The organism is Novosphingobium barchaimii LL02, from assembly GCF_001046635.1.
Lineage (GTDB): Bacteria > Pseudomonadota > Alphaproteobacteria > Sphingomonadales > Sphingomonadaceae > Novosphingobium > Novosphingobium barchaimii.
In genome coordinates, this window is sequence record NZ_KQ130455.1 from 251,103 (window position 1) to 478,690 (window position 227,588).

The 227,588-nt window shown below is 63.2% G+C and carries 216 protein-coding genes, 2 tRNA genes, 6 pseudogenes and 1 riboswitch (1 of these 225 only partly in view); of the genes and pseudogenes, 107 read left to right on the forward strand and 117 right to left on the reverse strand.

Annotation, left to right across the window (positions count from 1 at the left end):
• The 3 genes from V474_RS15605 to V474_RS15615 all read left to right on the forward strand — a co-directional run.
• Positions 1-640, forward strand: a 640-nt coding sequence (locus V474_RS15605; protein WP_407938341.1) for a Mu transposase domain-containing protein, incomplete at its 5' end; no start/stop codon positions are given.
• Positions 630-1,409 carry an IS21-like element helper ATPase IstB gene (gene istB, locus V474_RS15610; protein WP_059151300.1) on the forward strand — a complete coding sequence of 260 codons (780 nt, stop codon included), beginning with the start codon at positions 630-632 and terminating at the stop codon, positions 1,407-1,409. The genes V474_RS15605 and istB, both read left to right, overlap by 11 nt.
• Before the next feature lie 351 nt (positions 1,410-1,760).
• Positions 1,761-2,513, forward strand: coding sequence for an NYN domain-containing protein (locus tag V474_RS15615; protein ID WP_059152381.1), 753 nt, complete (start codon positions 1,761-1,763; stop codon positions 2,511-2,513).
• A 75-nt stretch (positions 2,514-2,588) separates the two neighbouring features.
• Here V474_RS15615 and V474_RS15620 read toward each other — a convergent pair whose 3' ends face one another.
• The 11 genes from V474_RS15620 to V474_RS15680 form a co-directional block, all read right to left on the reverse strand.
• Positions 2,589-3,371 (reverse strand): HNH endonuclease, encoded by a 783-nt coding sequence (locus tag V474_RS15620; protein WP_059152382.1) that lies wholly within the window; start codon positions 3,369-3,371, stop codon positions 2,589-2,591.
• A gap of 24 nt (positions 3,372-3,395) precedes the next feature.
• Positions 3,396-6,053 (reverse strand): ATP-binding domain-containing protein, encoded by a 2,658-nt coding sequence (locus V474_RS15625; protein WP_059152383.1) that lies wholly within the window; start codon positions 6,051-6,053, stop codon positions 3,396-3,398.
• Positions 6,046-6,396 (reverse strand): hypothetical protein, encoded by a 351-nt coding sequence (locus V474_RS15630; protein ID WP_059152384.1) that lies wholly within the window; start codon positions 6,394-6,396, stop codon positions 6,046-6,048. Before V474_RS15630 ends, V474_RS15625 begins: the two co-directional genes overlap by 8 nt.
• A gap of 2 nt (positions 6,397-6,398) precedes the next feature.
• Entirely contained in the window at positions 6,399-7,505 is a 1,107-nt protein-coding gene (locus tag V474_RS15635) for a hypothetical protein (protein WP_059152385.1), read from the reverse strand.
• Positions 7,506-7,588: 83 nt separating this feature from the next.
• Positions 7,589-9,190 (reverse strand): IS66 family transposase, encoded by a 1,602-nt coding sequence (tnpC, locus tag V474_RS15640; protein WP_059150137.1) that lies wholly within the window; start codon positions 9,188-9,190, stop codon positions 7,589-7,591.
• Between the two features lie 41 nt (positions 9,191-9,231).
• On the reverse strand, positions 9,232-9,585 hold the full coding sequence (gene tnpB / locus V474_RS15645; protein WP_059150138.1) for an IS66 family insertion sequence element accessory protein TnpB: 354 nt from the start codon (positions 9,583-9,585) through the stop codon (positions 9,232-9,234).
• Positions 9,569-10,021 (reverse strand): IS66-like element accessory protein TnpA, encoded by a 453-nt coding sequence (gene tnpA, locus V474_RS15650; protein WP_059150139.1) that lies wholly within the window; start codon positions 10,019-10,021, stop codon positions 9,569-9,571. Before tnpA ends, tnpB begins: the two co-directional genes overlap by 17 nt.
• Positions 10,022-10,263: 242 nt before the next feature.
• Positions 10,264-11,405, reverse strand: a protein-coding gene (locus V474_RS15660; protein WP_148649328.1) for an IS3 family transposase whose coding sequence is annotated in 2 segments (ribosomal slippage) — positions 10,264-11,165 and positions 11,165-11,405 — 1,143 coding nt in all. Because the reading frame shifts where the segments join, the coding sequence is not laid out codon by codon here.
• Positions 11,406-11,461: 56 nt separating this feature from the next.
• The gene (locus tag V474_RS15670; protein ID WP_201786045.1) at positions 11,462-12,904 is read right to left on the reverse strand and encodes a hypothetical protein; all 1,443 of its coding nucleotides are present in this window, start codon (positions 12,902-12,904) and stop codon (positions 11,462-11,464) included.
• On the reverse strand, positions 12,901-14,712 hold the full coding sequence (locus V474_RS15675; RefSeq protein WP_059152387.1) for a phospholipase D family protein: 1,812 nt from the start codon (positions 14,710-14,712) through the stop codon (positions 12,901-12,903). Before V474_RS15675 ends, V474_RS15670 begins: the two co-directional genes overlap by 4 nt.
• Complete coding sequence (locus V474_RS15680; RefSeq protein WP_059152388.1) at positions 14,709-15,866, reverse strand: DUF6361 family protein; 1,158 nt, start codon at positions 15,864-15,866, stop codon at positions 14,709-14,711. Before V474_RS15680 ends, V474_RS15675 begins: the two co-directional genes overlap by 4 nt.
• A 472-nt stretch (positions 15,867-16,338) precedes the next feature.
• Here V474_RS15680 and V474_RS15685 point away from each other — a divergent pair.
• A pseudogene (locus V474_RS15685) lies at positions 16,339-16,659 on the forward strand (DUF736 domain-containing protein).
• Positions 16,660-16,940: 281 nt separating this feature from the next.
• Here V474_RS15685 and V474_RS15690 read toward each other — a convergent pair.
• From V474_RS15690 to V474_RS15725, 8 genes are all read right to left on the reverse strand, one after another.
• Entirely contained in the window at positions 16,941-17,903 is a 963-nt protein-coding gene (locus tag V474_RS15690) for a plasmid partitioning protein RepB C-terminal domain-containing protein (protein ID WP_059152389.1), read from the reverse strand.
• Positions 17,896-18,795, reverse strand: a complete 900-nt coding sequence (locus V474_RS15695; protein ID WP_059152390.1) for a plasmid partitioning protein RepB C-terminal domain-containing protein — start codon at positions 18,793-18,795, stop codon at positions 17,896-17,898. The genes V474_RS15690 and V474_RS15695 overlap by 8 nt, the downstream gene beginning before the upstream one ends.
• A complete protein-coding gene (locus V474_RS15700; protein WP_059152391.1) occupies positions 18,795-20,369 on the reverse strand; it encodes a recombinase family protein in 1,575 nt (524 codons plus the stop codon). The genes V474_RS15695 and V474_RS15700 overlap by 1 nt, the downstream gene beginning before the upstream one ends.
• Positions 20,370-21,123: 754 nt before the next feature.
• Positions 21,124-21,612 carry a type II TA system antitoxin MqsA family protein gene (locus V474_RS15705; protein ID WP_059152392.1) on the reverse strand — a complete coding sequence of 163 codons (489 nt, stop codon included), beginning with the start codon at positions 21,610-21,612 and terminating at the stop codon, positions 21,124-21,126.
• Between the two features lie 2 nt (positions 21,613-21,614).
• Positions 21,615-21,929 carry a type II toxin-antitoxin system MqsR family toxin gene (locus V474_RS15710; protein ID WP_059152393.1) on the reverse strand — a complete coding sequence of 105 codons (315 nt, stop codon included), beginning with the start codon at positions 21,927-21,929 and terminating at the stop codon, positions 21,615-21,617.
• A gap of 86 nt (positions 21,930-22,015) precedes the next feature.
• Positions 22,016-23,284, reverse strand: coding sequence for a tyrosine-type recombinase/integrase (locus V474_RS15715; protein ID WP_059152394.1), 1,269 nt, complete (start codon positions 23,282-23,284; stop codon positions 22,016-22,018).
• Between the two features lie 576 nt (positions 23,285-23,860).
• Entirely contained in the window at positions 23,861-25,207 is a 1,347-nt protein-coding gene (locus V474_RS15720) for a TldD/PmbA family protein (RefSeq protein WP_059152395.1), read from the reverse strand.
• Between the two features lie 111 nt (positions 25,208-25,318).
• Positions 25,319-25,648, reverse strand: coding sequence for a hypothetical protein (locus tag V474_RS15725; protein ID WP_236711287.1), 330 nt, complete (start codon positions 25,646-25,648; stop codon positions 25,319-25,321).
• Between the two features lie 347 nt (positions 25,649-25,995).
• Here V474_RS15725 and lptB point away from each other — a divergent pair, with 347 nt between their 5' ends.
• The 4 genes from lptB to V474_RS15745 all read left to right on the forward strand — a co-directional run bounded on the left by lptB (position 25,996) and on the right by V474_RS15745 (position 30,748).
• On the forward strand, positions 25,996-26,793 hold the full coding sequence (lptB, locus tag V474_RS15730; RefSeq protein ID WP_059152397.1) for an LPS export ABC transporter ATP-binding protein: 798 nt from the start codon (positions 25,996-25,998) through the stop codon (positions 26,791-26,793).
• A gap of 47 nt (positions 26,794-26,840) precedes the next feature.
• On the forward strand, positions 26,841-28,355 hold the full coding sequence (rpoN, locus tag V474_RS15735) for an RNA polymerase factor sigma-54 (protein WP_059152398.1): 1,515 nt from the start codon (positions 26,841-26,843) through the stop codon (positions 28,353-28,355).
• Positions 28,356-28,541: 186 nt separating this feature from the next.
• Positions 28,542-29,240: an energy transducer TonB gene (locus tag V474_RS15740; protein WP_059152399.1), complete on the forward strand. Its 699-nt coding sequence runs from the start codon at positions 28,542-28,544 to the stop codon at positions 29,238-29,240.
• A gap of 212 nt (positions 29,241-29,452) precedes the next feature.
• On the forward strand, positions 29,453-30,748 hold the full coding sequence (locus V474_RS15745; protein ID WP_059152400.1) for a glycosyltransferase: 1,296 nt from the start codon (positions 29,453-29,455) through the stop codon (positions 30,746-30,748).
• A 4-nt stretch (positions 30,749-30,752) separates the two neighbouring features.
• On the opposite strand, the gene dinB is transcribed toward V474_RS15745, so the two are convergent.
• Positions 30,753-31,865 carry a DNA polymerase IV gene (dinB, locus tag V474_RS15750; RefSeq protein ID WP_059152401.1) on the reverse strand — a complete coding sequence of 371 codons (1,113 nt, stop codon included), beginning with the start codon at positions 31,863-31,865 and terminating at the stop codon, positions 30,753-30,755.
• 92 nt (positions 31,866-31,957) lie between these two features.
• Between dinB and V474_RS15755 the strand changes: the two genes are divergently transcribed.
• Complete coding sequence (locus V474_RS15755; protein ID WP_059152402.1) at positions 31,958-33,220, forward strand: multidrug effflux MFS transporter; 1,263 nt, start codon at positions 31,958-31,960, stop codon at positions 33,218-33,220.
• Between the two features lie 128 nt (positions 33,221-33,348).
• On the opposite strand, the gene V474_RS25650 is transcribed toward V474_RS15755, so the two are convergent.
• The 6 genes from V474_RS25650 to crtY all read right to left on the reverse strand — a co-directional run bounded on the left by V474_RS25650 (position 33,349) and on the right by crtY (position 38,324).
• Entirely contained in the window at positions 33,349-33,498 is a 150-nt protein-coding gene (locus tag V474_RS25650; protein ID WP_113941880.1) for a lmo0937 family membrane protein, read from the reverse strand.
• A 93-nt stretch (positions 33,499-33,591) separates the two neighbouring features.
• A complete protein-coding gene (locus V474_RS15760; protein WP_059152403.1) occupies positions 33,592-34,599 on the reverse strand; it encodes a phytoene/squalene synthase family protein in 1,008 nt (335 codons plus the stop codon).
• A 9-nt stretch (positions 34,600-34,608) separates the two neighbouring features.
• Complete coding sequence (locus tag V474_RS15765; protein ID WP_043972169.1) at positions 34,609-35,202, reverse strand: LOG family protein; 594 nt, start codon at positions 35,200-35,202, stop codon at positions 34,609-34,611.
• Position 35,203: 1 nt separating this feature from the next.
• Positions 35,204-35,641, reverse strand: a complete 438-nt coding sequence (locus V474_RS15770; protein WP_059152404.1) for a hypothetical protein — start codon at positions 35,639-35,641, stop codon at positions 35,204-35,206.
• The gene (locus tag V474_RS15775; protein WP_059152405.1) at positions 35,638-37,116 is read right to left on the reverse strand and encodes a phytoene desaturase; all 1,479 of its coding nucleotides are present in this window, start codon (positions 37,114-37,116) and stop codon (positions 35,638-35,640) included. The genes V474_RS15770 and V474_RS15775 overlap by 4 nt, the downstream gene beginning before the upstream one ends.
• Positions 37,113-38,324 carry a lycopene beta-cyclase CrtY gene (gene crtY, locus V474_RS15780; protein WP_201786046.1) on the reverse strand — a complete coding sequence of 404 codons (1,212 nt, stop codon included), beginning with the start codon at positions 38,322-38,324 and terminating at the stop codon, positions 37,113-37,115. Before crtY ends, V474_RS15775 begins: the two co-directional genes overlap by 4 nt.
• 74 nt (positions 38,325-38,398) lie before the next feature.
• Between crtY and V474_RS15785 the strand changes: the two genes are divergently transcribed.
• Positions 38,399-38,944, forward strand: a complete 546-nt coding sequence (locus V474_RS15785) for a GNAT family N-acetyltransferase (RefSeq protein ID WP_059152406.1) — start codon at positions 38,399-38,401, stop codon at positions 38,942-38,944.
• Between the two features lie 77 nt (positions 38,945-39,021).
• Entirely contained in the window at positions 39,022-39,867 is an 846-nt protein-coding gene (locus V474_RS15790; RefSeq protein ID WP_059152407.1) for a MipA/OmpV family protein, read from the forward strand.
• On the opposite strand, the gene V474_RS15795 is transcribed toward V474_RS15790, so the two are convergent.
• Entirely contained in the window at positions 39,855-40,448 is a 594-nt protein-coding gene (locus V474_RS15795; RefSeq protein ID WP_059152408.1) for a uracil-DNA glycosylase family protein, read from the reverse strand. The two genes, V474_RS15790 and V474_RS15795, sit on opposite strands and share 13 nt — an antisense overlap.
• A gap of 153 nt (positions 40,449-40,601) precedes the next feature.
• A complete protein-coding gene (locus tag V474_RS15800; protein ID WP_059152409.1) occupies positions 40,602-41,234 on the reverse strand; it encodes an SOS response-associated peptidase family protein in 633 nt (210 codons plus the stop codon).
• 41 nt (positions 41,235-41,275) lie between these two features.
• A riboswitch (TPP riboswitch) is annotated at positions 41,276-41,403 on the forward strand.
• 70 nt (positions 41,404-41,473) lie between these two features.
• Here V474_RS15800 and thiC point away from each other — a divergent pair.
• The 8 genes from thiC (at position 41,474) to V474_RS15840 (ending at position 47,628) form a co-directional block, all read left to right on the forward strand.
• Complete coding sequence (thiC, locus tag V474_RS15805; RefSeq protein ID WP_059152410.1) at positions 41,474-43,348, forward strand: phosphomethylpyrimidine synthase ThiC; 1,875 nt, start codon at positions 41,474-41,476, stop codon at positions 43,346-43,348.
• Positions 43,349-43,473: 125 nt separating this feature from the next.
• Entirely contained in the window at positions 43,474-43,767 is a 294-nt protein-coding gene (locus V474_RS15810; protein WP_059152411.1) for a hypothetical protein, read from the forward strand.
• A complete protein-coding gene (locus V474_RS15815; protein ID WP_059152579.1) occupies positions 43,761-44,513 on the forward strand; it encodes a DUF72 domain-containing protein in 753 nt (250 codons plus the stop codon). The genes V474_RS15810 and V474_RS15815 overlap by 7 nt, the downstream gene beginning before the upstream one ends.
• A gap of 415 nt (positions 44,514-44,928) precedes the next feature.
• Entirely contained in the window at positions 44,929-45,747 is an 819-nt protein-coding gene (locus V474_RS15820; RefSeq protein WP_236711288.1) for a calcium-binding protein, read from the forward strand.
• 68 nt (positions 45,748-45,815) lie between these two features.
• Positions 45,816-46,430, forward strand: coding sequence for a hypothetical protein (locus tag V474_RS15825; RefSeq protein ID WP_059152413.1), 615 nt, complete (start codon positions 45,816-45,818; stop codon positions 46,428-46,430).
• 44 nt (positions 46,431-46,474) lie between these two features.
• Positions 46,475-46,777 (forward strand): YciI-like protein, encoded by a 303-nt coding sequence (locus V474_RS15830; RefSeq protein ID WP_059152414.1) that lies wholly within the window; start codon positions 46,475-46,477, stop codon positions 46,775-46,777.
• On the forward strand, positions 46,774-47,160 hold the full coding sequence (locus V474_RS15835; protein ID WP_059152415.1) for a YybH family protein: 387 nt from the start codon (positions 46,774-46,776) through the stop codon (positions 47,158-47,160). The genes V474_RS15830 and V474_RS15835 overlap by 4 nt, the downstream gene beginning before the upstream one ends.
• A 171-nt stretch (positions 47,161-47,331) precedes the next feature.
• Positions 47,332-47,628 (forward strand): hypothetical protein, encoded by a 297-nt coding sequence (locus tag V474_RS15840; RefSeq protein ID WP_059152416.1) that lies wholly within the window; start codon positions 47,332-47,334, stop codon positions 47,626-47,628.
• Positions 47,629-47,645: 17 nt separating this feature from the next.
• Here the strand turns inward: V474_RS15840 and V474_RS15845 are convergent, their stop codons facing one another.
• From V474_RS15845 to V474_RS15855, 3 genes are all read right to left on the reverse strand, one after another.
• The gene (locus V474_RS15845; protein ID WP_059152417.1) at positions 47,646-48,317 is read right to left on the reverse strand and encodes a pentapeptide repeat-containing protein; all 672 of its coding nucleotides are present in this window, start codon (positions 48,315-48,317) and stop codon (positions 47,646-47,648) included.
• A 39-nt stretch (positions 48,318-48,356) separates the two neighbouring features.
• Positions 48,357-48,923 carry a hypothetical protein gene (locus V474_RS15850; protein ID WP_059152418.1) on the reverse strand — a complete coding sequence of 189 codons (567 nt, stop codon included), beginning with the start codon at positions 48,921-48,923 and terminating at the stop codon, positions 48,357-48,359.
• A gap of 181 nt (positions 48,924-49,104) precedes the next feature.
• Positions 49,105-49,377: a hypothetical protein gene (locus V474_RS15855; protein ID WP_059152419.1), complete on the reverse strand. Its 273-nt coding sequence runs from the start codon at positions 49,375-49,377 to the stop codon at positions 49,105-49,107.
• A 322-nt stretch (positions 49,378-49,699) separates the two neighbouring features.
• Between V474_RS15855 and V474_RS15860 the strand changes: the two genes are divergently transcribed.
• On the forward strand, positions 49,700-50,140 hold the full coding sequence (locus V474_RS15860; RefSeq protein ID WP_059152420.1) for a COG3650 family protein: 441 nt from the start codon (positions 49,700-49,702) through the stop codon (positions 50,138-50,140).
• 18 nt (positions 50,141-50,158) lie between these two features.
• On the opposite strand, the gene V474_RS15865 is transcribed toward V474_RS15860, so the two are convergent.
• The 6 genes from V474_RS15865 to V474_RS15890 form a co-directional block, all read right to left on the reverse strand.
• Positions 50,159-50,467 carry an alkylphosphonate utilization protein gene (locus tag V474_RS15865; RefSeq protein WP_059152421.1) on the reverse strand — a complete coding sequence of 103 codons (309 nt, stop codon included), beginning with the start codon at positions 50,465-50,467 and terminating at the stop codon, positions 50,159-50,161.
• Positions 50,468-50,541: 74 nt separating this feature from the next.
• The gene (locus tag V474_RS15870; RefSeq protein WP_059152422.1) at positions 50,542-50,970 is read right to left on the reverse strand and encodes an OsmC family protein; all 429 of its coding nucleotides are present in this window, start codon (positions 50,968-50,970) and stop codon (positions 50,542-50,544) included.
• 896 nt (positions 50,971-51,866) lie between these two features.
• Positions 51,867-52,283 carry an acyl-CoA thioesterase gene (locus tag V474_RS15875; RefSeq protein ID WP_082699817.1) on the reverse strand — a complete coding sequence of 139 codons (417 nt, stop codon included), beginning with the start codon at positions 52,281-52,283 and terminating at the stop codon, positions 51,867-51,869.
• A gap of 103 nt (positions 52,284-52,386) precedes the next feature.
• Positions 52,387-53,538, reverse strand: a complete 1,152-nt coding sequence (locus tag V474_RS15880; RefSeq protein ID WP_059152581.1) for a glycosyltransferase family 4 protein — start codon at positions 53,536-53,538, stop codon at positions 52,387-52,389.
• A 167-nt stretch (positions 53,539-53,705) separates the two neighbouring features.
• On the reverse strand, positions 53,706-54,203 hold the full coding sequence (locus V474_RS15885; protein WP_059152423.1) for a hypothetical protein: 498 nt from the start codon (positions 54,201-54,203) through the stop codon (positions 53,706-53,708).
• 300 nt (positions 54,204-54,503) lie between these two features.
• A complete protein-coding gene (locus tag V474_RS15890) occupies positions 54,504-54,899 on the reverse strand; it encodes a hypothetical protein (RefSeq protein WP_059152424.1) in 396 nt (131 codons plus the stop codon).
• Positions 54,900-55,142: 243 nt separating this feature from the next.
• On the opposite strand from V474_RS15890, the gene V474_RS15895 reads away from it, so the two are divergent.
• The 7 genes from V474_RS15895 to V474_RS15925 all read left to right on the forward strand — a co-directional run bounded on the left by V474_RS15895 (position 55,143) and on the right by V474_RS15925 (position 62,347).
• Positions 55,143-55,433, forward strand: coding sequence for a hypothetical protein (locus tag V474_RS15895; RefSeq protein WP_059152425.1), 291 nt, complete (start codon positions 55,143-55,145; stop codon positions 55,431-55,433).
• Between the two features lie 215 nt (positions 55,434-55,648).
• Complete coding sequence (locus V474_RS15900) at positions 55,649-56,377, forward strand: response regulator (protein ID WP_043972110.1); 729 nt, start codon at positions 55,649-55,651, stop codon at positions 56,375-56,377.
• Between the two features lie 19 nt (positions 56,378-56,396).
• Positions 56,397-57,722 (forward strand): ATP-binding protein, encoded by a 1,326-nt coding sequence (locus V474_RS15905; RefSeq protein ID WP_059152426.1) that lies wholly within the window; start codon positions 56,397-56,399, stop codon positions 57,720-57,722.
• A gap of 153 nt (positions 57,723-57,875) precedes the next feature.
• Positions 57,876-58,565, forward strand: coding sequence for a carbonic anhydrase (locus V474_RS15910; protein WP_059152582.1), 690 nt, complete (start codon positions 57,876-57,878; stop codon positions 58,563-58,565).
• The gene (locus V474_RS15915) at positions 58,562-60,097 is read left to right on the forward strand and encodes a SulP family inorganic anion transporter (protein ID WP_059152427.1); all 1,536 of its coding nucleotides are present in this window, start codon (positions 58,562-58,564) and stop codon (positions 60,095-60,097) included. The genes V474_RS15910 and V474_RS15915 overlap by 4 nt, the downstream gene beginning before the upstream one ends.
• 338 nt (positions 60,098-60,435) lie before the next feature.
• Positions 60,436-61,287: a TorF family putative porin gene (locus V474_RS15920; RefSeq protein WP_059152428.1), complete on the forward strand. Its 852-nt coding sequence runs from the start codon at positions 60,436-60,438 to the stop codon at positions 61,285-61,287.
• A gap of 199 nt (positions 61,288-61,486) precedes the next feature.
• Positions 61,487-62,347, forward strand: coding sequence for an outer membrane protein (locus V474_RS15925; RefSeq protein ID WP_059152429.1), 861 nt, complete (start codon positions 61,487-61,489; stop codon positions 62,345-62,347).
• Positions 62,348-62,537: 190 nt separating this feature from the next.
• On the opposite strand, the gene typA is transcribed toward V474_RS15925, so the two are convergent.
• A complete protein-coding gene (gene typA / locus V474_RS15930) occupies positions 62,538-64,367 on the reverse strand; it encodes a translational GTPase TypA (protein ID WP_059152430.1) in 1,830 nt (609 codons plus the stop codon).
• Positions 64,368-64,648: 281 nt separating this feature from the next.
• On the opposite strand from typA, the gene V474_RS15935 reads away from it, so the two are divergent.
• Together V474_RS15935 and V474_RS15940 are read left to right on the forward strand one after the other, a co-directional pair.
• Positions 64,649-67,384, forward strand: a complete 2,736-nt coding sequence (locus V474_RS15935) for a TonB-dependent receptor (RefSeq protein WP_059152431.1) — start codon at positions 64,649-64,651, stop codon at positions 67,382-67,384.
• Between the two features lie 236 nt (positions 67,385-67,620).
• Entirely contained in the window at positions 67,621-68,085 is a 465-nt protein-coding gene (locus V474_RS15940) for a DUF805 domain-containing protein (RefSeq protein ID WP_059152432.1), read from the forward strand.
• Here V474_RS15940 and V474_RS15945 read toward each other — a convergent pair.
• Complete coding sequence (locus V474_RS15945) at positions 68,082-70,586, reverse strand: ABC transporter permease (RefSeq protein ID WP_059152583.1); 2,505 nt, start codon at positions 70,584-70,586, stop codon at positions 68,082-68,084. The genes V474_RS15940 and V474_RS15945 overlap by 4 nt on opposite strands.
• Before the next feature lie 19 nt (positions 70,587-70,605).
• Positions 70,606-71,445: an ABC transporter ATP-binding protein gene (locus V474_RS15950; RefSeq protein ID WP_082699839.1), complete on the reverse strand. Its 840-nt coding sequence runs from the start codon at positions 71,443-71,445 to the stop codon at positions 70,606-70,608.
• Positions 71,446-71,496: 51 nt separating this feature from the next.
• On the opposite strand from V474_RS15950, the gene V474_RS15955 reads away from it, so the two are divergent.
• Positions 71,497-72,201 carry an arylesterase gene (locus V474_RS15955; RefSeq protein ID WP_059152433.1) on the forward strand — a complete coding sequence of 235 codons (705 nt, stop codon included), beginning with the start codon at positions 71,497-71,499 and terminating at the stop codon, positions 72,199-72,201.
• Positions 72,202-72,400: 199 nt separating this feature from the next.
• Here V474_RS15955 and recF read toward each other — a convergent pair whose 3' ends face one another.
• Together recF and V474_RS15965 are read right to left on the reverse strand one after the other, a co-directional pair.
• Complete coding sequence (gene recF / locus V474_RS15960; RefSeq protein ID WP_059152434.1) at positions 72,401-73,495, reverse strand: DNA replication/repair protein RecF; 1,095 nt, start codon at positions 73,493-73,495, stop codon at positions 72,401-72,403.
• Between the two features lie 62 nt (positions 73,496-73,557).
• Positions 73,558-74,310 (reverse strand): queuosine precursor transporter, encoded by a 753-nt coding sequence (locus V474_RS15965; RefSeq protein WP_059152584.1) that lies wholly within the window; start codon positions 74,308-74,310, stop codon positions 73,558-73,560.
• Positions 74,311-74,409: 99 nt separating this feature from the next.
• Between V474_RS15965 and V474_RS15970 the strand changes: the two genes are divergently transcribed.
• Positions 74,410-74,486 (forward strand) — tRNA-Arg (locus tag V474_RS15970).
• 249 nt (positions 74,487-74,735) lie between these two features.
• Here the strand turns inward: V474_RS15970 and V474_RS26235 are convergent.
• Positions 74,736-74,906 carry a hypothetical protein gene (locus V474_RS26235; protein ID WP_169795079.1) on the reverse strand — a complete coding sequence of 57 codons (171 nt, stop codon included), beginning with the start codon at positions 74,904-74,906 and terminating at the stop codon, positions 74,736-74,738.
• 287 nt (positions 74,907-75,193) lie between these two features.
• On the opposite strand from V474_RS26235, the gene V474_RS15975 reads away from it, so the two are divergent.
• The 3 genes from V474_RS15975 to V474_RS15985 all read left to right on the forward strand — a co-directional run bounded on the left by V474_RS15975 (position 75,194) and on the right by V474_RS15985 (position 77,676).
• Positions 75,194-76,510, forward strand: coding sequence for a sugar MFS transporter (locus V474_RS15975; RefSeq protein WP_059152435.1), 1,317 nt, complete (start codon positions 75,194-75,196; stop codon positions 76,508-76,510).
• A gap of 60 nt (positions 76,511-76,570) precedes the next feature.
• On the forward strand, positions 76,571-76,885 hold the full coding sequence (locus V474_RS15980) for a PilZ domain-containing protein (RefSeq protein ID WP_059152436.1): 315 nt from the start codon (positions 76,571-76,573) through the stop codon (positions 76,883-76,885).
• A 101-nt stretch (positions 76,886-76,986) separates the two neighbouring features.
• Entirely contained in the window at positions 76,987-77,676 is a 690-nt protein-coding gene (locus V474_RS15985) for a hypothetical protein (RefSeq protein WP_059152585.1), read from the forward strand.
• Positions 77,677-77,726: 50 nt separating this feature from the next.
• On the opposite strand, the gene V474_RS15990 is transcribed toward V474_RS15985, so the two are convergent.
• The 4 genes from V474_RS15990 to V474_RS16005 all read right to left on the reverse strand — a co-directional run bounded on the left by V474_RS15990 (position 77,727) and on the right by V474_RS16005 (position 79,831).
• Positions 77,727-78,518 (reverse strand): NUDIX domain-containing protein, encoded by a 792-nt coding sequence (locus V474_RS15990; protein ID WP_059152437.1) that lies wholly within the window; start codon positions 78,516-78,518, stop codon positions 77,727-77,729.
• A gap of 390 nt (positions 78,519-78,908) precedes the next feature.
• Positions 78,909-79,238 carry a Grx4 family monothiol glutaredoxin gene (gene grxD / locus V474_RS15995; protein ID WP_059152438.1) on the reverse strand — a complete coding sequence of 110 codons (330 nt, stop codon included), beginning with the start codon at positions 79,236-79,238 and terminating at the stop codon, positions 78,909-78,911.
• 30 nt (positions 79,239-79,268) lie between these two features.
• Positions 79,269-79,502 carry a BolA family protein gene (locus V474_RS16000; RefSeq protein WP_059152439.1) on the reverse strand — a complete coding sequence of 78 codons (234 nt, stop codon included), beginning with the start codon at positions 79,500-79,502 and terminating at the stop codon, positions 79,269-79,271.
• Positions 79,503-79,513: 11 nt separating this feature from the next.
• Positions 79,514-79,831 (reverse strand): DUF1476 domain-containing protein, encoded by a 318-nt coding sequence (locus V474_RS16005; protein ID WP_043972070.1) that lies wholly within the window; start codon positions 79,829-79,831, stop codon positions 79,514-79,516.
• A 265-nt stretch (positions 79,832-80,096) separates the two neighbouring features.
• On the opposite strand from V474_RS16005, the gene V474_RS16010 reads away from it, so the two are divergent.
• Positions 80,097-80,963 (forward strand): DUF1838 family protein, encoded by an 867-nt coding sequence (locus tag V474_RS16010; RefSeq protein WP_148649419.1) that lies wholly within the window; start codon positions 80,097-80,099, stop codon positions 80,961-80,963.
• 48 nt (positions 80,964-81,011) lie between these two features.
• Here V474_RS16010 and leuD read toward each other — a convergent pair whose 3' ends face one another.
• From leuD to V474_RS16035, 5 genes are all read right to left on the reverse strand, one after another.
• Positions 81,012-81,614 (reverse strand): 3-isopropylmalate dehydratase small subunit, encoded by a 603-nt coding sequence (gene leuD / locus V474_RS16015; RefSeq protein WP_059152440.1) that lies wholly within the window; start codon positions 81,612-81,614, stop codon positions 81,012-81,014.
• On the reverse strand, positions 81,614-81,796 hold the full coding sequence (locus tag V474_RS16020; RefSeq protein ID WP_043972065.1) for a hypothetical protein: 183 nt from the start codon (positions 81,794-81,796) through the stop codon (positions 81,614-81,616). Before V474_RS16020 ends, leuD begins: the two co-directional genes overlap by 1 nt.
• Before the next feature lie 13 nt (positions 81,797-81,809).
• Positions 81,810-83,249, reverse strand: coding sequence for a 3-isopropylmalate dehydratase large subunit (gene leuC / locus V474_RS16025; RefSeq protein WP_059152441.1), 1,440 nt, complete (start codon positions 83,247-83,249; stop codon positions 81,810-81,812).
• 223 nt (positions 83,250-83,472) lie between these two features.
• Positions 83,473-83,727, reverse strand: coding sequence for a hypothetical protein (locus V474_RS16030; protein ID WP_059152442.1), 255 nt, complete (start codon positions 83,725-83,727; stop codon positions 83,473-83,475).
• Between the two features lie 121 nt (positions 83,728-83,848).
• Positions 83,849-84,220: a hypothetical protein gene (locus V474_RS16035; RefSeq protein WP_059152443.1), complete on the reverse strand. Its 372-nt coding sequence runs from the start codon at positions 84,218-84,220 to the stop codon at positions 83,849-83,851.
• A gap of 290 nt (positions 84,221-84,510) precedes the next feature.
• Between V474_RS16035 and V474_RS16040 the strand changes: the two genes are divergently transcribed.
• On the forward strand, positions 84,511-85,032 hold the full coding sequence (locus V474_RS16040; RefSeq protein ID WP_059152444.1) for a sterol desaturase family protein: 522 nt from the start codon (positions 84,511-84,513) through the stop codon (positions 85,030-85,032).
• A gap of 24 nt (positions 85,033-85,056) precedes the next feature.
• Here the strand turns inward: V474_RS16040 and V474_RS16045 are convergent, their stop codons facing one another.
• Positions 85,057-85,416: a YbaN family protein gene (locus V474_RS16045; protein ID WP_059152445.1), complete on the reverse strand. Its 360-nt coding sequence runs from the start codon at positions 85,414-85,416 to the stop codon at positions 85,057-85,059.
• An 8-nt stretch (positions 85,417-85,424) separates the two neighbouring features.
• Positions 85,425-85,829 carry a SufE family protein gene (locus V474_RS16050; protein WP_059152587.1) on the reverse strand — a complete coding sequence of 135 codons (405 nt, stop codon included), beginning with the start codon at positions 85,827-85,829 and terminating at the stop codon, positions 85,425-85,427.
• Between the two features lie 93 nt (positions 85,830-85,922).
• On the opposite strand from V474_RS16050, the gene V474_RS16055 reads away from it, so the two are divergent.
• Positions 85,923-87,980, forward strand: a complete 2,058-nt coding sequence (locus V474_RS16055; protein WP_059152446.1) for an NAD(+) synthase — start codon at positions 85,923-85,925, stop codon at positions 87,978-87,980.
• A 402-nt stretch (positions 87,981-88,382) separates the two neighbouring features.
• Here V474_RS16055 and V474_RS16060 read toward each other — a convergent pair whose 3' ends face one another.
• Genes V474_RS16060 through V474_RS16085 form a run of 6 tightly spaced genes read right to left on the reverse strand, consistent with a single transcriptional unit; the run spans position 88,383 to position 90,720 of the window.
• The gene (locus V474_RS16060) at positions 88,383-88,631 is read right to left on the reverse strand and encodes a hypothetical protein (RefSeq protein ID WP_043972052.1); all 249 of its coding nucleotides are present in this window, start codon (positions 88,629-88,631) and stop codon (positions 88,383-88,385) included.
• A complete protein-coding gene (locus V474_RS16065) occupies positions 88,628-88,921 on the reverse strand; it encodes a hypothetical protein (RefSeq protein WP_059152447.1) in 294 nt (97 codons plus the stop codon). Before V474_RS16065 ends, V474_RS16060 begins: the two co-directional genes overlap by 4 nt.
• Complete coding sequence (locus V474_RS16070) at positions 88,918-89,199, reverse strand: hypothetical protein (RefSeq protein ID WP_043972050.1); 282 nt, start codon at positions 89,197-89,199, stop codon at positions 88,918-88,920. Before V474_RS16070 ends, V474_RS16065 begins: the two co-directional genes overlap by 4 nt.
• 36 nt (positions 89,200-89,235) lie before the next feature.
• On the reverse strand, positions 89,236-89,634 hold the full coding sequence (locus tag V474_RS16075) for a PspC domain-containing protein (protein ID WP_059152448.1): 399 nt from the start codon (positions 89,632-89,634) through the stop codon (positions 89,236-89,238).
• 28 nt (positions 89,635-89,662) lie between these two features.
• A complete protein-coding gene (gene pspA, locus V474_RS16080) occupies positions 89,663-90,514 on the reverse strand; it encodes a phage shock protein PspA (protein ID WP_059152449.1) in 852 nt (283 codons plus the stop codon).
• A complete protein-coding gene (locus V474_RS16085; protein ID WP_059152450.1) occupies positions 90,511-90,720 on the reverse strand; it encodes a hypothetical protein in 210 nt (69 codons plus the stop codon). The genes pspA and V474_RS16085 overlap by 4 nt, the downstream gene beginning before the upstream one ends.
• 183 nt (positions 90,721-90,903) lie before the next feature.
• Here V474_RS16085 and pspF point away from each other — a divergent pair, with 183 nt between their 5' ends.
• The 6 genes from pspF to V474_RS16115 all read left to right on the forward strand — a co-directional run bounded on the left by pspF (position 90,904) and on the right by V474_RS16115 (position 99,053).
• On the forward strand, positions 90,904-91,914 hold the full coding sequence (gene pspF, locus V474_RS16090) for a phage shock protein operon transcriptional activator (RefSeq protein WP_059152451.1): 1,011 nt from the start codon (positions 90,904-90,906) through the stop codon (positions 91,912-91,914).
• Positions 91,915-92,119: 205 nt separating this feature from the next.
• Positions 92,120-92,713, forward strand: coding sequence for a ribosome maturation protein RimP (rimP, locus tag V474_RS16095; protein ID WP_059152452.1), 594 nt, complete (start codon positions 92,120-92,122; stop codon positions 92,711-92,713).
• Position 92,714: 1 nt separating this feature from the next.
• Positions 92,715-94,337: a transcription termination factor NusA gene (gene nusA / locus V474_RS16100; protein ID WP_059152453.1), complete on the forward strand. Its 1,623-nt coding sequence runs from the start codon at positions 92,715-92,717 to the stop codon at positions 94,335-94,337.
• Positions 94,318-95,088, forward strand: coding sequence for a DUF448 domain-containing protein (locus tag V474_RS16105; protein ID WP_043972033.1), 771 nt, complete (start codon positions 94,318-94,320; stop codon positions 95,086-95,088). The genes nusA and V474_RS16105 overlap by 20 nt, the downstream gene beginning before the upstream one ends.
• Before the next feature lie 22 nt (positions 95,089-95,110).
• Entirely contained in the window at positions 95,111-97,957 is a 2,847-nt protein-coding gene (gene infB / locus V474_RS16110) for a translation initiation factor IF-2 (RefSeq protein ID WP_059152454.1), read from the forward strand.
• Between the two features lie 562 nt (positions 97,958-98,519).
• Positions 98,520-99,053: a DUF1697 domain-containing protein gene (locus V474_RS16115; RefSeq protein ID WP_059152455.1), complete on the forward strand. Its 534-nt coding sequence runs from the start codon at positions 98,520-98,522 to the stop codon at positions 99,051-99,053.
• Positions 99,054-99,143: 90 nt separating this feature from the next.
• Here the strand turns inward: V474_RS16115 and V474_RS16120 are convergent, their stop codons facing one another.
• Positions 99,144-99,476 (reverse strand): RcnB family protein, encoded by a 333-nt coding sequence (locus V474_RS16120; RefSeq protein ID WP_059152456.1) that lies wholly within the window; start codon positions 99,474-99,476, stop codon positions 99,144-99,146.
• A 109-nt stretch (positions 99,477-99,585) separates the two neighbouring features.
• On the opposite strand from V474_RS16120, the gene rbfA reads away from it, so the two are divergent.
• Positions 99,586-100,023: a 30S ribosome-binding factor RbfA gene (gene rbfA, locus V474_RS16125; protein WP_059152457.1), complete on the forward strand. Its 438-nt coding sequence runs from the start codon at positions 99,586-99,588 to the stop codon at positions 100,021-100,023.
• Positions 100,024-100,062: 39 nt separating this feature from the next.
• Here the strand turns inward: rbfA and V474_RS16130 are convergent, their stop codons facing one another.
• Entirely contained in the window at positions 100,063-101,751 is a 1,689-nt protein-coding gene (locus V474_RS16130) for a DUF1963 domain-containing protein (protein ID WP_059152458.1), read from the reverse strand.
• Positions 101,752-101,874: 123 nt separating this feature from the next.
• Between V474_RS16130 and V474_RS16135 the strand changes: the two genes are divergently transcribed.
• From V474_RS16135 to V474_RS16160, 6 genes are all read left to right on the forward strand, one after another.
• Complete coding sequence (locus V474_RS16135) at positions 101,875-102,465, forward strand: thymidine kinase (RefSeq protein ID WP_059152459.1); 591 nt, start codon at positions 101,875-101,877, stop codon at positions 102,463-102,465.
• A gap of 54 nt (positions 102,466-102,519) precedes the next feature.
• On the forward strand, positions 102,520-103,026 hold the full coding sequence (locus V474_RS16140; protein ID WP_059152460.1) for a DUF2239 family protein: 507 nt from the start codon (positions 102,520-102,522) through the stop codon (positions 103,024-103,026).
• A complete protein-coding gene (gene truB / locus V474_RS16145; RefSeq protein WP_059152461.1) occupies positions 103,026-103,931 on the forward strand; it encodes a tRNA pseudouridine(55) synthase TruB in 906 nt (301 codons plus the stop codon). Before V474_RS16140 ends, truB begins: the two co-directional genes overlap by 1 nt.
• 6 nt (positions 103,932-103,937) lie before the next feature.
• Positions 103,938-104,207: a 30S ribosomal protein S15 gene (rpsO, locus tag V474_RS16150; protein WP_043972013.1), complete on the forward strand. Its 270-nt coding sequence runs from the start codon at positions 103,938-103,940 to the stop codon at positions 104,205-104,207.
• Between the two features lie 202 nt (positions 104,208-104,409).
• Positions 104,410-106,737 carry a polyribonucleotide nucleotidyltransferase gene (pnp, locus tag V474_RS16155; RefSeq protein WP_059152462.1) on the forward strand — a complete coding sequence of 776 codons (2,328 nt, stop codon included), beginning with the start codon at positions 104,410-104,412 and terminating at the stop codon, positions 106,735-106,737.
• 149 nt (positions 106,738-106,886) lie between these two features.
• Positions 106,887-107,897, forward strand: a complete 1,011-nt coding sequence (locus tag V474_RS16160) for a hypothetical protein (RefSeq protein ID WP_148649420.1) — start codon at positions 106,887-106,889, stop codon at positions 107,895-107,897.
• Positions 107,898-107,970: 73 nt separating this feature from the next.
• On the opposite strand, the gene V474_RS16165 is transcribed toward V474_RS16160, so the two are convergent.
• Both V474_RS16165 and V474_RS16170 read right to left on the reverse strand, forming a co-directional pair.
• On the reverse strand, positions 107,971-108,642 hold the full coding sequence (locus V474_RS16165) for a peptidylprolyl isomerase (RefSeq protein WP_148649436.1): 672 nt from the start codon (positions 108,640-108,642) through the stop codon (positions 107,971-107,973).
• Positions 108,643-108,649: 7 nt separating this feature from the next.
• Positions 108,650-109,369 (reverse strand): GcrA family cell cycle regulator, encoded by a 720-nt coding sequence (locus V474_RS16170; protein WP_059152464.1) that lies wholly within the window; start codon positions 109,367-109,369, stop codon positions 108,650-108,652.
• A gap of 109 nt (positions 109,370-109,478) precedes the next feature.
• Here V474_RS16170 and V474_RS16175 point away from each other — a divergent pair, with 109 nt between their 5' ends.
• The gene (locus tag V474_RS16175; protein WP_059152465.1) at positions 109,479-110,384 is read left to right on the forward strand and encodes an ABC transporter permease; all 906 of its coding nucleotides are present in this window, start codon (positions 109,479-109,481) and stop codon (positions 110,382-110,384) included.
• 81 nt (positions 110,385-110,465) lie between these two features.
• The gene (locus V474_RS16180; RefSeq protein ID WP_236711290.1) at positions 110,466-112,709 is read left to right on the forward strand and encodes a putative bifunctional diguanylate cyclase/phosphodiesterase; all 2,244 of its coding nucleotides are present in this window, start codon (positions 110,466-110,468) and stop codon (positions 112,707-112,709) included.
• Between the two features lie 45 nt (positions 112,710-112,754).
• On the opposite strand, the gene hspQ is transcribed toward V474_RS16180, so the two are convergent.
• Complete coding sequence (hspQ, locus tag V474_RS16185; RefSeq protein ID WP_059152466.1) at positions 112,755-113,135, reverse strand: heat shock protein HspQ; 381 nt, start codon at positions 113,133-113,135, stop codon at positions 112,755-112,757.
• A 168-nt stretch (positions 113,136-113,303) separates the two neighbouring features.
• Between hspQ and V474_RS16190 the strand changes: the two genes are divergently transcribed.
• The 3 genes from V474_RS16190 to V474_RS25655 all read left to right on the forward strand — a co-directional run bounded on the left by V474_RS16190 (position 113,304) and on the right by V474_RS25655 (position 115,792).
• Positions 113,304-113,393 (forward strand) — tRNA-Ser (locus V474_RS16190).
• Between the two features lie 173 nt (positions 113,394-113,566).
• A complete protein-coding gene (locus V474_RS16195; protein ID WP_059152467.1) occupies positions 113,567-114,868 on the forward strand; it encodes a tyrosine-type recombinase/integrase in 1,302 nt (433 codons plus the stop codon).
• 114 nt (positions 114,869-114,982) lie between these two features.
• On the forward strand, positions 114,983-115,792 hold the full coding sequence (locus V474_RS25655) for a hypothetical protein (protein WP_148649421.1): 810 nt from the start codon (positions 114,983-114,985) through the stop codon (positions 115,790-115,792).
• A gap of 236 nt (positions 115,793-116,028) precedes the next feature.
• Here the strand turns inward: V474_RS25655 and V474_RS16200 are convergent, their stop codons facing one another.
• The 13 genes from V474_RS16200 to V474_RS16260 all read right to left on the reverse strand — a co-directional run bounded on the left by V474_RS16200 (position 116,029) and on the right by V474_RS16260 (position 129,973).
• The gene (locus V474_RS16200; RefSeq protein ID WP_201786048.1) at positions 116,029-116,958 is read right to left on the reverse strand and encodes a hypothetical protein; all 930 of its coding nucleotides are present in this window, start codon (positions 116,956-116,958) and stop codon (positions 116,029-116,031) included.
• Between the two features lie 410 nt (positions 116,959-117,368).
• Positions 117,369-119,513, reverse strand: coding sequence for a KAP family P-loop NTPase fold protein (locus V474_RS16205; RefSeq protein ID WP_059152469.1), 2,145 nt, complete (start codon positions 119,511-119,513; stop codon positions 117,369-117,371).
• 591 nt (positions 119,514-120,104) lie between these two features.
• A complete protein-coding gene (locus V474_RS16210) occupies positions 120,105-120,887 on the reverse strand; it encodes a hypothetical protein (protein WP_059152470.1) in 783 nt (260 codons plus the stop codon).
• Positions 120,884-121,555, reverse strand: a complete 672-nt coding sequence (locus tag V474_RS16215) for a hypothetical protein (protein ID WP_059152471.1) — start codon at positions 121,553-121,555, stop codon at positions 120,884-120,886. The genes V474_RS16210 and V474_RS16215 overlap by 4 nt, the downstream gene beginning before the upstream one ends.
• A gap of 18 nt (positions 121,556-121,573) precedes the next feature.
• Entirely contained in the window at positions 121,574-125,395 is a 3,822-nt protein-coding gene (locus V474_RS16220) for a phage tail length tape measure family protein (protein WP_059152472.1), read from the reverse strand.
• Positions 125,396-125,406: 11 nt separating this feature from the next.
• Positions 125,407-125,673 carry a hypothetical protein gene (locus V474_RS16225; RefSeq protein ID WP_059152473.1) on the reverse strand — a complete coding sequence of 89 codons (267 nt, stop codon included), beginning with the start codon at positions 125,671-125,673 and terminating at the stop codon, positions 125,407-125,409.
• Complete coding sequence (locus V474_RS16230; RefSeq protein WP_059152474.1) at positions 125,666-125,920, reverse strand: hypothetical protein; 255 nt, start codon at positions 125,918-125,920, stop codon at positions 125,666-125,668. The genes V474_RS16225 and V474_RS16230 overlap by 8 nt, the downstream gene beginning before the upstream one ends.
• 1 nt (position 125,921) lies before the next feature.
• Positions 125,922-126,125, reverse strand: a complete 204-nt coding sequence (locus V474_RS16235) for a helix-turn-helix domain-containing protein (protein WP_169795081.1) — start codon at positions 126,123-126,125, stop codon at positions 125,922-125,924.
• 85 nt (positions 126,126-126,210) lie between these two features.
• Positions 126,211-126,792: a hypothetical protein gene (locus V474_RS16240; protein ID WP_059152476.1), complete on the reverse strand. Its 582-nt coding sequence runs from the start codon at positions 126,790-126,792 to the stop codon at positions 126,211-126,213.
• The gene (locus V474_RS16245) at positions 126,785-127,006 is read right to left on the reverse strand and encodes a hypothetical protein (protein WP_059152477.1); all 222 of its coding nucleotides are present in this window, start codon (positions 127,004-127,006) and stop codon (positions 126,785-126,787) included. The genes V474_RS16240 and V474_RS16245 overlap by 8 nt, the downstream gene beginning before the upstream one ends.
• Complete coding sequence (locus tag V474_RS16250; RefSeq protein ID WP_059152478.1) at positions 127,003-127,422, reverse strand: hypothetical protein; 420 nt, start codon at positions 127,420-127,422, stop codon at positions 127,003-127,005. Before V474_RS16250 ends, V474_RS16245 begins: the two co-directional genes overlap by 4 nt.
• Positions 127,419-128,576 carry a DUF1376 domain-containing protein gene (locus V474_RS24995; protein WP_201786049.1) on the reverse strand — a complete coding sequence of 386 codons (1,158 nt, stop codon included), beginning with the start codon at positions 128,574-128,576 and terminating at the stop codon, positions 127,419-127,421. The genes V474_RS16250 and V474_RS24995 overlap by 4 nt, the downstream gene beginning before the upstream one ends.
• A complete protein-coding gene (locus V474_RS16260; protein WP_059152480.1) occupies positions 128,573-129,973 on the reverse strand; it encodes a replicative DNA helicase in 1,401 nt (466 codons plus the stop codon). The genes V474_RS24995 and V474_RS16260 overlap by 4 nt, the downstream gene beginning before the upstream one ends.
• Here V474_RS16260 and V474_RS26635 point away from each other — a divergent pair.
• Entirely contained in the window at positions 129,972-130,322 is a 351-nt protein-coding gene (locus tag V474_RS26635; protein WP_236711291.1) for a hypothetical protein, read from the forward strand. The two genes, V474_RS16260 and V474_RS26635, sit on opposite strands and share 2 nt — an antisense overlap.
• Before the next feature lie 5 nt (positions 130,323-130,327).
• Here the strand turns inward: V474_RS26635 and V474_RS26970 are convergent.
• A pseudogene (locus V474_RS26970) lies at positions 130,328-130,417 on the reverse strand (hypothetical protein); the annotation flags it as partial.
• A 98-nt stretch (positions 130,418-130,515) separates the two neighbouring features.
• Between V474_RS26970 and V474_RS25000 the strand changes: the two are divergent.
• The 9 genes and pseudogenes from V474_RS25000 to V474_RS16300 all read left to right on the forward strand — a co-directional run bounded on the left by V474_RS25000 (position 130,516) and on the right by V474_RS16300 (position 133,633).
• Positions 130,516-130,971 carry a helix-turn-helix domain-containing protein gene (locus V474_RS25000; protein ID WP_082699819.1) on the forward strand — a complete coding sequence of 152 codons (456 nt, stop codon included), beginning with the start codon at positions 130,516-130,518 and terminating at the stop codon, positions 130,969-130,971.
• Positions 130,972-131,211: 240 nt separating this feature from the next.
• Entirely contained in the window at positions 131,212-131,550 is a 339-nt protein-coding gene (locus V474_RS16270; RefSeq protein WP_059152482.1) for a hypothetical protein, read from the forward strand.
• A 3-nt stretch (positions 131,551-131,553) separates the two neighbouring features.
• Positions 131,554-131,793, forward strand: a complete 240-nt coding sequence (locus V474_RS16275; protein WP_059152483.1) for a hypothetical protein — start codon at positions 131,554-131,556, stop codon at positions 131,791-131,793.
• A gap of 2 nt (positions 131,794-131,795) precedes the next feature.
• Complete coding sequence (locus tag V474_RS16280) at positions 131,796-132,065, forward strand: hypothetical protein (protein WP_059152484.1); 270 nt, start codon at positions 131,796-131,798, stop codon at positions 132,063-132,065.
• Between the two features lies 1 nt (position 132,066).
• Positions 132,067-132,354, forward strand: a complete 288-nt coding sequence (locus V474_RS16285; RefSeq protein ID WP_059152485.1) for a hypothetical protein — start codon at positions 132,067-132,069, stop codon at positions 132,352-132,354.
• Positions 132,355-132,511: 157 nt separating this feature from the next.
• Positions 132,512-132,718, forward strand: a complete 207-nt coding sequence (locus V474_RS16290) for a helix-turn-helix transcriptional regulator (protein ID WP_059152486.1) — start codon at positions 132,512-132,514, stop codon at positions 132,716-132,718.
• A pseudogene (locus tag V474_RS26975) lies at positions 132,715-132,933 on the forward strand (helix-turn-helix domain-containing protein); the annotation flags it as partial. The gene V474_RS16290 and the pseudogene V474_RS26975, both read left to right, overlap by 4 nt.
• A gap of 15 nt (positions 132,934-132,948) precedes the next feature.
• Positions 132,949-133,197 carry a hypothetical protein gene (locus tag V474_RS26640; RefSeq protein ID WP_236711292.1) on the forward strand — a complete coding sequence of 83 codons (249 nt, stop codon included), beginning with the start codon at positions 132,949-132,951 and terminating at the stop codon, positions 133,195-133,197.
• A complete protein-coding gene (locus V474_RS16300; protein ID WP_082699821.1) occupies positions 133,187-133,633 on the forward strand; it encodes a zinc-finger-containing protein in 447 nt (148 codons plus the stop codon). Before V474_RS26640 ends, V474_RS16300 begins: the two co-directional genes overlap by 11 nt.
• A gap of 4 nt (positions 133,634-133,637) precedes the next feature.
• Here the strand turns inward: V474_RS16300 and V474_RS25665 are convergent, their stop codons facing one another.
• Entirely contained in the window at positions 133,638-134,393 is a 756-nt protein-coding gene (locus V474_RS25665) for a hypothetical protein (RefSeq protein WP_148649423.1), read from the reverse strand.
• A 180-nt stretch (positions 134,394-134,573) separates the two neighbouring features.
• Here V474_RS25665 and V474_RS16310 point away from each other — a divergent pair, with 180 nt between their 5' ends.
• Both V474_RS16310 and V474_RS16315 read left to right on the forward strand, forming a co-directional pair.
• A complete protein-coding gene (locus V474_RS16310) occupies positions 134,574-135,281 on the forward strand; it encodes a hypothetical protein (protein ID WP_148649424.1) in 708 nt (235 codons plus the stop codon).
• A gap of 1 nt (position 135,282) precedes the next feature.
• Positions 135,283-136,356 carry a helix-turn-helix domain-containing protein gene (locus V474_RS16315; RefSeq protein WP_059152490.1) on the forward strand — a complete coding sequence of 358 codons (1,074 nt, stop codon included), beginning with the start codon at positions 135,283-135,285 and terminating at the stop codon, positions 136,354-136,356.
• A gap of 387 nt (positions 136,357-136,743) precedes the next feature.
• On the opposite strand, the gene V474_RS16320 is transcribed toward V474_RS16315, so the two are convergent.
• Together V474_RS16320 and V474_RS16325 are read right to left on the reverse strand one after the other, a co-directional pair.
• Positions 136,744-137,058, reverse strand: coding sequence for a hypothetical protein (locus V474_RS16320; protein ID WP_059152491.1), 315 nt, complete (start codon positions 137,056-137,058; stop codon positions 136,744-136,746).
• A gap of 70 nt (positions 137,059-137,128) precedes the next feature.
• On the reverse strand, positions 137,129-138,454 hold the full coding sequence (locus V474_RS16325) for an MFS transporter (RefSeq protein ID WP_059152492.1): 1,326 nt from the start codon (positions 138,452-138,454) through the stop codon (positions 137,129-137,131).
• Between the two features lie 288 nt (positions 138,455-138,742).
• Between V474_RS16325 and V474_RS16330 the strand changes: the two genes are divergently transcribed.
• From V474_RS16330 to V474_RS16350, 5 genes are all read left to right on the forward strand, one after another.
• Positions 138,743-141,130 carry a CaiB/BaiF CoA-transferase family protein gene (locus V474_RS16330; RefSeq protein ID WP_236711293.1) on the forward strand — a complete coding sequence of 796 codons (2,388 nt, stop codon included), beginning with the start codon at positions 138,743-138,745 and terminating at the stop codon, positions 141,128-141,130.
• A gap of 263 nt (positions 141,131-141,393) precedes the next feature.
• Positions 141,394-142,917 (forward strand): acetyl-CoA acetyltransferase, encoded by a 1,524-nt coding sequence (locus V474_RS16335; protein ID WP_059152493.1) that lies wholly within the window; start codon positions 141,394-141,396, stop codon positions 142,915-142,917.
• 62 nt (positions 142,918-142,979) lie between these two features.
• A complete protein-coding gene (locus tag V474_RS16340) occupies positions 142,980-143,912 on the forward strand; it encodes a LysR family transcriptional regulator (protein ID WP_059152494.1) in 933 nt (310 codons plus the stop codon).
• 200 nt (positions 143,913-144,112) lie between these two features.
• Positions 144,113-144,901, forward strand: a complete 789-nt coding sequence (locus V474_RS16345; protein WP_059152495.1) for an enoyl-CoA hydratase-related protein — start codon at positions 144,113-144,115, stop codon at positions 144,899-144,901.
• A 147-nt stretch (positions 144,902-145,048) separates the two neighbouring features.
• Positions 145,049-147,304, forward strand: coding sequence for a TonB-dependent receptor (locus V474_RS16350; protein WP_059152496.1), 2,256 nt, complete (start codon positions 145,049-145,051; stop codon positions 147,302-147,304).
• A 357-nt stretch (positions 147,305-147,661) separates the two neighbouring features.
• Here V474_RS16350 and V474_RS26245 read toward each other — a convergent pair whose 3' ends face one another.
• On the reverse strand, positions 147,662-147,838 hold the full coding sequence (locus tag V474_RS26245) for a hypothetical protein (protein WP_169795083.1): 177 nt from the start codon (positions 147,836-147,838) through the stop codon (positions 147,662-147,664).
• 127 nt (positions 147,839-147,965) lie between these two features.
• Here V474_RS26245 and V474_RS16355 point away from each other — a divergent pair, with 127 nt between their 5' ends.
• The 7 genes from V474_RS16355 (at position 147,966) to V474_RS16385 (ending at position 157,818) form a co-directional block, all read left to right on the forward strand.
• Positions 147,966-148,460 carry a hypothetical protein gene (locus V474_RS16355; RefSeq protein WP_201786051.1) on the forward strand — a complete coding sequence of 165 codons (495 nt, stop codon included), beginning with the start codon at positions 147,966-147,968 and terminating at the stop codon, positions 148,458-148,460.
• A 16-nt stretch (positions 148,461-148,476) separates the two neighbouring features.
• Positions 148,477-150,753, forward strand: a complete 2,277-nt coding sequence (locus V474_RS16360) for a TonB-dependent receptor (RefSeq protein WP_082699824.1) — start codon at positions 148,477-148,479, stop codon at positions 150,751-150,753.
• Positions 150,753-151,310, forward strand: a complete 558-nt coding sequence (locus V474_RS16365; protein WP_082699825.1) for a hypothetical protein — start codon at positions 150,753-150,755, stop codon at positions 151,308-151,310. The genes V474_RS16360 and V474_RS16365 overlap by 1 nt, the downstream gene beginning before the upstream one ends.
• Positions 151,307-152,794: a PepSY-associated TM helix domain-containing protein gene (locus tag V474_RS16370; protein WP_059152498.1), complete on the forward strand. Its 1,488-nt coding sequence runs from the start codon at positions 151,307-151,309 to the stop codon at positions 152,792-152,794. The genes V474_RS16365 and V474_RS16370 overlap by 4 nt, the downstream gene beginning before the upstream one ends.
• Before the next feature lie 1,186 nt (positions 152,795-153,980).
• Positions 153,981-155,096, forward strand: coding sequence for a DUF1440 domain-containing protein (locus tag V474_RS16375; protein ID WP_059152499.1), 1,116 nt, complete (start codon positions 153,981-153,983; stop codon positions 155,094-155,096).
• Positions 155,093-156,889 carry a glycoside hydrolase family 15 protein gene (locus tag V474_RS16380; protein WP_059152500.1) on the forward strand — a complete coding sequence of 599 codons (1,797 nt, stop codon included), beginning with the start codon at positions 155,093-155,095 and terminating at the stop codon, positions 156,887-156,889. The genes V474_RS16375 and V474_RS16380 overlap by 4 nt, the downstream gene beginning before the upstream one ends.
• A 35-nt stretch (positions 156,890-156,924) precedes the next feature.
• Positions 156,925-157,818 (forward strand): SDR family oxidoreductase, encoded by an 894-nt coding sequence (locus V474_RS16385; RefSeq protein WP_059152501.1) that lies wholly within the window; start codon positions 156,925-156,927, stop codon positions 157,816-157,818.
• On the opposite strand, the gene V474_RS26645 is transcribed toward V474_RS16385, so the two are convergent.
• The gene (locus V474_RS26645; protein WP_236711295.1) at positions 157,774-158,010 is read right to left on the reverse strand and encodes a hypothetical protein; all 237 of its coding nucleotides are present in this window, start codon (positions 158,008-158,010) and stop codon (positions 157,774-157,776) included. The genes V474_RS16385 and V474_RS26645 overlap by 45 nt on opposite strands.
• A 398-nt stretch (positions 158,011-158,408) precedes the next feature.
• On the opposite strand from V474_RS26645, the gene V474_RS16395 reads away from it, so the two are divergent.
• The gene (locus tag V474_RS16395; RefSeq protein WP_059152503.1) at positions 158,409-159,023 is read left to right on the forward strand and encodes a hypothetical protein; all 615 of its coding nucleotides are present in this window, start codon (positions 158,409-158,411) and stop codon (positions 159,021-159,023) included.
• Positions 159,020-160,438 (forward strand): hypothetical protein, encoded by a 1,419-nt coding sequence (locus V474_RS16400; protein WP_059152504.1) that lies wholly within the window; start codon positions 159,020-159,022, stop codon positions 160,436-160,438. Before V474_RS16395 ends, V474_RS16400 begins: the two co-directional genes overlap by 4 nt.
• A gap of 39 nt (positions 160,439-160,477) precedes the next feature.
• Here the strand turns inward: V474_RS16400 and V474_RS16405 are convergent, their stop codons facing one another.
• The 3 genes and pseudogenes from V474_RS16405 to V474_RS25675 form a co-directional block, all read right to left on the reverse strand.
• Entirely contained in the window at positions 160,478-161,053 is a 576-nt protein-coding gene (locus tag V474_RS16405) for a zeta toxin family protein (protein WP_201786052.1), read from the reverse strand.
• Between the two features lie 8 nt (positions 161,054-161,061).
• Positions 161,062-161,418: a ParD-like family protein gene (locus tag V474_RS16410; protein ID WP_059152506.1), complete on the reverse strand. Its 357-nt coding sequence runs from the start codon at positions 161,416-161,418 to the stop codon at positions 161,062-161,064.
• Positions 161,419-161,825: 407 nt separating this feature from the next.
• Positions 161,826-162,583 (reverse strand): annotated as a pseudogene (locus V474_RS25675) (IS5 family transposase).
• A gap of 384 nt (positions 162,584-162,967) precedes the next feature.
• Between V474_RS25675 and V474_RS16425 the strand changes: the two are divergent.
• Entirely contained in the window at positions 162,968-165,460 is a 2,493-nt protein-coding gene (locus tag V474_RS16425) for a TonB-dependent receptor (RefSeq protein WP_059152508.1), read from the forward strand.
• Between the two features lie 320 nt (positions 165,461-165,780).
• On the opposite strand, the gene V474_RS16430 is transcribed toward V474_RS16425, so the two are convergent.
• From V474_RS16430 to V474_RS25010, 5 genes are all read right to left on the reverse strand, one after another.
• On the reverse strand, positions 165,781-166,044 hold the full coding sequence (locus tag V474_RS16430; protein WP_059152509.1) for a hypothetical protein: 264 nt from the start codon (positions 166,042-166,044) through the stop codon (positions 165,781-165,783).
• Positions 166,029-166,562, reverse strand: a complete 534-nt coding sequence (locus V474_RS16435) for an MFS transporter (RefSeq protein WP_148649426.1) — start codon at positions 166,560-166,562, stop codon at positions 166,029-166,031. The genes V474_RS16430 and V474_RS16435 overlap by 16 nt, the downstream gene beginning before the upstream one ends.
• A gap of 172 nt (positions 166,563-166,734) precedes the next feature.
• Entirely contained in the window at positions 166,735-167,859 is a 1,125-nt protein-coding gene (locus V474_RS16440) for an FAD-dependent oxidoreductase (protein WP_059152511.1), read from the reverse strand.
• A 281-nt stretch (positions 167,860-168,140) separates the two neighbouring features.
• Positions 168,141-168,497 carry a hypothetical protein gene (locus tag V474_RS16445; RefSeq protein ID WP_059152512.1) on the reverse strand — a complete coding sequence of 119 codons (357 nt, stop codon included), beginning with the start codon at positions 168,495-168,497 and terminating at the stop codon, positions 168,141-168,143.
• A 67-nt stretch (positions 168,498-168,564) separates the two neighbouring features.
• Entirely contained in the window at positions 168,565-169,089 is a 525-nt protein-coding gene (locus V474_RS25010) for a 2'-5' RNA ligase family protein (protein ID WP_082699826.1), read from the reverse strand.
• A gap of 328 nt (positions 169,090-169,417) precedes the next feature.
• Here V474_RS25010 and V474_RS16450 point away from each other — a divergent pair, with 328 nt between their 5' ends.
• Positions 169,418-169,930 carry a GNAT family N-acetyltransferase gene (locus V474_RS16450; RefSeq protein WP_059152513.1) on the forward strand — a complete coding sequence of 171 codons (513 nt, stop codon included), beginning with the start codon at positions 169,418-169,420 and terminating at the stop codon, positions 169,928-169,930.
• A 106-nt stretch (positions 169,931-170,036) separates the two neighbouring features.
• On the opposite strand, the gene V474_RS16455 is transcribed toward V474_RS16450, so the two are convergent.
• The 4 genes and pseudogenes from V474_RS16455 to V474_RS16470 all read right to left on the reverse strand — a co-directional run bounded on the left by V474_RS16455 (position 170,037) and on the right by V474_RS16470 (position 174,943).
• Entirely contained in the window at positions 170,037-171,053 is a 1,017-nt protein-coding gene (locus V474_RS16455) for a hypothetical protein (protein WP_059152514.1), read from the reverse strand.
• Between the two features lie 694 nt (positions 171,054-171,747).
• Positions 171,748-173,974: pseudogene (gene katG / locus V474_RS16460) on the reverse strand (catalase/peroxidase HPI).
• Positions 173,975-173,998: 24 nt separating this feature from the next.
• Positions 173,999-174,199, reverse strand: a complete 201-nt coding sequence (locus V474_RS16465; protein ID WP_059152515.1) for an alpha/beta hydrolase family protein — start codon at positions 174,197-174,199, stop codon at positions 173,999-174,001.
• A gap of 150 nt (positions 174,200-174,349) precedes the next feature.
• On the reverse strand, positions 174,350-174,943 hold the full coding sequence (locus tag V474_RS16470; protein WP_059152516.1) for a TetR/AcrR family transcriptional regulator: 594 nt from the start codon (positions 174,941-174,943) through the stop codon (positions 174,350-174,352).
• A gap of 254 nt (positions 174,944-175,197) precedes the next feature.
• Here V474_RS16470 and V474_RS16475 point away from each other — a divergent pair, with 254 nt between their 5' ends.
• The 18 genes and pseudogenes from V474_RS16475 to V474_RS25015 all read left to right on the forward strand — a co-directional run.
• Positions 175,198-175,902: a type 1 glutamine amidotransferase domain-containing protein gene (locus V474_RS16475; RefSeq protein ID WP_059152517.1), complete on the forward strand. Its 705-nt coding sequence runs from the start codon at positions 175,198-175,200 to the stop codon at positions 175,900-175,902.
• Positions 175,899-176,204, forward strand: a complete 306-nt coding sequence (locus tag V474_RS16480) for a DUF1330 domain-containing protein (protein WP_059152518.1) — start codon at positions 175,899-175,901, stop codon at positions 176,202-176,204. The genes V474_RS16475 and V474_RS16480 overlap by 4 nt, the downstream gene beginning before the upstream one ends.
• A 19-nt stretch (positions 176,205-176,223) precedes the next feature.
• The gene (locus tag V474_RS26840; RefSeq protein ID WP_269085147.1) at positions 176,224-176,355 is read left to right on the forward strand and encodes a hypothetical protein; all 132 of its coding nucleotides are present in this window, start codon (positions 176,224-176,226) and stop codon (positions 176,353-176,355) included.
• A 103-nt stretch (positions 176,356-176,458) separates the two neighbouring features.
• Complete coding sequence (locus tag V474_RS16485; protein WP_059152519.1) at positions 176,459-177,913, forward strand: aldehyde dehydrogenase family protein; 1,455 nt, start codon at positions 176,459-176,461, stop codon at positions 177,911-177,913.
• A gap of 88 nt (positions 177,914-178,001) precedes the next feature.
• Complete coding sequence (locus V474_RS16490) at positions 178,002-178,763, forward strand: alpha/beta fold hydrolase (protein ID WP_059152520.1); 762 nt, start codon at positions 178,002-178,004, stop codon at positions 178,761-178,763.
• A 43-nt stretch (positions 178,764-178,806) separates the two neighbouring features.
• Positions 178,807-179,547 (forward strand): SDR family oxidoreductase, encoded by a 741-nt coding sequence (locus V474_RS16495; RefSeq protein WP_059152521.1) that lies wholly within the window; start codon positions 178,807-178,809, stop codon positions 179,545-179,547.
• A gap of 24 nt (positions 179,548-179,571) precedes the next feature.
• Positions 179,572-180,990 (forward strand): NAD-dependent succinate-semialdehyde dehydrogenase, encoded by a 1,419-nt coding sequence (locus V474_RS16500; protein WP_059152522.1) that lies wholly within the window; start codon positions 179,572-179,574, stop codon positions 180,988-180,990.
• A gap of 41 nt (positions 180,991-181,031) precedes the next feature.
• The gene (locus tag V474_RS16505; protein WP_059152523.1) at positions 181,032-181,454 is read left to right on the forward strand and encodes a nuclear transport factor 2 family protein; all 423 of its coding nucleotides are present in this window, start codon (positions 181,032-181,034) and stop codon (positions 181,452-181,454) included.
• A gap of 80 nt (positions 181,455-181,534) precedes the next feature.
• Positions 181,535-182,422, forward strand: a complete 888-nt coding sequence (locus V474_RS16510; RefSeq protein WP_082699827.1) for a GntR family transcriptional regulator — start codon at positions 181,535-181,537, stop codon at positions 182,420-182,422.
• A gap of 205 nt (positions 182,423-182,627) precedes the next feature.
• Entirely contained in the window at positions 182,628-184,796 is a 2,169-nt protein-coding gene (locus V474_RS16515) for a TonB-dependent receptor (protein WP_236711296.1), read from the forward strand.
• A 77-nt stretch (positions 184,797-184,873) separates the two neighbouring features.
• Positions 184,874-186,493 carry an AMP-binding protein gene (locus V474_RS16520; RefSeq protein WP_148649427.1) on the forward strand — a complete coding sequence of 540 codons (1,620 nt, stop codon included), beginning with the start codon at positions 184,874-184,876 and terminating at the stop codon, positions 186,491-186,493.
• A 91-nt stretch (positions 186,494-186,584) separates the two neighbouring features.
• Complete coding sequence (locus V474_RS16525; protein ID WP_059152526.1) at positions 186,585-189,152, forward strand: beta-glucosidase H; 2,568 nt, start codon at positions 186,585-186,587, stop codon at positions 189,150-189,152.
• Positions 189,153-189,172: 20 nt separating this feature from the next.
• Positions 189,173-190,360: a thiolase family protein gene (locus tag V474_RS16530; protein ID WP_059152527.1), complete on the forward strand. Its 1,188-nt coding sequence runs from the start codon at positions 189,173-189,175 to the stop codon at positions 190,358-190,360.
• Between the two features lie 98 nt (positions 190,361-190,458).
• Positions 190,459-190,725 carry a hypothetical protein gene (locus tag V474_RS26250; protein WP_059152528.1) on the forward strand — a complete coding sequence of 89 codons (267 nt, stop codon included), beginning with the start codon at positions 190,459-190,461 and terminating at the stop codon, positions 190,723-190,725.
• Positions 190,715-192,034, forward strand: a complete 1,320-nt coding sequence (locus tag V474_RS16540) for an MFS transporter (protein ID WP_059152529.1) — start codon at positions 190,715-190,717, stop codon at positions 192,032-192,034. The genes V474_RS26250 and V474_RS16540 overlap by 11 nt, the downstream gene beginning before the upstream one ends.
• Before the next feature lie 87 nt (positions 192,035-192,121).
• The gene (locus V474_RS16545; protein WP_059152530.1) at positions 192,122-193,414 is read left to right on the forward strand and encodes a dicarboxylate/amino acid:cation symporter; all 1,293 of its coding nucleotides are present in this window, start codon (positions 192,122-192,124) and stop codon (positions 193,412-193,414) included.
• A gap of 38 nt (positions 193,415-193,452) precedes the next feature.
• Entirely contained in the window at positions 193,453-194,718 is a 1,266-nt protein-coding gene (locus V474_RS16550) for a M20/M25/M40 family metallo-hydrolase (protein ID WP_082699830.1), read from the forward strand.
• 98 nt (positions 194,719-194,816) lie between these two features.
• Positions 194,817-195,200: pseudogene (locus V474_RS25015) on the forward strand (transposase); the annotation flags it as partial.
• 714 nt (positions 195,201-195,914) lie between these two features.
• Here the strand turns inward: V474_RS25015 and V474_RS16555 are convergent.
• From V474_RS16555 to V474_RS16565, 3 genes are read right to left on the reverse strand one after another with little or no spacing between them, the layout of a single operon-like run.
• Complete coding sequence (locus tag V474_RS16555; protein WP_059152531.1) at positions 195,915-197,246, reverse strand: dicarboxylate/amino acid:cation symporter; 1,332 nt, start codon at positions 197,244-197,246, stop codon at positions 195,915-195,917.
• Between the two features lie 25 nt (positions 197,247-197,271).
• Complete coding sequence (gene epsC / locus V474_RS16560; protein WP_059152532.1) at positions 197,272-198,249, reverse strand: serine O-acetyltransferase EpsC; 978 nt, start codon at positions 198,247-198,249, stop codon at positions 197,272-197,274.
• Positions 198,246-198,461 (reverse strand): hypothetical protein, encoded by a 216-nt coding sequence (locus tag V474_RS16565; RefSeq protein WP_148649428.1) that lies wholly within the window; start codon positions 198,459-198,461, stop codon positions 198,246-198,248. The genes epsC and V474_RS16565 overlap by 4 nt, the downstream gene beginning before the upstream one ends.
• A gap of 192 nt (positions 198,462-198,653) precedes the next feature.
• Here V474_RS16565 and V474_RS26255 point away from each other — a divergent pair, with 192 nt between their 5' ends.
• Positions 198,654-198,800 carry a hypothetical protein gene (locus tag V474_RS26255; protein WP_169795084.1) on the forward strand — a complete coding sequence of 49 codons (147 nt, stop codon included), beginning with the start codon at positions 198,654-198,656 and terminating at the stop codon, positions 198,798-198,800.
• 12 nt (positions 198,801-198,812) lie between these two features.
• Here the strand turns inward: V474_RS26255 and V474_RS16570 are convergent, their stop codons facing one another.
• From V474_RS16570 to V474_RS16600, 7 genes are read right to left on the reverse strand one after another with little or no spacing between them, the layout of a single operon-like run.
• Positions 198,813-200,153, reverse strand: coding sequence for an NtaA/DmoA family FMN-dependent monooxygenase (locus V474_RS16570; RefSeq protein WP_059152534.1), 1,341 nt, complete (start codon positions 200,151-200,153; stop codon positions 198,813-198,815).
• A 13-nt stretch (positions 200,154-200,166) separates the two neighbouring features.
• Positions 200,167-201,843, reverse strand: coding sequence for an ATP-binding cassette domain-containing protein (locus tag V474_RS16575; protein ID WP_059152535.1), 1,677 nt, complete (start codon positions 201,841-201,843; stop codon positions 200,167-200,169).
• Entirely contained in the window at positions 201,840-202,661 is an 822-nt protein-coding gene (locus V474_RS16580) for an ABC transporter permease (RefSeq protein ID WP_059152536.1), read from the reverse strand. Before V474_RS16580 ends, V474_RS16575 begins: the two co-directional genes overlap by 4 nt.
• 4 nt (positions 202,662-202,665) lie before the next feature.
• Positions 202,666-203,670, reverse strand: a complete 1,005-nt coding sequence (locus tag V474_RS16585) for an ABC transporter permease (protein WP_059152537.1) — start codon at positions 203,668-203,670, stop codon at positions 202,666-202,668.
• Positions 203,667-205,193 (reverse strand): ABC transporter substrate-binding protein, encoded by a 1,527-nt coding sequence (locus tag V474_RS16590; RefSeq protein ID WP_059152538.1) that lies wholly within the window; start codon positions 205,191-205,193, stop codon positions 203,667-203,669. Before V474_RS16590 ends, V474_RS16585 begins: the two co-directional genes overlap by 4 nt.
• Positions 205,190-206,566 (reverse strand): LLM class flavin-dependent oxidoreductase, encoded by a 1,377-nt coding sequence (locus V474_RS16595; protein WP_059152539.1) that lies wholly within the window; start codon positions 206,564-206,566, stop codon positions 205,190-205,192. Before V474_RS16595 ends, V474_RS16590 begins: the two co-directional genes overlap by 4 nt.
• A 38-nt stretch (positions 206,567-206,604) precedes the next feature.
• Positions 206,605-208,926, reverse strand: coding sequence for a TonB-dependent receptor (locus tag V474_RS16600; protein WP_059152540.1), 2,322 nt, complete (start codon positions 208,924-208,926; stop codon positions 206,605-206,607).
• Positions 208,927-209,278: 352 nt separating this feature from the next.
• On the opposite strand from V474_RS16600, the gene V474_RS25680 reads away from it, so the two are divergent.
• Positions 209,279-209,872, forward strand: coding sequence for an ROK family protein (locus V474_RS25680; RefSeq protein WP_148649429.1), 594 nt, complete (start codon positions 209,279-209,281; stop codon positions 209,870-209,872).
• Between the two features lie 101 nt (positions 209,873-209,973).
• Here the strand turns inward: V474_RS25680 and V474_RS16615 are convergent, their stop codons facing one another.
• Positions 209,974-210,720, reverse strand: coding sequence for an SDR family NAD(P)-dependent oxidoreductase (locus tag V474_RS16615; RefSeq protein ID WP_059152595.1), 747 nt, complete (start codon positions 210,718-210,720; stop codon positions 209,974-209,976).
• A 208-nt stretch (positions 210,721-210,928) separates the two neighbouring features.
• Here V474_RS16615 and V474_RS16620 point away from each other — a divergent pair, with 208 nt between their 5' ends.
• Together V474_RS16620 and V474_RS16625 are read left to right on the forward strand one after the other, a co-directional pair.
• Entirely contained in the window at positions 210,929-211,492 is a 564-nt protein-coding gene (locus tag V474_RS16620) for a TetR/AcrR family transcriptional regulator (RefSeq protein WP_236711297.1), read from the forward strand.
• Between the two features lie 97 nt (positions 211,493-211,589).
• A complete protein-coding gene (locus V474_RS16625; RefSeq protein ID WP_059152544.1) occupies positions 211,590-212,501 on the forward strand; it encodes a histone deacetylase family protein in 912 nt (303 codons plus the stop codon).
• 8 nt (positions 212,502-212,509) lie between these two features.
• On the opposite strand, the gene V474_RS16630 is transcribed toward V474_RS16625, so the two are convergent.
• Positions 212,510-212,761 (reverse strand): hypothetical protein, encoded by a 252-nt coding sequence (locus V474_RS16630; RefSeq protein ID WP_059152545.1) that lies wholly within the window; start codon positions 212,759-212,761, stop codon positions 212,510-212,512.
• A 98-nt stretch (positions 212,762-212,859) separates the two neighbouring features.
• Complete coding sequence (locus tag V474_RS16635; protein WP_059152546.1) at positions 212,860-213,600, reverse strand: SDR family NAD(P)-dependent oxidoreductase; 741 nt, start codon at positions 213,598-213,600, stop codon at positions 212,860-212,862.
• A 158-nt stretch (positions 213,601-213,758) separates the two neighbouring features.
• Here V474_RS16635 and V474_RS16640 point away from each other — a divergent pair, with 158 nt between their 5' ends.
• Positions 213,759-214,502, forward strand: a complete 744-nt coding sequence (locus V474_RS16640) for a TetR/AcrR family transcriptional regulator (RefSeq protein WP_059152547.1) — start codon at positions 213,759-213,761, stop codon at positions 214,500-214,502.
• A gap of 1 nt (position 214,503) precedes the next feature.
• Here the strand turns inward: V474_RS16640 and V474_RS16645 are convergent, their stop codons facing one another.
• The 8 genes from V474_RS16645 to V474_RS16685 form a co-directional block, all read right to left on the reverse strand.
• Positions 214,504-215,883, reverse strand: coding sequence for an MFS transporter (locus tag V474_RS16645; RefSeq protein WP_059152548.1), 1,380 nt, complete (start codon positions 215,881-215,883; stop codon positions 214,504-214,506).
• Positions 215,880-217,568 (reverse strand): AMP-binding protein, encoded by a 1,689-nt coding sequence (locus V474_RS16650; RefSeq protein ID WP_059152549.1) that lies wholly within the window; start codon positions 217,566-217,568, stop codon positions 215,880-215,882. The genes V474_RS16645 and V474_RS16650 overlap by 4 nt, the downstream gene beginning before the upstream one ends.
• An 11-nt stretch (positions 217,569-217,579) precedes the next feature.
• Positions 217,580-220,084, reverse strand: coding sequence for a TonB-dependent receptor (locus V474_RS16655; protein ID WP_059152550.1), 2,505 nt, complete (start codon positions 220,082-220,084; stop codon positions 217,580-217,582).
• Between the two features lie 222 nt (positions 220,085-220,306).
• Positions 220,307-221,146, reverse strand: a complete 840-nt coding sequence (locus tag V474_RS16660) for a ThuA domain-containing protein (RefSeq protein ID WP_059152551.1) — start codon at positions 221,144-221,146, stop codon at positions 220,307-220,309.
• 8 nt (positions 221,147-221,154) lie between these two features.
• Positions 221,155-222,417, reverse strand: coding sequence for a cytochrome P450 (locus V474_RS16665; RefSeq protein WP_059152552.1), 1,263 nt, complete (start codon positions 222,415-222,417; stop codon positions 221,155-221,157).
• Between the two features lie 127 nt (positions 222,418-222,544).
• On the reverse strand, positions 222,545-224,677 hold the full coding sequence (locus tag V474_RS16670; RefSeq protein ID WP_059152596.1) for a PQQ-dependent dehydrogenase, methanol/ethanol family: 2,133 nt from the start codon (positions 224,675-224,677) through the stop codon (positions 222,545-222,547).
• Positions 224,678-224,679: 2 nt separating this feature from the next.
• Positions 224,680-225,723 (reverse strand): aldehyde dehydrogenase family protein, encoded by a 1,044-nt coding sequence (locus V474_RS16675; RefSeq protein WP_236711298.1) that lies wholly within the window; start codon positions 225,721-225,723, stop codon positions 224,680-224,682.
• A gap of 678 nt (positions 225,724-226,401) precedes the next feature.
• Positions 226,402-227,094 (reverse strand): hypothetical protein, encoded by a 693-nt coding sequence (locus V474_RS16685; RefSeq protein ID WP_007685994.1) that lies wholly within the window; start codon positions 227,092-227,094, stop codon positions 226,402-226,404.
• 165 nt (positions 227,095-227,259) lie between these two features.
• On the opposite strand from V474_RS16685, the gene V474_RS16690 reads away from it, so the two are divergent.
• Positions 227,260-227,588, forward strand: partial view of a recombinase family protein gene (locus V474_RS16690; protein ID WP_007685993.1) — the 5' portion only. It continues 268 nt past the right edge of the window; only the first 329 of its 597 coding nucleotides appear in the window; it begins with the start codon at positions 227,260-227,262; the stop codon falls past the right edge of the window.

Here is a 227,588-nt window from a genome sequence, read left to right on the forward strand (position 1 = left end):
GCATGCTGAGGAAGCTTCCTGCCTGATGCCGCTGGGCAGGCCCTTCGATGGTTTTGTCGAGCAGACCAAGCGCGTGTCGCCAACCTGCCTCATCGCCTTCGACCGCAACCGCTATTCCGTTCCGGCATCCTTCGCGAACCGGCCGGTCAGCCTCCGGGTCTATCCGGATCGCCTGGTCATTGCTGCCGAAGGCCAGATCGTGTGCGAACATGCCCGGCTCATCGACCGCTCCCATCACAAGCCGGGACGCACAATCTATGACTGGCGGCATTATCTGGCGGTGGTCCAACGCAAGCCCGGCGCTTTGCGTAATGGTGCCCCCTTCCTCGAGATGCCCGAAGCCTTCCGGCAATTACAGGGCCATCTCCTTAAGCGCCCAGGTGGCGACAGGGAGATGGTCGAGATCCTGTCTCTCGTTCTGCATCACGACGAGCAGGCCGTCTTGCATGCAGTCGAGTTGGCTCTGGAAGCAGGCGTCGCCACCAAGACCCACGTTCTCAACGTGCTGCATCGCCTTATTGACGGCAAGGCGCCGCCGGCAGCGCCGATTGATGCGCCTCAGGCCTTGCGCCTGACGCAGGAGCCCAGGGCCAATGTCGATCGCTACGATACACTCAGGGAGATTCGCCATGCGTCATGACCCTGCCAGCGCCGCGGTCGTTGTCATGCTGCGCGGCCTCAAGATGTTTGGCATGGCCCAGGCCGCCGGCGACCTGATCGAACAGGGCGCGCCGGCCTTCGACGCTTCCGTGCCAATGCTGTCGCAGCTGCTGAAGGCCGAGATGGCCGAGCGGGAGGTCAGGTCCATATCTTATCAGATCAAGGCGGCCCGCTTCCCAGCTTACAAAGACCTGGCAGGCTACGACTTTGCCGCCAGCGAGATCAACGAGCCACTCGTGCGCCAACTCCACCAGGGCGACTTCATGGAAAACGCCGACAACGTCGTGTTGATTGGCGGACCCGGTACCGGCAAAAGCCATATCGCCACTGCCCTGGGCGTCCAGGCCGTCGAGCATCACCGCAAGAAGGTCCGCTTCTTCTCCACGGTCGATCTGGTCAACGCGCTTGAGCAGGAGAAGACGGCGAACCGTTCCGGCCAACTGGCCGAACGTTTGCTGCGTCTCGACCTCCTCATCCTCGATGAGCTGGGCTATCTGCCCTTCAGCCCATCAGGAGGGGCCATGCTCTTCCATCTACTCAGCAAGCTGTACGAGCGCACCAGCGTCGTCATTACTACCAACCTGAGCTTCAGCGAATGGTCCGGCGTGTTCGGCGACGCCAAGATGACCACCGCGTTACTCGATCGCCTCACCCATCACTGCCACATCCTGGAAACCGGGAACGACAGCTTCCGCTTCCGCGCCAGCACCGCTGCGCCCAAGGCCAGAAAGGAGAAGCCAGCATCTTGAACCTGCCCGTCAACGGCAGCACATAACTAATACCCACCCGGGTCAATTCTCGACGGTAATCCCGGGTCACATCTCAGTGGCAATCAACACTGCGGGTATCTGCGGTCAGAATGGCGTAGCGGAGTTGCCGAACCTCGATGGTCATGCTGCTAATGCTCCCCCGTTCTCTTTCTTGCCGACATTGAGGCGCAATCAGACTGAAATCGCAATATAAATTCGCGATAATGGAACGAGGTCAGAGATCGATCCGTAAATTTACTTGTCCAGTCAGGCGGATGCCGGAATTTAACTTCAAATCTGTTTGATCTATTTTGGAGACAAATTTTAAGGGCGGCGTGGTAAGGATTCGACATGTCGAATGAACCCCGTGCTCCACGTCTTGCTGTCCTCATCGACGCTGACAATGCCTCCTCCCGTATCGCTACCCGTCTGTTCGAAGAGATCGCCAAAATCGGTGAAGCCAGTGTGCGCCGGATTTATGGCGACTTCTCCGGAACCCGCCTCAAATCCTGGGCAGAGGTGCTTTCAACCCACGCAATCCGGGCGCAGCAGAATTTCGCCTACACCACCGGCAAGAATGCGTCTGACATTGCGCTCGTGATCGACGCCATGGACCTGTTGCATACCGGGCGCTTCGACGCCTTCTGCCTGGTATCGTCTGACAGTGATTTCACCGGGCTTGCTGCCCGAATCCGCGAGCAAGGCATCGATGTATATGGCTTCGGCGAGCAGAAAACCCCCGAGAGCTTCCGCCAGGCTTGTCGACGCTTCATCTACACGGAAAATCTTCTGCCGGAGGCGCCGACCTCGGAAGAGCCCGAACGCGCCGATCTGCGTCCTGCGGCAGCCAAACAAGCCCCAAGCGGGGCCGCCCCGCTTATTCGCAAGGCCATTGCGCAGCTGGACGATGACGGTGGCTGGGTTCCCTTGGGCCGAGTGGGCCAGCGTCTCGCTGAACTCGCGTCGGATTTCGATCCGCGTACCTATGGTCAGGCCAAGCTCAGCGATCTCGTCGACAAGGCGGGTGCCTTCGAATCTCGAAGGACGGAGTCAGGGCATGTCCAAATCCGGCTGAAAACCAATGGAAAGACGATAAAAAAATGAACGTTGGTCCAGCCCAATCGAGGCGTATCAGCAGCCCCTGGGCACAGACCTTCGATACTCATCCAGCTGAATTCTTTAATCGGCCACCCATATTTCGCTGCGGTGCCAAGCCAGTCGGCTTCTTTGTTCATCTACCAACTGCAACGGCGGCGCTTTTTCCAGCGCCAGTGCAAGACGCGCTGATTTGCCAAGGCTGGGCGAGGCAATAGCATTGCCCAAGTCGTCGAAAGTCACCAGGCCGCTGTCGAATGCGGCGTCCCACAAGGACGACAGTAGCAAACCATTGTGGACATTCAGCCTTTCCTGATCGCTTTCGCAATCGGCCCAAGGGATTATATGTGAGGCGCGAAGCAGTTGCGGCTCAACTACGCCAGTGAAGGGGCAAGTTCTGTTCCAGTAATCCATGACTGCTACCCGGAATCGATCCTGACCTATCCGGACCTTCTGAGCGCGTTCGGCCTCTGTGTCGCCCAGGTGAGAGGTTTCCCGAATGAAGTCTTCAAAGGGCAAAGTCGGCAGGCTCAGCGACAGGCGGTAGACTGCACTGACGCCCGCAAAGAGGGCGTCTCTGGTCATGAAGGCAAAGGCTGCGGCGTGCCCCTTTGCACAAGGCCCGGCAGACTCCGCCTTGAGTTCCCTAGCTGCACCTGGATGAGCGACTGACAAGAAAAATGGCCCATTCAAGCCAGATGCCGTCGCAGCGACAGCAATCTCGCCCGGCGCAGACGCAGACGAATAAAACAGCCAACCAGCTGCCTGACCTTGGGCAATGCGATACCCCTGACCATTGGCGGCATCCCGGAGCTCAGATTCAAGCGCAAACGGGTAATCAAAAAGGCGCTGCCCGGTGTCGATCATGCGATAGGTTCGCTTTCAATCTGGTCACCAGTTCTCGTGAAAGAGCTGTGAAACCGGTTCCATCGATCCCGGGAGTGCGTTCCCAGAACAAGTGAGCCCCAAAAAAGTCGCAGCACGGGTAGCGCCGACGTAAATATAACGCTCGAAGAGCTCGGGTTCTTGGCGGGCAAGTTCGTCAATATCGACAAAGAAGATCGCCTCGAACTCAAGGCCCTTGATGTGCTGAACCTCAAATATTCTCACGTCATTTTCGGGACCGATAGCCTGGCCCTTTGGACATGCCACAGCACGAATGGCTTGGTCTTCCAGGGCTTCATTCAAGGCATCGGCAAGCGGTTGGAGCTGGTCTTCCCGATTCACAAGCACCGCAATTGACGGAAGAAGCTCGGAGAATCGTTCGATCTCGCGAACTCGCGCAGCCAACCATCGAGCAAGCAGCCCTATATCCGCCAGATCCATTCCAAGGACTGGCGAAACCCCTTCATTTTCCATGAATTCGGGGAGGGTGGATTGGCTTTCTGCGTCACCTGCAATGACCAACTGATTGGCGAATTCATTCAGCTTCCGACTTTGCCGGTAGACGATCGAAACTTCCCTGATGTCAATGTCAGGGAAAAGCCACTTGAGCTCATCCTTGGATCTCGTGCCCCATTTTGTGAGGCGCTGATTGAAGTCGCCGATCGCAAAGAACGAATCTGTGCGGGGGTCGACCAAGGCCGTCATGCAGGCCAATTGAACTGGCGAAAAGTCGGTGGCCTCGTCGACTAGGATCTGATTGCGCTGCAATCCAGCTACATCTTCAAGAATTGCTGGAGACCGATCACCCAGACGACGGAGCAGCTGGGCATCGCCAGAAATCTGGCGGGCTGCACGCAACATCGCCAATATCACGATATCAAGCTCAAGCGCATCGACATCTGCTGGCCCGAGTAGCGCTGAATACCAGTTACCCTCGGCCAGTGATTCACGGCGGAAACGGCGATATCTTGCCGGAATCTTTGCCACAAAATTAGTCGGCGCTTTGGAAATCTGGGTCATGGCACGCTGCATGACAATGTTCGCACCGACCTCACCAAGAGCCGGCAGCACCAGTTTCCTATCGTCCAACCAGGACAAAACCTGAGCATTCCGGCTGGTCTTGGCAGGAGCTCTCTTTGTGACTTCTGCCACAGCTTTTGCGCGCAACGCCTTATAGAAAGCAGCCTCGGCGGCCCGAAGACCCTGTTGAGGCACCGGCTCGTCGTCCTCATCGTCACCGTCGGGGTCGTCGAGCTCGTCCTCATTCTCTGGTGTCAGCGTAGCGACAAAACGCGCCAGCGCCTCAAGCAAACCCTTGTCTTTGCGGACCTCGAGGGAAAGCATCGATCTTAGGCGTTGCCGGGTTTCGTCCCGCGATGTCGCCAACAGCTTCTGCAAATCTTCGAGCAGACCTGCCAGCTCGAACAGGAGGCGCGCAGGCCTCCCCTGGCTCCGCTCGATCGCCGCGCCGATCTGGGTTCCGATTGCCGCGACCTTCGGGTCGTTAACCGCATCAAGGCGACCCGCAGCTTCCCCCAGTTCGTCAAGGAACAGCGCCTGTTGAAAGGCGGTGAATGCTTCGAACCACTCGATCTGATGAGCGGGCGTTTCAGTCTTCAGAATGCCTGGCTCGGGCTTGATCACCATGCCCTTTCGCTTGCCGGACCGGAGGATCGGCAGGCTACGCCGGGCAATTACGTGGCGATAATCTTCCCATGTCTGGATGCGCTCGTCAGTGACGGGCACATCTTCCCTGTTGAACGCCGCCTTCACATACTCCTTTAGAAGCGTGGTAGGCGTGAACATCAGCCAGCTGTGCGCATGATCCAGTCCGCTCGCTCCGGGCTCTTCAACAAGGTCCTGTTCCTCTGGATCGAGGTGAGCAAAGTCCAGTTTCTGACGCAGGCGCTTGATCAACGTGGTCGTCTTGCCTGAACCGGGAGGGCCAAGGATGGCGAGACGGCTATCCAGCGGCAGGCGGAAAATCTCGTCCTGATACTGGTCCAGCAGCGGCTGGACGCGCATCTGCATGGCGGTCAGAACCGAGCGTTGAAGACCCTTCACAATGTTGTCTGCGGCGTCTGCCTCGGCCAGCTGCCGCTCCAGCTCATCGATCTCGTCTTCAGCGAAACCGTCCGCGCGCAACAATTCGCGCAGCGATTTGATGGTCTGCGGCGGCTGCTTTTCCAGAAAATGGACCGCCGGGCGGGAATCCCAGACATCCTGATCGGTCGTCGGCTCGAACGTCAGCTTTTGCCGAACTTCAAAATAGCGCCGGCCAGCGGGCAAAGTGATATCGGTCCCTTCGCCCACAGGCAGGGAGGCAAGCCGCCCCTTGCCACGATTGTTCAGATAACTGCAGAGCTTGATGCCGGGAATGTTTAGCTCAGCGTTCGGCGTGATGTAGATCGTTTCTACGTTGTCATCTTCATCAGCCACTTCAAGCCGCGCGATCGCTGGTTTTCGGCATAGCTGACGCAGATTGCCGGTCCGCTCCAGATTGCGGTCTTGCATGCTCTTCGCAAGCGTATCCGCTGTAGCGTGATTGATGCTCGCCATCGCATCCAGGGTAAGCCCACGTTCGCCAAGGCGCTTTTGCGCGGAATCCGCAATCGCTTCGATGGTGATAAGCGCTTCATTGGCAAGGCTCTTCAGATTATCCATTTGCACCCCCGAATTCAAACGGCTCCGGCTGCTCTTGTGGAGCCGGAGCCTCTATCCCTTGATCTGTCGCTGGCGGCTTGCCCGCCCACATTGAAAAGCAGCCCATGGCTGCTGCCACTTCTTCGGTCGTGCTGGCACCGCTCACATCGATGCCGAAATCTTCCAGCGCATCGCGCGCGCCGTTGAACCAAGCCCGCAGGTAAGGGCGCAGCGCGAATAAGTCGCTGTCCAGCTCCTTCGCGATGATCCGGGAAACTTCCATGAAGTTGCGCTGACCGGCTTCAAGATGAAAACCGGCCACCTGCGCGCCACTGGAGAACATCTCGGAATCAAAATTGCTCATCGTCAGAAGTCTGTCGCAAACAGGCGTTTTTCGGCAGGTGCGCCATGCAATTCCAGACGTTGCCAAGGCTTTTTTCGATAAGTTTCAGGAGGGGCCGTCGTCGTAGTGACAATGTATTGAAACAGAGGTGACGACCCCATCGACTCCAGCTTCTCACCCAGAATAAATAGTCGATTATAAATCGAAAGGCCCAAATCGGCCTCGCGCGGGCTGTCGTGTATTAAAAACGCAGGGAGTTGGGTGCGACCCTCAATTGTCAAGAGCAACGCTGCAATGTCAAATGCAACGATTTTCAACGAATCAACAGCTGCAGTTGATCGCTCACCACCCATCTGTAAGCGTAAGTTCAGCTCATTCTGATCCAGATTGACCGCGCCACTTGCACCATCAGCGATAAGAAACCTGAGTACAGCATCAAACAGGAGCGAAAGCCGCGCCACAGTCTGAAGCGAGGCGTTGCGCTCGTCGATAGCTTTACGGGCTTCACCGGCTTGTTCAGCGATCAGCTTGTCGATGGCGACTGCGCTGGTCTGAAGCTCGCTCAGATGGGCAGCGTACCGCGTACTCATGGCGACATCGCCTTTCGCTTCTGACAAGCGCTTGGATTGCTCGATTAAGGCCTTTTCCAGCCTTATGACGGCATCTTCTAAGGGCTTCAGACCCTGCTCTGCAGAACTTCGTTCATACTTTAGGTTGTTCTTTTCCGTAGTCAGGCCGCTGATATCGTTTGCCAGCGACGTAATTTTTCCGACCACATCATCCTTCTCTTGTTGTCGTTCAGCCACGAAATCCAGAGCGGCCTGATCCATCCTGCGTCCGCATTTTTTACAAACTGGATTTTGAGCATCGTAAACATGGGTATGAGCATTGTTGGCATCGCTATCGAGCACTTTCCTCAATTCGGCCTTACCCGCCAAATCCCGGTCAATCTCGGCAAGCCGGACAGTAATTTTTTGGAGTGACTTCTCCGCATCGGCTCTTGTTGCGCGAGCCTGGACCAATTTGAACGGAAGTTCAGGGTCAACGGCCGCTTCTGTCGCTTTGGCGATTGCGGTAGCCTTGTCCTTCCAAAAATCAGGTTGTGCTTCAGTTCCACCGTAAGCGCGCATTTCGTAGCACGTTGCTTCCGGAGGCAGTGCGGCCATCATAGTTGACGCTGGACGAGCCAGGCCACCGCAACGACGTCGGCGGGTCAGGCGGGTCTTTCGAAGTTGAATGGCAGCAGGTCGTCGATATCGGCGTCGTGAGGTCGCTGGGGCAGTTCAGTGAGGACATGGCGTAGCCACGCGAGAGGCTCGACGCCGCAGGCGCGGCAAGTCAGCATCAGGCTGTAGGTGACGGCGCTCGCCCGTGCGCCGTCCACTGTGTCGCAGAAAAGCCAGGATTTTCTTCCTGTTGCAAAAACCCTGATGTCACGTTCGAGAAGATTGTTATCGATCGGCATCCTGCCGTCTTCGACGTAGCGCGTCAGGTATTCCCACTGGTTGAGGGTGTAGGATACCGCATCACCAAGCTTGGTTTCGGGCATGACCTTCGGTGCGATCGCATCGAGCCACGCCTTGAGGGCATCCAGGACCGGGACGCTATGTTTCTGGCGGAAGCGGCGCATGTAGCTGGCCTGCGCTTCCCCCTCATCGGGTATTTCGTCCCGCGCCTGCCTTTCGATCCGGTAGAGCTGGTCGAAGAACTTGAGCGCCTGTGCGGGCGGCCCGCCTTGTTTCTTCCTCGCCTTGAGGGCGTCGGCAAAGCGCCGTCTGGCGTGGGCCATGCAACCCAGATGCGTGGCGCCTTTCAATGTGCGCCATGCCGTATAGCCGTCACTCATCAGGATACCGCGATAGTCGCCGAGGAAGGCCTGCGGATGTTCCTGCCCGCGACCGGGTTGATAGTCGAACAGCACGATCGGCTGTTTGCTGTCCTCGCTGCTGCGGTAGGCCCACATATACGAGGTGCTGGTAGGGGCCTTGCCCTCTTCCTTCAGCACTTGAACCGTAGTCTCGTCGCCATGAATGACGTCCTGGGACCGGAGCCGCAGCTTCAGGGCGTCATAGATGCGATACAGATGCCTCTCGCTCGAACCAATCACCCAATGGCCCAGAGCACCGCGGCTAACGGGTACACCTGCACGCTCGAAGGTTTGCGCCAGACGATAGAGCGGCGTGCCATCCACGTATTTGTGGACAAGGGCAAAGGCCAGCGTCGAGGCCGTGGCAATGCTCCCCGGCAAAGGCTGGGCGGGCATTGGCGCAAGGACGATCGGCGTGGCGACCCCGGTGCGGTCGCAATTGCGGCACGCATATTTGGCGCGGGCATTCTGCAGGACCGTGGCCTTCACCTCGATGTGAAGCTGCTCGGTTACCACTTCCCCCATGCGATGCAGCCGTTCGCTGCAGCACGGGCAGACCTTCTGGTCGTGGGCGAGGTCATATTCGACGCGCTGGCGTGGCAGGCCCGCAGGAAGTGCCTTGCGCCCGCGCTTCTTCCCTTCTGGTTTTTTCGCCTCCGGCAATCCCGTGTCGGGAAGATCGGCAGCGCCCGGCTCGTCGATATCGTCGTGATCTTCGTCTGCATCGTCCTCAAGGGCGGCCTGCTCGGCTTCATTGAAGACGCGATCCATGTGCTTTTCGCTGCGCGGCGCAAAGCGGTGCAACCGCGCCAGCGCCAGTTCCTCCTCAAGCTTCAGTATGCGCCGGGCAAGGGCGTCCCTCTCGGCCGCCAATGCCTCGACCTCGGCGGCTTTCGTCGCCAGAAGCGCCATCAATTCCGCAATAGTGGGCACGCCGCCTCGATCCATCGCAGTCTTGAATCGAAAGCCCGTTCCCGCGTCAACAGCCTTCAGCCGACAAACTGATATTGCCGCACCGGATGAGGGACCATTGCGTCAATATCGATCCCGTCGAGCAGCCATCGCAATTGCTCGGCGGTGAGCGCCACCACCGTTTCCGCTCGTTTGGGCCATCGGAACTTGTCCTCCGTCAGCGCCTTGAGCACCAATACAAAGCCCGACCGGTCAAAAAACAGGAGCTTCATCCGGGTCCGGCGCCGGTTGCAGAAGGCGAACGCCGCGCGCTCGAACGGATTGAGGCCCATCGACTGCTCGACCAGGATCGCAAGGCTGTTGATCCCACAACGGAAATCGATCGGATCCCGGTGGAGATAGACGCGCAGATCTTCAGCGAGCCGGAACATTGCAATGCCCCAGCGCATCGATCATCACCGCCAGTAACTGCGCGTCACACCCCTCCAGCGTCAGCGATACGCCATTTGGCATCGACGCCTGCAGCCGCACTGACGGTACCAATCCCGCAGACCGGATCGCGATCCCACCAGTGTGTCGCTCCGCAGGCGCCAGAGACGTCTCCACCCGGATAAACGCCGACGGATCCGGCAACGGCCCCGTGCTCCGCTGCCCCTTCGCACTCTGCCGCTCCTGATACTTCCTGACCCATTTGCGCAGTTGGTTGGCGTTGACACCATGCTCCAGCGCAAGCCTCGCCACCGATATGCCCGGCTCGAGGCACGCCTCGACCAACCGTGACTTCCCCGCCCGACCATAATAGCGCCGGCCGTTACTCGTCACCCTTACAACCTCAAGCCCATAGGAGCCCATCGGTGCCATCTCCATGTGTCCACCTCTTCCTTGGTGGACACATCCTTCACACCGCGTCACTCAACCGAACAGGTGCGCGGAATTTCGCGCTTACGTTCCACCAAACTTCTGAGCCAAGCCGGACTGCATATCTTCGACAAGGTATTCAAGGCGCCGCCGCTGGTTGCGAGCCTGCTCAATCTTGGCGCCCAGCTCTCGTGCGGTTTTCGCTGCGGTCATTTCTGCCGCTGACAGCGCATTGAGTAGCCCCTAGTTTTCTAGACGCCTTCTGCTTTCAAAATCTGCTGCCGTTCGAACTGGGCGGGTGACAGCATCCCGTTTCTGACCTGCTTGCGCACCGGGTTGTAGAACATCTCGATGTAGTCGAACACATCCTGCCGGGCTTCCTCGCGTGTTTTGTAGGTCCGGCGCCGGATGCGCTCTCGCTTGAGCGAGGAGAAGAAGCTCTCGGCGACAGCGTTGTCATGGCAGTTGCCGCGCCGGCTCATCGAATGCTCAAGATTGTGAGCCCGGATGAAGGCAGCCCAGTCCATGCTGGTGAACTGCGAGCCCTGATCCGAATGGATCAGCACCCGCTGCTTCGGCTCGCGCCGCCATACCGCCATGTGCAGCGCTTGCAGCACCGCATCGGTGGTCTGCCTGCTCTGCATCGACCACCCCACCACGCGGCGGGAATAGAGATCAATCACAACGGCCAGATAAGCAAAGCCCTCTAGGGTGCGGATGTAGGTGATGTCGGTCACCCAGGCCCTGTCGGGGGCAGCGACGTCGAACTGCCGGTCCAGAGTATTGTCGACCGCCAGGGATGGCTTGCCGCCATAGCTCCCCGGCCGACGCTTGTAGCCGATCTGCGCCTTGATACCTGCCAGCCTGGTCAACCGGGCAACACGGTTCGGGCAGCAGGTCTCGCCCTGATCCAGCAGGTCGTCGTGCAACTTGCGGTAGCCATAGACTTTGCCGCTGTCGTTCCAGGCTTGCCGGATCAACTTCGTCTGCCGAACATCTTCCCGGGCCCGTTGGCTCAGCGGGTTCTTCTGCCAGGCATAGAAGCCGCTGGGCTGGATGCGCAGGCACCGACACATCGATCGAACCCGGAACTGGTCACGATGCTCGGCAACAAATGCGTATCTCACTTTGCATCCCTGGCGAAATACGCGGTGGCTTTTTTTAGTATATCGCGCTCCTCGGTCACCCGGGCCAGCTCGCGCTTCAACTGGCGGATCTCGGCATCCTTGCTGGCATCGCCAGACACCACCTTCGCCAATTGCCGCTTCCATGCGTACAGCGAATGCTGACTGACGCCGAGCCGTTCAGAAACCTCCGCTACCGGATACCCGCGCTCGGTGATCTGGGCCACCGCATCACGCTTGAACTCATCGCTGAAATTGGGCTTCCCCATCGTCGTCTCCTGTCCTCAAAATTAGGATAGAAGGCGTCCAGAAATCTAGGGGCTACTCACCAGGTTAGCGAGGGAAGTATCCAAGGCAAAGCAAGCGCATCGGTCGATACGATATCGCCGAGTGCCCTGAGCTTAGCGCTTCCCCAAGAATCTTTTGGCGGCTTGGACCAAGTCGTGACCCCAAGTCGGGGGACGCTGCGCGTCGCGGGGAATTCAAGACCGCGCGAAATCTGATAGCGGTCGCCTAGTGCTTGGGCGGGCAAGGGGACCGACAGCCAATACGCGATCGTTGCAGTCTTCAGGTTCTTGGGCACCGCGGCGGTAAAGTGACGAAAGACGTCTAAGTCGTGTGGTTCGATCCGCACTGGATTGGGGGGTGGTTCGCTGCCTTCTCGGGCGGCGGGCCGTTCAGTCCGAGACATGAGCGGTGTCAGAAGCGCCTCAAGCCGATGCTTGATCGTCTTAGCCTCGCTGACTGCAGTCGCGCGGCTCTCGACCGGCAGGCGACCGATCACGTGCAGCAGATCTCCAAAGCGTCGAAATTGCGCCTCAGCCTCGGAGCGCACATCGGAGCCACCAAGAAACTCGATTAGATCGAACAGCTCGACGTGCGGTGCAGCCCCGGCGCTGGTCTCCCAACGCTCTGCATAGAAGCGGTATGGCGTGGCGGAGAGCAACAGGATCGGTGGCGGCGAGGAACCGTCCTTGCCCTGGAGCAACTGGCGCGCGAGTGGATTGTCTTCGCCGGCATCGAGCAACTCGCGGTAGCATTGAAACTCATCGAGGATCACGAGATCAGGCGTAGCGGAGTCGAGCGCCGCTTGCGCCAAGGCCTTTCGCATCAGGCCGATCGTGTGGCCATCCGCGATCTTCGGATTGTTGGCCGCACGCGCGATCGTCTCGCGCGCAGGCTTGCCAAATTCTTCCCTGAGAGCCCGGCCATAGGCGGTTTTGAACGCCGCCGATGCGTGCGCGAACTTGCGCTCAGCTTCAGCAAGTGCCCAGAACCAGCCCGTCGTCGCACCGTGCTCAATGAACCCGTCTCGAAACGTGCAGGTTAGCCCAGGGTAGATCTCGTCGAGCAGTAACTTGATAAATGCACGCTCAACCGCTTTGCCGCCGTAGAGGCGTTTTGTGCTGGAAAAAGACGTATGGGGCGTGAACGCGTAGAGCCGCAGGCTGCCGGCACGCTTCTCCTCAAATGGGATGAGGCCCACGCGATCGATCTTCGACAGCGCATCGTCGGCGTCATCCTCGTCTAGAAAACGCAGCAGCTCGACTTTATTCTGGTCCGCGACCTTATGGCCGCTCGAAATGTAGTAGATCGTGAATTTGCGGGCCTTACGAGCGAGCGCCGCAAGCAAGTCGCGGGCGACAACGGTCTTGCCGAGGCCGACCTCGTCAGCAACGAGGAACCGCCGTAACGGATTTGCGCCGGTAAGCGCTTTCGTTGCCGCAGCGACCGTTGCTTGCTGGAAGGGCTTGGACCGCGCACTCATGATGATGCCAGCTGGGTGCGGGCGATCGCCCAGATCTGCGCGAGCTGGCTCAAGTCTTTCTTCTCGGCGGGCGTGAGACTGCCATCATGGGTGAGCAGCGCATCGACATATGGCGCAAAGTGCTTATCGACCCGCGCGAACGCTTTTTCGTCACGCGCCCAGGCGGTGAGAATGTCTTCGAGTGTCAGACGCGTGAACCCAAGCGACTCGCGTCCCTTGGCAGATCCTCCCATTTCTTCGTCCCAAGCGATGTCGCCGATCGGTACGGTCTCGCCACCTAGCATAGCACGCATCCAGTCGTGGAATGCGCGCAGGCCCATATGACGTGCTAGGGCAGCAAGGTCACGCTTCTCATCTAGCGGTGGGTCGACCGTCACGCGCTGCATCCACCGCACGGAGTCTTCAGTCGAGCACACGCGCACCTGGATAAACGCGGATTGGATTGATAGCGGGATGATCCCTAAATCGAGGCGGATACCGTCCTCTGGCCACGGAAGAAGATCGCCGTTGGCATGCCCCGCAAACACGCGGTGGCTCGCATGAGCGAGTTTCGGTGCCTTTCTCGCATCTAGGACGAAGCGGTCGCCGTCACGATGGAGGATCGGATCCCAAGACGCCATGAGCTCCTTGCGAGATTCCTCAAGCGCGTCGGCTTCGTCAGTGCTGGCGGGTTTGACCTGAGCAAGTTCGTCGATCGTGACCGGGGTGGCTTTGCCGATCAGAAAAGCGAGACCAGGGTTGAACGCGGCGCTCGCCTCCAATTCGATCATCACTTCGGAATTCCGGCCGGCCCAAGCACGGTCGGTGGCGTTGGCGCTGCCAATCCGGACAATCGATCTGTCACCACTATGAAAAGCGATGAGTTTAGCGTGAAGCGCAAGTGGCTGCGGCTCGGCGTCATCGTCGTCGAGCGTAACAGCCTTGGCTGTTTCTGATGCCTTCTCTTCGGTTGTCTCGTCTGGAGCCGCGTAGGCCAAGATGCGCGAAAAGGCTGCGAGCGGCTTCCCCGATCGGTTCGCCATGTCGACCAGCGCCGGCATCGAGGAGACCAAAGTTCGCGCGCCCTTTGGGCCCCAGCGCCCCGCCATGCTGAGAAAATCCGAGGACAGAAACGGACTCACAATCGTAATGCCGTCGATCGCCCCGGCAGGAGGCTCAACGGCCAAAGCAGCACCGACTTCGAGGCCGTCGAGAAGTGCGCGTAGTTTAAAACCGTCCGGCGCCTCCCACCAAATCGCCTTCAATTCCTCGCTTATGTCCAAAGCATCCGCCCGTCCGGCATCACGGGCAAGCCTGGCGCCAAGGCCACTGATACCCTCGAGGCGCATTCGCCCTTTTCCGAGCTTCGCGTGCCCATCGAGAAGAACGCCTACTTCGAGATCCTGAGAGCGAGTAAGGTTGCGGCTGCCGATCCAGAGCTTCCATCGTGTCTGTCCCTTTGGCACGTCATACGCCACAAGCGCGATCTTTGGGTGCCAGCTGCCGACACGCTCATCATGCGTCTGCTCGACCACAAACTGATCGAGAATACCCGCAACCTTCGGCAGCGCGACAGGCCGTGCGATCCTCCCGCGCTGTATCACTATGCGCACTCGGTCCCGCAACTGATCAACCGCCTCAGCGAAATCGATCGCCGCGCCGGACCCCTTCTCATTGTTGCGGCCTATCAGTGCCAGCAGCATCGCGGCGATGGCCGAAAGGTCTACCGAGTAGGTCGCGAACAGTGCTAACCGGACGGCTTCGCCGCGCTCTGGACGAAGCTCGTCAAGATATGGCTGTCCCGGCCATGCAGGAGGGCGTCCATTCATGCGACGCCCTCCAAATCGCGGAGGAGCCGTTTGATATTGCCCCAGCGATAATGAAGCGGTTCCGCGAAACCATGCTTCTCGCCCTGCCATTCCAGGCGCCGATCGACACCGAACTGGCTGTTGGCGAGGCGAGCACGGTCGCCTTTCCGGCTATACTCGGCTCGCGCATAGACATTCAGCAGAGCCGTCGGGTCCTTCTTCCTCGAGCGGACCCACGCAAGGGTCTCGCGCAACGCAGACTCAACCGGCGCTGGCAGGATGCCAACATCGTCGTGGAACTGAGCGAAATCGAGGGCAGCGGCCTGCGATCCCCAGTCTTCAACGACCTCCCCTAGATCCTTACGGTGCAGGTCGTCCTGGGGCCGCTTGTCCCGCACTTCTTTCAATGACTCGACGAGAGCCGCATAGATTGCTCGGCCGATTGCTGAGAGCGCGGCGGCCTGTCCGGCGCGCTTCAAACGGGAAGCATCCTTGCCCGCAAGTCCGAGTATCTCATCGCCCCAACAATGCACGATATCGTCCAGAGGTTGCCCTACAAGCTTGGACAGAAGCGAAGGCTCGCTCGGGTCGCTCGGTGACCGGACAGCGCGAAGCTTGCAGGCTAGGAATTCCTTTTCTTTCGCCGACATCTCGAGTGTCAGCTTGCCATCGCTGTCCCATTCTATCGGTGGGTCGATCAGACCAGTAATGGGCCATGCGGCCGTCTCGAATGGCTTTCCGTCGTCGTCGTGCATCGATCGTTTGCTACCAGCGGTGAGCAAACGTGCCATGTCCGGCCGACTCCATGGGCGACCGTCGGGGCGGGTACCGATCAGTCCCCATTTCGCAAGCGCCGTCCAATAGACATAGGCCGGAGGCTGGCTGATGGCGCGGGGATAGACTTCGCCGCCGATCACGCCGTCTGGTTCTCCTCCATCATCGCCAAACTGCAGACGGCCAGTAAGCCTATGCTCGATATCGATAAACGCCTGCGCGAAGTCTTTCGGGATGGGCCGTTTCGCCCGTAAGCTCTGATAGAGCCAAGGGATAAGAAGCGCATATCGGAGCCGGGTGTGCAGGACTGAGGTTCCCGGAAAGAGATGGTCCGAGTAACGCTGGTGGACGATCAGGAAGCCGACTTCATCACGGACCCCGGCGTTGGCACCGAACATCATTTGCTCTGCTTGTCCAAGTGCCTTTCGCGACAGGAAGGTAAATCCAAAAGACGACAAACGGCTGTACCCCCAGGAACGTGGTGAATCTGATTACTGTTCGACACCGGTAAGAATAACCGGCCCCATACTTGTAGTGTGGCCCGCGCGCTGCAGCGTGATCAACCCCCTTCATTCACTCGTTCATTTTGGTCGATGGATCTCGTTCGCTGGTAGCGCCGCCATCTTGGGCATATTCCGTAGGCATAAGGGCCGTCTTTTACGTAGCCAAAACGGAGCGCTTGCGCGATCATCCTAGCCTTCTCCGCGAGAACGAAAACCACCCCTACTTGTCGCCCGTCTACGGGTCTCGGATCGCCTTAGGCCGTCAACCCCGTTCGGGGTTCGCCCTTCGCTTGCGCTGCGGTGACGGCGGCTCCCGGCCCCTTCTTTTGGCGCCATCGGGGATGGTCCCCGACCTGCAAGGAGAAACGACATGGCTACCATCGCAAACCTCACCGTGAAGTCCGACGACAGCTTCGAAGGCAACCTCGCGACGCTTACTGTTTCTGCGCCTATCGCGATCATCCCCAACAACCGCAAAGCCAAGGACAGCGAACCAGACTACCGCATTGTCAGCCGAAAGAACGGCTTCGAACTCGGCGCAGGCTAGAAGCGCTTCTCCCAGAACACCGGCGCCGAATATGTTTCGGTCTCGCTCTCGGCTCCGGAATTCGGCACCATCTATGGCAACATCGCCAACGCGCCGGGTGATGACCCTTCGAAGAAGGTCATCATCTGGAATCCGCCAAGCTAAGGCGCCGGGAGTGGCCCCGCCTTCGGGCGGGGCCACAGCTCCTGTCAGCGCTTGAATGCTCGACAGACGGGCTAAAGTGATGGGCGTGCGTAAAATCCCGCTTTTCGACGCACGCCCGCCTGCGACATGCGCGAAAAGCACGCATGCGGTCGGACCATATGACGGCCGACCTGGTGGGCTCCTTGCGGGTTCGCCGCCATCCCCACCACCACGATTGATCCGCCCCAACGTGCGGCGTCTCCCATGGTCCCCGCGCTTAATGGGTCCGGGGCCCCATCATTTCATTCCTGCGGCGCAGGCGCAGCAACCGTTCCAATCGTCTCGATTTCCGCGATGCGCTGAAACTCGGACAGGTATTCCTGCCGATTGTTCGACAGCCAACGAACGACCCGGGCGTTGCCAAGCAGCTTCGCGACGTAGCCGCGCGCAAACGTGAGGTGGAGGTTGTCGATGCCATAGCTGTCCTCGACCGATTTCACCTGTGTCTGGAGAGTGGCAAGCTCACGCTCCATCCGGGAAATCTGCTGGCTAGTCGGACCGACCAAATCGTTCTTGCGCGCCTTTTTCGCTGGCGCTGTCAGCTGATCTTCCGGTGTGGCCGCTAAGAGTGCGCGTGCGAAGATCAGCGAATAATTGTTCTGCCCGATCATGAGGTCCGCAGCCTCGATTTGACGCATGGGCGACATGCGGCGCAGCATGTCGAACACCCTCATCGAACAATTGGTGTCCTTGAGCATATCCGCTGTCTCGTCGCAGATACCGTCGAGCAGGCGGAAACGCGCGCGAATCGATCCCACCTCCAGGCCGAGGGCGTCGGCGATCACAGCCTCGGTGACGCCGCGCTCGACAGCCCTGACGATCATGCGGTGCTCCTGCACCGGGGGCAGGCGATTGACGCGCTTGTTGTATGTGTAGGTCTCGTCATCATTGGCGACGAGGCACTCTACCGTCTCTACGCCGAGCTGCTTCAGCACCTCGATGCGCAGATGACCATCAAGAAGGAAGTACTGCTCTGCATTCTTGGGGTTTGAGACGACGGCAGGGGCTTCGACCAATCCGATCGCTTTGACCGAACTCACGATCTGGGCGTATTTGCGGCTCTCCCGCACGCCCTCCCGTAATGTTTTCAACGGCACGATCTGATCGATGCGGAGTGTCACAGACTGCCGCTCAAAACCCAGACGCACACGATTATCGGCACCGGGATCCGCCGCCGGCCGTTCTGTTTGCGGCCAATCAGTCATCGATTTCCCCTGCGATCCGCATGGCCAGCGCCCGGGGCATCGTTTCGAGCCCTTCCGCCCTCAGCAGGGTCAGAAACCCGTCGTCCGTGAGCAAATCCTTGATTGCCTCAACAATGAAGAGAAGGCGGGTCTGCGTGAAATCAGATTTCTTCACGAGCAGACGCTGCTTTTCCGCCTCGCGCTGATAGACCTGCATCAGGTCGCCGGCCGTCAGCTTCCGATTAGTGCCTTTCCTTCCAAACTTTCCTGACGTCATAGACTTGCTGCGGCCGCGCATGCGGAGATCGAGAAGTCGGCGAACCGATGCCAGCTTCTTGCCGCGCAGCTTGCCGGTCTCATAGGCATCAAGGAGTAGGTTTTGCGCCTCTTCGCTTTCTGCACGCGAGATTTCCATGGCAAGGCTGATGGGGATCAGCCCCGTCTCGACAGCCGACAGCAACCTTTCTTCGCCGCGCTCGAGCAGGGTCACGATCATGCTGACCCACGAACTGGTGATGCCGATTTTGCGGGAGATCTCGGCTTCGGTGTAACCGCGTTTCCGCAAGGCACCGATCTCGTTCATGACGTCGATCGGACGTTGCACCCGGCGTGCAATGTTCTCCACCAGGCTCATGACGAGGCATTCGCTCTCGCTGGCTTCGATCACGACCGCCGGAATCTCGATCTGGCCAAGCATCTGGAACGCCTCGAGCCGCCCTTCGCCGCAGACCAAATCGTAGCGCGTGCCGCCCGGACCATCATGCTTGCTGACCGTGATCGGACGCTTGAGGCCGATGGTCTCGATATTGTTGACGATCTCGCGGTGCTGACGCTTGTTGCGCGCCCGGGGGTTAAGCACGGTGATCCGCGAAATCGGGATCATCTCGATGGTCTGGGGACGGGTAACGGTCATCAGGCAGCCTCCGCAACTCTGACGGGTGCAGCGATCTCGTAGAAGAAATCGAGAGCGTCGAAGCGGTACGCATCGAGCAGCAGGTCATTGTCTTCGGCGAGGCGCACCCGTTCGGCGGCAACATCAAGGCTCGGGAAAAGATAGTAGTCGAACGGCTGCCGGTTGCTGGCATCCATGCGGACCACGAGGGTGATGTCAGGCATCTTGGATGTGTCGAAGCGGATCTTCCAGCGCAGCAGACCCGTCGGCGTGGGCGTGCAGCGGACGATGACGATCGACAGACTGAACTCATCGTTCACGATGACCCGGTCCGTTTCCAGATCTTGCCAGGCTTCACTGCCTTGGGCCTTCAGGCCGTCGAGGACCTGGCGAAGGATGTCCGGGTGGAGGCGACGCAGCGCACGATTGACGGCAAGGTAGCGATAGTCGCGATCCGGCGAATAGCCGACGAGACTGTAGGCCCGCAGCAAGCTGCCAAACCGCGACGAATAGGCGCTGCTGGAGGGCAGGCCCTCACATTCGTCGATGATGATCCCCGAGAGCAGGCCCTTGCTTTCATAAACCGTGCGCAGCGCATCGAGCATTTCGGTATCGGACAGCCTGAAGGACCGTGCGCCGATGAGAGCCTGTGCGGCATCGAACAGGTCGCGCTCGACGATCGCCTCGAAGGCACCAGGGCTGCGAATCCACATTTCGGGGTGGTTGCGGACCCGCTTCTTCTTCAGCTTGAACGACTGCCGGTTCCACACATTGTCGCCGACGTACTTGCCGTTGATGAGGAGCTGATGGACCGTGCCGCGCGTCCATGGTCGGCCCAAATCGGTGGCGATGCCTCGGCTGTTGAGGTCATCGGCAATCTCGCGCTCGCTAAGCCCGTCATGCACGAAGGCCTCGTAGACGCTGCGGACTACCGCGATTTCTTCATCCGGCCCTGGTGTCAAAATCACCCGGTCGGTCTGGATGCTCTTGTGCTCGCCCCGCGTGAGCACGCCCTTTGTCGAGCCCGTCTCGTCGATCAGGGTCCGGCGCAGGCCGAACCCAGCAGGCCCGCCTTGGCGGTAGCCCTTCTCGATGAGCCGTCCCTGCCCTGCGAAGACCTTGGTCGACAGCTCCCGGCTGTATTCGCCGGCCATCGCGCGCTTCACGCCCTTTACGATGGTCGAGACGGGGCTGCCGTCATTCTCGAACTGCTCCGCGCAGTACAGCACTGCGATCCCGGCGCGCTTGCAGATGTACTCGTAGTAGGCGCTTTCATCAGCGTCCTGGAAACGGCCCCAACGGCTGATGTCGTATACCAGGATCATCGTGAAGTCGGCGGCACCGGTTTGAACGTCGTCGATCAACCGCTTGAGAGCGTCGCGTCCTTCGATCTTGAGCCCGCTTTTCCCCGCGTCTGCATAGGTTCGCACGATCTCGATTCCACGAGTGGCAGCATAGTGCCGGATCGCATCTGCCTGATTCTCGGTCGAGTATTTCTGATGGTCCGTCGACATGCGGACATATTCAGCCGCGCGCACGAGCCTTGGGCCATGCTCGTTCTTGCTGTCGCTGTCGTCGTAACCCCGGTCCTGCAATTTGCGCCCTTTCGATCACCATGCTGCCGTGGCCAGGGCGACCAACCGCTGCAGCGCGAACTACGGACATCTCCGGCATTCCCGCACTTTGACCAGTATATGTGGGAAAGGAGCGGAAGATGTTGCCGAAAAGGGGCAGGAGGTTGCCGACCTGGAAGGGGGCACTGGCTGGACGCCAAGACTATGCCGAAACCATCGCGAATTTACTGAGGCGTGAACACGGAGGCAGCCATCGCGCCGTGAAACAAATCATGAGCATGACAGACGCAAGCGAGCGCACTGTTAAGCATTGGATGGCTGGACAGCATGGGCCGGATACTGTTTTCTTCCTTCGCCTATTAACAAACTCTCCGGTGATCAGGGCATTTGTCCTTGGGCTGATCGAAAGCACACAAACAGCAGAATTAGCACATCAGCTAGCTACCCAGCTTCGCACGTTTGGCGGTCCCGTCATGCCGGAACCGCAAACATCCCGGCAGGATTGGCCTGAAAATGGCCGTATAAATGACCCTGAATATGTCCCAATAAATGACCCAATGAACAGAGCGCTGAACGAGAGGCAGCGCTGGTTTCTTGCCCGAGTCGGCGCTGGCCATTTTTGCCGTGCAGACGACATTTCGGCCGACTGGAAGGTAAGCCTCAAAACTGCACGGCGTGACATTGCCGGACTTTGCTCTTCGGGCCGCATTCGGTTTGTTGGCGCGCGTCGCAACGGACGCTATCGTATCATCGCCTGGGCTGAACTAACACAGACTCAGGCTGCGACAGCGGGGCTACGAACGCCCTTCGCGGAAGGCCCTTTCTTGCCGGAAGGCGTCGAAGGTTGCCGAATGCTATCCCGCGAGGAGAGCCTGCGGAGGTGTCGGAGAGTCTCCAATTCCTCGGGGTGGCGGTCAAGGATTTCGATCAATCCGACAGCAGCCTCGCTCGGCGGTGTCGTACCGCTCTCGTACTTCTGAAAAGCGCGACGTCCGCCACCGATAATCCGGCCTGCCTCTTCCTGGGTGAGGCCAAGCTTCTTTCGCACAGCCTTGACGCGCGCGGCATAAGCCGTGCGCAGCTCGAGATAGGCCTGATCCAGAGCTTGCAGCTCGGTCCCCGAATGGATGGAATCACCATCGCCTTCAGGATACCAGCCCAGCACCTCTATCTCGCGCGACATCGACCCAACGCTGACCGTTTGCACACGGGCGTCGCGACGGAGGACCTGGCCGGTCTCGGGATGAATCCGTGTCTGCGTCACCTTCAAACCTCCTTGAACGACGTAAGCACGACATCGATCAGCGTCTCGCCGGCAAACTTCAGATAGAGATACAGACCGTCGCACGGGATCCGGTAGCTGTCGTGCCAAACCTTCGAGTTCACCGGATTGTGAGCCGTCTCCGACTTCACAAAGTCCCGAGGTTCAAGGGCCTGTACAACCGCCACCACATCTCCGAGCGAGTAGCCCAAGGCTTGAGCACTACGCGTTGCCGTCCGCGTGATCTCCAAGCTTGCCACATCACAAAACTTCGCCTGCACGGCGGAGAGATTGTGGTGCGGGACTCTCTTTCTCGCCATTCAATATACACCTTGAAGGTTAATTTTCAACAGTGGGATTTCGGACAGAATTCCGCCCGGCGCGATCCAGGCCGGTAGATCAAAGGTCACGCGGCTTGCTGCATCGTTTGCAGTCGCGCCGCTCCGACCTCCAACAACCGAGCGATCTCATCCGAAGTCCGTTGGATCGCCAGCTTCAGCGCCTCATCGATATGGATGTAATCCTGCGTCACGTTCTGGGAGGCGTGCCCGAGCATGGCGCGGATCGTGAGTTCCGAAAAACCGAGTTCGCCCGCGATGCTCCCGAACGTATGCCGCAGGGTGTGGGGTGTCACCCCCGAAATCCCCGCGAGTTTGCAAACACGATCCAGGCAGGAGCTTACAGCAGTGTATGGGCCGGCCCCAACTTCAGACGGGAAAACGTGAGGGTTGCCGACGATTTCCGCCTGACTCTGGATTACTTTGAGCGCTGCGGGCCCAATTGCACGCACCTGCGCGCCGCCCTTGGTGTCAGGGAAGCTGACAAATCCGCCCGTAGCATTGACCCAGGCCCTCTGCATGGCTTGCGCCTCTTCCCGGCGATAACCGGTCAGAAGGAGTGTTTGCAGGACGCCCAGCGCAACAGGATTCTCATGATTTTGCTCGGCATAGGCAAGCGCCTTGCCGAGCATCTCGATCTCGGCAACACTCAATCGCCGGGTTCGCTTCTTGCTGGCCAGTTTCTTGGCGCCTTGGGTGGGATGGTTGGCCAGCAATCCCTTGTGCTTGGCGTGGCCGATGATTGCCTGAATTGTGCCAAGGCACCTAGAGGCGACACCGGCTCCGCCGGTCGCCTTTCCACCACGTCCACCAGTGCGGGCTTTGGCCGTTTTCCCATTTTTCACGTCGGATTGCATCTGCTCGACATCGGCGATGCTCAACTGCGTGACCACGCGCTTGCCGAGGAGGGGGATGATATGCGTCTTGATCCGGCTTTCATCCATATCAAGCGATGACGCCTTTATCGGGCGGTTCAGCCTTCCGAGGATGTTCCCGGCACGCGCCTCGATCAGGTACCAATCGCACATCTCAGCGACCGTCATACCTTTGCGTGCCCGGCGATTCTCGTCGGCGGGATCTTCGCCTTGGATAACAGAAGCGAGGTGCAGCTTCGCCTGATCGCGAGCTTGATCAACCGTCAGTATGCCATATCGGCCAATATTGATTCGGCGCTGGATGCCCTCTGGATTCCGATATTGCAGGATAAAGGTCTTTGTACCCGAAGACAGGATGCGTGCGCCGAAGCCCCGGACTTCTGCATCCCAGAGCACGGCTTGCCCTTTGGCGGGAGGGAGCAGCCCATCAACGCTGCGTTTGGTTAGCTTGACCGTGGGCATGAATTTTCCCCGTTTGGTGACAAAATTTCTGGCCGTGCATTTTGTCACCATATTGTCACCAGGCGCAAGCCCATTTTAGGCTACGCGATCGCACTTCGGAAAAGATGGGTTACGCTATATGACTGAATTTACGTACTTAATCCAAGTCAGGCGTACTCAGGAAAAGCCAGTCGGTCTTCTTGCCAAGGTTGGGGTCGAGGGTTCGAATCCCTTCGCCCGCTCCAGTTTTTGCGGTATTCCCAGATACATCGTTGGCCAAACGCAATTCGGTATTCCTTTTTGCGTGCCTGTGGTTTGTCACGCCGCCGCATCGATCATGACCGATCCTTCGCCCGGACGCCGTAGGCGGCCGTGACTGCCGTTGCACTCGGCTGTTTAGGTCTTCGTCCTGGTCAGCCAACGCGCGTGAGCGGGGGCCTACTTCGAACGCCATCTCCAATGCGTCCTCGACGGGGGCTTCGCGCGTCGCGCCCTGTCCGAAGGGGATGGTCTGCGTGAACGGCGTCGAACCCCCTACTTGCGAGTTATTCTCAGGTAGGGGGGCGTCAATTCAAGGCAAGCGTAGCTTCCCGCGCCTCAGTCTCCAGCGATGGTCATGCCGTCCACCCGCAAGGTCGGCACGTTGATGGCACGGTGCCATTCGAGATCGCTCGCCGCGGTAATCTGCGCGAACATACGCAGCAGGTTGCCGGCGATGGTGAATTCCGAGATCGGCCCGGCGAGTTCGCCGCCAACAATGCGGAAGCCCGCTGCGCCCCGGCTGTAATCGCCGGTGACGCCGTTGACGCCCTGGCCGATCAGTTCCGTCACATACACGCCATCAGCGATGTCGGCCATCAACTCGGCTGGCGAGAGGGCGCCTGCCGCGAGGTGGATGTTGCCCGTCGTCACGCCGGGAGCGCCGCCGCCGCTACGCGCGGCATGGCCCGTGGGCACGCCGCCAAGCTGGCGGGCGGCGGCCGAATCGAGCAGCCAGCCTGTCACCCGGCCGTCCTCGACGATATTGCGCGCCCGCGTCGCCAGCCCTTCGCCGTCAAACGGGCGCGAGCGCAGGCCGCGCGGGGCATGGGGATCTTCAGCGATCAGAATGCCGGGGGCGAAGATCTGCTCGCCCAGCTTGTCGAGAAGGAAGCTGGAGCGCCGGGCGATGGCATGGCCGGTGATCGCGCCCAGCAGGTGGCCGACGAGAGTGGCGGACACGCGCGGATCGAATATGACCGGCATCGCGCCGCTTTTCATCTTGCCCGAGCCGAGCTTCGCCGCCGTGCGTTCGCCCGCGAGGCGGCCGATCTCTGCGGGGGAGGGCAGGTCGGTCCCGTGATGCGCGCTGCGCCAGGCGTTGTCGCGTTGCTTGCCCGAACCTTCGCCGCCGACCACCGAAGCGCTGATCGAGTGGTTGGTGGAGCCATAAGCCCCGGAAAAGCCGTGGCTGGTTGCGAGCGCGAACACGCCGAGACCGGCGCTGGCGGTTGCGCCATCGGAATTGGTGATGCCGGCAACCGCACGGGCGGCGTCCTCGGCTTCCTCGGCCATGGCGCGCAAAGCGGCGGGCGCGGGTTCGGCCGGGTCTATCAGGTCGAGTTCGGGCCAGGGGCCCTGGGTAAGCAGTTCTGCGGGCGCGAAGCCGGCGTAGGCGTCCTCGGGCGCGGCGCGGGCCATGTCGATGGCACGGGCGGCCAGTTCATCCAGCGCGCCGGGCGAGAGATCGGACGACCCGATGCTGGCCGATCTCGTGCCCGAGAACACGCGCAGAGCGATGTGCTCGCTTTCGGAACGCTCGACGTCCTCCAGCTTGCCCAGGCGCACCTGGATGCCTTCGGAGGAACTGGCGCCATAGACGGCGTCGGCGGCATCTGCCCCGGCGCGGCGCGCGCGGTCCACAAGATCGAGTGCGCGGTCCCTTGCCTGATCCGGGGTGAGCATGGTGGTTGTGAACTCCCGAGTGCCGATAATACGTGGCGCCCGCCCTAGTCGCCGCACGGACGAAGGGCAAACGGGAGTTGCGCGGATTGTCTGACCGTAGGGCTGCGGGATCTATCTGAAAACGAGAGCAAGGCCCTTGAACAAAGCGGTCAGCGCAAAAGGCAGCCCAATGGCAAGCGCCCACAGCGCCAGCCGGTCGCGCTTGTAGTAAGGCGCCAGAGAGGGGGCGTGGGCCTGTTCATCCGTCAGGCGGTTCCAGCGCGATTCGAAACGGCGGCAAGCCGGGATGATAGCCACCACCAGAATGACCAGCGCGAAGTATGGTAGCAGCGAACCGCCATGCGCCTTGAGCGCGCCGACCGTCACGAAAATCTGCAGGGCCGTATAGACGAGAAGAGCATAAGCGATGTGGTCGCTCATCTTGCGACGCCAGTCGATCATTCGTGCGGTATGCCCGGCTGTTCCCGAATCCCGAGAAAAAGTGCCTGCCTGGGATATGCCCGGCGTGCTCGCATTGGAACCGGGCGCCGATTGATGCGCTGCATGTTCCGATATCCTCTCCATGAGGGCGATTCTCCTCGTTGGTATGTGCGCCTCGTCGCTTTATAGAGTACATCACCTAATGTCATTCAGGTCAAATTCACTTTCATTTTTTGCAATTGCGAAGGGCGTGACGCATTGCAGCAGGGTGGGTCTGGTATGAGACATGCACGAAACCTGCCAATCGGTACGACTATGCAGAAATGCCTGCTTGCGGTGCCCCGCCTGCCTGCGTTAAGTCCCGCGCGATGACTGCCAGCACCGATCTTTCGCAGGACCACGGCGCCGACCACGGCGCTACCGATGCCGCGCTTCTTGCCCAGAATGGCGGGCTCGAGGTTATTTCGATCGCCAAAAGCTATGACAAGCGCACCGTCCTGAGCGATATCTCGCTTTCGGTGGCGAAGGGTGAGGTTCTCGGCCTGCTCGGACCCAATGGTGCGGGCAAGACCACCTGTTTCTATTCGATCATGGGGCTGGTGCGCCCTGATTCGGGCCGTATTCTGATGGACGGCGTCGACGTGACCCGCCTGCCGATGTACCGACGTGCAATCCTCGGGCTAGGCTATCTGCCGCAGGAAACCTCGATCTTCCGGGGCATGACGGTTGAGCAGAATATCAGCGCCGTGCTCGAACTCAACGAGCCCGACCGCGATGTCCGCCAAGCCGAGCTGGACCGGCTGCTCGACGAATTCGGCCTCACCCGCCTGCGCTCAAGCGCGGCGATGGCGCTTTCGGGCGGTGAACGTCGTCGGTGCGAGATAGCCCGCGCATTGGCCGCCAAGCCTTCGATCATGCTGCTGGACGAACCGTTCGCGGGCATCGATCCCCTGTCGATCTCGGACATTCGCGACCTAGTGCGCGATCTCAAGACCCGCGGTATCGGTGTGCTCATCACCGACCATAACGTGCGGGAAACGCTCGACATCGTCGACCGTGCCTGCATCATATACGGCGGCCAGGTCCTCTTTGCCGGCAGCCCCGAGGCACTGGTGGCGGACGAGAACGTGCGCAGGCTCTATCTGGGTGAAGGCTTCACGCTGTAATGGCTGGCCTGCGCGCCATGGACCCGTTCAGACAGGACGTCTGAGCCATGGCTCTGGGGCCACGCCTGGATATCAGGCAGAGCCAGTCGCTGGTGATGACGCCGCAGCTTCAGCAGGCTATCAAGCTGCTGGCGCTGTCCAATCTTGAGATCGAAACCTTCATCGGCGAGGCGCTCGACGCCAATCCATTGCTGGACGTGGGCGCGGCGGCATCCGGCGATTCGGTTGAGATGCCCGGTGAGGCACCTCTCGACGAGCGGCGCACGACGCTGGAAGGTTCTTCCGTCGACCAGTTGATCGGTGAAGGCCGCGCCGCCGATGACCGTCCGCTAGACATCGATACTGGCGCGCTCGACCGCGACCGCGACACCGGCGATGGACAGTTGCGCGCCGATAGCGCCGACTGGGGCGCCGAAGTGCGCGGTGCCGGCGGTGAAGAAGGCCCGGGCATCGATGACCGCCCTGCACTGGGCGGGACGCTGGTCGAGCATCTGGAAGCGCAGGTCGGCGCCGCCGCGCGCGATTCGCTGACCGCCGGGATAGCGCATTACATCATCGGGCAGCTTGACGAGGCGGGGTATCTTGCGGTGAGCCTGCCCGAACTGGCGGGCGATCTTGGCCTCGAACTGGCCGAGATGGAGGCTGGCCTGGCACTGGTGCAGACGCTCGATCCGACCGGCGTCGGCGCGCGCACGCTTTCCGAATGCATCGCGCTACAAGCCCGCGAGGCGGACCGCTACGACCCGCTGATGGCCCGGCTGATCGACAACCTCGATCTTCTGGCGCGCGGCGAACTGCCCCGGCTCAAGCGCCTTTGCGGCGTCGATGACGAGGACTTCGCCGACATGCTGGGCGAATTGCGTGGCTACGATCCCAAGCCCGGGCTGCGCTTTGGCGGCATGCCCAGCGGGGCGGTGACGCCCGATATTCTCGTCACGCCCCGCACCGATGGCGGCTGGGACATCGCGCTCAACCAGGCGACGCTGCCCAGGCTCATCGTCAACCGGGACTACTATGTCGAACTGAAGGGCGACTGCGCGGACAAGACTTCGCGCGCCTGGCTTTCGGACAAGCTGGCCGATGCCAATTGGCTGATAAAGGCGCTCGACCAAAGGCAGAAGACCATTCTCAAGGTCGCTGCCGAACTGGTGAAGCAGCAAGAGGGCTTCTTCCGCCACGGCGTCTCGCAGCTCAGGCCGCTGACGCTGCGCACGGTGGCTGAGGCTATCGGAATGCACGAATCGACCGTCAGCCGGGTCACATCGAACAAGTTTCTCAACTGCCCGCGCGGCACGTATGAACTGAAGTTCTTCTTCAGCTCGGGCGTTGCTTCAGCGGACGGTGAGGGCGGGGCTTCGGCAGAAGCGGTCAAGGCCGCGATCCGTCAATTGATCGATGCCGAGGATGCCAAGACGATCCTGTCCGACGACGCGCTGGTCGACCTGCTCAAGGCCAAGGGGTTTGAACTGGCGCGGCGTACCGTCGCCAAATACCGAGAGGCTATCGGGCTGGGCAGCTCGGTGCAGCGCCGCCGCCAGAAAGCCCTTGCCGCAGCACGATAACTGCCCGGCAATGCTGCACCGCAATAGGAAATAAGCATGATGATAATAACTATGTCTAATTAAACGCTTGGTATCCTTAGTAAAAAATAATTCCCAAGCGAATTAGTCGTGATATCCTCGATGCCATGAACGGTGCCGGGGCTGCGATGGGTCGCAGAACTTGGGCCGCATGAGGAGAGGATGCCCATGTCATTCAGAGAACCTTATGCTGACGGATATTCCGGTAATCGAAAAAAGGCGCTGACCGGCGGTATCGTGGCCCTGATCCAGGGTGGTCTTGCGATCGCGCTGGTGAATGGCTTTGCCGTAAACCTGTTCGCGCCCGAACCTCCCAGACATTTGCCCAGTAATCTTTACCCCACTGCCCCCGTTCCGCCCCAGGCCACGGAAACGCCCAAGGTCCTTCCTGAAGAGCGGGTGCAGATGGACACGCCTTTAAGGGCGCCTGACGCCAGGCTGCCGGTCGTCCCTGATACCACGCTGACGGTCCTGCCAATCGGCCCGGTGCAGCCGACAGGCGGGGTGATCGACAGGGGTGAAACTTTCACCGTCGCCCCTATGCCCAGCGATCCGCCTGCCCGCTTCGCATCGAAGGCCGCCAAGCCGCGCGGCAACGTGGCGGGTTGGGTGACGACGGACGATTATCCCACTACCGACATTCGCGCCGGGCACACCGGGACGGTACGTTTCCGTCTTACTATCGACCTCGCGGGCCGGGTAACCGGCTGCACCGTCACCCACTCTAGCGGTTATGCCGGGCTGGATGCCGCCACCTGTCGGAATGTAGCCAAGCGCGCCCGCTTCGACGCGGCCAGCGACGCGATGGGCGACAAGGTTGCCGGTACATACGACGGGACCATCCGCTGGGTCATCCCGCAGGACTAAGGGGCAACGAGTTCCCCGGGGCGGCACCCGGGGCGCCCAGTCGGAGCGAGGCCGTTTTTCCGCAGAAAGGCCCGCTCCGGCCGACAAGTTCTGACCTGCCTGCGCTCTTACCATTGGCCGGGAAGAACCTTCGGCATATGCGTAGAGGCGCTTTTCACGCCCTTCATCATGCCGTCCTAGCTTGCAGACCGGCGGCAGTCGGAGGCGCAGGCATGATCCCCAGAACGTTTCACTTCATCTGGGTGGGCGACGAGAGCAAGCGCCCGGACAACTGCATGGAAACATGGCGCGCCGCCCATCCCGACTGGCGTTTCCACTTATGGGGCAATGCCGAACTCGACGGCCGCGGCTGGATCAATGCGGACCACATGGCGCAAATGCGCACCCGCGAACTGAACGGCGTGGCCGACATGATGCGCTGGGAAATCCTGCTCGAACACGGCGGCGTGGTATTCGATGCCGATGCGATCTGCACCGCGCCCCTCGATGACTGGCTGCTCGACTGCGAGGCTTTCGCCTGTTGGGAAAGCGAAATCGCCCGGCCCGGACTGATCGCCGCCGGATATTTCGGCTGCCGGCCCGGTAATTCCTTCGTCCGGCAGATCGTCGAGGACATCGCCGCCTTGCCCAGCGTAACGGATGCGATGGCGTGGCAGACGGTCGGCCCGCAGCGCCTAACCGACAGCTACCGCAAGCATCGCTATACTCCGCTGCGCATCTACCCCAGTCACTACTTCATACCGCGTCACTTCACCGGGGTGAAGTATGAAGGATCGGACAAGGTCTATGCCCATCAACTTTGGGGCTCGACGCTGGGCATCTACGACGGGATATATGAGGCTGACGTTTCCGCCATAGCGGCGCCCGCCATTTCGCCCGAGTCGCAGGAACCCGCGAACTCGCCGCTGAAATCGAACCATGCGCCTTATTTCCTCCAGAGGGTGCCGGTGAGCGCGGAACTGGAGGGCCTTGGCCGACTCGACGTGCTGCGGGGCCTGTGCGCCGGGCAGCGGGTGCTCCATGTCGGCTGCGCGGACTGGCCGATCACCGATCCTGCCACTTCGCTGCATGTCGCGCTGGAACCGCATTGCACGGCACTCGACGGTCTCGATCCCCATGCCGAGGCGCTGGAGGCGCTGCGGCCGCATGTCTCGGGCGAATTGTTCACCGACTTCGCGCAAGTGACAGGCAGTTACGATGTCGTGCTGGTACCCGAGGTGATGGAGCATGTGCCCGACGTCGCCGCCTTCCTGGCGCAAGTGGAGGCGGTCGATGCGGGGCTGTTCCTGATATCGGTGCCCGATGCCTTTCAGTGTGGGCAGCGCCATTTCGACTATGTGGGCCAGACGGGCATATTTCTGGAGGCGGTCCACCCGGATCACAACCACTGGTATTCGCCCTATACCTTTGCCAATACGTTGACGAAGTACACGCGGCTGGACTTGCAGCGGCTGTGGTTCTTCAACCGGATTTCGTTGCTGGCTCTGCTTAGCAGGCGGGAGCTTTGAGGCTCTAGAGCAGCGACAACTGCCCATCCGCTGCGGGCCGAGCCTCTTCCTCCTGCTCCAGCGCCGAGAGGGTGAGGCCCATCAGCCGGATCGGCTGGGGCAGGGGCAGTTGGTCTTCCAGCAAGGCATGGCCGATGCCGGCGAACTGTGCTTTGTCCGCGACGAAATGGGTGAGCGAGCGGGCGCGGGTCAGGGTCTGGAAATCGGCGTAGCGCAGTTTCAGTGTGACTGTGCGGCCACGCGTTTCGGCCCGTTCGATGCGCTCCCATACCACGTCGATGATGTGATCCATCGTTTCCCGAAGCGCCGCCGGGTCCTCGATGTTCTCGAAGAACGTGCGTTCGGCGCCCAGCGACTTGCGCGGGCGATCGGCGCGGACCTGCCGCAGGTCCACCCCTCGGGCCGCGCGGAACAGGTACTCGGCGAAGCTGCCGAAGTTGGCGCGCAGGAAGGCGAGGTCCTTGGTGGCAAGGTCCGCGCCGGTCTCTATGCCCAGCCGCGCCATTTTCTCGGCGCCGCGCGGGCCGACGCCGTGGAAGCGGCGAACCGGCAGGCCCGCGACGAACTGCGCGCCCTGACCGGGACGGATAACGCAAAGGCCGTCGGGTTTGTTCTCATCGCTGGCGAGCTTGGCGAGGAACTTGTTGTAGGAAACCCCGGCGCTTGCGGTCAGCTGCGTGTCGGCCTTGATGCGGCGGCGAATTTCCTGTGCGATGCGGGTGGCAGACCCGATACCCTTGAGATCGGCGGTGACGTCAAGGTAGGCCTCGTCGAGGGAGAGCGGCTCGACGTGGGGGGTATAGTCCAGGAAGATCGCGCGGATCTGCTGGCTGACCTCGCGGTAGACCTCGAAGCGGGGCTTGCGGAACACCAGTTCGGGACAAAGTCGCGAGGCGCGGACCGAGGGCATCGCCGAGCGCACGCCGAAGCGGCGGGCCTCATAGCTGGCTGCGGCGACCACCCCGCGGCCCGACGAGCCGCCGACCGCCACCGGGAGTCCTCGCAGCGATGGATCGTCTCGCTGTTCGACGCTGGCGTAGAAGGCGTCCATGTCGACGTGGATGATCTTGCGCAGGCCATCTGCTTCTTCTTCGCGCTGTTCGTCCTGCGGTGACATCGGGTCTCATATAGCGCCGCCCGCCGCGAAAGCGCCATCGGCGACGTTATTATGGCTGGCTAACCAGCGGTAAGTGCGGCAATGCCCCTTCCATGCATGCCCCCGATGCCAATCCGCCTCAGTTCCCGATGAAGGAGCTGGAATTCGTGGCCATGATGGCTTCGCTTCAGGCTTTGCAGGCTTTGGCGATCGACGTCATGTTGCCTGCGCTGGGCGCGATCAGCAAGGACCTGCAGCTTGCCGACCCCAACCAGCGGCAGCTCATCATCGGCGTGTTTTTGATCTGCGCGGGGCTGGGTTCGCTGTTTCCCGGTGCGTTGGCCGACCGCTTCGGGCGGCGTCCGGTGGTGCTGGTGGCGATCGCCGCTTACATGCTGCTTTCGCTGCTTTGTGCGATTTCCGGCAGCTTCGAACTGCTGCTTGTCGCGCGCGGGGTGATGGGCGCTGTCACTTCGGCGATGATGGTCATGCCGATGACGATCCTGCGCGACCGGTTCGACGGGGACCGCATGGCGCGTACCCAGTCGCTGATCGCCATGACCTTCATGGTCGTGCCGATGATCGCGCCGATGATCGGGCAGTCGGTACTGCTGTTCGCCGGGTGGCGCTGGATTTTCGGGATCATGGGCGGCCTTGCCGGCGGCGTCTTCGCCTGGGCCTGGATGCGCCTGCCTGAAACCCTGCACCCGGAATTCCGCCAGCCGGTGGACCTCAAGGTGATCGCCGGCAACATGGGGCTGGCCCTGCGAGAGCGGGCGGCACTGGGCTATTTCCTCGGTGCGGCGCTGACGCAGGGGGCGATGTTCGGCTATCTCAACAGCGCGCAGCAGCTGGTGGGAGAGCACTTCGGCGCGGGCACCCTGTTCCCCGTGATGTTCGGCGGCATGGCGCTGGTCATGGCCTGCACCAACTTCGCCAATTCGCGCATTGTTGAGCGTTTCGGCGCGCGCCGGGTGAGCCACGCCGCGCTGCTGACCTATATCGGACTGGCTGCGGTACACCTGCTTCTGGCCTTCCGGGGCGAGGGACTGTGGACCTTCCTGATACTGATGACGCTGAGCATGTGCATGATGAGCTTCATGGGCGCCAACTTCCAGGCGATCGCTCTGCAGCCCTTCGCGCGGATCGCGGGCGCGGCGGCATCGGTGATGTCGTTCGTGCGCGTGGTGCTCGGGGCGGTTCTGGGTTCGCTGATCGGGCAGGCCTACGACGACAGCGCCCGGCCGATTCTGGCCGCCATGGTGGTTTTCGGTCTGGGTGCGCTGGTGCTGGTGCTTTATTCCGAACATGGCCGGCTGTTCCGCCGCATCAATCCGCCCGGCTACTACAAGAACCAGCCGCCAGTGGCGCACTGAACGGTCGGACGGCGCCGCGCCTCTTTGGAAATTGCGATGAAAACGAAACGACCCAGGCTAGCCTGAGCTGCCCTGGGTCGTTTCGTTGTTTGTAAGGGTATTTTGCGCTGCAGAGGTCAGCGCAAGGCCTAGACCCCGCGGCGACCGCGGAACAGCTGGACCAGACCGACGACGATCGCGATCACCAGCAGCAGGTGGATCAGCGCACCCGATACCTTGAATACGACCAGCCCCAGCAACCAGAGAACGATCAGAATGGCGGCGATGGTGAACAGCATGGGTTTCTCCTGAGAGGTTGTGTGCAGGAGTAACGCATGGAGGCCGGGCTGGCTCCCGCGATTATTTCCAGAATGTGAAAAGGCCGCGCCGTTTCAGCGCTGTGCCCGTGCCAGTGCCGACAATTCGCGCCGGGACATTGCGGGCTTGTCCGCCACGGGCGCCGGGCCGCGCGCGGCCATGAACGCACGGGCGACGAAGGCCAGCTTGCGCCCCTTGCCGATGGTCACACGGTGGTCCCAGGCATGAGCGCCCAGCCGTCGCACCTCGCGCGCGATGCCGCCGTAAATGTTCGCAGCCGAGAGCACCGCCCAGCGCTGGCGGAAGGCCAGGCGCGCCGCGCCGACCCGGGCCGAGGCCTCGTAATCCTGGGCCATCGCGCAGGCCCGCGCCACTTGAGGGACCAAGGCGCCGCGATAATGGGGCTTGGTCACTTCACCGGGCGGGATGTCGGCTTCGACCAGCCATTCGACGGGCAGGTAGCAGCGCCCGTTGGCGTCGTCCTCCCACACGTCTCGCACGATATTGCCGAGTTGGAAGGCGATGCCCAGGTCGCAGGCGCGGTCGAGGGTGTCCTCGTCCTCTGCCGGCACGCCCATCACGGCGGCCATCATCACCCCCACCGCGCCCGCCACGTGGTAGCAATAGCGCAGCATGTCGGCCTCGCTGCGCGGGCGCCAGTCGGCGGCGTCGAGCGCGAAGCCGGCCAGCACGTCCTCGACCATGGCGGGGGTCACCGGGGTTTCGCGCATCAGCTGGCCCAGCGCGTCAAAGGCGGATGAGCCGGTTTCCTCGCCCGCCATCGCGAGTTCGGTGAGGGTGCGGATCGTGGCGAGGCGCGATTCGGGGTCGAGCCGGGTGCCCAGCAGAACCGGTGCGGCGGGGTGGCCGTGGTCCTGCTCGTCAGCGATGTCATCGCAGGCGCGGCACCAGGCATAGAGCAGCCAGACCCGTTCGCGCGTGGTGCGATCGAACAGGCGGCTGGCGGCGGCGAAGCTCTTGGAACCCTTGCGGATGGAATCGTGGGCGGCGGTGACAAGGGCGGCGCGCCGGGCGCGCCCACCTTCGTGAACGACGGATTCGAGAAGGTTTTCAGTCGGCAACTGAAAATCTCACAACGTGTTCGGATCCATGTTGACGATCGGCACGATCGGTTCGTGCGCACGCATCAGGTTCAGCAGCGGGTCCAGTTCCGTGCCGGAAAGGATGATGCCCTGGTGAGCGGGGCGCACGAAGCCCACGTCGGCCATGTGCCGGTTGAAGGCCAGCAGCCCGTCGTAGAACCCGAAGGCATTGAGCACGCCGACAGGCTTGTTGTGATAGCCCAGCTGCGACCAGCTTACCGCTTCCCACAGCTCGTCCATGGTGCCGACTCCGCCGGGCAGCACTAGGAAACCGTCGGACAGGCGGGTGAAGGCAGCCTTGCGCTCATGCATGTCGGCAACGATGGTCAGTTCGCAGTCGTAGTTGGCGACTTCGCCGCCGCGTCCATTGCCGCCCACAAGGGCTTCGGGGATCACGCCCAGGCATTCGCCGCCAGCGGCCAGCGCCGCGCCGGCGACCGCGCCCATCAGGCCCAGGCGTCCGCCGCCGTAAACGACGCCAATGCCCTGCTGGGCCAGCGCGGTGCCCACATCGCGGGCAAGTTCGACGTAACGCGGATCGGCGGGGGTGGCGGAACCGCAGTAGACGGCGAGGCGCTTCATTTCAGTCTTCAACTTTCAGATTGATGTGCGCACCTTCCGGCAGATCGCGTGTCTGCCGGGCGATGTCGCCGGAAAGGTAGATCAGGTCGACAAGGTCGATCCTTATAAGGTTCTCATGGGCATAGTCCCCTGCGACGAGCGCCTGGGGTTTGAGGCTGAACACCTCGCCGATGACGGGGGCGCCGAGCCGGGCCAGGGCAGCATCGACCAGCTTGTCGGCGCGCCAGATGACCTGTGTTTCAGCCAGCGCCATGTGCGCCTGCGCCGCCGCTTCGTCGCCCAGCAACGTGACCGCGCCGAGGTCAGGGTCGAGGTAATGGAAAAGGCCGGCCGTGTCGGTAACCAGCATATGGCCCATCAGGCTGTGCGCCACCACTTCAGCGAATTCCACGCCAGTCCAGCCCCAGGCGCTGCGCAGGGCATGGAGCTGGCGGCTCATCGCAGGGCTTCCAGCATCAGCTTCGCGGTCGCCTTGGCGCTGCCCACAACGCCGGGAATGCCTGCGCCCGGATGAGTGCCCGCGCCGACAAGGTAGAGGTTCTTCAGCTTGTCGTCGCGATTGTGCCCGCGGAAGAAGGCGCTTTGCGTCAGCAGCGGTTCGAGGCTGAAGGCATTGCCCTTCCATGCGCCGAGGTCCGCCTGGAAATCCGGCGGGGTGTAATGGAAGCGGGTAACGATGCGGTCCTCGATATCGGGGATCAGGCGGCGGCCCACTTCAGCGATCACCCGCGCTTCCAGAATCGGGCCGACCTCTGCCCAGTCGATCGGCAGCTTGCCCATGTGGGGCACGGGGACGAGCGCGTAGAACGTGCTTTTCCCTGCCGGTGCCATCGACGGGTCGGTGACGGTGGGGTGATGCAGATAGATCGAGAAATCGTTCGGCAGCACGCCGTGCTCGAAGATATCGTCGAGCAGGCCCTTGTAGCGCGGGCCGAACAGGATGGTGTGGTGCGCGATGCCCGGCCATGTGCCCTCCAGCCCGAAATGGACGACGAAAAGGCTGGGCGAGAAGTTCTTCTTCGCCAGTTTTTTCGACATCTCCTTGCCGCGCACCGTATCAGCCAGAAGCGTACCGTAAGTGTGCATGAGGTCGCCATTGGAGGCCACCGCATCGAAGCGTTCGCGCCAGCCGCTTTCGCATTCCACCTCGGTCACCTGATCGCCGATGGTGTAGATCTGCCGGACCTTGTCGCCCAGCCGCAGGGTGCCGCCGATCCGCTCGAACAGGCGGGCCATGCCCTGCGCCAGCTTGTTGGTGCCGCCCTTGGTCCACCAGACGCCGCCGTCCTTTTCCAGCTTGTGGATCAGGGCGTAGATGGCGCTGGTCTTCATCGGGTTGCCGCCGACCAGCAGGGTGTGGAACGAGAGCGCCTGGCGCAGATGCTCGTTCTTCACATAGTGCGAAACCATCGAATAGACCGAGCGCCACGCCTGATAGCGCATCATGGCGGGCGCGGCCTTTATCATGCTGGAGAAATCGAGGAACGCCTCGTGGCCCAGCTTGACATAGCCTTCCTGCCAGACCCCGGCGGCATAGCGCTCGAACTCCTCGTAGCCCGATAGGTCGGCCGGGGCGACACGGGCGATCTCGCGGCGCAAGGCGCCTTCGTCGTTCGAGTAGTCGAACGTGACGCCATCGGTCCAGTTGAGGCGGTAAAATGGCATGACCGGCATCAACGTCACATCGTCGGCGATGTCGCTTCCCGACAGGGCCCAGAGTTCGCGCAGGCAATCGGGATCGGTGACCACGGTGGGGCCGGCGTCGAAGGTGAAACCCTCGCGCTCCCAAACGTAGGCGCGGCCGCCGACCTTGTCGCGGGCCTCGATCAGGGTGGTGGCGATCCCGGCGCTTTGCAGCCGCAACGCAAGAGCGAGGCCGCCGAAGCCGGCGCCTATGACGCAGGCTCGTTTCATAAAGATCCTCCCAGATCAGCAAGAGGCCGCCCACGCCCGGCAAGGCTGGCCATCGCCGCGCCCAAAGGCACCGGCGGCTTGCCGGCCAGGATGCGCGCCATGTCCAGTGCGGTGGAGCGACCGGCGTAGAAACGCTCGATCAGCGGTTCGGGCAACGTATAGAAGCGCGCCAGCATCCGCCAGCGGTCAGGTCCGCCGGACGCGCCGAAAAGCATACGGCTCAACATCCGGTAAAAGCGTCCTTCGCGCCAGTGCTGTTCGGCCCAATCATGACTGGTCCCTACTAGGGCCTCGCCCGAGAGATTGTCGAGGGTAGTAAGGTACAACGCGAATCTTACTGCATCGGGAATTGAGTAGGATGTCAGCGGATGGCACAGGGCGGCGCGGGTGCCGGCGCGGGCGAGGGGCCCTCCGGCGCGCCAGAATGCTTCGAAATCGCCGGCCGCGATGACCGGCAGTACGCCGGTTTCCTCATACACCACGCTCTCGATGCGCCAGCCGGCGGCGGCGGCATAGTCGGCGATCCGCTGGCGCAGGGCGGGCAGGTCGAGGTCCGCGGTGTCCGAGTAATAGGTGTCTTCGACGAAGACCTCGGTTTCGGAGAAGGGGAGGCAGTAGACGAAGCGGTAGCCGTCGATCTGCTCGACCGAGGCGTCCATCACCACCGGGCTACTCAAACCGTGCGGCGCGGCAAGGCGCAGGGTATGGCCCACGAACTTTTGCCAGCCGCCGGCCATATGGGCGAGGCCGTGCGCCCCACGTGCGTCGATGACCGCCCCGGCGGTGAAGCGGCGGCCATCCGCAAGGGTGACGCTGGCGGTGTCCGCCTGTGTCACCTTGACGCCGGTCAGGATACGATCTGGTGGCATGGCCGCGCGAACCGCAGCGTCGAGCTTTTCGCTGGTGGCGCTGCGATAGCGTGAAGACAGTTCACGCGCCGCGCCCGGAAAGCGCACCGAGTAACCGTCCCAGCGCGCGGCGATCATGGGTTCGACCAGCGCTTCACCCTCAACGCCCACGTCACTGGCGAAGAACGACCAGACGTGATGTCCGCCCAGCCTGTCGCCCTGTTCGAAGATCGTGACGGCAAGTTCGGGGCGCCGCGCGGCCATGGCGAGTGCGATCAGGCCGCCGGCAAGGCCGCCGCCGAGTATCGCAAGGTCGCAGGAGGCGCTCTGTGTGCCCATGTCACCTGAATTTTGCTGCATCGCGTCATATTTAGGGACTGCGAACGATTGCCGCAACTTGGCAGGCTCTTTGCTTTGCTGCATGTTTCGGATTGATGACAGGGGAACTTACCATTTGCGATGCATCGCTGGACGATGCTGCCGCAGTAGCCGAAATCTACGCGCATTACGTGCTGGAAAGCACGGCGACGTTCGAAACCGTCCCCCCGGACGAGGCGGAATCGCGCCGCCGCATCCAGGAACTCGTCGAGGGTGGCTATCCCTTCCTCATCACCCGCGACGATGCGGGGCGGGTGCTGGGCTTTGGCTTCGCGCACCGATACGGTCCGCGCGCCGGGTATCGCTTCAGTGTGGAGACGTCGATCTTCGTGCGGAGCGACAGCATCGGGCGCGGTATCGGCAGCGCCCTGCTGGCATCGCTGCTGGACGAGTGCGAGAAGCGCGGCTTTCGTCAGGCCTTCGCGGTGATCGCCGCGTCGGAACCGACTTCGGTAGTGCTCCATGCGCGTGCGGGCTTCTTTCCCGTCGGCACGCTGGCGGCCGCAGGCTGGAAACATGGCCAGTGGCTCGATGTGTTCCTGATGCAGCGCAAGCTGGGTGAGGGCGGCGACACCCTGCCGGAAGGCGATCCTGTCGCCTGAAGCAAAGTGTTTGCCGCAATGCGGAAACACTCTGCCCTTCAGTGCGTTGCGCGCATAACGATTTACAGGGAACACCCATGCGCTCACGCCTGAACATCACATTGCTTGCGGCCGGGGCCGCGCTTTTCGCCACGCCTGCATTCGCGCAGGAAGCACCAGCAGAAAACGTCCTCGACGGCGATTATCTCACCGTGGGCGTGGGCGCGGTTTACGTACCGACTTATCGTGGTTCGGACGATTATGTCGTTTCGCCGGTCCCGCTGGTCAAGGGCCACTTCGCGGGCGTGGACATCAATCCGCGCGTCGCGGGTGTAGCGCTCGATTTCATTCCCGAGGCAAAGGATGCCAAGGTCGGCTTCTCGCTAGGTCCGGTCGCGACGTATTCGGCCAACCGCGCCGGCCGGATCAAGGATCCTGTCGTCAGGGCGGCGGGCAAGCTGGACCCGGCGATCGAAGTGGGCTTCAACGCGGGCGTCACCGCCTACAGGCTGCTCAGCGACTACGATGCGCTGACGGTCTCGGCCGACGTGAAGTGGGACGTCAACGGCGCCTACAAGGGCATGACGGTCAACCCGGCGATCAGCTACGCAACCCCGCTCAGCACGGCACTGGTCGGGGTGCTGGCCGTCAGTGCCCGGCGTGTCGATAACGACTTCGCCAGCTATTACTATTCGGTGACCCCGCTGCAGAATGCGGCCAGCGGCCTTCCCGTCTACCGCGCCAAGGGCGGCTGGGACAGCGTTAACACGTCTCTGCTGCTGGCCTACGACCTGTCCGGCGACGTGCGCGACGGCGGTTTGTCGCTGTTCGGCGTGGCCAACTATTCGCGTATGCTGAACGATGCCAAGGATACGCCGTTCACCTCGATCCGGGGCGATGCGAACCAGTGGATCATCGGCGGCGGCGTGGCCTACACGTTCTGAGCAAGCGCGCTGCGGACCCGTTCGCGCAGGGCGGGTAACAGCTCTGCCTCGAACCATGGGTGCTTCGCCATCCACAACCGGCTGCGCCATGCGGGGTGCGGGAGGGGGATCAGCCCCTCCGGTGCCTCGCGCCATTTGCGCACCGCTTCGGTGAGGTTGGGGGCAAAGCCCTTGGGCAGATAGCGTTTTTGCGCATATTGCCCGACCAGCAGGGTCAGCTTGAGGTTGGGTAACTGGGCCAGCAAAGGCCCATGCCAGCGCGGCGCGCATTCGGGGCGGGGCGGTTTGTCGCCGCCGCTCGCTTTGCCCGGATAGCAGAACCCCGATGGCATCTGCGCGATGCTGCCCGCATTGTAGAATGCGTCCTTGTCCAGTCCCAGCCACCCCCGCAGGCGGTCGCCGCTGTCATCGTCCCAGCCTATCCCGCTGGCGTGGACCTTGCTGCCGGGCGCCTGTCCGATGATGAGCATTCGCGCGCTGGCCTGCGCCGCCACGAAAGGGCGCGGTTCGAAACCCAGGTCATGCTCGCACAGGCGGCAGGCGCGGATTTCGCCAAGCAGGGTGTCGAGAGTGGTGGCCATGTGGGCGAGATGGCGCCGGATGTGGTGACGCGCAAGGTGTGCGGGGGGGCTTCGACAGGCTCAGCCTGAGCGGGGTTGGGGGCTTTACGCTACTTCCGCTCACCCTGAGCTTGTCGAAGGGTCAGGCTGAGCGTGTCGAAGCCCCCGCCGCGCTCAACCCAGTTCGCGCATGTCCATCAGCGAGGACGAATAGGGCACCGCCATGCCGCGCACCCGGTCCCACCCGCCGTTCAGCCATAGCGCCCATGCACCCGGATCGGGCGGCAGGATCACCGGCATCGTCTCGCGCCCTTGCGCCTTCAGCGCCGCATTCGCCTCGCAGGCCAGCAGTGCGAACGAGGGTATTTCGCTGTCTTTCCACACCCCCGCCATCGCGAAGACCGGTTGGTCGGTGCAGGAAAACCACCATTGGCGGCGTTTGCCATCGGTGGGGGAGGGGCGGCCCCATTCCATGAACATCGTAGCGGGCACCAGGCAGCGAAATTCGCTGTTGCGCAAGTTGCCGATCCAGAACGGGCTGTCGAGATTGCGCACGCTCAGGATACCGTGGCGCGGGGCATCGTGTACCCTGGGCGGCGGCGGCACGCCCCACAGCCGCGGGATCATGCGGCGCGGCGCCTTGCCCTGAGGTCGCGGTCCGGCGATCGCCTCGCGTCCGGCGGTGATGACCGGCGCGAACTGGCCCGGCCCGACGTGGCCCCCCGCCCAGGGATCGTCACGCGCCTCGGCGCCGAAGTGGCGGGCGACGGCCAGGGCGGCGGCGTCCAGGCGATAGAGCATCGGCATCGCCGCCGCCTCTAGACCTGCGGGGCGCCCGCGTCTATCACCGCCCCACCCCGGGGAGCCTAGCAGGGTCCAAGCGGACTCTGGGCTGAGAGGTGTGGGTATGCTCCACACGACCCGTCGAACCTGAACCCGTTAATACGGGCGGAGGGAGTGGACGCGGTTTCGTGTAAGCATCCCTTGCGATGTATCGGGCCTGCAATCCGTCTCTTGTTCCGTCCCATGGAAGAAGAGAGGCAACCATGGCTGACATCAACTCAAAACTGGAAATCGGCGTTACGACCGGTCCCATTCGCGGATCGAAGAAGATCCACGTTCCCGCGCAGAGCAACCCCGATATCCGGGTCGCCATGCGCGAAATCCATCTCGAACCGTCGAGCGGCGAGCCGCCGGTGCGCGTCTACGACACCTCCGGCCCCTACACGGACACCGATGCCGCGATAGACATTTCCGCCGGACTCGCCCCGCTGCGCCGCGACTGGCAACTGGCGCGCGGCGATGTCGAGGAATACGCCCCGCGCGAGGTGAAGCCGGAAGACAACGGCCAGCTTGGCCCGGACCGGTCCGGCGGCGTGCCGCCGTTTCCCGCCGCCTTGCGCCGCCCCCTGCGCGCCAGGCCCGGCATGAACCTTTCGCAGATGCATTACGCACGCCGGGGCATCATCACGCCCGAGATGGAATACGTGGCGGAGCGGGAGAACCTGGGCCGCGCGCGTCTCAGGGAATACGTGCGTTCGGGTGAGAGCTTCGGCGCCTCGATCCCCGATTACGTGACCCCCGAATTCGTGCGCGATGAAGTGGCGCGCGGCCGGGCGATCATCCCCAGCAACGTCAACCACCCCGAAGCCGAACCGATGGCGATTGGCCGCAACTTTCTGGTGAAGATCAACGCCAACATCGGCAATTCCGCCGTCGCCTCCGACGTGGCGAGCGAGGTCGACAAGATGGTCTGGTCGATCCGCTGGGGCGCGGACACGGTGATGGACCTTTCGACGGGCCGCAACATCCACGACACCCGCGAATGGATCATCCGCAACTCTCCCGTGCCGATCGGCACCGTGCCGATCTATCAGGCGCTGGAGAAGGTCGGCGGCGTGGCCGAAGACCTGACCTGGGAAATCTTCGCCGACACCCTGATCGAACAGGCCGAACAGGGTGTGGACTACTTCACCATCCACGCCGGGGTGCGTCTGCCTTACGTGCCGCTCGCCGCCAAACGCATGACGGGTATCGTCAGCCGGGGCGGCTCGATCATGGCCAAGTGGTGCCTGGCCCACCATAAGGAGAGCTTCCTTTATGAGCGCTTCGACGAGATCACCGAGATCATGAAGGCCTACGACGTGGCCTACTCGCTGGGTGATGGCCTGCGCCCCGGCTCGATCTACGACGCCAACGACGAGGCCCAGTTCGCCGAACTCTACACGCTGGGCGAACTGACCAAGCGGGCCTGGGCGCAGGACGTCCAGGTGATGATCGAAGGCCCCGGGCACGTACCGATGCACAAGATCAGGGAAAACATGGAAAAGCAGCTGGAGGCCTGCGGCGAGGCGCCGTTCTATACGCTTGGCCCGCTCACCACCGATATCGCGCCCGGCTATGACCATATCACCAGCGGCATCGGCGCCGCCCAGATCGGCTGGTACGGCACCGCGATGCTCTGCTACGTGACGCCCAAGGAGCACCTTGGCCTGCCCGACCGTGATGACGTGAAGGTGGGCGTAGTCACTTACAAGCTCGCCGCCCACGCCGCCGACCTTGCCAAGGGCCACCCGGCCGCGCAGGTCCGCGACGATGCGCTGTCGAAAGCCCGCTTCGAGTTTCGCTGGCGCGACCAGTTCAACCTGAGCCTCGATCCCGATACAGCGGAGCAGTACCACGACCAGACGCTGCCGGCCGAAGGCGCCAAGTCGGCGCATTTCTGCTCGATGTGCGGGCCGAAGTTCTGTTCGATGAAGATCAGCCAGGAAGTGCGCGATTTTGCCGCCAAGCAGAACCAGCCCAGCACCAGCTTCCTGGCCGCTGAGGAAGCGGAAGCCGGCATGATGGAGATGAGCAAGGTGTTCAAGGACACCGGCAGCGAACTCTACATGGGCGCCGGAGACCGCGAACACGACTGAGCAGCGTTGAGACCTTAATTCTTCGTCACTCCCCCGATGGCGGGAACCCATCTGCCGGCTTCGCGTGTTAAGGCTTGGTCGGTAGGCGGATTCCCGCCTTCGCAGGCATGACGAGGGGTTTGGGCATGGCGCGCAGTTCCACGACCGACTGGATGAAGCTGGCGAACGACAGCTACTGGCTATGGGCCGAATCGCTGATGGTCATCGGCATGCGCACCAGCGACATGATGACCGGCAAGGGCAGCGAGCGCGAAAACCGGCTGATGGTGTCCGAAAAGGTCAAGGCCGGCGCCGAAGTCGCGGCCATGCTCGCTACGTCCAGCCTGACCTCGCCGGAAAAGAGCGCGCAGAAGGCCGTCAGCCACTATCGCCGCAAGGTGACCGCCAACCGCAAGCGCCTGTCGCGCAGGAAATCGTGAGCAGGGCCCATATCGGCATCGGCGGCTGGACCTATGAACCGTGGCGCGGCCTGTTCTACCCCAAGGGCCTGGCCCAGGTACGAGAGCTTGCCTACGTGGGCGAACACCTGACCGCGACCGAAATAAACGCCACCTTCTACGGCCGCCAGAAACCCGCCAGCTTTGCGAAATGGCGCGATGCGGTGCCGGATGGATTCGTCTTTGCCCTCAAGGGTTCGCGTTATTGCACGGTCCGCAAGAACCTCGCCGAAGCGGGTGAGAGCGTCGAGAACTTCCTCGGGCAGGGCATTGTCGAACTGGGCGACCGGCTGGGGCCGATCAACTGGCAGCTTGCCGCCACCAAGAAGTTCGACGCGGACGAAATCTCCGCTTTCCTCGCCCTGCTTCCCGCCGCCCATGAGGGCATCGCGCTGCGTCACGCCATCGAAGCCCGGCACGAAAGTTTCGACGACCCCAGGTTTTACGCGCTGCTGCGCAAGGCAGGCGTCGCCGTGGTCCTCGCCGATTCCCCGAAATATCCTGTGCTGGATGCCGCGGACGCGGCGCCCTTCGTTTACGCCCGCCTCCAGAATGCCAGCGCCGACCTTGAGCAAGGCTATGAAGATGCCGTCCTCGACGATTGGGCCAGCCGCATCGGCGCATTGTCGGCACAAGGCCGCGATGTCTTCGCGTTCTTCATAAACGGGGCCAAGGAACGCGCTCCGGCTGCGGCGCAGGCGCTGATCGGGCGACTGGCCGACGTCTGATCTTGCGCACTTCGCACGGTATTTCCGGCAATAAGTGAACATATCGCAAAGCAAAGCGAAGACGACCTGCGAACAGGCCGTTAACCTTGTTCGCTTTATCATCTTAAATCCGACACGCCCCATCGTACCGGTCACTTGCGGTGCCGCAGATTCGACTAAGCGGCGTCCAGGTCCGTTAAATCACGTAGTGTGATTTGCGGTCCTATTTTATGTCAGATACGCCGACTGCTTAGGAAAGACCAGTATAACACGCAAGATGTTATTGTTGTTTTTCCGATGTTTGGGTCGCAGCCGGAGTTATTGAACAATGATTGATCAACCACCGTTTTCCCGGCGACAGATACTCGGGGCAATGGCCGTTACGCCGTTTATTTCCAACCCGCTTATGGCGGCAACATCCAAAATCGACCGAATCATGGTCCAGGGCAGGCCTCAGGATACCGGATCGGTGTACAAGCTGGCCAATATCATGACCGCGCTCGACAAGCTGGGCGGCGTTCGCAAGATGCGTTGCCGCGAACCTTTTGCGGGAACGCCGGGCTGGGCCACCTACGTCGGACTGGCAAGGGCAGGCGTGAAGTTCTGCTTCACTCTTTCCGGGCGCGACATTGCCAAGACCATTGCCGATATGAAGGCGTTTCTGGCTGTCGTTCCGGGGTCGATCTGGGCCATCGAAGGCCCCAACGAACCCGATCTCAACCCGATGACCTACCACGGGGTCACCGATCCCCGGCTGGGCTTCCGTACCGGCAATGCGCCTGCCCTTATGGCCTTTTTGAAGGACTTCACGGCGGCGCAGGGCGTCGATCCGGTGCTGCGATCGATCCCCTTCATCGCCAGCAACGACTTCATGCAGCCGCAGCAGGCGCCGTTCTCGGACTATGGTAACACCCATATCTATCCGACGCCTGAATCCAAGATCCAGGACCGCCTGGCCAGCTTCAAGACCAGGATCGCCCAGGGCAAGCACAGCCAGGGGGTGATCACCGAATGGGGCCGTACTACGGGGGGCACCTCCAAGAACGTGACTTCGCCGCCCGTAACCCTGGCGAAGCAGGCTGAACTTCTTTCGACCGACATCGCCGCTGCGCTGAGCAAAACCTTTGTCCACACAATCAGCATCTACGAGCTGTTTTCGTGGTCGGGGACAAGCGAGATGAACAACTTCGGCCTGTTCAACGCCGATCTCTCGGCCCGTCCGGCAGTGGCTGCCATCAAGGCGGTCATCACCTGACGCATGAACGGTTCCCCCGGTGCGGTGCGCCGGGGGAACTCCTTCTGCCTGCTCTCGTTTCGTTTCCCATGAGAAACATCCCCGCGTTCAGCGCTACCGCTCTAATGGCGCTCTCGCTCGCTGCCTGCTCCGGCGGTGAACCGGCTGGCGGTGCTTCGGCGACGGGGGCGGCCCGGGAAGAAAGCACCGCGCCCGCTATGGATGCTACGCAGGCCGCGCCGACCGAGACGGCTCCGGCGATGCCTCCTTCGGCGAACGTGATCGGACTGGAAGGCCTCGGCGATCTCAAGATCGGCCAGCCCGTGCCCAAAGGCAGTACATGGGCCCAGCGCGGAGCGCAGGCCAGCGATGCCTGCAGCACCGTCACGTCGCCCGACTATCCCGGAGTCTACGCCATCGTGGAACAGGACAAGGTCCGGCGCATCACGGTAGGCAAGCGCTCCGACGTGAAACTGGTCGAGGGCATCGGTGTGGGCGCCACTGAAAAGGACGTCGTGAAGTGGTTCGCGGGTTTTCGCGAGGAGGCGCACAAGTACGAGAACGCCCCGGCCAAATATCTTACCGCCCCCAACGCGGCGAGCGGCGACCCGGCGCTGCGCTTCGAGATCGGACAGGACGGCAAGGTCAGCCTGATCCACGTCGGCACGATGCCGGTGCTGGGCTATGTCGAGGGCTGCCTCTGACCCGACCCCTTTCCAGCGCGGCCGATCCCCGGCTAGGACAGGGTATGAACCACTACCTGCTCACTTATACGCTGGCGGCCGACTATCTTGAACGCCGTCCCCAGTTTCGCGCCGATCACCTCACGCTTGCGTGGGAGGCGGCCGATCGCGGCGAACTGGTGATGGGCGGCGCGGTGGAAGATCCGGTAGATACGGCGCAGCTCCTGTTTGCCGGGGAAAGCACCGATGCCGCCGAGGCTTTCGCCCGCGCCGACCCTTACGTGGTGAATGGCCTTGTCCAGCGGTGGAGCGTGCGGCGATGGAATACCGTGGTCGGCGCCGGTGCTGCCCGCCCGGTGCGCCCATGAGCGCGGCCGAACTGGCTATCCGCACCCGCCGCGCTGCCTTCAACCGCGCCATTGCCAAGGGCGATGCGGCGGCGATCGGGCCGATCCTCGCGCGGGACTGCGTCATGATTACCGGTAGCGACAGCGCGGTGATCGCGGGCCGCATGGCACAAGTGAAAGTCTGGCGGCGAGAATTCGCCGATGCCGGACGGATGGTTTATCTGCGGACCAGCGAAAGCGTGACCGTCTCGCCGGTCGAGCCGATAGCCATGGAGCATGGCCGCTGGAAGGGCGCCGCTACAGACGGCGAGGCGGCGCTCGCCTCGGGCACTTACGCAGCGAAGTGGCGCGAAGTGGCGGGCGATTGGGTCATCGAGGCGGAAGTCTTCGTCACGCTTGGTTAGCTGTACATTGTAAGGGCTTGGGGCTGGCCGCGCGATAGGGTATGGGCAAGTCTGCAACCCGGCGCGGGGTCGCGCCGCCGGGTTGCCGTTGAGGGTTCCCGAACATGGCCGCTGCCCGCAAATCGCACGCGCAATTCCTGCGCGTCGGAAGGGGTGCAGGAGCCTGTATCGATGAATTCAGAATCTGCCGCCCCCGAGGCTCTCATGCGCGACGCGGGCAAACTGATGGTCGAGGCAGGCTCGGTCATTGCCTTGCGCACCGCACGTATCGGTCAGGGCGATCCCGGCGCTGGCGACGAAATGGTGCGTATGGTCACCGAGAAGGTCTGGGCCGGCTGGGAATGGAGCCTGGCGCTGGCGAGCGGCCAGCTAGGCCGTGATCCCGGCACCGTGTGCCGCCGCACGCTCACCTATTACCGCCGCGCCGTGCGCGCCAACCTGCACCGGCTCTCCAGCAACGACGAGTGACAATGGCCCGCGTTTTCTCAGCGCACGTTGAGGCCGAGTTCGCCCAGTAGCTGACCGGCCTGTTCGCTGGAGATCGTCGCGCCGCGAAAAAGCCGCGCATCGGCGAGTTTCAGGCCGCCCAGATCCGCGCCGCGCAAATCGGCGCCATCGAAGCGCGCGCCCTGGACGTGGGCGTCGCGCAGGCTGCAACCGATGAAAGTGGCGTGGCGGAAGTCGCATTTGCCCAGGTCCGCTTGCGAGAAGTCGATCCGCTCCAGTCGCGCCTTGCGGAACGAGTGGCCGGCCAGGCGCGCGTTGACCAGCAATGTCTCATCGAAAATCACGTCGATCGCGCGCGCCTCGGTGAGATCGGCGCCGGTCAGCTTGCAGCGTTCGATCCGCGCGGAATCGAGCGTGGCCCGGCGCAGGGACGCATTGTTGAAGTCGCACGATATGAACTTCGCATCGGCAAGGTCGCACTCCGTGAAATCCGCGAAGGCGCCCCGGCAAGAGGTCCAGAGGGTTGTCTCCAGCCTGGCGCGGGCGAAATCGGTGCGGCGCAGCGAACAACGCTCGAACCGCCAGCCGGTAAGCTCCAGACCGGAGAGGTTCGCGTCCTCCAGATCGCAGTCGATCAGGTGGCGCGGCAGTGCCAGCAGCCCCTCGATGTCGGCCCGCGTCAGCGTCCTGTCGGAAATCGGTTCGTCCATGTCCGGCTGTTAGCGGCTGGCCCACAGGCGTGACAGCCTCTAATTCGCGCCTTCGGCGGCCATTACGTCCTGCGCCGCGTCGGCAGCGCGCCGGGCGGCGTCCGATGCAGTGTCGCTCTGGCGGGACGGGGCTGCCTGTTCCCGGACGGCTGTATCGCCGCCCTGGATCGCGGGCACCGGGTCCTCGCCGTAGCGTTCATCAGCATAGTCGTCGTAATTGCGCATGTCCCGGCGACCGGGACCATCGCCGCGAACCCAGCCTTCGTCTTCGTAGCCACCGCGTGGGGGGTAGCCGTCGTCCGCATAGCCTTGCGGCGCAGGATAGGGCGGAGCGGCATCTTCGCCAGACGATCCGGGCCCGAATGGCCAGGCTGGGGAGTCGAGCAGGGACAAGCCCTCGTCAAGCCAGGACTGGCGGACCGCCGGCGCGGCATAACCATACTCGGCGTCATTGGCCGCGACAGGATCACGGCGCGCTGTTTCGGCTCCGGCGCCATGATCGGCTGCATCACGATAGGGACGCATCGCGCCCGTCGTCATCCCGGCGAACACTGCGCCGGCAAGGCCGCCAACAATCAGCAGCAGGACGAGTTTGCCCGCAGCCATCGAACCTCCAGAAGTTCTCACTATTTTCCCGAGAGGGAGGCATAGACGGGCGTGGCTGTCGGCGTGCTGAACGCAAAGAAAAAGGGCGCCGTCCCGCTCAAGGGGGACGGCGCCCTGTTCGGGGCTGCTTCAACCGGGCGTGGGAGAGAGAGGAGAGTGCCCGGATACGCGGCCGCGCAAATTAGTTGCCGAGGTTCAGCTTGGCAGCTTCAGCGGTCGTGAACGACACGTAGCGGCTGTTGTAGGTGCCCGAAACGCGGTCGCCCTTGACGTAGAGGCGGAACGGCACGCCGGCAGAGGTGTTGCCGTCGATCACGGTGACCTTGCCCTTCTGCTGGGTGGTGTAGGCGTAGTTCACGCCCTCATGCGAAAACGCGCGAGCATCGTTGGCCTGAGCGACCGCCGGAACAACCATGAGAGATACAGCGGCAGTGGCGAAAATGGTCTTGAACATGGCAAAATCCCTAAGTCTGAGAGGCAGGAACTTGCCTCGGCATCATTCGTTTTGGCTTGTCTTGTTGCGCTGCAGCAAAAGCGGATGTCGCGGCTGCGCGCAATTTCAATACGCGAACCATCAGATGCAAATTTTGCAATCACCTGGTTTTTTGCCTGATTTTTAAGCACATGCCGAGAACGCCGTGTCCGTAAAAAAACGACGAACGGTGGCTATTGCCGCTGCGCAGGCCGAAATTGGCTTGGCAGAGGTCATATCGCGGCCGGTGATTCGGGCCCGAGCGGACTTGTTCAATTATCGGCAAGTGGGTTAGGTTCGGCGCATGACCCGTTCCCCCCTCCCGATGCTGGCGCCGATCTTGGCCTTCTTCGCTCTTGCAGCATGTCATTCTGCGGGGGAGCAGGTGCCCGGCGATACAAACGACCGCAATCCGTGGAACGGCATCGCTGCCGGAGAAGTCGTACATTTCCTGGGGACCGAGCCATTCTGGGGCGGCCAGGTAGGGCCCGATGGCCTCACCTACACCACGCCGGAGAACGAAAAGGGCGAGACGGTTGCAGTCAACCGTTTTGCGGGGCGCGGCGGGGTTTCGTTCAGCGGGACGCTAGCGGGCGGTGCGGCGACGCTGATGGTGACGCCGGCCCCTTGCGGTGACGGCATGTCAGACGCGCGCTACCCGTTCATCGTCACGTTGCAGATCGCCCAGAAGACGCGCAGCGGCTGCGGCTGGACCGAAAAACGGCCGCGTACCACTGGGCAGTAGTTTCAGGCGGCGAGCTTTTCAGCGCTTGCGTACGAACTCGGCGCGCAGGACGAGGCCTTTGATTCCGGGGAACTTGCAGTCGATTTCCTGCGCGTCGCCGGTGAGGCGGATCGACTTGATAACGGTGCCCTGCTTGAGCGTCTGACCCGCGCCCTTCACGTCGAGATCCTTGATGAGGGTTACCTGGTCGCCATCGGCCAGGAGGTTGCCCACGGCGTCTCGCACTTCGATCCGGTCGGCGGCGGCACGGCGATCCGCGAGATCGGCGGCGGACATCCACTCACCGCTTTCCTCGTCATAGACGTAGTCTTCATCGTCACCGGGCATGGCCGCATCCTGTTCGGGCGCGGCGGATATCGCCGCGCCCGAATTCCATGGCCGATACGGGGCGTGAAATCCAGTCAGCCCGCCAGTGACTTCTCGAGCGTGACCTCGCAGTTCAGCAGCTTCGATATCGGGCACCCGGCCTTTGCCTCGTCGGCGATGCGGGCGAAGTCTTCGGGGGTGATGCCCGGGATCGAGGCTTTAAGGGTCAGTGCCGACTTTGTGACGGTAAACCCGTCGCCGTCCTTGTCGAGCGTCACCGTGCACTGCGTGTCGAGGGTGCCGTCCGGGTGGCCGGCGCCGGCCAGGGCAAAGCTGGTTGCCATTGTGAAGCAGGCGGCGTGGGCGGCGGCGATCAGTTCTTCGGGGTTGGTGCCGGGCTTGCCTTCGAAGCGGGTGCCGAAGCCGTAGGGCTGCTCGCTAAGCACGCCGGACTTGGTGGAGATCGAGCCCTTGCCGTCCTTGCCGAGGCCTTCGTAGCGGGCGGAAGCGGTGTTCGTGGTCATGATCGGGGCCTTTCTGGTGGTGTATTCAAGTGCCGGTCCCTGCAACGCGGTGCGCGGGGCAGGGTTCCTGAACTGTCTGCGGGGGCGATTCGGCGCAGATCCGCTTAATCGTCCGCATTTGCGTCTGCAGCATCGGCTTAGCGTATCATCTGCGCCGTGAAGGCAGGATGACAGCGTTTCAGCCCAGAAAACCGGCTAGAGATGAGCGTGATCCCGCGCCGCTTGGCGGCTTTGGTGGCTGGCGTCCGTGGCTGGAGCCGCGCGTGCAATGACGAAACCACCCGGTACACCTATCGTTTTGCACTGCGGAAAGCGCAAGAATCCTAAGGTTCCTGAGGATTGTTCGCTTGGAGGGTGGCCTCGCCGGGTGGTACCAATTGTTCACTAGATGACGGACCGCGAAACGGTACCGACACGGGAAGAGGATGATTGTCATGAAGCAATTCCTGACAGCGTTGCACACGGGCCTGGTCCTGTTTGCGATGGCGGTCACTGGTCCGGGGCACGGGGCTGCTGCAGATGCGAGGCGGACGCGATGAGCGGCGCTTGCCACGTGCGCGGCACTCTTGCTCCCATGCGGAAAATCTGACGCTGATCCAGCCCAGGCTGGCCTGACCGGATACGCAACGTGAATACGTCGGGATAAAAAACAACAACGCAGGGAGAACGATCGCGATGGTCGGCTGGGCCGTCGCGAAGAGCCGAGGGACGGGGAGACGCGCGAGGCGCGGCGGGGCTACACCGCCGCGCCTCGTTGCGCTGTATCCTCAGGCTCCGGGTGATCCCGGTTGAAAGTCTACTTCATCCTGGCGCGGGCGGGGTCGCAGGGGCAAATTCTGCCGGCCGCGTCGCGCAAAAATCGATCCCGAGACGCGCGCTCGCCAACGCTGATGGGTTTACCGTTTATCCGCTTCTTCCGCCGGGAAAAACCGCTGGATTACATCCCTTGCCAGACGCGCTGGCCGCAGGGTCGAGGCATCGAGGCAGCACCAGCTGGATTTCACTTCGGCCAGAACCTCTTCTCCGCGCCTGATCACGGTTTCGTAGAAGGCGCGGGCCCCCTGCACCTTTTCCAGGAGAACGGTGGCGATGACATCGTCTTCGAGGAACGCCGGCTTCCGGTATGTAATCTCGTGCTTTATTGCCACCCAGAGATGCTGATTGATCGCTTCCGCCGGGGCTAAGGCGCGCCAGTGATCGACCACGGCCGCCTGAACCCACTTCAGGTAGCTGGCGTTGTTGACATGACCCATAAAGTCGATGTCTGCAGGATCGATACCGATCGAAAACTGATGAGGGATGGCGTGGTTCACGTATACGTCAATAGCACTCCCAACGCGTCAGAGGAAGTGGATTGGGCCAATTCATCTCGCCGCCAGTGCCGCCAATCCGGCATCCGGCCCCAATGGGAGCAGTTCAGCCGCGTGCTTTTTGCCGGATGAGACGCAGATAGGTGTCGGCAACGGCCTGATTGATACGGTCCCAGCTGAATTCGCTGGCCCGCAGGGCGCCCGCCTGGCCGTGATTGCAGCGCAAGTCGCTGTTCTCGATATAGCTTTTGAGGGCCTCGGCGAACTGGTGGACGGCGCCCGGCGGGATCAGTCGGCCCGAGACGCGGTCGTCGACAAGGCTTTGACTGCCGGTGGCAGCGGCAGCGACTACGGACAAGCCGCAGGCCATGGCCTCCAGCGTGACGTTACCGAAGGTCTCGGTGACGGAAGGGTTGAACAGCACATCCATCGAGGCGACCGCGCGGCCCAGATCCGATCCCATCTGGAAACCGACGAAAGCGGCGCCAGGCAGGCGCTCCTCGAACCATTCGCGCGCCGGACCCTCGCCGATTACCAGCACCTTATGGGTTACGCCGCGGCGGCGCAGCTCATCGAGCGTGTCGGAAAAGACGTCGAGCCCTTTTTCCATGACCAGACGGCCCAGAAAGCCGATTGCCACTTCGTGATCGGCGATGCCGTGGCTGCGTCGCCATTCCAGGTCGCGGCGGCCGGGGTTGAAAACTTCGTGGTCGACCCCGCGCGACCAGATCGAGACGTCGTAGTTCATCCGCTGCTCGCGCAGCAGCTGCGCCATGCTTTCGGATGGCGCGACAAGAGCATCGCAGCGGCGGTAGAAGCGGCGCAGCATCGCCTCGATCAGCGGCTCTCCCCAGGCCATGTTGTAATAGCGCAGGTACGTCTCGAACCGGGTGTGGACCGAGGACAGCACCGGCAGATTGCGCCGGCGCGCCCAGGTCACGGCCTGATGCCCGACCGGATCGGGCGAGGAGACGTGAACGACATTGGGCTGGAACTTGGCGAGGTCGCGGCCGGCCTTGCCCCAGAAGGTCAGGGGGATGCGATACTCGGGCCGGTTGGGGAAGGCGACAGAGTGGACGCTCACGAGATCACCGGTCGGCTCGAACGCCGGATTGGGGACGGTCGGCGCATAGACTCGAACTTGCGCGCCCTGGCTTAACAGGTAGCCGACAAGACGGTTGAGCGCCTGATTGGCGCCGTCGCGGACGTAGTTGTAGTTGCCAGAAAACAGGGCGATGCGCAGGTCGGCGGTATTCATGATGGGCTGGCCCATAGCCGCCCCCGCCACACTTGGCGAGGGCGGTTCATGGCAAGCCGGGAACTGCCCTGGCAAGTGCGGCTCGCGGGCAACGCTGTCCGCATTCGTTATGATCGAATCCGGCCAGGCGCCGCTCCGCGAGTCCATTTATTCGCGTGCGTCAGGATTTAACGGCGGCGCCAGTCGCGATCATGGCGGTCGTCGCGGCGATCCCAGCGGCGGTCGCCCCTGCGGTCATGGCGGTCATAGCGGCGATCGTTGCCCCAGTTGCGGCCGCGATCCCAGCCATTGCCCCAGCGATCACCGCGGCTGTAACGGTCGCGGTAATAGGGCGCATAATAGCGGTCGTAATACCGATCGCGGTAATAGCGATTGGGGTTGCCGGCATAGTAATAGTAGCGGTCCGGACGCCCGCGCACGGTGACGTAGCGGCGCGAATCGTAGCGGCCACGGTCGTAGTAGTAGCGGTCGCCGCGATCAGCGATGGCCGCGCCAACGGCGAGGCCGATCACGCCGGCACCGATCGCTATGGCAGCATCGTTGCCACCGCCCCGGCCATAATAGCGGTCACGGGCCTGTGCCGGTGACGTCGCCAGGAGCACGGATGCCGCGAGCGCAGCTCCCATGGCCAGCTTTTTACCAAATGTCTTCAACGAGGTATTCATGTCATTGGACTCCCTTTCCGGGCCAACCGGGTAACGGCGGTTGCGGTGGGCGCGTTGGTTGCAAAATGGTCCCCGAGGACTGAACCGCGAGTGAATTTGTCATCAGGCGCATCGTGCCTGCGACGAACCGATCGGTTTGGGCGGCAATTTGAAATCGCGGTGCAATGCGCGGCGTTTTGGGCAGCGGGTTTGGGCAGGGTGTTTTGGTAAGCCATGCATGCAAAGACGCCCGGCCAGGAGGGGGGCCGGGCGTCGCGCGGGCCGGGTGAGGGGGATTACCCGGCCGCTCTCGCATCTGGATCAGTACCCGCGGCGATAGTCGTCCCGGTTATGGTCGTAGCCGCGGCGATAATCGCCCTGCATGTTGCCACCCTGGCCGCGATAGTAGCGCTGGTACTCGTCCCGGCCATGGCGGCCGCCGCTGCGATCCCAGTAGTAACCGTCGCGGTAGGACCAGTCGCTCACATAAGCGGGGCCGTTGTAGCGATTATCGTAGCGTGCGTCGTATCGGTCGTCGCGGTTGTTGGACGACGCGGCGATGGCGCCGACCGCCAGGCCCAGGATGCCCGCGCCGATGGCGATGGCGGCGGTGTTGTCGCCTCCCCGATGATAGTCGCGCGCCATGGCAGGCGTGGTGCTGGCAAGAGCGGTAGCGGCGAGGCCGGCGGCCATGGCAGTCTTCTTTAACAGGTTCATAGCGAGAAACTCCTTTCGAGGGACGGCGATCCAAGAAACCGTTGTCCCCGTGTTGAGATTGTTCTAGCTCTTGGCGTCTGAACCGGATCGAAGCGGATCTGGCAGAATTCGTTCATGGTTGTACGCAATTGTATGAACGCAAACGTGTTGCGGATGAGCAATATTTCGTAACATCTGCGCCCGAAATGCGACATGTCTGGCCCCCAATCTGACATCATCAAATTGTCAGACTGGAGAATACCCATGATTTCCGCCGCTCTTCTTGCCCTGGTTTCGCTTTCCAGCCCATTCGCCGCTCCGGCTCCGGCTCCGGCTCCGGCTCCGGCCGCTTACGCTGGTGAAACCATTGCCGCCATGAAGGGCCACCCAACCCCCGCCCGCAGTTCGGCTGCTCGCTCGGCGGCTCCGGCGGTGTGCCATCCCGATCCTTCGAAGGGCCGCGCTTGCCGCCACGTCATCGTTCAGGCCGAGCAGGCGGAGCGCGCTACCGTCGCCGTTGCCGATGGCGGCGCCGCTCGCGAACACGCGCGCTGATGTCTGCCGGCGGTGCCTTCCTGCTTTGCGGCAGCGCGGGCATCGCCGGACGGTAAAAGCCGGTTCGGCCGCCTTTCCTCCCCGGAACCTCCATTGGCGGTGCGACATTTTCCAACCGGCGCGGCTATCTTCGCTGCGCCGGTTCCCTATATGGTAAAAGAGACAAGCACAGCACGATGACGGTCGCACCCCGCTACAGGCTCGCCCAGGAAACCATGACTACCCCTCCCACCATCCTGCTCGTCGAGGACGACGGCGCGCTTCGCACCCTCACGGCGCGGGCCCTGCGCCAGAGCGGGTTCAACGTGCTTACCGCAGCTACCGGCGCCGAAATGTGGGTCACGCTGCGAGAGGCCACGGTCAGCCTCGTCGTGCTCGACATCATGCTGCCGGGAACCAGCGGGTTCGATCTGTTCCGCCGCCTGCGCCGTGAAAGCGACGTGCCGATCATCTTCGTCAGCGCGCGCGGCAGCGAGGAAGACCGCGTGCTCGGGCTCGAACTCGGCGCCGACGATTACCTCGCCAAGCCCTTCAGCACCCGTGAACTGGCCGCCCGGGTCAGTGCCGTGCTGCGCCGGGGCGGCGGCCTCGATTCGGCCAGCGAACCGGTAGCCGAGGCACGCGGCCAGGACATGATCCATTTCGATAACTGGCAGGTTTCGATGGCCCGGCGCGAACTGCGTTCGCCCAGCGGTGCCATCGTCGACCTGACCGGGGCCGAATTCGATCTGCTCTCTACCTTTCTGGGCTATCCCCAGCGCGTCCTGGGCCGCGAACGGCTGATGGAACTGTCCCGCTCACGCATAGGCGACAGTTCTGACCGCAGCATCGACGTCCTCGTCAGCCGCCTGCGCCGCAAGCTGCAGGCAGAGGACAGCGAGTCCCCTATCGTCACCGTTCGCGGCGTGGGCTACATGTTCAAGGCGGAAGTGACGCGCGCCTGATGCCTTGCCGGCCCATCTGATGCTGCGCAAATTCATTACCCTGTTCAGGCGGATGGGCCTGCCCGAGCGGCTGTTCGCGGTCTTCGTTCTGGTCGTCGTCATCGAATTCGCGGCCAACTGCTTTCTGTTCGACCGGGTCAACTCCTTCGAACTGCGCCGCGATGACGCCGACCGGATCGCCGAAAACCTTGTGCTGGCCCAGCGCACACTGGAACATGCCGACAAGGAAGAGCGCGGCGCTGTCGCCCAGGTGCTCAGTACCAAGCGATTCACGCTGATCCTGACATCTCCCGGCGACCGCCGTCGTGGGTCGCTCGGGCTCTCGAACTTACGCTCGCAAGTGGTCGAAATCGAACCGGAACTGGCGCTGGCCGACCTCGAACTGCACCTTGAGGAGATGCCGGGTAATGGCAATATCGGTGGTTCATTTCGGCTCAAGGACCGCAGCGTGGTGCGCTTTCACACCCATGCCAGCGCTGCCTGGAAGCTGACCGCCGGGCGGGTCGCCAGCTTGATCCTGCCGACCCTGCTGCTGATCGCACTGGCCTGGCTCCTGGTACGAACGACCCTGCGTCCGCTTCGCAACCTGATCGGTGCGACACGGCATCTGGGTTCCGGCCCGCCGCAACCGGTCCCTGAACGCGGCCCTGACGAACTGCGCGAGTTGATCCGCGCTCTTAACCAAATGCAGGAGCGCATCCACCAGTCGCTGGTCGACCGTACCCAGACGATGCTGGCGATCGGCCATGACCTCAAGACGCCGCTCTCGCGGATGCGGTTGCGCCTCGACGACGAAAGCGTCGATCCCGAAGTACGCGAGGGGCTTACCCACGATATCGACGAGATGCGTTTGTTGCTCGATTCGATCCAGGCCTATGTCGACAGTGACGGCAAATCTATCCCGCGTGAGCTTATCGACCTTGCCGTCATGGCCGAGACGCTGGTCGACACGGCTGCCGATCACGGCGCCGATGCGATCTATGCGGGGATTTCCAGCCTTACCTTGAAGGTCAGGCCGGTGCCGGTCCGCCGCGCCCTGTCCAACCTGATCGAAAACGCCATCCACTACGGCGGCAACGCCCGCGTGATTGTCCGGCGTGACGGGGACGGGGCGGAGATCGTCGTCGAGGACGATGGCCCAGGCATCCCCGAAGACCGTATTGTCGATGCGCTACAGCCCTTCGTCCGCCTCGATACCTCGCGCGCGCGCGATACCGCCGGCATGGGGCTTGGCCTTGCCATCGTGCGCAAGGCGGTGCGTATGGAAAACGGCACGCTGGACTTGCGGAACCGGCCTGAAGGCGGTCTCAGCGTCACCGTTCGTCTTCCGTCGACCACCGACTAAGTCTGTTATTGCTCGATTGATGCCCAACTGCTGCAACGCAGCAAACTTTCGTAACGCTCGCGCACGACAGCCGAAAATCTCGACACCTAGCTTTTCACATTAAGCTCGCGGCCTTGAGCCGGCGTGCATGTGAATAAGAGAAAGGTGTCCAAGGTGAACGAACTCATCGGCCGTGTCTTCAACTTCGAGAAGACCACATTCCCCGCCAGCAGCGAGCTTTTCGGCGAGCTGACAGCGAAAGGTCAGTTCCCCAAGGCGCTGATCATTTCATGCGCTGATTCCCGCGTCGTGCCCGAACACATCGTCCAGGCCGACCCCGGCGACCTGTTCGTGTGCCGCAATGCCGGTAATATCGTCCCCCCCTATTCGACCCAGAACGGCGGCGTGACCTCCACGGTCGAATATGCCGTGGCTGCGCTCGGCGTGCGTGACATCATCGTGTGCGGCCACTCGGACTGCGGCGCGATGAAAGCGCTCAGCGACCCGACCGGCCTGGAAGCGATGCCCAATGTCGCCGCCTGGCTAAAGCACGGCGCTGCGGCGGAGCACATCGTCTCCACCTGCCATGCCGACCTTGAAGGCAAGGACCGCGTGCGCGCGATCAGCCTTGAGAACATCATCGCCCAGCTCAGCCACTTGCGTACCCATCCGGCGGTCGCGGCCGGCATCGCCCGCGGTGAGATCACGCTGCACGGCTGGTTCGTCGACATCCACGCCGGGCAGGTCATGGGCCTGAACGGTGACACCGGTGAGTTCATCACCCTGCGCGAAGACCGTGACCTGCCGGTCGCACTGGCCGCGCGCACCCGCTTCGCCACCGAATACGCAGAAGCGGCAGAATGAGCGCCGCCGTCGCCGGTGAAGTGCGCCAAGGCCTCTTCTCCCACTTCGGACGGGATTTCACGGCGTCCATCGTCGTGTTCCTGGTCGCCATGCCGCTGTGCATGGGTATCGCCATCGCCTCGGGCGTCCCGCCGGAGAGGGGGCTGGTTACCGGCATCGTCGGCGGCATCGTCGTCGGCATGCTCGCAGGCTCGCCGCTGCAGGTCAGTGGCCCGGCAGCGGGCCTCGCCGTCATCGTCTTCGAGTTCGTTCGCGAGAACGGGCTCGAGGCGCTTGGCCCTGTCCTGCTGCTGGCCGGCGTTCTGCAACTGATTGCCGGCGCGCTCAAGATGGGCGGCCTGTTCCGCGCCATCAGCCCCGCCGTGGTCCATGGCATGCTGGCCGGTATCGGCGCGTTGATCGTCATAGGACAGTTCCATATCCTGTTCGACGAAAAGCCCCTGTCCAGCGGCCTTCAAAACCTTGCCGCCATGCCCGCGCGCGTGTTCGGGCTCGATTTCTCCAACGCCGCCTCGACCGAGATGGCGCTGGGCGTCGGCTTGCTGACCATCGCGGTGATGCTCGGCTGGGAAAAGCTGCGGCCCAAGTCATTGACGCTGGTTCCGGGCGCACTGCTGGGCGTCCTCGCCGCTACCGGGGTAGCCTGGGGCATGGGCCTGGACGTCGCACGTATCGAGGTTCCCGCTTCGATCGCCGCTGCCTTCACCTTCCCCACCAGCGCATCGTGGTTCGCGCCGCTCGCCAACCCCTCGCTGGTCGTCGCGGCGCTTGCCATCGCTTTCATCGCCAGCGCGGAAACGCTGCTTTCGGCGGCTGCGGTGGACCGGATGCATGACGGCGTCCGCACGCAATACGACAAGGAACTGCGGGCGCAGGGCGTGGGCAACTTCCTGTGCGGCCTTTTCGGTGCGCTGCCGATGACCGGCGTCATCGTGCGCTCCTCGGCGAACGTGCAGGCAGGTGGCAAGACCCGCCTTTCGACCATTATGCACGGTGCCTGGATCCTCGGTTTCGTCGCGCTGCTGCCCTGGCTGCTGCGCGAAGTGCCCATGGCCGCGCTTGGCGGTATCCTGGTCGTCACCGGCTGGCGTCTTGTCAGCGTGAAGCACGTCACCCACCTGTTCAAGGCACACGGCCCATTGCCCGCCGCGATCTGGGCGGCGACTTTCGTGCTGGTGGTGACCACTGACCTGCTGACCGGCGTACTTGTCGGCCTGGCCCTTTCGGTGGTCGAACTGCTGCCGCACTACAGGCATCTGCGTCTGAAGGTGAACGAGCATGACGAGGGTGGAGCCACCCGCGTCGAATTGAACGGTGCGGCCACTTTCGTCGGCCTTACCCGTCTTAACGCGGTGCTGGAAAAGCAGCCCGCCGATCGCCCGATCCACCTCGACATGGACCGCGTAAAGGCGATCGACCACACTACCGCGGAGACCCTGTCCGAATGGATCAGTCGCCGCCGGAAGGGGGGGCAGAATGACCGGGTCACCGGGCCGGATGCCATCCTGAGGCCACTGCCATTGGCAAGCTGACCTTAACACCTGACACCTGGCGGGCCGGAATCCTCACAGCCGGCCCACTAACTTCCGGGCGGAACGCTAAAGGCGTTTCCGCCCGGTTTTCTGTCCGCATACCGGACAAGCCCATTTGCTACCGGCGGTGCAACAAAACTTCTGTTGCAATGCAACCACACTTGCTGCGCCGCAGTATTCAGCAATGTTTCGTCATGAAACGGCAAGGTTGGGGACAACCCCGCTGCGTACCCCTGTTACATGCCGGTATGAAACGGACCCGCCAAGTAGCGAAGGTCCGGCGTGCTGGCCGCAGGACGGAACGTAATACAAACAGCAACATGAGGGTGTTCCGAACAATGAATTCTCGTCTTTTCGCCGGCGTCGCCGGTCTTGCCGCTGCTTTCGCTGCAACAACGACCCCCGCGATGGCGCAGGAAGAAGTGCCCAGCGAATTTACGGTCGCCGGCACAGTCGCGCTCGTCTCTGACTACCGCTTCCGCGGCGTCTCGCAGAGCGACAAGGAACTGGCCGTGCAGGGCGGCGTTTCGGTCACCCACGCCAGCGGTTTCTACGTCGGCACCTGGGCATCGAACCTTTCGGGCTGGGGTACCTTCGGCGGTTCGAACACCGAACTCGACATCTACGGCGGTTTCGCAACCGAAGTGACCAGCGGCGTGACGCTGGATGCCGGCCTGACCTGGTACATGTATCCAGGCGGTTCGGACATCACCGACTTCGCGGAACCCTATGTGAAGCTGTCGGGCGAAGTCGGCCCCGGCAAGCTGCTCGTCGGCGTCGCCTATGCGCCCAAGCAGGAAGCACTGGGCCGCTGGTATCTGAGCGCCGATTCCTACGCCACGGGCATCCCCGACGCTCCGGGCGCCAAGTCGGACAACCTTTACATCTGGGGTGACGCCAGCGCCAGCATCCCCACCACCCCGGTCACGCTGAAGGCGCACCTGGGCTACTCCAACGGCAACTCCGGTCTTGGCCCGAACGGCACCAGCGTAGCGCCTACCGGTAGCTATATGGACTGGATGCTGGGCGCGGACGTCGCTGTCGGTCCGGTAACCCTGGGCGTCGCCTATATCGACACCGACATCACCAAGTCCGAGTCCGCCTATCTCAAACCGAACTTCGCATCGTCGAAGAACGGCTCGCAGATTTCCGGCTCGACCGTGGTGTTCTCGCTTTCGGCCGGTTTCTGATCGATTGAAAATGGTTCCCGCCCGCGCGTTTTTTTTAGCGCCGGGCGGGTATCCGGCGGGTTCCCGTCAAATCTGTGGCTTCAATGTAACATCTTGTGAAGTTGGCATATTTGTGACGGTAGGCTGGAAACTTACGTCGCGCTCGATGTTTCAACCTTCCGCAGGGCAGTGAAACGCCCTTGTTTCAGGAAGGATCTTAATGTCTAACTTCAATCGCGCTCTGACGGTCGTCGCGCTTGCCGCCGCCGCCACCGCAACTCCTGCCTTCGCACAGGATGGCGCGCCGGTATCGGCCGGCCGCGACAGCCACTTCGATGGCGTCTATCTCCAGGGCTTCGGTGGCTACTCCATCCAGAACCAGGACGATAGCGACCGCCTGAAGTTCGATACCGATGGCGACGGCAAGTACAACAACAGCGTCAACACCGTTGCGGGCGCCAATGCGTTCTCGCCGGGCTTCTGCGCCGGCAAGGCACGCGGCGCTACCCCCGCAGCCGGTTGCCGTCAGGACCGTGACGGCGCCGAGTACGGCGTGCGCATCGGTTACGACCGCCGCATGGGCAACATGGTTGTCGGCGGCCTGATCGAAGGCTCCAGGTCCGAAGCCAAGGATGCTGTCACCGGCTACAGCACCACTCCCGCCAGCTACTCGATCGATCGCAAGATCGATTACGCGGTCAACGCTCGCCTGCGCGCGGGTTACACGCCCGGCGGCGGCGCACTGTTCTATGTCACCGGCGGCGGCGGCATGGCCAAGATCGACCACACGTTCACCACCACCAACACCGCCAACTCGTTCGACCCCGAGCGTAACAACAAGATGGTCTGGGGCTGGCAGGCTGGTGGCGGCACCGAGATCATGCTCACCGATCACATGAGCCTGGGTCTCGAGTACCTCTACAACCGCTACAGCGACAACAAGTACAACGTCGAAGTCGGCCCCGGCACCGCGCCTGCGACCAACCCGTTCCTGCTCGATTCGGGCTCGACCCGCATCAAGGGCGGCGACAAGAACTTCGACTACCACTCGCTGCGCGCGACGGTAGGCTTCCAGTTCTGATCCAGCGCTAGTCCTCTCACGAGGATATGAGCAACGGCAAAGGGCCGCGTCTGTTACAGACGCGGCCCTTTGTTTTGTCTGGGGTGCAGTGGGACCGCGCTGTCAGACGAGGAAGGTGCCGGACAAGAAAAGGGGCGCGACGGTCGATACCGTCGCGCCCTTTTTTAGCGCAAGCCGTGTCTGTTACGGCTTAGTCGTTCTTCTTGCGACCGGCCTTCTTGCGGTCGTTCGGGTCGAGCAGGGCCTTGCGCAGACGGATCGACTTGGGGGTCACTTCGACCATTTCGTCGTCGTCAACGTAGGCGATCGCCTGCTCCAGCGTCATCACGCGGGGCGGGGTGAGGCGGATGGCGTCGTCCTTGCCGGTCGAACGGAAGTTCGTCAGCTGCTTCGACTTCATCGGGTTCACTTCGAGATCGTCGGGCTTGGCGTTCTCGCCGATGATCATGCCTTCATAGAGCGGCTCGCCCGAACCGACGAACAGGATGCCGCGCTCTTCGAGCGGGCCCAGTGCGTAGGCAACGGCTTCGCCGGCACCGTTCGAGATCAGCACGCCGTTCTTGCGGCCTTCGATCTTGCCCTTGTGGGGGCCGTACTTGTCGAACAGGCGGTTCATGATGCCGGTGCCGCGCGTGTCCGACAGGAACTCGCCGTGGTAACCGATCAGGCCGCGCGAGGGGGCGATGAAGGTGATGCGGGTCTTGCCACCGCCCGAGGGGCGCATGTCGGTCATCTCGCCCTTGCGGATCGCCATCTTCTCGACGACGGTGCCCGAGAATTCCTCGTCCACGTCGATCACGACGGTTTCGTAAGGCTCGGTCTTCTTGCCGTTCTCGTCTTCGAGGAACAGCACACGCGGGCGGCTGATGCCCAGTTCGAAGCCTTCGCGGCGCATCGTCTCGATGACGACGCCCAGCTGAAGTTCACCGCGACCGGCGACTTCGAAGCTGTCCTTGTCGGCCGATTCGGTGACGCGGATGGCGACGTTGGTTTCGGCTTCGCGGGCCAGACGGTCGCGGATCATGCGGCTGGTGACCTTGGAGCCTTCGCGGCCGGCCATCGGCGAATCGTTGACGGCAAAGCGCATCGACAGCGTCGGCGGATCGATCGGCTGAGCCTGCAGCGGCTCGGACACCGAAGGATCGGCGATGGTGTTCGACACGGTAGCGGCGGTGAGGCCCGCGATCGAGATGATGTCGCCTGCCTTGGCCGATTCGACGGGAACGCGGTCGAGGCCGTGGAACGCCAGCAGCTTGGAGGCGCGGCCGGTTTCAACGACGTTGCCTTCGCTGTCGAGGGCGCGGATCTGGTCGTTCAGCTTCACGGTGCCCGACTGGACCTTGCCGGTGAGGATGCGGCCCAGGAAGTTGTCGCGGTCAAGCAGGGTGACGAGGAACTTGAAGGGACCGTCGACGTCGGCTTCGGGAGCCGGCACGTGCTCGATGATCTTCTCGAACAGCGGGGTCAGCGTGCCTTCGCGCGCATCGGGATCTTCGCTGGCGTAGCCGTTACGGCCCGAAGCGTAGAGCGTGGGGAAGTCGAGCTGTTCGTCGTTGGCGTCCAGGCTGACGAAGAGGTCGAACACTTCGTCGAGCACTTCGGCGTGACGGCCATCGGGACGGTCGATCTTGTTAACGACGACGATGGGCTTGAGACCCAGGCCCAGGGCCTTGCCGGTGACGAACTTGGTCTGCGGCATCGCGCCTTCCGAGCTGTCGACCAGCAGGATCACGCCGTCGACCATCGAGAGGATGCGCTCAACCTCGGCGCCGAAGTCGGCGTGTCCGGGCGTGTCGACGATGTTGATGCGGTAGCCGTTCCACTCGATCGAGGTCGGCTTGGCCAGAATGGTGATGCCGCGCTCTTTTTCGAGATCGTTCGAATCCATTGCGCGCTCTTCGACGCGCTGGTTGTCGCGGAAGGTGCCGGACTGGCGGAAGAGCTGGTCGACGAGGGTGGTTTTACCGTGGTCAACGTGCGCGATGATCGCGATGTTGCGCAAAGGAAGCGGGGCGGACATTCAGGTCTTCTTTCGAAAGGAGGGCCAGCGGGCAGATGCGTGTTGCACTGCAAAATTTGGGCGCCCTTACCCGATGCGAGCGTTTCCGGCAAGCGTGCTGCGATATGCCGGTCTGTGGCGCAGGTGTCACAATGATGCGAATTGTCCGCATGTATACACCGGGTTCTGTTGTCGGCATCCCGGTTCTTTCCTAAAAGAAGGCTCGAATACACGACTACACAAGTGACGAGCCTTTCGCGCGCAAGACGCGGGCAGTCACATACAAGGATAGGGGATGGCCAATGAAGGGCAGTTCAGCAGGCATCGCCGCGCGGGTATCGCGCATGGCCATGGAAACCGCTCTGGGCAGAGCGGGGTTGGCGGCCGGAATCGCGGTGGCGGGGCTGGCTTCGCCGGCGGCGCTGGCCCAGGAAAGCGGTTCGCAGAACACGGCTCCACAGGCAGGCGAGCAATATGCCGATACCATCATCGTCACCGCCACCAAGCGCGAGCAGACGCTGCAGGACGTGCCCGTGGCGGTTTCCGTCACCACCGGGGCCACGCTGGAGCGCGCGCAGATCCGTGACCTGAAGGACCTGCAATCGGTCGTCCCTTCGCTGCGCGTAAATCAGTTGCAGTCCAGCGCGAACACCAACTTCTATATTCGCGGCTTCGGCAATGGCGCCAACAATGCCGGCATCGAGCCTTCGGTCGGTCTGTTCGTCGACGGGGTCTACCGCTCGCGTTCGGCCTCGATGATCGCCGATTTCCCGGATGTGGAGCGGATCGAGGTGCTGCGCGGGCCGCAGTCCACACTATTCGGCAAGAACGCCTCGGCGGGCGTGATCTCGATTGTAACCCGAAAGCCGCAGTTCGAATTCGGCGGAAACGTCGAGGCGAGCTACGGCAATTACGATGCGGTGGTGGTGAAAGGCGTGGTCACCGGCCCGATCACCCAGAACATCGCCTTCAGCCTGGCGGGCGGGATCAACAAGCGCGACGGCATCGTCAAGGATCTGGCAGACACCGGCGCGCGCACCAACGAGCGGGACCGCTGGTTCACGCGCGGCCAGTTGCTGTTCGATAATCACGATGGTTTCGCAGTCCGCCTGATCGGCGATTACAGCAAGATCGACGAGAATTGCTGCGCGGTCGTCAACTTGCGGCAGGCGGCGCCCACGGCGGCGATCTTCGCGCTGGGCGCGGCGGTGAACCAGCCAGGCGAGAAGTACGACAATATCGGCTACAACAACTTCCAGTCCTCCAACAACATCAAGAACTGGGGCGTCTCGGGCGAGCTGAGCTACGATCTGGGCGATGTGAAGCTGACCTCGATCACTTCGTACCGCCGCACCGATGCGGTGACCAATCAGGATTCGGACTTCTCCAGCGCCGACCTTCTGGGCCGCAACTGGCAGGATCTGCAGATAAAGACCTTCACTCAGGAACTGCGCGCCAGCTTCGAGGTGGGCGATCGGATCAGCGGCCTCATTGGCGGCTATTATTTCAACGAGAAGATCGACCAGAACAATCAGGTCCTGTGGGGCGACGACGCGCGCACTTACGCGGACCTGCTGGTGCGCAGCCTGTCGGGCGGCGCGCTCAACGTGCCGACGCTGGAAACCGCGTTCGGCGCGTCCGAGGGTAACCCTGCGAAATACACGAACCAGTTCTTCGCCTCGGGCACTGGCCTGACCGAAGCCTACAAGCTCAAGAACGAGGCCTATTCCGGGTTCGGCCAGCTCGACTTCGAGGTGGCGCCGGGGCTGATCGTGACGGGCGGGCTCAATTATACCCACGACACCAAGCGCTTCGCCACGGGGACGACCTCGAACGATGTCTTCGCGGCCATCGATTTCAACGATCCACGTTATGCGGGCTTCCGCCAGACATTGCTTTATCAGGGCGCGCTGTCGCAGACGGTAGGCAATCTGCTGGGGCTGGGCCGGTCGGCGACGGCGGCCGAGATCGGCGCTTTTGCGGGGGCCAACGGCGCGGCCTTCGCGCAGGTGAACGCGGGCGCTACCGCCTTCGCGGCGGGCAATGCCAACAACCCCTCGGCGAACCCGCTCAATGGTCTGCGCGCGCTGCAATATTTCCCGCCGTTCATGAACCTGCCCAACGCGGTGGAGCCGGGGAGGGTCAGCGACGGCGATTTCAGCTACACCGCGCGCGTGGCATGGGATGCCAGCCCGGCGATCAACCTCTACGCCGCCTGGGCGACCGGCTACAAGGCGGCCTCGATCAACCTGTCGCGCGATAGCCGGCCCACCCCGGCAGACCTCGTGGCCTTGCGCGCGCAGGGGCTGGCGGTGACCAACCTTACTTCCGGCAGCCGCTTCGCCAATGCCGAGAACGCGACCGTTTACGAACTGGGCTTCAAGGGCAACTGGGGCATCGTTTCGGCCAACGTCGCGGTGTTCAAGCAGATCATCAAGAACTTCCAGTCGAACATCTTCACCGGCTCCGGCTTCTTCCTTGCCAATGCGGGCAAGCAGTCGGCCTTCGGGATCGAGTTCGAAGGCTCTGCCAAGCCGATCGATCCGCTGACGCTGACGCTTTCGTGGACCTACCTCGATCCCAAGTACGACACCTTCAAGCTCTCCGCCTTCGGGGATCTTTCGGGCACGACCCCGGCGGGGGTATCTCCGCTGTCGGTCACGTTCGGGGCGGAGTTCGTGCAGCCGGTGGGTTCAGGCGGCGACCGGGTGATCCTGCGCGGCGACTATCACTACGAAGCGCAGTTCAGGCTGGTCGAGGGTTTGCCCGGCCTGGTGACGCGTGATGCTGCCGGTAATGTCACCAGCGTTGCCGCCGCGCTCGCCGCCGCGCGCGAGTTCAAGCAGGACATCAACGACGTCAACGCTTCGCTGACGTATGCCATGGCCAGCGGCATCGAAGTCTCCGTCTGGGGCCGCAACCTGCTGAACGACCGCACGATCCTGCAAATCTTCGACAGCCCGGCGCAGCCTGGCTCGATCTCGGGCTATCCGAACCAGCCGCGCACTTACGGCGTGGCGGCGCGCTACCGGTTCTAAGCCGGAGCGCGAAAACGCGCGCCACTTGCCCGTGGTTTCTGGGAGGAGACATGGGCAGGGACGGCGGCGCAAACTGGAACAGGGGCGCGAGGGGCATTGCCTTTCGCGCCCCTCTTTCTGTGCCTGTTCTGACAAGCAGAACTGCGGCGTTGCCCCTCAAGTCTTTGTCCTTATAGTCGATTTCCGCAAGGCAAGGCTCAAGGCGCACATGCGTCCACATACAATAGGGGAAAGATATGCTCGATTATATGCTGATGCCGTTTCGGCGATATGCTGATTTCAGGGGGCGTTCACGGCGGATGGAATTCTGGTCATTCACGCTGCTTAACGTGATTGTCTATGCCGTGATCGTGATCCTGGCTTTGGCCATGGGCCTTTCTTTCAGCGCCTTTGAGAACCTTGAAAACGGGCAGGCGCCTTCGGCAGCCTTTGGCGGCGGTTTCATGGTGCTGGTGGGCGTTGGCGGCCTCTATGCGCTCGCGACGCTGGTGCCGAACATCGCGGTGGCCGTTCGCCGCCTGCATGACCGCGACATGAGCGGGTGGTGGTATCTCGGCTTCAGCGTTCTGGGCATGATCCCGTTCGTCGGCTGGATCGCCAGCATCGCCTTCCTGGTGATCCTGTTCCTGCCCGGTACGCCCGGCCACAATCGCTTCGGCGCCGATCCCAAGGACCCCAGCGGCGCCGACGTGTTCGCCTAAAGCTCCCTGAGCGCACGTGCCGGTTTCGCCCGCAACAGCGGTAGCGAGCCGGCCAGCGCGAAGCCCAGGATCAGCACCAGACCGGCCCCCAGTACCGCAAGAATACGGGGCCAGTCCGGCAGCCAGGTGAATTCGAACAGCTTCACGATCACCGCCCAGGCCATCACGCTGCCTGCGGCGAGCGCCACGACCGCCAGAACGGCGGCGATGAGCCCGTATTCCGCCATCTGCAGCACCAGCAACTGGCGCCGGCTGGCGCCCAGCACGCGCAGGATCACGGTGTCGTAAGTCCGGCTGGCGCGCGCGGCGGCGATGGCGCCCAGCAGCACCGCCAGCCCCGACAGCACCGCCACCGAAGCCGCCGCAAGGATCGCCGCCGACATCTGATCGAGCAGAGCGCGCGCATCGCGCAGCAGGCTGCCGGTTTCGATCACCGAACTCGACGGGAAGGCCCGGACCAGTTTCGGCAGCAGACCGGTGGTCGCGGTGCCGGGCGGCACTTCGATGGTCGCGGCAAGGTTGTGCGGGGCGTCTGCCAGCGCGTTGGGCGAAAACACCAGCACGTAGTTGAAGCCCAGCGTATCCCAGTCGATCCGGCGCAGTGCGGCGATCCGGGCGGTCTTCTCGACCCCGAGCACGTTCACCGTGATATAATCGCCGAGCCTGACGCCGATCGCCTCGGCCAGTTTTTCATCGAGGGAAACGAGCGGCTCGCCGCGATGGATCGCAGGCCACCATTGGCCGGAAGTGACGGTGCTGCCCTGAGGTACGTTGACCGAGTAGGTGAGGCCGCGTTCACCCTTCAGCGCCCAGGCGCCATCAGGCAGGTCCTTGCCCAGGCTCGACACTTTGGTCATGTGGCCCTTGGGTCCGTAGGCAAGGATGCGCCCGCGCAGGTTGGGGACCAGATTGAGCTTGGCCCCGGGGACAGTCTGCGTCACTGCCTTGCGAAAATCCGCAGCCTTGTCCTTCGGCACGTCGAGCACGAAGAAGTCGGGCGCGCGGTCGGGCACGGTGCGGCGGATGTTGGCGTCGAGGCTGGTCTGCACGGCCGCGATCAGCACGAAGGCGGAGAGCCCGAAGCCCAGCGCCGTGACCAGTGCGCCGGTCTGGGCGCCGGGGCGGTGCAGGTTGGCAAGGCCCGCCCGCAGCATGGGGGCACGCGGCCGGGGCAGGCGGGCGGCAAGGCGGCGGATGCCGGTGCCGATCAGTGCCAGCAGGCCCAGCATTGCCGCCGATCCGCCAAGGAAGCCCAGCGTCACCAGCGGCTGCGCGGCATTGGCCAGCGCGAGGACCACGATCGCGGCAAGGCCGAGGCCGACCGGCAGGGCCAGCGCCTTGCGGTCCGAGCGCAGCGGCATCACGCCCGCGCGCATCAGCGCCATGGCCGGATAGCCGCGTGCCCGCACCAGCGGCGGCGCGGCGAAGATCAGCGCGACGAGCAATCCGTAGGCAGCCGCCGTCGCCAGCGCAGCGGGAGAAACGGTGAAGCCGGTGTCGACAGGCAGCAGGCTTCGCAGCGCAGAGGCCAGCATCGGCGTGACCAGCACCCCGGCGGCCAGCCCCGCAAGGCTTCCCGCCAGCGCGGCCGCGCCCACTTGCAGCAGGTAGATGCGCGCGATGTCTCCGCTTGTTGCGCCCAGCACCTTGAGCGTCGCGATCGACGTGCGCCGGGCCTCAAGATAGGAGGAAACACCGCCGCCGATCCCGATCCCGGCGATCACCAGCGCGGCCAGCCCGACCAGCACGAGGAATTCGCCCATGCGGCTGACGAAGCGTTCGGTCGAAGGCGAGGCGGCCTTGCGGGTGCGCGCGTCGAAGGCGCCGTCGCCGAAGCGGGCCTTGAGGGCATCGACCACCGGTTCGGGATCGCGCAGGCTGTCTGCGAAGCGTACACGAACGGCGCTGCGATACATCGCGCCCGGCGCGGTCAGCCCGGCCCTGGCCGGAAGGTCCAGCGGGGCGATGGCAACGTCGCCCAGCGCAAAGCCTTCGCTCATTTGCTCGGGGTCGTCCGTAATAATGCCGCCGATGGTGACCGGAACGCCGCCAAGGTCGATGCGCGTGCCCTTCGCGGCGCCGAGACGAGCGGCGGTGCCCTTGGCGATCCATACCGTTCCGGGCGGCGGTGCGCCGACCTTGCGGCCGTCCACCAGTTCCAGCTTGCCATACAGCGGCCATCCGGCATCGACCGCTTTCAGGGCGACGGGCGCGGTGGCATCACCCTGGCTGGCGATGGCCTGCATCCGGTAGCCGCGCGAGACTTTGCCCAGCCTGGCGAGCGCTGCGAGTTCGTCAGCCGAAAGATCACGCTGCCAGATCCTGAGTTCGATGTCGCCGCCAAGGATCTCGCGCCCGCGTGATCCCAGTTCGCTTTCGATCGAGCCGGTCAGCGTTCCGATCGCGGCGATCGCCCCCACGCCCAGAAACAGGCAGACAAGAAGGAGCCGCAGGCCCTTGAAACGGGCGGACAGATCGCGCCGCGCGATGGTCCAGGCCATGCGCCAGGGCAAGGCGGTGTCAGGCAAGCGTGTCGCTCGCCATGTCCGCTGCAAGCGTGTCGCTTGCGATGTCCGTTGCAAGCGTGTCGCTTGCGATGTCCGTTGCAAGCGTGTCGCTTGCGATGTCCGTTGCAAGCGTGTCGCTTGCGATCATGCCGTCCGCCAGCGTCACCACGCGCTCGCACTGGCGGGCGAGGTTTTCGTCATGCGTGATGATGAGCAGGGTCGCACCGGCCTCGGCGCGGCGGGCGAACAGGAGTTCGACGATCGCGGCGCCGGTGGCGGCATCGAGGTTGCCGGTCGGCTCGTCGGCGAAGACCAGCGCCGGGCGCGGGGCCAGCGCGCGGGCAATGGCCACGCGCTGCTGCTCTCCGCCGGAAAGCTGTGCGGGATAGTGCGAAAGGCGGTGGCCAAGGCCCACTGCGACCAGTTCCGCCTCGGCCCGTTCCCGCGCGCCGGGCATTCCGGCCAGTTCCATTGGAGTGGCCACGTTTTCCAGCGCCGTCATCGTCGGCAGCAGGTGGAATGCCTGAAGCACCACGCCGATGCGCCCGCGCCGTGCCCGCGCCAGATCGTCCTCGCTCATTCCGGCGAAGTCCTCACCCGCGACCTGCAATGTGCCTGAACTGGCGCGCTCCAGCCCGCACAACACCGCCATGAGCGAGGATTTGCCCGAGCCCGAGGGTCCCAGCAGCGCCAGCGTCTGTCCTTGCGGCACGGTAAGGTCGATGCCCTTGAGAATCTCCACCCCGCTCTCGCCCGAGCCCAGCGTCAGGCGCAGGTCGGTGGCAAGTATCGTCGGAATTGATTGCGTTTCGGAGCGGGCGAGGGAGTGGGCAGGGCTTGTCACGATCCCCATATGGGATAGCACCATGCGGTCCGACAAGTCGGGCCTCAAAAGGAGTTTGCCTTGCGCTTCGTTTCCCTTGCTCTCCTTGCCGCCTCAACCTTGACCCTGACTGCCTGCGACAAGGCCCCGGCGCCGTCCCCCACCACCAGCGAAAGCGTTCTGGATACGCCTCCGCAGATCCCGGTCATGGGGCCGGAGCGCGCGATCCTGGCGTTCGGCGATTCGCTGCTGGCGGGCTACGGTCTGGAAGACGGTGAGAGCTATCCCGACCGGATGGAACAGGCCCTGCGCGCGCGCGGTGTGAATGCGAAGATTGCCAATGCCGGGGTTTCCGGCGACACAACGGCGGCGGGCCTGCAGCGGCTCGATTTCACGCTGAAAAGCCAGCCGGTGAAGCCCGAGCTGGTGATCATCAGCCTGGGCGGCAATGATATGCTGCGCTCGCTCCCGCCGGCGCAGACGCGCTCGAACATGGAGGCTATCCTCAAGCGGCTGAAGGAGGAGAAAATTCCGGTCGTGCTGCTGGGGATGCTGGCGGCGCCGAACCTGGGGCGTGATTATGCGCAGGGTTTCAACCCGATCTATCCGCAACTGGCCGAGAAATACGGCGCGGTGCTGGTGCCGTTCTTCCTCCAGCCGGTGATCGACAAGCCGGACCTCCTTCAGGGCGACCACGTACATCCCACGGCCATCGGTATCGACGCGATCGTCGCCGCGACGGTGGATGATGTGAAGGATGCGCTGCCGAAAAAGTCGGGGGCTTGAAGGAAGGTGGGGTGATAATCTCGATATATCGGTTCGGATGAAACTGACTTAAAGCCGATAGACATTCACAGTTTTTGCCGGGCTGACCCCGTCACCCTGAACTTGTTTCAGGGTCCATTTTGCCGTTCACACCGCCGCTGGATCGGATAGATGGACCCTGAAACAAGTTCAGGGTGACGATGTGGAATGTCGATCCGACTTAATCCACCCGCCGCACCGCACCGCTGCTGACTTCCCACACTGCCGCTTCCCCGGCGATGGCCTCAAACGGGGCGATTTCGGTGCCGGTCAGCCATACCTGCGCGCTGCCCGTGCGCAGTCGCTCGAACAGGGCCTCGCGGCGCAGGGGATCGAGGTGGGCGGCCACTTCGTCCAGCAGCAGCAGGCGGGGGCGAGCCTCGCCGTAGCCTTCGAGAAGCTGCGAATGCGCCAGGACGATGGCGATCAGCATCGCCTTCTGTTCTCCGGTCGAACAATCGGCGGCCGGTTGGCCTTTGCCTGCCATGGTCACGGCGAGTTCGTCGCGGTGGGGGCCGGTCAGGGTGCGCTGCGCCGCGCGTTCGCGCGGGCGCCCTTCGCGCAGCGCCGCCGCCAGCGCCTCGGCATCGAGCGGGCCGCCGGGCTGATAGGCCAGCGCCGGGCGCGCAAAAGGCGCCTCGGGCAGGGCGAGCAGCGCCTCGTCCAGCCGGGCGACGAGGTCCGCGCGCGCGGCGGCGACCAGCGCGCCGGCCTCGGCGATCTGCAATTCGATGGCATCTAACCAGCGCGGATCGGGCGCACGATCTTCGGAAAGCAGGCGGTTGCGTTCGCGAAGCGCGGTTTCCAGCCGCACGGTATTTCCCGCATGACCGGGGGCGAGGGCCAGCACCAGCCGGTCAAGGAACCGCCGCCGCGCGCCTGCGCCTTCCACGAAAAGCCGGTCCATCGCCGGGGTCAGCCAGCCGATCGACAGCCACTCGGCCAGGCTGAGCGCGGAGCCTTGCGCGCCGTTGACCTGCACCAGCCGCCGTCCGGGCCGCTCTGCCGCGATGCCGGTGCCCAGCCGCACGGGGTCGCCGCCCGGCGCGGCCAGTTCCGCGCTCACCGCGAAGCCGCCGTCGCCCGCCTGTCCCGGCATGTCGGCCAACTGGGCGCGGCGCAGGCCCCGGCCGGGTGCCAGCAGGCTGATCGCCTCCAGCACGTTGGTCTTGCCCGCGCCGTTCTCACCCACCAGCAGGTTGAACTGCGCCGTGCCTTCCACCGCGGTTTCGCGGTGGTTGCGGAAACGGGACAGGAGAATGCGATCAAGGCTCATCGCGTGGCTGACTAGCCGTACTTCACCGTCAATGCGAGACCGTCAATGCGAGCAGCGAAGGATCAAACAGCCCGTGTCTTGGCGAAAGGCGAGAAATCGACGTTCTCGTCGAACACCTCCACGCCTTCGCGCGCCTTGAGCCAGCCGACGGCGGCGTAAGTCACGGGCGTCAGCACCGCTTCCCAGGCAACCTTCATCGCCCAGTTGGTGACCATCACGGTCAGGACCTGCGCGGTGGTCCAGGTTCCAAGGAAGGCGATGGGGTAGAACAGGGCGCTGTCGATCGCCTGGCCGAACACGGTCGAACCGATGGTGCGGGTCCACAGGTGCTTGCCGCCCGTCATCAGCTTCATTTTGGCAAGGACGAAGGAGTTGACGAATTCACCCGCCCAGAACGCTGTGACCGAGGCAAGCACGATGCGCCAGGTGGACCCGAACACGGCCTCGTAGGCGGATTGTCCTTCCCAGCCATCGGCCGGGGGCATGGAGACGACGATGAAGCTCATGAACGCCATGAACACCAGCGCAAAGAAGCCCGCCCACACGCACCGGCGTGCATTGGCATAGCCATAGACCTCGGTCAGCACGTCGCCGATGACGTAGCTGACGGGGAAGAACAGGATTCCCGCGCCGAAGGTGACCCCGCCCAGCGAAGCCAGCTTGGACGCGCCGATCAGGTTGGACAGCAGCAGGATCGCCACGAAGGCGACCATGACATAATCGAAATAGCGAAAGTGCCGCCGGCCGCCTGCGCTGCCGTCGATTCGGGAAAGGTTGGCCGAAGCGGCGGGGAGTTCGTCCGGGCTGGCGTTCATGGCCTGTGCGTAACCTGCCTTTTCGGCCGCGCAAAGCACAAGTTTGCGTCAGTGTCCCGGTTTGCCAAGCCGCGCTTCCGCGCTATGGGGAACTCGCGCGCGCCCGTAGCTCAGCTGGATAGAGCACGAGCCTTCTAAGCTTGGGGTCACAGGTTCGAACCCTGTCGGGCGCGCCAATTTTTTGCAGCGGCAACCGCTGGCACGGGCGTTCGCACGCCTGGCGATCCTCGCACAATCTGCGGCGTGTGTTTGGCCTTGCGAACCCTAGGGGCTCGAAATCGGGCTCAACGCTGGCGATGTTTTTGGGGGAGTGGTTCGAATTTGCTTCGAACGGCGGGCTGTTTCGGCCCGCAATTCGGCGCAGCGGCGCCGAAAAGTCGCAGGACCCGGTCCGGCCTTGGGCGCGGACCGGGTCCCGACGAAGATTACATTGCTTCCGAAGCAGCCTCGGTCGGCGCGTCGGTGGCATCGCCAACCACTACGTCGTCCGAAGCGCCGGTGGCGGTTTCGGTTGCCGCAGGAGCAGGCTCGCCGCCGCAAGCCGAGAGAGCCAGAACAGCAGCCGAGGCGAACGCGGCGAGAGCAATCTTCTTCATAGGTATTCCTTTGCGATGTCTGGTGCACAAGCCGCCGCTATCGAGCAGGCCTGCGCTGGTGCCCATTTGCTGGACTTGGCGCTTCAGCGCAATGCACTTTGCTGCGTTGCATTAAAACTCCTTGGTTTCTGCACAGCTGTCGCGAAGTTTGCCAGAACGGTCGCCTCCGTCCCGCGATGCGCACTTTCGGGGGCTGCAACCGCTTGCCCTGCGCAGCAAAAGTGCGCAAAGACCCGCGTCTTGCCATGCCGCGCCGTGCAGGTCCGGCCTTTCGGGAGAAAACGGCAATGGCCGTGATGATGGATACCGGTAGCAAATCTCCCTCGGAATTCGGCGACGAAGTGCCCGGCGGGCATGTCGACGCGCCGGAACTGCGCTATTTCGTGATGGCGCTGTTCTTCATCTTCGGCGGCATCACCAGCCTCAACGATGTGATCATCCCGAAGCTCAAGGAACTGTTCACGCTGAGCTACACCGAGGCGATGCTGGTGCAGTTCTGCTTCTTCACCGCCTATGCCGTGATCGGCATTCCCGGCGCGATGCTTGTCCGCAAGGTCGGCTACATGCGCGGTGCGGCCGCAGGACTTGGGATCATGATCCTGGGCTGTCTGGCCTTCATCCCGGCCTCGCAGACGGCGACCTACTGGCTGTTCCTGGCCGCCTACTTCGTGCTGGCGGCGGGCGTGGTGATCGTGCAGGTCGTCTCCAATCCGCTTATCAGCCTGCTGGGCAAGCCCGAGACGACCAGTTCGCGCCTTACTTTCGCGCAGGCCTTCAACTCGCTGGGCACCACCATCTTCCCGATTGCCGGTTCCGTGCTGATCCTTGGCAGCCTTGCCTCCGTTTCGGCCAAGGAACTGACTGGTCCGGCGCTGAACGCCTATCGCAGCGCCGAGAGCCAAGCCATCGTCCACGGCTACCTCGGCATCGCGGTCGCCCTTGCGCTCGTCGCGGCGGCGGTGTGGATGTTCCGCAATCGCCTCCCGCGCGAACAGCATGACGACAGCGCCGGTGGCGGCGCCGGCTTTGCCGGGCTTGACCTGCTCAAGCGCGCGCGTTTCGGTTACGGCGCGCTGTGCATCTTCCTTTACGTCGGCGCGGAAGTCTCGATCGGTTCGCTGGTGGTCAGCTATCTCATGCAGGATCAGGTCATGGCGCTGCCCGAGCAGTCTGCCGGCAAGCTGATCGGTGTGTACTGGGGCGGGGCGATGATCGGCCGGTTCATCGGTTCGGCCTTGTTGCGGGTGCTGAACCCCGGGCTGGTGCTGGTATTCAATACCTGCGCGGCGATCGCGCTGATCGCGGTTTCGGTGACTACTACGGGCCATGTCTCGGGCTATGCGCTGCTGGCGGTGGGCCTGATGAACTCAATCATGTTCCCGACGATCTTCAGCCTTGCCTGCGAAAAGCTGGGCACGCGCGCCGCGGATGGTTCGGGTATCATCAACGTCGCAATCTGCGGCGGTGCGATCGTGCCGCTGGCAACCGGAGCGCTGGCCGATGCCACGGGCGGGAACCTGGGTATCGCGCTCGTGCTTCCGGCGCTGTGTTATGCGGTGATTGCCGGGTTCGGTATCTTCGCGCGCAAGCCCGCAGCGGCCTGATCTGCGGAATATGCGGCGCGGTTAAGCGATGTTACACAAAATCGGCCTATACATCGCTTTATGACCCGCCGCATCCTCCCTCGACGTTCGCAGCGACGCTTCGTGGCGCTGCCTGTCCAGTGCCGCACGCAAAGCGGCCTGCGCGATGACGGCGAGATTTCCGACATCTCCACCGAAGGCTGCTGCCTGCGCATGCGCGGTCTTTATTTCCGGGTCGGCTCCCGGCTGATCATCCGCCCCAAAGGGCTGGAGGGAATGCCCGGCGTGGTGCGCTGGGTCAGCGCGGATCTCGCCGGAGTCGAATTCGACAGGCCGATCTACGGTCCGGTGCTCGATCATCTTGCCTTGACGCATGCGGTTCCGCAGCAAGCCTGAATGGTTCAAGGGCGCGCGCGAGCGTGTGATGATGCTTCCACTTCCGGTCAACCCGCTCTAATCCTTGACGGTCAACGCCGCAGGTGATGGAACGCCCTTTCGTGAACGATAGCTCCCCCGAATTCGAAACCAAAGCCCAGGCCAGGGCCGAAGCGAAGGCCGATGTCCGCGCTGCCGAGGCTGCCGCCATCCGGCGCCGCTGGGTCACGCTCGGCGAAGTGCTGGCGGTGATTGCCGTCGTTATTTCCGGTCTGACCTTGTGGAATAACTGGAGCCAGCGAAGCGACAGCGAGGCGTTGAAGACCGCAGAAGCGCAGCAGGCTTCCACCCGCGCGGCGACGCTGGTGCTTATGGCGACAGGGTCCGGGGATCGGGAACTGATCCTGAGGCCTGCCGCGGCCGAACAATCCGTGCAGAGCCAGGAGGTATCCTTCCCCAGCGCATTGGACGTGCCGCCCGCGCAAACCACGGGAGAGCCTCGAATTGAGGCGGCATGGTTCGAACGTGCACTCAAGCAGGCACGCGATGCGGCCCGGTTGCCCGATGAAAGCCGCGGCGACGAGCGGCTGCCGGTGCTTGTCACCACGCGCTTTCTGGTGGCGGGCGAATCGCATGAAGATGTTGCGCTCTACGATGTCGGTTACAGCATTTCGGGCCGTTGGCTCGGCGGTCACAGTGTCACCCTGCGCGGTGTATCGCTGGTGTCGCGGGTGAAGCGCGCCAGCGGCCAGGCAAAGCTGGATGCCCGGTGGAGCGCGCTGCTTCCTGCAAAGAGTGCTGGCCGCAAGTGAAGTAGCGCAACAACCGGGCGTACTGCGCGCGTCAAGCCGCAACGAGGGGTCTAGCCGCGCAGCGCCGTTGCCCTGGGTTGACCCAGCACCGGATAACCATGGCCTTCCGCAATGACGAGCCATTGCCCGTCTTCGCGCTCCTCGATGCCGGGGTGAATCCGGGCGACCGGATGTGCTGCGATATCGGCCAGCGCCTCGGCGTGACTGGCGTATTGAGCCAGCCGCTCCAGATTGCGCCGGGTCGGAAAGATCACGGAGATGTCGCCGCTGTCGGCCATATCCAGCGCCTCGGCGGCGCTGGCCCAGAACAGGCGGGTGTTTTCGGTGGCATCGACGGTGATGTCGACCGCGCCCGTGCCAAGGTCCATGACGAAGAAGCGGGTGTCGAAGGCTTTGTCCGATAACGGGCACCAGTGTGCGAAGAAGGTGAGGGCGGCCGGTTCCAGTTCCCAGCCGAAGCGCGCCAGTACGGTGTCGAGGCGGCCGTCCTCCAGCAGCAGCGCGCGCGCCTGTGCCGCTTCCTGCGCGCCAACGGGCTGGCGGGCGGCGATCATCAGGCCGGTCTCCTCCAGTGTCTCGCGGATCGCGGCGATGCGGGCGGCAGCGATTTCCTCGGCTTCGTTCGGCAGCAGGCGGCGGGCGAGTTCACGGTCCGCAGGGTCGACACGGCCGCCGGGGAACACCGCTGCTCCGCCGGCAAAGCGCATCTCTTTCGCGCGCTGGACCATCAGCACCTCTGGAGCGCCGCCGGTGGCGGAATGGCGGAAGATCACCACGGTTGCGGCGGGGACGACGGCGGGCCCCTCTGCTGGGATCGGCTGGTCGGAAGGCGTGCTGGACATGTACCGGCTGTCGCCCGCGAAAGGGCGGGCATCAAGGGGAAACTGCTTCGCTCTGGCGGGAACATGTGTCGGCCTGGTTTACACTTCACTGTAGTCACAGGAGGGACGCCGGTCAGGGAATGGCCAATTTGCGCCGATTATTGAAACTGGCACGGCTTGTGCTTATAGTTGAGTACCCCGAGAAGCAGTCTCGATAGAGGCGGGGCCGATCAGTCTCACGGCCCCGCCTCCCCGAGAAGCTTCACTTCCTTACATCGCCGGAACGCCTAGCCGCCGTGGAAATGGGCTGCTGTTTGCCGCGTCATCACGGCGAAGGAGATGGTCGCCCGGACGCAAGAAAGCCCGGGCGTTTCCACCCGGGCCTTCCAGTATTCGGCGATACCAAGCAGATCAGCCCTGCGCGGCGATCCCGGATTCGGTGATGAGCTGGTGCAGTTCGCCGGCCTCGTACATCTCCATCATGATGTCGCTGCCGCCCACGAATTCGCCCTTGATGTAGAGCTGCGGGATCGTCGGCCACTCGGAGAAGCCCTTGATGCCCTGGCGGATTTCCATGTCCTGCAGCACGTCCACGGTCTCGTAAGGGACCGCGAGATGCTCGAGGATCGCAATAGCGCGGCTGGAAAAACCGCACTGCGGGAACAGCGGCGTTCCCTTCATGAACAGGACGATGTCGTTGCTGTTTACGATTTCGCCGATGCGGGCGTTGACGTCGGACATTTCGATGGAACCCTTAGTGTGTACCAGGCGTCAGTTGGGGACGGCGGTGGTCAGTTGCAAGGCATGGAGCACGCCGCCCATCCGCCCGCCCAGCGCCTCATAGACCAGCTTGTGCTGGGCGACGCGGGGCTTGCCGGCAAATGCGGAGGACACGACATGCGCGGAATAGTGGTCGCCGTCGCCAGCGAGATCGGTGATCGTCACCTCCGCATCGGGCAGCGCGGCGCGGATGAGGGTTTCGATTTCTTCGGAAGACATTGCCATCGTAAAATTCCTTAGCCCAGAAACGCGCGGCGGGCTTCGACCTGCTTGGCCTCCAGCGCAGCGCGGATTTCGCCTTCGCTGGTGTCGACGCCGGCGGCGGTGATGTCGCCCAGCAGCTTGCGGATCACGTCCTCGTCGCCGGCTTCCTCGAAATCAGCCTGGACTACGGCCTTGGCATAGGCGTCGGTTTCGGCAGGCGAAAGCTTCATGCGCTCGGCCGCCCATTCGCCGAGGAGGCGGTTGCGGCGGGCCTGGATGCGGAACGCGGTATCGGCGTCGTGCGCGAACTTGGCTTCTTCGGCGCGTTCGCGATCCTGGAAACTGGTCATCGGACAACCTCGAATGATAGCGCCTTGCATATGCAGGGCGCGCTGCTTTGACCTTAGCCGATAGGGCGGGGAGAGTTCGGGTTCAATCCCGATTCGTCAGGAAGCGGCTCGGGGATGAAACAGCGGCAAAAGCGGCGCTCGGCGCGATGGTGTCCGACCGGTGGATAGGCGCCGGGTGATAGATGGCGCTTGGCAGTGATTAAGAATGGATAGTGCCCGACACAATAGGGGGACTTGGATGCCTAGCTTGCCACGCCTGCCGGATATGATCCGGCCCGATCGCCGCGATGCCCTGAAGCTGGGACTGGGACTGGCGGCATCGGTCGCCGTAGCGCCGGGAGTGTCGGCGAAGGCGGGGCGCCGCACGCTGGACCCGGCCAATCCCGCCGACGCCGTGCAGATATATCGCAAGCTGCGCTACCGCACCGACGATGGCCTGATCTATTCGTGGATCAAGGGTCCGTACATGGCCGCGATCGGCGGGGACCTGATCCCGCTTTACGCGATCAACCTGGGGTCGATCCAGCGCGTCACCCTCAATCCCGACGGCGGTTTCGACCTCATCGACCTGGAGATCAGCTTCCGCGTCGATGTGAACACGGGCAAGCGCCTGACTAACATGCGCAATCCGCTGACCGGCGAGACGGTGCGCGTGGGCGGCAGGGGACCGGTGCCCACCCATGTCAAGGTAGGGCCGGACAATGAGGTTCACATCCCCGACGTCCCCGGCGCGCCGCGCTATGAGCATGTTCACTTCGGCGCTACGCCGCTGATGCTGGGGCGCGACGAGATCGCGATCCGCGACCGGTCGCACGCCAAGGTGACGGCGCCGGACGGCGGGGTATCCTATCTCAACGAGGTCAGCACGATCACGGCATCGCGCGCGCAGGTGCTGGATTCGGCGACCACGAACGTACTGTCGCGGGTACAGTCCAACGATGTGCGAAGCTGGCAGGCATGGCTGAACATGGGGGACCGTGCGGGCACCCAGAACCTGTTCGGCAATGGCGGTAAAGTGGCGCGTTTCGCCGATCTTCCGGCGGACTGGCTGGCGATGCTGGAGGAATTCTATCCCCAAGTCGCCGCCGATCCGATCGCGGTTCTGGACGGCAAGGTCGTGGTCAAGCCCTGACCCATACGAGCCGGGAGACGGGCGCGGTGCCCGGCTCCCGGCTATAGATCAGGCAGCGATGCTCAGGGTATTCGCCAGGAACGGGAGGCCTTCGCGCGCCTTGTTCTCGTAAGCCGAGATCGCGTCGCCCTGAGCCATCGTCAGGCCCACTTCGTCCAGACCGTTCAGCAGGCAGTGCTTGCGAAAGGGGTCGACGTCGAAGGTGAAGCGGTCCTGGAACTGCGTGGTGACGGTCTGCGTATCGAGGTCGATGTCGATGGGCTGGTCCTGCGCCACTTCCATCAGGCGGTCGATCGCAGCCTGCGGCAGTGCCACGGTCAGGATGCCGTTCTTGAACGCATTGCCCGAGAAGATGTCCGAGAAGCTTGGCGCGATCACGCAGGTGATGCCCATGTCGAGCAGCGCCCATGCGGCGTGTTCGCGGCTGGAGCCGCAGCCGAAGTTGTCGCCCGCGATGAGGATCGGCGCGCCGGCCCAGCGATCGTCAGTGAAGACGTTGCCGTCTTCCTTCTTCACCGCTTCGAACGCGCCCTGGCCCAGGCCGTCACGGGTGACGGTCTTGAGCCAGTGGGCGGGGATGATGACGTCGGTGTCGACGTTCTTGCGGCCGAACGGGATCGCCTTGCCGGCGACGTGGTTGATCGCCTGCATCAATCGGTCTCGTTCGGGAAGTGCGGCGCGGTATTGGTCGCGCCGGGCTTGCCGTCGACCTTTTTACGGTCGTTGCGGCGCTTCACGAAGAGCAGCGCGGCAGCGATGGCGGCCGAACCGATGGCGGCACCGGCGGCAAGGGCGGCGCGGCCGGCGAGCGAGTTGTCGTTGTTGTCGGACATGGCGTTTATCCTATCAGTTTGCCGGTGCGAGGTCGCGCACGTCGGTCAGCTTGCCGGTGACGGCAGCGGCGGCGGCCATCGCGGGGCTCATCAGGTGGGTGCGGGCACCCGGACCCTGACGGCCGGTGAAGTTGCGGTTGCTGGTGGACGCACAGCGCTCTCCGGGCGGAACCTTGTCCGGGTTCATGGCAAGGCAGGCCGAGCAGCCCGGTTCGCGCCATTCCAGTCCGGCGTCGATGATGATCTTGTCCAGCCCTTCCGCCTCGGCCTGTTCCTTGACCAGGCCCGAGCCGGGGACGACGATCGCCCACTTGACGTTATCGGCCTTGTGCCGGCCCTTGAGCACTTCGGCAGCGGCGCGGATGTCCTCGATGCGGCTGTTGGTGCAGCTGCCGATGAAGACGTTCTGCACTTCCACTTCGGTCAGCTTCATGCCGGGGGTCAGGCCCATGTATTCAAGGCTGTGCTTCACCGCGTCGCGCTTGGAGGCATCGGCGAAGTCTTCCGGCGCCGGAACCACGCCGCCGATGGCGGATGTGTCTTCCGGGCTGGTGCCCCAGGTGATGGTGGGCTGGATGTCCTCGGCGCGGATGAACACGGACTTGTCGTAAGTCGCGCCTTCATCGGTGGCCAGGCTCTTCCACCAGGCCACGGCCTTGTCCCATTCCTCGCCCTTGGGGGCGTAGGGACGGCCTTTGACGTAGTCGAAAGTGATATCGTCAGGCGCGACGAGGCCAGCGCGGGCGCCGCCCTCGATCGACATGTTGGACACCGTCAGGCGCCCTTCGACCGACATCTCGCGAAAGACGTTGCCGGTATATTCGATGACGTAACCGGTGCCGCCGGCAGTGCCGATCAGGCCGATGATGTGCAGGATCACGTCCTTGGGAGTGACGCCGGCGCCCAGCGTACCCTCGACCCGGACCTCGAAGGTCTTCGACTGCTTGAGCAGCAGGGTCTGCGTGGCGAGCACATGCTCCACCTCGCTGGTGCCGATGCCGAAGGCCAGCGCGCCCAGTCCGCCGTTGCAGGCGGTGTGGCTGTCACCGCACACGATCGTGGCGCCGGGCAGGGAGAAGCCCTGTTCCGGGCCGACGACGTGGACGATGCCCTGTTCGCGGTCGGCATCGCCGATGTAGCGGATGCCGAAGGCGGGGGCGTTCTTTTCCAGCAGGTCGAGCTGCTGCGCGCTCTGCAGGTCGGCGATGGGGATGCGGTTGCCGTTCGCATCGCGGCGCGCGGTGGTGGGCAGATTGTGGTCCGGCACGGCAAGCGTAAGATCGGGACGGCGCACCGGGCGGCCGGCGGCGCGAAGGCTTTCAAAAGCCTGCGGGCTCGTCACTTCGTGGACGATATGCCGGTCGATGTAGATGAGGCAGGTGCCGTCGTCGCGTGTATCGACGACGTGGGCGTCCCAGATCTTCTGGTAAAGGGTGCGCGGAGTGTTTGTCATGATGAGGCGCGATTAGGCCCGGAACCCGCGAAATTCAAGGGGCAGGGCGATTCGATTACACCGTTTGGCGAAATTTTCGTTCAAACAGAAGCTGCCTTGCGATGTATCGTTGCTTGAAAGACGCGCGCTATCCGCCACGCGAAACGCGCCCGGACGTGGTGCCGGGCGCGCTGGTCGTGTTGGAATCTGGCGAATCGTTACGGTTGGGGGCTAACCCGCTCGATCAGCGGTGATGGCGATCGTAAGCCGCGGCGCGGTGGCGAACCACATGATGCGGGGCGGCGCGGCGATGATGCTTCACGTAACGCGGCGGGGTGTGGCGGACGTGATGCACCGGCCTGTGATAGCGCGCGCGCTGGTCGTGGTGACCGCGCTGATCGTGGTGGCGCGGGGCGGCCTCGGCGATGGACGGGGCCAGTGTGGCGGCACCCAGCAGGACGGCGAGGGCCGGCGCGATGATCTTGGTGAACTTGCCCATGGGGGTATCTCCTGTGAGAATTACGATTGTTGCTGGTTTACAACCAAGGCCGGCGGAAAAGGCTGCCCCGGTTTCGGCTTGAGTGGATCAAGCCGTCCAGGGCGCCCGCAGCCCGGCGCGATCAGCCGCGGCGGCCGTCATAGTCGCGGCGCTCCATGTGAAGGGCGGTGTAGACCTTGTTGACGCGGTTCTGGAGAATGCGGGTCTCCTGCGCGCTGAGGCCGCCTCGGGCATAGCTGCTGTAGAGGCGCTGGACGTCGGCGGCATCGCGGCGCAGGCCGGTCGCTTCACGCTGCGAGATCGTGCGGCGCGCTGCGGCGCGGTCGATCTGCGCGCGCAGGCCGGAGATGTCGGCGCGGATGTTGGCGTTGCGAACCGGCGTCTTGTAGGCGGCCTCGTGGCGCGGGGCGGCTTCGGCGATGGTCGGCACGGCGGCCGAAAAACCGAGGACGGCGACGAGGGCGGGGGCGACGAGCTTGGTGAACTTGCGCATGGGTGGCACTCCTTCTTGAAACCTTGGGGTGGAGGAGGTGGATGACCTCGCTTCCGATGCATTCAGGTTTAGGGCCGCGAAGGTGAACGCCAGAGATATGACCCGTCGCAAAAAAGTCTGCGATTGTAAGAGAGTGTCGCAAGGTGCGGGTTCGGTGGTGAGGGCTTCGACAAGCGCAGCCTGCGCGGATTGAAGGATCCGCTTTAAATTCCGCTCAGGCTGAGCTTGTCGAAGCCCCGAGTCAGTCACGAGGGTTTTGCCAGCCAGTGCTTCCCGCTATAAGGCGGCGCATGTCCCTTGCCGCCGTGATCCTGACCGTCCTTGCCTCCGTCGCCGCGATGGAGTTTGTCGCGTGGTCGAGCCACAAGTACATCATGCACGGGTTCGGCTGGGCCTGGCACCGCGATCATCACGAACCCCACGGCAACCTGCTGGAAAAGAACGACCTGTTCGCCCTGTTCGGCGCGGCGATCAGCATCGGCATGTTCGCGCTGGGCTCGCCGCTGGTGATGGGTGTCCATGCCTGGGAGCCGGGGACGTGGGTCGGGCTGGGCGTGCTGATCTACGGCGTCATCTATACGCTGGTTCACGACGGGCTGGTGCATCAGCGCTACTTCAGGTGGGTGCCCAAGCGCGGCTACGCCAAGCGGCTGGTCCAGGCGCATAAGCTGCACCATGCGACGATCGGCAAGGAAGGCGGCGTCAGCTTCGGTTTCGTGGTCGCCCGCGATCCCGCCAGCCTGAAGCGCGAACTGCGTGAGCAGCGGGAACGCGGCATCGCCGTGCTGCGCGAGGCGGTGGACGAACGCTAGGCGATCATCGCGGCTGGAGCCGCGTTACTCCGCCCGGGTCCAGATCCAGGTTCCGATCGTCGCCAGCACCGCCAGCGGGATCAGCGTCCACCAGCCCCCGGCGGTGAACCACACCGCGACCACGCTCAGGCTCATCGTCAGGATCGCGGCGATCTTGCCCTTGCGGCTGATGGCCTTGCGGTCGCGCCATTCGCGAAGGTGGTGGCCATATTTCGGGTGCTGGTAGAGCCGTTCCGCCCATTCCGGGTGGCTTTTTGAAAAGCATGCGGCGGCGAGGATGTAGAAGATCGTCGTAGGCAGCAGGGGCACGAAGATGCCCAGCGTACCGATGCCCACCAGGATCACCCCGCCGATTATCCAGAACGCGCGCCTAGCGCGGTGCATGGGCGGCCTTATGCATAGCGCGCGGCGGTTTCCCGGATAAGCGCGATCATGTTGGGTATGCCCTGGGTACGGTTGGAGGACAGCTGGTTCTTCAGGTCGAAGGGCCCAAGCGCCTCGGTGATGTCGGTTGCGGCCACGGCGGCGGCGGGCTTGTCCTGCACGGCGGCGATCACCAAGGCGACGATGCCTTTGGTGATGCCGGCGTTGCTGTCCGCCAGAAAGTGCAGGGTGCCGTCATCGCGCGCGGCGGGATAGACCCACACGCTGGCCGAGCAGCCGCGCACTTTGGTGGCGTCGGTCTTGAGGGCATCGGGCATGTCGTCCAGTTCGCGCCCCAGTTCGATGAGGAGGCGATAGCGTTCGTCGCCATCGAGGAATTCATACTCTTCGCGGATATCGTCGAGGCTGCGCATGGCTTTGGCATTTAAGGCGAGCGGCTGCGAGGGCAAGGGGAACATTGCAAGGCGATGTTGCAAGGGGTGGGGCTTCCTGTCAGGGAATTGCCCATGACCGCAGATCGCAGCCACCCGTTTTATGCGATGCACGAGCACGGCTTCGTGCGCGTCGCCACCTCAACCCCGCGCGTGCGCCCGGCCGATGTCGCGTTCAACCGCGATGCGGTGCTGGCCGAGGCGCGGCGGGCGCACGATGCCCATGTCGACCTGCTGGTCTTCCCCGAGCTGTGCCTGTCTTCCTACGCGATCGACGACCTGCATTTGCAGTCCGCGATGATCGAGGCGGTGGAGGCGGCCATCGCCGATGTGGTCAAGGCCAGCGCCGATCTTTCGCCGGTGCTGCTGGTCGGCGCCGCGCTGATGCGAAAAGGGCGGCTGTATAACTGCGCGCTGGCCATCGCCGGAGGGCGGCTGCTGGGCGCTGTGCCCAAATCCTACCTGCCCAACTACCGCGAGTTCTATGAAAAGCGCTGGTTCGCCAGCGGCAAGGCGATTCGCGGCAGCACCATCACCGTGAACGGGCAGGAAGTGCCGTTCGGCGTCGACCTGGTCTTCGCCAGCCAGGTCCTGCCCAACTTCCGCTTCTTCGCCGAGATCTGCGAGGATTTCTGGGCCCCCACGCCGCCCTCGTCGCTTGGCGCGATGGCCGGGGCGACGATCCTGTGCAACCTGTCGGCCTCCAACATCGTGATCGGCAAATCAGACGAGCGCCACATGCTCTGCCGCGCGCAGTCGGCCCGCGCGGTGTCCGCTTATGTCTACTGCGCCGCCGGGCACGGCGAGAGCACCACCGACCTTGCATGGGACGGGCAGGGCGTCATCTACGAACTGGGCGACCTGCTGGCCGAATCGGAGCGTTTCTCGCTCGACCCGCAGCTGTGCGTGGCCGATGTCGATTGCGACCGGATCGTCATGGACCGGGTGCGGGTGCCCACCTTCAACGACGCCGCCGAACTGGCCGGGCTGCCGGAGGAAACCTTCCGCACGGTGCCGTTCCGCCATGCCCCGGCGGGCGGCGATATCGGCCTGACCCGCCCCGTCGGCCGCTTCCCCTTCGTACCCGCCCGCGCCGACAAGCTGGATGCGGACTGCTACGAGGCGTTCAACATCCAGGTCGATGGCCTGATGCGGCGCATCGAATCGACAGGCGCCAGGTCGCTGGTGATCGGCATATCGGGCGGGCTCGATTCGACTCACGCCCTGATCGTCGCCGCGCACGCCTGCGACCGGCTGGGTCTGCCGCGAACGACGATCCGGGGCTATACGATGCCCGGCTTCGGCACCAGCGACGGCACGAAATCCAACGCATGGAAGCTGATGAACGCGGTCGGCATCACGGCGGAGGAGATCGACATCCGCCCCGCCGCCACGACGATGCTGAACGACATCGGCCACGACTTCGCGGACGGCAAGCCGGTCTACGACGTGACCTTCGAGAACGTCCAGGCGGGTCTGCGCACCGATTACCTGTTCCGCCTTGCCAGCCAGCATTCGGGCTTCGTGGTCGGCACCGGCGACCTTTCGGAACTGGCGCTGGGCTGGTGCACTTACGGCGTCGGCGATCACATGAGCCACTACGCCGTCAACGCCGGCGTGCCCAAGACGCTGATCCAGTACCTGATCGGCTGGTGCGCGCGCGGCGACCGGTTCAACGCCTCGACCGAGGAGATCCTGCTGGCGATCCTGGCCACGGAAATCTCGCCCGAACTGGTGCCCGCGGGCGCGGACGGCGCGATCCAGAGCACCGAGGCGAAGATCGGCCCTTACGAGCTGAACGACTTCTTCCTGCACCATGTGATGCGCTTCGGGCAGAAGCCGTCGAAGGTGGCTTTCCTCGCCTGGCATGCCTGGCGCGAGGCCGGGGTGGGCGTGTGGCCCGCCGGTTTCCCGGAAGGCAAGAAGAACGAATACGATCTGGCGACGATCCGCTCGTGGCTGGAGAAGTTCCTGCGGCGCTTCTTCGCCTTCAGCCAGTTCAAGCGTTCCGCGATTCCCAACGGCCCGAAGGTATCCTCGGGCGGCGCGCTGTCCCCGCGCGGCGACTGGCGCGCCCCGTCCGATGCCAGCGCGGCGGTGTGGCTGGCGGAACTGGACGCAAGGGTGCCGTAACAGGCACGGGTCATCGCCCGCCGGCGAGCGCGGGGTAACGCCAGGGAAATTCAGCGGACGGGCTGCGGCCGGCGCTGGGTTTGGTCGCCAGCATCAGGCGACTAGTGCTGGGCCCTGCCTTTTATCTGCGAACGGCTGGTAAGGGGCGTGACCTCGTGGGACTTCCAGCTCGACCCTGCGGTGCGTGGGGGTGAGGGGGCGGGTTCGCACTCTTGCCCTATTCCCTGAGGGCACACCCTCACGTTCATCCACGCATCCCTGATTTGCGGCTTGTCCGGTCCGCACCGGACGCCGGCCGCGCCGGGAGCATGGAGTGTCAGCTACACACCCCCGACCCGTCACGCCGCAGCATATAACCTATATGGTTATAAGTATCAAGGGCAGGCGCCGGGTGAGGGCGCGTCAGCGTAGCTTTTCGATCTCGCGCGCCAGGTCGTTGCCGTGCTTTTCATCGGTGGCGATACGTTCGAGGACGATGATGCGCTTGCGCATTTCCTCGACCTCGCGCTCCAGTTCATGCTCGCGTGCGGTGTGGTCGTAGCCTTCGGCGCGGGGCCCTCGCTTGTCGCCCAGCGCCTGATAGCGCTGCGCCTTCAGCCAGGTGACGCACCCGATCGCGAAAAGCACGACGACGGCAGTCCAGAAACTCATTGCTTAGTCACCTCAAGTCCGCTCTCGCCGCGCAGCGCCTCGATCTGGAGGGCGATGTCGCGGGCGTTGCCGCCATCCGTAATGATCCTTTCAAGAACGCGCACGCGATTTTCGACATCGCTGTTGTGCGTGGCATATTGCGCGGCCTTTTCGGCGGTGGCGCCCAAGGTGATCTCCAGCTTGCGTTCGAGGAAGGCGAGGCGGCGCTTGTAGACGCCCGCAAAGATCGCGAACATCACGATCATGGCGATGAGGACGGCGCACAGGCCCATGAAATCGCCGGGGCTCATTGCTTTGTCTGCTCCGACATGCGGCCGGTCTCGACCGCCCGCTGGTCGCGCAGTGCCTCGATCTGGAGGGCGGTGTCGTAGCCGCCGTCAGTGATGATCCGTTCCAGCACGCGCACGCGCTCTTCCAACTCGCGTGAGTGCGAGGCGTATTGCGCGGCTTTCTCGGCGGTCGCCTCGATCTGAAGCTCGGCGAGTTTGCGCTGGTGCTTGGTCCAGATCGCGAAGCCGCCCATGATGAACGGAGCGAGCGGTATCAGCACCCAGATTGCGTCTTCCATCGAATGAGTTCCCTGTTGCCCGGAAAAAAGAAGCGCTTAGCGCAAGCTGTCGATCTCGGCCGCGAGGCGCGAGTTGCTGCTGGAATAGTGCGCTTCCATGTCGGCGACCCGGCGGTCCATGTCGGACAGGTCGGTGCGCAGGCGGCTTGAGGGCTCCGAACCGCTCAGGTTCAGGCCCTTGCGGGCACGGCGGCGTTCCATGCGGCGCAGCAGGCGCATTTCTTCCTCTTCGCTGTAGAGCCCCATCGGCCGCTTGTCGGCCACCAGGGCGACCACGATGTAAATTGCGATGATGAGCGGAAACCCGAGCAGCAGGAGCAGCACGGCCCCCACGCGCACCCACAGGCTGTCCACGCCGGTGTAATCGGCGATGCCCGAACATACGCCGGCGATCTTGGCATTCGACTTGTCGAGATAGAATTGTCCGCGTGACACTGGTTTTTCCTTTCCCTGTAGGCCGGCGTTACTGTTCGGTCGAAGCCTTGTCGGTCGACGTATGGGCGGCGCCCTGGTCCTGACCCATGGCGCGCTTCATGGCGGCCAGTTCGGCGTCGATGGTGTCTCCGTCCGCCAGCGCGGCGATTTCCTCGGCAAGGCTGGGCTGGCGATGGTCGGAGAGGCTCATCGCCTCGGCGCGGCCTTCCGCATAGTCCACCCGGCGTTCCAGCTGGTCGAACCGGGCCATGGCTTCATCCACGCGCTCGCTCGACAGCAAGGTGCGCAGTTTGACGCGATTCTCGGCGCTCTGCAAGCGGGCGGCGATGGACGACTGGCGGCTGCGGGCTTCGCGCAGGCGGGTCTGCAGCTTTTCGATGTCCAGCTCGTAAGCGCGCAGCGCATCGTCGAGCACCAGCGTCTCGGCGGAGAGCTGCTCGGCCATGTCGGCGGCTTTCTTGCGTTCCATCAGCGCGGCGCGGGCGAGGTCTTCGCGGCCCTTGGACAGAGCGAGCTGCGCCTTGTCGGCCCAGTCGGCCTGCAGCTTGTCCAGCTTGCTGACGTGGCGGCGCAGTTCCTTCTGATCGGCGATCGTGCGGGCGCTGCTGGTGCGTACCTCGACCAGCGTTTCCTCCATCTCCAGGATGATGAGCCGGATCATCTTCGCCGGGTCTTCCGCCTTGTCGAGCAGGTCGTTGAAGTTGGCGGCGACGATGTCGCGGGTGCGGGAGAAGATGCCCATGGCGGTGGTTCCTCGGATGAAAGTCGGGCGGCGGGGGCCGCCGGTATATTCGAAAGCGTCAAAGCGGCGGGCGCGGTTTGCGCCTTCACCCTCGCGCGGATTTTGGAGAATTTCGATCTCCGCGTCGAGCCTGCTCATGCGAGGGGGGCTCCGCAGGCATGGGTCTTCACCGTAGAGGCATAGGCCTTGGTGCCGAACTGGTCGGCCATGACATAGAGGTTGAACGCGCCCATCGCCAGAAGGCTGGCGATGATGGCCCAGTCCAGTCGGGTCCGGGCCAAAGTCGAACGCATCGGCGCGGGGCGGACCTGCTGGGGTGCGGTGCTGGCGGTATGCGATGACATGGCGGCGTTTCCTCGTGAACCTGAACTTGTCTTGCCAGAGCGTTCGCACCGGCAGCGCAAAGCCCATCGCAACGACCGTGCCAAACTGCACAGACGGCCTAAATCCGCGCTTCTTCCAGATTGTCGCGGTGTTGCGACGAAAATGAATTGCCAATGAATGGGAAATTTCGCTAACTCTTGGGGATGGAGCGAGAAGCCCAATTCATAGGCCAGTCCACGGCCTTCCTCGACGCGGTGGAGCGGGCCAGCCGCGCCGCTGCCGTGCGCCGCCCCGTCCTCGTCATCGGGGAGCGGGGGACCGGCAAGGAACTGATCGCCCAGCGTCTGCATCACCTTAGTCCCCGTTGGGGCGAGCCGCTGGTCACTCTCAACTGCGCGGCGCTGCCCGAAACCCTGATCGAGGCCGAACTGTTCGGGCACGAGGCGGGGGCCTTCACCGGGGCCACCCGCGCAAGGGCAGGGCGCTTCGAGGAGGCGGACCGGGGCACGCTGTTCCTCGACGAACTGGGCAACCTGTCGATGGCGGCGCAGGAACGCCTGCTGCGCGCGATCGAGTACGGCGAGGTCGTGCGTATCGGTTCCTCGCGCGCGATGACGGTGGACGTGCGTATCGTCGCCGCCACCAATGCCAACCTGCCGCGCATGGCCGCCGAAGGCACCTTCCGCGCCGACCTGCTTGACCGACTGAGTTTCGAGGTCATCACTCTCCCCCCGCTGCGCGCCCGCGAGGGCGACGTCTACGAACTCGCCGACTTCTACGGCCGCCGCATGGCGAGCGAGCTGGAATGGGACCGCTGGCCAGGCTTCTCGGCTGCTGCGATGGCGGCGCTGGAGGCCTACGAATGGCCCGGAAACGTCCGGGAACTGCGCAACGTGGTGGAGCGCGCGGTTTACCGCTGGGGTGACGAGAACGGACCGGTAGGCGAGGTAGTCTTCGACCCCTTCGCAAGTGCCTGGGCCATGCAGGGTGCGGTCGAACCGGCGGCGCCGCCTCCTGCTCGCGAGCCGGAATTGCCGCCGGCCCCGTCCGGGTCGCTGCGCGATGCGGTGGACGCGCACGAGCGGGGGCTGTTGGTGGAAACGCTGGAGCGCCTGCGCTGGAACCAGCGCAAGGTCGCCGGGGCGCTGGGACTGACCTACGACCAGCTACGGCATTGTCTCAAGAAGCACGGGCTGCATCAGAAGCGGGAGTGAGCGGGCGCAGCCGAGGACTTGCTGCATGGCGTCCAACTCCCCCTTGCCTTTTTCCAGAATCGCGCCTATCTGCGCCTCATCCCGTCATTGGTGAAACAACGATCGGGCTGGCGCCGGTAGGGGCCGGCGCGAAACCGCGTTGTGGCAGCTTTGGCATTTCCCGGTTCGCTCAGGCGGGTCGGGCATAAGCAATTTGGAGTTTCGTTTGGTCGATATCGCGCGTCTTACCGAAGTGATCGAACCGGAGGTCAAGGCCCTGGGTCTGGACCTCGTGCGTGTGCGCGTCTTCGGCAAGAGCGAGGTCGGCGACGACGAGATCGCATTGCAGATCATGGCTGAGAACCCGGCAACCGGGCAGCTCCTGCTTGACGATTGCGCGGCTCTTTCGCACCGCATCTCCGACCGGATGGACGTGCTGGAAGCCGCCGGCGAAATGCTTATCGAAGAGGCCTATCGCCTCGAAGTCAGCTCACCGGGGATTGATCGTCCGCTGACCCGTCCCAAGGATTACGCCAACTGGGCCGGGCACGAGATCAAGGTCAACCTGGCCGCCCCGATCGAAGGCAACCGCAAGGGTCTGCACGGCGAACTCGTCGGCATCGAGGGCGAAGCGGGCGCCGAGATCGTCACGGTTGCGGATAAAAAGTCCGGCACCGTCAGCTTCCCGCTGGAAAACGTACAATCGGCTCGGCTTATCCTTACCGACAAGCTGATCGCAGCAAGCCGCCCGCTGGATGCTTCTGGTGCAGATGAAGTAGTCGGCGGCGCAGACGACATTCTTGAGGAACAGGAAGACTAATATGGCCAGTGCGATTTCCGCCAACCGCGCCGAGCTCCTCGCGATCGCGAATTCCGTCGCATCGGAGAAGATGATCGACAAGTCGATCGTCATCGAGGCGATGGAAGAAGCCATCCAGAAGTCGGCCCGCAACCGCTACGGCGCCGAGAACGACATCCGCGCGAAGCTCGATCCGCGCACCGGCGACCTGCGCCTGTGGCGCGTCGTCGAGGTCGTCGAGGAGGTTGAGGACTACTTCAAGCAGGTCGACCTCAAGCAGGCAGAAAAGCTCCAGAAGGGCGCGGCCCTGGGTGACTTCATCGTCGACCCGCTGCCCCCGGTGGACCTGGGCCGTATCGACGCGCAGTCGGCCAAGCAGGTGATCTTCCAGAAGGTCCGCGACGCCGAGCGTGACCGCCAGTTCGAGGAATTCAAGGATCGCGCCGGCGAAGTCATCACCGGCGTCATCAAGTCGGTCGAATTCGGCCACGTGATCGTCAATCTCGGCCGCGCCGAGGGCGTGATCCGCCGCGACCAGCAGATCCCCCGCGAAGCCGCCCGCGTGGGCGAGCGCGTCCGCGCGCTGGTCATGCGCGTCGAGCGTCAGAACCGCGGTCCGCAGATCTTCCTTTCCCGCGCCCACCCGGACTTCATGAAGAAGCTCTTCGCGCAGGAAGTCCCCGAAATCTATGACGGCGTCATCGAGATCAAGGCTGCTGCCCGCGATCCGGGTTCGCGCGCCAAGATCGGTGTCATCAGCAACGACAGCTCGATCGATCCGGTCGGCGCCTGCGTCGGTATGAAGGGCAGCCGCGTTCAGGCCGTCGTGCAGGAGCTGCAGGGCGAGAAGATCGACATCATCCCCTGGAGCGAAGATACCGCGACCTTCGTGGTCAACGCGCTCCAGCCCGCGACCGTCAGCCGCGTCGTCATCGACGAGGAGGAAAGCCGCATCGAAGTCGTCGTGCCCGATGACCAGCTTTCGCTGGCGATCGGCCGCCGCGGCCAGAACGTGCGTCTGGCCTCGCAGCTTACCGGCTCGCAGATCGACATCATGACCGAGGCGGAATCCTCGGAGAAGCGCCAGAAGGAATTCGTCGAGCGCTCGAAGATGTTCGAGGAAGAGCTGGACGTCGACGAGACCCTTTCGCAGCTGCTGGTGGCCGAAGGCTTCAGCGAGCTGGAGGAAGTGGCTTACATCGACATCAACGAACTGGCCGCGATCGAAGGCTTCGACGAGGAACTCGGCGAGGAACTGCAGAGCCGCGCGCTCGAAGCGCTTGAGCGCCGCGAAGAAGCGAGCCGCGAGGCCCGCCGTGGTCTTGGCGTCGAAGACGCGCTGGCGGAACTGCCGCACCTCACCGAAGCCATGCTGGTCGTGCTGGGCAAGGCGGGCATCAAGACCCTCGACGACCTGGCCGATCTGGCCACCGACGAGCTGATCGCCAAGAAGCGCACCGAGCAGCGCCGCCGTGACGGCACCGTCAATCGCCGCGCCGCGCGCGACGAAGACAAGGGCGGCGTTTTGGGCGAGTACGGCCTGAACGAAGAACAGGGCAACGAAATCATCATGGCCGCCCGCGCGCACTGGTTCGACGAAGAGCCGCAAGCTGAGGAGGCCGCCGATGCGGATTCCTCGCAATGAGCGCGTAAGCTCCGACATCGATGGCAACGCGGCGGAGCGGACTTGCATCCTCTCCGGCGGGAAAGCTGCGCGGGACGCATTCGTCCGTCTGGCGATTTCGCCGGACGGTCTGGTGCTCCCGGACGTCCACGCGCGTGCCCCCGGCCGCGGCGCGTGGATCGGCGTTTCTCGCGATGCCCTTGAAATCGCGCTCTCGAAGGGCAAACTTAAGGGAGCATTGGCGCGCGCCTATAAAGGCGCATCGCTGTCCATTCCCGAAGACCTCGCCGACAGGATCGAAAACGCGCTGACGCGTTCGCTGACCGACCGGCTGGGGCTGGAACTCAAATCGGGCAGGTTGCTCATGGGCTCGGACCGCATCGCGCAAAATGCGCGTGAGGGCCGGGTCGAGTGGCTTGCCCATGCCGCCGACGCCAGCGTCGACGGGTCGCGCAAGCTCGACCAGGCATGGCGGGTCGGGCGCGACGAAGAAGGATCGGGTCTCAGGGGCACGCGCTTGCCACTGGACCGGGAGGCGCTGTCTGTGGCATTGGGCCGCGACAACGTCGTACACTTGGCGCTGAATGATCGCGGGGCAGCGACGCGAGTCGCATCGCAGCTCCAGCGCCTACTGCATTTCCAGGGTAAGGTTTCGGGCGAAGATATCGCCATGGAAACCGGCAGCCGGGAAACCCCTCAAGGGGACTTGAGCGCGACCGACATGGATGATGGCAGCGGAGCGGCACCGGCCGCCTCCGTTACGACGAACTGACCGAAGGGCGAAGACGAGAATTATGAGCGAGACCGACAACAAACCGACCCTGGGCCGCAAGCCGCTTGGGCTTAAGCGCTCGGTGGAAGCGGGTGAGGTCAAGCAGACCTTCAGCCACGGCCGCACCAACAAGGTGGTGGTCGAGGTGAAGCGCCGCAAGCTGATTGGCAAGCCCGGTGAAGGCGGCGCCGTCGAGGCGGCCGCTCCCGAGCCTGTGGCCGCAGCGCCCGCTCCGGCCCCTGCGCCGCAGCGTCCCGCGCCGCCGCCGGTGGTCAAGCGTTCGGCGCCCTCCAACGAGACCCCGCAGGAGCGCGTTGCCCGCCTCCAGCGCGAGGCCGAGGAAGATCGCCTGGCGTCGCAGGAAGAGAACAATCGCCGCGACCAGGAAAACCGGGTCCGCGCGATGGAAGAAGAGAAGCGCCGCGTCGAAGCCGCGCGCGCTGCCGAGCAGGAAGCTGCTGCCCCGGCTCCCGCTCCCGTCGCTGAAGCACCGGCTGAGCCGGTCGCTGCCGCGCCTGTCGCAGATGCTCCTGCCGCAGAGGCGGCTCCTGCCGCAGAGGCCGCTCCGGCACCTGCCGCTGAAACCGCAGCGCCCGTCGCCGAAGCGGCTCCCGCCGCTGAAGCTGCGCCTGCTGCCGAAGCCGCGCCTGTCGCCAAGGCTGCGGAGCCGGCACCTGCCGCCCCCGCAGCGCCTGAGCCCACCCCGGTTCCAGCGCCCCGCGCCTTTACCCCGGTTGCCCGCCGCTTTACCCCGGTTGCCCGCCCCGAGCCGCGCAAGCCCGAGCCTGCCGCCGCGACCACGGCTGCCGCCGGTCTGACCGCCGCTGCGGCAACGGGTTCGGCCGCAAGCGCGGCGACCGGTGCCGGCGCAGCCGCCAAGCGTCCCGACGCCAAGAAGGGCGCAGTTGCCGCTCCTGCCCGTCCGGCCCAGCCCGGCGAGCGCGGCAAGGCCGTTGGCGGCGATCGCCGCCAGTCCGGCAAGCTGACCGTCACCCGCGCCCTGAACGACGACGAGGGCGCCCGCGCCCGTTCGCTCGCCGCTCTGAAGCGTGCGCGTGAAAAGGAACGTCGCGGCAGCTACGGCGGCCGCCAGCAGCAGCGCGAGAAGCAGGTCCGCGACGTGGTCGTGCCTGACGCGATCACCGTCCAGGAACTCGCCAACCGCATGGCCGAGAAGGGCGCCGACCTCGTCAAGTCGCTGTTCAAGCTGGGCATGATGGTCACCGTCAACCAGACGATCGACCATGACACGGCGGAACTGCTGGTCGAGGAATTCGGCCACAACATCCAGCGCGTCTCGGAAAGCGATGTCGACATCGACACCACGACCGACGTCGATGCCGAGGAAACGCTGAAGCCGCGCGCTCCGGTGGTCACCATCATGGGCCACGTCGATCACGGCAAGACCAGCCTTCTGGACGCCCTTCGCGGCACCGACGTGGTGCGCGGCGAGGCCGGCGGCATCACCCAGCACATGGGCGCCTACCAGATCAAGACCAAGGGCGGCGACCTCGTCACCTTCCTAGATACGCCGGGCCACGCCGCCTTCACGCAGATGCGTATGCGCGGTGCCAACGTCACGGATATCGTGGTGCTGGTGGTTGCGGCCGATGACGGCATCATGCCGCAGACGGTCGAGGCCATCAATCACACCAAGGCCGCGGGCGTGCCGATGATCGTCGCGATCAACAAGTGCGACAAGCCCGAAGCGAACCCGCAGAAGGTGCGTGAGCGTCTGCTCGAGCACTCGATCGTGGTCGAGGACATGTCGGGCGACGTCCAGGACGTGGAAGTTTCGGCCAAGACCGGCAAGGGTCTGGACGAACTGATCGAGAAGATCCTGCTCCAGGCCGAACTCATGGAACTGACCGCCAACCCCGATCGCGAGGCGGAAGCCACCGTGATCGAGGCCAAGCTCGACAAGGGCAAGGGTCCGCTGGCCAGCGTGCTGGTCAATCGCGGCACCTTGCGGGTCGGCGACATTCTCGTCGTCGGCACCGAGAGCGGCCGTGTTCGCGCCATGCTCGACGACAAGGGGCGTCAGGTGAAGGAAGCCCTGCCGTCCATGCCGGTCGAGGTCCTGGGCCTCAGCGGCGTGCCGATGGCGGGTGACATGCTCACCGTGGTCGAGAACGAGAGCCGTGCGCGCGAAGTCGCATCCTACCGTCAGGAGCAGGCCACGGCCAAGCGCACCGCGACGGCGCCCACCAACATCGAGACGATGTTCTCGGCGCTGGCCGCCAAGCAGAGCGTCATCGAGTATCCGGTGGTCATCAAGGGCGACGTGCAGGGTTCGGTCGAGGCGATCAACGCCGCGCTCAACAATCTGTCGAACGACGAGATCAAGGTGCGTATCCTCAGCTCGGGCGTCGGTGCGATCACCGAATCCGACGTGACCCTGGCAGCCGCCAGCGGCGCGCCGATCGTGGGCTTCAACGTCCGTCCGAACGCCAAGGCGCGCGGCCAGCTCGAGAAGACCAAGACGCCGATGATGTATTACGACATCATCTATGAACTGACGGCGGAAGTCGCCAAGCAGATGGCCGGCATCTGGGGGCCGGAGCGGATCGAAACCGTGGTTGGCCGCGCCGAGGTCAAGCAGGTGTTCCCGGCGGGCAAGAAGGACAAGGCGGCTGGTCTGCTTTGCACTGACGGCTACATCCGCAAGGGTATCAACGCGCGTCTCACGCGCCAGGATGTCATCGTCTCGAAGACGGTCATCCAGTCGCTGCGCCGCTTCAAGGACGATGTGGACGAAGTCCGCGCCGGTCTGGAGTGCGGTGTGGTCTTGGCCGACACCAACGACATCAAGCCGGGCGATATGCTCGAAGTGTTCGAAGTCACGGAGCGCGAGCGCACCGTCGGCTGAGCCTTTCAGGCTTGACGCAGACACAGGCGGCCATCGTCGGGGGAACCCGGCGGTGGCCGTTTCCTTAGATGCCTCCGATTTGGGCAAAGTTGATCCGAAACGGATTCATAAATAAGTACATGTACTTAGTCCGTTCCGAAACTTGCAAACCATTCACTCGGCACAGTTAAGGGAGCCCGCCTATGCCTTTTCGGTCGCGACCTGCGACGGAGAGGCGGTGATGCTATGTGAATGTGCAGACTGTAGTGTTTCTGGTGCTGGGCGCGGTGACCTTTGTGGTCGCCCTGCTGCAACTGGTGGTCAAGCTCATCGAGCTGAGCCGCAAGTAACCGGTGAGGAGGCTGGCGCTGGAACGTCGGCCTCCAATACGCGATGAGCCCGGATGCTGGAACATCCGGGCTCAGGCAGTGATGTGAAAGTATCGACTGTAGTATCGCTTTTCATACGGCCGATCAGCGCATTTTTCAAGACGCGCAGTTTGGAGCACATCGCGCCTTGCCGCCGCCCGGGCGCGGTGGTGTAACGAATTTAATCCGTGGCCACCATTTACCGGAATATCAGGATGACCCGCTACTGTGCTTTCTTCGCTTCGATCAACGTCGGCGGCAACCGCCTGACGATGGCCGACCTGCGCTATGCTTTCGAGCGGGAGGAATTCGAGAATGTCGAAACCGTGGTCGCCAGCGGCAACGTCCTGTTCGATTTCGACGAGCGGCCCACCGATGGGCTGGAAGACCTGTTCGCCCACATGATGCGCGATCGCTTCGATCTTGAAACATTCGCGGCGGTGCGCAACCGGGACGAGGTTCGCGCGGCCGTCGACGAAAATCCTTTCACCGGCATCGGCAAGGATCACTACGTCCATACCCTGTTCCTGGAACGGCAGGCCGAGCAGGGGGCTTTCGACAAGATGGTGGCCGACCACGCAACGCGCGGGCCTGAAAAGATCGCGCTGGGGCCGCGCTCGCTCTACGTCGATTACGTTGAAGGGGTGGGTTCGTCCAGGCTGACCGGGGCCTTCATCGAGCGGCGGCTGGGCTGCCGGGCCACCGCGCGCAACGTGCGGTCGCTGGCGCGTATTCTCGCCAAGATGTAAAAGAAAGGCGGCCGCTCGGCAGAGCGACCGCCTTCCATTGCCTGTCCCGCCGCGCCCAGGGCGACGGCATCCGGATCAGGCGCTTGGGGATTAGCGGAACATACCGGTCGTGACGGCCGAAATGATCCCGCTGGTGATGCCGACGAGCAGGAGGTCATTGCCCGAACGCACATAGTGGTAGCCGCGCGGCGGGGCCTTCACGTTGCGATACTTGCGATAGTCGACCTGCTGGTAATTGCGGGCACGGTTGCGGTCGAACCTCTCTCCCTTGCGGAAGGTCTTGTAGGTGACCTGCTTGGTCACGACCGTCTTGCTGGAACCGCGATGGTCGTCATGGCGCATGGGCTGCGCCATCGCCGGCGCTGCGGCAAGGGTGGGGACAACGATGGCGGCTGCGATCAGGGCGGCGGTAAACTTCTTCATTAGGCACTCCTTTGACGGGTCGTTCCATTCCAGATAACGCCGAAAGGGCGGGGAGGAGCCGTAATCAATTGTTGCAAATTGTAGCAACACATCCAAATGGACCCAGAATATGGCACGCAATCCCAGCACTCCCGAACAGCACTCCGTCCGCCTCCTCAAGGTGGGCGAGCAGGTGCGCCACGTCATTTCCGAGATTCTTACCCGCCAGCAGGTCCACGACGCGACGCTGAGCACGCATACCGTGTCGGTCACCGAAGTGCGCATGACGCCCGATCTGCGTCAGGCGGCGGTCTTTGTGAAACCTCTGCTGGGTGAGGACGAGGAAGTCGTGCTCAAGGCCCTGCGCACGAATACGGCCTATTTCCAGCGCGAGGTCGCCCAGCGTCTCAAGCTCAAGTTCGCGGCGAAAATCCAGTTCCGCGCCGACGAGACCTTCGACGAGGCCAGCCGTATAGATGCACTGCTGAGCGATCCGCGCGTGAAGCGAGACCTCGCCGCGGGGAGCGAAGCGCAAGGTGAACCGGACGCCGAGCCCGAGAACGATTGATCGCGGGTATCGTCAGGTCCGCAGGGCGTGGCCGGCCGATCAGTCGCTTTCGAAAGTCAGCGTCGCCGCGCTCCAGTTACCGGCTGCGGCGTCCTCGGGGCTGATCCAGAACTGATAGAGGCCGGCCTCGCTCCAGCACCATTCCATCATGTCGTCGTAGCCCAATTGCAGCAGCAGCAAATTGCGGCGCGGCTGACCGCGCCCGCCAAGACGGCTGGCGGGAAGGCCGAACATCTGATGCTGGTCCACGGGGGGCAGGCGGTAATCGCGGTTGATGCGGGCCAGAACACCGTCCGGCAAGGCCGCAAAGGTCTCGGGCGGGCCGGAGACCATGGCCCGTAGCGAAAGCGTGGCCAGTTGCGCCAACGAGCCGGGCGCGTGATAGCGCACCAGTTCGCCGAAGCGTTCATGCACTTCGGCCAGGATATCTGCGACGATGTCCAGTTCCGCCGGTTCAAGCTGCTCCCAAGGGTCGCGCCCGGCGACGAACTGGTCCAGCGCCTCGACCATATCGGGAAGCGCGGCGGACTGTTCCTCCATCACGGCGAGCTCGTCGGCGAGATAGTCCGCCGCCTCCTGCGCATGTTCGAGCGCATCGGGCCCGGCTTGCGGATCGCGGCGCAGATGTTCGAACGCCGCGCGTTTCTGGTCAAGCGCGGCGCGGTGGGCCGCCAGGGGCCGCGCGCAGGCGGCAAGCGCTTCGTGAAGCTGGTCGGCGAGGTGGATCACCGAATGCCACCACAGCGTTTCCACGGGCGCGCCGACGCCGGCGGCATAGAAGGGGTGATCGCGAAGCGGGGCGCTGCGGTCGAGCTGCACGGCCATGGCCTGCTCGATCGCAGCTTCACGCAAGGGATCGTGATAGTCGCGCAGGGTTTCGGGGAGGTCGAGCGCGAGCAACTGTACCGGCCAGAACGGGAAAAACCAGCGGCTCAGGCGGTTGGGCGTGGCCGGGAAGGGGTAGCCGCCCTCGTCGAAGGCCGGGGCCAGGTCATGTGGCGGATCGGTGAAGTCATGCGCGCCCTCAGGCACTGCGATAACCGCGCCGGCGCCAAGGAAAAAGGCCAGCGAGCCGGTGCGCGGCAGCGGAGTGTCCGGGCAGGCGAAGGCCAGTTCGACAAGATCGATCTGGGCCATGAAGGGCAGCGGCAGTCCGTCTGCGCCGCGCGGCCAGGGAATGCCGCCGAGGCGGGGCAGGCCGCCCAGCCAGCTGCTGTCGGCGAACCAGTCGCGGGTGCGTTCGCGGGGCTTGCGCACAAGAATGACGGGAGCAGGCAGGAGGCGCGCCTGTTCCGGGAACGGTGAGGCAGGGAACGGTGCGGGTGCTTCCGGCAAAGGGGCCGCTTCGGCAGGCGCCTGGCTGCCCGACAAGGCGCGGCGGCGCAAATTGGCGATCCGGGCATCGGTGTTTGCCTCAGGCTCCGGCGCCGTAGCGAGGCTTTCCGAGGTGGGCAGTGGCTCGGGCGTCCAGGCTGGCGGGGCTGCGGGGGCATCATCGGCTCCCGCGTCATGCTCGCGGCGGCGCAGGGTGAACGCGGCTACCAGCGCCAGTACCAGGCCCAGCACCAGCAATGCCGGGATGACGTTGCCCTGCCCCAGGGCGGCCGCGATCCGCTCCGCACCCGCGTCGAGAGGGGACAGCGCGCCGCCGAACGGGGCCAGCGCCACATAGAAGGCCACGGCCGCCGGCAGAGCGAAACATGCCATCACCGCGATCAGTCTTTTCATGCCCACTCCCGCTTCATGCTATCGGTACTCCTCCTGGCGTCGGATTGTTAGGGGCAATCCAGCCGGGGAGAAGCCCATGTAAGACAGTGCGCGGTGTCCGGTGGGGTGTTATCCCCAGCGTCGATGGCCAAGCTCTACTTCTATTATGCCAGCATGAACGCAGGCAAATCCACCACGCTGCTGCAGGCGGACTTCAATTACCGCGAGCGCGGCATGCGCACCATGCTGTGGACCGCCGCGATCGACGACCGCAGCGCCGATCTGGGCAGCGGACACGCGATCGAAAGCCGCATCGGTCTGCATGCCGGCGCGCACCGCTTCGTTGGTAGCACTGACTTGTGCGAGCAGGTGCGCAGCGCTCATGCCGCCCAGCCGTTGTCCTGCGTGCTGGTCGACGAGGCGCAGTTCCTCACGCCGGAGCAGGTGTGGCAATGCGCCGACATCGCCGACAAGGTGGGCATTCCCGTCCTGTGCTACGGCCTTCGCACCGATTTTCGAGGTGAACTGTTCCCCGGCGCCGCGGTGCTGCTGGGCATTGCCGACAGTCTCGTCGAGTTGAAGGCGGTTTGCCACTGCGGCCGCAAGGCCTCGATGAACCTGCGCGTCGATGACACGGGCAGCGCCGTCAGCGAAGGTGCCCAGACCGAGATCGGCGGCAACGACCGCTACGTAGCCTTGTGCCGCCGTCATTTCAGCGAGGCTCTGGGGCGGTAGTTATTTTTATCCGGGTGCATTGACTGTTTAATCCGGGTAAATATAAGCCGCGCGATGACTGTCACCGTATTCTACAAGGACGATGTGATCGCCAGCGGATCGCCCGGCGATTTCGCGGCGGCGCTGCGCGATCTCGGCCCGCTGGCCCGCAGCGGTGATCTGCTTGCTTTCGACGACGACACTGGCCGCCAAGTCGATCTCGACCTGGCGGAGCCCGTGGCGCCGCGTCCGCGCGGCCGCCCGGCACTGGGCGTCGAGGCGCGTGAGGTCACCTTGCTGCCCCGGCACTGGGAATGGCTGTCCGCCCAGCCCGGCGGTGCGTCCGTCACCTTGCGCAAGCTGGTCGAGGCGGCGATACGCAGCGGCCGCAGCGAGCGTGAATGCCTCGACGCCGCCTGCCGCTTCCTCACCGTCATGGCGGGCGACCGCCCCGGCTATGAAGAAGCAACCCGCGCGCTCTACGCCGGGGACCGCGACAATTTCGATGCCCTGTGCGTGCTGTGGCCCAGCGCCGTGGCCCAACATGCCCGCCGTCTGGCGTGGCCGAAGGATGCCTTTTGATGCCGCACGGATGGATCATTCTCGATAAGCCCATCGGCCTCGGGTCGACGCAGGCGGTGGCCGCAGTGAAGCGCAACCTGCGCGAGGCGGGGTATGGCAAGAAGGTCAAGGTCGGCCACGGCGGCACGCTGGACCCGTTGGCATCGGGCGTTTTGCCCATCGCGCTGGGCGAGGCGACCAAGCTGGCCGGGCGGATGCTCGATGCCACCAAGACCTACCTGTTCACCGTCCGCTTCGGGACCCAGACCGATACGCTGGACCTTGAAGGCAAAGTGGTCGCCGAGAGCGACGTGCAGCCCTCGCAAGCTGAGGTCGAAGCCGTGCTGGCGCGCTTCACCGGGCCGATCGAGCAGGTGCCGCCCGCCTATTCGGCGCTCAAGGTCGATGGCGAGCGTGCCTATGACCTCGCGCGGGCCGGTGTCGAGGTGGAGCTGAAATCGCGCAGTGTCACCATCCACGAACTGGGACTGGACGCCTTTGATGCGCAGGAAGGCGCGACCCTTGCGGCCAAAGTTTCCAAGGGGACCTACATCCGCAGCCTGGCGCGCGACATTGCGCTGGCGCTGGGTTCGCGCGGCACGGTGACGATGTTGCGCCGCATCCAGGCTGGCCCGTTCGAGGCGTCTCAGGCGATTCCGCTGGACAAATTGAACGAAACGGGTAAGGGCGCCCCTCTTGAGCAGATACTCTTGCCGCTGGAGGCGGGGCTGGACGACATCCCGGCCATCGACCTCGACCCGGAGCAGGCAAGGGCGGTCCGACAGGGCCGCGTTCTAACCGGAATGCCCCATGAAGATGGGCTTTACTGCGCGAAAGAGGGCACTGTCCCGGTTGCGCTGGTGGAGCTTTCGGACGGAAATGTCCGCGTTTCCAGGGGGTTTAATCTCATTGATGTCGCGGAGTGAATTGAAATGACGGTTACTGCTGAAAAGAAGCTGGACATCATCACCGACAACGCCCGCGCCACTGGCGACACGGGCAGCCCGGAAGTCCAGGTTGCGATCCTCACGGAGCGCATCAAGAACCTGACCGAGCACTTCAAGGCTCACCACAAGGATAACCACTCGCGTCGCGGTCTGCTGGCCATGGTCAACAAGCGCCGCTCGCTGCTGGATTATCTCAAGAAGAAGGATGTGGCGCGTTACAACTCGCTCATCCAGAAGCTGGGTCTGCGTAAGTAAGATCGAGTGACGGCCCGCTTCGGCGGGCCGTTTTGTATTTGTCGTCCAGGACGTGTATCCGGGCGACGTTGAAAATTCGGGTGTCCTTCGCAATTCGGCGAGGAAACCCAGGGGCGACGAAAAAGCCCCGCACCGGACCGGGACGGTACCCCGGCAGTAAGCCCCGCCGCGCAATAGGGCCGGTGGGTCAAGGAATTCGAAAATGTTCGACGTACAGACCGTAAGCATGGAGTGGGGCGGTAAGACCCTCACCCTGGAAACCGGCCGCATCGCCCGCCAGGCGAACGGCGCAGTCCTCGCCACCTACGGCGAAACCGTGGTGCTTTGCGCGGTTACCGCCGCCAAGTCGGTGAAGGAAGGCCAGGACTTCTTCCCGCTGACCGTTCACTACCAGGAAAAGTTCTCCTCGGCCGGCCGCATCCCCGGCGGCTTCTTCAAGCGTGAGCGCGGCGCGACCGAAAAGGAAACGCTGACCAGCCGCCTGATCGACCGTCCGATCCGCCCGCTGTTCCCCGAAGGTTTCTACAACGAAATCAACGTCATTGCCCAGGTTCTGAGCTATGACGGCGACACCGAAGCCGACGTCCTCGCGATGATCGCCGCCTCGGCCGCCCTGACGATCTCGGGCGTTCCCTTCATGGGCCCGATCGGCGCTGCGCGCGTCGGCTATGTCGACGGCGCATACACGCTGAACCCCAAGCAGGACGCCGCCCTCAAGGACGGTGAACTCGATCTGGTCGTTGCCGCCACCGGCGACGCCGTGATGATGGTGGAATCGGAAGCCAAGGAGCTTACCGAGGAAGTCATGCTTGGCGCCGTCGTGTTCGCGCATGACGAGATCAAGAAGGTCGTGAACCTCATCATCGACCTGGCCGAAAAGGCCGCCAAGGAGCCTTGGGACGTCGACCTCTCAGACAGCACCGCCGACATCAAGGCGAAGCTCAAGAAGGCCGTCGGCAAGGACATCACCGCAGCCTACAAGCTGACCGACAAGTCGGCCCGCTCCAATGCCCTGAACGCCGCGCGCGCCAAGGCCAAGGAAGCGTTCTCGGGCGAAACCCCGCAGACGCAGATGGTCGCCATCAAGACCATCAAGAAGCTGGAAGCGGAAATCGTTCGCGGCGCCATCCTCAAGGATGGCAAGCGCATCGACGGCCGCAAGCTCGACCAGGTTCGCCCGATCGAAGCGATCGTCGGCTTCCTGCCGCGCACCCACGGTTCGTCGCTGTTCACGCGCGGCGAAACCCAGGCGATCTGCACCACCACCCTTGGCACCAAGGAATCGGAACAGATGATCGACGGCCTGGAAGGCCTGTCGTACTCGTCGTTCATGCTGCACTACAACTTCCCGCCCTACTCGGTCGGTGAAGTCGGCCGCTTCGGCGCTCCGGGCCGCCGCGAAGTCGGCCACGGCAAGCTGGCATGGCGCGCGCTGCACCCGGTGCTGCCCGCCAAGGAAGACTTCCCCTACACGATCCGCGTTCTCTCGGACATCACCGAGTCGAACGGGTCGTCCTCGATGGCCACCGTCTGCGGCGGTTCGCTCTCGATGATGGACGCCGGCGTGCCGCTGGTTCGCCCGGTTTCGGGCATCGCCATGGGCCTGATCCTGGAAGGCAAGGACTTCGCGGTTCTTTCCGACATCCTGGGTGACGAAGATCACCTCGGCGACATGGACTTTAAGGTCGCGGGCACCGAAGTCGGCATCACCACGATGCAGATGGACATCAAGATCGCGGGCATCACGCGCGAGATCATGGGCAAGGCGCTTGAGCAGGCCAAGGCCGGCCGCGCGCACATCCTGGGTGAAATGACCAAGGCTCTCGGTTCCTCGCGTACCGAACTGTCGGCGCACGCCCCGCGCATCGAGACGATCCAGATCGACAAGTCGAAGATCCGTGACGTCATCGGCACCGGCGGCAAGGTCATCCGCGAGATCGTCGCCGAGACCGGCGCCAAGGTCGACATCGACGACGAGGGGATCATCAAGATCTCGTCCTCCGACACCGCGCAGATCGAGGCCGCCAAGAAGTGGATCCTCGGTATCGTGGAAGAAGCGGAAGTCGGCAAGGTCTACCAGGGCAAGGTCGTCAACATCGTCGACTTCGGCGCTTTCGTGAACTTCATGGGCGGCAAGGACGGTCTCGTCCACGTTTCCGAAATGAAGAACGAGCGCGTGGAAAAGCCGACCGACGTCGTGAAGGAAGGCCAGGCGGTTTACGTCAAGGTCCTCGAGATCGACCCGCGCGGCAAGGTTCGCCTGTCGATGCGCGTCGTCGACCAGGAGACCGGCGCCGAGCTGGAAGATACCCGTCCGGCACGCGAACCGCGTGAAGGCGGCGACCGTGGTCCGCGCGCTGGCGGTGATCGCGGCGGTGACCGTCGTGGTCCGCGCCGTGAAGGCGGTGGTGATCGCGGCCCTCGCGGCGGCGGTGATCGTGGTCCCCGCGGTGGCGGCGATCGCGGTCCGCGCGGCGGCAGCGAAGGCGGCAACCCGGATCACCTGCCGGCCTTCCTCAAGGAAGACTGATCAGGTCCAGGTTCCGCAAGGAAACACAGGAAGGGGCTGCGCGAAAGCGCGGCCCTTTTTCGTTGGAGCTGAGCGCCTGGCGGCCAGCCCAGATCATCCTGCGCCGACATCGGCTTGCAGTTGCGCCAACTTGCGCGGTAGGCAAGGATATGGGCGATTGCGATGGATCGTGTGGAGATAGCGACATGCCGACGGTGGCAGGGATCGGCTTGGGGCTGTTGTTGGGAAGCATGCATCTCAGTGCGGCAAGCGCTGGGCCCCCTGCCGCCGGTCCTGTCGAACCTGCGCACAACCGGGCTGACTTGGCTCGCCCTGTCATGCCGGATTGCACATTGCCCGAGGGTTGGGCCTCAATAGACCAGCGCAATCCGGACTTCGTGATTTTCGGTGAAATTCACGGCACTCGGCAGGCCCCGGCGTTCGTCGGGCGCGTGGCGTGTTCCCTTGCTGCGAGCGGCAAGAAGGTCTTGATCGGCGTGGAATTTGATGCGGGCGTCGATCCGCGGTTTCAGGCGGCTTGGGCGCTGCCGCATTCTCAGTTTGCAGATGCGCTGGGCGCGGCAGGCTGGAGCGGCCGACGTGATGGCGTTGCCAGCAAGGCGATGTTCCAGCTTTTGGTGGATCTTAATGCCTTGAAGGCAGCCGGCGCCGAAATCGGTATCGCCGCGTTCAATGGCGAAAAAGATGACGAGCAACGCCGCCGGTTTGCCAAGTTACCGGGGCAAGGCCCTCACGAAGCGGCACAGGCTGAAAACATAGTGACCGCGTTCCATGCATCGAAATACGACATGGCGCTGATCCTCGTCGGGGGACTTCATGCACAGAAACGCGCCGTCGAAACCGTAGGGGTCATGTTCGAGCCCATGGCGATGCGCTTGATCGATGCCGGATCCGTCATTTCGCTGCGAATGAAATCTGCGGGCGGGACCGCGTGGAATTGCGGGTTGAAGGCTGGTTATAAGGCGGAAGCTGGCAAGCCCATCCACGATGATGCCATAGATTGCGCCGATCATCAGGTTTTGCCGGACCCGGATTTCCGGGGCGCTCCGCATGTCTCGCTCGCTTCGGATGCGAAGCAGGGCGTCAGCAGCGACTATGATGGATATTTCTGGGTTGGGGAGGTCAGCGGCTCGCCGCCTGCGATCCCGGTCAGGAAATGAGCCTGTGATGGCCATCCGCTAGCCCGCATAGTCCGTGTTTCAGAGATGAGCGCGGTTTCGGCAGGCGCAGCGCTCAGAGAGCGGTCGGCGGCGCCTTGGTGCGGCGCGCGGTCACGATCTTCACCTCGTTTTCGAGGATCTGGCCCTTCATCACGCCCTGGCCCTTGGTGGGGGAGAGCGGGGCGTTCCAGATCTTCCTGACGACGTCCATGCCCGAGACGACGTGGCCGAACGCGGCGAAGCCGGCGCCGGGGTCCTTGCCCTGGTTGCCTTCGTCAGCGTTGAGCGAGGTCATGTCGGTGAGCAGGATTAGGAAGTCGGCGGTGGCGCTGCCGGGAGCGAAGCGGGCCATCGAGACAGTGCCCGCGACGTGCTTGATGCCGGTCTTGCTGGTCGGTTCATGGGCTACCGGCGGCAGCAGGTTGGCGGGGTTGCGCACCCCGCCCTGCAGCAGGCCCTGTTCGTGGTCGTAGTCGAAATGCATGGCACGGTAGAACACCGCGCCGTCCATCTTTTTCGAATCGACGTATTTCAGGTAATTGGCCGTGGTCAGCGGGGCATGGGTCTTGTCCAGCGCCAGCGTGATGACGCCCTGAGGCACCGTCAGAGCAACGTAGACGTACTCGGTCGGCACCGGTGCGGGCGCGGCGGCAGGGGCTGCGGGAGACTCCTGCGCAGTGGCAGGGGAAAACGAAAGCGTGAGCGGCGCGATCAGCGCCGCCAGCTTCGACAGCCGCCTGCCCATCATCGGATCAGCGGACCCGCGGGCCGCCGAAAGGCAGCGGCGGGGGCGCACGGCGGGCACCGCGCGGCAGCTGCGCTTGATAGGCGCGGCCGCAATGATCGACGCAGTACGGGAAACCGGGGTTCACCTTGTCGCCGCAGAAATGGAAGTCCGGCTCGCCCGGGTGCCCCATCGGCCAGCGGCAGACGCGGTCGTTGAGGTCGAGCAGGCTTGTCTTGCCGGCGATCTCGGCGCTGGGCTTGGCCGGAATCAGGCGGCGCGGCGGCGCGGGCGGGATCGGCTGCTGTTGATCGCCGGGGCCCTGGCGCAGGAAGCCGCCGGGGCCGACCGAGACGACGCGCGGACGGTCCGAAACCGGCGCAGGCGTATCGCTGGCAGGCGCGGCGACCGGTTCGGCGGCGCGCGGTGCAGGCGACTCGGGGGCAACCGGCGGAGCGGCACGCTGGAAAGAGGGCGCGGGCGGCGTTTCTGCCTGCGGCTCGGGTGCGCGGGGCGGCGTCGGCGCGGCTTCCACCGGCTTGACCTTCTTGGGCGCGGCCGGGCGAGCAGCGGCAGGCTTGTCGTTCGCCTTCACGGGGGAAGGGCGCGCCTTCAGGTCGAGGCGATGCGCCTTGCCGATCACCGCGTTGCGGCTGACACCACCAAGCTCTTCCGCGATCTGGCTGGCGGTTGCGCCGCCTTCCCACATCTTGGTCAGCTTCTCGATCCGCTCGTCCGTCCAGCTCATTCCAGTTCCATCATTCAAGAGGACCATTCTTCAGGATTACTCCCGGGAATCGGTCCAGATACCTAGGCGCCGCTTGCCTCGGAAGCGTTCAGCCGATAGTCGCCGGTCCATGGCCGATCAACCCCATTCGACTGAGCTGCCGGACACCCCCGGGATTCTGGAACCCCACGGCAATCCGGCTCTATCGCTTCCTGGCCGGTTTCCGGCAAAGGGAGAGCCCGTGATCCACCAGGTAAACTGGGTGGGGCTCAAGACGCTCTATATGAAGGAGGTTCGCCGCTTCTTCAAGGTGCAGACCCAGACGATATGGGCGCCGGCGATCACCACGATGCTGTTTCTGGTGATCTTCACGGTTGCACTGGGCCGGGCGAACCGCGAAGTGCTGGGCGTCAACTTCGCGACGTTCGTGGCGCCGGGCCTGATCGTCATGGGAATGATGCAGAACGCCTTCGCCAATTCCAGTTTCTCATTCCTGGCCGGCAAGATCCAGGGCACGATCATCGACTTCCTGATGCCGCCGCTTACCGAGGGCGAGCTGATGCTGGCGATCGTGGGCGCTGCCGTCACCCGCGCGGTGCTGGTGGGGCTGGCGCTGACCGGCGCGATGCTGCTGTGGCCGGGCGTCGACCTGTCCATGGCGCACCCCTGGGCCGTTCTGTGGTTCGGCCTGTGCGGATCGGTTTTCCTGGCGCTGCTGGGCTTCCTTTCGTCGATCTGGGCAGAGAAGTTCGATCACAACGCTGCCGTGACCAACTTTGTCATCGCTCCGCTCTCGCTGCTGTCGGGCACGTTCTACGTGATCGACAACCTGGCCCCGGCCTTCCAGGCGATCAGCCGCGCCAACCCGTTCTTCTACGTCATTTCAGGGTTCCGCTTCGGCTTCCTGGGGCAGAGCGACATCGGCGATACCAACATGGCCGTGCTGCACAGCGCGCTTGGCCTTGGCGTGCTGGACGCGGCGCTTGCCGGCGTGGTATTTCTCGTTCTGCGGTCAGGTTGGAAGTTAAAGGGATAAATAGCCGGGCCTAAGTGAAAAAACGCGAGTGTACACCGTACGTTAACGGAAATTTATTCGCTCTGGTGCAGGCAATGGGATGTGCCGTTAAGCAAGGTCTCAAGCGAAAACCGTAGCAAGACTGTCGTGCGTTTCACCGCGCCGATCGTCTTGGCGGCGCTTTGCGTTGGTGTACTGATCCTTGGCCTGCTCTACTGGTCCGGTCGCGAGGTGGACCGCATCGCCCGTGAACGTGACCGTGCAGTGGTGTCGCTGGTGCTGTCGCAAGCGGTGGAGCGGGTGGCCCATGCTCAGGAATCATCCACCGTCTGGGACGAGGCGGTGCGCCAGGTGCGCAAGGCCCCGCTCGACATGGCGTGGATGGACCTCAACCTGGGGATCTGGTTCCAGGGCTACGCGGGTATCGACGAGGTCTATATCCTCGATCCGCGCGACCGACCAATCTATGCGATGCGCGGCAGCAAGCGAACGAGGCCTGAAAGCTATATCGCGGTCGAGGACGTGGCCGATCCGCTGGTCGTCAGATTGCGCGCTACGCGTACCATTCAGAAGCGCAACAATGCCCGCTCCGCCATGCTTTCGCCGGGGCAGGGGGATCTTGCGGTCGTGCGCGGCCGGCCCGCGATCATCAGTCTCAAGCCGATTGTCAGCGACAGCGGGCAGTTGCCGCAGGTGCCGGGCACGGAAGCGGTGCACATAGGCGTGGTATACCTCGACGACAGCGTCTTTACGCGGGTCGGCAGGCAGTACGGGCTGAACGATGCACACTATGCGATCGCACCGGACAGCGACACCCGGACCCGATCGGCAGCGCTGCAAGATCGGAAGGGCGGCACGATCGGCTATCTGGTGTGGAAGCCTTTCGCGCCGGGCAGCCAGGTGATGGCGGCGCTGGGGCCGATGCTGGCGCTTGTGCTGCTGCTGTCGACGGGGGTGATCTACGTCCTTGCCAGTCGGCTTGCCCGGCGGACCATCGACCTAGAGGAAAGCCGTCTCCACGCCCAGCACCGGGCCATGCACGACGAACTCACCGGCCTAGGCAACCGCGCCATGTTCGAGCAGCGCCTTGATGAGGCGCTGTCGCGTGCGCGCCGGCACAAGTCGCTGCTGGCGCTGCTTTATATCGACCTCGACCGCTTCAAGCAGGTCAACGACACCTTGGGCCATCCCGCCGGCGATGCGCTGATCCGCCAGGTTGCCCGTCGTCTTATCGCCGAAGTGCGCGGCTACGACCTGGTCGCCCGGCTGGGCGGCGACGAGTTCGCGATTCTGATCAGCGAACCGGAAGACCGGGTGGCGGTCGAGCATATATGCGCGCGCGTCGTTGCCGCATTGGAGCGTCCGTTCGACCTGTCCGGCTCGCAGGCCTTCATTGGCGCCAGTGTCGGCGTGGCCCTCGCCCCTGAACACGGGGTCGACCGCACCGAGCTTATCCGCAAAGCCGACATCGCTTTGTACAAGGCGAAGAACGAGGGGCGCAGCCGCTTCCTGTTCTTTACCCCCAGCATGGACGTGGACGTGCGATCGCGCGAGGAGAGCTACCGGGAACTGCGCCTCGCCCTTGCCGACTGCGACCAGCAGCTGCGCGTTCACTACCAGCCGATCTATGCGATGGACGATGGGCGGATGGTCGGGGTGGAGGCACTGCTGCGCTGGCAACACCCCGAGCAAGGTCTCGTTGGCCCAGCCGATTTCATCCGCTCGGCAGAAGAGTCGGGCCTGATCGAAGTGGTGGGCGAATGGGTGCTGCGCCGGGCGATCCGCGATGCGCGGGCATGGCCGGGGCTCCGTGTTGCGGTCAACGTCTCGCCGATCCAGCTGCGCAGCCGCAAGTTCGTCGAAACCGTAAGCCAGGTGCTGGCCGAAAACGGCGTATCGCCCGAACGGCTCGAGCTGGAAATGACGGAGACGGCGCTGATGGCCGCCTCGGGCGATGTCGCCCGCTCTTTATCTGAACTGCGCCGCCTTGGCGTCGCCTGCGCTCTGGACGACTTTGGTACGGGTTATTCCTCGCTCAGCCACATCCGCGACTTCGCGGTGGACCGCATCAAGATCGATCGCTCCTTCGTCAACGCCGTGGCCACCGTACCCGGTGCGGCGCTGGTGGAGGCGATCGTGAGCCTCGCTCGCGCCAACGGCCTGCGCCTGACCGCGGAGGGCGTCGAGGAGCAGGAGCAGTACGCGTTCCTGAAAAGGGTCGGCTGTCACGAAGTGCAGGGCTATCTGCTCTCGCGTCCGGTGCCGGCCGGGGAGGTCTCCAGCCTGCTTCAGGGCTCCAGGCGCGCAGCCAAGGGCATCAGTATGCAAGCTGCCCCGCCGCTGTAGGAATCGGACATTTCCAGCTGCCACAAACAACCGGAAGGCGCTGTATCAGTGCGCCAGACCATGCCGCAGCGGGTAATGGCCGTCGCTATAATCCTCAAACATCTGAGATAGCGAGGGGTGGTCCACTGGCCCACCTTCGGCATCTTCCGTCAGGTTTTGCTGGCTTACATAAGCGACGTAGCTTGATTCCTCGTTTTCGGCGAGGAGGTGGTAGAAAGGCTGGTCGCGGACCGGCCTCACCTCAAGCGGGATGGACTCGTACCATTCATCGCTGTTGGCGAAGACGGGATCGATATCGAAAACCACGCCGCGAAAGTCATGCAACTTGTGGCGAACCACATCGCCGATCGCGAATCGCGCCCGGGTCTGCCTGGGAGCATCGATGACGCGTCCGGCCTGAGGGGAATAGAAGGACGCCCTGTTCATGGACCCGATATAGGTTTTGCAGCGGGGTGAAACAAGCGGGGGAAACGGGGGATGGACAAGTCATTCCCGAAAAAGTGCAATTCGGGGCTTGGCAAGGTCGATCAAGTGGGCTAGCGGCGCACTTCGCTTGACCCGGTGGGGCTTCCCCACTGTAGCACGATCTCTAGCGGAGAGGTGGCAGAGTGGTCGAATGCGCTGCACTCGAAATGCAGTGTACGGGAAACCGTACCGTGGGTTCGAATCCCACCCTCTCCGCCAGAGCTCCTCACAAACACTCCCAGAACTGCCCAGAATACCTCGCATTTTTGCGGGTTTGCCGCTATTAAGCTTGCCCGATCTACCCAAGCTTTCACCGATCTAACCGAGTGATGTGGGGGTAAAAGGTCGGGGTAAGCTGGCGATGGGGGAGCATCATACCCCTAGGGGTAGATATGCTGACGGACAAGGAAGTGCGGAACGCGGCGCCGAGGGATAAGCCGTACAAGATTTCAGATTCGGGCGGGCTCTACCTGTACGTTTCAAAGACGGGCTCGAAGACCTGGCGGATGAAATATCGTCTGTTCGGGAAAGAGGGCTTGTTGACGTTCGGGCCGTATCCGGAGGTCAGGCTCACCGAGGCACGAGACAAGCGGGACGACGCGCGCCGAAAGCTCCGCGAAAACATCGATCCTTCAGGCGCCCGGAAAAAGGCTAAGGAGGCAGCCGAGCGCGAGAAGGCGGAGGCGGCGAAGCAGGTAGCATTCGAGGTTGCCGCACGCGCTTGGTTCGAGTTGCAGAAGCCTCGCTGGGCCCCTGTCCATGCCAACGACGTCATCACCAGCCTTGAGCGCGACGTCTTCCCGTCGCTCGGCGCGAAGGCCCTGGTGTCGATCGACGCGCCGGCGGTGCTTAAGACCTTGCGTCTGGTGGAGGCCCGTGGCTCCATCGAGACGGCGAAGCGCCTGCGCCAGCGGATCTCGGCGGTCTTCTCTTACGCGATTTCCGAGGGCGTCGTGACGCATGACCCAGCGGCGGTCGTGGGCAAGGCGCTGAAGCCACTTCCGAAGAAGGGGAAGCAGCCGTCCATCACAGACCCGGACGAAGCGCGGGAGGTCCTGATCGCCGCAGAGGGATCGGGCGCAGACCCGGTGACGAAGCTCGCATCGCGCTTCCTGGCGCTGACGCAGGCTCGGCCTGGCATGGTCCGATTCGCGGAGTGGTCGGAATTCGAGGGGATCGACTGGGAGGGGGAAGCCTTCGGCCCGTTCATGCCGCTCTGGCGTGTGCCGGCCCAGCGCATGAAGCTGGTGGCCGACCTGAAGGGGGAAGATGAGTTCGAGCACCTGGTGCCGCTCTGCTGGCAGGCTGTGGAGGTGCTAAGAGCAATCCGACGCATGTCCGGCCGGGGAAGGCTGGTCTTTCCTGGGCAGCGGCATAGCCACCGGCCCATCAGCGAAAACGCGATCGGCTACCTCTACAACCGCGTCGGGTTCTTCGGCCGCCACGTCCCGCACGGCTGGCGGGCGGCATTCTCGACGACCATGAACGCGATCGCGGTGAAGCAGAAGCGCATGGCGGACCCGGCGATCATCGAGCTGATGCTAGCGCACGTCCCGGAGAACCAGGTGAAGGCCGCCTACGATCGGGCCGGGCACATGGAACGGCGGCGCGAGCTGGCGCAGGAATGGGCGGATATGCTGATGAAGGGGATGCGGCCGGCGAATGAGCTGCTGGATGGGCCGAGAAGGGGCTGATGCGGCGTGGTGAGAAATCAGGGGGTGTTATAACCTGATTTTCGGAAATACTTCGATAGCGTACGTTCGTAATGACTAATTACGAAGTTGTTTTAGTAATTCCGGGAGAGTTCGATGATTAATCGAAGGTTAGTTATTGTTAATGGTGCGGTTGCCATTGCTGCTGTCGCATTGCCTTTCGGTTCGGTCGGCTCAGCGGTTGCGCAAGAACCTAATCTTGAGGCCGATCTCGCTGCCGTTCGAAAGCGTCTTGCGTCTTATTACAAGAAAGTCACCAATGCATCTTTGGCCTCGCCACCGCCAGGTGCTGCGGCGTCGAATGGGTGGTTTGTCAAATACATGAAAGACGATGCAGACCTGAGCGTGACGCAGCGGCCGATACAGACGGCGACCTCTGAAGGAAAGATTTGCGCGGATCTAGCGCAGGGGATGATGGCTTATTGCCGATCTGGCTTTGGGCCTGGAACCTACAAAGCGAATTGGGCCACAAGCTTTGACATGTTGTTAGCTAATTTGGAGGCAGCAACTTCTGGATTTACTCAGATGGCGTCGCAAATGGTTCATTCAATTTTGGGTGACATCCCTGTCGTCAACTCAATAGTCGAACAGATCGACGGTCAGATCAATCAGCTTGCTGCCTCTGCAAGACAAAAAGGTCCCACGTCGGGCGATCATGCGAATGGATGGATTTCGGTAGGCGTCCGTGATGGCGCAAACGCGTGGTTAGGACAGTCCAACGGGGCGCTAGGAAACCTGACTGCCCCCAAATCAAAGGACCTTGTCGAAACAATGAAGGTATTTGCAAACGCGATGGCTGGGCTCAACACAGAAGGGCACAGTCCGTGGTTAAAGGGTGAGTGGCAAGTCGGTTTCGGAGCAATCACTTCAACAGCTTACCATGTGCTCGAAGCCGAACCCGATTGAATAACCTGTGGGTCCAGTACGCATCGGACGCTCGATCTCTTGCGAGGCCACCTTCGTCGAGTTCAGTTAAAGCGTCTGAGCCCAGGTCACCGCCGCATAGGCCGCCTGCTTCGCGGCTGGCGTCGTGGCCGCCTTGATCGCGAGCACGACTTCTACACTCGATCGCGGCGAGACGGGCTAGCTCCACGATTGTCGATGGCACGCTGCGTTGCTTGGTTTGGTTCAATGATACCGCCTTATCGCCCGAACTCAGCATCGTATGCCTGGAGAGCTCTCTCACCAGCATTGTCCAATTTTTCGGCCCAACCTTCTGGTAATCCAAGGACGATCGAAAGCCGATGTTCGCCTGCTTTTGGATCCTCGGTCAGAATTTCTGATAAGAAAGCGGGCACCTTCGCCGCCTCATCGATTAGGTAGCCCGCTACGCCGGCAAGGAGCGACAACATCTCACTGAATATGTCATCTACTTTTGCGAATTGGACAGTTTCCTCCCACACCAATGCGCTGCGGCACATCTCTGCAAATAGCCTGGTCGTCGCGACGATTTCACTCGCATCCCCAGAGCTTTTGGGTAGGCTCCGGTCGCCCCACGACCGCCCGAACTCTACGTTCATCAATTCGCCGAATGCCCGCGCGATGCCTCGAATTTCAGCCATCCGCAAGCTTGTCCATCGGAAGAATTCTGACGCTGGAACGGGAACAGCAGGCAGCATGTACAGCCCCCTTTGCAATGCTCGCCAGCGCTGAAGCACGGGCGACATTTCATAGCGAAGCATCTCCGCCGTAAGCCGGTACTCCCAGTTGTCCGATTTCTCGATAAGCAGACGCTCGGCACGATAACTGATGCGACCAAATTCCTCTAGGTAACGAACCTCGTAGCGGCGACGTGCTTCCGCCCCAGCCTTCCCGATCATCCGCCCAATTTCCAACTCGTGCTGCTTGACCCATTCAAAGAGAATGCCGGCCGGAAAGCGGGCTTCATCATCGTCGATCAGCTTATGGCAGTTACCGCACAGCCAAATTGCGTTTGTGATATCGGAGCGCGCTGAAGACACCATTTTTGGGTCATATCGCGCTGATCCAGGGTGCGCGCCGTAAATGTGCGCTGCCTCCCCAACATTTACGGTGCCGGCCGGGAGATCGGTTGGTCCAGTGGTGATTGCCATGCAATCTGGGTTTGAACAGCGATGCGCGGCGCGCTTCGCTATTGCTGCGATAACAGGTTTTTTGAACCGGTCAGACGATGGAGTAGTCACCGCTGCTAGGTGCCTTTGAGCGCTTCGATCCGTCAACAGCTATCGTTCGTTGGTCCGGTCGTTGTTGACGTTCGAAGTGAACATAACTGTCATTCCGATTAGCGCCGAGCTCGGAATTTAATCCATATAGATCAGTTGGGCCTGTCGCCATACCGCAGAAAGCTTCAAAACCTGCGCCTTACCCCGACAGCCCCGGCCGAACATTATCCACCGTTTCGACAGTTCGGGGTTGAAAGCGAGGTTTGTTGCTCGGCGGGGACGCCGGCCAAAAACGCATACTATATCTCGTCGAAGGCATGGTCGGCTTTGTCGCCGATTACCTACGAATCGTCAGGGCCTGCTAGCGTAGCGCGGAGCTGTCCGACTGCATTATCGATCCAAGGTTGCAGCGGAGGGGTCGTGAAATCCGCTTCACCAAGAGCTTTGGTGACTGGAACCGGGTCGAATAGTTGAGAGACTGAGGCATAACTGCTGCCGTAACCTGGGGGATAAATCAGCGCCGCCATCGTTGCCAACGCATCGCGGCCGTCAAGTTGATGTGTGAGAGAGTCGCGAAGGTCGTTGCCCCAATACTCGTTGTTCGCAAGAGTATAGATCACCTCTAGGTTGGGAAGCCGACGCAGCGCCGTGCCGTCGAGCACGGCATCCCGATAGCGAGGAATTTCGCGCTGCAGTAAATCGATCGCCTCCGATTTAGTGTAAAGAACGTCATTATTGACCAATTCCTGTCCGTATCTTCCGTTAACATATAACTGCTTACGCAATATGGTAGGAGTAATCGCGAGATCGCCTGAGGCAATTAAAGCATCAACAGCCGCCTTTACGCGAGACTCTTGTTTTCGGTCTCGTATTGCCAGATGCGTCAACATAGCTGCAGCATCATCGACCAGCGCATACTCTGGCCCCGGGCTAGTCATCCAGTCGCGTGACCGGGTCAAAGCACGCGAAAGTACGGGCCAGAACAACGTATCCCCGTTGGCAGGCAACTGCGCTATCAGATCGTCCATGCGATCGAGAAAGGCAGTCAACTCGCCTGCTTCCATCAATGCCCGTAGCGCTGCTTCCATTTCGGCGGCGTCCCGCATCTGCCAAATTCGCTCGATATCTTTGCGCGCAACCGCTCCTGGTGGATTTCCAAGATATAGCAGGCGCACCATGTTACGGCGGCGATCCAGTCGGTTTCCATCGTTGCCGGTCGCATTCTGGTCTTCCCGGAAATTAGGAAATAGGAGAAGAAGCAGGTCGTGGTGCGCCAATGCGCATTCACCAAGGATTTCAGATGGGAGTGGCGGCCTTTGATTATTGCTGTGACGTCGCATCAAATCGGCGATGAGAGTGCGGTCGGTCACGTCGGAGACGATACCGTCGAAGTGAACCATAATCGCCTCGCGTAGGTCAGGCGCCTTAGTCAGTATCCAAGAGTAGGCGAGGACATCGACAGGTTCGATTTCCCCGCGTGTTGCTTGTTCGAGCACCGCGAAGGCGCCGACGAGACGCTTGATGTCGCGAGGCGTCGTGACCTCTCTCTTAATCTGGTCAAAGATTGCGCGTTGATTCTCTCGCTGCTCGTCCGGAAGCGATACCCCATAGGTTTCGAGCTCCGCTTTGAGCAACGCATCTACATCCGCTTCGAATAGCGGACGCAGCGGTATCGGCAGCTGGACAATCTTTTCCAGATATCGCGCACCGGAAGTGAGCCGATCTTGCCCGACACCGCGGCCGAGCGCGTCGGCAACCCGGTCTGGATCGTATGCGACTAGATACGATACGCCCTCGATGTCGCCGACCGCCTTGATCAGCTGCGCCACCGCGCGCACTTCGTCGTCTTCTACCCGGTCGAGTTCGTCGATCAGTACGACGACTGCGACCTTCGCCGTCGTGATCTTCTTTTCAAGAAAGCGCCTTTCCTCCTCGGGCGAACGTGCCTCTGGCTTTGCTATGGCATCCTTAGTGCGCTTGCTCCACAGACCCCAGCCTGTCGTAGCGGCGCCGCCCGCGCCATGCAGGTCAGCGACTGCGGCTACCGCGTGCCCAGCAAGGTCTATGGCGCCCCAGTAACGTTCGAGGGCCTCAGCCAGGTCCCGGCCATGCTCTCTGGTGCTGCGCCCCATGTCATCGCGAAGGCCGCTAAAGAAGCCGCGCACGAGTTCATCCCGGCCGTTGAAAAGCCATGGATTGAAATAGGAAACAATCACTCTGTCCATTGTCCCCAGCTCGGCTTGAACGAGCGACAGGATACTAGACTTACCTGAGCCCCACTTGCCGGTCAGGCCAACGACAAATCCTGAGGATGACCGCCCAATTAGGTTACCTTGAGCATCCCTGCTGTCTCGCACAAGGGTCCGTACGAGGCTGGCGACGAACGGCCCGCGATCAAGTTTATCGTCCCGATTGCGACGGATTGGCCGATCTTGGTTGGGATGCTGGGTGGTTGAGGTCATGTAGCCTTTGTAGATACCCTGCATCTCGAGGGAAGTGGGAAGTCATTTTGCGAGTTATCATTTGGCGATCGCGGTCCAGCCATGTCCCGTGGGAGCCTGCAGCTTTTGCTGAGCCGCTGGCTGCGTACCATTGGTCGCGGCATCTGGCACGCACACCCTATCTGCTGGGTCAAAAGGCATCAGATATTCGGTGTGATCGCCTCCCCCGGTTCTAGGCCATTTCTGTCACCGGCAATCTTGGGCAACAGACCCGGACTTCTGACGCTTCAGCGGCGCCTCCGCTATTGCATGCGTATCGCAACATACGAATAAATCCATGCTGCGTAATAAAATTACGGGTCCTACCTAGTTAATTGCGCACCCTAAAGCGCATAGGAACCGCGTTTTATGCGCGATTTTGAGCCCCATAGGTTCGCAATAGTTAGAAGAACCAGTCACTTAGACACAAAAAGGGCGGCCAAGCCGAAGCCTGACCGCCCTTTTCGTGAATGGGGCAGCCGGCCTGAAGCTCCGGCCGCCCCTCCCGGCGGAAAACCCTCCGCCGGCCCCGTGCCCCGCCCCGTCCAAGGGCGAGGCCCACCCGAGCGGGGGAAGAGGACCCCGCCCGATCTCGTGTTACCTGTAGAAGACCGACCTCTGCGGGGCCGGCGCCACCTCGCGGCGCATTGCTACTGCGAGGGTTGCCGGCTCGTAGTGGTCGCGGAGCTGCACCGACTTCGGCAGGCCTCCCATATACGCCGCTCCCTTCCCGGCAAGGATTGCGGCCAATGCTACAACCTCGTCAGGGACCGGCATCGAGTTCCCGAGGGCCAGTAGCGAACCAGACGTCGACACGCCGGTGGCAGCGTGCGCCGTTTCATTAAGGCCTGGCGGGTTGCTGTTCGTTGCCCGGCCGATCGCGCTGAGGGCTGCAAAGCTTTCCATGATGAGCGTTGCCCCTTCTTTCGCTTTGTCGAGGTATGCCTGGCACAACGGTCTGAGTTCCTCGAGCGCCCGACGCGCCGCGGCCCGCTGAGTGTCTTGACGCTGGCGCTGCAGGGCGGTCCTGCGGGTCGCCAGCGCGGACAAGCCTTCCGAGAGGGCATCACGTTCGTGCTCGAGCGCTCCACGGTCAAACTTGCTCGCTGCGGCGTCGGCGGGAGCTACGCCGGCAAGCAACGCATCGGCCACCGCGTTCCCATCGTCGATATCGAGGGTCGAGCGTCTAGCGGGATTGCTCTCACCGTTCAGCTCGCGGACGAGCTGCAAGACTTCCTCGCGCCGGGCGCGCGCTCCCTGTATGGCCTCCTCAATCTGCCCAAGCTGCTGGTCTATTCCGGCAATGCGCTCGTTCTCGGCGGAGAAGTCGAGAGCTTGAGCGCGGCGGGTGGCTTCGTGAAGTGCGGTTTGCAGGCTCATGAGTAGATCCTCCGATGGGCTTCCATTCTGGCGTTAACGCGGTCCCACACCGCATCGGCGGCGGCGCGGCCAATTGCCGGCCCATGCTTAGGCACCAGTGCGGGAGCGTCGGTGGCAGCGCGTCCGTAAGCGCGATCCCAGACGGCACCGCTTGCCTTGCGGCTCCCGTTCTCAGCATTGGCAGCGGGGGCCGATCTTCGCGCTTCGGCCCCGAAACGGGCGCGGTCCCACACCGCATCCGACGCTTCGCGCTTTGCCTTGGCGCGGATATCCGCGTCGGTCGGCATGCTCGCCAGGCTCCCCAGGATCTGCGCGGTGGTGTAGTTCTCCTTCGCTTCCAGCAGGGCCTTGGCGGTGAGCTGGCGGCCCCTCGCGGCAATCGAGCCCATCACGGCATCGTGACGCTCGGCGCGCCGCGTCCGCGCAATCTCAGCCTGCGACATAGCTGGCACCTTGGGGGCGGCTGCAGGCGGCTGGGCCGGGGTCTGCGTCGTCGACTGATGAGCGGCCGCTCCCGGCTTGGTGTTGATCGCTCCAGGAAGCGGCGCGCTGAGACGGGCTTGGAAGTTGTCAAAGCGGCGGGGCGCGCCCGCCGCGAGCGGGAGCCCGGTGCGCAAGTCGGTCCCATTCTTTTCGCGATGAGCCGTCAGTCTTGAACTCGTGGTCATGGGTCTTTCCTTTCGTGGTTAGAAGTAGCTGGGCAGGGAAATTCGCGGCGATCCGGACGACGGCATAGTGCCCCCGTTTGCTGCGATCTGGCTGAGGAAGGACAGCGCCCGCCCAAGATTCTCATTCACCGCATCGAGGCGAGACACGGTTTGGTCGGTCTGGGTGTCGATCGACGACTTGACGGCGCCGGTGGCATCGAACGGGCTGTCCCGGTTCTCGGCGATGGAAACGACGTTGGTCTCGGCATCGATGCGTGTCTTCGTTAGGTCGGTCACCTCGTTGAGGCGGTCGAAGTATTCCTGCTGCGAGCCGTAGAGGTCCCGTTCGATGTCGAGCAGCTGCTGAGCGGCGCTGGCATAGTCATCGTAAGCAGAGCTATCGCCGGCTTTCACCCGGGCCGCCAAGCCGTCATAGGTGCCCAGCGCCGCCGCTCTGCGGTCGCGGAGCGAGAGCCCATTGTCCCCGGTGGTGAGGCCGTCGAGTAGGCCTTGCAGGGAGCCCAGGATGCGATCCTTGTAGTCCTCGGCCGCCTGGGCCTGCTTGATGCTGTATAGCTCCTGCAGGTCGGCCATTTCCGCCGCACTGGCGCCAGCTGTCTTGGCAAGGTCGATGTACCGTTCGAACTCCTTGTCGAGATCGTCCATCGCCGAGCCCAAGGGATCCTTGATCGACTTCAGCTCGCGGAATACGTTCTCCCAATCTAGCGCGTCCTGCAAAGCCGCTTCGAGGTCGTCGCCGGCCTTGATGATGTTGAGGGTGGATGCCCTCATCCCCTTGAGTGCGCCATCCTCGATCGCGTTCTTCACTGCGAAGGCGATGGCCGCCTCGGCATCATCCCCGAACGAAATCGCCCCTTTGTCGATCTTCAGGCTCGTGCCGTTGGGATTGACCCGGTATTCGTCACCGCGCGTACCGATCGACACCATGAAGCTGCCGACGGTGCCGCCGAGCTTGTCGACGATGTTCGTCAGGTTGCCGATGACGCTATCACCCAGCCCAGCGACGGTGCCGTAGTTCCCGTTGTCCTTGCCGCCTTGGGTATAGCCGTTCGCATTCGTGATGACGGCATTGGCGGTGCGATTGCCCTTCAACAGGCCGCCGAGCAGGCCGCCAGCGATCGAGCCGATGATGTCGCCGCCTGGGATACCGGTAAGACCCCCGAGCGCACCGCCGATCTGAGCCCCGGTTGATGAGGTCTTGAGGCCAATGCCCTTCATCAGACCAGCCGCCATGCTGCCGGTTTGCACGCCGCCGAGGGCATCGTCGAACCTGCCAAGTAGCTTTTCCGTCATGCCCTTGCCGAAGACGTCAGGGCCATAGTCGAATACCATGCCCCGCAGCCCGCCAACCGCGCCACCGACTGTGCCGCCCGTCATTGCGCCAGCGAGGGCGCCGCTCAGTGTACCGGACAGGTTCTGGAAGAACGTGGTGCCCATGGTGTGATCGAAGCCGGCAAGCAGCGGATCGACCGTCGCGTGAGCGGTCTTCTCCGCGAGCTGCTGGATAGTCAGCTTCGTGAGGTCGGTGGCCCCGGTCTTCGCGGCTGGTGAGGCGCTGGGACGCGTGCCCGGCACTGTCACGGCATTCCCGTCAACCAAACTGGCGGAGACCGCGTCCGTGCCCGCTGCGCCAATACGCTTCGTGGCACCTTCGACTGCGGTGGCGAGATCCTCCAGCTTCTTGCCGGCGGTATCTACGCCTTCGGTCAACCGGCCTGTCGCCTTGCCCAAGGGGGAGCGCTGCCGAAGCTGATCTTCCAGTTCCTGGAAAACGCCGCCGAAGATCTCATCCGCGAGACGCGCACCCTGCAGGTCCTTCAGGCTCTGCTTCATGCTGCCCAGGAAATCCGTCTTTCGGCCCGAAAGCATGTCGGTGAGGCTGGTGCGCGCGGTGTCGATGACGTGCAGCTGCGCCTCGAACAGGGCGCGCTGACGTTCCGCCTGGCGCGTCCGCTCCTCTTCGATCTGCGCCAGTTCGGCCGCCTCGCGCTTCATTGCTGGGTACGAGGCGAGCAGCCGTTCGAAGATCGCCGCCTCATCCTTCCGGCCGGCAGTGATGAGGTCCTGCATCTTGGCCCGCAGCTCTTCCTCGCTGCCCAGCTTGTCCTCGATGCTCCATACTGCCTGCAGCGCCGCGGCTTCGTCGTCACGGCCCGCGGTCAGCAGGTCCTGTACCTGAAGGCGGCGCTCGCTTTCCTTCCGCATTTCCTCAAGCGGGCGGAGCAGAGAGTCGGCGACCACATCCTTCGCGTCCCGGGCCTGCTCAATCATTTCCGCGAAGCCGGCGGGCTTGTGTTTGCCCAGGTCAGCGATGACCGCATCCAGATCGCGAGTGGCGCGTGCTGCCTGATCGATAGCCTTCGGCTGCTCGTCGAACTGCTCCGTCGTGCGCCTGATAGTCTCGATGGCCTTTTCGCCGGCAGCTTGGTCCGCTGCGGCTTTGCGCTCTGCGGCCTTGGCCGCACGTTCTGCCGCTTTCGCGGCGCGATCGTCCTCGGCGGCGCGCTTCTTGCCATCGACGGCCGACCTGTCGGCAGCATCAGCCTTCGCCTGGATGTCGGCCCGCATTTGACTGACCTTGAGCAGCGCCTGCGCGTCCTCAAGCTCTTGCTGGGCATCATCGCGTTTCAGCTCGAGGCTGCGAACGCCCGCCGCCAGGCCGACATTCCCGCTCGCGGTTTTAATGGTTCGGTCCAGCTGGGAAACCGCCGTCTGCTTCTCGAAGACATCGGCCTGGGCATAGCCGAGCTGCTGCATCGTCACGCGGCCCTGGGCTTGCCGCAACCGGTCGAGCGAGTCCGTGAGGCCATCGACTTTTTTGGAGGTGGTGTCCGCCTCGTCGCCGGTATCAGCCAGCGATGCGATGAGCGGACCCAGCACCGAAACACCGACCACCAAAGCTGCGCCCCATGGCCCGCCGAGGAAAGCTGCAAAGCGGCCCATGCGCGATCCGGTGTTCTCCACCTTCTCCGCTACGCCGATCGCCTGCTCGCCAAGGCCCTCAATGTCGACGCCGGCCTCGTCGGCCGCTTCGCCCGCCTTCGATATGCCCTGCCCCGCAGTGCCGCCGGCCGCGCTCATCTCTGCGAGTGCCGAGACGATCGAGCCGCCCTGCTGGGCCATGATAGTGAACCACGACGTTCCCATCTGCGCCTGGATCGCCACGTCCTGCAGCTGGTAGGACAGGTTCTGCATCGCCGCGCGGTGGCGGCCCGAAGAATCGGTGGCGTTGTCGTTCGCCGAGGCCAGGAGCTTGGTGGCGCCTGCCGTTCGGGTGGACGCCATCGCCTCGTCGCTGAGTTGAGCCTGAACCTGTTGCAGCATCGCAGCGTGATCGTGCGCCGCCGCTGCCGCCGCCCGCTGCTCCACCGCTACCGCCTCGGCTGCCGCCACGTTGATGCGCGCGCTCTGCGAATACGCCCCCTCCGCTTCAGCCGCCCGGCGCATCGCGTCAGCGACTTCCTGCGCGGCGTTCGCCTTCCCCTGCAGCGCCTGGGCTTCCTGCTGCGCGCCAGCGACGTCCAGTACGTCCACCGCGCGCGTCACGCCGTCTCCGCGCTTGCCGGCCTGGGCAAGGCTGCGCGTAATCTTCTGCTGCATGGCGTTGAATTGGCGCTCGAAGTCATCCGTCGCGCTGCCCAGCGCTGAGCCGAGCTGCGCCGGCAGTATCTGAGCCAGCTTGCCGGCGCCGCCCTGGATGGTGGTGAAGGACTGCTCGAACTTGCGGCTCGTCAGCGCGGCCGCCGCTTCCGCATCGCTTTCGAGCCGGTCGAAGACGCCGTTCTCTTCGTAGCGCATCTGGATGTAGGCGGGCAGCTGGGTCGGTGTGTTGGTGGCCATGGCCGGTCCTTTCAGAGGCTGGCGGGGGCGTCGCCGAAACGATCGTCGAGCGGCTGGCTGGTGAGATCGATGATCAGCAGATCGAGGTCGTCTGCCCGGTCGGCAGCGTATGCGAAGGCGATCGCGCGCGTCGTCATCCAGCGCCGCTTCGGACGACGCCCGCCACCTTGCCAGACCGTTACGCTGTAGAGCTTTTCACCGCCCAGCTCATGCGGGGAGATGACGACGCCCTTGAGACTGCTGCGCTTAGGGATGCCCGGTAGTGCCAGCTCAGCCACGACCGTTCCCTCCGAAATCAGGGCGCTTCCAACCGGGCCGGTCGAGGATCAGCCCCATAATGCCGCCGTGCTGCGCGATGTAACGGCGTTGTACGGCACCGGCCTGGTCAAGCGTAGAGGCCCGCAAGAGATCGGTTACCGGGGTCCAACCCTGCAGCGGAGGTTGCCACATCTGGAAGGTGAAACCGACATCGTCGCGGCAGACCAGCGACAGCGGCATGGTGGTGAAGCGGAGCGGATCAGCCATGTCAGACCGCGGCCTCGCCAGTGATCAACAGGTGAAGGTCATCGACCAGCACCAGCGTCTTGGCTCCGACCTTTCGTAGCGGAAGTTCGCCTCGGCTCGCGCAGTTGTAGAGGCTGCGTCGGCTCAGTCCGGTTATCCGAGCCGCCTCCTGCAAACCGACCGAGATGGTGCGCGCGCCGACGTCATTTTGTCTGGGGGTTGGCATGCTGCTGTTGCTCCGATGTGCGTTGCGGTGAAAGGGCATGCACAATGGGGCAGGGAAAATTCCCCGCGAAATAGATTGCGGGGAATTAAGCCGAGCGCTCGCGAAGTCGCGGTCTTCCGGGCTTTCGCTCACCCTTCACCCGTCGCCATGCGACCGTAAAAGCCGCCTTTTTCCCGCGTCGCGCGCCGTGATCGAGGGAGTATGCCGCCCAGGCAGCCTTGCTATCCTCGGTTCGGCAAGCCGTCTCGATCCACCGATCGATTTCCCATCCTTGCAGGCAGTCGACGTCGCCGCGCGTGCTGATATCGCGCACCATCGTTTCCACCGAGACGCGGTCGAAGTGGACCGACTCCCAGGTCTCCTGCAGATCGCGCCCGTCGTCGCGAACGATGACCCAGGTGAGGCTGCCATCCGTCCACGACGCGAAGCTCTCCAAGCCGGGCTTCTCGCCGGCAAGGAGGGCACGCCACATGCGCAGGGGCACACGATCGCGGCTCGGCTCGCGCACGACGGCATCGCCGTTGTGGACCCGCCCGAATCCGGTCGCGATCAAGCCTCGATGCCTGGCGAACCAAGCGATCGATCCGGTCAGATCTCCCGCCGCTAGTCCAGCGGCAAACAGCCGTCGCTGCACCTCGCGCGCCGGCAGCCAGTCGAGGTCAGCCATTGCCCGTGCCTTCGTTCGCATGCCGGCGGCCCAAGCATGGGTGCTCGGGATCAACCTTGCGGATGACGGCCTCGATCTCCTCGACTGCTCGGAGGGCGGCGTCGCGCTCGGCCCTCACGCAATGCAGGCGCTCAGCCAGCTCGACGACGATTGCTTCGGGGCGGTCGCCTGCTTGGATCGGGCCGGCGCCGGGGCGGGTTCGGTCGTTGCTCACTCGGGTTGCTCAGCTTTCCGCCGCTCGAACTCAGCAGCGTCTCGACAGACGATGCCCCAGAACGGACCGCTCTTCCCCCAAAGCTCTGTGCACTCAGCCATCAGGCGGTGTTCCGCTTCTTCCGCTTGCGGTGAGTCTCCCCAAGGACTGATGTCGAGAGGGGTTCCGTAGCGCCACACGTGCAGGTCGCGGGGAAGGCGATCCGGTTCGCGCATTCCTACACTGGCGCCCTTCTGAAAGCCTCGCCGGTATGCCTCTTCGCCTACTCGAGCGAGGAGTTTGACGAGTGTATTGGCGTCGTTTTCCTTGATCTGCGCCATAAAATCGAAGTTCAAATGGCGTGTTACGTCGGTAGCACGGCGATCGGGATCGAGTTCACCGAGGGTGAAATCGTCAAGATCAGGGATGCTGGTCATTCGCTGTGTTCCTGTTCTGCTCCAGTTTCGTTTGGGGGTCGACGCTCGGCGGCTTGCCTCGACTTCCATCGGTCGAATTCTGCGTCGGACATCAGGACGCGGGCCTCGTCCTCGGGCAAGATTCGTTCAGGGAAGCGCCGGTTGAATGCTTCGTCCTCGACGGTCTTCGCGTCTTTGGTAGCGTCAGCGCGCTGCTTGGCGTTGCGAAGGCAGGCGCTGATGTACGCCGGCGGATCGATCGCGTTCTCGGCTTTCGAGAGCTTGATCGCGTCGGCTACCGCTTCTCGACCATGGTCTTTGACCCATTTTCCGATCTGTGCGGAGCGCTTGGGGCTGAGATACTTTTTCGCCTCATCCCAGAACACTTTGTCCGGATCGGCTGGCTGATCGCCCTCGACAGATCGGTTGCCGTCTTTGGCATTGCCTACGAAAGAGTCCGTAGGACTCTTATCTATAGATTCATTTCTGTTCCGATCATTTCCTTTAAGAGCATTTTCCAGCGGAATTTCGGGGTCTTTCCGTTGGAAGTGAGCACCATTTCCATTGGAACATGCCTGTTTTTCCGTTTTTCGAGCATTTTGCCCCTCGCGCACCGGCTGCGTTGCCCCAAGAGTCTTGCCCGTTTCGGTCTTCGCGTGTTCCATTCCATCGGAACGACCATGGATTTCCGCCGGAATATCGACGGAACTCTGACGGACGAGTTTCCACCCTTCAAAATCGGGAAATTTCGACCGGTCTTTCTCCGGTAAATCCTTCTGCGACTTGCGGTGACGATCGGCCGCTTTGGTCCATTCGTACTTCAGGCGGCTGTCCCATGCCGCGTTAGCCTTCTCCGCTACCGTCTTGTGGTAGAGCCGCCCATCACTGCACAGGAGAAACCCACGTAGAGCCCCGGCACGGATCCGGATCCACGCTTCGATAGCCCTTCCATATCCTGCGGCCTTCGCCAGCCACCGGTCATTGTCGGGCACGGAAGCGGCAGGGACTTGATGCCATGCCGCACCCCAAAGGAGCAGGGCAGCAACGATCGCCTCGGGCTCCTCTTCGGTGAGCAGATCACTATCACGCAGCCTGCCTACATCGAGCGGCATGTCGCGGAATTTCCGAAGGTCGCAGTCAGGCGGCGTCAGCGGCTCGGGAAGGTCGTCGTTCACTGATCCCTCACCGCTTGGTAAGGAGCAAAGAATTTGCCCTGGGAGCTTCCGGGTGAGCCGTTGCGCCGCTTGGGAACAATGAACTCGATGACGCCGCGGCAGCGGTTTATCTTGGTTTCCCAGGCATCATATTCGTCGGGCTTGTTTTTCGGCTCCTCGTTCCTGACGTAGTATTCCTCGCGCAGGAGGAAGAGCACGGCGTCGGCATCCTGCTCGATCTGTCCGCTGTCACGAAGGTCGGCTAGGATCGGCCTGTTTCCAGGGCGGTTATCGACGTTGCGACTTAGCTGGGCCAGTGCGAGCACCGCGACGCCATTGTCCTTCGCAAGCCCCTTAAGACGGATGCTGATGTCGCTGATGGCTTCGTATATCGATCGCTTCGGACCGTCACTGCGGAGGAGCTGCAGATAGTCGACGACGACCAGGTCGAGGCTGACGGCCCTAGCGGCCATGGCGCGCTTCTGGCTGCGTACGGTGCGTTCCAGCTGTCCGATCGTCATGGTACCGGGATCAACGATAGTGAGCGGCAACTTGCCGATCAGTTTGCCAAGGTCGTTGACCCTCTCACGCTGCCAGGGGTTGAGCGACCGCTTCTGGATATCGGTGTAAGAGACGCGGCGGTCGGCATCATCGAAACCGGCATCGGCGATCATTCGGCCCATTAACTGCGCACGAGACATTTCGAGGCTGACGAAGCAGACACCATGACCGGCCATGGCGGCGCCGAGTGCGTAGTTGGTCGCAACTACGGTCTTCCCCATACCCGTCCGGGCCGACAAAATCGTGAGTGACTTCGGCTCCAAAGGCCCTAGCAATCCATCGATTGCGCTGATGCGGTTGTTGAGAACACCAAAGTGCTCGGCATCAAGTTCGCTTTGAAACGCCGCTACCGACTCGGCCGCATCGGAGACCGTTACCGCGTCGCTGGCGCGCTGGTCGACGGCGCTATCAAGACCCGCGACAACCTCCTTAAGGTTCATGTTGGCGTCGGCGCATTGATGAATTGCGCCCAGCATTGCGGTCATCACCTTCCGACGGGCCGCCAGGTCGGCGACCTGCTCGACGAATTGGCGGGGCGCCAATAGCCCTTCCATGTTGGCTGTAAGGCCAGAGAGATACTTATTGGCTCCACCCAATACGGCGATGCCGTCGTCCCCATCGAAGTAGCCCTTGATGAAGATCGGATTGGCCGGTTGTCCGACCGAGTGCTGACGCTGGATCGCATCGAAGATCCTGCCGTGCACGGGTTCGTAAAACGCCGCCGAGTTCAGCCGATCCGCGGCGTGCTCGATCAGCCAACCCATCTCGGGCATCATTAGGGCGCCGAGCAAAGCAGCCTCCGCCTCCACGTTGGACGGCAGAGCTGGCAGGGCATCCTGCCCCTTGGAAACGGACATGTCAGAACACCTTGCTGAGATAGATGATGGTTTCGACGGGAAGCTGCAGCCGCATCCGGTGCACGGCGTCGAGGACCTCGCTCCGGCGGTAACGGGGGATCGCGTTCGCATATTTCCAGGAATAGACGGTCTGCGCGGAGCACCGCATCTCAGCGGCGAGCGCGAGAGCTCGGCCGCGATGGGAAAAGATCGGTTTTACAGCGGCTTTCGCTGGAATGCTCTGGGCCGGGCGCACAACGGTTACGCAGCGTCGGAAGAGTTGATGACTAGTTCACCCGGGCTTGTCGCCCCTTCCGTCGCCTCGCTGATTTTCACCGCCAAGGGGAGCGATGGTTGTCGCTGGCCATAGACGATCTTACGAATCGTTGTCTGGGGCTCGCTAATGCGAGCAGCGAATGCCGAAACACTTTCGTTTCGGTCTTTCAGATATTGAATGAGCTGCATACGCCCAAAATACGCCCTGTAGGGGCATAGTCGTCAAGCAAAAATTATGCCCTACCTGTCCACTATTTTTTAATGCCCCATCAGGGCATAATGCGCCCATGAACAACATCGCCGCACTTCGCAAATATCGGGGCCTGTCTCAAAGCCAGCTGGCAGCGAGCATCGGGACAACCCTTAATATGCTGGGAAAGCTAGAGCGTGAGGAGCGCAAACTAGACTTACCTTGGATAGAAAAAATTGCCTCAGCGCTTAAAGTCGAGCCACATGAGATAATAATTCCGAGTGGCATCATAGGCGTTCCGGAAGAACGCCCTGAACACTATCACAGTGAAAGGGGTGATTTCGACGTCGGTGAGAGCGTTAGATTTCTTTATCAAGTGGGCCCAAACAATCTTGGCATTGACGACGATGACATCTCTTTTGATCGTGAAGCGCATGATGGTAAAGAGATAGACGCTCAAACGGCAACGGTGATTTTGCTTAAGCAGATTGATCAAAGGCTAAGGAATATACAAAATCTGATGTCGCCTGCTTCAAAACCGAACGATCATTAAATGCCGGCTGGAACGCTATGACGCAATGTCCCGTCGGATCGGGATACCTTTCTATGCCCTGTGGGGGTCTATTTTGCAGTTGACAACATGCCCTGATGGGGCAGATACAGGGCGCATCGGGGACGATCGCCGCAAGGCCGCTGACCCCCTGATGCGCAGGTAGGGAAACGCGCCGCGCCCGGAAGATAGCTCCGGGCCGGCCTCCGCCAACCTCCTGCATCACCATAGCAGGAGGCCTTCATGAGGCACGAGAACAACTTCGAGAGGATATGCCTCCCGGACGGGGAAGGCCTGCGCATCAATGTCGCAGTGATCGGCCCTCGGGACGCGTGTGAATGCGCCACAGCATGGATCGGAGAAGCCGATGCCGTGCTCGAATTGATCAGCAGCTCGCTCTTGATCACCATCATCGAGCAGGCGCGTCTGCTCGGAAGCGACAACCGGCATGCGGCCATCATCACCGACACCAGCCAATCCATCCTCTCCCTGATGACGCTTGCCCGGCGCGAGATGGCCTTAGCGAAGGGCGTGGCCGGCGCGCTCTACGGCGCCCTCCCTGACGAACAAAGAGAGGCCTGAGCGATGCGCAATTTCTTCATCTACCTCCCGCCCCTGGGCCTTGCGCTGCTCGGCCTCGCGATAGTGCAGCAGCTCTTCCCCGCGACTTGGGGCCCATGCGAGCCCAGCTATCAGCTGATCGTCGACTATCGCGGTACCGTCGCCATGCTCGACCATGGCTTGAGCCAGGACGAGTGCCGGCTGGCGCTCCCCTGCAGCGACCGCATGAAGCAGGTCGCCTTCACCTGCGAGCGAGAGGGCTGATCATGAACGCCATCAAACATTCGGATTTCACCACGCTCGCCGACTTTCGGATCAATGGTACGCTGCCGTTTTGCGACAGTCCCGATGATCTGGCGCGAAGCAGCCTCGACGAGGCGCATGCTCTCACGCTGGTGATCAGCAACCTGCTCGGCGAGACCGGCCCTGACGAAATTACCGTGTCGCCAAGGCATCTCGGCCGCGCACTCGAAGGCATCCGGACCCTGATCTCGCTCGGCGCCTGGGCGAGCGAGTGCGAACGAAAGGGGCGCTGATATGGACACTACGACGCTGCACCAGCTCGCCGCCGAAGTTCAGGACCAGATCGACAATGCCTTACACCTGCTCGGCGCGCTCGACGACGCGCTCGACGACGTGATCGTACTCAGTGGTCCTTCCGGCATTGGCCCGTTCAGGCGCGAAGAAGCCATGGACCGCGTGGCCATTTTCTTGCGCCTCGCAAAGGAGGCAAGCCGTCTCGCTGGTGCAGCCGGCGGGAAAATCGAGCTGCTAGTGAGCAAGTCCGAGCGTCAACGCGCCGCTGCTCGCAGACGCACCAATTAGACTAGTCCCCCCATTCCCGCCGCCAGCCCCGCGACGGGAGGTTTTCGGCGGCGGTGCCACGCACTGCCCTCCGGCTCGGCCTCGCCGCCGATGGCCGTGCAATCAGCGCTCCTGAATATCCACAAACTCATCAAGCGTATCAGAAGGAACCCAAGCAATGACGATTGATCGCAGCCAGGACAACCTCCTGCGCTATCCGGAGGTTCGAGCCCGCACGAGCCTCGCCCGCTCCACTATCGAGAAACGTGTGAAGGCGGGGACCTTCCCTGCGCCGATCCAGATCAGCGCCGGCCTGGTCGCCTTCTACGAGAGCGACATCAACGAGTGGATCGCAAATCCGATGGGGTGGAGGGCGGCGGCGTGAGGCCCCACGCGCAAGCAGTCCCGGAGACCTTCGGAACCCGTCTCCGTAGGTTGCGTAATGAGAGAGGTTTCTCGCTCGAGCAGTTGGCAACGGCGGCGGGCGAGCACGCCGCGCGTTCGATCCACTTCACCACGGTTGGAAAGATAGAGCGCGGTCAGCGCAACCCGTCTGGAAGGATCTTGCTAGGTCTCGCTAGCGGACTTGGTTTGACGGTGGAGGAGCTTACTCGCATGGGAACGGGCGAGGCTTCACCTCAGCACCGCGTTAAGGCCGTCCTCCACCTCAGCGCCGATAACTGGGCCGATATGCAATGGGCGCTGCAATGCCTCCAGGCCGAGATCGCTTTCAAGGGCCGATTGGACAACTCGACGGTCGATGCCGGCGACGCCTATGGATGGACGGTAACCGTCGGCGGCGATCAGGCTATCGAGAACCGCGCCCAGGAAGGTCAAGACAATGGAAGCCCGAATGCTGGTTGACCCGGGTGACTTCACCCCGGCCGCGCTCGCCGCCATCGCCCCCACATGCGTCGAGGGATGCGCGCCCGGGTCGGTCGAGTTGGTCGGCGGCCAAGTGGTCTATCCCCACCGCGCCGACCTCTTCGACCGCTGGTATTGGCGCTGCGGTTGCGGCGCGTACTGCGGCGTGCATCCCACGCTCAAGCCGCTTGGCCGACCGGCGGGACCGGAGACACGGCGGGCGCGCGAAGCGGCGCATGCCGCCTTCGATCCGATGTGGCGCAAGCGCGCGGAAATCTCGGGGGTGAAGGCACACGTCGCGCGGGGCAGGGGGTACAAGTGGCTGGCCGAGCAGCTCGGATTTGATCGGAAGGATTGCCACATCGCAGAAATGGATGCTGCGACTGCCCGACGCGTAGTGCATGCTTGCCAGCGTGTGAAAATTGCCAGTTGCTAGGCGTTCACGTTGTACTGTTTCCGTTTATTGAAACCCGCATTTCGCCACTCCGGAGTAGTGTTGTTTCTGTTCCACGGTAGCAAAATGACGTCCTCCGCCTAACGCCATTGAAGTCGTCGTAGTGGACGTCGCCGTACACATAGAAACCTTGATCCCCGCGATCTACCGCCTTCATATCCGGGATCGCCGCAGATCCATAAATGTCAAACTCGGAACCAGGATGAAGTGTTTCCGGACATGGCTGATTATCAGCGATAGCGTGAATTTTCGGATCGATAACGGAGGGGAATTCCGTCACTATTCCTTTTATGGCCGCAGATATATTCCGGGCGGGCGTTATGCCGTAGTTACGTATAAGCAAACGGGCAGTTATATGGCCATTCCGGTCAAGAGCAGCCTTAATTTCGCTCACTCCAAGATACGCGCGCAGCTGGTGGTCGGCGCTATCCTGCGCAATTTGATTGGCGTGCCGGCCTTGCTTAATGGTCGCAATTATTGCGATTAGGCCTCCGGCGCTAACGAGCGCTGAAACCAAACCAAGCCAGAAAGTCCAGTAAGACCATCTTGCGGCTTCGCCTGCAGCGCGCGCAGCAAACCACTGAGCGCAGAGGTCGGAGGTTCTCAATTCCTCCCCTGGGGCGCATGATTCGCTGAGCGGGTCTGGAAGGGTTGCGGAAATTTCCAAGCTGGTCGCGGATTGCGAGAGCTTCCTGACATCGCCAGCCATCGCGCGTTGCACTTCGAGCGTCTGACGGCTCACGCGGGATGCGGTGTCGCCAACGGCCGGCGTCGTGAACACTACAGCGACGATTGCCGCAGCGAGAGATAGTCGGTAAAACATCGGTCCCCCAATTGCGCAGAACGGTAATGCGGAACGGGTCCGAGGTCCAGCCGGCCATACGCAGCCCGGTGGAACTCGACAGCTAAGAGATCACCGGGCTTGCGGACTTTAATTTTTAATGCCACAAAAGCGGCGGCAAAAATTAAAGGGCACCTCATGCACGCGGTACGGATTTTCAAGGAAACTGCTGAAGTCGCCGACCGCTTGGCACCGTTCGGCGTCACCGCCGAGGAGTTCTACTCTGTCATCGAGGCGGTGGTCGCAGCGAGAAATGACGTGGTGGCGGCAGATGCCCGAACGGCTGGCGGTTCAAAGGCTTACTTCGCAGGAGTGCGCCATACCCGTTTCTTGTTCCTGCCGAAGGGTTGGGACATGGATAGCACGAACGGCGTCGAATCCGTGGTGCATCGGGAAAGCGGAATTTCGATCGTGTACCAGTCGGTAGATCAAGCGTGCGTCGGTATACGGGGACCGCAGGCAATCAGTGGGAAAGGTCCCGCATCTGAGGCAGTTATCAAGGAGGCCCAAGGCGGCCTCTTTAAAGACGCCGAATTGCCGGAAGTGGCACCGGAAAAGATCGCCGAATTGAACCGCTCTGTCTGGTTCTTGTGCGTGTCCGTGAATGATCAAGACCCCGACGACGTGCGCGCCGAGCTATCCCTGCCGGCTTCGATAGACGGTGGGAATTTCAAGGGCTTCCTCGAACGCATCTTCGTCGTTAGGAGCGGCGATTGGAAATCTCGTGGACCGGTAGCTAAGCGGCCGGACGACGGCGATCCATACGAGTTCTCGATCGCACGGAAATAAGATGCAATTCAACCCGGCCCGACTTGATCTGGCGATGGATCGCAGCCGGAAAACGGCTCGGGCTTTGGCCGATATCGCAGACGTGACCGTCGTCAGCCTTTCGCAGATCCGCAGCGGCAAGCAGGTTCCGCAGGAAGCGACTGTGGGACGGATTGCCTTGGCTCTCGGTTTCCCTGTTGAATTCTTTTACGGCGAGGACGTCGATACTCTTCCAGAAGCGGCTGTAAGTTTTCGCAGTCTCTCATCGGTAACCAAGCGGGAACGCAACGCGGCGATCGCTGCAGGCGGAATTGCATACCTCGTTTCGGATTGGCTGCACGCCAACTACAGGTTGCCAGCTCCAAATCTGGTTGATGATGGGCCAGAGCGCAATCCGGCTGTGGCGGCTCGCGCTTTGCGCGCTGCTTGGGGGTTGGGTGAAAAGCCGATCGGCAACTTCATCAAGCTGCTCGAAGCAAAAGGCATTCGCGTTTTTTCGCTCGCGGAAAATACTAAGAACGTTGATGCGTTCTCATGTTGGCGGAACGACGAACCCTTCATCTTCCTCAACACTTTTAAAACGACCGAGCGAAGCCGTTTTGATGCTGCTCACGAACTCGGGCACCTGGTGCTGCACAAGCACGGCGGCTCTAATCAGGGCAAGCAGGCGGAGGCCGAAGCTAACGCTTTCGCGAGCTCATTCTTGATGCCGCGCGCGGACATCATATCTGAAATGCCTCGGGTTCATTCGCTTACCCAAATCATACGGGCTAAGGGTCGTTGGGGTGTATCTGCTGCGGCGCTTACATATCGGCTTCATAAAATCGGCTTGCTGTCCGACTGGCAATATCGAGGCTTTAACATCCAACTTCGTTCCGACTACGGGAGCGAGGAACCGGACAGTATGCCTCGGGAGACGTCGGCGCTTTGGAAGATGGTCCTGGATGATCTCTGGGAGCAGAAGCGCACGCGGGCCGATATTGCCAAGCAGCTCGACATCCCGCACGGCGAACTCGAAAACCTTCTGTTTGGGCTTACGGCAGCAAAAGAAACCCCGCCCGCTCGTAACGCGAAGCCGGCGCTATCTGTGGTGTAAGCTACAGATCATGGCGCAGTGCGGGTCCTGCCTTTTGGTGACCCGTGCCGAGGCATAGCGATTCGGAGAGGTGATGTGCAGCCAAGGTTCGAATTCCGATCAATCCGCCGATTTTACCCCCTCGGGTAAAAGTCGGGGTAATGGTTTTGGAGCCTCCCAAGAACCGGGAGAAATCCGCCGAATAATCGCCATCTTGCGGCGGTCACCCTCTCCGCCAAGAGCCCCCAAGGAATGGGGGGCGCAACCCAAGAAATGGCTGATTTCCTTGTGTTTCGCGCTTATGTTGCCCGGGGCTGTTCGGGGGCAACCGCGACCGAGTTTTAGGGTCGCTTTTAGGGTCGCCCCCGTCGCTGTCGAGCGGGGCGCCGAGCGTTAGCCGGCCTTTCACTACTGGCGTGCGAAAGGCCTTGTGTGCGGGGCCGTCGGACTGGAGCGGAATGAACTCATCACCTCACCAAGCCCCGGCGTGACGGCAAGGCATTCGCTCGACAGTCGATCCGCATCCGCCCAAAGCTGGCGGACAACGTCGCCCCGCGCGCCGATCCAGTGGCCGCCGTTGGCCGTTGTCCATACCAGCCCCGGCCCATCCAGCAGCGCGGTCCAGGCAGCGAAATAGTCGGTTTCGATCCCGGGTGGATTGAAGATGTCGAAATCGACTACCCGATCGGTGGGAACGTGCGCTGGTACGGCCGTTGCAAGCATGGTGATCCTCTCCGTCGTCTTCATTTTTTTTGTGAAGCTATCACGGGAAGCCTCCCGTTTTACCTATGGTTTACGGCAGGTCAGCCACGCTGCGCGCCGCTATGGAAAGGCAGATCGCGATGATCGGCAATATGACGCCGGCAGCGACGGCCAGCGCGCAAGCAAGAGGGTCAACCGTTGCGAACGCCTCGAATCCGTCGCTGAGCAGCCCGATCAGCAAGGGGCCAAGCCCGGTTCCCACGAATGCAGCGGCAATGGAAAGCGCTGCCAGTGCCTGCGCGCGCAGCGGCGGCGGAGCGATGAACTGGAACGGGATGGAACTCATGCTGATGATCGCGCTCAGGACGAATATGGCCGGGGCCAGCAGGGTCAGAGCTTGACCGAGGTTAGCAGCCAGCGGGGCAAGGGTAGCTGGCAGGACCATGATGATCGCAGCGCCGCGCATCAGACGAACCGTGCGTTCGAGCATCTGCTCGTTGCGCAACCGGCTCACCAGCCAACCTGCGGTGAGGGTGCCGGATGCGCCAGCTAGGATGAACACCATGCCGAAACCCTGACCCACGGCGGCTTCGTCCAGTCCGTGGCGACGCATCAGCGCTGTCGGCATCCACGCTACAAATGCGTTGAGGATCGTGATGAGCAGGGCGATGGCGATCATGAAGGGAAAGCAGAAAGCGCGATTTTCGACGAGGAACGCCGCCAACGCGCCTTTCGCCGCGTGGGGCCGCGCGGAGGCCATGCGCATGCGCGGTTCGCGCACGGTGAAGGCCATTGCCGGGGCCAGGAGAAGACCGGGCAAGCCTGCCAGCAGCAGTATCAGCTGCCATTGCTCCAACGCTGCGAAATCGGCCATGCCCGATAGGTCCCACGAGGCGGAGGCGGCGTAGAGCTTGCCTCCCAAAGTCAGGGCGAGGCCGCCGCCGACGAAGGGAGCGAGCATGAAGATCGAAGTTGCGCGGGCAAGGCCGGGCCTGTCGTGCAGGTCGGCGAGCAGGCTTTGTGCGGCAGGCGGCAGGCCCGCTTCGCTCACCGCGACGCCAATCCGCGCCAGCATGAGGCTGCCGAAGCTGAACGCCAGCCCCGCCGCGCACGTGGCGAAACTCCAGGCGATCATGCACGCCGCCATCAACCGGGGCCGGTGGACGCGGTCCGCCAGCCACGCGAGGGGGAGCGTGGCAAGGACGTGGAAGATCGAGAAGCTGACGCCCTGCAGGATACCGATCTGCGTGTCGCTCAGCCCCAGCGAGGCCTTGATGGACGTGACCAGTAGGCTCAGTATCTGGCGGTCGATGTAGGACAGCGTGAACGCCAGCGAGACCGCGATGGTGCCGTACCACGCGGCGCCGCGTCCCCTTGCCGGCGAAGCCGCGTCGCTGGTGAATTGCGTGTCTGCCATGCACCTCTCCGCAGCGATGCCTTTGTTGGTCGCCGTTCGATTGCGGCAGGCTAGGGGCCGGACAGGGACCCATCTAATACGATTATGCGCATTGTTGATCATCGATCCCGTCTCAACGATCGGGGATTTCCTTCGGGATAGCCGTGGGTCTTGATAAGATATTCGTATCAGTATCGGCCAATTGCGTATTGGACAGTGCTTCCCCCTTTCCGGATGTTTCTTCGCAGCGAGATAACAACGAAAATCGGGGAACGGGATGCAGCGCAACCATGTCCATTGGTGCCGTTCATGATGGCGCCGGCCGCCGAGGCAAGCGCTTCTCGGCCGCTTGAGGGGGTGGTCGTGCTGGACCTGCTGGACGGCACAGTGAAGGCGCTAAGCCGCCCCTACGCTGACCTTGGCGCCCGCGTGATACGCGTCAGGCCGCTGGGCGGTGAGCGAGCCGCCGGGGACCGCAGGGAAGCGATCATCCACGCCGTCGCCGATGCGGGCAAGGAACTGGTCACGCTGCCGCACGAGCCGGGCGAACGATCGGCGCAGTGGCGCGAAATGCTGGAGCAGGCCGAACTCGTCCTTGTCCCTTACCCCCGACCGACGGAGCTGGATTTTCCGAACGAGGCCGTGCCCGAACGCTGTGTCCTGATGACGGTCTCGATGTTCGGCACCGGCAACGCCTATGCCGACTGGCAGGCCACCGACCCGGTGCTCCACGCCTTGTCCAGCGAGCTTTCGCGGTCGGGCGTAGCGGGGCGCGAGCCGCTGCTGCCGCCGGGGCGCCTGGCGTTCGACTGCGCGATGACGCAGGCGGCCTATGTCGGGATGGCAGCGATCTATGCGGCGCAGTTGACAGGGCGCGGCGACCGTATCGATTTCTCGATGCTCGACGGAGCGGTGCAGGCGCTCGATCCCGGGTTCGGGCTGGCCGGAAGCGCTACGCTGGGGCGGTCCGCGAAGCTGCTGCCGCCGGGACGCCCGGTGCCGGGGATGCTCTATCCCATTTTTCCCTGCGCGGACGGACAAGTGCGGGTGTGCCTGCTGGCGCCGCGCCAGTGGCAGAACATGTTCCGCTGGCTGGGGTCGCCCGCCCAGTTCGCCTCAGCCGACTTCAACAGCCTGGAGGTGCGCCAGCAATCCGGCGCGCTGACACAGGCCATGGCGGAGTTCTTCCGTGACCGGCGCAAGGCCGACCTCGAGCAGGAAGGGGCCGAACATGGCGTCCCGATTGCAGGCGTGCTTTCGCTGGCGGAATGCCTTGCGACCGATCATGTGACGGCTCGGGGCGTCATCGGTGAAGTGGAATTGCCCGATGGCCACAAGGTGCGGATGCCCCGCGGCGTGATCGGCATCGACCGTCACGTACACAGCGCCGCGCCTACCCGGCATGTCCCATTTTCCCGGCCTGATGGCGCGACGCCGGCGCAGCCGCTGGTAGGCTTGAAGGTGATCGACCTTGGCGTGATCGTCGTGGGTGGAGAGCAGAGCCGGCTACTGGCCGATCTTGGCGCCGATGTCATCAAGGTCGAAAGCGCATCGTTCCCCGATGGTACGCGCCATTCCTACCTGCCGACCGGCCTTTCGGTGGGGTTTGCGGCGGGGCATCGCAACAAACGCAGCCTGGGGCTGGACTTGCGACATCCCGAGGGCAAGGCGCTGTTCCTGCGGCTGGCGGACGAGGCGGACGTTATTCTTTCCAACTTCAAGCCCGGCACGATGGAATCGCTGGGCTTCGATTACGCGGCGATCAACGCGCTCAATCCCGGCGTCGTCATGGTGGATAGCAGCGCGTTCGGAGCAGACGGGCCGTGGGCCGGACGGATGGGCTATGGTCCGCTGGTCCGCGCCGCCTCTGGGCTGACGCGCAAGTGGTGTTATCCTGACGACGCTGAGGCCTTCAGCGACAGTGTCACTATCTACCCCGACCACGCGGCGGCGCGTTATGGCGCGATCGCGACGCTGGCGCTGCTTGCGCGGCGGCTGCGCACGGGCCGGGGCGGGACGGCCTCGATCTCGCAGATGGAAGTCATGCTCGATCATTTTGCGCCCGAGATCGTGGGATTGGCGAACGGAGTGGACGACTGGGACGCACCTTCGGATGCGCCCTGGGGCGTGTTTCCGGCAAGCGGCGATGACGAATGGTGCGTCGTGACGGTTCGGGGCAACCGCGATTGGCAGGCGCTGTCGCGGGTGCTGTGCCGTGACGACTGGGCCACTCTGCCGCAATATGCCGATCGTTATGGCCGCTTGCTAAACAGGGCCGCGATCGAGTGCGATCTGACCGAGTGGATCGGCCGCCAGGGCTCCGATGCGGCGATGCGGCGCTTGCAGGCGGGGGGAGTTCCGGCGGCACGGATGCTGCGGATCGCGGACCTTCCCGAGTTCGGCTACTTCCGCGAGCGTGGGCTTTTCCGCGCCGAGCAACACCCGCATCTTGCCGAAGAGGTTCTTGCCGAGAGGTTCCATGCCCCTTCGTCGAACATCGCCGATTTGCCGGCAACGCCTGCCCCGCTGATGGGCGAGAACAGCGCGGAGGTAATGCGCGATTGGCTGGCGCTGCCCCCGGATGAAATCGAACGCCTGTTCGCCTCGAACGTGTTGCAGGGCGTGGCCCCCGAGATCGCCCGGATGCTGGCCGAGGGCGAAGGACGCGGCGAAGCAATGGTCAGTTTGAAAACCTAACACAAACGTCAGTCAGACAAAGGATGATGCAGATTTGACTTCCAATGACACCGGCCATTAGCATCCCGCCAACGATAAAGGAGAGGATACGAAGGTCGACAGGCCGCCCGCGTCAGTACCGGGCGATGGCTGCGGCATTGCGCCGATTTCCAGGATGACAGGGAAAAACGCCTTTGGCGCGGTGCTCCCTTGGAAATGTGCCCAGATGGAAGACTCGAATTTTCTGCGTCGCCGACAAGCAAAGTCTTGGAAAGGAAAGATGCATGAACTCCAATGTCGATGAAACGAGGGTGCCGGTCCTGATCGGTATCGGGGAAGTGCTGGACCGGCCCGCGAACGATCTCGACGGACTCGATGCGTTCGATCTCATGCTGGCGGCCCTCAAGGCGGCTGAGGCGGATGCGGGCGTTTCGGTGCTCGATGCACTGGACTGGCTGGGGGTGGAGGACGAGATATCCTTCCCCGACCCGGCCCCGCATGAGCGGCTGGCCGAGCGTTTGGTCGCTGGCGGCGGCAAACGCCCTTCGCGCCTTCTCAAGACCCACGAGGCCAGCGGCGACGGCCCGATCAAGCTGATTAACGATGCGGCCAACCTGATCGGGCGGGGCGAGATATCCATTGCAGCGGCGGTCGGCGCGGAGGCCCTGCGCACTGCCGCGAAACGCGCCCAGGCGGCTATAGCGGCCGGGCAGGAGCCGCCGAAAAGCTCCATTGCCGATGTCGCAGAAGCTAACGCCAAGCCGCTGGCACGCAAGCATGGCCTGTTCACTCCGATCGACGTCTACCCGCTTTACGAAAACGCTGCCCGCGCGGCCTGGGGGCAGACGCTGGCCGAAGGGCAGGCGGAAAGCGGCAGGATTGGCGAAGCCTTCGCGGCAGTCGCGGCGGCCAACCCCTATGCGTGGATCCGCAAGCCGGTGAGCGCGGAGGCGATCGCCACGGCCACGCCGGACAACCGCATGGTCAGCTTTCCCTACACCAAGATGATGGTAGCCAATTCCAGCGTGAACATGGGCGCTGCGGTGATCGTCGCCAGTCTCGCCAAGGCGCGCGAACTGGGTGTGGACGAAAGCCGCTTCGTCTATATCGGCGCCGGCGCCGCCGCGCACGAGGACGAGGATTTCCTGCTGCGCGACAGCTACACCCACGCCGTCAGCCTGGAGACGACGGTGCTTTCGGCGCTGGAGCGCAATGGGCTGGGCGCTTCCGACATCGATCACGTCGAACTCTATTCCTGCTTCCCCATCGTGCCCAAGCTGGCCCGGCGCGTGCTGGACTGGCCACTGGACAAGCCGTGCTCGGTCTATGGCGGCCTCACGTTCGGCGGAGGACCGATCGGCAACTGCATGATGCACGCCGCCGCGCGCATGGTGGGGAAGCTGCGCGAAGGCGGCTATTATGGGCTGATCGTGGCCAATGGCGGCTATGCCACGCACAGTCACTCGATGGTGTTCAGCCGCAAGCCGGTGCCGGCGGGGACCTTCCCGCAGGACTATGACGTGCAGCCTCTTGCCGATGCACGGCGCGGCGCGGCGCCTGAACTTCTGGCCGAGTATTCCGGGCCGGGCACCATCGAAACCTACACCATCCCGTTCGACCGGCACGGCAGCCCCCGGCATGCGACGATCGTCGGCCGCACGCCCGAAGGCGCGCGGTTCATCGCCCGGGTGCCGGAAACCGATGCGGCGACGATCGCCTTCCTGATGGCGGGCGACACCGAGCCGGTCGGCACAGCGGGGCAGGTCGTCACCGGGCCCGATGGGCTGGCTATCTGGGGCTCGCCCTGATGGCGTGAAAGACTGAACGGACGCCGCGAACAACGCCGGCGCATGGAGAGGGAGCGTGGAAGATGACGAATATCGATATCCGGCAGGTCCGCATGTTCGTAGCGGTTGCCGACGCGCTCTCCTTCACCCGTGCGGCGGCGGCGTTGCATGTCGCGCAGCCCTGGCTTTCGGTGCAGATCCGCAAGCTGGAAGACCAGGTCGGCTTCCCGCTGTTCTTTCGCAACCGCAATCGCGGCGTGGTGCTGACGCGGCAGGGCAAGGCGTTTCTCGAACCGGCGCGCGCCTATGTCGAGGCGGCGCTCCAGGCCGGGGACGCGGCCAAGGACATCCGGGGCTATCAGGCGCTGTCGCTGAAACTGGGTGCCCCCGATTTTTCCGCCGAGATCCCGGCGCGCGGCGCGCTGTTGGATTTGTTCGTGGGCCGCTATCCCCGGATGGAGATCGAGATCGTCAACGCGTGGTCCGCGCAACTGCTCGACGCCCTCCTGGACCACGAGATCGACATGGCCTTCACCGTGGGGCCGTTCGAGCGGGCGGGATGCGAGGTCATCGATATCGCGCATTATCGCTGGGCGATCTTGGCCGAGCATGACCAGGCGGCCGAATGGGGCGACGACGTGCCGCTTTCGGCGCTCCGGGGGCGGCAGGTTGCCAGCTTCCGCCGTAACATCAATCCTGCGTTTTACGACAGCATCGCGCCAAGGCTGGCGGAGCACGACATCGAGATCGTCGCGCTGCCGGAATCGTCGCTTTGCGGGATTCGCCGTCATGCAGTGCGCACGCATGTCCCGGTGCTCATCAGCGAATGGCACGCCCAATCCAACCCGGACCCCGATCTTACGGTGGTGCCGTTCCGGGAAGTGGACTTCACGTTCGCCCTGCATCTCGTCCGGCGCGAGAACGATGATCGCCCCGCTGTTCGGGGGCTGTGGGACGTGGCGCGCGCATCGGTAGCCGCGAACCTTGATAAGAAATTCGTCTCAAGCGTCCTGTGAAACATATTAGACGACGGCGTCTCCGGGCAATATCCTTTCAGGAATAACCAGTCGTCGCACAAACAGGCGCGTTCGATTACGTCAAAGAGGATGGGTGGATATTGCGTTGCAGCGCAGTCCGCTTGGGGAAATCACCAGAACAGCCTGGCGCGTTCGCGCCGCGACCGTGCCGCATAAGCGATGGGTTTGGAGAGAGATACATGACCGATACGGTTGATGACGTGGTGCTGTTTGAGATCGTCGACGGGCACATCGGCCTTGTCACGTTGAACCGTCCGGAAAAGCGCAACGCCGTCAACGGCGCCGTGGCGCGAGCGATCGATGCGATCGTCAAGCAGACGGAGGCCGATCCCGCCATCTGGGCGGTGGTCATCACGTCGGCTGAAGGTCCCACGTTCTGCGCCGGCGCCGATCTTGCCGAAGTGGCGGCGGGGCGCGGCGATGATCTGAGCACGCCCGACGGCGGCTTTGCCGGCTTCGTCGAGGCAGTCCGCGTCAAGCCTTGGATCGCGGCGGTGAAGGGCAGTGCATTGGGCGGGGGGCTGGAAATCTCCCTCGCCTGCGATTTGCGGGTGGTAGCGGACACCACGGTGCTGGGCCTTCCGGAAGTGAAGCGCGGGCTGATCGCGGGTGCCGGCGGCATCTATCGCCTGCCGCGCCAGTTGCCCCGCGCCATCGCTCTGGAAATGATCGCCACCGGCGAGCCTATCGCGGCACCGCGCGCAGCGGCGCTGGGGCTGGTCAACCGGGTAGTAGCGGAAGGTGAAGTGATCGACGCCGCGCTTGGCCTCGCCCGTGCGATCTGCGCCAATTCGCCGGTGGCGGTACGTGAAAGCCTGCAGGTCGCGCGGAGCGCCGCCGATGTGCCCGAAAGCGCATCGATCCAAGCCTCGCGCGAGGCGTTCGAGCGCCTGATGCTGACCGACGACTTTGTCGAAGGGCCGCGCGCTTTCGTCGAGAAACGGCCGCCGCAATGGTCCGGCTGCTGACAAGGCCGGCCGCAGGACAGACCACTTTACCGCTGTGAAACAGAATCCGACCGCCTGACCGGCGGCGAGGAACGACTACGCGCGCCGGCCGGGTTCTGATCCGGGCATCGCCGATACAACGACAACAAAAAAGGGGAGATGATTCAGATGAAAAACGGCCTTCTGCTCGCCGCCAGCGTCCTGGCTCTGTCCGCAACGCCCGCCCGGGCGCAGTCGGCGTCCCCGCCAGAGGGGCAGGCGGAGGAGAAGACCGTCGGCATCGGCGAGATAATCGTGACCGCCCGCCAGCGCTCGGAATCGCTCCAGACGGTGCCTGTCGCGGTGGCGGCGATGGATGCCGCGATGATCGAACGCAGCTTCATCCCCGACGTCGATTCCATCGAGAAGTTCATGCCCAACGTGGAGCTTGGCCGCCATCCCTTCACCGGCGGCGGCATGTCCGCCTCGATCCGCGGCATCAGCTTCGGCGATCTTGACCGCGCGTTCGAGCCGGCCGTGGCCGTCTCGGTCGACGGGGTGTTCCTGGCTTCCAACACTGGCGCGATGATGGACACCTTCGACATCGAGGCGATCGAAGTCCTGCGCGGCCCACAGGGCACCTTGTTCGGCCGCAACACCATCGGCGGCGTCATCAGCATCAAGCGCACCAAGCCGACGATGGACTGGGGCCTCAAGGGCCAGGTCACGGTGGGCAGCTACAACGTGCGCGAATACAAGGCGATCGCCAACATCCCGATCGTGGCGGACACGGTCGGCCTCAAGGTGGGCGGCTACCGCGAACGCAGCGACAGTTTCACCCGCCGCATCAGCGACGGCAAGCGCGAGGACGGCATCGATCGTTACTCGATCTTCGGCGCGCTGCGCTTCAATCCCGGTTCGGCCTTCGACGCCACCTTGTCGGTGGACCGCATCCAGGACCGCTCGCACTACCCGAGCCTGGTGCCGATTTCCGCCGCGAACCAGACCTTCTGCATCGCCTTCGGCGCCTGCATCGGCACCCAGGGACAGCAGATCGCCGACAGCGGCAACAAGCTCGCGCTTGACGATTACCCGTTCTACGCCCGGCTCCAGCACACCGCCGTTACCCTGAATGCCAAACTCGACGTGATCGACGGCATTTCGATCGAATCCATCACCAACTACACCAGGCAGAAGGACGGCCTGAACATCGAGAATACCGGCGCCGCGCCGCTGGCGAACGGCGCCCACGTTTTCGTGTCGAAACGCGACCAGAAGGCCAGCCAGTTCAGCCAGGAAGTGCGTGCAATCAGCAGTTTCGGCGGCGTGTTCGATTTCGTCGCGGGGCTCTACTACATGAAATCCAAGTTCGATCTCGTCCAGACGGTCGAGGTCGCGGGCACGCGCTCGCAGTTCTTCGATGCCGGGCAGGATCTGAATGCCTACGCAGCCTATGCGGAAGCCTATATCGAGCCTGTGGACCGGCTGCGTCTTACCGTCGGCGGGCGCTATACGCATGAGAAGAAGGACTTTTACATCCGCTTCCGCAATCCTGTGACGGGCGTGATAACCGGCCAGTGCCCCGATGCGGCGTCACTGTATGGACCATGTGCCGACCCTTCCGTGACGTTCCGCAAGTTTACGCCGCGCGTCACGCTTGATTTCCGGTTCACCCCGGACATCATGGTCTACGCGGGATGGTCGCGCGGATATCGTTCGGGCGGTTGGAACAGCCGGGCGACCGTGACGACCGCGATCGGGCCATACCAGCCCGAAACGGTCGACAGCTACGAGGCGGGCCTGCGCACCACTTTCTGGGAAAACCGGGCGAGGGCCAACATCACCGTCTTTCGCGCCGAATACAAGGAAAAGCAGGAGGAGGTCATAACCGCCTCACCGATCAACCCGCTCATCACGCAGACGCAGGTACAGAATGCATCTTCCGCAACGCTGCAGGGTTTCGAGGGAGAGTTCCAGCTGGCGCCGGCCGACTGGCTGAACCTGCGAGCGGCGGTCGGCTACATAGACGGCAAGTACGATGAGTTCCTGTCGGCCGGGGTGGACGTCAAGGACCAGCGCAACCTGCGCTATGCCCCCAAGTGGTCAGTCAGCTTCGGCGGCGACGCGACCATTCCGCTGGAGGCTACAGGCGGCGAAATACTGCTCAACGCGAACTACAAATGGACGGACAGGTTCGCCACGTCGATCATTCGCGATACAACTGGCTTCAACCGTGACTTCATCGATGCCTATGCCACGGTCGATGCATCGATTGGCTATCGTCATGAACTCGGCGACCGCAAGACGGTGAACCTTTCTGCCTTTGTCCAGAATGCGTTTCATAACGACGGACGTCTCTATCGAAAAGTCATCACTGGGCCATTCGCTTTCGCGAGCCGAGAGGTCGCGAGGACTTGGGGTATTTCGCTGGGTTTCACATACTGATATTGAGAGCCTTTGGTCCATGGAGAGCAGGGCAAAACGAGGGTTGAAATTCAACTGAATAGCGGTTGAGTTCGGGATCGGGCAGTTGCTGGCGATGGCCAGAGTGGTTTATCCCAAGGATCGCTGTCAGCTTCATGTGATGCTGCTTGACGTTGGTCCTTCGGCCTGGCGTCGATTGAGCAATTGAAACGCCGGGTCATCCTGTTGCGGGTCGAAAGATTCATCTAACCGAATGTTTTCTGCGGTCGCTGTCGGCATGAACCCTCCTCTCAGTTACGATTGAGGCTAAGTAATCCGACAAGGAAGGATTCGAGGGTTAAAGGATTGTAAATTTATCCATTACAACTCTAGTTTTTGTCACACCTCGTTCGGCCGTGAGTCTTTTTGAACGACGTTGCCCTCGTCGACCATGTCCCTGACCGCGTCCAACCCGGCCTGGATATGTACTGCGGCGATGTGACATTTGAGGTCGTCGAGGCGCGCCAGAATTACCTCGATATCGGATGCAATCGACCGCAGATCGGGAATGTTCACGATAGTGCTACCCGTCTTGTTCTTGCCATTCGCGTGGTTTTATACCGAGAACGCTGGGCACGCGCTATTCCATAGTTTTCAGCATATAGAGCTGTCGTCATAGGTCACGGCATAACTATTCCCGACTATGGCGGTTAGCGGCGCCCTCTTGGCTTCGTCCTCACCGGCGGCGCAGTTTTCCGATTACTGCGCCGTGCCCGCGCTCAAACCCGATGCCGTGCTTGCCGACAAGGGCTACGACGGTGACGCCGTGCGCGAAGACCTGCTTTGGTGCGGTATTCTGCCGATCATCCCGCCCAAGGCGAACCGTCGAGATCCGCCCGCCTGCGACTTTCCGGCGCTACCGCGACCGCAATCACGTCGAGCGCTTGTTCAACCGCCTGAAGCAATCCCGACGCAACATACCCCGGTACGACAAACTGCGGCCTCTTTCCTCGGCTTCCTCTCGCTCGCCGCCGCCAAGCTCTGGCTTGTCGACGATGTCAACGCAACTCAGGGTTGCCAGGCTACCCTCCGCCTTGCGTGGCAGCACTGGCATTTTAGCTTCGGGCCCAGCTTTCGCCACACGTTGAGGCATTCATCGCGATTGACTCGCGATAGCATCAACGACAAGGAGGCCTAACTTCCAGGGGGAAACAATGAGCAGAATCCATATTCCGGCACTGGTGTGCGTGATGTTTTGGGCCGGCGCGGCCGACGCGCAGCAAGCGACGGAAGCGCCGTTGAACCCCGATATCGTCGTCACAGGAGAGAAGTCGAACCGCACGCTGCAGGATACGCCTACCAGCGTCGCAGTGACCACATCCGAGCGCATCAGGCAGGAAAACATCCTGACGATTCAGGACGTCTACAACCGTACGGGAAACGTGTCCGAGACTTACGGGGCGGCGGGCTTCACTATCCGCGGTATAAACAACCAGGGCGTGGGCGCCGGCGGCAATGCCGACACTGCGACAGTTTACGTCGATGGGGCGCCGATCCCGCGGGAGGCACTGTTTGGTGGGCCCACGGACTTGTGGGATGTCCAGCAGGTGGAGATACTGCGCGGGCCGCAGTCCACCATCCAGGGGCTGAACGCCTTGGCGGGCTCCATCGTTCTCACCACGCGCGACGCTTCCACTACCGAGTTCGGCGGCGACGCCCGGGTGCTGTGGAGCGAGCACAACGACCGCACCTTCTCCGCTGCGGTGGGCGGCCCGCTGGTGCAGGATGAACTGGGCCTACGGCTCTCGGCGGAGCGGCGCAACGATCGCGGCCTGATCCGCAACGTCACCCGCGGCGGTTACGACGATGCGCTAGAGTCGCTCAACCTGCGCGGCAAGCTGAAGTGGGCGCCCAGTGCGTTGCCGGGGCTGGAGGTGCAGGCGAGCTACAATCGGGTCCGGCGCGACGGCGGCTATCTCTACGAATATGCGCGCACCGACGTGCCCGACTTCTTCGACAATCGCATCTCGACCGGCAATGCGCCTAGCCGAGGGCACATCAAGACCGACATTGCGGTGCTCAACCTAGGCTACACGATCACGCCGGAACTGCGCCTCTCCAGCATCACTTCGTTCAACAAAACCCACACCCGCGCGGTAATCGACACCGATGGTACAGCAGCCGACCTACAGGTCGTCGACAACACCAACGATTTCCGCACCTGGACGCAGGAACTCCGGCTTAACTACGAAGGCGAGCGGCTGAGCGGGGTACTGGGCGCCTGGGCCTACCGGCGCACCGGTGGTCTGGTTGCGGCCAACCGACTTAACATCAACACGCCGACCGCGACGATTGCGGCGCTGCTGCGCGGGGGCGGCTTCCCCGCCGCGACTGCGACACAGATCGCCAACCTCTATACCAACGCGCTTCCGGTGATCCCGGTCGCCTACGCGGCAGAGGCCCCTCAACGAGTGAGCACCGCCGCGCTGTTCGGCGACGCGCGCTATAAGCTGACCGACCGGCTTTCGCTGATCGGCGGCTTCCGCTACGATCACGAGGCGAACCGCTACACCGCGGAGACGGTGGCGACGTTCGCCGGCACCTTGCCAAACCCTGCCGAGTTCAGCGCTGCAGGGACACCGCTGTTCCTGGCAATTTCGGCGGTGAACCAAGGCGTGCTCGGCCTGGTGCAAGGCGCGAACTCGGCCCGCGCCAGCAACGCGCGTACGTTCGACGCCTTTCTGCCCAAGGCGGGGATCAGCATGGAATGGACACCCGACATCAGCACCACCTTGATCGTGCAGCGCGCCTACCGCTCGGGCGGGTCGAGCCAGAACCCGGCACGCGCCCTGCTGGTGGCCTACAATCCGGAGTTCAGCTGGAACTACGAGGGATCGTTGCGTTCGCGCTGGTTGGACGGTCGTCTGACGCTGAACGCTAACGTGTTTTACGTCGACTGGAAGAACCAGCAGACGAACGCCTTTTTCGGCCTGAACGAGTTCGACTACAACACTGTCAATGCGGGCCGGTCGCACCTCTACGGCTTCGAGGTCGAGGCTCAGGGCCGGATCAGCCGGGCCGTGGACGTTTATGCCTCGGTCGGCCACGTTCGCACCAAGTTCGACGATTTCACCTTGCCCGCCGGCTCCACCAGCACGATCAACCTTGCCGGCTCGGAGTTCCCCTATGCGCCACGTTGGACGGTCGCGGGCGGCGTGAACGCGCGGGTTGGGCCCGTGCTGGCCAACCTGAACGCGAGCTACCGCGGACCGGTGTTCAGTGACGTGGGCGTGACGCAGGTGCAGGGACGCCTGCCTGGCCGCACGATCGTCAACGCACGGCTGGGCTGGGAGCTGGAGCAGGTCACCTTGTTCGCGTTCGCGCGCAACCTGCTGGACGAAAAGTACCGGCAGTATGACTTCCCGAGCACCGGCCGAGCGATTTTGGGCGAACCGCAGACGTTTGGCGGCGGCATCGAGGCGCATTTCTGATGCTGACCGTTGCCTTGGTCGGTGTGGCGGGCGGTGCGGGAGGCGCAGTCTTGCTGCGGCGGGCTTGGGCCGAGCGCACCCGCGAACGCGCGGCTCTGGTGGGCGCGGGTTGGATCGTGCTGCTTGCCACCCTGCTGCTCAGCGCGTGGACGGCAGGCGCGGTGAAAGGTGGAGCAGTGGCGATCGCGGGGATAGCCCTGGGCACGCTGGGCATCGTCGCCCAAGGCCGGGTGGTGCGCACCGCGAGGGCGACGCGTGACATGCTTGCGCCTGAGCCGCTTGAGGGCCCCTCGCGCGCATGGCGCGGGGTGCTCAAATTCCTGCTAGCCGGGCCGCTCGGGATGGCTGCGGCCATGGGCATCGCCTTCTGCTACGCGACGTGGGCCCCCGGCGACCCGCGCACCCGGATAATCGTAGGGGGGCTGCTGATGCCCCTGGGCTGGGCTTTGGCGATGACCTGGACGCTCGCGGACCAACGCCTTTTACGCGCCGTGGCGGTGCTGGTTGGAACAACGGTTGCAGGCTTCGCCCTTGCCGCAGTGCGAGGATTGGCATGAACAAGGCCAGGAACGCTGGAAAGGCCAAGAGCCGCTGGCCGCTGCCACCCGCCACCGTGCGCGCGGTGCTCAGCGGGCATGGTATTCTCGGGCTGGCCTTTGCCGCTGTAATCTACTTGGTGTGCCTGTCGGGCACGCTGGCGGTATTCGTGCATGATCTCGAGCGCTGGGAACAGCCCGCCGCCCCGGCCGCAACGCACATCGACGATGCCGTCATGACCCGCGCGCTGGATGTAGCAGCCCGCAAGGCCCCGGCGGGAACCACGCTTTATGCCACGCTCCCATCCGAACAGGAACCGGGCGCGACGATCGTCGCCTATTCCCCCAGCTTCGAGCGCGAATGGACGGTGGATGCGCAAGGCGGGTTGGTGGAGAAGGCAGCGGCATTCTCCGAATTTATCCTGAAACTCCACATCGCGCTGCACTTGCCGCGCAGCTGGGGTGAGTTCATCGTCGGGCTCACCGGAGTGGCTTTGCTATCGTCGCTCGTCTCGGGCATTCTGGCACACCCCCGCGTATTCAAGGACGCGTTCCACCTGCGGCTCGGCGGCTCCCGGCGATTGCAGGAGGCGGATCTGCACAACCGGCTTGGCATCTGGGCGCTGCCGTTCCATGTCACCATCGCGCTGACCGGGGCCTTGCTGGGCCTCAGCACCCTGATTGTCGGCGTCCTGGCGATGCTGCTTTACCGTGGCGACACGGCGAAGGTTTATGGCCTCTTCATCGATGCGCCTCCGGCGGTGAACGCTACTCCATCGCCGTTGCCCTCCGTGTCAGAACTGCTGGCCGAGGCGCGCCGCCGCGCTCCGGGCGCCCAGCCCCACCAGCTGACAATCGAGAACGCCGGTCGTGCCGATGTCCGCGTTACCGTCACCTCGCAACGAGACCGGCTGCTGGTGCCGCAGGACACGACGAGCTTCGATCTCGCAGGTCGGGTGGTAAAGAACCAGCACCCGGACGATCTGGCAGCGGGCACGCGAATCCTGGGCGGTATCGGCCAACTGCACTTTGGTTGGTATGGCGGCCTGCCTGTGCGGATTATCTATGGCCTGCTCGGCATGGCGCTGTGTGTCGTCACTTCGAGCGGAGTGACGATCTGGCTGGCGCGGCGGCGCGACAAGGGGAGGGCGGTGCCGCAATGGGAGCGCCTATGGGCGGCCGTGGCCTGGGGCCAGCCGCTTGCCCTGGTACTGGCGGCATTGGCGGCAATTGCGCTACCGTCCACCGCGACGGCGCTGTGGACGTGGCTTGGCGCCACGCTGGCGCTGCTGCTCGGCTTCGGCATGCTGCGCTTACCAGCCCCTGTTTGCGCCCGCGGCCTGCGTCTGGCACTTGCCTTGGCCTTGATCGCGTTGGGGGCCTGTCACCTGCTTGTTTCCCGGACCACCCCTGGCGGCCTATTCGTTGACATCGTGCTTCTGATCGTCGGCGCTGGACTGTTGCGTTCGTATATGCCCATCCACTTTGCAGCTCGAAATGGGTAGTAGCCTTCCGAGAGTGGAATAACGATGAGTGACCTCCTGCGGTCGCAATCAGCAAGGCAATCCGACAAGTTTCAGATGCCCAGCGGCATTTGGCGGCTTCCCGCAACCTGCCATTTGTTCATATGGCTGATGGCCGCCTTGAAAAACCGGACCGTAGTGGCCGAACGACATGAAATGGCGGCGAGCTGCTGGGATAGCGGACGGACCGCACCTAAGCTGCGGGACTTGGCATCGGAACGGCGACAAAGGGTCGAAGACGAAAGTAGGCGGCTTGTCGCACGGTAAACCCAATTCACAACCACATGACGCCCAAATTCTACCGGTCCGGATGCGATGTCCGCTTCTTGTTGCGCTTGTCAGCGACAAAGAAATGCGGGCAGGGGGTACTTCGCGGCTCTCGAGAAACCGGAACTGATGCTCGCAGATTACGAGCATTTGTGGACCTGGTCGGCTGGATCAGACAAGACGCCTATTACGAATGTCGCCGATTTTTGAGGTCAGGTCGGCGGCTCAGTCATACATATATTTCGTGCCGCCATGCCGGGCATCGCGCAGAACGCGTGATAGCTCGTCGACCGAATAGAGCTTGTGCAGCAAAGCGAAACGATGCCGGGTGTCACCGGCCAGAACATGGCTGTATCCGCTCGTCAGAACAACCTTCAGGCTCGGCCAGCGGGAGCGGACCTGCCTGCCGAGTTGGACTCGGCAGGATGGCGGGCCACGATGTCGAGCATGCGCAAGTCCCGCTCCAAATGCTGGTGCGGCTTGCTCCAGTGAGTGGAGATCATTCCCAGCAGCTGGCCGCTGCGCGAAAGCAGAGGGGTGGTCTGTGCCGACCGGATGCCGGCATCGCGTCATGCCTGGAGATCGGGCGTCCCGCTGATGCCGTCCCACTCTTCGAAATCGGGCACGATCGCGCACAGGCCGAATTTCGGCGCCAGGGTGCAGCTCCTGTAAGCGGCGGGCTTCACCCACTGCCAAAACCGATGGCCTTGGGCGGAAGGCCGCGCTGCGTCAGAAGCTGCAGTTCGCCGCCATGGCCATGATCGCGAACCCAGAGCGATGCTGCATGGATCAGGAGAATTGGTGGAACATCGCCGCGACACGGCGCGTTGAAAAGGCCGATCAGCTATGCAGACAACCGCCAGTACGAATTCCCTCCCGATCCCGGAGCACAAGCAAAAACATGTCTATCCGCCTGGTCCCTGACCGCTCCGCGCATACCGTGAACACCATCGTAGATCTGGAGCAAGGCGCCGCCGCGGGCGCTGTCGCAGGCTTCGCGGCAGCAGCGGTGATGAACGGATTCCAGTCGCTCGTTACCCCGCTGTTCCGCCCGCAAGGCGGCGACGGTCCCCCTGCCACTGAGCAGGCCGCCGATCGCGTCGCCCTGGTCGTGACCGGCCGGGGACTGGCAGAGGGGGACAGGCGCACGGCAGGCACGGCGGTCCACTACCTGGTGGGCACCGCGACCGGCGCAATGTACGGCGCCTGGGCAGAAAGGCGCCCCGGCGTGACACGCTGGCAGGGGCTGGGTTTCGGGTTCGTCTGTGCGACGCTGATAGACCAGATCGCCGTGCCTCTCACCGGACTCGCAAGGCCGCCTTGGCGCTATACGCTGCGCACGCACCTTTATGGCTATGCCTCCCATCTGGTTTTCGGGCTGGTCACCGAACAGGTGCGCAAGCTGCTGCGCGACCGAATCGCCAGCCGTCGTCCTGCCGCCGCCGCCGGGCAGGCCATCGACCGGCAGCTGTCGGACGACCGGGCCATGGCCATCGACGACATCTGCGTGCCGCTGCTGCTGGGACTGGCCGGTGGCCAGCGGACCTTCACGCCGCCCGCCGCGATCACCATCGCCGCCGCCAGCAGCGGTCTTGGTCTTGAGGGCACGCCGCTGGCGCTGCTTAACTCGCGGTGGACTGGCCTCCTGCTCGGTGCCGCTGCGGCTGGCGAATACGTAATGGACAAGCAGCCGGGCATTCCGGCCCGGATCGCGCCTGCCGGACTTGCGGGCCGGGCTGTCGGAGGCGCACTGTCCGGTGCCGCCGCCGCGCGGCCGGGCAAGGCCTGGCTTGCCGCAGGCGTGGGTGCGGCGGGTGCGATCGCCGGCGCCTACGTCAGCTACCGGGTGCGCATGACGCTTGCCCGTGCGCTTGGCCGCGACCGTCCGGTGGCCTTCGCCGAAGACGCGCTGGCGATGGTCGGCACCGCGCTGGTTGCCACATACGCCTCGGCTCGGCAGAAGCAGCGGGATCAGGGGGATACGCTCGTCCGGCGCGGCGGAACTGCGGCGGCGTGACGGCCGGACGCCGCACCGGGGAACGATCCGAAGGCCATCTTGCCCTTGAAGGCTACGGCGCCATCGGCGAAGGCCGATCTATCGCGCTGTCCGGCGCCGACGGGTCGATCGACTGGTGGTGCGCGCCCAACATAGACTCGCCGCCGCTGTTTGATCGCCTGCTCGATTCGGTGAACGGCGGGTGCTTCGCGATCACGCCCGACGCGCCATTTACCGTGGACCGCTGCTATCGCAGCGACAGCAACGTGCTGGAGACCATTTTCACCACCGAGACTGGCCGCGCCTGTCTGGTGGAATCGATGAACAGCGGCAGCGCGGGCCGCCTGCCCTGGGCCGAGATGGCCCGCCGGGTCGAAGGACTGGAAGGGCGAATGCGTTTTGGCGTGACGATGCGACCGGGGCGCCGCGGTGACACCGTGAACCCCTATCACTCGGCCATCGGCGATCACACGGTGTTTCATGTCGAACGGGTGCTGGGGCTGTTCCTGCACAGCGGCGGCGTGGAGTGCCACTGGGCCGACGAGGGCGTCACCGGCGCGTTCGAAGTGGGGGCGGGCGGGCGCGAGGTGCTGGCGCTCATAGCCGGGGAGGACGAGCCACTGGTGGTCCCGTCCATCGCGGAGATCGACGCGCGTATCGAGACTTCGGATCAGGAGTGGCGGACGTGGGCAACGACCATCGCATGTCAGGGCGAGCCGCGCGCCGCGTTCGTACGCTCGGCGCTGGCGCTCAAGCTCCTTCTCTACTCGCCCTCCGGCGCCATCGCCGCCGCGCCGACGACCTCGTTGCCGGAACGGATCGGCGGCTCCAAGAACTTCGACTATCGCTATGCCTGGGTGCGTGACGCCGGCTACACGATCAAGGCATTCCTGGCGGCCGGGGCGCAGGCGGAAGCCAAGGCGGCCTTCTCCTGGCTGCTGGACCGCTTGGCCAAAGTCGGCTTCAGGGTCTGCTATACGCTGGGCGGCGATCCGGTGCCTCCAGTTCAGGAATGGGCGATGCCGGGCTATCGCGGTTCGCAGCCTGTCGTGACAGGCAACCAGGCAAACGACCAGTCCCAGCACGGCGTCTACGGCGACATCTTCGAGACCGCGTCCTGCTTCGTGGGCAGCGGCAACATCCTCGACAATGCAAGCGCTGAACTGCTTTCGCATCTTGCCGACGAATGCGCCGACCGCTGGCGCATGCCCGATGCCGGGATATGGGAACTCCCCGAGTACGAGCACTACACGATGTCCAAAATCAGCTGCTGGCAGGCGCTGGCCCGCGCGGTGGAGCTTGCCGATGCGGGGCAGTTGCCCACCACCTGCCGTGAACGCTGGTGCCGCGAACGCGACCGTATCTCCGCCTGGATCGAGAAGAACTGCTGGTCGGAGGAAAAGCAGGCGTTCGTGATGCATCCCGGCACCGATCGGCTGGATGCCTCGATAGCGCTTGCGGTGCGGTTCGGTTTCGATGGCCGCGAACGCCTTGCAGCGACACTGGACGCGATTGATCGCGAACTCGGCGCCGGGCCGTTCCACTACCGCTACAGCGGGATGGAAAAGGAGGAAGGCTGTTTCCTCGCCTGTTCGTTTTGGATGGCGGAGGCGCGGGCATCGCTGGGCGACTGGACAGGCGCACGCGCCCGGCTGGACGCGCTCGTCGATGCGCTGGACCGGGGGGTGGGCATCTACCCCGAAATGGTCGACCCGCAGACCGGTGAATTCCTCGGCAACCTGCCGCAGGGCCTTACCCATCTGGCCCATATCATGGCGCAATCCGTTCTGGCAGAGGAACCGGGACCGGGCTGAGGCGCTGCTTTTCCTGAACCCATCAGGAGCATCCCATGACCGATCGCCTGTCAATGCAAGATCCCCGAGAGCAATATCCCAAGCCGCCGTTCCCCTCCCAGCCTCAGCCCGTCCCCGGCCTTGCCCGCAAGATGGAGCCGGTCCCCGATCACGGGGAGACCAGCTACAAGGGCTCGGGCAAACTGGCAGGCCGCAAGGCACTCATCACCGGCGCCGATAGCGGCATTGGCCGCGCCGCCGCGATTGCCTATGCGCGCGAAGGCGCCGACGTCGCGATTTCCTATCTGCCGAGCGAAGCGGCCGACGCCGCCGAAGTCATCAAGCTGATCGAAGCCGAAGGGCGCACTGCCGTCGACCTTCCCGGCGACGTCACCGACGAAGCATGGTGCCGCACGCTGGTCGATCAGGCGATTGCAGGTCTTGGCGGCCTCGACATTCTGGTGATCAACGCAGGCCATCAGCAGAGCCGCGAGGACATATCGAAGGTCACGTCGAAAGACTTCGACGAGACGATGAAGACCAATCTCTACGCCCTGCACTGGATCGCGCAGGCGGCGGTCCCGCACCTTAGTGCCGGCGCATCCGTCATCACCACGGCATCGGTGCAGGCCTACGAGCCGTCGGCCAGCCTGCTCGATTATGCGACGACGAAGGCCGGCATCGTCGCCTATACCAAGGCGCTGGCGAAACAGCTGATCGAGAAAGGAATCCGTGCGAACGTCGTCGCGCCGGGGCCGTTCTGGACGGCGTTGCAATCCTCTGGCGGGCAGCCTGACGAGGCAGTACAGCAGTTCGGAGCCCAAAGCGCGTTCGGGCGCCCGGGACAGCCGGTCGAGATCGCGCCGGTCTATGTGCTTCTCGCCAGTCAGGAAGGCAGCTACATTTCAGGTGAAGTCTACGGCGTGACCGGAGGTGCAGGCATCGCCTGATTGCCCTGACACGCAATAATGAAAAGGCCCCTGCGACCACTGCAGGGGCCTTATCTCTTTTTGAAGGCTCGCCTCAGCTGAAGGCGGCTTCGCAGCCTTCACCGGCTCGGGAATATCGCCCAGTTTCAGGCGCTGTTCCTGTTCATCGGGATCGATGCGGCGCTGGCGCTCCAGCGTTTCGATCTTGACCAACCCGCCAAGCTTGCGATCACCAACAGATTAGCCAGTCCTTCCTCACCATCGGGTTCCACAGCGCGGCCTTTGAGAATGCGGTCGGAAAAGTAATTCAGTTCCCCGCCGAACTGACCGGTCGCCTTGTAGACCTCGCGCGCCCGGCAGGCTATCGGTCGGCGGGGCGATATCGTCGGCGAGCAGTTCATCGGATTGCTGGATTCGAGCCATCCCGCCCGGCGGGAGGTAGTCCGGGCAGCACGGACGATGTCGCTGGCCGACAATGCGCGGGCTCAGAAACTGTCAGAACGCATGTTGTGCCAACAGATGTCAGCACAGGTCGAACCGATGCCTTGACCATACTGCTGTGGGACACGCATGCTACTGGCTAATGGCGATCGCAAGCCTATGGTGCGCACATGTTTTTCCTCTATGCGCTCACGCTGACCTCGACGCTTCAGCACCCCGATACCGCAAATGCCGATCCTGCGGGAGTATCCGAAGCCGACGCCATAAATTGCCGTCTTGACGTGCCCGGCTATATGCCGTTCGCCATGGCGATCAATGGTGAGGAAAAGCTCGCGCAAAAGCGCCGCTGGAAACGGGTTGTCTCGCGCAACGCGCTCATGAACGAATATGAACTGCCGCAACCGATCACGGTCGCCGGCACGTACAGCACGCGCCGGATCGCCTTCACCAGCGACGCGATCCTCGCAATCCTCGACCTTCCCGACCCGGCGACGGTGGCGCGTGCCGAGCAGGTCGACAACGCCATGTCCGCCGATCCGATGATCGACGCGCTCCTCGCGACCGACAAGACCCGAGCGCAGGCGGAAGGCGCCGTCCCGTTCCACAAGTTCCTGGGCGAGCGCATCGTGAAGGACGTCACCGAGCCGGCGGAGAAGGACGAAAGCTACGGCAGCCATATGGTCGTCGCGCGCACGATCTCCAACGCCACGACGCATCCGGGGAAGACCTTCTACGGCTGCAGTTACCGGTTCGAGATGCTCGACAAGGATGGGGCGCCGCTTTGAGTCTGCTGGGGCACCGCATTGCCGCCGCCTGCCTGATGGCGATAGTACCGTCAGCTGCGGTCGCACAGGAGTCCGGGCTGGACAGTTTCATCGGCACCTTATCGATCGAGCGGGGCGAGGTCATCTTCACGCGCTGCGATCTGGGCAGTTCGCGCTACCTGCTGCGCGACGCGGTCGGCGCGCAGGCCGTGGCGAGCTACAAAAAGAACGGCCAGCCCGCCTATGCAGACGTAGTAGCCAGCTATAGCGAGGAAGGTGGTCGCAACGTCCTGACGGTTGACGATTTCGCCGCCTTCGAGCCCGGCAAAAGCTGCCACCTGCTGGACGCGCTGGATGAGCTCGACCGGCCTGGGGCGCCCAAACTGAAAAACGCGCCCGCCCACCAGCGTATCGCAGGGAGCACCGCCACGCCGGGCTCGCTGGTCGGCCATTATTACCTCATGGGCGTGATGGAGACCGGGTCGGAGCTCCTGCTGCGGCCGGACGGGTTGTTCAACTGGTCGCTGAGCTATGGCGCCGTGGATCAGGATGCTCAGGGGGCGTGGCACGTGGAGCACGATAAAGTCGTGCTCGTCACGTCCGTCCCGAGCGTTCAAAAACCGCTCTTCTCCTATCTTTCGACCGGGCCGTGGACGGTGGAGGCGGAGCAGGAACGCGGCAAGCGCCAGCGCGGCGCGATCGAGGCGGTTGTTCGCGCGCGATGCCCGATCTTTCCCGAGCCACAGATCATGGCGACGTCAGTGACGCTTGACGAAGCCACCGCAGCTTCCGTTAGCCGGGAACGTGCCGCCACAGCGTTGGATGCGGCGATCGCCGCGAGATCCACCGCCGAAATGCTCGCCGCGCGCCTGATGTTGGCCCCTGTGGCGGTGGGTACGGAACGGCCCGGCCCGGAGCGCGTGCGGCAGGCCATGTCGGACTTTCTGGAGGCCCGCAACGTAGCGCTTGAGGCCGCACACGATGCCGGCCTGGCGGAACCCGCACTTGCCGATCCGGTGCTGCCCGCGGCGTGCATGATGCCGCCGGAAGAGCCGGCCGCGGACCATCCCTCCGTATCGCCCTCCGGGCTGGGTATCCGAATCCTCGACCCGGAGTCTGAGTACCCGGCACGCGGCATCACCGTGGCGCTGCGGTTTGCCGACGGCACCGAGGAACAGCTGGTGACCGACGGGGCGGGCCTCGCGCTCACCTCGGGAACCGCGACCGCGAGCGCGGTCGGCGCGACGATGCACGCCAAGGCATCGGCAGTTGCCGGGATGGTCAGCTTTGCGCCCGTGCGAAGCGGGATCGTCCGCATTGGCATAGACATGCGACAGTTGGCCGCGCAACCGTTCGAAACGCTGCACCTACGCATCGTCGGAGAAGCGCTGGTCCCGGACGGCGCCGAGATGGGGCGTTACGAGCGGCAGCCGTAAGAGTTGCCGACTGGTCGCTCCCAATACGCCAGCTTGACCCTAGATCTCAAGGTCTGCTGCATAAACCGATCTCAGCCAGCCAGGCAGACGCGGCGCCGCGAAAACCAATCGCCCGTTCGCGAATGTCAGGCAATGACTTGGCGGATGGTTAAGGCTCGAATTGTCAAAAACCATGCCGCGATCCGCTTTAAGGACCGCTGCTCGGATGAGGGGGGCGCCGCGTACATAACGAGCACGAATCTTTCCCTCGGGTACGATATGTCCACCCTCCTCGACCCGTGCGCCGACACGCGCGACAGAGAGATCTGGGGTATCGACGCCGACGTGCATCACGATGACGGTGAAACCTTTAGTGCGCGCTTCGTGAATGAGTTCAAGCTTGGAGGGATGCGAGAAGACGGTCTCGGTCACGAAATCCCGACCCTGAGCGAGATAGTCGGTTCTACGCGAAGAAGCGATGTTGGCCGCTTCGTATGATGCAGCGGGGGACGGATCACGCAGTTCGTCGCGCTGGATGATGTCGGCGTTGATGAAAGTCCCTGCGAAACTCGACGCGATGCGGGTGTCGTAGAGGGTGGACTTGCCGGCACCATTCGGCCCGGCAAGCACGATCATCGTCGGCTTCATGCGTTACGGGTAAGCGTCTCACGCACGAGATTACCGGCCGCATCGAGACCGACACCCAGTCCAAGCTGTCGCCGTCGGGCAAAGAAGGCATCCTCGTCTGACCCCGATCGCTCCATTTTCTCGACAAAACTGTCGAGCCAGACGTCCTTCTCTTCGTCAGTGAGGTCCGTTGTCTCGATGGCGCCTCCGAGCGCAGCAGTGATGCGGGCATGATCAAAATTGCCGGATTTCTCGATAGCGCGGCCGATGCGTACCCAATGGGCGATCTGGCCGGCGATCGAGCGGCTCTGCAGCTCAGATTCACGACGTACGACTTTCATGATGTCGTCACCAAGCTTGATGGATTGTGCCATGGATCACCTCCAACGCATGAGGTAGCATTTTGCCACCTCGGTTTCAAGCGCATCTTTGGATGCTCCGCCTGAGCTGGTCACTAACAGGCCATAGCGGACGTCCTCGCTAAGCACCACACACCGATAATGATTGACTGGCAATCATTAGGAAGCCGCACCCTGCCTGCGAACGCAAATGTCGACCGGTCGGTCAGCAACTCAAGACCGAAATGCGTCGTTCGCCGATTGGGCCTCCAACGGCAGTTTCGGCCTAGACCTGCCGTTCGGCAAGTCGCGAGAAAACGACTGGAATGTCCCACGACGCGGCGTTCCGCTTCCGGCGACACGACCTAGGTTGAGACGTTCACGCCAACTGAGCGGAGGTCCCCTTCCGACGAAAGCGGCCATCGCCCTAGGTCTGTCTGCATTCAGCGTATCCAGATCATGGCACATGCAAGATGGACGATGCCCATGAAGGCGGCGATGGTTTTCTCGCATCGCAGGGCGATCCTGCGGAAGCGTTTGGGTTTGTTGAAGAAGCATTCGACTTGATGGCGCTCCTTGTAGAGCTTTCAACCGATGGGCGGTACACCTGCGCGGCTGGGGTTGGCCTTGATGTGCGCGGTTGCACCGAGGTCATTGGCGATGAAAGCGCGTAGCGGATCGGCGTCATAGGCGGCATCGGCGATGACATGGTCGACGCCCTGCAAACCGGACAGGAGCGCCTCGGCCGGTGGGCAATCGCCATATCGCCCCGGTGTTGGATGGATTCGCAGCGGCAGGCCGATCGCATCGACGGCTGCGTGCAGTTTGGCCGTCAACCCGCCGCGCGAACGACCGATGGCGGCAGCTTCAGCCCCCCCTTTGCGCCCGTCGCGTCGGCGTCGACCTTCGAGATCGTGCTGTCGATCAGCACATTTTCAAAGTCCGGCGTGTCGGCCATGACAGGGAAAAGATTCTCGAATACACAGTTGCGGGACCAGCGCCGGAAGCGCGCATGGACCGCCGTCCACTTGCCGAACACTTTCGGCAAATCGCGCCAATGTGCCGCATTGCCCGCCATCCACAGGATCGCGTCGACAAATAGTCGGTTGCCCACGCCGCTCCGGCCAGGTGTCCCTACCCGCCCAGGAAGATGGCCCTCAATCCGCTTCCACTGCTCGTCCGTCAAAATTCGTCTGCTCAACGATCGCCTCCTTCGACGACCTTGAACAAGAACTCCTCAGCAAAAGGAATCCTCTGAATGCAGACAACGCCTAGGTGGTTCACCTCACGCGATGAGTTGAAGTAGCGAAATGGGTTGGCAGGCTGGCGGGGACGAGACATGCCGCAACGCTGTCGACCTGCGATTAACGGTCGGTGCATTTGATCCGACAACTCCGCCCTATACGCCCGCGCTGCCTTGACACGTCGCACGCCGTTCAGCCATACGACCGCAAAAAAATGCAATGAGCCCCTGTCATTCTGTATTGGTTTTGCCAATTGCATCGGGGCATAAAATCGTTTGATCCGGACTGTTGGCCCGGGCCGGACCACGCGAACGACCGTTCGTTCAGGGGGAGGATATAGAATGACCAGTTTTATTGGCGCGACCAAGCGCGACCACGCAATCAGACGCACGCTCAAGGGGGCCGTGTCGGGCGCCGTGCTCGCTCTCGTCCTTGGCGGTTCGGCTTACGCACAGACGGCGGTTCAGGGCACCGATGAGCCGCAGGGCGGTATCACCGACATCGTCGTGACCGCGCAGAAGCGCGCGCAGAACATGCAGGATGTGCCGGTCGCGATCAGCGCGCTGTCGAGCGACCAGCTGACCGCCAACCGCATTACCGTGGCAAGCGACCTTTCCGCCGTCGTCCCCAACCTGACCGTGCGGACGCAGGTCGGCGGTAGCTCGCTGCCCGTTTATTCGATGCGCGGCCTGGTCGCACTGGGTTCGGCGCAGGGCGCTGATCGCGGCATCGCCGTCTATATCGACGGCGTCTATCTGGGCGCGGCCGTGGGCTCGCAGTTCGAGTTGGCCGAGATCGAGCGGATCGAGGTGCTGCGCGGGCCGCAGGGCACGCTGTTCGGCCGCAACTCGACCGGCGGTGCCATCCACTATATCACGCCCGAACCGCCTGCCGATTTTGGCGTGCGCGTAACCGGGACGGTTGGCAATTACGACCAGCGCCGCTTCGTCGGCCGGGTCAACACCGGCCAGTTCGGCCCGTTCAGCGCGACGCTGAGCTACACCCATAGCGAGCGCGAGGGTGACATCCGCAACCTGGGCGGTGGCACCGTATGGGATCTGACCGGCGCGAACGGCGGCAAGGCCGCCAAGTTCACCTCGCCCGATCGTCTGGGCGGGTCGAACACCGATGCCTTCCGCGCGGCGCTCAAGATGGACGTCAACGACGACCTCACCCTGCTCTATCGCTTCGACTATACCGACAGCCGCTATACCGCGCCCGCACTCGGCCTCACCTATGTGACGCCGATCGTGCGCGCCATCTTCGCCGCGCAGGCCAACCAGGCGCTGCTGACCCCGATCACCGACAAGCGACCCGACGCGGTCAACAATGCCGCGACGGTGCCGTCGCACAACAAGGCGTGGGGCCATTCGCTGACCGCGACCTACAAGGCCTCGTCGGAACTGTCGTTCAAGAATATCCTTGCCTATCGCAAGCTGACGATTTCGGCGCCGCTCGCTGACATTTCCGGCGGTGGCGGCATCTTCAACACCGGTGCGCCGATCTTCAGCCAGCTCGCACCCGTGGGCTTCTCCGCCGCACTAGGCGCATCGACCGTGGGCGCGCCGATCATCGGCACGATCGCGTCGGCCGAAGGGCAGGACAAGCAGTGGAGCGATGAGTTCCAGGCCAATCTCGACACCGATTTCGTCACGGTGACGGCAGGCGGCCTCTATTACAGCCAGACGCCATCGCGCGGCAACTGGGGCGAGGAAACCGGCCTTGGCCGACTGCGTTCGGGTGCCTTCCGCGTCTATCCCGGCTATGCTGTCCCCTATGCCGGGCAGCTGGCGGGCACCGGCGGACGCATCACCACGGTCAAGATCCGCTCCTACGCCTTCTTCGCGCAGGGTGAGTTCCACCTGACCCCGCAGCTCGATCTCGTCGGCGGCCTGCGCTACACCAACGACCGCAAGGACGGCACCGACAATACCGCGCTCAGCGGCACGTCGGCGCTGGTGACGACGATCCGCTATCGCGACAGCCGCATCACCTACAATCTCGGCGCCAACTACAAGATCAACAATGACGTGCTGGTCTATGGCAAATACAGCACCGGCTATATTTCCGGCGGCTCGCTGGGCGGTGTCGTTTACAACCCCGAAACCGCCAAGTCGTTGGAAGGCGGGATCAAGGCCGACTGGTTCGACCGCGTGCTGCGCACCAACCTCGCCGTTTTCTCGGTCAAATATGGCAATCTGCAATTCCCGACCAACGGCACGGCGCTGGGCCTCAGCTCGGCGCTGACCTCGCTGCTGACCAATGCCGGCGAAGCGCGGGCCAATGGCTTCGAGCTGGAAACGATCCTGGCGCCGGTACACGGGCTGACGCTGTCGGCGGGCGCAGGCTTCACCGACTTCAAATATACCTCGCTGCGGCCGCTGGTCACGCTGGGGCAGGCCGACTTCCTGGTCCAGTACCGCCCCAAATGGACGCTCAATGCGGCGGCCCAATATGTCACAGAGCCGGTGGCCGGCGACGCGCGCCTTAACATGCGCCTCGACGCCAATTACCGGTCGCGCTCCAGCGGCCTCGGCGGCGTACCCGCGACCTTCTCGGTGCCGACCGGCACGCCCGCACTGACCCCGTCACAGATCGCTGCGGAACAGGCGGTCTACAAGGCGGCAGCCGTCATTCCGGCCTACTGGCTGGTCAACGGCCGCATCGCGCTGGAAGGCTTCAAGCTCGGCGGGTCCAAGGTCACCGCCGCGCTGTGGGGAAAGAACCTCTTCAATTATCGCGGCCTCAATTTCGTGGGCAGCAACACCTTCGTGATCGCCGCCGACTATGAGCGGGCCCGCACCTACGGCATCGACCTCACCGTCGATTTCTAAAGCCTTCTGGCTTATACCGACGGCCTGAAAAGGGGCTGGGCGATACCTATCGCCCGGCCCTCTTTCCGTATGGGGGGTGGCGGATAGGCCATTGCGCCCGGCGTGGCGCGAACGGGCAGGCTCGCTGACCGAACGCCGGTAGGCACGGCCAAGACGTGATCGCGCGCCTGCCGGGAGGACGGGCATCAAGCCGGTATGATTCCACGGGACCAGACGCCACCCATCGTTCCCGGCAAGGGGATGCCCATGACGCGCGCGCATAAAAAAGGGCGGCCATCGCTCGATGGCCGCCCTTTTTTCCGTTGAGGCGATGGATGCTTTTAGAAACGCTCGCCTACGGACGCCGCCATGGCGCGGCGCCGTTCGGGCGTTTCGTGCCGCAGTCGCGCCGCCGCGAGCAACAGCAGTACGAAGGCGATCGGGATGCACACCATCAGCGCATAGATGCCGGTCGCGAGCGATCCGGTTATCGTGCTGATCTTGCCGGTCCAGTACGGCCCCAGTCCCGCTGCCGTCAGCATCATGATGAGTGAGAAGATCGCCGCAGCCGCGCCGCGCATCCGCTCGATCACCAGATCCTGCACCAGTGCGACATAAGCCCCAGCCCAGGACATGGCGAAGAGAAGATGAAGACGGCATAGAACAGCACATAGGTGGACAGCGTTGTCGCGTGCATCATCGCGAGCAGAAGCGGGATTGGCACCAGCAGCACGATCATTGCGATCCAGATCGGCGCACGCTTGTCGCGCCGTTTCCACCTGTCGGCGACAAACCCACCGACGAACACGCTGGCGCCGGCGCCTACCACCGAAACGAGGCCGAGCGAAAGCCCAACGGTCGCCGCGTTGGTGCTCAGCGTGCGCATCGCATAGGGGATTGACCAGGTCATCACCGTGCCGGCAAAGCAGGTAATCGCGGCTCCCGAGAAGGTCGCATAAATGAAGGTCTTGTCGCCGAAGGTGAGCCGGAAGAAGGCCGGATCGCGGTGATGCAGCACATGCGCCCAGGTCGCGACCGAATAGACGCTGAGCGCGATCCACAGCGCATAGTGGCCGGTCAGGACGCTCAGCCCCGCCGCCACGACCACGATGCCTGCCGCCATCAGCAGGTTGAGCCACACCGCGCGGACGCCGCGTCCCGATGGAGGTTGAGCAGGGTGAAAGGCGGCACCGAGGTCGATATCTCACGTACGATGATGGCCAAGGTCGGCCAGCGGCTCGGCTAGCGGGAGACAACTGGGGCGGTGTTTGAGAGCAGGTCGCTGATCCGCATCACTATGCTCCGCCGCCAAAGAGTCCGATGATGCTACTCGGCGTGTCCTCGCCAAAGAAGCGCTCGAGATTGTCGGCCGAGGCCTGCGCCACAGTTTCCGCGCGCGGAAACAGGTCGCGCTCAAACGTAGCAAGCGCGGCCTCGACGTCTTGTGGACAGCGGACGATCGCCTCCGCTAGTCTTGCGCCGTCATCCATCGCAAGGTTGGCACCTTCACCGGCGAACGGCGACATGAGATGGGCGGCGTCTCCGATTAGCGTCACACCCTGCACACGGGGCCACGACATGCCGATCGGGAGTGCGAAGATAGGGCGGGGAACAGGATCAATATGGCTGTTGCGAATAAAGGCGGTCAGCGTCTTTGCCCATCCATCGAACTCGTTCGCGATTTGTCCAAGCGCGGCCGCGACGTCGGCAAAATCAATAGTGCCGACCCAGTCCTCAGGCTTGTTGAGCGCGGCATATCCGCGGGCAGTCCCGTCTTGGTTCCGGTGGACCATGATCCCCTTGCCCGGCGCGAACGCCATCAGAGTTCCCCTCCCGATCGCGTCGATCGACGCTGCATTCGTCCCGGCGTCGAGCAGCGCAATTTCGATGAAGCAGGTGCCAGAGTAACTTGGCTTCGCAGAGGAGAGGAGCGGCCGAACCTTCGACCAGGCGCCATCAGCGCCGACTAGCAGATCGACCGTGGCTTTGGTCCCGTCGCTGAAGGCGATAGCGTGCCGTCCCTCGCCGAGGGGAGTCAGTGCAGTCGCTTTTCGATCCCAGCGGATCGCACCGCCGGGCAGCGATCCGATCAGCATCGTGCGAAGATCAGTGCGGTCAACTTCCGGTCGCGGCGAAGCCGGATCGCCCGGTTTGTCGAACAAGAGACTGCCGTCCGGTTCGACGATACGCTTGGCGTCCTCGCCGGGACGCACAAGGCGCAGAAAGGCGTCGTGCAGGCCTGCCGCCTTCAGCGCGCTCTGGCCGCTATGCTCGTGGATATCGAGCAGGCCGCCCTGCGTCCGTGCCAGGGCAGATGCCTCCCCCTCGAAGATTGTCGCCTTGATCCCGTGCTGATGGAGCACGCGCGCGAGCGTCAAGCCGCCGAGGCCTGCGCCGATGATGCCGATTGTATGGTTCACGATAGCGCTCCCGTCGACGCATCGACCATACCGACACGTATGATGGTTGGAGACGCTGGTCGGTCTTGCCTGGACATGTCCGACTTATGCGCGACCCGGCGGGGCTTGTTCGCCTCGCTCAGTCGTCTTTCGCGACAAGCGCTACATATTCTTCGCCACTAAGTATAGCAAGAGCCGACCAACTCGCGTCGTTCCGACGCTGGCTCCTGAACGACAGGTTGTGTCGGGAGCTGACGTACCGGATTTCACCTGATTTTCGTGTGACTGTGACGGTTCGAACGCTATTCCCCGCCGCGCAAAGTTTTCGCGATCAGCCAAAGATGCAAAATCTGAACTGCGAGGAAAATGCCCCCAATGAATATCAGGGATGGGATCAACATCCCTTCCTGCCCGGGTCTCGGTGTCAGAGTTATGGAGCCAATCGCGAACAGCGTCAGTACGAAGATCGCCAGAGCAGGAACGAGGCTGAGAGCGAGAATGCGCGGGGCGTACCAGATCACGGTGCTGGAAAGGGGCCGTGATCGCGAAAGCATCCATTGCATGGGAAGCTTCTGCTCTTGCCGGAAGCGCGAATTGGCGCGAACGGACAGCACGATCATTGTCAGCCCTATGGCAGCGGCCAAAATTATAACGATCATGCGTCGGTCCTTTCGTCCCGACAGATAGCATGGTGCCTGAAGGTCGCAAGCTGACGACGGGTATCGCCTATTTTTCGGCCAACGCCCGTTCAGTGATAATCGCAATCGGCGGTGAGGACACGCTGTCTAACACGTCGAATGCCATCGTGAATGGAGTGAAATCAGCCGCCAGCATTTGATGTGCGGCATCACGATGGCTGTCGGCCACTCGTAGTGCGATCGAGCAATGAGGCGTCCAGCTACCCGGACGATATGGCGGCTTACATCGAACCGGATCTATGATGGTGTGCAGTCGATTATGTAGGCCTAGCAGCGCTTCATGCGGCTTTGGGGAAGCCCAGAGGATCAAGAACCCCGGATCGAAAGCCCCGAGACGGTCGAAGGAGATTGTCAACGCAGGTACATCCCCGAGTTCGGCAACGGCAGCTTCAAGTTCTTCAACATCGGCATCGTCATATTTGGCGAGCGTGATGTGCGGTGGATAGCCTAATGCGCGGATTGAAGGCTCAATCTCTAATGCCGAAGCGCGTTCGACAAGCTCCCAATAAGGTGTGGCGTCGCCGCTGGCGCGAATGTTGATTCCGAAAGGCATACTTGTTCAATATCCGGTATAGTGTCGTAAATCACATGAAACACGCCGGTCCGTTCTGGCGGTCGCGGCCAGGTGCCAGATCAGCGCCGACGCCCCCTGACGGAAAACCCTGCCACCGGCGTTGTCGGACACTTTCTCAATCCGACAGTGATTTTCGGACATTCCACGGATGAAAGGACCGCGCAATTCCGTACGCGCCGGATTTTCGGGGGAACCGCGCAACGACTGCCTGAGATTCATGTGATTGCCGTCAGGTCAGAAACGAACGGAAGCTTACGGCCCAAAAGTGGGCGTGGAAAACTGACTGGCCAGTGGCTACAAATTGGGGATGGTAGAGATACGAACAGAGAAGCTTTTGCTTCGAAAAGCCCTCCATGATGACCTCGGCGCGTTCCACGCCATACTCAGCGACGCTAGAGCCATGGCGTTTTGGTACCGCCCGCCACACGAAGACCTCGCGGTCACGCAAGCATGGCTGGCCGACATGATTGAAATCGCGCCCAATATCGGCGAGGATTTTGCGGTTGAGTTTGAAGGTAAACTGATCGGCAAGGCAGGGCTGCGAAAATTCCCAACGATTGGGCTTATCTTTCACCCGGATGTGTGGGGCCGCGGCCTCGCATCGGAATCTCTCCGACCCATCATTGATAGGGCATTCACCGAACATGGCCTACCGATGATCGAGGCTGACGTTGATCCACGGAACGAATCTTCATTGCGATTGCTCAGCCGGCTCGGCTTTGTGGAGACGAGACGTGAAAGAAGAACGAGCCTCGCCGGAGACGAATGGTGCGATAGCGTCTTTCTGCGCGCGCACTCACCACATACGAAAGGCCACTAGCTACCCATCATCGCCGTCCCTCCCAATGCCTGACAATCAGGCCATTCCCGACGCTGCCCCTCGACCCGCGTTCCATTGACCACTACCAGTCGGAAAAGCAGCGTGCCTAGCTACCGCGCTGCCCTAAGCGCCAGACAAGCAGCCGGATGAACGGCTCAGGGTCATCAAGGCGGAATGCGACCCTGCTAAATGCAACACGCTTCTTCAGAAACGAACGACGCGGCAGCGAACGGTCCAACCGCAGCATGATGTTGGGCCAAGCGAACAGCGCTGCGTTCAGCGTCACGGTGTCGCGCACCTCCTCGCCGGTAAAGCCGCTTTCGACGGCAACAATTGCTTCGAACGGAACCAGTTGGTCAATCAGGAAGCCAGCCCGGACACGGACTCCCTCCGGGGTCAGCAGCACCGGCCTAAACCGGAACGACTTGATGAGGCCGAGCAGATACACGAATCCTACATCGCTCAGGATAAACATGACGATCGAGGCGATGCGGCTCCAATGTCCGACCAGCAGATGGTAGACACCAATTTCGATCGCCGACAGGATCAGCAGCGTGGCGCATATCGGCGTCAGGTGCTTGTGATAAGCGAAGGCGCGTGCGCTCGTCGGCACGTCCGCTGCCCCTCCCCAGCGGAAACAGGCCATGTGGATCACGGTCAGTTCCGCTACAGCTAACCTCACAAGCGCACGCGGGAATATTTCCGATACGGCGGAGAGCCACTGCTCCCTTCGATCGCTGGTCGGCCTGCTTAGCACTCGACCCGCTCGTGCCGTGGCCCCCGCCATATGGCTGAGAACGAAAACCACCATCATGAGCGCCAATATTGGCGTTTCGACGAGCAAGCCACGCAACGGCGAGGGTAATCCCAGCCATACGGTCAAGCTCGCTCCGGCTAGCACGCCCAAAACGGCGCGCCACTCCGGTTTCCCCGATGAACGGGCAACTAGCGCCAGCATGAGCGTGTCCGAGACAATCCAGAGAAAAAGCAGCAAGGCGACGAAAGGATGGGATGCGGCCAGCGGTGTTCGTACCGCCATTCCGGCCAAGATTATGATGACGAAGGGTGCCGCCTTCGTAGCGATCTGCCGACCATAGAACCCGTTGTTGGTCTGGGTTGTCATTAAAACCCCCTGTCCGCGTGCGTGAATGGCCGAGTGGTCAGCGCTATCGTTACTTCAACTCTGCTAACAGCCCCAAACGAGAAGTCGATGTGATAACGAAGATCAGGTGTTTTTCAGAGGCCTCCGCTACCGGGATTTTGTCGACAGCGCGGCAGCCGCAATGATTATCACGGCGCCGCTGGCCATTCGGCATGGCAACCGGCAGGTTTATCCGAAACCCGACACTCACCGTCGTGTGCAGGAACGGCGGTTTTGTCCCAAATTCGGCGGGTTATTGGCATGGTACAAGATTACTTTTTATTGCCTTTCAACAAAAAAGCGGGCGCTTTTGATTAGGTAATGGCTTCATTTATAACGCGCTTTGACGTCCGCCGTTTGAACGGATGGAAGCGACTGTGGGACTCAGTGTGGGACTGGGGCCGGGCGACGGCTTCAGATCGGGCCGGTTCGATCCTTAATTCCCTGACATGGGGAAGCTCAACGCCACGATCATCAAAGAGCTTGTTGAACCCGGCCGCTGTCCGGACGGGGAAGGGCCCTATCTCAAGTTTTTGCCGCAGACATCTTCGCAGCGCATGTCAGCCAAAACCCCATCGCACTGATCTCGGATTTGGCACAACGTACCATCGTGTAGAAAGCTAAGGGATACTTTGCGGGGAGCGGAGCGCGCACCGGCACCGCCCCCCGCATTCGGTTAGGCGAGGTCCTCGATCACGTCATCGGAACGCCGGCCGGTCAGGTCAAACCGATCCGCGTTCATCACCTTGACCCAAGCCTTCACGAAGTCGTGGACGAACTTCTCCTCATGGCCTCGCTCGGCATAGACTTCTGCGGTCGCGCGCAGCTGGCTGTTCGAGCCGAAGATGAGGTCAGTTCGCGTAGCGCGCCACTTCTCTTGGCGGCCGCCATGATCGTAGCCGATAAACTCCTCGTCGCTCGATGTGTCCACCAGCTCCCAGAAGGTGTCGTTGTCGAGCAGATTGACGAAGAAGTCGTTGGTCAACTGCCCCGGTCGACGGGTCAGGACGCCATCGGGCTTGTCGCCATGATTGGCGCCAAGCACACGCAGCCCTCCGACCAGCACGGTCATCTCCGGCGCCGACAAGCCAAGCAACGATGCCTTGTCGAGCAGCAGTTCCTCGGTTTTTACCGGTTGGCGCGACTTCAGATAGTTACGGAAGCCGTCCGCCTGCGGTTCCATCCACACGAAGCTGTCGACGTCGGTCCACTCCTGCGTCGCATCCCCGCGGCCGAGCGTGACTGGCACGTTGACGTCAAAGCCGGCGTCCCCTGCCGCCTTTTCGACCGCAGCCGCGCCCGCGAGCACGATCGCATCGGCCAGACTGATCGAGCCACGCAGATTTTCCAGCGTGGCGAGGACCGTCGCGAGCTTCTCCGGCTCGTTCACCGCCCAGCTGCGCTGCGGTTCAAGCGCGATGTGGGCCCCGTTGGCGCCGCCACGATGGTCTGACTTGCGGTAGGTGGAAGCGGACGCCCATGCTGTCCTGACCAGCTGGGACACGGTCAAGCCGCTAGCCAGTACCTTCTTTTTGAAGGCCGCCGCGTCCGCGTCGGTCGGCGCATAGCCGGCCGGGATCGGATCCTGCCAGATGAGGTCCTCGTCAGGGACGTCGTTGCCGAGATACCGGATCTTTGGCCCCAAATCGCGGTGCGTAAGCTTGAACCATGCGCGCGCAAAGGCATCGTCGAGTGCGGCCTGATCATCCCGGAAACGCTCTGAGATCGCGCGGAACTCGGGATCCATTTTCAGCGCCATGTCGGCCGTGGTCATCATGGTCGGAACGCGCTTGTCGGGATCGCGCGCGTCGGGTGCCATGTCCTCGGGGTCAGGGTTTACCGGTGTCCACTGCTTTGCACCGGCGGGGCTGGTCGTCAGCTCGTAGTCGTACTTGAACAGGAGCCGGAAGTAATCGCCGCCCCACTTGGTCGGGTTGTTCGTCCAGGCGCCCTCGATGCCGGAGGTGGTGATGTGGCCGCGTCCGATCTCCCCCTGATCGGTCAACCAGCCGAGCCCCTGCATGTGTACTGGTCCGGCGGCAGGGTTCACACCGAAATTCTCCGCAGGCTTCGCGCCATGGCCCTTGCCGAATGCGTGTCCGCCTGCAGTGAGCGCTACGGTCTCTTCCGAGTTCATCGCCATGCGCTGGAAGGTCGCCTTCATATCGCGCGCAGAGAGCAGAGGGTCGGGGTTTCCGCCGGGACCTTCCGGATTGACGTAGATGAGGCCCATCTGGATCGCCGCGAGCGGACCTTCGAGCTCGGGTTGATCCTCGGTGATCCGGGTCAGCGCGCCCTCATCAACCCATATTTCCTCAGCGCCCCAGAAGGTATCGCCTTCCGACTGGTAGACGTCCTTGCGCCCGCCGCCGAAGCCGAACACAGGGCCGCCCATGCTCTCGATCGCCACGTTGCCGGCCAGGATAAAGAGATCGGCCCAGCTGATGTGGCGGCCGTATTTCTGCTTGATCGGCCAGAGGAGGCGACGCGCCTTGTCGAGGTTTCCGTTGTCCGGCCAGGAATTGAGTGGCTCGAAACGCTGTTGCCCCGAATTGGCGCCGCCACGTCCCGTCGGTGACACGGTACGTCCCGGCAGCATGCCACGCCATGCGGATCATGAACGGGCCATAATGCCCGTAGTCGGCCGGCCACCACGGCTTGCTGTCGGTCATCAGCGCAGTTAGATCCGCCTTCACAGCGTCGTAATCGAGTTTCGCGAAAGCGTCGGCATAATCGTAGTCCGGGCCCATCGGATCGGGCGAGATGCCGTGCTGGTGAAGGACATCGACGGGCAGCGCGTCAGGCCACCAGTCACGATTGGTGCGCCCCAGAAGCGATCTAGCTTCTGCTGTGCCCGGCGCGCCTTTATGCATGGGACAATTTGCGGGATCGCGGTCAGCCATATTCAACACTCCTTTTTTGGATAATCATGCGTTGAGGTGCTTCCTGTAGAAGGGCGCCAACCGGTTCATTGCATCGGTGACGTACTCAGGCATATCATAAAGCTCGTAATGCCCCGCGCCGTCGACGACATGGAAAGTCTCCTTGTGGCGCGCGCGCTCCCAGAGCGTCTTGCCGTCCTGGTAGGAGAAGGTAGTGCCGAGCCTGCCGGCGACGACGACCTGCAACGGCTGGGTCAGCAGCTCGGGTACGAGGTGGAAAGAGTGGATGAAGGTGGCAGCGCCATCATGCTTCCGGCAAGCGCCATCGCAACTAGCTTGAGGTCGCTGCCTGAACTTCGCTCTGCAGGTCAGGGGGAAGCGCGGCGCGCTTGAACGCTATGCAAGTCCCAGCATACGACGAGTGACCTGGAGCGCGGTCTCGAACGGGTCGTGCGTGCGCACAATCTTCACCATTACGCTGGCACCCAGCCACTGATAGTAGAGCACGGCAGCCATGTCGCCGGAAGCGCCGTCGATGCGCACCGAGCCATCGTCGATCCCACCGTCCATCATCGCCTTCATCCGGGCGATAATGCCGTTGGTGCCCGTTTTGAGCGCAACGCGCATAATCTCGGACAAATCCGAGACTTCGGCCCCCAGCTTGACCGCCAGGCATCGGCCCTGACAATCATACGCGCCCTGGTTTTCACGCCATATGGCAAAATACATCATCAGCCGTTCGGCCCCGGTCAGCCCCGGCTTTGCCATCAGCGCATCCATATCAGCGAGGTACTGCTCGAAGTAGGCAGCGAGCATGGCTTCGCCGAACGCATCCTTGGAACCGAAATAGTGGTAGAAGGATCCTTTCGGTACGCCGGCACTGGACAGAATCTCGGTCAGCCCCACAGCCGAGAAGCCTTTTTGGCTCATGATCTTCTGGCCCGTTGCCAGGATCACAGCGCGCGTATCTTTTTCCAAAAGCGTTGTCATGACCCAAACATACTCAACGACAGACCAGTCGTCTAGAATTTTTAAAGACTTTCATCCATCTGACGCGCGGCATTTGCAAAAATTCCGGGACGCCAGTTTTTTCACTAGACGACCGGTCTATGTGAGGATAGGTAGGGGGCAGACGCAGCGCTGAACCGCTTAACGGGTTGCAGCGAGAGTGGAAACTCAGCGCCTGATACTAAACCGACCGGTCTATTTAAGGTCGCGAAGATTTCAAACGAAGGAGATATTACATGAAGGTTCTGATGGTACTCACGTCGCATGACACGCTGGGCGACACTGGCCGCAAGACCGGGTTCTGGCTCGAAGAACTCGCAGCACCCTATTATGCGTTCCGTGAAGCCGGCGCGGAGATCACGCTTGCATCGCCGCTCGGCGGCCAGCCCCCGCTGGACCCCAAGAGTAATGAGCCGGCCAACCAGACCGACGCCACTCGCCGGTTTGAGGTCGATGCCAACGCCATGGCGCAGCTTGCCAGCACGGTAAAGTTGGCGTCGGTTTCGCAGGACCAGTTCGACGCAGTCTTCTACCCGGGCGGCCATGGCCCGCTATGGGATCTTGCCGAGGACGAGACATCGATAGCCCTGATCGAGAACTTCCTGGCCGCCCGGAAGCCGGTCGCTTTTGTCTGCCATGCACCCGGCGTGCTGCGCCATGTAAAGACCGCCGAAGGCCGCCCGCTGGTTCAAGGCAAGAAGGTCACCGGGTTTGCCAATAGCGAGGAAGACGGCGTCGGTCTCACCGACATCGTACCGTTCCTGGTCGAGGATGAGCTGAAGGCCAAGGGCGGCATCTACTCGCGTGGTCCCGACTGGGGTTCGTATGTCATCCAGGACGGCCTGCTCATCACCGGTCAGAACCCTGGCTCATCGCCCGCCACGGCACGCGCTCTCATCGATGCCGTCAAGGTCATCGACGCGGTCAAGAGTGACGCATGAGCGCCTACTTAGTCCTTGTGCGCGAACGCACGACCGATGCCGCTGCTCTGCAGCGGTATCGGGACCGGGCCCCGCTCGCCCGAGAAGCGCATCCCTCTCAGCCGATCGCTTTCTACGAAGAGCATGAGACGCTCGAGGGTGACGACGCCGAAGGCGTCGCCATCCTGCGCTTTCCGTCGATGGCCGCAGCGCGCGCCTGGTACGCGAGTCCCGAGTATCAGGCCGCGCTGCCCCACCGGCAGGACGGCAGCGTTTCGCGCGTCATCCTCGTCGCTGGTAGCGACGAACCGCCCACCGCCTAGCAGACCCAGGGACATCACCATGCGCAACCTGTTGCACTGGATAGCCGCTGCCATCGACACCCAGCCTTTCTACTCGGAAGAAATCCGCATGGTCCGGCTTACGATCGCGATCTGGCGTTTCAGGTTGCCGGGTGTGCCTCGCCTGGGCTGATCGCCGACCTTTTCAAGCAAATCTCCCAACTATCCCTCACGTGTCGCGGCCTTGCGGTCGACGAGCGAACCACCGCGCACGCCTTCCTTACGGAGCATCCCCCATGGCCACCGCCTTCAAGACCGAAGCCGACACGGACTTTTTCACCGCCCCTTACCACCTCAGCATCGCCGGCAAGCTCGTCGAAGCCGATACAGGCTTCGACGTCATCAACCCCGCGACGGGGCAGGTCTTCGCCCAGGCGCCGGCCGCAACCGCCGCGCAAATGGAACAGGCGATCGCCGGCGGCAAGGCCGCCTTCAAAGGCTGGGCCGCGCTTTCCGATGAAGAGCGCCAGAGTTACCTGAACGCCTTCGCCGATGCTCTGGAGGCGAACCGCGACGACCTGATCCGCCTGCTGGTGCTGGAACAGGGCAAGCCGGCACAGACGATGGCCGCGCCCGAAGTCGACCAGTCGATCTCGTGGATCCGCCAGATTGCCACGCGCCGAATTCCCGTCGAGATCGTCGAGGAGACCGCCGATCACGTTGTCGAGTTGCACCATACTCCGCTCGGTGTCGTCGGCGCGATCACCCCCTGGAACTTCCCCGTCTTGCTTTCGCTTTGGAAAGTCGCGCCAGCGCTCATCGCCGGCAACACCATGGTGGTGAAACCTTCGCCGTTCACCCCACTGACCTCGCTACGCTACGGCGAGATCGCCCAGAGCGTGCTGCCTGCCGGCGTGCTCTCGGTGGTCTCCGGTCTCGACGAGCTGGGTCCGCAGATGACCGCGCATCCGGACATCGCCAAGATCAGCTTCACCGGTTCGACTGCGACGGGCCGGCATGTGCTGCGCTCGGCTGCCGGCACGATCAAGCGCGTCACCGCCGAACTGGGTGGCAACGACGCTGCCATCGTCATGCCTGATGCCGACTACAAGGCGATCATCCCCCAGCTGTTCTGGGGCGCGTTCGGTCATCAGGGTCAGTGGTGCGTGGGCATCAAGCGGCTCTACGTCCACCGCTCGTTCCATGCGGATTTCGTCAACGAATTCGTCGCCTATGCCAGGACCGTGAAGGTAGGCGATGGCCTTGACCCGAGCGTGGGCGTCGGACCGGTGCAAAACAAGATGCAGTTCGACAAGCTCAAGGGCTTCCTGGCCGACATCAAGGCAAACGGGCAAAAGATCGTGCTGGGCGGCGAGATCGACGACATGCAGGCCGGCTACTTCTTCCCGATCACCGTCGTCGACAATCCCCCCGAGGACAGCATGATCGTCCAGGAAGAGCAGTTCGGTCCGATCTGCCCGATCATCGCCTACGACGATGTCGACGATGTCGTGGAACGCGCCAACGCCAGCATCTACGGCCTGGGCGGTTCAGTCTGGGGCCGCGATACGCAAGCTGCCGTGGCCGTCGCCAACCGGCTCGAGACCGGCATGGTGTGGGTGAACGAGATCCACACCCAAGGCGTCGATGTGCCCTTTGGCGGGCACAAGCAGTCGGGCCTCGGCACCGAGCATGGCCGCGAAGGGCGCGAGCTCTTCACCAATCCCAAGACCGTGCTCATCCGCAAGTGACGTGAGTCAGGCGGTCCCTTGCGGCCGCCTGCCCCCTCTGGCCATCCATCGAGCAACCCTCGCAACAGCATCATCATGGAGAACTCCTATGAAAAAGACCCCTCTGCTGTCCGCTGCTATCGCCGCCCTGATCGCCGCTCCCTGCGCGGCCGTCGCGGCGTCACCCGCCGCTCCGATCCGCAACATCGTGCTCGTCCACGGCGCCTTCGCCGACGGATCGGGCTGGAAGCCGGTCGCCGACATTCTCACCCATGACGGCTACACCGTCAGCGTCGTCCAGGAGCCGCTCACCTCGCTGGAAGACGACGTTACCGCGACCAACCGTATCCTCGACCGCCAGGACGGACCGGCGGTGCTGGTCGGCCACAGCTATGGCGGCGCGATCATCACCGAAGCTGGAAACAACAGCCGTGTCGCTGCCCTCGTATACGTCGCCGGCTTCGTGCCGGACGAAGGCGAAACGGTGATCGCGCAGATCAAGTCCAACCCGCCTGCAGCTGACAGCATCGCGCCCACTGCCGATGGTTATCTCCTGGTCGATCAGGCCAAGTTCCCCGCCGACTTTGCAGCAGACCTGCCGCTGTCCGACGCGAAGTTCATGGCGCTCTCGCAGGTGCCCTGGAACAGCAAGATCGTCTCCACCCCGATCGCCGCGCCGGCCTGGAAGACCAAGCCCGTCTACGCAATCGTCGCGAAGCAAGACCGCATGATCAACCCCGATCTCGAGCGCTCCATGTACGCCCGGGCCAAGGCAAAGGTGACCGAGATCGAGGGCAGCCATGCCGTCTTCATCTCGCAGCCGCGTGCCGTCGCCAGGGTCATCGAACAGGCAGCGCGCGCCGGCGGCTGAGCCGGCCCGCAAACCACAGACAAGCTGATCAAAGGATATCGAAATGAACCAGGAAATCGAAGGCAAGGTCGTCCTCATCACCGGCGGCAGCACCGGCATCGGCGCCGAGACGGCACGCCTGCTCGCCGCTCGCGGCGCCAAGGTCGCCATCGCGGCTCGGCGCAAGGACAAGCTCGACGAGGTTGTCACCGGTATCGCCGACCAGGGCGGCACGGCCAGGGCCTATGCACTGGACGTGACCGACAAGCACCAAGTGGAAGCGGTGGTCGCCGCGATCGTTGCGGACTTCGGCCAGCTCGACGTGCTGGTCAACAATGCCGGCCTGATGCCGATCCGTCCGATGGCGGAAGTCAACACCGATGAGTGGGACGCGATGATCGACGTCAACCTCAAAGGCACGCTATACGGCATCGCAGCGGCGCTTCCCCGCTTTCTCGGCCAGGGCAGCGGGCACATCATCAACCTGAGCTCTGTCGCCGGTATCAAGGTCTTCGCGCCGGGCGGCACCGTCTATTCGGGTACGAAGTTCGCCGTCAGCGCCATCTCCGAAGGGCTGCGGCAGGAAGTGGGCGACAAGGTGCGCGTCACCTCGATCGAGCCCGGCGCAGTCGAAAGCGACCTCAAGTTCACCACCTCCGGCACTGCGACCGACAGCGTGATGGACTTCTACAAGCTCGCGATCCCCGCCAGTGCCGTGGCCCGCGCCATCGCCTTCGCGATCGAACAGCCTGCGGAAGTGGACGTCAATGCCATCGTCATTCGCCCGACCGCGCAGCAGTTCTGAGCGCTCTTTTTTCAAGGAAATATCATGCCTTATTCGTCCTCGAACGATCCTGCCGTCGTCTATGCGTCCGGCGGTGTGTCTCGCAATCCCGCGACCGGCGAAACCATTGCTACCTACCCCTACCAGACCGTCGACGAGGTGGAGGCGACGATGCAGGCCAGCGCAGAGGCGTTCCGCGTGTGGCGCGACACACCGATGGAGCAGCGCGTCGCTGCTTATCGCCGCCTTGCCGAAACGTTGCGCGAACGGTCGGACACGCTCGCGGCGCTGATCACTGCGGAGATGGGCAAGACCATCGGCGCGGCTCGCTCCGAGATCGAGAAGAGCGCTGGAACCCTTGATTGGCTCGCTGAGCATGGCCCTGCCATCCTCGCCGACGAGCCGGTATCGGTCGACGGCGACGATGAGGTCCACGTATCGTACCTGCCGATCGGAACGATCCTCGGCGTTATGCCCTGGAACCTGCCGATCTGGCAGGTGATCCGGGCATCGGGCCCAATCATGCTGTCAGGCAACGGCTTCCTGCTGAAGCACGCGCCCAACGTGATGGGGTCGGCCTATGCGCTGCAGCAGGCGTACGAGGCGTCAGGCTTCCCCAAGGGGCTGTTCGGCAATCTCAACACCGATAACGAAACCGTCGCGCGGGTCATCGAGGATCCCCGCATCGCCGCCGTCACGCTAACAGGCAGCATGCGGGCCGGCGCCGCCGTGGCCGCAACCGCAGCCAGGGCGCTCAAGAAGAGCCTGCTTGAGTTGGGGGGAAGCGACGCCTTCATCGTGCTGGCGGATGCGAACCTCGATCTCGCGGTCGCAGCGGGAATTCAGGCTCGCTTCGGCAACAGCGGCCAGGTCTGCCTCGCCGCCAAGCGCTTCCTTCTGGAGCGACCCATTGCACAAGAGTTCACGCGCAAGTTCGTCGAAGCTGCAAGCAAGCTCAAGGTCGGCGATCCTCTGGACGCATCGACGGCGCTGGGACCGATGGCGCGGCATGACCTGCGCGATGAACTGCACGAGCAGGTCGAACGCACGCTGGCGCAAGGCGCCAAGCTCCTGCTCGGAGGGCAGAAGGTTGAGGGGCCCGGCAACTTCTATGCGCCGACTGTCCTCGCCGATGTTGCGCCCGGCATGGCGGCTTTCGAAGAGGAAACCTTCGGCCCGGTCGCCGCGATCACGATGGTCGAAGATGTCGAACACGCAATCGCCCTCACCAACGCCAGCGAATACGGGCTTGGCGGCAGCCTCTGGACCGCCGACACCGCGCGGGCCCAGCGCATCGCGCGGCGCCTGGAAACGGGCGGCGTCTTCATCAACGGTTTCAGCGCTTCGAATCCGCGTATTCCCGTCGGGGGCGTCAAGAAGAGCGGCTACGGCCGTGAGCTTTCGCACTTCGGTCTGCGTGAATTCACCAACCCGCAGGCGGTCTGGACAAAGTTCGTCGCCTGAACCTGCTGCGACCGGCCTTTGCAAACAAGAGGATACATACGATGAGCACTGAAACCCCCACATTCCCAGCAGGCATACAAGTCGTCAATCAGCTCTATGCAGCGTTCGTGCGCGAGGATCCCGCAGCGATCATGGCTCTGCTGAACGATGATCTGGACTGGCGAGAATCCGAAAACTTCATGCTGTCCGATCGCAATCCCTACCGTACACCTGCGGCAGTCGCAGACGGCGTGTTTCGCCGCCTTGCTACCGACGTGCAAGGCTATGAGGCCCTGCCGTCCGAAATCTTCGATGCCGGAAGTGTGGTCATCGCGCTTGGCCGTTCAAAGGGTACGATAGTCGCCACTGGCAAGACTTTCGATGCGCAATATGCTCATGTCTGGCGCGTGACCAAGGGCAAGATTACGGGATTTCAGCAGATCATCGACACGTTGGAAGTGTGGCGCGCGCAGCGAGATGAGTGACCCTTACCGTCGCTCGCGCCGTTAGCGTACGTGCGAATCGGCTATCCCGCTCTAGCTCGAAAAAGGCGGCGGCATCCGCCATGGCAGGCCTTAGCGCAGCGGGTACAGAATTGCCTCGGCAATGCACGGATGCCGCGCCGATCGGTGCGGCGGGCTTGAACGAAGAACGCTGGGCAGACCTAGCCAGAGTTCGAGTGCCATTTTTTGAAGCAAGCGCCAATTCCGCTTGCAACCATCATTCGTTTCGGTATTCTGAATTCAGTAACAGGGCTAAATCGATGGTCGAAACTTCTACATTACCAGGTTTATTGCTCGAATCCGTTGATTCCGATGTATATCTTGCGGTTTTGCGGCGCATTCAGAGTGGTGAAATGGCAATGGATGATCGGATCGTCGACTCCCAGCTTGCTGTTGAATTCAGTCTATCGCGAATGCCGGTCCGGCAGGCTTTGCTGCGGCTGGTACACGAAGGTTACCTCGTCGGGACTACCCGAGGTTTCGTCCTCCCTCGGCTTAGTCCGCAGGACATTGAGGAGATCTTTGAAGTCAGGCTGCTGATCGAACCGCGCGCCGCCGCGTCGGCCTGCCAGGTCCTGGTTGAAAACGACATTACTGCGCTGCGAACTGCGTTCAGCGATGCGCAGCAGGCCGTCTTGTCAAAGAATGCAGACGCCATGATGGGTGCGAACGAGCGATTTCGGCAAGTTTGGCTGCAGGCGGTGCCGAATCGGCGCTTGGCCGCGTCAATCCGCAGGCACGTCGATCACGTCCAGATCGTGCGTCGGGCCACTGTGGTGGATGGTCCTACTCAGCAGTTGATCCTTACGCTTCTGGCCGCATTGCTCATCGGCTTTGAAAAGCGGGATGCGCTGCAGGTGTTTGATGCGACGGTTCAGTTCGTGGCTCGCGCGCGCGAGTGTTTTTTTGCAGCCCCGGCCGTGCTTGAGCGGGGGCAGGACGCCGCCTGATACTTTGTCGTGACGATTGCCCTGCAGGGCAATGGATACGCTTGCCTATTTAAGGAGTTGCTACAGGCCTAAAATGAATTCTGCATGCAGCCCTTCCGCATGCCGTTGCATATCCTTCCCTCCAGAGGCGGGTGCGACGTTCTCGGGCAAAAGATCCAAAACACAGGGAATAGATATGAGGAATTCCGTTTTCTATTTGGTTGCCGTGTCCGCATTCGCTGTTGCGGCGGCGAGCGGTACGCCCGCGATTGCCCAGGACACAGCGGCCGACGAAGCCGTGGATACGTCGAACGACATCGTCGTCACCGCTCAACGCAAGCCCGAACTGCTGTCGAAGGCCGCGCTTTCGATCTCGGCCGTCACGGGCAATGACCTGAAGGCCGCAGGCGTGGTCGATGCAACGTCGCTGACGATCGCAGTACCTACCGTGAAGATCGACCAGGCGAACGGCCTACAGATCACCATTCGCGGCGTGTCGAGCGCGGATGGCACTGAAAAAGGCGATCCTTCCGCGGCTTTCATGCTCAACGGCGTATATCTTGCGCGCCAGCAGTCGCTGTCCGGCGCCTTTTTCGACCTTGATCGTATCGAGGTTTTACGCGGTCCGCAGGGGACGCTGTATGGCCGCAATGCCACGGCGGGCGTTGTCAACGTCCTGACCAAGCGTCCCACCGACAAGTTCGAGGGTGCGATCAACGGCGAGATCGGGAACTACGGCACCTACCGCACCGATGCGATGCTGAACATCCCGGTTTCGGACAATTTCTCGCTTCGCGCCGCAGGTGCCTACAACAAGCATGACAGCTTTCTGGTCGCCGCACCGGGCGTCACCAGCCGGCTGGGGCAGGACCAGGACGAATACGCTGCGCGCCTCAGCGCCGAGCTGAAATTCGGCGGCGAAGGACAGGGCAATTTGCTGCTCGTCGGTGACTACGCACACCAGGGCGGTGCCGGCCCACAGGGTGTGCGGCTCGCGAACTTCTATTCCGGTTTCGCTACTACCAGACCGCTTTACCTAGCGCCGTCTTCGGCCGAGGCGCGCACGGTCGATTACGCCATCGTCAGCGATCCCTACCAGGACAACAAGATTTACGGCGTCACCGGCGAACTCAACTGGGACTTCGGGCCGGTCAACTTGACGTACCTGGGTTCGTACCGGGTCTTCGATCGCGACAGCCGCAGCACTTACATCAGCGCCAATTCGGGCCGCTTCGCGGAGCAGTACGTTTCGGGCAAGTCTGCGGCGAATTCGCAGGAACTGCGTCTGGCGACGTCAGGCGACGGTCCGCTCGAAGCGGTCGCGGGCCTCTATTACTTCCGTGAACACGCGACGCATATGAACACGGTCCTGCACGACTACGTAGGCTACGCGCTTTACGCATTTCTGCAAAACCCGGTGAACAGCGAATCAAAGGCCGTGTTCGGCCAGGCGACCTACCATCTGACCGATACCCTGCGCGTCACCGGAGGTGTGCGTTACTCGAAGGATTTGAAGTCTCGCGATGGCGTGACGATCTTCAACCGTACTTCGCAGGTTCTCGATCCGAACACCTACACGGTAGCGTCCGTCAACGATGCCAAGCGCAGCTTCTCCAAGGTCACCTGGAAAGCGGGGGTCGAATACGATGTATCGAAGTCCATCCTGTTCTACGCCAATGCGGCGACAGGCTACAAGGCGGGTGGCTTCAATGACGGCTGTAGGTCCGGTTCGGATGCTTGCACGTCGCCGGTTGCGGACGACGCGCTGTATTACAAGCCGGAAGAGCTGAATTCTTACGAGGCGGGCATCAAGGGGCGTTTCCTGGGTAACGCAGTGACGTTCTCCGCCGCCGGCTTCTATTACGACTACACCAACATGCAGCTAAGCTCGCCCGGCCCTCTGGGCCAGACGACGCTCAATGCGGGCAAGGCGAAGATCAAGGGCGTGGAAACGTCCGCCACGATAACGCCTTCTTCGCGCAATCGCTTCGATATCTCGTTCAATTATCTCGATGCCTATTACACTGAATACCGCCCCACCGCAGCGCTGGATTTTGCCGGAAAGTCGCTCGACAATGCGCCGAAGTGGGTCGTCGGCGCCGGATATACCTACACCGCGCCACTGGGTAACGGCGGTGATCTGTCCGCCCATGTCGATACGCGGTTGAGCGATGACTACGTGCTCACCAATTTTGCCAACGGGACGCAGTTTCGCAACCCCAGCACCACTAAGACAAATGCGACACTGACCTATAACGCACCGGAAAATCGCTGGTTCGTGCAGGCATTCGTCAAGAATGCGGAGAACACGATTACGTTCTCTGGCTATGGAAGCGGTCGCGTCTACGTTTCCGAACCGCGCCTTTACGGTGCGCGTGCAGGCGTCCGCTTCTGATCTTCGTCGCGGCCTCCTTTTCGGGGGCCGCGACTTCCCCGCAGCGGGATCATGAAATTGGAAGGTTTTTAAAAAACGTGCTGTCATCACCTGAGTTCTCGTCCGCAGCGACGATCTACGGCGCCTTCTGCCGGGCCGTCGAAGCATGGCGTGATCACGAGTTTCTTCACGCTCCCGCCGAGGCGCTGGGCGGCGCGGCCGCAATCACGCTGACTTACGGCGAGGCAGACCGCAGGGTTCAGCAGCGCACGGCGGTCTATGCATCGGCAGGCTTCGGACCCGGACACCGGGTGGGGCTGATGCTGGCGAACCATCCCGAATTCTTCATTCATTTCCTGGCGCTCAACGCGATCGGCGCCAGCATCGTGCCGCTCAACGAAGCCATGCGCGACGTCGAACTGTGCGAGCTCGTCGCCCAGGCCGACATGGATCTTATCGTGACCTGGCAGGCCCAGCGCAGCCGCCTTGCCGCCATTGCCGCCGACGCGATGCCTATCGGTGATGCGCTTGCTGACGCCATGCCACGGGCGCAGCGCCCCTCAACCGGCTTCGCGCCCGATGAGACGAGCGAGGCGGCGATGCTGTTTACCTCCGGCACCACCGGCAAGCCTAAGGGCTGCATCCTGTCGAACGCTTATTTCACTGGCATTGGCGCACTGTACATCGGCTTGGGCGGGCATTGTGCCTTCGTGCCGGGGCAGGACCGCATCCTTACTCCGCTACCGGTCACCCATATGAATGCGCTTGCGTGTTCGTTCATGGCGGCGATGCTGTCGGGGGGCTGCCTCGTCCAACTGGACCGCTTTCACGCCTCGAGTTGGTGGCATACCGTGCGCGAGACCGGTGCCACGATCGTGCACTACCTTGGCGTCATGCCGGCGATCCTCCTGCAGCGCGATGACGCGAAGGACGCCTGGGAGGGTCATGCGATCCGCTTCGCCTTCGGCGCCGGCGTCGATCCACGCCACCACGCGGTATTCGAAGAGCGTTTCGGCTTCCCGCTTATTGAGGCTTGGGCGATGAGCGAAACCGGTGCGGGGGCCTGGATCACCGCGAACCACGAGCCGCGTCACGTTGGCACACGCTGCTTCGGGCGTCCGCAGGAAGATCTCGAATACCGGCTGATCGATGAAAATGGGCGCGACGTCGCGGTTGGCACAGCGGGAGAACTGCTGGTTCGTGCGAGCGGCAGCGACCCGCGACGGTATTTCTTTTCGGGATATTACAAGGACGCCTCCGCCACCGAAGCCGCGTGGCGGGGTGGGTGGTTCCATACCGGCGACATCGTTCGCCGTGATCACGAAGGCAGCCTGTTCTTCGTGGATCGCAGCAAGAACATCGTACGGCGCAGTGGTGAGAATATCGCGGCGGTCGAGGTGGAAGGCGTGCTGATGCTTCACGATGCGGTGCGGGCCTGCGCGGTCATGCCGGTAGCAGACGAAATCCGCGGCGAGGAGGTCATGGCGCTGGTCGAGACGGCTTGTACAGGCGATGCCGAGGAAGCCCGCGACATCGCGGCGTTCTGTCTCGAAAAGCTGCAGTATTTCAAAATTCCGGGCTACATCGCTTTCGTCGATGCGTTGCCCACCACCGCATCGCAGAAGCTCCAGCGCGGGGCGATCCGCGCGTTGGGGCGCGACCTGCTCGAAGGTGGCCTCGCACACGATTTGCGCGCGCTGAAGCGCAGCCGGGGCTGATGACAACGATACAACCGGGAATGCAAAAGATGCCGTTTATGCTCGATGCAGCGGCCTTGTCTTGTACCGGGAAGTTCAAGAGGAACCGTCCATGACGATCAAGAATACGCAGCTTTCGCGCCGTGGCTTGCTTCTCGCCAGTGCCGCCGTCGCGGTTTGCGCCGCATCTTCGCGCGTTTCCGCGGCGACGCGCGCACTCGCGCCGGCGCCGACGCTCGATCCTCGGGAAGAGGCGCATATCGAGGCGCTGATCGCACGCATGACCATCCCCGAGAAGGTTTCGATGCTGTCGGGCGCCAACCGCTTTTCGACAGCAGCGGTGGAACGCCTGGGCATCCGCTCCATGCGTATGGCCGATGGCCCCAACGGCGTCCGCACCGACGACACGACGCCCGCATCGGTATTCCCTGCCAGCATCGCCCTGGCGGCTACGTGGAACCCGGAAGCGGCGGCGCGCGTAGGTCGCGCCATCGGCGAGGAGGCTATCGTCAAGGACTACCAGGTCGTGTTCGGCCCGGCGATGAACATCCAGCGCGTACCGGTCGGCGGTCGCAACTTCGAGTATTTCTCGGAGGATCCCCATCTGACCGGTGAGATGGCAGTTGGCTGGACCAAGGGCGTGCGCAGTACCGGTCGCCTTGTATCGCCCAAGCATTTCGCGGCGAACAACCAGGAATACGAGCGGCGCTCGATGAATGCCAACGTATCCGAGCGGGCGTTACGGGAAATCTACCTTCCTGCGTTCCGCGAAGTCGTCGATCGGGGCGATCCGGTGATGTTCATGAGCGCCTACAATAAGGTCAACGGCACTTTCGCGTCCGAGAACAGCTGGCTCTTGCGCAAAGTGCTGAAGGAAGAGTGGGGCTTTACCGGTGCCGTGATGTCCGACTTTGGCGCCGTGCACTCGACCGCGCCCGCCATCAACGGTGGCCTCGATCTGGAGATGCCCGGGCCGCCGGTTCAGCTGGGGCCCAAGCTCATCGCGGCGATCAGCGCCGGCGAAGTGACGGTGGCTACGCTGGACGATGCGGTGCGCCGGATGCTGCGCGCGGTATCGCGTGCGGGTAAGCTAGACGCCGGCAAGAGCCGTGTCCGCGGCTCTTTCGATACGCCGCAACACCGCGCCGCCTCCCGCGCGGCGGCGACCGAGGCCATCACTTTGGTGCGCAACGAAGACAACGTGTTGCCGCTCGACCTGGCCCGTGTACGCTCGATCGCGGTGATCGGACCCAATGCGGACGTACGCGTCATCCAGGGCGGCGGCAGTTCCGAGGTCAACCCGATCCGTGCCGTCACCGCCCTCGACGGCTTGCGTGCTGCCTTGCCCTCGTCGGTTGCCCTCAACGTGGCGGACGGCGTCGACAACAACCGTTATCCGCCGATCGCCGACCCGCGCCATTTCTCGACCACTGCGCAGAGCCGGGACGGCAAGCTGCAGACCGGTTTCTGGGTCCATGGCGGGTTTGAGGGCTCGCCCGTCAAGAGCTTCGCGGACGACGTATTCATGAAGTTCCGCTTCGGCGACGAAGTGACTGTCCGTCCGGCGGACAACCTGGCGGTACGCTCGGAGGGCTGGTTCTGGCCGCCCCGCGATGGCGAATACGAGTTCCAGCTGCTCGATCTGGGCACCTCCACGGTCCTGCTTGATGGCAAGCCGATCATCACGCCCCAGTCCGCAGCAGGTCCGGCGCCGGTGTTCGACATGCTCAAATGGAAGGCTCGCAGCGCCAAGGTGACGCTGCAGGCGGGCAAGCCTTGCCGCTTCGCGTTCGAGATGCTGCCAGCCCATGGCAAGGCCCCGGCCTACCGTCTGGGCATGCGTCTGCCGACCGGGACCATCGAGCAGGCCGTTACGGCGGCTCGTGAAAGTGACGTCGCGCTGGTCTTCGTGGGCAGTTCCAACACGTCGGAAAGCGAGACCAACGATCGTGCCTCGCTCGACCTGTTCGGCGAACAGAACGCATTGGTCGAGGCCGTCGTGGCCGCCAACCCGCGCACGGCGGTGATCCTCAACAACGGGGGGCCGCTGCTCATGCCATGGGCGGACAAGGTGCCTGCCATCGTGGAAGCCTGGTTTCTGGGCGGCGAGACGGGCCATGCCATCGCCGATATCGTGCTCGGTCACGCCAACCCCTCGGGCAAGCTGCCGTGCACGTTCCCGAAACGGAACGAGGATAATCCGACGTTCGCATTTTATCCCGGCGGACTGGAAGCCCAGTATGGGGAGGGCATCTTCGTGGGCTATCGCTGGTACGACCATAAGCAGATCGAGCCGCTGTTCCCGTTCGGCCACGGCCTTTCCTACACCACGTTCGCATTTGATGACCTGAAGGTCGTGCCGGCCGGCGATGGTTGGAAGGCAACAGTTCTCCTGCGCAACACCGGCCAGCGGACCGGCGCCGAAGTGGCGCAGCTGTACCTGAGCCTTCCGGCAGCGACCGGATCGCCGCCGCGTCAGCTCAAGCGCTTCGCGAAAGTCACGCTCAAGCCCGGCGAGAGCCGCAAGATCGAATTCGAACTGACGAACGCCGACCTCAGCTATTGGGACGAAGCCAGATCCGGCTGGGCGATGGCGCCTGGCGAATATGCCCTTGGTGTCGGCAGTTCTTCGCGGGCGATCGGCGCCGCAGCCTCGTTTGCCGTCGCGAAAGAGGCCTAGGTAATGCGGCAGGTCGGCAAATGGTTGTGGCGGTCGTGATAGCGCCATTCGCCTATGGAGGAGTTGCGGTCGCCTGTCCGGTAACCGTGCCGTATCAGCGCACCAGCGATCGGCAGGCGCACTGGTTCATCGGCCGTGCGCTCAAGGCCCTGGTTGACGCGTCGGGGATCGACAAGTCTGGAATCGACGGCCTGGCGGTGTCCTCCTTCACGCTGGGCAGCGATACCACCGTGGCGTTGACCGAGCATTTCGACATGTCCCCACGTTGGATTGAGTGGTTGCCGACGGGCGGCGCCAGCGGCGTCATGGCCTTGCGGCGTGCGGCCCGTGCCGTACAGTGCGGTGATGCCGAAGTCGTCGCCTGCATCGCCGGGGACACGTCCGGGACGGGGGATTTCGCTGCGCTTGTGCGTGATTTCAGTCGCTTTTCCTCCCAAGCGACTTATCCTTTCGGAGCTGCGGGACCGAACGGTGTGTTTGCGCTTATCACCGATCACTACATGCGGCGTTTCGGCGCCACGCGGGAGGATTTTGGGCGGATCGCCGTAGCGCAGCGCGCCAATGCCGCCGCCAACCCGAACGCCCTGCTCGGCCACAAGCCGCTGACGATGGAAACCTATCTCGGTGCCGCACCAGTGGCGGAACCGCTCCATTTGTTCGATTGCGTGATGCCTTGTGCGGGAGGCGAGGCATTTCTGGTGATGAGCGAGGACCGCGCCCGGCGCCAAGGTCTGCGTCATGCCCGCCTGGCAGGTGCCATCGAACGTCACAATGCGTGGTTCGAAGATCCGGTGGCCACGCGCGGCGGCTGGGCAAGCGATGCGCCGATGCTCTGGGAGCAGGCGGGCATGGCCCCCGCCGACATGGACTGCCTGCAGACGTATGATGATTACCCCGTGATCGTGGCGATGCAGATCGAGGACCTGGGTTTCTGCGCCAAGGGGGAAGCTGCAGCGTTCCTGAGGGCGCACGATTTGACTGTGGATGGCGATTTCCCCCAGAACACGAGTGGCGGCCAGCTGTCGTGCGGGCAGGCGGGGGCGGCCGGGGGATTCCTGCCGGTCGTCGAGGCGCTGCGGCAGGTTACCGGGCAGACGTTAGGGCGGCAGGTCCAGGGTGCCCGTACCGCGCTCGCAAGCGGGTATGGCATGGTCACTTACGACCGCTGCCTTGCCACTGGCGCCGTAGTCCTGGAAGGTGTGTCGTGAGCATCGACTTGCAGATCTGCGGCGCCTGCGGAGCGGCGCAGTATCCTTCGCGCGATACATGCCGTCGGTGCCTTTGCGATAAGCTGGAAATGCGGACAATGGCCGTCGAAGGCTACGTTCTGGCGGCGACGTCGTTGTGCCGTTCTCTCGAGCCCGATCGGTTGAGCGGCGGTCCTTTGCGGATCGGCGTGGTCGCAAGCGACGTTGGAATCCGCGTGATCGCTGCGCTTGACGCCGATGTCGAGGTCGGATCTGCGGTGCGTCTGGTGGTATCGAAGGGGCCTGCCGGACCAATTCTCGCGGTGCCGGTCTCTTATGTCGAACAGCCCGAACTGCCTCATGCTGGGAACACTCATGAAAACTGATACGATCACGGCATCGGGATCCGCGCGAGTTGGGACACCGCCTGCCAACGGGCGCTGGGTAAATGTCGTCACCGTGATCTGCTGGTTCGGCTTCTTTTCCGAAGGGTACGATATGGGGTCGCTGGGCGCAGTCCTGCCTACGCTAATGGCCGACCCGGTATGGCGGTTAAGCGCGGCGAGCGCTGGCCTCATCGCCAGTGCGGCACTGCTGGGCATGGCGATCGGGGCATACAGCTTCGGCCTGCTTAGCGACAGGATCGGGCGCAGGCGCTGCTATCTGACGTGCCTGGCCCTGTTTTCGACGGCGAGCGGCTTCGCTGCTCTTGCACCTGCGCCATGGCTGCTCGGTGCGTTGCGCTTCGTTGCCGGGGTCGGGATTGGCGGTATAATTCCGGTCTGCGCTGCGCTGACGACCGAGTTCGCTGGCAAAGATGGCGTGAACCGCCAGTTTGCGATCATGTATTCCGGCTATTCGCTGGGCATCTTCGCATCGGCGCTGGTATCCTATTTCCTCGCCGCGGAGATGGGATGGCGCATCGTTATTGGTCTGGGCGCGGTGCCGCTGCTGCTTCTTCCGTTCATTGCCCGCGCCCTGCCGGAATCGCTGGTATTTCTGGTGCGCAAGGGCCTGTCCGCCAAGGCAGCCGATCTGGCACTGCGCTTTGGGATTGAATTGCCCAGCGCAGAGCAAGCCGCGCCGTCGAGCGTGGAAAAGCCCGGCCTGCGTGCCTTGTTTTCGGCTGGGCGCTCGCGCGCGACGATCGGTTTCTGGCTCGCGACGTTTTTCAGCATGATCCTGGTCTATGGCCTGAATACGTGGCTACCCAAGATCATGCGCGATAGCGGTTACGAACTTGGGTCCAGCATCATGTTCCTGGGCGTCTTCGCACTCGCGTCGTCGGCGGGCGGGGTAATCCTGGGATGGCTCGCCGATCGCATCGGGCGATCGAGCGCGATCATTCTGGCGTTCAGCGCAGGCGCCGTGGCGATCCTGCTACTCTCGATGCACTGGCCGTTGGCGGTCACATACGGCGTCGTCGCCTTGGCCGGATTGGGAACAGTCGCGGCGGCTGTGATGGTCACCAGCTACTTGTCCAGCTATTTCCCGGCGGGACTGCGGGCGACGGCAGTGGGCTGTTGCGTCAGCTTTTCGCGGCTGGGTGCGGTGTGCGGGCCCCTGATCGGTGCCGCCATCGTCCAGGCTGGTCTGCCGGTAGCGTGGAATTTCTATGCCTTCGCCCTGATTGCCCTGTTCACCGGTGCGTCAATCTTGATCGTCCCGCAGATTGCGGTGCAGCGGGCGCACTGACTTCCCGCTGACCAAGCGTAGGTGAGGGGCGGGGGGGACTGCGAAATGGATGTAGGGGCAACCCTCCCGAACAATGAATGAGGTATTATGGGCAGGCGCCTGACTCTCTACATTCTGGCCGGCATGGTGCTTGGCATTCTTGCGGGCTGGGTCTTGCATGCCAGCTTGCCGGCGACTGACTCGCGGCTGATGCAATGGGTTGATTACTTCCAGCTGCTGCCGGACGTTTTCCTCAAGCTCATCAAGATGATCCTGGCGCCGCTGGTATTCGCCACGATCGTAACCGGCATCGCCGGTATGGGGGACAGCGCCGCGCTGGGCCGGATCGGCAGCAAGGCGCTGGCCTGGTTCGTCACTGCCAGCCTGGTGTCGCTGGGCATGGGCCTCGTGATGGTCAACCTCTTCAAGCCCGGTGTCGGCGTGGGGCTCGATGTCGCTACCGATGTCGGCGATCTCAATGTGGCGGAACTGACGCTCCGCCACTTCATCCTCGAGATATTCCCGTCCAGTCCGTTCGATGCGATGGCGAACAACAACATCCTGCAGATCCTCGTGTTCTCGTTGTTCGTTGGCGTCGGCCTCACCGCCATCGGCGAGCACGGTGCACCGATCGTACGCGCGGCCGGGGCATTGGCAGAGTTGATGCTGCAGGTTACCGGCTACGTCATGCGCTTCGCGCCGTTTGCTGTGTTCGGCGCACTGGCCGGCGTGATCGGCACGCGGGGCCTTGGCATCGTCGTTACCTACGGCGTGCTGGTGAGCGAGTTCTACTTCGCCATGTTCCTGCTGTGGGTTCTGCTGTTCTGCGTGGGTGGGCTGTTCCTGGGCAAGCGCGTGGTTACGCTGTTCCGCTACATCCGAGAGCCGCTGCTCCTTTCATTCTCGACGGCCTCGTCGGAAGCGAGCCTGCCCAAGCTTTTCGAGCAACTAGACCGCTTTGGCGTGCCCCGCCGGATCTCGGGCTTCATTCTGCCGCTGGGCTACAGCTTCAATCTCGACGGCTCTATGATCTACATGAGCTTCGCGTCGATCTTCATAGCGCAAGCCTATGGCATCCATGTACCGATCGGGGCTCAGATCCTTATGCTGTTGACGCTGATGGTCAGCTCGAAGGGCATCGCCGGCGTGCCCCGCGCCAGCTTGGTGGTCATCGCCGCCACGCTCTCGCAGTTCGGTCTGCCGGTTGAAGGCATCGCGTTGCTGCTGGGGGTCGATACGTTCCTCGACATGGGACGCTCGGCCACCAACGTGGTCGGCAATGCCGTCGCCACTGCCGTCATCACGCGGTCGGAAGGTATGCTCCAGCCGCTGGCCGACCCCGATGCCGGCAATTCCTACCTGCAACAGCCTAACCGAACGTCAGCCGCTGCCCTGTCCTGAAAGCCGCCACCCGTTTTTGCCAGAAGAGAGATCACGCCATGACCCTTTCGATCGCGCTGCTCGCCGCAGCCAGCATGACCGCCGGCCCCGTTAAGCCGGCCATCGTGACCCAGACAGTAAATTCACCGGCGTTCAAAGCGGCCGAGACTATCCTCCGCAACGACCATGACCGTTTCGTCAGCGAGATCATCGCCATCACGCAGACACCGTCGTGGCCATTCGGTGAAAGCGGGCGGGCCAGCGTCTATGCGGAAATGATGCGGCGCAGCGGCTTTGCAGACGTGACGATCGACGGCATCGGCAACGTAGTCGCACTGCGTCCCGGCAAGAACCGCAAGCTGCCTGCTGTGGTGGTATCGGCCCATCTGGACACCGTGTTCCCCAAAGGCACGGATGTCACAGTTCGGCGGGAGGGCACCCGGTTGATGGCGCCGGGAATCGGCGATGATTCACGCGGGCTAGCGACGCTCCTTGCCCTGTCGCGCGCGATGGATACGGCGGGAATCCGTACCGATCGGGATATCCTGTTTGTGGGGAACGTGGGGGAAGAGGGACCGGGCGACCTGCGCGGCGTACGCTACCTGTTCGAACACGACGTCCGGGCCAAGGGAGCCGCATCCTTCATCAGCATCGATAGTTCGGGTTCGGGCGGCATCGTGACGCGCGGTGTGGGATCGAACCGGTATCACATCGTGTTCAATGGGCCGGGCGGGCACAGTTACGACAAATTCGGAATCGTCAATCCGATGGTGCCGATGGCCAAGACCGTGGTCGGGCTCTACTCGATCAAGACGCCCGCCGAACCAAAGGTAACTTATTCGGCGAGCATCGCGGGTGGCGGCACGTCGGTGAACACGATTCCGCCGCAGGTCTTCATCGACGTCGACATGCGCTCGACCTCGCCGACCGAAGTGGAGCGAGTGGATCGCGAACTGCGCGCCATCGCCGCGCAGGCGGTCGCCGAGGAGAACGCTGCGCGATCAACGGAACGAGGAAAGGTAAGCGTCGATTTCCAGGTAATTGGCAAGCGGCCAGCGGGACAGACGAATGAAACATCGGGCCTCGCCGCGATCGCGGCAGCCAGCGCCCAGGCCTTCGGGTATGAAAGCCGTTTCATCGCGGTCTCTACAGATGCCAATGTGGCGATGAGCTTGGGTATCCCCGCCATCACCATCGGGTCCGGCGGCAAAGGTGGGGCGGAGCACTCGCCAGACGAGTGGATCGACGTCGCAACCGACGACAGCGTTCGCGGGCTAAGCGTGGACCTGGCCACCATCATCGTGGCAGCTACGACCACGCATTGAGGGACCGCTGACGCGAGGCCCGATGTTGGGCTCAGGACCCATTGATTGGCAGGTCGCTTCATGCTCAGGCTCCGCGAGGAGACGGAGCATGAAGCGACCTGTACTGGCTGACGGACGAGCAGATGGCCTATCTAACGCCGTATTTTCTCAAGAGCCACGGCAAGCCACGGGTCGACGATCGATGGGTTTTGAGCGGGATCACCTTCGTCAATCGCAACGGTCTGCGCTGGCGGGATGCTCCGAGGGAATACGGGCCGCACAAGAGGGCCTGTCCGCGCAGCGGGCCCAACCCCAGACTGTCACGATCGATGCGACCTATGTCCAGGTGACGTCTCGCCGCACGGCTTCCAGCCTTGGGGTAGAAAAGGGATCTTGGCCGCCTGATCGGACGGACAAAGGGCGGTATGAACACCAAGCTTCACGCCGTTACCGAAGCCAACGGTCGCCCGCTGAGCTTCTTCATCACGGCTGGCCGGGTCAGCGTTGCCGCGGACGGTGACGTTGAGCCTCGACTACTCTTTCTAAATGCAAGCTATGCAGACCAGCCCGATCCCGGATGCGGCTGGTTTGTTCGGTCTTTCAGACCGAGCGCATGTGAGCGGGTCCGGGCATCCATCTCTCACTTTCGTATCGGGAGTGGCGGCTTCCAAGGTCGTGTAGATGAGCCGGGAGCGACTGATTGTGAGGCGCTTTGCCGCCTTGCAGTTGCCAAATGTGGGAATCGCCGGCTGCGGTGTGCCCTCAATCCCGCAAAAAGAAAGGGCCAGTCGGCAGACCAGCCCTTTTGTAAGTTTTGGGAGAGGATGCCTGAAAGGCACGGCCGTTATGTTGACGTATACGTAATGCTGCAAGCGCGAAGAATGCAGCAGCCTGTGCTGATTTTTGCAACACCCACATTTCAAGTTGGGAGAAGCCCTTTGTGCATGTCGGCTCAGATGAGGGTTGGCAGTCGTGAAAAGCTCGTGGAATAAACCCGATATGGGTGAAGGCAGCGCCTAACGGCGGCTTCACGCCGAACCGTTGACGTTGAGCGACGCCGAGGTGAACTTCATGACTTTCTCCTCATGCCGCGAACCCGTCGAGGGTGTGCGCGGCAACGCCTGAACAAGTTTTTCTGCGAGCGCGGCCGCGCACCCTCGATCGCTGAGTCGAGCTGACGCCAGATCGCACGCGGGGGTGCGCGGTGTCGTATAAGGTCATCTAATGTAGTCGTATATTTGCTCATGTGACGCGGCAGCGCTGCGTTCCGATTGCATCAACCCGAGCCGCTTTGCGACGATCAGCGGCACCAGCACCTGTCCAGCGACGTTCACTGCGGTGCGTCCCATGTCGAGGATTGGGTCGATCGCCAGCAGTAGGCCGGCCCCTTCGAGCGGCAATCCGAGCGTCGAAAGAGTGAGCGTCAGCATGACGACGGCCCCGGTCAAACCTGCGGTGGCCGCCGAACCCAGTACGCTGACCACCGCGATCAGGGCGTAGTCCGATGGGTGCAGGGCGATGCCGTAAAACTGAGCGACGAAGATGGCCGAGATCGCCGGATAGATCGCCGCGCAGCCGTCCATCTTGGTGGTGGACCCCAGCGGTACCGCGAACGCGGCGTAGGAGCGCGGCACGCCGAGCCGCTCGGTGACCTCCTCGGTAACCGGCATCGTCCCGACCGAAGAGCGGGACAGGAAACCCAGCTGGATCGCCGGCCAGGCCGCCGCGAAGAACCGCAAGGGGTTGATCCGGTGGATCAGCAGCAAGGCCGGATAAACGCCCAGCAACACGAGCGCGAGCCCCAGATACACGGCTCCCGCGAAGGCGCCGAGGGCAGACAGCGCGTCCCAGCCGTAACTCACCACCGCATCGGCGATCAGCGCGGCCGAGCCGAGCGGCGTAAGCGCGATGAGCCAGCGCAGCAGCTGGCGCAGCACCTGGTTGGCCGAGGTCATGAATGTCAGGAACGGCTCGGCCTTCGCCCCGACCTTCACCGCCGCCGCGCCAACGGCGACTGCTGCCACGATGATCTGCAGCACGTTGAAAGATACGCTGGTAGTAGCGGCGCCGTCTGCGATCTGCGTCGCAGCGCCGATGCCAAGGTAGTTCGCGGGCACCAGACCCTTGAGAAAGTCGAGCCATCCGCCCACTGCTCCCGGCGCCTGCGCCGTGTCCGCAGCCACACCGGCATGAAGGCCAGGCTGGATCACCAGACCCAGCACGATGCCGATCACTACAGCGATCAGCGCAGTGATCGCGAACCACACGAGCGTATGGGCTACCAGTCGCACCGCGTTGTCCAGCCCGCGTATTGCCGCCACCGAGGCGACGATCGCGGTGAACACCAGCGGCGGCACGAGAGTGCGCAACAACTGCACGAAAATCTGTGCGACCGTATGGAACGTCGCGGTTGCTCCTGTCGCCGCGGCGCCTATCGGATCGAGGCCTTTGATGACAAGGCCCGCTACAAGCCCAAGCACCATGCCCAGCATGACTTGCGTTCCGAAGCCGGGGAGGTAGCCGCGATGCGGGTAGGTTTTCGGGTTCATGCTTTTCCCTTTGAACGCCGTGCGGTCAGGCCGGCAATCCCCGGTCGCCCTGGGGGCTGATGACCAGGTTCTGCTCGCGGGCCTGGAAGACGCGGCTGAACGGGGCGACATCGTGGGTCAGCCAGACGTTGCCGCCGATCTCCGATCCTGCGCCAATGGTGACGCGGCCCAGGATCGTCGCACCGGCGTAGATCACCACGTCGTTTTCGATCACCGGATGGCGAGGCAGCGCCTTGATGAGCGCGCCAGAAGCCTCGGCCGGGAAGTTCTTCGCCCCCAGCGTCACGCCCTGATAGATGCGCACGTTGTCGCCGATGATGGCGGTCTCGCCGATGACCACGCCGGTGCCGTGATCGATGAAGAAGCCCTTGCCGATCCGGGCGCCGGGATGGATATCGATCCCCGTGCGTCCGTGCGCAATTTCCGAGATGATCCGCGCCACAAGCGTCGCGCCTTTCAGATGGAGCGCGTGTGCGAGTCGGTAGTGGATGATCGCCAGCAGTCCGGGGTAGCAGATCAGCACTTCGTCCAGGCTGCGCGCCGAGGGGTCGCCTCGGAACGCGGCTTCGATGTCGATATCGAGCAGTCGGCGGATGTCGGGCAACTCGCGCAACAACGACAGGACCATGCGCGTCGCACCCTCCTCGATCGTCTCGCCATCTTCTTCGTCGAGGGTGTAGGTGAGTTCGAGCCGTAGCTGTGCGTGCAGCCGGCTCAGCGAGATCTGCAGCGTCTGGGTGACGAAAAGGTCTTCGTTGTGCAGTCGCACGAAGTCGGGGCCAAGGCGCAGCGGGAACAGCGCCCCGCACAGTTCTTCCGTCACTTTGGCCAAGCGGACGCGAGAGGGGAAACTCTCGACTCCGTACTCCGCATGATGGGTATTCGTCCCCCTCCAGTCGCGGCGGATCTGCGCAAGTTCGCGCACGATGCCGCCCACGTCCCAGAAATCGGCTGCGGTGTCGGATGCGTTTCCATTCGTCGAAGGGTCGGAAGTGATGGTCATGACGAAAGCCCTCCGATGTCGATCAATTCCATGCGGTCGGCCCGGAAACAGCCGGCAACGACGAGTCCGTGCTTGCGGCTTGGTTGCCTGAGAGCGGAGCGGTTGGCTCGGGGTGAGGCGTGCATGGCGATGGTGGGCTTTGCGATGACGAAGAACCCGGTGCAGTTGCCGGCCGACTGAAGCAGGCAATCGACCGGATCCTGGAACAACAAGGATATCTCAACTAATCCGGTAGATAAATACGGTCAAGCGAAGCCGGGGGTTTGATGACCAAGAAAACATGCGCGCTCGGGAAGATCGCCTTTGCCGACGGTTTTTCGAAAAACGCCCTGGATTGATCGTCCCGGCGGCGGTGTCACGAAGGGTTGGCAGGGGAGTGCCGCAATGCCAGCCCCGCCGGGGACATGGCACAGCAACGCTTCGTCATCGCCATGCCGAGCGGCTTAATCCGGTTTTATCCCGACATCCTGATCTGTTTCCAGATGAAGGCGACATGTCCTGGTCTGGCGGCTTCCGACCAAGAGGCCGTGGCTTGCCGCTTTGCAGATTAGATGGCTGTGATGTTATGCAAATGCAGCGGCAGTTCGATCATCCCGCATGTGTTGGTTGGCGACGGGAGGCAGACCGAGATTTCCGCGAAGCGTCTCGGCGGTATACTCATCCCGATATAGCCCACGGCCCACGAGGATAGGTAGAACGTCGGCGCGGAACCTGTCCCAATCGGCGGGGTGCTGGACGAACAGGTTGAAGCCGTCGGCGGCGCCGCTTTCATACCAGTGCTCCAGCGTGTCGGCGATAGTTCCGGGCGAACCGGCGATCCGTAGCCAGGTCGCGACCTGCGTTTCAAGCACCTGCCGCAGGCTCGCGCCTTCGCGCTTGGCATGGTCGATTTCCTCGTGAAAGCGGCTGATACCGGCGGCTTCGGGGAGCACGATGTCGGGGAACGGGGCGTCCAGGTCGTAAGCGTTGAAGTCATGGCCGGCGAACTGGCGCGAAAGATTGGCGAGCGCGGTGCGAATGTCGCCGTCCGAGGTGCGCGCCCGTTCGATGGCTCGCGCCTCCTCATCGGTGTCGGCGATGGTCACGCTGAGCGCGGGGATGAACAGCAGTTCCGCCGGATCACGGCCGACTGCCTCGGCGCGGGCGCGGATGTCGTTCGCGAGGTCCAGCGATTCCTGCGGGGTGCGCGCGAAGCTGAACGCGATGTCGGCGTAGCGCGCGCTAAGTTCCCGCCCCTGCGGCGAAGTCCCCGCCTGCACCAGCGGAGGCTGGCCCTGCGGTGATCGCTGAATGTTGAGCGGGCCCGTTACCGAGAAGAACTCGCCGCGATGATCAAGCCGGTGCAGTTTGGCGGGGTCGAGAAAACGCGCAGCGGTACGGTCACGGGTGAAGGCATCCTCTTCGTAGGAATGCCATAGGCCCTGCACCACCTCCACCGACTCGGTCGCGCGGCGGTAGCGGGTTTCATAATCGCCGTGACGACTGCCGCTGAAGTTGCCCGCCGTGCCCGGATCCTGGCTGGTGACGATGTTCCACCCCGCCCGGCCACGGCTGATGAGGTCGAGCGAGGCGAGGCGGCGGGCGATGTCGAAAGGCTCCGAATAGGTGGTGCTGATCGTCGCCACCAGGCCGATGCGACTGGTCGCGGCCGCCACGGCTGACAGCAGGGTCAGGGGTTCCAGGCGGTTGAGGTGGTGATTGGGAAAGTCGGGCGTGATGTACTGACTGTCGACGATGAACACGAAGTCGAACTTGGCCTCCTCCGCTTCGCGTGCCTGCTTGACGTACCAGTCGATATCCACGCTGGCGTCCAGTGGCACCGCGGGGTCGCGCCACAGGCCTTTGCCCGAGGCGTCGCCGATGCCGATGAGGACGGCTCCCAGCTTCAATAGCTCGCGTGGCATGTCGAGGGTTCCTTCAATATACGGTGAAAAGGCTGCGCGTGGCCGGGGCCGCGACGGCGAGGCGGGGCGCGGAGTCAAGCAATTTGCGCGTGTAGGGATGCGAAGGGTTGGCCAGCAGTGCGCCGGCCGGTCCCGTTTCGACGACTTGTCCGCGATACAGCACGGCCACCCGGTCGGCGATGCCCGCGACCGAACCGAGATCATGCGAGATGAAGATCTGCGCGATACCGCGCTCGTCCGCGAGGCGGCGCAGCAGCTTGAGGACATGGAGCCGATTCACCGCGTCGAGGGCGCTGACCGGCTCGTCGAGCAGCAGCACCTTGGGTTCCAGCGCGAGGGCGCGGGCGATGACGGCGCGCTGGCGCTGGCCTCCCGACAACAGGCGCGGCAGACGGGTGGACAGTTCAGGTTCGAGGCCGACGGCGCGCAGCGCCGCCGTCACCGAGGCGTCGATGGCCGACACACCCAGCCGGCCTTCGCGCAAGTACAGGCCCTCGGCGATCGAGGCGCCGATGGTAAGGTCCGGGTCTAGGCTGCGCAGCGGATCCTGGAACACGTATTGCAGCGCGCCCGAGCGGCGCAAATCGCGCAAGGGTTTGCCGGTCAGACCGTCGATCCGCTGGCCGTCCAGTTCGATCGCCCCCGTGGCGGCGGGGATCAGGCCGAGCACCGTGCGCAGCAGGGTGGTCTTGCCCGAGCCTGTCTCACCGATAAGCCCAAGAATTTCTCCGGGGGCGACCTGGAGGTCGATGTCCTGCACGACCGTACGGATGCCGTAGCCGGCGTGGAGGCCCCGGACGCTTAGTATCGGGACGCGTTGGGGCGCATCGGCGGATTGTGGCCGGTTCACGGCGATGGGGTGGACGGCGTGGTCGTCGATCAGGCTGCGGGTATAGGCGCTTTTTGGGTGGTGCAGGATTTCGCGGGTGGAGCCCGCTTCCACGATCTCGCCCGAGCGCATGACGATCACATGGTCGCAGACCTGCGAGACGACCGCCAGGTCGTGCGAGACCAGGATGAGCGTCAGGCCTTCCTCGCGGCGCAACGTGTCGATCAGGGCAAGGATTTCGGCCTGTACCGTCACGTCGAGGGCGGTGGTCGCCTCGTCCGCGATCAGCAGGCTGGGGCCGGCGCAGATGGCAAGTGCGATGAGCACGCGCTGGGCCATGCCGCCGGACAGCTCATAGGGATATTGGTGATAGACGGCTGTGGCATCGGCGAACCCAACCCGGCCAAGGAGATCGAGAGCGCGATCGCGGGCGGCTTTGCGCTGCATTTTCAGATTGGCGCGGATCGCTTCGGCAAGCTGGCGGCCGACAGGTATCGAGGGGTTGAGGTAGGAGCCGGGGTCCTGGAACACCGCCGACAGCTCGACGCCGCGCAGCGCTCGCCATGATGTCGCGTCGAGCCGCGAGAGATCGACGTCGCGGTAGCGGATCGAGCCCGAGGCGACGCTCAGCCCCGGTGGCAGCACGTCGAGGATGGCGCGGCACGTGAGCGATTTGCCGCTGCCCGATTCCCCGACGATGCCAAGGGTGCCGCCGCGCGGGAGGTTGAAGTGCATGTCACGCACCAGTTCGCGCCCGTCGGCGGCGATGATGCGCAGGCCGTTGACCGATAGGATCGGGTCGGCAGGCTCGGCCCGGCGTGCGCGGCGATCGAGGCTGACGACATTATCGAGAGTGGTCATGCGCGCTGCTCCTGTGTGCCTGCATCCCGCATCGCATCGGCCAGCGCGTTGAGCGCCCAGACCGTCGCGACGATCAGCAGGGCGGGGGCGATGGGGCCGAAGGGGCGATCGTAGAGGGCGGAAAGATCTGTCGCCAGCAGGCCGCCCCAGGTCGGGTCGGGCGGAACGACACCGATGCCAAGGAACGTCAGCGAGGCGACGATGGACAGGCAGGCGCCGGTCATCGACGCGGCCGAAACCGCCACGGCTGGCAGGACCTTGGAGACGACATGATGGCGGATGGTCGAGGCGGTCGAGGCGCCCATCAGCCGGGCCGCCTCGATGTACTCGGCATTGGCGACGGACAGCGCGGCGGCGCGGCTGACGCGAAAGAAGGCGGGGGTGATGAGAATGCCCACGGCGAACATCGCCTGGGTTAGGCCGTTGCCGAGCATCGCCGTCATGGCGATGGCGAAGACCAGGAAAGGCAGCATCATCAAGGCGTCGATAAGGCGCAGGCTCACCCATTCGAACCGCTTTCCAAGGAATACCGACAACAGGCCCGGAACCACACCCAGCAGCATCCCGATCGACACCGAGAGCAGACTGGCGAGCACCGAGACGGTGGAGCCGGCGAGGAGGCGGCTGAAGACGTCGCGGCCCAGTGCGTCGGTGCCCAGCCAGTAGGCCGCGCTGGGTCCCTGGAGCAGCGCAGACGAATCCTGCGCAAGCGGATCGTGCGGCGCCAGCGACGGGCCAAACGCGGCAAGCATTGCGACCACCGCCAGGATGACGATGGCGGCACGGGCGCTGGGGTAGCGCAGGAGGTTTCGGATCATCGGCTCAGCTCCTTCGCCGGGCAGCGGGTTGCAGCACGCCGAGCAGGACATTGACGCACAGGTTGCAGGCGAGAATCAGCACGATCGAGACGACCAGCGTCCCCTGGACTACCGGCACGTCCCCGCGCAGGGCGCTGTCGGCCGCCAGCTTGCCCATACCGGGCATGTTGAAGATCGCCTCGGTGACGACGGCGCCGCCGATCAGCATCGGCACACGCAGGGCCACCACCGTCAATGCCGGGCCGGCAGCGTTGCGCAGGACGTGGACGAACAAGATGCGCCTGCGCGATAGCCCGCGTACCACCGCGCCCGTCACGTAGTTTTCGGATAGCGCGCTGACGAGCCCGGTGCGCAATTGCCGGGCGAGGTCGGCGACCACATCGACGCTCAGCGCCACTGCCGGAATGCCGATGGCGGCAAGCCAGCCCGCCGGGTCCTCGGAAAACGGCACGTAACCCGACGAAGGCAGCCATCCCAGCCACAGGCTGAACACCAGGATCAGGCCGAAGGCGACTACGAAGGGCGGCAGCGAGGAGACGATCGCGGCGAACAGTGTAATCGCGCGGTCGATCCGCGTGCCGCTGCGCACGCCGGCGACCAGGCCGAGCCCGGTGCCGAACACCAGCCCCATCAGCAGCGCCATGCCGGCGATAGAGAGGCTGATCGGCAGGCGCTGGGCAATCAACTCGCTTGCGGAAATGCCGTTGAACCACGAGGTGCCAAGGTCTCCGCGCAGAAGCTGGCCCATCCATTGCAGGTATTGCAGCGCGATCGGCTGGTCGAGGCCAAGGTCCGCGCGGATGCGCGCGATGATTTCGGGCGAGGCGGCGTCGCCGGCGATCCCCGCCGCCGGATCAAGCCCCGAGACCACCCCCAGCAGAAAGGTGATGAGCGTGGCGACGAGGAACACCGGCACCGCGATGGACAGCGTCGATCGGACGAAGCGCGCCGCCGCGCGGGCGTGGCGCAATTGCACCACCTGCGCGCCTTGTTGCAGGGCTGGGGTCATTCGACGGTCACTCCTTCCCAGCGGAGCTGCGAGGGCACGATGTTGAGGTTCTTCACCCGTGAGCGCGACGCGATCACGATTGGCGTGCTGAACAGCCAGACGCTGGGCCCTTGTTCGACGCCCAGGCGGGTCGCGCGGTGCAGGCGTTCGGCGTAATGCGGATCGTCGATCGGGGTGGCGCGCACTTCATCGATGGCTTTGAGGAAAGCGGGCGCCGAATAAGGCCCGCTCAGGTTCATGATCCCCTGCGGGCCATAGACCGCCAACAGGTTCTGGATCGGCGATTCACGCCCGACCGTGCCGTCCACGGCGATGGCCGGGCGCTTGGCGATATAGACTTCGCTCTGCCAGCTGGAGGAACCCGGCGGAATGAGCCGCAGTTTCGACTTGATCCCCACGCGCGCAAGCTGCGCCTGGAGCAATTCGGGCAGTCCTTCATTTGAGATCGGATTGATGACGATTTCCACCGTCAGGCTGCCGGGCGCATAGCCGGCCTGGGCGAGCAGCGCCTTGGCGCGCGCCGGATCGTAGCCCCACCGGTCCTCGGTCTCGGGATCGAAGGCGAAGTAATGCGGCGGGAACGGCTGGTTGGAGGGAGTGCCCAGACCCGCCGTCAGCGTCCTGACCAGCTCGTTCCGGTCGATCGCATAGCGGACCGCCTCGGCCACGCGGGGATCGTTGAACGGCGTCTTGTTGCGGTTGATCATCAAGTCGGACGAGATCAGCGAAGGCGCGGTCGTAACCTGAAGGCCGCGCGCCCGCGCTTCTTCAACCCGCTTGGGCGCGATCGGAGCGACGTCGATCGCGCCCGACATCAGCGAGGCGATGAGCGTCGAAGGATCGGACAGAGTGGTGAGTTCCAACCGCTGGATATGGATGTTCGCCGCGTCCCAGTAATCGGGGTTCTTCACGAAGTAGGCGTGCGATTCCGGTACGAACTCCACCATCTTGAACGGCCCCGCGCCGACCGGCCACAGAGCCAGCTTCGCGGGATCCTTCGCGGCGGCGGTGGGGCTGGCGATGGCGCCGACGCGCCCCGCCATGACGTAAGGCAACTGATAGTCGGGCCGGGCGAGGTGGAACACCACACGGCGCGGGCCGTCGGCGGTGAAGCTGGCGATGCTTTCGATCTCGGCTCGCAGGAACGAATCCTTCTGCGTCTTGCCGCGTTCGAAGAAGGCTTTCACAGCGCTGGCATCGAGAGGCGTGCCGTCGGTGAACTTCAGCCCGTCACGCAGTTCGAACGTCAGCGTTTTGCCATCGGACGAATAGGCCCAGCTTTTCGCCAGCGCGGGCTGGACGTTGCCCTGCTTGTCGAGGCGGGTCAGCGAGGCGTAGGCGATGCTCACCGGATTGATATCCGCGCCGGTACGGCTGGTAACCGGGTCCCACGAGGTCGGCAGCATATACGCCCAGCGGACCCGCGCATTGCCCTTGGCGTCACCGCCCGAGCCGCTGCATCCCGCCACCGCGAGCGCGGCGGCCAGGATGACGGTCCATTGCTTTAATAAGTTGCGGATCACGAGTTCACCAGCGTCCGTTCTTCGCGGCCGGCCGGTTCGGCCAGCGCGGCGGGGGTGCGGATGTTGGTGGGCGTGGGCAGGCCCAAGTTTCCGCGCAGCGTGGTATCGTCGTAGTCGGTGCGATAGACGCCGCGCGCCTGCAGGATCGGCACTACTTCGTTGACGAAACGATCGAACTGGTCGGGATGGCCAAGCATGACGTTGAGCCCATCCAGCGCACCGGCTTCGAACCAGCGGATGATTTCACCGGCCACGGTGTCGGCGCTGCCGGTGAAGGGGCTCTTGTGAGAAGCGGCGATGCTTTCAACGGTCTGGCGCAAGGTCAGCCCGCCCTCAGTGGCGAGCTGGACGATGCGCTGCGCCTGTGTGAAGAAGCTGCGCCGCGCATGTTCCAGCGCTTCGACGGGGAAGGGCGCGTCGAGGTCGTACTGGCGGAAATCGTGCCATCCGAACGAACGCCCGAACTCAGCCAGCGCCAGCTCGAAGCTGGTGTCGGCGCGCCGGGTTTCCTGCTCGATGCGGGCCGCGTCCTCGTCGGTGTCGCCGACGTAGATGCTCACGCCCGGAAGGATCAGCACATCGCCGGGCCCGCGTCCCGCCGCGACCGCGCGCTGGGTGATATCCTGCTTGAACGCAGCGCCGGCCTCGATCGAGGCGGCGTGGGTGAAGATCGCATCCGCGGTCTGCGCCCCCAGGTTGCGGCCCTGATCGCTGTCGCCGGCCTGGAAGATCACCGGCTGGCCCTGGGGTGAGCGCTGCAGGTTGAGCGGGCCGATGACGGAGAAATACTTACCCTTGTGGTTCAGCGTGTGCAGCTTGTCGGGATCGAGGAACACGCCGGTCTCGCGGTTGCGCACGAAAGCGTCGTCTTCGTAGGAGCGCCAGAGGCCCTGCACGACGTCGAGATATTCGAAAGCGCGGCCATAGCGGGTTTCGTAGTCGTAATGCTCGTCGAGGCCGAAGTTGCCCGCTGCGCCCGGATCGCCGCTGGTCACCACGTTCCAGCCTGCGCGGCCCTTGCTGATGAGGTCGAGCGAGGCAAGCCGGCGCGCCAGATTGAAGGGCGAGTTGAACGAGGTCGTCAGCGTCCCCACCAGGCCGATGTGACTGGTCGCCACCGCCAGCGCCGAAAGCAGCGTCAGCGGCTCAAGCCGGTTAAGATAGTGCGGCGGCGAATCCTTTGTGATGTACTGGCTGTCGACGATGAACACGAAGTCGAACTTGGCGGCTTCCGCCTTGCGGACCTGCTCGATGTACCAGTCCACATCGACGCTGGCGTCCGCGGGAATGTTCGGGTCCAGCCAGCGGTTGTGCTGGCCGGGGCCGCCGACCCCGGTGGTGACGAGACCGAGCTTCAGGGTGCGCTTCGTCATGATCGTAACTCCTTTGCCGAATGGGGTTGGTGGCGAATTCAAAGGCGTCCCTTGAGCGTCAGGCCGTACATGCGCGGTTCGCCGACGGCCCCTTGGACGATGCCGTTCGCGGCGCTCACCGACAGGGTGTTGAAATAGTCCTTGTTGAACAGGTTGCGGACCCACAGGGACGCTTCCCAGCGGTCGTCGGGCGCGCGCACGCCGCCGTGCAGGCCGACCAGCGTATAGCCGCGCACATAGCTGAAGGGGTCGAGGTTGACTGCCGCGTAGAAGCCCGAGCGGTAGCTGAGGTCGCCGCCGACATAGGCGTCCACGGTGCCTAGGCCGAGCGTATATTCGAAGTTACCGGTCGCCGCATACTTCGATGCTCCCGAGGCGCGCTGGCCGGACAGGTCCTGCGAAGGCAGGTAGGAATAGAGATACTGCGACGGCGCGTTCTTGTACGAGACGTACTCGGCATCGTTGTACGTGCCGGCAACGCCCAAGGTCAGCCCTGCAAGCGGCTGGGCGCGGGCATCCACCTCGACCCCGCGCGAGCGCACTTTGCCGACGTTGCTGATGTAGCCGACTGCCGGCGTCACCGCATAGTTCACGAAGTTGGCCTGGTAGTTGCTGACATCAGCCCAGAACAGGGCGAGGTTGAACTCTGCTTTGCCGCCTAGCAGCCGGGTCTTGATACCGATTTCGTAGTTGTCGACCTTCTCTGGCTTCACGAAAATGTCGACACCAAGCGACTGGCGCACCAGGTTGATACCCGGCGACTTGTATCCGCGCGAATAGGACGCGTAAGTGTGTACGTCGTCCGACAAATCGTAGGCCGCGATGGCCGTGCCGGACAGGTTGTTGGTATTTTTCGACGCAGTGTACGACCCGGCAGGGGCATAGGCCGCGCGCAGGGCTGCGACCTGCGCCTGGATCGCGGGTGCGAAGCTGGAAAGCGGCGCGTAGTCGCCGGTGGCGTAAGCGTCGTAGATGCCGGTCTTGTGCTCGTAGGTGTAGCGCAGACCGCCTGTCACCCGCAGCGATGGCGAGATGTTCCACGTCGCCTGGCCATAGGCGGCGTAGCTGTAGGTGGCCGGCACGACGCGGGCGTAAGACACCAGACCGTTGAACACCGATGCGGGCAAGGTGGAGACCGCCGCCGTGGGCGTATTCGCGGTGGTCAGCCAGGCCGTCGCGTCACGGCCATAGAGATTGATCGTATCATCGTCGGCTTCCTGCCAGAAGAAGTAGAGGCCGGCGGTGTAGTCGATGGTCTGCCCGCCCTTGGACGCAGCGCGCAGTTCCTGGCTGAATTGTTGCTGCTTGGTGGCGACGACGGAGTTGGTGATGATGTTGGCGCCGAACTGGTCGCCGTCATAATTTGGCACCCATTTCCAGTTGCGGTAGGCCGTGATCGAAGTGAGGTTCACTGGCCCCACGTCCCAGTCCGCGCGCGCCTGCAGGCCCCAGCTGGGCATCTCGTCGTATTGCGAACTGTCGATGTCGGTCTTGCGGTCAAAGGCGTTGACGGTGCCCGGCACGTATCCGACATCGGCAGCGCGTCGGTAGAAGCCGCGCACTTCGGAACCATTGGCCCTGACCGTTGGCAGCACGCCGGCCACGCTGGTGAAGCCAACGTCGCCCTTCTGGATCGAATAGTCGGCGATCAGGCGCACTTTGAACGCGTCGGTCGGCTTGTAGAGCAGGTCGAACCGGGCGGCGTGGTTGTCGAGATTGTCCCAGTCCTTGTGCTGGGTGGTATTGTAGATCAGGCCGTCGCGCTGCGTGCGCAGGTACGACAAGCGAAAGGCGATGTCGTCACCCACCACCCCGTTATACGAGAAATAGCCGCGCAGCTGATTGTAGTTGCCATAGCTCAGCTCGGCGCGGGCCAGTGTGTCGAACTCGGGCTCGCGGGTCTTTATGTCGATAGCGCCGGCAACGGTGTTCTTGCCGAACAGAGTGCCCTGCGGCCCGCGAAGCACCTGGATGCTTTCGATGTCAATCAGGTCGGTGATGACCGAACCCGTGCGCGGGCGGTAGACACCGTCGACGTATAGGCCGACGCCCTGTTCCAGACCGTCGTTGGTACCGCCGGCATTGGTGCCTATGCCGCGAATGGTGATCGTCTGGTTGCGACCGCTGAAGCCCTGGATGTTGAGGCTGGGAAGTTGCTGGACGATTTGCTTGAGTGACGTAGCGCCCTGCGCCTCCAACTGTCGGCTGGAAATGCTGGAAATCGCGATCGGCACTTCCTGCGCGGTTTCGGTGCGATAGCGTGCCGTAACCGTAATTTCGGTAATGTCGGCAGCTTCTGACGTATCGGCTTCGGCTTCGGCTGCGTGCGCGGGATAAGCTGCTACCAGCGCGATGGTCATCGCCGGTCCAATGAAGGAGCCGCGCCGCTGCGCCGGGAATGTCGGAGAATGAAACCGCTTCAAGAAAACCCCCTTGTCGATCGAACCGATCGTGGGGGATACTAAGGCCGAATATTGTCTACTCATTCAATAGAGTTTTATCCACCCGCATATGACTTTCTCTGATAGGGGCGGGCTGGTGGAACCACCGCTGAAAGGCGCTCGCGCTCTGCGGCCTTCCGATCGCGAGCGCTCGATGCAGGTTAGTGGATGCAGGGCGCGTGAATTCAATTGAACGGGGGGGGCAGCCGGGTTCGGAGCATTAGCCGAGATGCCGGGCAGTTCGTCGCCCCGGGGGCGGCCACGGATCGACTTGCTGATCGTGAAGGAAGCGGCCTGCGCGGTGGCCATGATCTCGCCGAGTGACGGCCTCGTTTCGCTCGACGTGATCGCTCTGAACGGCGACCGCGTCTATTTCGAGTGTGAGGACTTCGGCGGTCCCGAAATCGCTATCTTCGCGGATCGGGTGGCAGCGGTGATCGAGGGCGCGATTCGCCGCAACGGCGTCCCGCGCAGCCTCATGCGCCATGCGGCGGTCGTGCTTCCGGCGCAGGTGGACCGGCATCGCGGCGTCGTCCACTGGATGCCGCAATACGGATGGCACGAAGCCCAGGCTGTAGGCCCATGCGTCGCGGAGCGGCTCGGACTTCCGGTCACCGTCGATAACCGCGCCACATCGCCGACGACTTCTCGTGCAACGCCCCAATGGGCGGCACTGCCCTGTGTCCCGGCGCCGCGCTGGCACAGCAGGCAGCGGCGGAAAGCGAAGCGGGCAACCAAGGGTCCGAATCCTCAGTCTCGACAGTCATCGACGGCATCGTCATGGCGCGCCAGGCGCAAGGTTTCGTCGATCTCGCGGACCTCGAACGGGTCGAGGCCCTGCGCGGGCCGCGTATGTCGGCAATGAGGGTTAACCGCCGGGATCGGACAGTCCGCAGACGGGAGCCCGAACTCCTATTCTGAATGTCTTGGCGGCCGCCTGTATCCGGCGACCGCCCACACGCGTACTTAGCGTGCGAGATAGGCTCCATCGACAGGGTAATAGGTGCCGGTCATAAACGAAGCGCGATCCGATAGCAGGAAGCTGGTGAATGCCGCGATCTCTTCGGGCCGAGCGAGTCGGTTGAACGCGTGCAGTCCGGCCAGGACGGAACGCTCCTCGTCGGTCATCGTCTTGCCAAGGGCCGGGGTTTCCACGAAGGCTGGCCCCACCGCATTCACCCGTATGCCCTGACCGGCGTAATCAAGCGCTGCGGTCTTGGTCATGCCGACGACGGCATGCTTGGAGGTCACATAAGCCGCCGAGCCTGCCCAGCCGGCCGCACCGAGGATCGAGGCCATGTTGACGATAGCGCCGCCGCCCGATTTCAGCATGGCGGGGATCTGGTACTTCATGCCGTAAAAGACGCTGTGGAGGTCCACGCCAACTACGCGGTGCCAATCGTCGATGGCAATATCGGCCAGAGGCGTGGAAGGGGCGCCGATGCCGGCGTTGTTGACGGCCAGATGCAGGGCCCCGAAAGTCTCGACTGCGAAGGCGACGCTCGCCTCGACTGCTTCGGCGTCACTCACGTCTACCTTGAAGGCGCGAGCGCGATCCGCCCCGTAGGTGTCGGCAAGGCGTGTCGCACCATCCAGGTCGAAGTCCGCGATGACGACCTTTGCGCCTTCGGCCAGCAGGTCCTTGACGACCGCTTCGCCTATGCCTGAAGCCCCGCCGGTCACGATGGCTACACGGTCCTGAAAAAACGCCATTTTAATCTGCTCCTTGATCTTTGCCGGCCTGAGGCGGCTATGAAGGTCGACAAGCATAACTCGACTAAAAGTATCCGGTTCCGTATCCTTTACGGATTGATAGCCGGCAGGGAAGGCATTCATGAGCGGCGATGATACGCGAACCGGGGACAAGGCCAGGCCGATCGGTCGTCCCTCACTCGAAGCTGCCGGGCAGCTGGAGCAGGCATTGCTCGCTGCGGCGCTGAAAGTATTCATCGAAGCGGGTTTTCAGGCCGCAAGCATGGAGGCTATCGCCAGGGAGGCCGGCGTCACGAAGCGCACGCTGTATCGGCGCGCCCGAAACAAGGGCGAACTCTTCGTCGATGTCGTTGATCGACTGGCGCAGCAGGCGGGCATGCCGCAGCTGTCATGCATTGCCCCCGGACCATTGAAACAGCGCCTGACTTCGGCGAGCGAAATTCTGCTGGGATGGCTGCTCGAACCAAAGGCCCTGGCTCTGTACAGGTTGATCGTGGCCGATGCCGCCCGGCATCCCGGTCTGGCCCGAACGGTGGATGGGCCTTTTCAGCGCGCCAGCGATGCGGTGGCGGCGATTTTGGCGCTCGATGATCCCCGGCCCGCTCCCACCGTAAGACTGGGGGCCGACATGTTCGTCAGGCTGGTCGCGGGAGAGGCTCTGGACCGTGCCGCGCAGGGCATCGAACCGGCCGCCGTGACTCAACAGGTGCGCGAAAGATCGATTGCCGCCGTCGAATTCTTCCTGGCCGGTTGGCGTACCTGGCGGGTCTGACCGGCGTGGCTCGGAAATGGCGGATCGCCCCCGGCTGAGGCCCCAAGCTCAGCAATGCCGCTCGACCTGTGTGTCTTGACGCTCTACCTGCCAAGCCATGCTTCATGTCGTCCATCATCCCGGTTACGTGGTCGAAACCGATGGCACCGGCACTTTTCCCCATGACAAATACGCGCTGGTCATGCGTTTGCTGGGCGAAAGTGGCGTTGAAATGACGGTCCATGCACCCGAAGTCATGCCGCGAGAATGGCTCGAGGCTGTCCACGAACCGGCCTATGTCGACGAAGTCATCGCTTGCTCGGTGCCGGCGGCCAAGCAGCGCCGGATCGGCTTTGCGATCGACGAGCGGATATCCCGGCGATCGCAGCTCTCCCCCGGTGGAACATGGCTCGCGGCGAAGCTGGCGCTGCAGCACGGGTATGCAGCAAATTCCGCTGGTGGCAGCCATCATGCCCTCGCCGATTCCGGCGCGGGCTACTGTGTGTTCAATGATCTGGCGCTCGCCGCCAACAGGCTGATCGAGGAGGGCGAGGTTTCGCGCATCCTGATCCTCGATCTCGACGTGCACCAGGGCGATGGCACGGCGGCCCTGACCGCAGGGCGCGGCGACATCTTCACGCTTTCCATTCATGCAGAGAAGAACTTCCCCACACGCAAGGCGCGCTCTTCACTGGATGTCGCACTACCCGATGCAACGGGCGATGCGGGCTATCTGGAAGCGCTGGCCGGATCGCTGCCGATGGTCCTCGATCATTTCGTGCCCGAACTGATCCTGCTGCAGGCAGGCGTCGACGCCCATGCGGACGACAAGCTTGGCCGGCTGTCATTGACTGATGAAGGTCTCGCGAACCGCGATCGCTTTGTGGCGAGAGAGGCGAAGCGGCGCGGCATTCCCTTGGCGAGTACGCTGGGCGGTGGTTATGGCGCGGACCGGGAAGCCGTGGCCTTGCGGCACGCGCGCACGATCCTTGCCCTTGCCGCCACGATCAGTGCAGGTGATGCCGCCTGATAGGGGGGCTACCGGGCAGCGGCCCTCTCGGCCTTGAGCCGCTCGACCAGTTGTTCGATGTCGCCGGGATTAAGAATCCAGGTTCGGGTCTTGCGTCCTTCTACGAACACGGGCCGCGTCAGCAGGATGCGCGCTTGTTCCTTTGCGAAAGGCTTGAAGAGCGAGAAGTGCATCACGCATTCAAGCATCACTCCGATTACCGGCGTTTTGCCATCCAGATCGATCAGCGTTGCGGGCTGGTCCCAGGGAATATTCATCATGGATCGCGCCTATCGCGGGTTGTGACGAATGCAAAGGCTGGATGCTCGACAAAGGCAGGCTTTACCAGCCGCGCCTCTACGCCCGGCGTGGGCTTGCTCTACGGCATGTAAAAGCCGCCGTTCACGTCGATTACCGTACCTGTCACGAAGGCTCCGCCATCGGAGATCAAATACTCCACGCCTGCGACGATGTCGTCCGGGCGGCCAAGGCGTCCGGCAGGGATGTCGTCCACGTAACTTGCCTTATCCCCGAAGCTCTCGCTTTGCGGGGTCACGATGCGGCCAGGCGCGAGGCAGTTGGCGGTAATGCCATCGGCGCCGACCTGTCCCGCCAGCACGCGCGTGAAGCCGATCACACCTGCCTTGCTCGCGCCGTAATGCGCGCCTGAAAGGCGCGAGCGCATGCGTCCGCCCTGCGAGGAAAAATTGACGATCCGGCCCCATTTGCGTGGCTTCATCACCGGCAGTACGGCGCGGCACATCAGGAAAGTGCCCGTCAGGTTGATCGCGATCACGCAGTGCCATTCGTCGATATCGGTTTCCTCCACCGGCAGGGAGCGCCCGCCGTGGCTGGGGCTGATGCCGGCGTTGTTGATCAGGATGTCGATATGGCCCCACTGCGCGACAATCCGCTTTACGGCATTTTCTATGCTGGCGGGATCGGCGACGTCGCAGGCCAGCGCGAGGCTGCCGGGCACCTGGGCGGCTGCGGCTTCCAGTTCGGCCGCTTTCACGTCAAGCATCGCAACGCGGTGGCCGGTCGCGGCCAATTTTGCGGCGATCGCCAGTCCGATCCCCTGCGCGGCGCCTGTGACGACGGCGACTTTGTCTTCGGTCATCTATCTTCACTCCCATAAATCGGTTTTCGGGCGGGTCCATTGGGACGGGCCGGGTTCACGGATTGCCTGTCAACGGCTAAACTGCCCTGTTGGAAATTCGCCTGCGAAGGCGATAGCGGGTTGCGCAAAACCCAGCAGCGCGCGAGGAGGGGCGGCTCATGGACGAAATGACCGGCATCCTTACCGACAGCGCCAACGCCCCGCAGGGGCGTGGACGACGCCGCCACGTCACCTCGGTCGTCACACGCGTCAAGATCATCGAGGCTGCGGAAAAGCTGTTCGCCGATCGCGGCATCGACGGCGTCGCCTTGCGCGAGATCGCGGCCGCCGCCGATCAGGGCAACAACACTGCGGTGCAGTACCACTTCGGCAGCAAGGAAGCGCTGGTCTATGCGATCTTCGACTATCGCACACAGATGTTCGAGCCGCTGCGCGTGGCGATGCTGGATCGCGCGGAATCGGCGGGGCAGCTTGGCGATGCGCGGACCCTGCTGGAAATCCTGGTACTGCCGCACCTGACGATCAGCGACGAGAACGGGCGCCACCCCTACTCGGCGTTTCTGGCGCAATATCTCACCCGCTCGCGCGCGGAAGGGATCCCTCATCCCTACGATGACCCGGAAGTGATGATGCCTGCGCTGCGCCGGGTACGCGCGCTCATCAATCAGCGCATCGGCTACGTGCCGCCCGTGGAGCAGCGGCTGCGTGTGGGGCTGTGCAAGCTGATGTTTCTCAACATGCTCATGCGACGCGACAGTGGCTTTCCCCATTTCGACCAGGGTATCTCTCTCGACGCCCTCGTGGACGACACGCTGGTCCAGATGACCGTAGCGCTTACGGTTCCCTATAACCATCAACGTTCGCCGCTGTTCACCGACCTGATCCAGCCGCCGAAAGTCTGAATCACGTCTGCTCTTCAAGCATGCGGCGATAAGTGGGAAGGGCGCGCGCGATGAAGAAAGCGCTGCCCGCCGCCGCAAGGGCGCAGGTGATGGCCAGGGAATCCCCGACCCGGCCCTCGTCGGCGAAGACATGGTCGGTGATCAGCGCGACGAACGTCGGCGCCAGCGCAAGGCCCGCCACACTGACCACGAACACATAGACCGACGAGGCGACGCCGCGCATGCGGTTGGGCGTCACCATCTGCAGCGCCGAGGAGGATAGCGCCTGCGGCAGGCTGTAGGCCACGCTGGCGGCCGTCGCCACGGCGAAGGCGCTCCAGTAGGTATTCGCGAACATCAAGCTCAGGCTGAGCAGAACCAGCACTACCGAGCAGGCCAGCGCGACGATCAGGAGGTTGTCGCGCCGACCGCCAAAGCGCTCTATCGCGCGGGCGACCCAGGGGCTGACCAGCACGCTGAGCGATCCGGTGACCAGCACCGCGATGCCGTACTGCACGCCGACCTGACCGGCGGACACGCCGAATTTGCGGATCAACACGGTCGGCATCCACGCCGGGAAGGCGTAGAGCGTGATGATGAATAGCGGCATGCCCAGGTAGAAGTTGCCGTAAAAGCCTTTGTACTTGCGGAACGTCTCCCAGATTTCGGCGCCAGACATGTGGCGCGCGGCTTCGTTGGCCTTGGCCGCGCGGCGAGCCGGTTCCTTCACGAACAGCAGCAGCAGTGCGATCAGGATGCCGGGCGCGCCGGCGAGGAAGAACACCATCTGCCACGGCTTGAGCGAGGCGAGCAGCGGATAGTCCGAAAGGTCCCATGTCGCGGCGCCGTCCAGCAGCAGGCCGCCGAAAATCAGGGCAAGACCGCCGCCGAGGTACGGCCCCATCATGTAGACGCTGAACGCACGCGGGATCAGCCGCGTCGGGAAGGCGTCGGCGATGATCGACCATGCGGCGGGCGTCAGGCAGGCCTCGGCTCCGCCGACCCCGAAGCGGGCGGCGAACAGCTGCCAGTAGCTGCGTGCCAGCCCGCAGCAGCTGGTGCCGATGCTCCACAGCATGATGCCGAATACCAGCACGCCCTTGCGGCTGCCGGTATCAGCCACGCGCCCGAAGATCGGGCTGAGGATGATGTAGGCGGAGGTGAACGCCAGCCCCTGAAGCAGGCTGAGGCGAGTGTCGTCGAGTCCGAACTCCGCCTTGATTGGCCCGACCAGAAGGTTGAGCACCTGCCTGTCGATGAAGCTGCAGGTATAGGCCAGCGTCAGGACAATGATGAGATACCAGCCAGCGAGCGACCCACGACCTTCCTCGGCTTCCAGCCCCGGGGTGCCATTGGCAGCCGGCTCCAGCATTTCGTCTCCGACGGGCGCAACGACGGTCATACGCGCGGCTTCGCGGAAGGATCGATCTTTCCATCGGCCTTGAAGCCGCGCAGCAGTTCGAACTTCTGGACCTTGGTGGCGCTCATCGGCCAGCTTTCCACGAAACGCACGTAGCGCGGGATTTTGTAGCTGGCGATGCGGCCCGCGCAGTGGGCAATAACGTCCTGCGTTTCAAGCGAGGCACCGGGATTCAGCTCGATGAATGCGGCAGCGACTTCCATCAGCCGTTCGTCGGGCACGCCGACGACCTGCGCCATGCGAATGGCGGGGTGCGTGGCGAGGAAGCTCTCCAGTTCCACCGCCGCGACGTTCTCGCCGCCGATCTTGAGCATGTCCTTGAGGCGGCCCTCGTAGACGAGGCGTCCCATCGGGCCGATGCGGCCCAGGTCGCCGGTGTGCAGCCAGTCGTCGGTATCGACGGCGGCGGCGGTGGCGACATCATCGTCGAAGTAGCCGGCGAACACGCCGAAGCCGCGCACGCGAATCTCGCCCGGCGCACCATCGGGCACCTTCACGCCGTCTTCATCGAAGATGGCGACGTCCATGCCCTCGCAGATCGGGCCGGACGTGGCGAACAGGACATCGTCGGGATCGTCGATGTTGCTGTAACATGGAACGCCGGTGGCCTCGGTAAGGCCGTAGCTGTTGACGTACTTGGCGCCTGGAAACAGCGTCCCGTAGCGGCGCATCAGGTCTACCGGGCCGACGACGTGGTTGATGCGCAGCGCCGACTGGTCGTAGCGCGCGAAATCGGGATGGGTGACAAGCGCGGAGATGATCGTCGGGAAACCGGCGTAGTGCACGGTGGGGCTGCGCTCGATCAGCAGTTCCATCGCCGCGTCGGGGGAAAAGTGGCTCATGCCGACAAAGCAGGCGCCAGTCGCGCGGCAGCCTGCCATCGGCAGGATAGTGGACATGTGGAACAGCGGGAGCGGGTCCCACACCCTGTCTTCTTCGGTGAGGCGGAAGCTGCCCGCCATCGCCTTGCCCATGCGCGAAAGCGAGAGGTGTGTGAGCATGCAGGCCTTGGGCCGCGAGGTGGTGCCCGAAGAGAAGATGATGAGGCCGATGTCCTCGGGGCGCACAGCGGCGGCGCGCTCCAGCACGGTCTGGCGGTCCACCGCGGCGGCCGCCTGTTCGAGCACGGCGATCGTAGGCCAGGGGCCGGGGCGATCGTCACCTACTTCGACGATCATGCGCAGCGCCGGGGCCGCTGCCACCTTGAGTTCACCCCCGCTCCAGTCGGCAAGTTCGGGGAAGACTTCCGTCAGCATCGGGCGATAGTCGCAGAAGTCGTGGGCATGGCCGCCGACCAGCAGCAGTTCGATCCGCGACTTGGGGATCACGTAGGACAAATCGTCCGGCCGGTACCGCGCGTTCAGCAGAACCGCGCAGGCACCGACCAGATCGATCGCATAATAGAGGACCACGTAATCCCAGCAGTTGGGTGCCAGGATGCCCACATGATCGCCCGCCTTGACGCCGAGGCCGATCAGGCCGCGCGCGCGCTCGATCACCTGCTCGAACAGCTCAGCATACGTCGCCTCCTGCCCGTCGTAGACCAGCGCGGGCCGGTCGGCGAAGCGCTTCGCTGCGGCCTGGAGTGTGCCCCCCACCGTCATCGGATGGGGGGCAGCATTGCCATCGGGTTCGAGAAGGGCGGTGTTGGCCACGGTGGTCTCCATTCTTGTCCGGTTCAGGGCATGCGCCAGGTCAGTTGCAAAGCCACGGTGCGCGGCATGGCGCCAAAGCCTGCCTGATCGGCAATGCGGTTGACATTGGTGCCCGTGCCGCTGCCGGTGCCAGCAGCGTCGGTGACGCCGGTGACCACGAACTTGTTGGTCAGGTTCTTCGCGAGCAGAGCCAGCTCCCAGCGCTCGTCGCTACTGCGGACGTGAATTTGCGCGTCGAGGTTCACGTAGGAGCCTTGACGGGACAGCGGCGAACCGAAGGCGGAGGTCAGGTAGCTGGAACTGTAGCGGCTATCGATACCGAACCCGGCGGTGAAGCCGCTGGTGACCTCGGTGTCGTACTTGACGCCCAATGTTGCGGTCCAGCGCGGCGCGGTGAAGGTTGGCACGCCGTCCAGATTCTGGCCCGGCGTTCCGGCACTGGCGCCCGAAGCCGGCACCAGCAGGCCGGGAACACAGCCGTCATTCAGCGACTGGCCGCCGTAGCACGGCGCGATCGTGTCACCGTAGTTGGCCTTGCTGTAGTTGAGCGAGCCGTTCAGCCCGAAGCCATGCAGCGCGCGGGGCTGGAAGTCGAACTCGACCTCGGCGCCGCGCGTCCGCGCGGAACCGGCGTTGACCGAATTGTAGCTGAGCGCGCGCGAATCGAGATAAGTGATCTGTAGGTCGGTGTACTTGTAGCTGTACAGGCTCAGATTCAGGCGCAGCTGGCGGTCCAGCAGCATCGTCTTCACACCGGCTTCGAAGCCTCGGCCCTTTTCGGGGGCGAAAGTGAAGAAGTCCGGCGCGGTCAGCGGCGTCAGGATCGAGCTGTTGGAGAAGCCGCCCGACTTGTAGGCGGTCTTGTACGCGCCGTAGACGTTGACGTCCGGCGATACTTTCCACGCGACGGTGGCTTCGGGCGACCAGTTGGTGAAGGTCTGGTTTGCCGTTACCCGGTCTGTGACGTTATAGTTGATCCCGGCGAAGCGCGGGTTCGCGTAAGGCTGGAAGAAGTCGCTGTCCTTGGTCTCATGGATGTAGCGCACGCCGCCGGTCAGCTCGACCGAGGGCACAACCTTCCAGATCACCTGGCCGTAGCCCGACAGGGTTTCGCCTTTGGTGGTCGATTCCTTGGCGTACTGGACGTAGCGGTAGCCTTCCGGCGCCGCGCTGTTTTCCGCGTTGGCGTTGATCACCACCTGGTCGAAGTTGCGCTTGGTGTTCTGGTAGTAGCCGCCGACCATGAAGTTGACCGGACTGTCGAATTCGGTCAGTGCGCGCAGTTCCTGGCTGAACGCTTTCCATTTGCTGATTTCGGCGCCCCAGATATTGACCGTCGGCGACGACTGGTAATCAATGTCCGCCACCCAGTGGTTGCGATTCTGATTGTAGTTGGTGATCGAGGTGAGCGCGACGTTGCCCAACTGGTAGTCGATGTTTCCGGTGACACCCCACGAGGTGTACTTGTTGAAGTTCTTGTCGGCAGCCATCACCGTCGCGTCGGCGATGTCTGCGGGCAGGTCGTTCATGTAATTGTGAAAGCCCGGCTCGCACGCCGTTCCCGGCATGGTCGTGCTGGTGCCGCCGTCGCAGGCGAAGACGTTGTAGTTCCACGCACCGCCTGCCGTGCGGTTGTAGCCGTAGTTGGCTTTCAGCGTTGCAGTCAGGTCGTCGACCGGTTCCCAGCGCAAGGTGCCGCGCACCAGGAAATCGCGCTCACGCGGGCCGGACTTGCTGGCGGGCGCAACGTGAGGGGTATTGGGCGCGACGGTGGTGGCGGTCGGCGTATCGCGAGTGTTGTAGGTCACGTCACCAGCGCGATTGGTGAATAGCGAGCCGTAATCCTTCGACCCACGAACGGCGACGCGAAAGCCGGCCGTGTCGCCGATCGGACCCGAGACGAAGCCTTCGCCGTAGACCTTGCGCGCGTTGAATTCGTAGCCGGTCCGGATTTGCGCCGTCAGGTGGTCTGTCGGGTTCGCGGTGGTGATGGAAATCACGCCGGCGGTGGCATTCTTGCCGAAGAACAGGGACTGCGGGCCCTTGAGAATTTCCATGGAAGCGAGGTCGAAGAAGCCCTCGTTGATGGTGCGGCCCTGGCCATAATAGACGCCGTCGACGATCACCGCGACGGACTGTTCCATGCCGATCGACAGCGAGTTCGAGCCGATGCCGCGCAAGCTAAGCTGCGCGCCTGAACCCGAGACGTTGCGGCCGATGACCAGCTGCGGGGTGGCGGCGGCAATGCGCTCGAGGCTGGTGAGGTCACGGCGGGCAATGTCCTCGCCCGAGATGACGGTCACGGCGACCGGTACATCCTGCGCGGATTCCGCGCGGCGGCGGGCGGTAACGATGATGTCGTTGCCAGTGGGAACCGCTTCCCGTGCCTGTGGGGGCTGCTGCGGAGCGGGACCTTCCTGCGCGTGCAGAGCGGCGCCTGGCCACATTGCGGGCAGGAGAATGCTTCCGGTCACGAGGAGCGTGCGGCGAATCCGCGAACGACGGGTATCGGTTTTGCCGATCGGCATGGCTTGTGATCCTCTCCACCAATTAGCGCCCTTATGCTGGACGCTTTCTTTGGCTCGTGCCGCTTTCGGCCCGAGGGAACGGTATTATCTCGGGATTATTCTAAGGCAAGTGACTTTTATAATTTCGCTGCGATTGGCGGGAAAATCCCCGGAATCCGGTCGTAATGGCACGCCCGCCTGCGGTACGTCAGGCCTATCAGTGCTTAAAAGTAAGCGAATCGCTTATTCGACTTCGCGCGCGGAACGCGCCCATTCGCGGCCGTCGTCGGATGCGACCCACCGCAAGGCGTTACCTACAAGTTGACGGTAGGTCGGGTCCGCATAGGTGGCCGGGCTGTCGCCGGGCTGGATATAGACCAGGGGACTGTTGCCGGCGGGCTTGGCCCAGGCGAGCAGCGGATTGAGCGCTTCGGGCACCCACGGGGCGCCTTCGCCGTCCGCCAGTCGTTGGACCGCGCGCCGGGCCGACTGAAATCGCGCGGGGTCGATCGTGTCGTCCAGATAGAGCAGCGGCTGGATGGAAGGATCCTCGAACACCTGCTGCAGGTAGAGTTCATCGGTCAGCGCAAAACGCGGCGGCAGCCCTTGCGTCACGGGATGCGGCGTATCGGCCACACGCGCCGTATAGGCGACGTCGGCCAGATAGCCCGAGCCCGGCCGGGCCTCGCCCCCGATAACGGCATCGCGGTACAGGAATTGCCCGCCGATCGCCTGCGCATAGCGTGGCCAGGCGGGCCATCCTGCGGCGGCATGATGCAGCATGACCATGCCCTTGCCCTCGGCCATCAGGGCTTCGAAACCGGCCCTGAACGCGTCCGTCGGCTCGGCGAAGCCCGGGCGTTCGGCGATGGGCGCGCGAAAATCGAGGCCCGGCATGTCGTAGAACAGGATCGCGTCGTAGCGGCGCATCTGTTCGGGATTGAGCAGGACGGCGGCGGCGGGTTGATCCACCATCGTCGGCTCACTGCCCGCCGCGCGCAGCATCGCCTCCAATCCGTCGCGCGAAAAGGCGTGACCTTTGGTGACGACGAAAAGCTCGATGCGGTCTTCCTTGCGGATCATGCGGGTTCTCAGCGCGTTCTGGCGCGGAAGCGGATCGGCAGTTCGCGCAAGGGAAGGGTCAGGAAGTTGGCGCGATGGATCGGTTCAACGAGCGGACGGGCAAGCTCGATATCCTCCAACCGATCAAGGATCGCCTGGGTGCCGATGGCGATTTCCTGCCGCGCCAGCACCGCGCCGACGCAGAAATGGGTGCCGGCCCCGAAGGCGAGGTGAGTTCCGGCATTGCCGCGCTCCATGTCGAACATGTGCGGGCAGGCGAACTTCGCCGGATCGCGGTTAGCCGCGCCATACCGCACGATCACCACCGAACCTTCCGGGATGAGCGTGCCGCTCAGTTCAACGTCTCGGGTGGTGCGCCGGCGCAGGCCCTGCGTCGGGCTTTCGAAGCGGATGACTTCCTCGACGAAGCCCTTCATCCGCTTGGGCTCCTCGCGCAGCTTGGCCATCTGGTCCGGGTGGTTCAGCAACTGCATCAGCGCGTGGCCGATCGAGGTCATCGTCGATTCGAAGCCGCCGCCGATCAGTTGGCTCATCACGCTTTGTAGCTCCGCCATCGTCAGCGGTTCCTCGCCGTCACGCTGCGCGGTGACGAGGGCGGAAATCCAGTCGCCCGTAGGGTTGGCGCGGCGCTCGTCGAACAGGCGACCAAGGTGATGCTGTGCTTCCAGTTCGATGTCGGCATTACGCAGCAGCGCGTCCTCGTCCATCACGTAGGACGCAGGCGCGAGCATCGAATCCGCCCACTTCTTGAATGTGGCGACTTGGCCTGCCGGCAGACCCATCTCTTCGGCCAGGATCGTACCGGGCAGCAGCATTGCATATTCGCTGATGAACTCGCACTCGCCGCGATCGATGAAACCGTCGATCAGGGCGTGGGCAACCTCCTCGATATGCGGGGTCATCTCGCGCACCCGCCCGACCGTGAACACGCGGTCTACGAGACGGCGGTAGCGGGCGTGGTCGGGCGCATCGGTGCGCTGGAGCGTGGCGATATGCGGCCAGCCCTTCGCCTCCATATATTCGCGCAGCCTGGCCGCATTCTCCGGACCCTGCAGTGATGCCCGGTCCACCTTGTTCGAAAATGTCACCGGATCGGTCAGCACCGCGCGCAGGTCGGCATAGCGCGAGACGATGTAGAATCCCGTTTCAGGCATCCGATAGATGCCGGGCGCGTCCTGCATTGCCTCATACATGGCGAAAGGGTCGCTCTGCGTCGTTGGATCGAGAAGGCTGAAGCCTTCCAGCTTTTCCCTGGCGTCGAGGTCGGCCATTGCTTGTCCATCTCCCATATGTCTTTGCGCTTATTATTAACGCATCTGCCTTATAAATGAAGCGCCAGTCTAGCGTTTGTCACAGGTCGGAGGATTTTTTCGGAGGAAATGGCAGGCAGGCGCCTGATTATGGCTCGCCCTTCGCCTTAGCCTCGCGGGCGCGGGCATTGAGGTAGGCGCGGATCGCTTCGGCATCCTGCGGCGTCAGGTATCTGCTGAAGGACACCATGCCCTGATCGGCGAGCACGCCGTCGATCACGACCTGCCGGAACACCCTGGCATCTCCGATCGCGCCCGAGCGGCGCAGATCCGGCAGTACCCCGGAGGACAGCCCTTCCGAGCCGTGGCATACCGCGCAGGTGGCGGAGAACAGGTGCGACCCCCGCGCGACCTGTTGCGCCGAGAATCTCTCGGCCGAAGGCGCATAGGGCGGCGGCGGCGCCTTCTCGCGCGCGGGCAGCTTTGCGGTGCCGCCCAGTCTGAATGCCAGGATGCGGCCTGGCACCCGAGCCTGGGGTGCGGCGTAGCTGGGCATCGCCAGGTTGTAAGCGCCGCCCTTACCCGCCATCACCGCGACGTACTGTGCGCCGTTGACCCTGTAAGATACCGGGCCTGCCATGATCGGCTCCTGCGCATCGAACTGCCAGCGCTGCTCGCCGCTGCGCGCATCGTAGCTGTGGAAGGTGCCTTCGGCGTCGCCCTGGAACACCAGGTCGCCGCCAGTCGCCAGCACGCCGCCGTTCCATGGCCCCTTGTAGGGCGCACGCCACACTTCCTTGCGCGCCACCGGGTCCCACGCGATCAGACGCCCTTCGAATGACTGCAGCATCGCTTCTATCGCCGCCTTGTCCTTGGGCAAATTGCCCGGCTCGGCAAGGCCCATGTTGAGCAGGCCGGGGCGGTATTTGAATGCGCCGTCGGGCGTGTAGACTGCGGGGATTTGCTGCGCCGGGATGTAGACGAGCCCGGTCTGCGATGAAAACGCCATCGGGTGCCAGTTATGCGCACCCCACGGCCCCGAGGTGGCGATGAAGTTGCCCGACTTGTCGTAACGGGCCCGCGGGTCGATGACTGGTCGCCCGGTCTTGAGGTCGACGCGGTCCGCCCAGTTCACCGGCACGTACTTGTCGGCGGAGAGAGGCTTTCCGGTCTCCCGGTCAATCACGTAGAAGAAGCCGTTCTTGGGCGCGTGGAGGATGACCTTGCGGCTGCGTCCGCCGATGGTAAGGTCGGCCAGTGTCATTTGCTGGGTCGAGGTGAAATCCCACTGATCGCCCGGCGTCTCCTGATAATGCCACAGGTATTTGCCGGTATCGGGATCGAGCGCGACGATCGAACCGATGAAAAGGTTGTCGCCCTTGCCGGCGGAACGGATGCCTCGGTTCCACGGGCCGCCGTTGCCGACGCCGATGTAGAGGCGGTTCATCGCCGCATCGTAGACGATCGAGTCCCATACGGTGCCGCCCCCGCCGATCGTCCACCACTCGCCCGCCCAGGTCGGTCCGGCCATGCGTTCGAGCACGTCGTCGGACGCCGCGCCGTCCTTTTCGCCGGGCTTGCCGGGGACGGTGTAGAAGCGCCAGGCAAGCCGCCCGGTCTTCTCGTCGTAGGCCGAGACATAGCCGCGCATGCCCTGGTCGGCGCCGCCAAAGCCGATGAACACCTTGCCCCTGGCTACGCGCGGCGCGCCCGAGATCGCCATTGGTTGCTTGGGATCGGTGGTCTGCACTCGCCAGATCTGCTTGCCGGTCCGGGCGTCGAGTGCGATCAGGCGGCCGTCCACGGTGCCGAAGAAGAGCCGCCCGTCGCTATAGGCCGCGCCCCGGTTGACGACGTCGCAGCAGGCATGGATTGCGCTGTCGCCCGGCACCTTGGGATCGAATTCCCACAACCGCTTGCCGGTCGCCGCATCAAGCGCGACGACCTTGCTCCACGCGGTGGTGGCATACATCACCCCGTCGACCACCAGCGGCGTGCCTTCCTGCCCCCGGAACGTGTCCAGATCGGCATACCAGGCAAGGCCCAGTTGCCCGGCATTCCCGCCGTTGATCTGGGTGAGGGGGGAAAAGCGCGTCTCGTCGTAAGTGCGCCCGTGGCTCAGCCAGTTGTCGGCGTCCCTGGTCGCCGACAGCAGCCGGGCGTCGCTCTTGTTCACATCGGCGCGCTCGGCCCGGCACCCGGCCAGAGCCAGGGCGAGCGTTAGCGTGCACGAAAGGGCTGCGCCGACGTTGCGGCGCGAAACTGCGATCCCGATGGTCACGTTCAACCCTTGAGATAGACGAAGACGGACTTGGTTTCCTGATAGGCGCGGATGCCGTCCTCGGCGTTCTCGCGGCCCCAGCCCGATTCCTTGTATCCTCCGAACGGCATCGCCGGGTGCATCATGCCGTAGCCGTTGATCCACACGTTGCCCGCCTGCAGTCGCGCGGCGGTGAGGTGCGCCTTGTTGACGTCGGACGTGTAGATTCCGGCGCCAAGCCCGTAGCGGGTGTCGTTCGCGGCCTGCACGAGGTCGTCGATGTCATCCACCGGTGTCGCGACCAGAACCGGGCCGAAGATTTCCTCGCGCACGATGCGCATGTCCTTGTTGACGTTGGCGAACACCGTCGGCTCGATGTAGTAGCCCTGGTTACCCACCGCGCTGCCGCCGGTCACGACATGCGCCCCTTCCGACACGCCGGTTTCCAGATAGCGGGCTACCTTGTCACGCTGGCCTTCGGAAATCAGGGGGCCGATCGCATTGTCGGGATCGAAGCCGTGGCCGATTTTGAGGCCCTTGGCGAAGTCGGTGATGCCCGCGACCACCTTGTCGAAGGACTTCTTCTGCACGAACAGGCGCGATCCGGCGAAGCAGACCTGGCCGGTATTGGCGAAGATGCCCATCGCGGCGCCAGGGATGGTCACTTCGGGATCGGCATCGTCGAACACGATCACCGGCGACTTGCCCCCCAGTTCCAGCGTCACGCGCTTGAGCGTCTCGGCGGCGGACTGGACGATTTTCTTACCGGTGGCGGTGGAGCCGGTGAAGCTGATCTTGTCCACCTGCGGGTGATCCACCAGCGCCTGGCCGGCCGTGGCGCCAAAGCCCGGCACGATGTTTACGACGCCTGCGGGAATGCCCGCTTCGACCATCAGGTTGGCGGCGTAGAGCGCCGAGAGCGGGGTCAGTTCGGCGGGCTTGACGACCACCGAGCAGCCGGCCGCCAGGGCAGGCGCCAGCTTGATCATCATCACCCCGATAGGGCCGTTCCACGGGATGATCGTGCCGACCACTCCCACCGGCTCGACGCTGGTATAGGCGTGCATCTTGAGCGCATCGCTAGCTGTAGGCGCTTGCAACCGTAGCAGCTTCTGCTCGCAAACAGCGCCTTTTCCTGCCCAGATTACCTGACAACGAGCCGACTATGCTGCTCACGCTATCCGACAATGTGCTCGCCATCATCCGCGTCTGCTCGCAAACGGCAAAGGGCCGCTCATGGTATCTGCCAACTACAAAGTCGAGATTAGCAGTCATTTGCTGATGCGCGATGCTCACGCAGCTTTGTGGAACCCAAGATCAGAAAGTACACGATGGGGCAAACCACCATCAGCATCACTGCTGGATCGGTAGCCCATCTCGTTGGGCCATCGCTGTCCGGCTCACTTGCTACCGCGAGCATGAGCGCGATTGATCCTCGCACAGCGGCGTAGGTGGCAGGAACAAGCAGGATGTGGAGAAGCCACCCGTAGCGGAACCGCATGGCGCCAAACCAGCAGAGTACAGCTATGGCGGGTGGAGCGAGTGTGGCGGCTACGAAGCCGCAGAACCAAATGGCAAACCCTGCCGGAGTCAGCGTATCGCGATAGTAGCTGGCGATCCCATCCGGTCGCAATCCGAGAGCGACGAAAGAGCCTGCGACGACAACGGCACCCAAAGCCGTCAGTCCGACGCCACGCAATGTCCCGTGTCTCGGCATCAATCTATGCAATCCAGTAAGCCATTGATCAGGCTGCTCGCACTTTGGCTCGGAAGAAGGTCGTTTCCGACCCAATCAGATCGGGGTCGATCCCGCTCTCCTCGGCGGCCAGTTGCTGGATGATCCGCCAAATCTCGGGGGCGGTGAGGCGCGCGCCGTCGCGGGCAAGCCTGCCACGGTTCTGCTCCGTGACCAGTCGGGCGAGATCGCCGATAGTGTCGCACCTCCGAGGTAATCGCCGGCGGTCGAGGTGCCGTAACCATAGCCCCGCGTAGGCGCTCGCTCCAGCAGCGAAGATGCGAAGGGGAGGTGCCAGCGTCGTGAAGGCGAGGATCGCGACCGCGACAGCGAAGCAGAGACCACTGACAATCCCAAGCCATCCGGCTCGCGTCGCCGGCATCTTGAGGTCGGTATCGGCTTCCAGGTCGCTGAACGCTTGGCGCAGCTTCCCACCGATCAGCGGCGCCAACGGCGCATCCGGCCCGACGTGCCGGCCAAGCCCGAGCGCGCGTCGAAGCCTGTAGAACGTCATCTGCGTGGCGCATGTCGTGCCGCCCCCGCTGTAGGCTGCGACATGCGCGACGACATGGTCACGCACCTCGCCGAACGTTGTCCAAGGCAGGTTCGAGCGCAGGCGCAGATCGAAGGTGCGCTCGATTGCGAGGAAGAAGTCGGTGTCGTCGCCATCACCGACCCAGCCAACCGTATCGAGCACCTGCATGAACCCGGCTCCTCAGCGGTTCTGCAAAACGACCGTTTCTGACGAGCCGATCGCCTTGCTGGGCCGGCAACGTAAATCTGCGGGCCGCACTTTGTCAAAACTGTTCTGGAAACCCGCGTCGCAAAACGGTATGCCCCGCACGAGTTTGGAGAAGATCAGACGCTCATGCGGGTCGGCTATGCCAGGGTCAGCACCAGCGACCAGAACCCCGAGCTCCAGCTCGATGCGCTGCGGCGGGCCGGCTGCGAGCGGGTGTTCACCGAAAAGGCGTCGGGCGCGCGCGATGACCGGCCCGAACTGGCGCGCATTCTGGAAGACGTGCTGCGCGCAGGCGACACGCTGGTTGTTTGGAAGCTCGACCGCCTCGCCCGCTCGCTCAAGAAGTTGATCGCCACGGCCGAGGATCTGGAGCGCGAGAAGATCGGGCTGGTGTCGCTGACCGAGAGCATCGACACGACAACGCCGGGTGGCATGCTCACCTTTCACGTGTTCGG

Coding starts and splice junctions, on each gene's coding strand:
- V474_RS15670 (WP_201786045.1), bottom strand. CDS start 12,904: ATGAGTGCGCGGTCCAAGCCCTTCCAGCAAGCAACGGTCGCTGCGGCA.
- V474_RS16285 (WP_059152485.1), top strand. CDS start 132,067: ATGGACACTACGACGCTGCACCAGCTCGCCGCCGAAGTTCAGGACCAG.
- V474_RS16445 (WP_059152512.1), bottom strand. CDS start 168,497: ATGATCGTTATAATTTTGGCCGCTGCCATAGGGCTGACAATGATCGTG.
- V474_RS15755 (WP_059152402.1), top strand. CDS start 31,958: ATGCATGCCCCCGATGCCAATCCGCCTCAGTTCCCGATGAAGGAGCTG.
- V474_RS16685 (WP_007685994.1), bottom strand. CDS start 227,094: ATGCAGGTGCTCGATACGGTTGGCTGGGTCGGTGATGGCGACGACACC.
- V474_RS16020 (WP_043972065.1), bottom strand. CDS start 81,796: ATGTCCGACAACAACGACAACTCGCTCGCCGGCCGCGCCGCCCTTGCC.
- V474_RS16045 (WP_059152445.1), bottom strand. CDS start 85,416: ATGCACCGCGCTAGGCGCGCGTTCTGGATAATCGGCGGGGTGATCCTG.
- V474_RS16410 (WP_059152506.1), bottom strand. CDS start 161,418: ATGGCACAATCCATCAAGCTTGGTGACGACATCATGAAAGTCGTACGT.
- nusA (WP_059152453.1), top strand. CDS start 92,715: ATGGCCAGTGCGATTTCCGCCAACCGCGCCGAGCTCCTCGCGATCGCG.
- rbfA (WP_059152457.1), top strand. CDS start 99,586: ATGGCACGCAATCCCAGCACTCCCGAACAGCACTCCGTCCGCCTCCTC.
- istB (WP_059151300.1), top strand. CDS start 630: ATGCGTCATGACCCTGCCAGCGCCGCGGTCGTTGTCATGCTGCGCGGC.
- V474_RS16600 (WP_059152540.1), bottom strand. CDS start 208,926: ATGACCATCGCGCTGGTAGCAGCTTATCCCGCGCACGCAGCCGAAGCC.
- V474_RS15990 (WP_059152437.1), bottom strand. CDS start 78,518: ATGTCCAGCACGCCTTCCGACCAGCCGATCCCAGCAGAGGGGCCCGCC.
- V474_RS16630 (WP_059152545.1), bottom strand. CDS start 212,761: ATGATGAATATTCCCTGGGACCAGCCCGCAACGCTGATCGATCTGGAT.
- V474_RS15675 (WP_059152387.1), bottom strand. CDS start 14,712: ATGAATGGACGCCCTCCTGCATGGCCGGGACAGCCATATCTTGACGAG.
- V474_RS16510 (WP_082699827.1), top strand. CDS start 181,535: ATGGCAGGCCTTAGCGCAGCGGGTACAGAATTGCCTCGGCAATGCACG.
- V474_RS16360 (WP_082699824.1), top strand. CDS start 148,477: ATGAGCAGAATCCATATTCCGGCACTGGTGTGCGTGATGTTTTGGGCC.
- V474_RS16455 (WP_059152514.1), bottom strand. CDS start 171,053: ATGACAACCCAGACCAACAACGGGTTCTATGGTCGGCAGATCGCTACG.
- V474_RS15860 (WP_059152420.1), top strand. CDS start 49,700: ATGACCCGTTCCCCCCTCCCGATGCTGGCGCCGATCTTGGCCTTCTTC.
- V474_RS16135 (WP_059152459.1), top strand. CDS start 101,875: ATGGCCAAGCTCTACTTCTATTATGCCAGCATGAACGCAGGCAAATCC.
- V474_RS16650 (WP_059152549.1), bottom strand. CDS start 217,568: ATGGAGACCACCGTGGCCAACACCGCCCTTCTCGAACCCGATGGCAAT.
- pspF (WP_059152451.1), top strand. CDS start 90,904: ATGGAGCGAGAAGCCCAATTCATAGGCCAGTCCACGGCCTTCCTCGAC.
- V474_RS16270 (WP_059152482.1), top strand. CDS start 131,212: ATGAGGCACGAGAACAACTTCGAGAGGATATGCCTCCCGGACGGGGAA.
- V474_RS16500 (WP_059152522.1), top strand. CDS start 179,572: ATGCCTTATTCGTCCTCGAACGATCCTGCCGTCGTCTATGCGTCCGGC.
- V474_RS15885 (WP_059152423.1), bottom strand. CDS start 54,203: ATGAATACCTCGTTGAAGACATTTGGTAAAAAGCTGGCCATGGGAGCT.
- V474_RS16290 (WP_059152486.1), top strand. CDS start 132,512: ATGACGATTGATCGCAGCCAGGACAACCTCCTGCGCTATCCGGAGGTT.
- V474_RS16575 (WP_059152535.1), bottom strand. CDS start 201,843: ATGACCACTCTCGATAATGTCGTCAGCCTCGATCGCCGCGCACGCCGG.
- V474_RS16615 (WP_059152595.1), bottom strand. CDS start 210,720: ATGGCGTTTTTTCAGGACCGTGTAGCCATCGTGACCGGCGGGGCTTCA.
- V474_RS16200 (WP_201786048.1), bottom strand. CDS start 116,958: ATGGCAATCACCACTGGACCAACCGATCTCCCGGCCGGCACCGTAAAT.
- V474_RS16315 (WP_059152490.1), top strand. CDS start 135,283: ATGCAATTCAACCCGGCCCGACTTGATCTGGCGATGGATCGCAGCCGG.
- V474_RS15710 (WP_059152393.1), bottom strand. CDS start 21,929: ATGGCGAGAAAGAGAGTCCCGCACCACAATCTCTCCGCCGTGCAGGCG.
- V474_RS16435 (WP_148649426.1), bottom strand. CDS start 166,562: ATGGCGGCAGGCATCGTGGTCGTGGCGGCGGGGCTGAGCGTCCTGACC.
- V474_RS16525 (WP_059152526.1), top strand. CDS start 186,585: ATGACGATCAAGAATACGCAGCTTTCGCGCCGTGGCTTGCTTCTCGCC.
- V474_RS15620 (WP_059152382.1), bottom strand. CDS start 3,371: ATGATCGACACCGGGCAGCGCCTTTTTGATTACCCGTTTGCGCTTGAA.
- V474_RS16665 (WP_059152552.1), bottom strand. CDS start 222,417: ATGGCCGACCTCGACGCCAGGGAAAAGCTGGAAGGCTTCAGCCTTCTC.
- V474_RS16115 (WP_059152455.1), top strand. CDS start 98,520: ATGACCCGCTACTGTGCTTTCTTCGCTTCGATCAACGTCGGCGGCAAC.
- V474_RS15680 (WP_059152388.1), bottom strand. CDS start 15,866: ATGATGTTCGGTGCCAACGCCGGGGTCCGTGATGAAGTCGGCTTCCTG.
- V474_RS15695 (WP_059152390.1), bottom strand. CDS start 18,795: ATGACCGTTACCCGTCCCCAGACCATCGAGATGATCCCGATTTCGCGG.
- V474_RS16655 (WP_059152550.1), bottom strand. CDS start 220,084: ATGCCGATCGGCAAAACCGATACCCGTCGTTCGCGGATTCGCCGCACG.
- V474_RS16340 (WP_059152494.1), top strand. CDS start 142,980: ATGACGAATATCGATATCCGGCAGGTCCGCATGTTCGTAGCGGTTGCC.
- V474_RS15775 (WP_059152405.1), bottom strand. CDS start 37,116: ATGAAACGAGCCTGCGTCATAGGCGCCGGCTTCGGCGGCCTCGCTCTT.
- V474_RS15980 (WP_059152436.1), top strand. CDS start 76,571: ATGACCCGCCGCATCCTCCCTCGACGTTCGCAGCGACGCTTCGTGGCG.
- V474_RS16120 (WP_059152456.1), bottom strand. CDS start 99,476: ATGAAGAAGTTTACCGCCGCCCTGATCGCAGCCGCCATCGTTGTCCCC.
- V474_RS16490 (WP_059152520.1), top strand. CDS start 178,002: ATGAAAAAGACCCCTCTGCTGTCCGCTGCTATCGCCGCCCTGATCGCC.
- V474_RS16160 (WP_148649420.1), top strand. CDS start 106,887: ATGGGCGATTGCGATGGATCGTGTGGAGATAGCGACATGCCGACGGTG.
- pnp (WP_059152462.1), top strand. CDS start 104,410: ATGTTCGACGTACAGACCGTAAGCATGGAGTGGGGCGGTAAGACCCTC.
- V474_RS15765 (WP_043972169.1), bottom strand. CDS start 35,202: ATGAAGCGCCTCGCCGTCTACTGCGGTTCCGCCACCCCCGCCGATCCG.
- V474_RS16425 (WP_059152508.1), top strand. CDS start 162,968: ATGACCAGTTTTATTGGCGCGACCAAGCGCGACCACGCAATCAGACGC.
- V474_RS16235 (WP_169795081.1), bottom strand. CDS start 126,125: ATGCCAACCCCCAGACAAAATGACGTCGGCGCGCGCACCATCTCGGTC.
- V474_RS15690 (WP_059152389.1), bottom strand. CDS start 17,903: ATGACTGATTGGCCGCAAACAGAACGGCCGGCGGCGGATCCCGGTGCC.
- V474_RS16040 (WP_059152444.1), top strand. CDS start 84,511: ATGTCCCTTGCCGCCGTGATCCTGACCGTCCTTGCCTCCGTCGCCGCG.
- V474_RS16195 (WP_059152467.1), top strand. CDS start 113,567: ATGCTGACGGACAAGGAAGTGCGGAACGCGGCGCCGAGGGATAAGCCG.
- V474_RS16030 (WP_059152442.1), bottom strand. CDS start 83,727: ATGGGCAAGTTCACCAAGATCATCGCGCCGGCCCTCGCCGTCCTGCTG.
- V474_RS25650 (WP_113941880.1), bottom strand. CDS start 33,498: ATGCTGTTCACCATCGCCGCCATTCTGATCGTTCTCTGGTTGCTGGGG.
- V474_RS26235 (WP_169795079.1), bottom strand. CDS start 74,906: ATGAAGAAGATTGCTCTCGCCGCGTTCGCCTCGGCTGCTGTTCTGGCT.
- V474_RS15840 (WP_059152416.1), top strand. CDS start 47,332: ATGAATTCAGAATCTGCCGCCCCCGAGGCTCTCATGCGCGACGCGGGC.
- V474_RS15855 (WP_059152419.1), bottom strand. CDS start 49,377: ATGTTCAAGACCATTTTCGCCACTGCCGCTGTATCTCTCATGGTTGTT.
- V474_RS16140 (WP_059152460.1), top strand. CDS start 102,520: ATGACTGTCACCGTATTCTACAAGGACGATGTGATCGCCAGCGGATCG.
- V474_RS16250 (WP_059152478.1), bottom strand. CDS start 127,422: ATGACCAGCATCCCTGATCTTGACGATTTCACCCTCGGTGAACTCGAT.
- V474_RS16170 (WP_059152464.1), bottom strand. CDS start 109,369: ATGAGCTGGACGGACGAGCGGATCGAGAAGCTGACCAAGATGTGGGAA.
- thiC (WP_059152410.1), top strand. CDS start 41,474: ATGGCTGACATCAACTCAAAACTGGAAATCGGCGTTACGACCGGTCCC.
- typA (WP_059152430.1), bottom strand. CDS start 64,367: ATGTCCGCCCCGCTTCCTTTGCGCAACATCGCGATCATCGCGCACGTT.
- V474_RS15900 (WP_043972110.1), top strand. CDS start 55,649: ATGACTACCCCTCCCACCATCCTGCTCGTCGAGGACGACGGCGCGCTT.
- V474_RS15880 (WP_059152581.1), bottom strand. CDS start 53,538: ATGAATACCGCCGACCTGCGCATCGCCCTGTTTTCTGGCAACTACAAC.
- V474_RS16005 (WP_043972070.1), bottom strand. CDS start 79,831: ATGACCAGTTTCCAGGATCGCGAACGCGCCGAAGAAGCCAAGTTCGCG.
- V474_RS16000 (WP_059152439.1), bottom strand. CDS start 79,502: ATGGCAATGTCTTCCGAAGAAATCGAAACCCTCATCCGCGCCGCGCTG.
- V474_RS15965 (WP_059152584.1), bottom strand. CDS start 74,310: ATGAACGCCAGCCCGGACGAACTCCCCGCCGCTTCGGCCAACCTTTCC.
- V474_RS15785 (WP_059152406.1), top strand. CDS start 38,399: ATGACAGGGGAACTTACCATTTGCGATGCATCGCTGGACGATGCTGCC.
- V474_RS16205 (WP_059152469.1), bottom strand. CDS start 119,513: ATGCAGGGTATCTACAAAGGCTACATGACCTCAACCACCCAGCATCCC.
- V474_RS15795 (WP_059152408.1), bottom strand. CDS start 40,448: ATGGCCACCACTCTCGACACCCTGCTTGGCGAAATCCGCGCCTGCCGC.
- V474_RS15845 (WP_059152417.1), bottom strand. CDS start 48,317: ATGGACGAACCGATTTCCGACAGGACGCTGACGCGGGCCGACATCGAG.
- infB (WP_059152454.1), top strand. CDS start 95,111: ATGAGCGAGACCGACAACAAACCGACCCTGGGCCGCAAGCCGCTTGGG.
- rpoN (WP_059152398.1), top strand. CDS start 26,841: ATGGCTCTGGGGCCACGCCTGGATATCAGGCAGAGCCAGTCGCTGGTG.
- V474_RS15615 (WP_059152381.1), top strand. CDS start 1,761: ATGTCGAATGAACCCCGTGCTCCACGTCTTGCTGTCCTCATCGACGCT.
- V474_RS16375 (WP_059152499.1), top strand. CDS start 153,981: ATGTCTATCCGCCTGGTCCCTGACCGCTCCGCGCATACCGTGAACACC.
- V474_RS15870 (WP_059152422.1), bottom strand. CDS start 50,970: ATGACCACGAACACCGCTTCCGCCCGCTACGAAGGCCTCGGCAAGGAC.
- V474_RS15825 (WP_059152413.1), top strand. CDS start 45,816: ATGAGAAACATCCCCGCGTTCAGCGCTACCGCTCTAATGGCGCTCTCG.
- V474_RS16355 (WP_201786051.1), top strand. CDS start 147,966: ATGGCGGTTAGCGGCGCCCTCTTGGCTTCGTCCTCACCGGCGGCGCAG.
- tnpA (WP_059150139.1), bottom strand. CDS start 10,021: ATGGAGATGGCACCGATGGGCTCCTATGGGCTTGAGGTTGTAAGGGTG.
- V474_RS15835 (WP_059152415.1), top strand. CDS start 46,774: ATGAGCGCGGCCGAACTGGCTATCCGCACCCGCCGCGCTGCCTTCAAC.
- V474_RS16505 (WP_059152523.1), top strand. CDS start 181,032: ATGAGCACTGAAACCCCCACATTCCCAGCAGGCATACAAGTCGTCAAT.
- tnpB (WP_059150138.1), bottom strand. CDS start 9,585: ATGTTCCGGCTCGCTGAAGATCTGCGCGTCTATCTCCACCGGGATCCG.
- V474_RS16300 (WP_082699821.1), top strand. CDS start 133,187: ATGCTGGTTGACCCGGGTGACTTCACCCCGGCCGCGCTCGCCGCCATC.
- V474_RS16640 (WP_059152547.1), top strand. CDS start 213,759: ATGGACGAAATGACCGGCATCCTTACCGACAGCGCCAACGCCCCGCAG.
- V474_RS15945 (WP_059152583.1), bottom strand. CDS start 70,586: ATGGCCTGGACCATCGCGCGGCGCGATCTGTCCGCCCGTTTCAAGGGC.
- V474_RS16320 (WP_059152491.1), bottom strand. CDS start 137,058: ATGCTTGCAACGGCCGTACCAGCGCACGTTCCCACCGATCGGGTAGTC.
- V474_RS16645 (WP_059152548.1), bottom strand. CDS start 215,883: ATGACCGTCGTTGCGCCCGTCGGAGACGAAATGCTGGAGCCGGCTGCC.
- V474_RS15850 (WP_059152418.1), bottom strand. CDS start 48,923: ATGGCTGCGGGCAAACTCGTCCTGCTGCTGATTGTTGGCGGCCTTGCC.
- V474_RS16480 (WP_059152518.1), top strand. CDS start 175,899: ATGAGCGCCTACTTAGTCCTTGTGCGCGAACGCACGACCGATGCCGCT.
- V474_RS15830 (WP_059152414.1), top strand. CDS start 46,475: ATGAACCACTACCTGCTCACTTATACGCTGGCGGCCGACTATCTTGAA.
- V474_RS26635 (WP_236711291.1), top strand. CDS start 129,972: ATGTCAGAACACCTTGCTGAGATAGATGATGGTTTCGACGGGAAGCTG.
- lptB (WP_059152397.1), top strand. CDS start 25,996: ATGACTGCCAGCACCGATCTTTCGCAGGACCACGGCGCCGACCACGGC.
- V474_RS16570 (WP_059152534.1), bottom strand. CDS start 200,153: ATGCCACGCGAGCTATTGAAGCTGGGAGCCGTCCTCATCGGCATCGGC.
- V474_RS15820 (WP_236711288.1), top strand. CDS start 44,929: ATGGTCCAGGGCAGGCCTCAGGATACCGGATCGGTGTACAAGCTGGCC.
- V474_RS16580 (WP_059152536.1), bottom strand. CDS start 202,661: ATGATCCGAAACCTCCTGCGCTACCCCAGCGCCCGTGCCGCCATCGTC.
- V474_RS15925 (WP_059152429.1), top strand. CDS start 61,487: ATGTCTAACTTCAATCGCGCTCTGACGGTCGTCGCGCTTGCCGCCGCC.
- V474_RS16385 (WP_059152501.1), top strand. CDS start 156,925: ATGACCGATCGCCTGTCAATGCAAGATCCCCGAGAGCAATATCCCAAG.
- V474_RS16450 (WP_059152513.1), top strand. CDS start 169,418: ATGGTAGAGATACGAACAGAGAAGCTTTTGCTTCGAAAAGCCCTCCAT.
- V474_RS16335 (WP_059152493.1), top strand. CDS start 141,394: ATGAACTCCAATGTCGATGAAACGAGGGTGCCGGTCCTGATCGGTATC.
- V474_RS15905 (WP_059152426.1), top strand. CDS start 56,397: ATGCTGCGCAAATTCATTACCCTGTTCAGGCGGATGGGCCTGCCCGAG.
- V474_RS16220 (WP_059152472.1), bottom strand. CDS start 125,395: ATGGCCACCAACACACCGACCCAGCTGCCCGCCTACATCCAGATGCGC.
- rpsO (WP_043972013.1), top strand. CDS start 103,938: ATGACGGTTACTGCTGAAAAGAAGCTGGACATCATCACCGACAACGCC.
- V474_RS15715 (WP_059152394.1), bottom strand. CDS start 23,284: ATGCCCACGGTCAAGCTAACCAAACGCAGCGTTGATGGGCTGCTCCCT.
- V474_RS16470 (WP_059152516.1), bottom strand. CDS start 174,943: ATGACAACGCTTTTGGAAAAAGATACGCGCGCTGTGATCCTGGCAACG.
- V474_RS16550 (WP_082699830.1), top strand. CDS start 193,453: ATGACCCTTTCGATCGCGCTGCTCGCCGCAGCCAGCATGACCGCCGGC.
- V474_RS16280 (WP_059152484.1), top strand. CDS start 131,796: ATGAACGCCATCAAACATTCGGATTTCACCACGCTCGCCGACTTTCGG.
- V474_RS15950 (WP_082699839.1), bottom strand. CDS start 71,445: ATGGGGATCGTGACAAGCCCTGCCCACTCCCTCGCCCGCTCCGAAACG.
- crtY (WP_201786046.1), bottom strand. CDS start 38,324: ATGCAGCAAAATTCAGGTGACATGGGCACACAGAGCGCCTCCTGCGAC.
- V474_RS16540 (WP_059152529.1), top strand. CDS start 190,715: ATGAAAACTGATACGATCACGGCATCGGGATCCGCGCGAGTTGGGACA.
- V474_RS15975 (WP_059152435.1), top strand. CDS start 75,194: ATGGCCGTGATGATGGATACCGGTAGCAAATCTCCCTCGGAATTCGGC.
- V474_RS15810 (WP_059152411.1), top strand. CDS start 43,474: ATGGCGCGCAGTTCCACGACCGACTGGATGAAGCTGGCGAACGACAGC.
- truB (WP_059152461.1), top strand. CDS start 103,026: ATGCCGCACGGATGGATCATTCTCGATAAGCCCATCGGCCTCGGGTCG.
- V474_RS15890 (WP_059152424.1), bottom strand. CDS start 54,899: ATGAACCTGTTAAAGAAGACTGCCATGGCCGCCGGCCTCGCCGCTACC.
- V474_RS15865 (WP_059152421.1), bottom strand. CDS start 50,467: ATGCCCGGTGACGATGAAGACTACGTCTATGACGAGGAAAGCGGTGAG.
- V474_RS16395 (WP_059152503.1), top strand. CDS start 158,409: ATGTTTTTCCTCTATGCGCTCACGCTGACCTCGACGCTTCAGCACCCC.
- V474_RS26250 (WP_059152528.1), top strand. CDS start 190,459: ATGGCCGTCGAAGGCTACGTTCTGGCGGCGACGTCGTTGTGCCGTTCT.
- V474_RS16055 (WP_059152446.1), top strand. CDS start 85,923: ATGACCGCAGATCGCAGCCACCCGTTTTATGCGATGCACGAGCACGGC.
- V474_RS16060 (WP_043972052.1), bottom strand. CDS start 88,631: ATGAGTTTCTGGACTGCCGTCGTCGTGCTTTTCGCGATCGGGTGCGTC.
- V474_RS16230 (WP_059152474.1), bottom strand. CDS start 125,920: ATGGCTGATCCGCTCCGCTTCACCACCATGCCGCTGTCGCTGGTCTGC.
- V474_RS16370 (WP_059152498.1), top strand. CDS start 151,307: ATGAACAAGGCCAGGAACGCTGGAAAGGCCAAGAGCCGCTGGCCGCTG.
- V474_RS16240 (WP_059152476.1), bottom strand. CDS start 126,792: ATGGCTGACCTCGACTGGCTGCCGGCGCGCGAGGTGCAGCGACGGCTG.
- V474_RS16165 (WP_148649436.1), bottom strand. CDS start 108,642: ATGGGCAGGCGGCTGTCGAAGCTGGCGGCGCTGATCGCGCCGCTCACG.
- V474_RS25655 (WP_148649421.1), top strand. CDS start 114,983: ATGATTAATCGAAGGTTAGTTATTGTTAATGGTGCGGTTGCCATTGCT.
- V474_RS16050 (WP_059152587.1), bottom strand. CDS start 85,829: ATGCGCAGCCTCGACGATATCCGCGAAGAGTATGAATTCCTCGATGGC.
- V474_RS16495 (WP_059152521.1), top strand. CDS start 178,807: ATGAACCAGGAAATCGAAGGCAAGGTCGTCCTCATCACCGGCGGCAGC.
- leuC (WP_059152441.1), bottom strand. CDS start 83,249: ATGACAAACACTCCGCGCACCCTTTACCAGAAGATCTGGGACGCCCAC.
- V474_RS25000 (WP_082699819.1), top strand. CDS start 130,516: ATGAACAACATCGCCGCACTTCGCAAATATCGGGGCCTGTCTCAAAGC.
- leuD (WP_059152440.1), bottom strand. CDS start 81,614: ATGCAGGCGATCAACCACGTCGCCGGCAAGGCGATCCCGTTCGGCCGC.
- V474_RS16350 (WP_059152496.1), top strand. CDS start 145,049: ATGAAAAACGGCCTTCTGCTCGCCGCCAGCGTCCTGGCTCTGTCCGCA.
- V474_RS16675 (WP_236711298.1), bottom strand. CDS start 225,723: ATGCACGCCTATACCAGCGTCGAGCCGGTGGGAGTGGTCGGCACGATC.
- V474_RS15720 (WP_059152395.1), bottom strand. CDS start 25,207: ATGCTCACCCCGGATCAGGCAAGGGACCGCGCACTCGATCTTGTGGAC.
- V474_RS16345 (WP_059152495.1), top strand. CDS start 144,113: ATGACCGATACGGTTGATGACGTGGTGCTGTTTGAGATCGTCGACGGG.
- V474_RS16660 (WP_059152551.1), bottom strand. CDS start 221,146: ATGATCCGCAAGGAAGACCGCATCGAGCTTTTCGTCGTCACCAAAGGT.
- V474_RS15940 (WP_059152432.1), top strand. CDS start 67,621: ATGCTCGATTATATGCTGATGCCGTTTCGGCGATATGCTGATTTCAGG.
- V474_RS26255 (WP_169795084.1), top strand. CDS start 198,654: ATGGCACAGCAACGCTTCGTCATCGCCATGCCGAGCGGCTTAATCCGG.
- V474_RS15770 (WP_059152404.1), bottom strand. CDS start 35,641: ATGAGCCGCCAGCTCCATGCCCTGCGCAGCGCCTGGGGCTGGACTGGC.
- V474_RS16585 (WP_059152537.1), bottom strand. CDS start 203,670: ATGACCCCAGCCCTGCAACAAGGCGCGCAGGTGGTGCAATTGCGCCAC.
- V474_RS16275 (WP_059152483.1), top strand. CDS start 131,554: ATGCGCAATTTCTTCATCTACCTCCCGCCCCTGGGCCTTGCGCTGCTC.
- grxD (WP_059152438.1), bottom strand. CDS start 79,238: ATGTCCGACGTCAACGCCCGCATCGGCGAAATCGTAAACAGCAACGAC.
- V474_RS16175 (WP_059152465.1), top strand. CDS start 109,479: ATGGCCGATCAACCCCATTCGACTGAGCTGCCGGACACCCCCGGGATT.
- V474_RS16635 (WP_059152546.1), bottom strand. CDS start 213,600: ATGACCGAAGACAAAGTCGCCGTCGTCACAGGCGCCGCGCAGGGGATC.
- V474_RS16215 (WP_059152471.1), bottom strand. CDS start 121,555: ATGACCACGAGTTCAAGACTGACGGCTCATCGCGAAAAGAATGGGACC.
- V474_RS26840 (WP_269085147.1), top strand. CDS start 176,224: ATGCGCAACCTGTTGCACTGGATAGCCGCTGCCATCGACACCCAGCCT.
- tnpC (WP_059150137.1), bottom strand. CDS start 9,190: ATGGATCGAGGCGGCGTGCCCACTATTGCGGAATTGATGGCGCTTCTG.
- V474_RS16485 (WP_059152519.1), top strand. CDS start 176,459: ATGGCCACCGCCTTCAAGACCGAAGCCGACACGGACTTTTTCACCGCC.
- V474_RS16555 (WP_059152531.1), bottom strand. CDS start 197,246: ATGAACCCGAAAACCTACCCGCATCGCGGCTACCTCCCCGGCTTCGGA.
- V474_RS16365 (WP_082699825.1), top strand. CDS start 150,753: ATGCTGACCGTTGCCTTGGTCGGTGTGGCGGGCGGTGCGGGAGGCGCA.
- V474_RS16105 (WP_043972033.1), top strand. CDS start 94,318: ATGCGGATTCCTCGCAATGAGCGCGTAAGCTCCGACATCGATGGCAAC.
- V474_RS16530 (WP_059152527.1), top strand. CDS start 189,173: ATGGTTGTGGCGGTCGTGATAGCGCCATTCGCCTATGGAGGAGTTGCG.
- V474_RS16070 (WP_043972050.1), bottom strand. CDS start 89,199: ATGGAAGACGCAATCTGGGTGCTGATACCGCTCGCTCCGTTCATCATG.
- pspA (WP_059152449.1), bottom strand. CDS start 90,514: ATGAGCAGGCTCGACGCGGAGATCGAAATTCTCCAAAATCCGCGCGAG.
- V474_RS15725 (WP_236711287.1), bottom strand. CDS start 25,648: ATGATCGACTGGCGTCGCAAGATGAGCGACCACATCGCTTATGCTCTT.
- V474_RS16325 (WP_059152492.1), bottom strand. CDS start 138,454: ATGGCAGACACGCAATTCACCAGCGACGCGGCTTCGCCGGCAAGGGGA.
- V474_RS15800 (WP_059152409.1), bottom strand. CDS start 41,234: ATGCCGATGCTCTATCGCCTGGACGCCGCCGCCCTGGCCGTCGCCCGC.
- V474_RS16035 (WP_059152443.1), bottom strand. CDS start 84,220: ATGCGCAAGTTCACCAAGCTCGTCGCCCCCGCCCTCGTCGCCGTCCTC.
- V474_RS16130 (WP_059152458.1), bottom strand. CDS start 101,751: ATGAAAAGACTGATCGCGGTGATGGCATGTTTCGCTCTGCCGGCGGCC.
- epsC (WP_059152532.1), bottom strand. CDS start 198,249: ATGACCATCACTTCCGACCCTTCGACGAATGGAAACGCATCCGACACC.
- V474_RS15915 (WP_059152427.1), top strand. CDS start 58,562: ATGAGCGCCGCCGTCGCCGGTGAAGTGCGCCAAGGCCTCTTCTCCCAC.
- V474_RS16260 (WP_059152480.1), bottom strand. CDS start 129,973: ATGTCCGTTTCCAAGGGGCAGGATGCCCTGCCAGCTCTGCCGTCCAAC.
- V474_RS15935 (WP_059152431.1), top strand. CDS start 64,649: ATGAAGGGCAGTTCAGCAGGCATCGCCGCGCGGGTATCGCGCATGGCC.
- V474_RS16545 (WP_059152530.1), top strand. CDS start 192,122: ATGGGCAGGCGCCTGACTCTCTACATTCTGGCCGGCATGGTGCTTGGC.
- V474_RS16595 (WP_059152539.1), bottom strand. CDS start 206,566: ATGACGAAGCGCACCCTGAAGCTCGGTCTCGTCACCACCGGGGTCGGC.
- hspQ (WP_059152466.1), bottom strand. CDS start 113,135: ATGAACAGGGCGTCCTTCTATTCCCCTCAGGCCGGACGCGTCATCGAT.
- V474_RS16330 (WP_236711293.1), top strand. CDS start 138,743: ATGATGGCGCCGGCCGCCGAGGCAAGCGCTTCTCGGCCGCTTGAGGGG.
- V474_RS16405 (WP_201786052.1), bottom strand. CDS start 161,053: ATGATCGTGCTTGCCGGGCCGAATGGTGCCGGCAAGTCCACCCTCTAC.
- V474_RS15625 (WP_059152383.1), bottom strand. CDS start 6,053: ATGGATAATCTGAAGAGCCTTGCCAATGAAGCGCTTATCACCATCGAA.
- V474_RS15895 (WP_059152425.1), top strand. CDS start 55,143: ATGATTTCCGCCGCTCTTCTTGCCCTGGTTTCGCTTTCCAGCCCATTC.
- V474_RS16085 (WP_059152450.1), bottom strand. CDS start 90,720: ATGTCATCGCATACCGCCAGCACCGCACCCCAGCAGGTCCGCCCCGCG.
- V474_RS16210 (WP_059152470.1), bottom strand. CDS start 120,887: ATGAGCCTGCAAACCGCACTTCACGAAGCCACCCGCCGCGCTCAAGCT.
- V474_RS15790 (WP_059152407.1), top strand. CDS start 39,022: ATGCGCTCACGCCTGAACATCACATTGCTTGCGGCCGGGGCCGCGCTT.
- V474_RS15740 (WP_059152399.1), top strand. CDS start 28,542: ATGTCATTCAGAGAACCTTATGCTGACGGATATTCCGGTAATCGAAAA.
- V474_RS26640 (WP_236711292.1), top strand. CDS start 132,949: ATGGGAACGGGCGAGGCTTCACCTCAGCACCGCGTTAAGGCCGTCCTC.
- V474_RS15630 (WP_059152384.1), bottom strand. CDS start 6,396: ATGAGCAATTTTGATTCCGAGATGTTCTCCAGTGGCGCGCAGGTGGCC.
- V474_RS15745 (WP_059152400.1), top strand. CDS start 29,453: ATGATCCCCAGAACGTTTCACTTCATCTGGGTGGGCGACGAGAGCAAG.
- V474_RS15920 (WP_059152428.1), top strand. CDS start 60,436: ATGAATTCTCGTCTTTTCGCCGGCGTCGCCGGTCTTGCCGCTGCTTTC.
- V474_RS25010 (WP_082699826.1), bottom strand. CDS start 169,089: ATGCCTTTCGGAATCAACATTCGCGCCAGCGGCGACGCCACACCTTAT.
- dinB (WP_059152401.1), bottom strand. CDS start 31,865: ATGTCACCGCAGGACGAACAGCGCGAAGAAGAAGCAGATGGCCTGCGC.
- V474_RS16065 (WP_059152447.1), bottom strand. CDS start 88,921: ATGAGCCCCGGCGATTTCATGGGCCTGTGCGCCGTCCTCATCGCCATG.
- recF (WP_059152434.1), bottom strand. CDS start 73,495: ATGAGCCTTGATCGCATTCTCCTGTCCCGTTTCCGCAACCACCGCGAA.
- V474_RS16010 (WP_148649419.1), top strand. CDS start 80,097: ATGATCCGGCCCGATCGCCGCGATGCCCTGAAGCTGGGACTGGGACTG.
- V474_RS16475 (WP_059152517.1), top strand. CDS start 175,198: ATGAAGGTTCTGATGGTACTCACGTCGCATGACACGCTGGGCGACACT.
- V474_RS15635 (WP_059152385.1), bottom strand. CDS start 7,505: ATGCGCGCTTACGGTGGAACTGAAGCACAACCTGATTTTTGGAAGGAC.
- V474_RS16625 (WP_059152544.1), top strand. CDS start 211,590: ATGCTTCATGTCGTCCATCATCCCGGTTACGTGGTCGAAACCGATGGC.